The organism is Plantibacter sp. CFBP 8775 (assembly GCF_014839505.1).
In the GTDB taxonomy this organism is placed as follows: Bacteria; Actinomycetota; Actinomycetes; order Actinomycetales; family Microbacteriaceae; genus Plantibacter; species Plantibacter auratus.
This window is the reverse complement of record NZ_JACYNV010000001.1, coordinates 1,693,220-1,919,745: the sequence shown is the minus strand read 5'-3', so window position 1 is coordinate 1,919,745 and position 226,526 is coordinate 1,693,220. Positions and strand designations below refer to the sequence as shown.

Sequence of the window (226,526 nt, the reverse complement as noted above, 5' to 3'; positions counted from 1 at the left end):
CTCGAGGATGGAGCCCTTGCGCTGCTTCATCTCCCGGTCGCGGACCTCGACCACGTCGGCGACGATCGTGACGTCCTCCCCGAGTGGCAACTGGCCGATGGCCGTCAGTTCACCCCGACGCGCGTAACGGCGTGGATAGTGCTCGAGGAGGTCGCCGACGGTCTCGACACCGAACGCCTTCTGCAACGCCGTCGCCGTGCGACCGCCGAGGACGCCACCGAGCTTCGTGCCCAGCTCGATCCCCGTCATGCCGTCGATTCTATTCGGCACCTCGGACACCGCGGTTCGCCCGGCTCCGCGCGGCCTGCGAGGATGGGACCATGGCCGGCATCAGGATCATCTCGGGTTTCGCCGGATCACGCACGATCCGGGTCCCGGGCAGCGGGACACGACCGACGAGCGATCGCGTCCGCGAGGCGCTCTTCTCCGCGCTGGAGGCCCGCGACGTGATCGCCGGCGCCGAGGTGCTCGACCTGTACGCAGGCTCGGGGTCGCTGGGGCTCGAGTGCGCCAGCCGGGGTGCCGCCGTGGTCACCCTCGTCGACCGGGGGTCGGAGGCCGCGAAGCTGTGTCGGGACAACGCGAGGATCGTGACCTCGGCAGCGCCTCGCGGCGCGGCACCACGCATCACGGTGCACGCCAAGTCGGTCGCCGCCTATCTGTCCGCGGCGACGGTCCCGTCCGACCTCGTCTTCATCGATCCCCCGTACGACCTCCCCGAGGCGGAGCTCACGGCCAACCTCGCCGCGCTCGTCGGTCTGGTAACCGACGACGGGCTCGTGCTCGTCGAGCGGAGCTCCCGCTCGCCCGAACCGACCCTTCCCGCCGCGCTCGAGGTCCTGCGGAAGAGCACCTACGGCGAGACCGTCGTCTGGTGGATCACGCCGGTCTGAGTCACCGCGTCACCGTCACCGCGTCACCGCACGGTCCTCGCGCCACAACGGCCGGGAACACCGCTCAACCGGACGCGTCGTCCCAGTCGCGGTAGGGGTCCCAACCGGCGCGACCGTCGTAGGCCACACCGTCGACGAGGACCCCGGCACCGGTCCGGGCCGTGCCGATGGTCCGGAAGCCGGCGGGGATCGTGGTGGCGGCCGGGAACGTCGCCAGGAGGGAGTGGTCCTCGCCACCGGCGAGGGCGAGCGCCACATCGGCACCCAGGTCCTCGGCCCGCAGGTCGATCGCGACCCCACTCGCCCGCGCGAGGCGACCGGCATCGAGCGCGAGCCCGTCCGACAGGTCGAGCATCGCCGTGGCACCGGCGACGGCGGCGACGACCCCGGCAGCGATCGGTGGCCGTGGCGCGAGTTGTGCCTCCACCTCGACCGGGTGATCGCGTCGTAGGACGGATGCTGCCTCGGCCGAAGGCACGCCGTCGGTGTCGACCCCACGCGAGAAGAGGAGTCGCAGACCTGCCGCAGCCGAGCCCAATTCCCCCGCGACCGCGACCACGTCGCCGGGTCGCGCTCCGTCACGTCGGACGGGGGCACGACCCTCCAGGTCGCCGAACGCCGTCACCGCGATCATGAAGACGTCGGACACGGCCAGATCGCCGCCGACGACACCGCAGCCGGGCGCGAGCTCGGCACAGGCGTCGCGCAGTCCTTCTGCGAACCCGTCGAGCACGGCGACCGGCAGGTGCTTGGGCATGGCGAGTGCGACGACGAGTGCCGTCGGACGCGCCCCCATCGCCGCGACGTCCGCCAGGTTGCTGGCCGCAGCCTTCCACCCCAGGTCGTGGGCGCTCGACCACGCCAGCCGGAAGTCCGGCCCATGGATCATCGTGTCCGTCGTGACGACGAACCGACCGTCCGGCGCCAGGACGACCGCGGCATCGTCACCCGGCCCGAGGAGTTCGGCGTCGGCGTGCGGCAGGCGAGGGAAGATGCGCTCGAGCAGCTCCCCCTCGGCGAGGTCCCCGACACAGGGCCCGACCGTTCCGTGATCGTCGGACGCGCTCCCAGACTCGTTCATGGGATCAACGGTAGCCTGGTGGGCGATGTCCCCGATTCGTGTGCTCCTCGCCACCGCCCTCGCCGCAGCCGCAACCCTGGCCCTCGCCGGCTGCGCGCCCGCCGTCGCGCTCGAACCCGCCGCAGATGCGAACAACCCGCAGTGCGCTGAGGTCACGGTGCGTCTGCCCGACGTCGTCGCCGAACTGCCCGAGCGAGGGACCGACGCTCAGGCCACCGGCGCCTGGGGCGATCCCGCGACGGTCCTCCTGCACTGCGGCGTCGCGATCCCCGGCCCGACCACGCAGCAGTGCCAGTCGGTGAACGGCGTCGACTGGATCATCGACGACGCCGACGCGCCGAACTACCGGTTCACCACCTTCGGGCGCACGCCCGCGGTCGAGATCGTGCTCGACGGCGACGCCGTCGCCAGCAGCACCGTCCTGGCCGATCTGGCGCCTGCCGTGTCCGTGCTCCCGGTCACCGGGAAGTGCACCGCCCTCGGCGACGCCGACCTCCCGATCCCCACCGACGGCTGACCGTTCCGGCGCCGCTGCGTTCAGGAGCGGGCGCGCGCGACCTCGATCAGCTCGGTGATGAGCTCGGGGTAGCTGAGCCCCGAGGCCAACCAGCAGCTCGGGAACATCGAGATCGGGGTGAACCCCGGCATGGTGTTGACCTCGTTGACGACGAAGCCGTCCGCGGTCAGGAAGAAGTCGACCCGGGCGAGCCCCGCGCAGCCCAACGCCTCGAACGCCCGACGAGAAAGGTCCTGCATCTCCGACAACTGCTCGGGACGAAGATCGGCGGGGCAGACGAGCTCGATACCGGGGGCGTCGAGGTACTTCGCCTCGAAATCGTAGAAGTCGCGTCCGGTCACGACGACCTCGCCGGCCACCGAGACCCGAGGTGCCTCGCCGGGGAGGGACTCGAGGACCGCACATTCGACCTCGCGGCCCACCAGACCGGTCTCGACGAGCACGGTCGAGTCCTCGGCGAGGGCCAGTTCGATCGCCGCACGGAACGCGTCCGGCGTCGACACCTTCGACACGCCGACGCTCGAACCGGCTCGCGCCGGCTTCACGAACGCCGGTGACCCGAGCGATCCGAGCGACACGAGCACCTCCTCGGGTGCCGTGGCCCAGTCGTGGGCGGTGAACCGCACCCACGGGGCGACGGCGATCCCGGCGGCCTGGAGCACCGTCTTCGTGAAGTGCTTGTCCATGCCGAGGGAGGACGCGAGGACGCCGGAGCCGACGTACGGGAGGTCGACGAGCTCGAGCATGCCCTGCACGGTGCCGTCCTCGCCGAACCGACCGTGGAGGATCGGGAAGACGATGTCGATGGGGCCGAGGGTGAACGGGACGCCGTCCTCCCCGACGACGGTCAGCTCACGGCTGCCGATGCGCTCAGGCCAGCGCACGGCCGGCCGCGAGGGGTCGACCTCCGGCAAGTGCGCGGGGTCGAGCGCGTACCGGCTCGGGTCGTCGACCTCGAGGACGTACGAGCCGTCGTGGGCGATCCCGACCGGGTAGACGTCGTACCGTTCGCGGTCAATCGCGGCGAGGACGCCGCCCGCCGTTGCGCAGCTGATCGAGTGCTCGCTTGAACGGCCTCCAAAGAGCACCACCACTCCGGTCTTGTGCGTCATCGTTGCTTCTCTCCCCCTGGGGTTCGTCGTCGTCGGTCGTGAGGTGCGGTGCGATGTCCTTCGGGTCGAGCGTGCCGTCGAGCACCTGCTTGACCTGTTCGACGATGGGCATCGCGACCCCCTTCGCCTTGGCCAGCTCGAGCACCGGCGCCACGGACGCGAGCCCCTCCGCGGTCTGCTGCATCTGTTTGACGACGTCGTCGAACTGATACCCCTGGCCGAGGAGACGCCCCGCCGTGTTGTTGCGGGACAGCGGCGACTGGCAGGTCGCGATGAGGTCGCCGAGCCCGGCCAGGCCCGAGAGGGTCTCCGGCTGCGCGCCGTGGGCCACCGCGAAGTCGGTCATCTCGACCAACCCGCGCGTGATGATGGAGGCCTTCGTGTTCTCGCCGTAGCCGACGCCGTCGACGATGCCGATCGCGACGGCGATGAGGTTCTTGAGCACACCGCCGAACTCGGTGCCGATGACGTCGGTGTTCACGAAACTGCGGAAGTACCGGTTGCGCGCGAGGAGCGCGACCGTCTGCGCCGTCTCGAGGCTCTCCGAGGAGATCACGGCGGCCGTCGGCTGCTCGCGGGCGATCTCGAGCGCGAGGTTGGGGCCCGAGGCGACGGCGATGCGTGACGGGTCGATGTCGAGGGTCTCGCGGATGACCTCGCTCATCCGGGATCCGCTGCGACGCTCGACGCCCTTCATGAGCGAGACGACGATGGTGCCGTCCTCGAGGTGCGGGCGGAGCGCGATGAGGTTGTCGCGCAGGGACTGGCTCGGGACGGACAGGAACACGACCGAGGCACCGCGCACGGCGTCGACCATGCTCGCGGTCGCCGTCATCCGCATCGGCAGATTGATCCCGGGCAGGTAGTCGCTGTTGCGCTTGGCCTCGGTGATCTCGCGGGCGAGCTCGGGCCGTCTGGCCCACATGACCACGTCGGAGCCACCGTCTGCGAGGATCTTGCCGAACGTCGTGCCCCAGCTGCCCGCTCCGAGCACGGCGACCCTCGTGGCGGCCGGTGGTTGCGGAACGTTCCTAGGACTCAAAGCGGCCTGTCTCCTTCTGCTGGTGTTTCGAGGGATCCCAACGCTCCGTGGGAGCTTGGGCACCGCGCAGTTCCTCGCAGAGGGCGGTGATGGCCTGCATGACGACCTCGGTCGCCTCGTTCAGCGTCTTCGAGTCTAGCTGCCGCCCGGCGAAGGCCGAGAGGTCCACCGGCTCGCCGATGGCGACCTCGACGCGCTTCCGCAAGGGGAACACCCGCAGCTTGCCGTACCGGGGCATGACCTCCTGCGTGCCCCAGTGCGCCGCGGGGATGATCGGCAGGCCGTGCGTGAGGGCGATCCGGACCGCGCCGGTGCGCCCGCGCATCGGCCACAGGCCCGGATCACGGGTGAGCGAACCCTCGGGGTATACGACGACGCCCTGACCGCGTTCGGTCAGGTGTGCTGCAGCGCTGACCGGGTCCATCCCGCGGGCGGAACCCTCGCGCTCGACGGGGATCTGGCCGGACTTCCGCAACAACCACCCGACCACCGGGACCTTGAACAGACTGCCCTTCGCCATGAAGCGGGGCTGTCGCCCGAGCCGCCAGACGGCCACGCCCATGATCAGCGGGTCGAACTCGCTGTCGTGGTTGGGCGACAGGATGAACGGCCCCTCCTGCGGCAGGCGTTCGCCGTGCCGGACGCGGAGCTTGACGAGAGCACTGAACGGCGGGATCGCGATCGACGACAGCAACCAGTAGATCGACGGCCTCGACCGTTCCACCCCCACGGCGGACTACTTCGTTTCGAGGACGAAGTCAGCACCGAGCTGCTGGAGCTTCACGATGAAGTTCTCGTACCCACGGCTGATGATGCCGACGTTGCTGACCGTCGACTTGCCCTCGGCGGTGAGCGCCGCGATGAGGTGGCTGAAGCCACCGCGGAGGTCGGGTACCTCGATGTCGGCACCGTGCAACGGAGTCGGTCCGTTGATCACGGCGGCCTGCTCGAGGTTGCGCCGCGGCACCCGACGAGGCGTACCCGACAGCCCGTTGGGGTGCACGACGATGTTCGCGCCCATGGTGTTGAGCGCGTCCGTGAAGCCGAAGCGGTTCTCGTAGACGGTCTCGTGGACGATCGACTCGCCCGTCGCCTGCGTCAGCGCGACGATGAGAGGCTGCTGCCAGTCCGTCATGAAGCCGGGGTGCACGTCGGTCTCGATGACCACGGGCTTCAGCTCCTCCTTACGGTAGAACCGGATGCCGTCGTCGGTGATGTCGAACCCGCCACCGGCCTTGCGGAAGATGTTGAGGAACGTCATCATGTCCTGCTGCTTCGCGCCGCCGACGAAGACGTCGCCGTCGGTCGCGAGCGCGGCCGACGCCCAGCTCGCGGCCTCGTTGCGGTCGCCGATGGCCGTGTGGTCGTACCCCTCAAGCTTGTCCACGCCTTCGATGAGGATCACGCGGTTCGGCTCGTAGGAGATGATCGCGCCCATCTTCTGGAGGACGGCGATGAGATCCATGATCTCCGGCTCGATCGCCGCACCCTTGAGTTCTGTGGTGCCCTTGGCACGGACCGCCGTGAGCAGGACCTGCTCCGTGGCGCCGACGCTCGGGTACGGGAGATGCACCGTCGTCCCGTGGAGACCGTTCGGGGCCGAGAGACGGATGCCCTGCGGGAGCTTCTCCACGACCGCGCCGAACTTGCGGAGCGCGTCGAGGTGGAAGTCGATGGGGCGGTCGCCGATGCGGCAGCCTCCGAGGTCGGGGATGAACGCCGCCCCGAGGCGGTGGAGCAGCGGCCCGCAGAACAGGATCGGGATCCGGGAGAAGCCGGCGTGCGCGTCGATCTCCTCCATGTGGGCGGACTCGACGTTGGTCGGGTCGAGGCGGAGCTCGTTCGGGTTCTCGCCCTCCGTCACGTCCACGCCGTGGATCTCGAGCAGGGAGCGGACCACCCGGACGTCGCTGATGTTCGGCACGTTGCGCAGGACGCTGACGTTCTCGCCGAGCAGCGACGCCACCATCGCCTTGGTCACGAGGTTCTTGGCACCCTTGACCTCGATGCGGCCCCGGAGCGGGATACCGCCGTTGATCGTGATGCGGTCGACATCGAGTCCGACCGACGAGCCTGCCGCCTGTGACGCCTGGACGAGTGAATTCAAACCGGTACCTACTGCCTTGCTACTTGACGGGAATGGTGCGGGGCAGCCAGTTCGGCCGCCGGGCTTCGAACGCGGTGATCTGCTCCTCGCTACGGAGCGTCAGCCCGATGTCATCGAGTCCTTCGATGAGCCGCCACCGAGTGTAATCGTCGACCTGGAACGAAACCGTGAGATCGCCGACCGTGATGGTGCGGGTGATGAGGTCGACGACGGAATCGGAGCCGGGAGCGGCTTCGATCGCAGCCCAGAGCTGCTCGAGCTCTTCCTCCGTGACCTGGGCGGCCAGGAGGCCCTGCTTCCCGGAGTTGCCGCGGAAGATGTCGCCGAAGCGGGACGACACGACGACCTTGAACCCGAAGTCGCGCAAGGCCCACACGGCGTGCTCACGCGACGAGCCGGTGCCGAAGTCGTGCCCGGCGACGAGGATGCTCGCGCCCTGGTAGGCCGGCTGGTTCAGGATGAAGTCGGGGTCCTGGCGCCATCCGGCGAAGAGTGCGTCCTCGAAGCCCGTCTTCGTGACGCGCTTCAGGTAGACGGCGGGGATGATCTGATCGGTGTCGACGTTGGAGCGCCGCATCGGAGCGGCGACGCCGGTGACGGTCGTGAACTTGTCCATCAGGCGTGCACGCCTTCCTGCTCGGTGGCCGCGTGTCTGCCGGGCTCGACCTCGAGATCGGCCGGGCTGGAGAGCGTGCCTCGGATGGCGGTCGCCGCGGCGACGAGCGGTGAGACGAGGTGCGTGCGGCCGCCCTTGCCCTGGCGACCCTCGAAGTTGCGGTTCGACGTCGAGGCGCAGCGCTCCCCCGGAGCGAGCTGATCGGGGTTCATCCCGAGGCACATGGAGCATCCGGCGAACCGCCACTCCGCACCGAAGTCGGTGATGATCTTGTCGAGCCCCTCGGCCTCCGCCTCGATCCGAACCCGGGCGGAACCCGGGACCACCATCACTCGCACACCCTCGGCCTTCGTGCGGCCCTCGATGACGGATGCGAACGCCCGCAGGTCTTCGATCCGGCTGTTCGTGCAGGAGCCCATGAAGACCGCGTCCACCGGGATCTCCTTCATCGGGGTACCGGCTTCGAGTGCCATGTACTCCAGCGCGCGCTCGGCGGCGGAGCGCTCGTTCGGGTCGGCGATGGCCGCGGGGTCGGGAACGTTCTCGCTGAGCGAGACGCCCTGGCCCGGGTTGGTGCCCCAGGTGACGAAGGGTTCCAGCGCGTCGGCGTCGAGGAAGACCTCGGCGTCGAAGGCGGCGCCTTCATCGGTCGCGAGGGTGTCCCAGTAGGCGACGGCTTCGTCCCAGTCGGCTCCGGTCGGAGCGTGCGGGCGGCCCTGCAGGTAGTCGTAGGTGATCTGGTCCGGGGCGACCATGCCGGCACGGGCACCGGCCTCGATCGACATGTTGCAGATCGTCATGCGGCCCTCCATGGAGAGCGCACGGATCGCCGAGCCGCGGTATTCGAGGACGTAGCCCTGCCCGCCGCCGGTGCCGATCTTCGCGATGACGGCGAGGATGATGTCCTTCGCGGTCACGCCCGGCCGCAACGTGCCTTCGACGGTGATCGCCATGGTCTTGAACGGCTTCAGCGGCAGCGTCTGCGTGGCCATGACGTGCTCGACCTCGCTGGTGCCGATGCCGAAGGCCATGGCCCCGAAGGCGCCGTGGGTCGAGGTGTGCGAGTCGCCGCAGACCACCGTGATCCCGGGCATCGTGAGGCCGAGCTGCGGCCCGACGACGTGCACGATCCCCTGATCGAGGTCGCCGAGGGAGTGGATCCGCACCCCGAACTCCGCGGCGTTGCGACGGAGGGTCTCGATCTGCGTGCGGCTGGTGAGGTCGGCGATCGGCTTGTCGATCGCGAGCGTCGGGGTGTTGTGGTCCTCGGTCGCGATCGTGAGGTCGACGCGACGCAGCGGCCGGTCGGCCAGGCGGAGACCGTCGAAGGCCTGCGGGCTCGTCACCTCGTGGACGAGGTGCAGGTCGATGTAGATGAGGTCGGGCGTGCCGTCCTCACCCTTGACGACGAGGTGGTCGTCCCAGACCTTCTCGGCGAGCGTGCGCGGGTGCTCGGGAATGCTCGGGACGGACGGATCGGCGTTCAGCTGCGACATGTCGTGGAATTCCTTCAAACGATGAGTGGTCAGGCGTCAGCGACCTCCGCGACGAGGGAGCCTGGATCTAGGCCTCGTCGCGGCTGGGAAGGAGGAGCAGCCCGGACAACATTCGCCCAGCGTACCACCCGGTCCGTGGCGAAGCCGTCGGCACCGTCGTCGCTCGAGGGGACGCCGGTGCCGACACCGTGCTACTTCGGCGCGTCGATCCCGACGCGGTACTGCCCCTGGTCGTTGATGACCTCGACGGCCACCGGGTAGCTCTTCGCGTTGTACGAGAACGTGCACTCGAACTGTGTCCCGGTCGTGGCCGGCTGATCGCTCGGGCACTCGACCTTCTCGACGTCTGCGAGGCCGAAGTCCTGCTTGAGCACCTCGGCCACACCGGTCTGCACCGAGCCGCGGTCGAGCATCGGCGTGAACAGGCGACCGACCGAGAGGAGGGTGAGCGGGACGGCGATGAGCGATGCGGCGACCGCACCGATGAGCACGCCGGTCCAGAGTTTGCGCCCAAGTGGCTTGCGCGCGGGTTTCCGGCTCGGAGCAGGCTGCTGGCCCGCGACGCCGTACTCGGGGCCGGGACGGAACGGACCGGTCTGCTGTGGACCGGACTGCGATCCTTGCTGTTGCGGACCTGGCTGGAACGGGCCGGTCGGGTGCTGCGCCTGTCCCGGACCGAAGGGCTGTGGCCCGGTCGGGCGTGCCTGACCGTAAGGAGGTTGACCCTGCGGCCCCTGAGGCTGGCCCTGCGGCGCGCCGAATGGACGTCCCTGTGGAGCCTGACCGGGGGCCCGACCCTGCTGAGGACCCCCGGGCGCGTGACCGGGCTGACCAGTCGATGTCGGGGGCCGGAACCCGTCCGGACCGCCTGGCCGCCCCTGCTGCTGCGGCTGCTGGTTCGGGCCTGCGTTCGAGGGCCGCTGCTGCTGCACCCACGGCTGCCCACCGGGCGCGCCGGCGAACGGCGCTCCAGGCTGGGTGGGCGGCTGCGGCGCTGGACCGTTGGACTGCTGCCCTGGGGCGTCTCCCTGCGGACGGGGCCCTCCGCCGGCCTGACCAGGCGCGGACAGCTGAGACGGGCCGTTCTGCGACGGGACGCCCTGCGGTGGTCCGTTCTGACCCTGCGGCGCGCCGTTCTGGGGTGCACCGTTCTGCGGCGGCGTCTGACGCTGCGGGCTTCCCGGTCCGAACTCCAGGCGAGGTGCGTTCGGGTCGGGGAATCCCGGCGGCTGCTGGTCGGGGCGCAGGGGGCCGCCGACCGGGGGCTTTCCGAGGTCCTCGGGCTTCTGGTCGTCGGTCATTTCCTCAACTCCTCGATCCGATCCCAGAACGCGGCCTGATCGGCCGCCGGGATCACCGTCACGTCGAATCCTGATGGTGCGGTCGGCAGGTCCTCGAGCGTCGACGTGCCCGACACCTCGAAGCCGGCCTGCAACTGCAGCGTCGTCTTGCTCTCGACCGTCCCGCTCAACTCCATTTTCACGAGGCCGCCCTCGGCGTTCTGGAAGATCGTCACCGGGAGGAGCGTCGCGAGGTCGTCCTCGCTGAACGACGCGACGAGGTCGTCCGGGAGGTCGAACAGCGTCCCGACGGCCAGCACGCTCTCGAGGCTCGCGCTCGTCGAGATCTGCGAGGAGCCGTCGTTGCGCATCGAGACGACGACGCTGCTGAGCGCGCCGTCCCCCGAGCTGCGAGTGGTTTCGACCGCGCTGTAGATGTCGCACGCGATGGAGATGCCGGGGTAGACGCAGGCCGGCCCGAGCGAACCTTCGGCGTCCTCGTCAGCCACGTACTGCGTCTGGACGGCCACCCACTCCGTGGGCGCGAGCTCCTTGAGTTCACCGCCGAGCAGCAGGAGGTCGTAGTCGACTCCCGCCTGGTGATAGATGTCGACGGTGTCCCCGTCGGCCGAGCCCTTGTCCTGGCTGAACGACGCGGTCGGGTCGCCGAAGAGCACGACCGAGTCGTTCTCGTGCGACTCGAGGTCTCCCGAGACGGCGTGGACGTATGCCGACCCGATCACGTCCGGCGCCTGGCCGATCTGGGCTGACAGCAACTCCAACCTCGCCTCGGCGAGATCCTGCATGTAGCTCTGCTGGGCGGCGGCGTCGGGGAACGCCGATCCGGGCGTCGTGCACGCGCTCAAGGCGAGCGCGGCGCTCCCGGCCAGAGCCAGGACGCCGATCCGCCGCCGGCGTCGCGTCATACTCGCGCTGGCGGTCATGACCCCTCCGCCAGAGCGTCGTTGTACAGGGTGAGCGCCCGCTGTCCGAGGACGGGGCCCTCGAGCCAGGAACCGTCGCCGCGCGAGGTGACCGAGGTGACGTACCCGGCGCCGGTGGCGGGATCCAGGCGGGTGAGCCAGCCCCCGCCCGAGCAACCCGGGGTCATGAGGCAGTCGACCCGGTATCCGGCGTATCCCTTCGTGGCGGCCTGGCTCGCGCAGTAGCGCTGCGACTGTCCGTCGAACGGTGCGGCGGACGGATACCCGATCACCGTGATGCCCTCGGGCGGCGTACCGAACGAGATGCCCTGACCGCCGGTCACCTCCTGGATCTTCTGGCCTGCAGCGTTCGGGGCGAGCCGGATGAAGGCGAAGTCGTAGGCCCAGCCGTTGCCGCTCGTCGCACCGCTGGCGTCCGAGGTCGCCTCACTCGTGAACTCGTCGGGGACGTAGGTGCTGACCCCGGCCCACTGCCCGTAGGGCTGGGTCTGGCCGTTGGCCGCGTCGGCCGGGATGAAGATGATGTTCTCGGCGAGCTGTTTGCCGTACGTGTCCCAGACGCAGTGGCCCGCCGTCAGGACGAGGTCCATGGTCGGGGCGTTGACGACGCTCGCGGAACAGACGTACGTGGCACCGCCGATGGAGAAGTACAGACGTCCCTGCGTCGCCGCCGCCAAGCCGGTCGCCGGGTACGGGTCGCCGGCTGCTGTCGGGGTGATGGCCTTGACGTCGACGTCGGGACCGACCCCGGTACTCGGGTGCACGACCACGCCGGTGGCCTGGTCGCCCGTGAGCGTGTCCTCACCCGGCTTCAGATCCGGTGCCGTCGCTCCGCCGAACTTGTCGTCGGTCCAGTAGTCGTTGACCTCCTGAGGACTCGCGTCGAAGTCCTTGCGCAGCGTGTCGTCGGTGCCGCCGGCGACGTCGACGACGGGGCCGGCACCGCCGGCCACGGGCTCCCCCGTCACCGGGATGGAGCACCCCGTCAGCAGGGCGGCGAGGATCAGGACTGCGGCTGTCGCCGGAGCGCGGCGCTTCTGCTTCACGGTCACCCGGCCAAGCTAGCACGCAGCGGCACTCGGCGAGATCGGTGCGGGCCCTGCCTTCGGAGCGTCCCGGAAGGCCCGCGTGGCCATCCCGAGGCGCACTCGAGCCGCCAAATGAACGAAGCCCCGCTTCCTGATGACTCAGGAAAGCGAGGCTTCGTTCGGTGTTGTGACCCCAACGGGATTTGAACCCGTGCTGCCGCCGTGAGAGGGCGGTGTCCTAGGCCGCTAAACGATGGGGCCGTAAGCAACGGATATGAGTATGCCATACGATTTCGAGCCGTACAAATCGAGGCCACCAGCGGCATCCGACGGGCGTGTCGCGCGGTGGTCGTGCTCGGGCGGACGCGGTCACGCGAGCACTCGGAGGGCGCCGGGGACCACGTCGATCGTGACCGGCAGCGGACCGATGCGCTCCCCGTCGGCGTAGGCCGTGATGCCGTCCGCGGCGATCGAGACCGAACGGACCCTCGACAGTCGCACGATGTCGAGATCCGTGTGGGCACCCGAGAAGACCTTGGGGAACAGCCGGAGGAACCGGAATCGGGACACGGGTGTGACGACGAAGAGGTCGAATCGGCCGTCGGCGAGGTCCGCCTGCGGCGCGATGAGCATGCCTCCACCGATCGAGGTGTTGTTCGCGACGGCGAGGAGGACGGCGTCGACCGTCTCCGGCGCCCCGTCCACGGTCAGCTCGTACCGGCGGGGTCGCAGGGCCAGGAGCTCACGGAGGATCGCGATCGTGTACCGACTGCGCCCGCGCGGCCGTCGCATGCGGTTCGCCCGTTCGTTGACGAGGGCGTCGAAGCCTGCGGACACCGCACCGACGAACCAGGTCGTCCGCTCGCCGTCCGTCACCGTGCCGGCGTCGATCACGCGCGGCTCGCCCTCGAGCGCACGGAGCAGGGACGCGATCGCGGCTGCGGGATCCCCCAGCGGGATCCCGAGTCCCCTGGCGATGTCGTTGCCCGTACCGGACGGGACCACGCCGAACGGCAGGCCCGAGTCCCGCACCGCCTCGACGGCCAGACTCACCATGCCGTCGCCACCGACGACGACGAGCGCGTCCAACCCAGCCTCGATGGCAGTCTGCACCGCGCTCCGGAGCTGCCCGACGGTCTGCTCCTGCAGACGGACGGCGCGGTGCCCGGCTTGCTCGAGGGCGTCGAGCACCATCGGGCCAACGGCTCGGGTCGAGCCGAACGACGCGGTCGGGTTGATGGCGACGCCGATGCGTCGGGGCTGCGTGGTCACCTGCCGATTCTGACAGGCCCACGGCGGCTGGATACCCGGACGACCGGGTTGCCCCCGGCGCTCCCACGGTATTCACTCGTCCTATGAGACTCACGAAGTTCGAACATGCAGCATTCCTCCTCGAGACGGACGGCGCCAAGCTGATCGTCGACCCGGGCGCGTTCACGTCGCCGATCGCCGATGTGGAGCACACCGCGGCGGTCCTGATCACGCACCTGCACCCCGACCACTGGACCGCGGAGCACCTCGACCGCATCCTCGCCGCGAGCCCGGAGGCCGTCCTCTACGGACCGGCCGGTGTCGCCGCCGCCGCGGGCGGCTACGACATCACCGTCGTCGCTCCGGGAGACGTGGTCGAAGCCGGGCCGTTCACGCTCCGCTTCTTCGGAGGGACCCACGCGGTCATCCATTCGTCGATCCCGGTGATCGACAACGTGGGCGTCCTCATCAACGACCTGGTGTACTACCCCGGCGATTCCTTCGCCGTCCCCGAGGGCGTCGAGGTCGACGTCCTGGCCGCCCCGGCTGGTGCACCGTGGATGAAGATCTCCGAGGGCATGGACTTCGTCACCGCCGTCGCGCCGAAGCGCGCGTTCGGGACACACGAGATGGTGCTCTCAGGGCCGGGACAGAGCATGTCGCACGACCGCCTGCAGTGGGCGACCGAACAGGGCGGCGGGACCTACTACCCGCTCGCCCCGCTCGACACGCTCGAGGTCTGAGCCGGATCGACTACCGGCGGCGGAAGTTCGCCGCCGCCGGGCAGTCGAACGGGTCGCGGGCTGAGAGCCCGACCCGGTTGAGGTACTCGATGACGATGGCGTAGGACTGCAGCAGGGTCGTCTCGGTGTACGGCACCTGCTGGGTCTCGCAGTGCTCTCGAACGATGACGCGAGCACGGGCCAGAGCCGGGCGAGGCATGCTCGGGAACAGGTGGTGCTCGATCTGGTAGTTCAGGCCGCCCATGAAGGTGGCCATGCCGAAGCCGCGGACGTTGCGCGAGGTCAGCACCTGCTTGCGGAGGAAGTCGAGCTTCATGTCGGCCGGGATGATCGGCATGCCCTTGTGGTTCGGCGCGAAGGACGCACCCATGTAGACACCGAAGACCGCGAGCTGGACGCCGAGGAACGCGAACGCCATGCCGACGGGCAGGAAGAGGAAGATCGCAGCCAGGTACAGACCGACGCGGGCGACGATCATGCTGATCTCGGCGGCGCGGCCGTCGACCTTGCCCGGACCGAAGAGGGTCTTGAAGGACAGCGCGTGGAGGTTGATGCCCTCCAGCATGAGGAGGGGGAAGAAGAGGTAGCCCTGCTTCCGGGTGATCAGCGCCTGCAGGCCTTTCGCCTTCGCCGCGTCCTCCTCGATGAAGGAGATCGTGTCGATCTCGATGTCGGGGTCCTTGGTGACCTGGTTCGGGTTCGCGTGGTGGCGCGTGTGCTTCGTCATCCACCACGAGTAGCTGATGCCGACGATGCCCGCCGCGAGGAAGCGGCCGGCGCGGTCGTTCGCCCGACCCGACTCGAAGACCTGACGGTGCGAGGCCTCGTGGGCGAGGAAGGCGAACTGGGTGAGGATGATGCCGAGCGCGCCGGCGATGAGCAACTGGAACCAGGACTCGCGGAGCAGGACGAACCCGGTGACGCAGCCGAGGAGCGCGATCACGAGGAACGAGAACGTCAGGATGTAGAACATGCGGTGGCGGCGGAGGAGTCCCGCCTCGCGAACCGTCTTCAACAGCGACGAGTAGGAGCTGGTGACGTTCGTGGCGCCGGGCTTGCGGGGGCTCGTGGCACGAACCGGGCCGAGGATGGCTTCAGTTGACATGGGCACTCCGGAGGAATCGTGTCGACTTCCCAGCCGGGGTGGTGAGCGGACGCTCGGGCGAGCATGCGCTCTGCAGATGGCCTCAGCCTACGGTCGACGGCTGGGGAATCACCGCAGACCGCGAGATCCGCTGGAGATACCCAGGCATCACGTCGAATGTCGGAAAAAGACGCAGAATTGGCCAATCCGTTACGTGTTCGGCTGCCGTTTCGAGCCGAGATGGGCTAACGTGGATCGAAGTTGTTGTGTTGCGCAGGTATTTCAAGCCGCGTTTCCACCGATGGATACGCTGCTTTTCTGAGGAGCGAGCAAAGAACACCGCGACGAACGGGCCCGAAAGTCGGGAACGGTCACTCATGAAAGAGGAAATACATGTCAACTGGAACTGTGAAGTGGTTCAATGCCGAAAAGGGCTTCGGATTCATCACTCCTGACGACGGCAGCGCCGACGTCTTCGCACACTTCTCCGCCATCGCGACGAGCGGCTACCGCTCGCTCGAGGAGAACCAGAAGGTCGAGTTCGAGACCAACCAGGGCCCCAAGGGCCTGCAGGCCGAGAACATCCGCCCCCTCTGATTCTCTGATCAGTCGGAGCTGACGATCCGAGCGGCCGGTCATTCCAGCCCTCGCGTCTGAGACACCGAGAACCGCCCCTGACGTTCGCGTCAGGGGCGGTTCTGTGTTTTCGGGCCAGCCCCCGGTATCCCCGGGGCAGTTCGGTGCCTCCGGGCGACGCTCCTCCTGCGGCTACTCCTGGACGGGGAGGATGAGCTCCGGTCCATCACCCTGCAACGGCGCCACCCGGTGGAAGACGAGCTGCTCCGCGACGTCGGTCGCTGCGGACACCATCTCGTCGACCTCGTCCTGATCGGCCTCGTGGTGCGGATCGAGCCAGGCGTCCCAGCATTCCGGAGGCAGCGTCACCGGCGTCCGTGGGTGCAGCTCCTGCAAGGGACCGACCGCCGGCCGCGTGAGGATGGTCGCGCTCAGCACCCAACGGCGCGGGTCATCGTCCGGTAGCGAGCGGTCGCGCCACCACGAGTAGAGGGCCGCGAAGACGATCGGTTCACCACCCGCGGTCTGCACGTAGTACGGGGTCTTCGTCGCGCCCTCGGTGTGCCACTCGTAGTACCCGGCAGCAGGCACCAACGCGCGCTTCTGTTTGACCGATGGCGCGAACGTGGGCTTGGTGGTGACCTCCTCCGCGCGAGCGTTGAAGGTCGGGTACTGACTCTTCAGCTCGGTGGCGAACGACGGCACGAGTGACCACCGCGCCGATTCGAGCCGGCGGACCACCGGCCCCGTCTTCACCGAGTCGAGGATGATCGGGATCTGCTCGGTCGGGCGCACGTTGTACGAGGGCCCGGGCAGCTCGGCAGCCGCGTGGTCGATGTCGAAGAGCTCGATGAGTTCCTCGGTGGATTCGGTCACGACGAAACGTCCGCACATGGGCCCAGCGTACCGGGCGCCGCTGACACCGCGGACCGCGTGTCGGTGGGATGCGGGACCATGGTCGAGTCATCCGTCAGTCGTCGTCGAGACCGGATCGAGCCGGTTGACTTGTTCGAAGATATGTTCGAATATTGAGCCATGGCCCTCCGCGCACTCGTCGACTCCCCCGTCAGGGCGGACACCGCGACCGAGCTGCACGAACTCCAGGGGCGCATCAAGCGGATGCAGGGGACGCGCCTCGACACCCGGTCCCTGCCGACCGCTCCTGAGCTCTCCCGGCTCCTGCCCGGTGGCGCTCTCCAGGCCGGAGGCAGCTACTCCGTCCTCGGCTCCACGGCACTCGCCATGTCGCTCATGGCCGGGCCGTCCGCAGCCGGGACGTGGTGCGCCGTCATCGGTCTCCCGTCGTTCGGCGTAGAGGCGGCGGCCTCCATGGGCATCGACCTCGAACGGCTCGTCCTCGTCCCCCAGCCCGGTCCGGACTGGCTCACGGTCACCGCGGCCATGGCCGACGTCGCCGGCGTGCTCATCACCGCGCCTCCCGGACGGATCGCCCCGAGCGACGCCGCCAGACTCGCGGCTCGCCTCCGGCAGCGCGAAGCCGCACTGATCGTCCTCGGTTCCTGGCCGCAGAGCGATGCGACGTTGCGCGTGACCGAGAGCTCCTGGAGCGGCCTCGGGGCGGGGCACGGACATCTCCGGCATCGGCGGCTCACCGTCAGCTCGATGCTCGGCCAGGGGGCTGCGGGCCGGCCCAGGACCGCGCACCTGACGCTGCCCCTGGGATCGATCGAGGATCGCACCTCGCAGCTCGCCGGCTCCGGCCTCATCGACGACGACACGGTCGTCCGGCTCCCGATGGTCGTGAACCGATGACGACCGAACCGCCTGCGGGACCGGTCGAGCGCACCATGGTGCTCTGGTGCCCCGACTGGCCGATCGTGGCGGCACGACTCTCCGGGACGCTGTCCGAGGACACGACCGACGCTCCGCTGGCCCTGGTCGAGCATGGTGAGGTCCTGGCCTGCGACGCCAGCGCACGTCGAGCAGGAGTGCGGCGAGGACTCCGTGTCCGCGAGGCTGAGGCCCGCTGTCCGGAACTGGCGACCGCCGACTACGACCCGGTCGTCGACACCCGCGCCTTCGAGCCGATCCTCCTCGGCATCGAGGAACTCATGCCGGGCGTCCAGCCCTTCCGGGCCGGGCTCTGCGCCATCCGATCCCGAGGACCGAGCAGATACTACGGCGGCGAGTCGGCTGCGGCAGAGGTGCTCCTGGCCCGTCTCGACGAGCTCGGTGTCCCCGATGCACGGATCGGCATCGCCGACGGCCCGTTCGCCGCGGAGCAGGCCGCGAGGTCCACCGCGTTCCAGCAGGACGGTTCCCGGATCATCGTCATCCCCTCCGGAGCCTCTCCCGCCTTCCTGGCCCCGCTCCCCCTGTCCACCCTCGGGCGCCCCGAACTCAGCTCACTGCTCCACCGGCTCGGGATCAGCACCCTGGGAGCGTTCGGCGCACTGCCCGCGACCGAGGTCCGCGACCGCTTCGGCCCCGACGGCGCCCGAGCGCACCGCCTCGCAGCCGGCGCGGACGCCCGAAGCGTCGTCCCTCGCGTGCCACCCACCGAGCTGGCCGTGTCGATAGCCTTCGAGCCCCCGCTCGACCGCATCGACCAGCTGACCTTCGGGTTCCGACAGTCCGCGGAACGGTTCATCACGGGCCTGGCGGAGGCCGGCCTCGTGACCACCGCGATCACGATCAGCATGCGGAGTGAGCGCGGGGAGCGCTCCACCCGCACCTGGCTCCACCCACGCTGGTTCACCGCCGGCGACGTCCTCGATCGCGTGCGTTGGCAGTTGCAGGGCGCGTCCAACATCGATCACGGACTCGCCTCCCCCGTCGAACTCGTCGAGGTCGTCCCGGAGACCCTCGACGACGCCGCGGAACACGAGGAGGGGCTCTGGGGCAGCGGACCGGACGAACGCATCCACAGCGGACTCGCCCGCGTCCAGAGCATGCTCGGTCACGACGGCGTCGTGACCGCGGTGCCGTCCGGCGGACGCCTCCTCCTCGACCGCCGCATCCTCGTCCCCTGGGGCAGTGTTCCACCGGGTGGCGAGGCGGCCGTGGCCGAACGCCGGAACCGACCCTGGCCCGGGACCATCCCGGGAGCGGCTCCGTCGACCGTCTTCGACACCGCCGTGCCGGTCGAGGTCGTCGACGCGACGGGGCTGGCCGTGACGGTCGACGAGCGCAGCACCGTGAGCGCGGCGCCCACACGGTTCTTCGCCCTCTCGGACTGGCACGTCATCGACGGCTGGGCCGGCCCCTGGAGCATCGACGAACGCTGGTGGGACGACGACGGCCACCATCGCGTCCACCGTCTCCAGGTCCTCGACGACTCGGGTGAGGCCTGGCTGCTCCTGTTGGAGGAGCAGCACTGGAGGGCCGAGGCCCGCTACGACTGAACCGCATCACGTCCGCACCGCACCGCATGACGAAGGAGCCCAGCATGGGATGGAACAACCCCCCGGTCTCATGGTCGGAGTTCGAGCGCCGTCTGTCCGACGCGAGCCGACCGGCCACCCTGCCGCTGGGAGCCGACGGCGGGGACAGCCCGGCCTGGTCGCGGAAGCGTCAACCGTATGTCCCCGAACCACCAGAGCAGCGCCCGCCGACGACGCGGGTCCCCTATGCGGAACTCCACGCGCACTCGAGCTTCAGCTTCCTCGACGGCGCGAGCCCGCCGGAGCGGCTCGTCGAAGAGGCTGCGGCACTCGGCCTGCACGCGCTCGCGCTCACCGACCACGACGGTTTCTACGGCGTCGTCCGGATGGCCGAGGCGGCGGAACGGTTCCCCGACCTCCGGACGGTCTACGGTGCCGAACTGTCCATCGGCCTGGACCGGCCGCAGAACGGCGTCCCCGACCCCGTCGGGCATCATCTGCTCCTGCTCGCCCGTCGAGCAGAGGGGTATCACCGTCTGGCCGGCGCGATCACGGACGCACAACTCGCCGACGGTGCCGAGAAGGGCCACCCGATCTACGACCTCGAGCGGCTCGCCGCCTCCGTCGCCGGCCACGTCACCGTGCTCACCGGGTGCCGCAAGGGGTTCGTCCGCACCGCGCTCCGTGAGCACGGTCTGGAGGCCGCCGCCGCCGCGGTCGACCGACTCGTCGCCCTGTTCGGTCCGGAGCACGTCGTCGTCGAGTTGAGCGACCACGGCCACCCGGAGGACTCGGCGGAGAACGATGCACTCGCCGAGATCGCGGCGTTGCTCGACCTCACCGTCGTCGCCACGGGCAACGTCCATTACGCCACGCCCGAGCAGCATCGACTCCAGACCGCGCTGGCGGCCGTCCGAGCACGACGCAGCCTCGACGAGCTCGACGGATGGCTTCCCGCGGCCGGAACCGCGCACCTGCGGAGCGGCGCCGAGATGGCGGACCGGTTCGCCAGATACCCCGGAGCGGTGGCACGGAGCGTCGAGCTGGCCGACGAACTCGCCTTCAGCCTGCGGGCGGTCCGCCCGAAGCTCCCGCGACAGCGCGTCCCAGAGGGCCATACGCCCATGAGCTGGCTTCGGCACCTCGTGCTCGAAGCCGTCCCCGCCAAGTACCCCGACGCCACTCCCGAACACCTCCGACGCATCGAACGGGAGCTCGAGGTCATCGAGCAGAAGGACTTCCCCGGGTACTTCCTGATCGTGCACGACATCGTCAGTTTCGCCCGCGGCCGGGGCATCCTCTGCCAGGGACGCGGTTCCGCCGCGAACTCGGCCGTCTGCTACCTGCTCGGGATCACCGCCGTCGACTCGATCTTCTACGAGCTGCCGTTCGAACGGTTCCTCTCCAGCATGCGAGAGGAGGAGCCCGACATCGACGTCGACTTCGACTCCGACCGGCGCGAGGAGGCCATCCAGTACGTCTACGAGACCTACGGACGCCGCAACGCCGCTCAGGTCGCGAACATCATCAGCTATCGGCCGAAGTTCGCCGTCCGCGACACCGCCAAGGCGCTCGGGTACAGCCCCGGTCAGCAGGACGCCTGGTCGAAACAGGTCGAGCGTTGGGGCGGGGTCATGTCGAGCACCGACCACGACATCCCCGAGCGCGTCGTCGGCCTCGCGCAGCAGATGCTCACCCTGCCCCGGCACCTGGGCATCCACTCGGGTGGCATGGTGCTGACCGATCGGCCGGTCGGCGAGGTCTGCCCGATCGAGCACGGGCGCATGGACGGTCGCACGGTCCTCCAGTGGGACAAGGACGACTGCGCCTGGATGGGTCTCGTCAAGTTCGACCTCCTGGGTCTCGGCATGCTCTCGGCCATCCAGTACTGCTTCGACCTCGTGGCCGAACACACCGGGGAGCGCTGGACCCTGGAGACCATCCCGAAGGACGAAGCAGGGGTCTACGACCAGCTCTGCCGGGCCGACACCATCGGGGTCTTCCAGGTGGAGAGCCGCGCGCAGATGGGCATGCTGCCGCGCTTGCTCCCCCGCCGGTTCTACGATCTCGTCATCGAGGTCGCCATGATCCGCCCGGGGCCCATCCAGGGCGGCGCGGTGCACCCCTACCTGCGCCGGAAGACCGGCCAGGAGCCCATCACCTACCTCCACCCGAGCCTCGAACCGGTCCTCGAACGCACGCTCGGCGTGCCGCTGTTCCAGGAGCAGCTCATGCAGATGGCGATGGCCGTCGGTGGGTGTTCGGCCGAGGATGCGGACCTCCTGCGCCGGGCGATGGGATCGAAGCGCGGCGAGGAGAAGATCGAGAGCCTCAAGGACACGCTGTACCTCGGCATGGCCGGTAACGGCATCGTCGGAGCGGACGCCGATGCCGTGTACGCCAAGATCCAGGCCTTCGCCAACTTCGGCTTCGCTGAGAGCCACTCCCTGAGCTTCGCCCTCCTCGTCTACGTGAGCGCCTGGCTGCGTCTGCACTACCCGGGGGCGTTCCTCGCGGCCCTGCTCCGGGCGCAGCCCATGGGGTTCTACTCGCCGATGACGCTCGTCGCCGACGCCCGCAGACACGGCGTCTCCGTCCTTCGTCCCGATCTGCATCGCTCCGGCGCACAGGCCGGCCTCGAAGCGCTCGACCCGGAGGCCGCCCCCGGTGCCCCGGTCGCTCCCGGCGGACGCACGCGCTGCCTCGAACACGATCAGGGACCGACCGGGCTCTTCGATCCACTCCTTCCCGACGATTCGGCAGGACACCGGCGCGACGGCGCACTCGCCGTCCGGCTGGGTCTCTCCTCCGTCCAGGGGATCGGTGAGGAGCTCGCGAAGCGGATCGTCGCCGAACGGGAGTCCGGAGGGCTGTTCACCAGCCAGGCCGACCTGGCCAGGCGGATCGGCCTGAGCTCCTCGCAGTTGGAGTCGCTGTCGGCGGCGGGCGCCTTCGACGGATTCGGCCTCACCCGTCGTGAGGCGATGTGGGGCGCAGCGCAGGCCAGTCGGCATCGTCCCGACCAGCTCGAGGGGACGTTCACGACCGTGCAGCCGCCGTTGCTCCCGGTTCCGACGGCCGCCGAACAACTCATCTCCGACATCTGGTCGACCGGGATGTCGACCGACGACCACCCCATCCGCCACGTCCGTGCCGATCTCACACGACGAGGTGCGCTGCGGTCCGACGAACTCCTGACGGCGCAGACGGACCGTCGCGTGGAGGTCGGGGGTGTCGTGACGCATCGGCAACGGCCGGCGACGGCGAGCGGCATCACCTTCATGAACCTCGAGGACGAAGCGGGACTCGTCAACGTGATCTGCAGTGTCGGCGTCTGGAACCGGTATCGCCGCGTGGCCAGGGAAGCCCCGGCGATGGTGGTCCGCGGCATGCTGGAGCGATCACCGGAAGGCATCGTCAATCTGGTGGCGGATCGGTTGGAAGCGCTCCGGATCGGGGCGAACACCCGTTCGCGCGACTTCCAATGACCGGTCACGACCAAACCGCGGCGGCCTCCTCCTCCGAACACCCTCTACAGCACAGCACGAGACTCATGGGATTCCCAGGCAGGCCCCGGGAAGGAATGACCGGGAGCCACCCGGCGTTGTCCCCAGTGTTGAGTAGACCAGAAGGGGGTCACCCATGGCGAGAGTGTACGAAGAGATCGAAGGCCGGACCGGCGAGGTGGAACGGTACCGTCACCACCCGAACGGCAAGGGCATGGTCGCAGCTCGTGCACTGATCGATCCGTCGGCGTTCATCGAACGCACCACCTTCGTGGAGGCTGACGCGGACATCCGTGCCAACGCCTGGATCGGTGCCGGAACCTGGATCGACCGGTCCGCGGTGATCGGGGAAGGCGCCTTCATCGGCGCGAACGTCCACATCGGGGAGCGCTGTGTCATCGGACGCGGAGCGCGGGTCGGAAGCGACGCCCGTCTGGGTGCCGACGTCCAGGTCGCCCACGGCGCGAGCGTCGATCGGGATGCCAGGGTCGCAGACCGCACCGTGGTCGGCAGTGAACGACCCGTCATGACCGAACCGACGGTCCGTCAGACGAACCGCGCCCCGCGCCGACCTCGCGCGAACGGCACCGACCGGTTCGGCAAGGCCGCCTGAACGGCAGACCGCCCCACCACCGTCATGCAGGGCCCGGACTCGTGAGTCCGGGCCCTGCGTCATGTTCGCCGACGCGGCGGACATGCCAGACGACTAACATATCAGGATGGACCTGAAGGACTACCTGCGCATCCTCCGCCATCGTTGGCTGCTCATCGTCGCGATCACGCTGGGGGCCACCGCACTCGCCCACGGATACACGCTCATCACCAAACCCGTCTACCAATCGACGGGCCAGCTGTTCGTGGCCGTCACCGGTGGAGACTCCGTGGGCGACCTCAATCAGGGCAACACCTTCGCCCAGAGCCGCGTCGCCTCATACGTGATCCTCGCCACCGGCTCGACGGTGCGGTCCACGGTGGCTGACCGCCTCGACCTCGACCCCGCGTCGCTCATCGGGACGATCTCAGCGTCCAATCCCGCGCAGTCGGTCCTGATCAACATCTCCGCCGTCGACAGCGATCCGGTTGCAGCAGCCCGCATCGCGAACACCGCAGCCCAGGTGCTCGTCGACCTGGTCGACGATGTCGAGAGCGCCAACGAGGTGGGCTCCGCCGGTGCACCAGGTGATCCGACCCCGGTCGGGCTGACGATCGTGGAACCGGCGTCTCCACCCCGGTCGCCCGTTGCGCCGAACGTGCTGCAGAACCTCGCGGTGGGCGTCCTCACCGGCCTCGCCCTGGGCGTCGGGATCACACTGCTCATCGAGGTCCTCGACACCCGACTCCGTGGTCGTTCGGCGATCGAGAAGCTCACGGACACGAGCATCCTCGGCGCCTTCCACACGGAGCCCACCGACGCGGCGCAACTCATCCTCGGATCGACGGAGAGCTACAGCCGGCGCGCCGAGAGCTTCCGGCAACTTCGGACGCACCTCCAGTTCGCCTCCATCGACGGCGGACTCCGCAGCGTGATGGTCACGTCCTCGGTCCCGGGCGAGGGGAAGAGCACCACCGCGGCGAACCTCGCGCTCGTCCTCGCAGAGGCGGGGAACGCCGTCCTCCTCGTCGATGCGGACCTGCGCCGACCCCGCCAGCACGAGATGTTCGGACTCGAGGATGCGGTCGGGCTCACGACCGTGCTCACCGGCAGGATCAGCCTCGGCGAGGCCTCGCAAGCGGTCGACGGGGCGGGGCGTCTCGCCGTCCTCACCTCCGGCGAGCTGCCGCCGAATCCGAGTGAACTCCTCGGATCGGCGGCGATGGAGCGCGCGCTCTCCGAGATGGAACGCGCGTACGACGTGGTGGTCATCGACACACCCCCGCTCATCAACGTCTCGGACCCGACAGCACTGTCGACCCTCGCGAGCGGGGTCCTGCTCGTGGCGTCGGCCGACGGGCGATTGCACCGCGATCAGCTCCGGCAGTCCCTCGAGAACCTCAGCTTCGTCCAGGCGAAGCTCCTCGGGGTCGTCCTCAACCGCGTCGAGGTGGCTCGAGGAGAGCAGTCGTCGTCCTACGCGTACTACCACCGGACCGCCCCGACGCGTCGACCGCGGCGGACCACAGCATGAACACCCCGCTCGATCCGCCTCCGACCCGAATCCTGATGGTCTGCACCGGCAACATCTGTCGGTCCCCGTATGCCGAGTTCCTCCTCACGAGCGGGCTGGCGGAGGTCGACGCGTGCGGCTTCGAGGTGCGGAGCGCCGGGACGGGGGCGCTGCGCGGACACCCGATCGACGCCTCGAGTGCGGCGTTGCTCGGTCCGCTCGCCGCGACGGCCGCCGACTTCACCGCGACGCAGCTCACCGCCGACCTCGTGGCTCGACAGGACGTCGTCCTCACCATGACGCGGGAGCATCGCAGCGCCGTCCTCAGGTTATGCCCGGAGGCGCTGCGTCGAACCTTCTCCCTGCGTGAGTTCGCCCGGCTCCTCGACACCGTCGACTCGGGACGACTCCCCCGCCCTCGAGCAGGGCGCTGGAAGCATCTTGGCCCCGAACTGGCGGCCAACCGGACGAGCGCGCGACTCCCTGATCCGGCGCAGGACGACGTCGTCGACCCGTTCGGTCAGGGCCCGGAGGTCTTCCGTCGGATGGCCTCGCAGATCATCCCGGCCGTCGAGCGCATCATCGCATTCGAGCGCACATCCGTGGAGGAGGATTCGGAGCCGCGGTGAGAGACGTCGGTGGTTCGGCGGCGTCGCCAGCCCACGGAGCTGCACAGCACGCCGGAAACGACGAAGGCCCGCGATGATCGCGGGCCTTCGTCGTGGTGATGCTGTACTGCTGGGGTACCTGGACTCGAACCAAGAACAACTGAACCAGAATCAGTCGTGTTGCCAATTACACCATACCCCACTGTCAGAACCGAAGCCCCGACCGAAGAACAACACTAGCCTACGGAGGCGATCGTCTCAAATCGAGGCGTCCCGGGCGCGTCGCGGGTCACTCAGCTGGGGACGCCCGCGAGGTCCCGGTTGAGTGCTCGGGACACTCGAGCGCCGTTCCCGGCCGCGACGATGAGCTGCTGCGGACCGGGAGGCGTGATGTCGCCGGCGGCGTACACGCCCGGCACGGACGTGCGACCCCAGGCGTCGACCACGACGTACCCGTCGGTGTCGCGATCGAGTGAGAGCTGTTCCAGATATCCGAGGGGCGCGGCCCACTGCGGCCGCACGAAGCCCCCGGAGCGCGGGATGAGCGCACCGTCGGCGAGGCGGACACCGGTGAAGCCGTCGCGACCGCCGTCGAGCTCCGCGATCGCTCCGCGCTCGACCCGAATGCCCGCGGAGGCGAGCGCGGCCTCCTCGGGACCGGTGACGGTGTCGGTACCGTTCGTGAAGACGATGAGGTCCGACGACCACTGTGCGATGAGGATCGCCCATTCCGCCAGGTCCGTCGTCTCGCCGATGAGCGCGAGCGGCGCGTCGGCCTTCTCGTACCCGTCGCACTCGACGCAGCTGTGCAGATCCGTTCCGTAGAAGGCCCGCAGGTTCGTGACCTTCGGCAGCGTCTCCGTGAGACCGCTCGCGACGACGACCGTCCGGGTCACGACGTCGCGATCCGGTTCGCCGCGGACCCCCTGGGCGACGACGTGGAAGCCGTCAGCAGTCGCCTCGATCGACTGCACGGACGCGAACTGGACCTCCGCGTTCGCGTACGCGGCGACCTCCTCGCGCCCCATTCGCCGAAGATCCAGCGGAGCGATGCCGTCGCGGGTGAGGAAGCCGTGCGAGCGCAGCGTCGCAGCGTGCCGTGGGCGATTGCCGTCGAGCACGAGGATGCGCCGACGCGCGCGCGCCAGGTTCAGCGCGGCCGAGAGTCCCGCGGGTCCCGCGCCGACGACGACGACGTCGTACGAGTCGCTCATGACGCGAGGTGCGCGGAGAGCCGATCGAGTCGCGTGATCGATTCCGTCTTCCCGAGGATCTCGAGCGACTCGAACAGCGGCGGGGAGATCCGACGCCCGGACGCGGCGACGCGGAGCGGGCCGTAGGCGATACGGGGCTTCAGTCCGAGGCCCTCGATGAGCGCGCCGGCGAGCGCGTCCTGGATCGATCCGGCCGTCCACTCCGACTCGGGGACGAGCTCGAGGGCGCCGATGGACGCGGCGAGCACCTCGCCGGCGTTCGCCGGAAGCCCCTTGAGCGCGTCCTCCTGGTACTCGAGCTCCGCGGCACCGCGGAACAGGAAGCCGAGGAGCGCGGGGACCTCGCCGAGCAACGCGATGCGCTCCTGGACGAGCGGGGCGGCCTGCTCGAGCACGGCCTGCTGCGCCTCGGTGACGGGCTCGCCCACCACACCGGCCTCGACGAGGTACGGCGTGATGCGGCCGAGGAAGTCGGCCGGCTCCAGCAGTCGGATGTGGTCGCCGTTGATGGACTCCGCCTTCTTGAGGTCGAAGCGCGCCGGGTTCGGGTTGACGTCGACGACGTCGAACGCGGCGATCATCTCGTCGATCGAGAAGACGTCGCGGTCGCCGCTCAGCGACCATCCGAGCAGTGCGAGGTAGTTGATGAGCCCCTCCGGCACGAAGCCACGGTCGCGGTGGTGGAAGAGGTTCGCCTCCGGGTCGCGCTTGGAGAGCTTCTTGTTGCCCTCGCCCATGACGTACGGCAGGTGACCGAACCGTGGGACGAAGGTCGTGAGGCCGATGTCGATGAGCGCGTGGTACAGGGCGATCTGCCGCGGCGTCGACGGCAGCAGGTCCTCGCCGCGGAGGACGTGGGTGATCTGCATGATGGCGTCGTCGACGGGGTTCACGAGCGTGTAAAGCGGCTTGCCGTTCGGGCGCACGAGGACGAAGTCCGTGAACGACCCGGCCGGGAAGGTGATCTCACCGCGCACGAGGTCGTCGAAGCTGAGGTCGTCGTCCGGGACCCGCAGACGGAGCGCCGGCTCGCGGCCCTCGGCTCGGAACGCGGCGCGCTGCTCGTCGGTGAGGTCGCGGTCGAAGTTGTCGTACCCGAACTGCTTCGGCCGGCCGGCCGCCTCGTTGCGCGCGTCGATCTCGTCGGCGTTCGAGAAGCTCTCGTAGAGGTGCCCGGCAGCCGTCAGCCGTGCGATCACGTCGGCGTAGATGTCGCTCCGCTCGGACTGCCGGTACGGCGCGTGGGGTCCGCCGACGCCGACGCCCTCGTCCCAGTCGAGCTGCAGCCACGTGAGCGCGTCGACGAGCTGCTCGTAGCTCTCCTCGCTGTCGCGAGCGGCATCGGTGTCCTCGATCCGGAAGACGAGCTTGCCCCCCGTGTGCCGGGCGTACGCCCAGTTGAACAGCGCCGTGCGGACGAGACCGACGTGGGGCGTGCCGGTCGGCGACGGGCAGAACCGGACGCGGACCTCGGTGCCGGAAGCCGTGGAGAAGGGGTGCGTAATCGTGTCAGACATCGCCTGCCATCTTAGTCGCGCCGCCCACGGACGCGGCGATCCGCAGGAGTGCAGCGACGGCGGGGATACGGTCCGCGTGCTCGGCGCTGACGAGGTGGAGCGCCCGGTCGTCGTCGTTGCGTGTCGGCAGCACGACCACCTCGGTCGGCAGCTGTGCGGCCGCGAGCGCGAGGGTGGGTAGCAGGGCGACGCCGAGCCCGGCCGCCACCAGGGCGGTGACCGCGATCGCATTGTCGGTCTCGTGCGCGATGACGGGCTCGAAGCCGCTCGACCTGCAGAGACCGAGGAGATGACCTCGGCAACGCGGACAACCCGCGATCCAACGCTCACCGGCGAGGGCCGCGAGGTCGACCTGCCGATCACCGGCTCGAGCGTGGCCGACCGGGAGCACGAGGCGCATCGGGTCGGTGCCGAACCGGCGCACGCGGAGTCCGGCCGCGCTCTCCCGATGCGGGTCGTCCGGATCGCCCGGGTAGCTGAAGGTGATCGCGACGTCGGCTTCACCGGCACGGACCGCGGCGACGGCCTCCGGCGGTTCGGCCTCGACGAAGGAGACCCCGATCCCCGGATGCTCGTCGGCCAGGCGAGCGAGGAGCTGCGGCACGAGCATCGACGACGCCGAAGGGAAGGCGACGAGGCGCACCCGCCCACTCCGCAGCCCCGCGAGTGCCGCGACCTCCTCGGACGCCGCGCGCACCGCTCGGTCCACCGCAACCGCGTGTCCGGCGAGGATCGCACCGGCCTCGGTGAGGCGGACGCCCCGACCGACGCGCTCGACGACCGGCATGCCGAGCCGACGCTCGAGCCGGCGGAGATGCTGGCTCACCGCCGGTTGACTCGAGCCGAGCGCGTGCGCGGCGGCCGTGATCGACCCGGTCGAGGCGATGGCGCCGACGACGAGGAGGGAACCGGCGTCGAGGGCCGATGACGAGGGCTGCGGTGAGAGGGTGGACACCCTCGAAGCATAATCCCTCGTTATGGTTCTCATCGAAAGTCGGTCCTTGTCGTATGGATACCCGGCGAAGAGACTGGATGCATGAGCACCCTCAGCTTCCAGGAAGCCAGCGGATCCTTCCCATCCGCACCCGGCTACCTGGCCGCCTGCACGCTGGGACTGCCGACGATCGGCACGACGGACGCCATCATGGCCGACCTCTCCGCCTGGCAGGCGGCTCGAACCGATGCAGCCGCCTACGGCGCCGTCGTCGAGCGGGTGCGCGGCTCCTTCGCCGAGCTGGTCCACGTACCGGTCCGCTCGGTGGCGATCGGATCCCAGACCTCCGCCATGGTCGCCATGGTCGCGGCGTCCGTGCCGGACGGCGCCGAGGTCCTGTGCGTCGAGGGCGACTTCAGCTCGCTCGTCGCCCCGTTCCTCATGCAGGCGCACCGCGGTGTCCGTGTCCACCACGCGCCGCTCACCGAACTCGCCGCCCACATCGACGCCTCGACCTGGCTCGTCGCCTACTCCGCAGTGCAGTCCGCGACCGGCGCGGTCGCCGACGTGGTCGCGATCCGGGAGGCGGCGGCCGTCTACGGCGCGCTGACGCTCAACGACCTCACCCAGGCGGCCGGGTGGCTCCCCGTCGACGCCTCGGCCGACGACATCACCGTGTGCCACGCCTACAAGTGGCTCTGCGCGCCACGAGGCGTGGCGTTCATGACGGTGCGCGACGAGGTGATGGACCGCCTCCGCCCGAGCCAGGCCGGTTGGTACTCGGGTGACGACGTCTGGTCGTCCTGTTACGGCCCGTCGTTGCATCTCGCCGAGAGCGCACGACGGTTCGACGTCTCCCCCGCCTGGCAGGCCTGGGTCGGCGCCGAGCCCGCCATCGCCCTCTTCGCGGCGGTCGACGCCGTCGCCGTGTACGAGCACGACACCCGGCTCGCAGCGGCGCTCCGGGCGGGCATCGGCGAGAGCCGGTCGCTCCTCACCGGGACGGCCTCGGCCATCGTGACGTGGACGGATCCGGATGGACACGACCTCCGGGCGCTGCAGTCGGCCGGGATCACGGCATCGGGTCGCGCAGGCCGGGCGAGGGTCGCGTTCCACCTCTGGAACACCGACGACGACGTCGCAGCTGCGCTGACCGCTCTCGGTCAGCGCAGCTGACGCGGGTCAGGGCCGGCGGCCGGTGTTCCGCAGGATGCCGATGCCCGAGACCTCGACCTCGACGACCTGGCCGTCGGTGAAGGGTCCGACGCCGGCCGGCGTCCCGGTCAGGATGACGTCGCCCGGGAGGAGCGTCCAGACGGCGGATGCGTACTCGACGATCGCGCCGATGGAGTGCACCATGTCGGAGAGCGGGGCGTGCTGGCGGACCTCACCGTCGACGCGGGTCTCGATCGTCGCGCCGTCGAAGGAGAACTCCGTCTCGATGTAGGGGCCGAGCGGGCAGAAGGTGTCGAAGCCCTTCGCGCGGGCCCACTGGCCGTCGGACTCCTGGAGGTCGCGGGCCGTGACGTCGTTCGCGATCGTGTAGCCGAAGATGACCTCGTCGGCACGCTCCGCGCTGACGTTCTTGGCGACGCCGCCGATCACGATGGCGAGCTCACCCTCGAAGTCGATGCGCTCGGACTGCTTGGGGAAGACGACGGCGTCTCCCGGCCCGACCACGGAGGTGTTGGGCTTCAGGAAGAGCAGCGGCTCGGTGGGAGCCTCCCCACCCATCTCGGCTGCGTGGTCGTGGTAGTTCTTGCCGACGGCGACGACCTTGGAACGAGGGATGACCGGCGCGAGCAGGACCGCATCCGCGAGTGGGACGCGCTCCCCCGTCGGTTCGAAGCCCGAGTAGAGCGGATCGCCGTCGAGGACGACGAGATCCGCATCGTCGATGATGCCGTAGCGGATGGCCTGATCGTGACTGAAGCGAGCGATTTTCACCAGGCCAGCCTATCCCGAGGTGCGGCGGCGACACGGAAGCCCCGCACGAGGTGCGGGGCTTCCCAGGCTGCTCGGAGGCTACTCGGCGTCGAGACGCGTCATCCACCCGTGACGGTCGGGCAGGCGGCCGTACTGGATGTCGGTCAGTTCCTGACGCAGCGACATCGTGAGTTCGCCTGCCGGAGCATCGGCGTCGCCCACGGTGAAGTCCTTGGCCTTCAGCTGCGCGATCGGCGTGACGACCGCAGCCGTGCCGCAGGCGAACACCTCGACGATGTCGCCGCTCTCGACGCCCTCGCGCCACTCGTCGATCGTGACCCGGCGGCGCTCCACCCGGTGTCCGCGGTCCTCCGCGAGCTGCAGGATGCTGTCGCGGGTGATGCCCTCGAGGATCGAGTCCGATTCCGGCGTGACGAGCGTGCCGTCGCGCTTGACGAGGACGACGTTCATCCCGCCGAGCTCTTCGATGTAGGTCGCCTCCTGCGCGTCCAGGAAGAGCACCTGGGCGCACCCGTGCTCGTACGCCTCGGCCTGCGGGAGCAGGGAGGACGCGTAGTTGCCGCCGGTCTTCGCCGCCCCGGTGCCGCCCTTGCCCGCACGGCTGTAGTCGGTTGACAGCCAGATGGACACGGGGGTGACGCCGCCGGTGAAGTACGCGCCGGCCGGGCTGGCGATGACGTAGTAGTTGACCTTCTTCGCGGGGCGGACGCCGAGGAAGGCCTCCTTGGCGAACATGAACGGCCGCAGGTACAGGCTGGTCTCCGGCGCGGAGGGCACCCAGGCACCGTCGACGGCGATGAGCTGCTTGATCGACTCGACGAAGTACTCGACCGGGAGCTCCGGCAGCGCGAGCCGCTTGGCCGAGCGCTGCAGGCGGCGACCGTTGGCGTCGGGGCGGAACGACCAGATGGAGCCGTCGGCGTGACGATACGCCTTCAGTCCTTCGAAGATCTCCTGGGCGTAGTGGAGGACTGCGGCGGCCGGGTCGAGCGAGATCGGACCGTACGCCTGGACCCGTGGGCGGTGCCATCCACCGCGCTCGGACCAGCAGATGTCGACCATGTGGTCGGTGAAGTGCTGCCCGAAGCCCGGATCGGCGAGGATCGCGTCGCGCTCTGCGGCGGGGACGGGCTGCTCGTTGGGGGTCACGGTGAAGGCGAGTTCGCGCTGCGCCATGGGGAGGTTGATCGTCATGATGGTGTCTTCCGTCGTGATCTGCGTGTCTGGTGGGCGTCTACCGGTTCGCCGCGAGGGCCGCGATCGCATCGCCGACCTCGGTCGTCGTGCGTGCTGCGCCGGTGCGGGCGGCGATGTCGGCGGTGACGGCAGTGGCGACTCGCGCCGCCTCCGTCTCGAGCCCGAGATGCGACAGCATCAGGGAGACGGAGAGGATGGCGGCGGTCGGGTCGGCCAGCTGCTTCCCGGCGATGTCGGGCGCCGATCCGTGGACGGGCTCGAACATGCTCGGGTACGTGCCGTCCGGGTTGATGTTTCCCGAGGCCGCGAGTCCGATGCCGCCGCTGATCGCGCCGGCCAGATCGGTGAGGATGTCGCCGAAGAGGTTGTCCGTGACGATGACGTCAAATCTAGCAGGATCCGTGACGAGGAAGATGGTGGCCGCGTCGACGTGCAGGTAGTCGACCGCGACGTCGGGGAACTCCGCGGACACCGCGTCGACGACGCGCTTCCAGAGCGACCCGGCGAAGACGAGGACGTTGGTCTTGTGGACGAGGGTGAGCTTCCGCCGACGCGCGGCCGCAGCGGTGAACGCGTAGCGCACCACCCGCTCCACGCCGTAGGCGGTGTTGACCGACACCTCGTTCGCGATCTCGTGGGGCGTGCCCTGGCGGATCGCTCCGCCGTTGCCGACGTACGGCCCCTCCGTGCCTTCTCGGACCACGACGAAGTCCACGTCGCCGGGCTCGCTCAGCGGGCTCGGGACACCCGGGTACACGACGGTCGGGCGCAGGTTCACGTAGTGGTCGAGGCTGAACCGGAGCTTGAGGAGCAGCCCGCGCTCGATGTTCGCGTTCGCGAGCCGGGGGTCGCCGGGCACGCCGCCGACCGCTCCGAGGAGGATGGCGTCGTGCGAGGCGATCGCGGCGAGGTCCGCGTCGGTCAGCACGTCGCCGGTCTCGAGGAACCGCGCGGCGCCGAGCGAGAAGGGCGTCTGCTCGAACCGGACGTCGCCACCCTGCACCGCCGCATCGAGGACCTTGAGCGCCTCGCCGACGACCTCGGGACCGATCCCGTCGCCGGGGATGACTGCGAGCTTGACGGTGCGGGACATGCGACTCCTGAGGATGCGACGACGGTGTGCGCCCAGCTTAACGCCTCCGACCTCGGGTGGATCGTGCCACCCGTCTCCGGGTGGCACGATCCACGGAGCCCTACCGGACCCGGCGCAGACCGATCGCCGCGACGAGCATGGCGGCCACGATGAGGCCGACGCCGATCCACGCTGCGACACCGACACCGCTGTCGAAGGCGTGCCGCGCGGAGTCCATGAGTGCGCCCGCGAGGTCACCGGGCAGCTGCTCGGCGACCGTCGCCGCACCACCCAGGGTCTCCCCCGCCGCCTGCTGCTGGGCGGCGGTCAGTCCGTCCGGCAGGACGACCGAGGAACGGTAGGACGCGGTGAGCACCGTACCGAGCGTCGCCGTGCCGAGCACCGCGCCCAGCTCGTAGGCGGTCTCGGAGACACCGGACGCCGCACCGGCCTTCTCCGGCGGCGCACTCGCGATCACGAGCTCGTTCGACACCGTCTCGGCGGAGCCGATGCCGAGCCCGAGGGCGACGAACGCGAGGCCGATCCCGAGGGCCGAAACGTCTCCCCCGGTGATCGCGATGGAGGCGTATCCGACGGCGGAGACGACGAGTGCGATCGGGACCACGATGCCCGGACGGACCCGCTTGGAGATCGGCACGATCACGAGGCCGGCGATGATCATCACGATGAGGCCGGGGAGCAGGACGAGCCCGGCGTCGAGCGGCTGCAGGCCCAGCACCAGCTGCAGGTGCTGCGACACGAAGAACAACCCACCGACGAGCGCCGTCACGCTCAGCAGGTTGATGACCACGGCGCCGCTGAACGAGGCCCGCCGGAACAGGCTCAGGTCGAGCAGCGGGTGCTCGAGGCGGAGCTGACGGCGGATGAACAGGACGCCACTGACCACGCCGACGACCATCGAGACGACCGTGAGCAGGTCGAAGCCGGCTTCCGCCAGGTGCTTGATGCTGAACACGAGTGGCGTCATCGTCAGGAGGATGAGCAGGATGCTCGGCACGTCGATGCGTCCGGGGTTCGGGTCCTTCGACTCCGGGATGAGGAAGGGTGCGAGGACGACGAGCGGCAGGAGCACCGGAACGGCGAGGAGGAACACCGCACCCCAGGCGAAGTGCTCGAGGATGATCCCACCGACGATCGGCCCGAGCGCGCTGCCGGCGGCGAACCCGCTGGCCCAGACGGCGATGGCGAACCGTCGCTGGTCGCGGTCGAGGAAGATGTTCCGCAGCAGCGAGAGCGTCGACGGCATGAGCATCGCTCCGAAGAACCCGAGTGCTGCCCGAGCCGCGATCAGGAGCTCGGCGCTGGGCGCGAACGCCGCGGCGACGGAGACGACGCCGAACCCGATGGAACCGATGAGCAGGAGGCGACGACGACCGATGCGGTCACCGAGGCTGCCCATCGACACGAGCAGGCCGGCGAGCACCAGCGGGTAGATGTCGACGATCCAGAGCAGCTGCGTCCCGGTCGGGGTGAGCGCGCTCGAGATCGCGGGCAACGCGAAGTTGAGGACCGTGTTGTCGACCGACACCAGCAGGACGGGGAGCATGAGGACGGCGAGCGCGAACCAGGCTCGCCGACCGGCACGGGGAGCGGCGACGGCGGTGGGTTCGGTGGCGGTGGACACGATGACCTCTTTCACAGCGTGGAGAACGGCGCCGGTCGGGCGCCGTCCGCTCGACTATACCGTCCAGCCGGTATAGTATCAATCCGAATCCGACGAGCCGAATACGATGGAGCCATGGCGAAGCAGACCGCAGCCCGAGAACGCGTCCTCGACGCCTTCGCCGAACTCCTCATCGAAGAGGGCGAACGCGCCGCCACCCTCGACGCCGTCGCCGCGGTGGCCGGCGTCTCCAAGGGCGGACTGCTCTACCACTTCGGCAGCAAGGAGGCGCTCGTCGATGGCCTCATCGACCGGCTCTCGGAGATGAGCGAGGCCGACACGGCGCGGATGCTCGCGGCCCCGGAGGGCGTCGTCGAGTACTTCGTGCGCACCTCCGTCGACTGCGGCACCCCGTTCGACCGGACGATCATCGCCGTCGCGCGGCTGGCACAGGGGCAGCACGCCCAGGCGAGCGGCGCGATGGCGGACATCCGCCGGAGCTGGTTGCGCACGGTGGAGGATGCCGTCGGCGACCCGGACACCGCCCGCGCCATCGTGCTGATGTGCGACGGTCTCTACGCCAACACGGGGCAGCTCGGCATGGGGGTCAGCGATCCCGATGAGGGCAGCGACGAGGCGATCGAGCGGCTCCTGGCCGTCATCGCGCGGCTGCTTCCCGCAGGCGGGCGCTGAGCCGGGACACCCCGCCCGGCGCACCGGAACAGCCTCGGCGTCTCGGCCTGCAGACGACGATGCCCCGCACCGGACGGCGCGGGGCATCAGGTCGGAGCAGCGGTCGGGTTACTGCTCGGTGATGTCGATCTCGCGGAGCAGCGTCGCGTCGATCGTCTCGCGGATGACCTCGAGGACGTCGTCGGCGACCGGCGAGTCGACCGTCAGGACGCTGAGCGCCGGGCCGCCGGCCTCGTGACGGGCGATCTGCATGCCCGCGATGTTGATGCCCGCCTCGCCGAACCGCTGACCGTAGACGGCCACGATGCCGGGCCGGTCGGTGTAGACCATCACGATGTGGTGCTTCGCGAACGGCACCTCGACGTCGTAGCCGTTGATCTCGACGATCTTCTCGGTCTGCTTCGTGCCCGTCAGCGTGCCCGACACCGAGATCTGCGATCCGTCGCTGAGAGCTCCGCGGAGCGTGATGACGTTGCGGTACTCCTCGCTCACCTCGTCGGTGAGCAGGCGCGTGACGACACCGCGCTGCTCGGCGAGCAGCGGGGCGTTCACGTACGAGACCGTCTCGCTGACGATGTTCGTGAAGATCCCCTTGAGCGCGGCCAACTTCAGCACGCTGACGTCGTACCCGCTCAGCTCGCCGTGGACCTCGACGTCGACGCTCGTGAGCGACGAGGTCGACAGCGCGGCGAACACCTGCCCGAGCTTCTCGACGAGCGGGATGCCGGGACGGACGTACGGGTCGATCACGCCGCCGGCGACGTTGACCGCGTCTGGAACGAGTTCGCCGCCGAGCGCGAGGCGCACGGACTTGGCGACCGAGACGCCGGCCTTCTCCTGTGCCTCATCCGTCGACGCACCGAGGTGCGGCGTCACGATGACGTTCTCGAGCCCGAGCAGCTTCGTGTCGGTGGGCGGCTCGCTGACGAAGACGTCGAGGCCGGCACCGGCGATGACGTTGTTGGACAGCGCCTCGTACAGCGCGTCCTCGTCGATCAGGCCACCGCGGGCGACGTTGACGACGTAGGCCGTCGGCTTCATGAGCGCGAACTGCGGGCCGGCGATCATGCCCGTCGTCTCCGGCGTCTTCGGCATGTGGATGGTGATGAAGTCGGACTGCGCCAGCAGCTCGTCGAGCGTGACCAGCTGCACCCCGAGCTGCTGTGCACGGGCGGACGTGATGTAGGGGTCGTACGCGATGACGTTCGTGCCGAACGCCTGCAGACGGGCAGTGATGAGGGCACCGATACGACCGAGGCCGATGATGCCGATGGTCTTCTCGTACAGCTCGGTACCGGTGTACTTGGAGCGCTTCCACTGCCCCTGGGCGAGCGCGGCGTGCGCGGCCGGGATATGGCGGGCGAGGCTCAGGATGTGGCCGACGGTGAGCTCGGCCGCGGAGATGATGTTCGACGTGGGCGCGTTGACGACCATGACCCCGGCCGTCGTTGCCGCCTTGATGTCGACGTTGTCGAGACCGACACCCGCGCGCGCGACGACCTTCAACCGGGTGGCCGCCTGGATGGCCTCCTCGTCGACCTTGGTCGCGGATCGGACCAGGATGGCGTCGGCGTCGGCGATCGCCGCGAGCAGAGCCGGGCGGTCCGTCCCGTCGACGGAGCGCACGTCGAAGTCGGGCCCGAGGGCGTCGACGGTTGCTGGTGAGAGTTCTTCGGCGATCAGTACGACCGGTTTCGACACGGAACGGTTCCTTCGCAGTAGCAGTGGGGTGGGCAGCGCGTCGGTGTCCGGCGGCCATCGCAAGCCTATCGGAGGCGCACCGGGCGGTTCGTCGTGTGACGAGGCGACGGCCGGGTCAGACGGAGAGGTCGATCAGCTGCTGCGCGCCGAACATCGCGAGGACCGACAGTGAGATCGCCGCGACGACGCACAGGGCGACGAGGTAGCGCACGGCCTGCTCGCCGAGCGACCGGTCGCGACCGGTCCAGAAGGCGATCGCGAAGGCCACGATCGGCAGGAGCAGGCCGCCGATGAGGACGACCCAGCCGAGCGGCAGGACCGGCACGGCGAGGCCGTTCGCCGTCCCGATGATGCCGACGAGGTTGCCGACGGCTTCGAAGACGTCATAGGCGAAGAACAGGCCGAACAGGACGGCGATGGACCAGCTGAGCCAGCCGGGTCGCTCGGCGGCGGGTTTCGACACGGGGTCCGCGGTGGTGGAGGGCATCAGGGTCACACTCCTCGGAGGAACGGCCAGGGCAGGATGAGCACGACGCCGAGCAGGAGCATCGCGATCCTGACGACGGGTCTGCCGCCACGCGTCAACCAGAGCGTCGCGGCCATCCACACGGGTCCCGCGGCGACCGCGAGTCCCTGTCCGAGATCGAACATGAACCGGCCGACCGCGTCGCTCGGCACGGCCGCGTCAGGACGGAACGCCGAGATCAGCCAACCGACGCTGTACAGCAGGAAGACCCCGCCGAAGATACCGAGCGTGACGAGCATGACCGAACTCATCTGCTCGCGCTCACCGGCGGCAGCCTCGTCCGTGACCCTGTCGGTCGGCTTCGCGACGTCGACCTCGACAGGAGGGGCGACCGGTTCCGCACTCGGACCGGCCGACTCAGAGGCCGGCGGGACCGCCGCGGTCGCCCGACCACGTGTGATCGGCTCCGGCGATGCGGGCTCGAACGTGGTCCGGTCGCCGGAAGCCGAGGCGTCGAGCGTCGGATCGTCGTCGCCCGCCCAGCTCAGCGCGTCTTCGTCCCGCGGCTCAGTCATACCGCCAGCCTATCGCCGCCGGGCCGACCACCGAGTGCGGCGATCCGGACGCGACGGAGCAGAATTGCCTGGTGAACCCGTTCCCGCTCCTGCAGTCCGTCCTGACCGTCGTCCTCGCGATCATGTTCATCGGCATGGGAGTCCTCCACTTCCTCCCGGGACCGGCGAGGACGATGGCCGCGATGATCCCGGGACCCCTGCGGAGCAGCACCATCACACCGCGGATGCTCGTCGTCTTCACCGGTGTGTGCGAGATCGCGGGCGGCGTCGGCCTGCTCGTCCCACCCACCAGGCTCGCCGCAGTGGTCTGCCTGATCGTGTTCCTCGTCGCGGTGTTCCCGGCGAACGCCGCGGCCGCGCGCCAGCCCGAGCGGTTCGGTCGCCTCGCCGTGCCGTTCGTCCCACGACTGATCGGTCAGCTCGTGCTGATCCTCGCCCTCGTCATCGTGGCGCTCTGATCGCTCGCCCGGATCGATCGACGATCCCCTCGATGCCGGCGGATCTCAGACGGCGACGGCAGCACGCCTGGCCGCGGCCACCGCGCGAGCGACGGTCGTCGCGTCCGTGATGTCGTAGCTCGGCGACCCTCCACCGGGGCCGGTCTCGGTGACCCGGCCGGCACGACGACGGGCGGAGAGGTGCACCGCGTCGACACCCGCCCGCGCGAGGGCGGGGATCGCATCGATCGTGACGCCGCCACCGGCCATGATCTGCATCGAGCTGTCGCCCCTCGAGGCCATCTGCGCGAGCTTCTCGGCACCGTCGATGCTCGCCCGCGCACCGCCGGAGGTCAACAGACGGTCCACACCGGCGTCGCGCAGCTGGTCGGCGGACCGGACGGGGTCGGTCGTCGCGTCGACGGCCCGATGGAACGTCACCGCGAGCGAGCCGGCAGCCTGACGCAGCTGCGCCAGCGCCTCCAGATCGATCGTGCGGTCGGACCGGAGGGCGCCGACGACGATGCCCGCAGCACCAGCGGCCTCGAGCGCGAGGATGTCGCCGGACATGACGTCGATCTCCGGGGGCGAGTAGACGAAACCGCCCTCTCGCGGACGCACGAGGACGTGCACGAAGTCGCTGAGCCCGGCTTCGTCCGCAGCACGGACCGCCGCCATGACCAGTCCGATGGAGGGGGTGAGCCCACCGGTGCCGAGGGCCTGGCACAACTCGACCCGCTGGGCTCCCTCGCGGATGGCGATGCGGACCCCCTCCACGTCCTGGACGGCGATCTCGACGGCGATTGGCGACTGGAGGCTCATTGGACCCATTGTTCCAGTGATCCGCTCGAGCCGAGGACGCGCACGCCGCTGCGCTACTTGTCCGTGCCCTGCGACACCGAACCCTGCAGCTGGCGCTGGAAGATCAGGTACACGATGAGCACTGGGACGACGGTGATCACGGACGCCGCGAAGAGTGCACCGAAGTCCACCGAGTACCCGGCCTGGGCGGCGAAGGACGCCATCCCCTGCGTCAGGACGTAGTTCTGCGGGTTCGAGTTGAGCGCCACCGGCAGGAGGAACTGGTTCCACAAGCCCACGAAGTTGAGGATCGCGACGGTCGCGAGCCCGGGCCTCGCCATGGGCAGCATCACCTGGAAGAAGGTCCGCCACTCCCCCGCCCCGTCGATCGCGGCCGCCTCCGCGATGGAGACCGGCAGCGACTTGAAGAACGAGAACAGGAAGAACACCGTGAACGGGAAGGCGAACGCCGCGTACGTGAGGATGAGTCCCGGGAGCGAGTTGAGCAACCCGAGGCTCTGCAGCACGAAGAACAACGGCACGATCGCGAGGAACACGGGGAACGTGAGGCCGGCGAGCATCAGGTAGTAGATGGCCCGGCTCCCGAAGAAGCGGAACCGCGCCAGCACGTACGCACACATCGAGCCGAACAGCATGGTCACGATGAGGGCGCCGAACACCACCACGATCGAGTTCAGGAAGAAGCTCCCGATACCGGCCGTCGTCCACGCGTTCACGTAGTTGTCGAAGTTCCATTTCGACGGCAGCGAGAACGGTGAGGCGAAGATCTCGGAGCTCGTCTTGAACGACGACATGACCGTCCAGAGCAGCGGGACGACGACCACGATCGACCAGATGATGAGCACCGTGTGCGATGCCGTCCCGACGACGCGGTCGCCCGTGGTCGGCTTGCGGCTGGCCGGTGTACGCGTGCCGGTTCCGACGACCGCCGGGTTCGCGGTCGTCGCCGTGGTCTGGACGGTCATTCCGCCACCCCTTCATCGTTGCCGCCGGTGAGTCGGCTGACCAGGAAGACGACGCCCGCGAACATCAGGGTGACGAGCGCGAGCACGACTCCCATCGCACAGGCGTAGCCGAACTGGCCCTTGGTGAACGCCGTCGTGAAGAGCTGCTGCGACATCACGAGCGTCGTGTTGGACGGGCCGCCGCCGGGATTCAACGCGGCCATGTACACGAACGCGTCGAGGGCGAGGATGCCCATGTAAATGTACGCCGTCTGGATGTTGTCGCGGATCAGCGGGATCGTGATCGTGAGCGCGGTCCGCAGGCGACCCGCGCCGTCGATCCGTGCCGCCTCGTACACCTCGGCCGGCACGCCCTTGATCGCCGCGATGAAGAGCACCGTGTAGAACCCGATGAGTCCCCAGACGATGACGAACATGGTCGCGATCATCGCCGTGTCCGGCGAACCGAGCCAGGCGAAGGAGGTGAACTGGTCGAGCCCGATGCCGGTCAGGAAGCCGTTCAGCAGCCCGGACGACGGGTCGTAGATCTGCTTCCAGATGAGGCCGATGACGATGGCCGGCACGACGTACGGGAAGAAGGTGATCACGCGGTACACGCTCGAGTTGCGGAGGCCGCGGATCGGACCGTTGCTCGGCCCGCCGATCGTGATGAGGGAGGCGAAGAGGAACGCGATCCCGAGGGTCACGAGCGGCAGGACGATCGCGAGCGCGACGCTGTTGCCCATGGACTGGAGGAAGGTCTGGTCCTGGAAGAGCTTCGTGTAGTTCGAGAACCCGACGAAGTCCATGCCCGGGGAGAATCCGGACCAGTTCGTCAACGAGTAGTACGCCGCCTGCGCGAACGGCGAGACCACGAAGACGACGTACCCCACCACCGGCACGATCAGGAAGACCAGGAAGAAGGAGACCCGGTCGAACGTGAAGTCCCGGCGGCGCAACCGCCGGGCGGCGGGAGGGGTAGCCCCTCCCACCTTCCCGATCGGCGTGCCGACCGCCGTCATTTGACGGTGACCTTGTCCACGGAGTCGTCGTTGCGGACCTTGTCGGAGATGTCCTGCATGCCCTTGGTGAGGGTGGCGACGTCGGAACCACCCTGCAGGAACGTGTTCCAGAGGACGAGGAGGTCCGTGTTGAGTCCGTACAGGTCGATGAAGCTCCACGAGAACACGTCGGTGCCGGCGTCGTTCAACATCTTCACCTGGGACACGAGCGCCGTCGAGCCGAAGCCGTCCTCGGGGATCGTGTCCTTAACGATCGTCGACGAGAAGGTCGTCTTGGCGAAGTTCACCGCGGCGTCGTTCGACAGCATGGCCCGCAGGAACTCCTTGCCACCGCCGACGTTCTTGCCCTGCGACGGGACGATGAACCCTTCACCTGCGGTGCTGTGCAGCGCCGAGTACGGCAGGGCTGAGTCGGCGGAAACCGTCGGCTCGGGCGCGCCGGTCATCTTGAATCCGTCCTTCGTCTGGGTCTTCATCTCGTTCTCGATCCAGCCACCCGAGGGGTAGAGGATGAAGTCCTCCGAGTTGCTCCACTGCGCCTGCGCAGCGGTGAACTGCGTTCCGGCGCCACCGGGCTTGACGTAGCCGGCGTCGATGATCGCCTTGAGACCCTTGAGCACGTCCTGGACGGCCGGCTTCGACCAGCAGTCCGCCTCGAGGTTCTCGAGCGCCAGACGGACCTCGTCGCCGCCCTCCTTGATCGCGGACGCGATCGCCATCGTCAGGTAGTAGGTGGCCGCCTCGGTGCCCCAACCGAACAGGTACTTGCCCTGCGCCTTGGCCTTCGCACCGAGATCGAGTGCCTCGGCCCAGGTCTTCGGGGGCGTCCAGCCGTTCGCCTCGAAGAGCGCTGCCGAGTACCAGACCGCGTAGACCGTCAGCACGTAGTTCAGCTGCACGAACTTGCCGTCGAAGGTGCCCGGCTCGACGACACCCGGGTAGAGGGTGTCCTTGATGACCTTGCCCTCGTAGTTCTTCGCCTCGATGACGTCCGTCAGGTCGGCGAGCTGCTCGCGGATCGTGTTGATGCCGATGAGGCCGGCGCCGCTGTTGTCGATGACGTCCGGCGGGTTGCCGGCGACGAACCGCGGCTGGAGGGTCTGCGCGATGTTCGTCGCGGCCGTGACCTTGACGGTCGAGCCTGCCTGCTGCTTCTCGACGAGCTTCCCGGCGAACTCGGTGTACTCGATGCCGTACCCGCCCTTGAAGATGACGGCGTCGACCGTCGAGTTGGCGGCCATGCCGAACGGGTTGTCGGCCGAGACCGGTCCGCCGGTGGTGGTCGCCCCGCCTCCGCCGCCGACACAGGACGCGAGCGTCCCGCCCAGCGGGAGGAGGATCGCGGTCGCGAGTGCTCCTCGCAGGAAATCGCGGCGTTGGAGCGTTGCTGGCTGCTTGTCCATCGGTCTACCTTCCAGTGATTCGAGTGTTGCCCGGGTGTGGTGCTGTCGGGGTGGTGTTGTCGGGTGTGTGGTGCGGGTGTTGCGACGCCTCGGGTTCAGGCGTCACGTCTGATCCGGCCCCGGTAGCGGTCCTCGAGCACACTGTTGTGCTCGTCGCCGCCCGGGATGTTCGCCGAGATGTAGAGCGGTGGGGTCTCGCCGGTCGCCGCGATCCTCGCCGCGACGCCGATGGTGAGGAGCTGCGCGAGGTAGGCCGCCGTGATCGAGGACACCGCGCCGACCGGGACGCCGTCCTGGACCTCGATCGTCGCGTCGCCGAACGGAGCACGGTTGTCGAGCACCACGTCGGCCACCTCGGAGAGCCGCAGTCCGCTCGGGTGCTTCGGCTCGACGCGCGAGGTGTGCTCGAGCGAGGTCACGGCGATGACGGGGTGGCCGTGCTCCTTGGCGATCAGGGCGAGTCCCACGATCGACCCGTTGACACCGGAGTTCGACGCGATGATGAACACGTCGCCCTCCCCCACCGGGGAGATCGCGAAGAGTTCCGCCGCGACGTCGCCGCTGCGCTCCAGCGCGGCACCACCGAGGTCGTCGACGGACCGGTCGCCGCGGAGGACGACGTCCCGCAGGGCGATCTTGTTCGTCGGGATCAGTCCACCGGCGCGGCCGGCGATCTCCATCGCGAACGCCTCCGAGTGGCCGGTGCCGAACGCCTGGATGACCGCTCCGCGTTCGAGGGCCGCGACCAGCAGGTCGATCGCGGGGTCGAGTTCGCCGGACCGGGCCGCCTGGGTGATGTCCGCGAGGCGCGAGGTGACCTCGTCGGTGTAGCGATCGACGTGATCGGTCCAGGTGGTGGTGGATGTGGTGCTCATTCGGTTCCTCTCAGACGCCCACGGGCGAGGCGGTCTCGGACAGGGCTCCGGCCTTGGTGGGTCGGCGGTGCGGGGCGACCGCGAGGGCGGAGGCCGCGAGGCGCTTGGTCGTGCGCTCGAAGTTCTGCTGCGCGACGAACAGGTACAACAGATCCAGGACGAACAGCTGACCGTGCTTGGCGGAGAGGTCGTCGGGCTGCAGGAACCGCTCATGGGCCGAGGTGATGATGGCCAGCGTCGACGCGGCGACGAGCGGGGAGTCCGGGTTGTTGCTGATCGCCACGGTGAGCGCGCCGGCGCGACCCGCCTGGCGGAGCATCTGGATGGTCTCCTCGGTGCGCCCGGTGTTGCTGATGCCCAAGGCGACCGAGTCCGGGCCCTGGATCGCCGCGCTCGTGAGGCCCGCGTGGACCTCCGACCAGGCGTGCGTGCTGATGCCGATCCGGTACAGCCTGGCCTGCATCTCGTCGGCGAGCATCGCGCTGCCGCCGACACCGTAGATGTCGACGTTCCGCGCGCGCGCGATGGCTGCGGCGATCTCGAGCATGACCTCGAGGTCGATCACGTCGGCGGTCTCCCGCAGCGTCCGGGTGTGCGCGTTGAGCAGCGTGCTCAGGACGTCCGGAGCCGAGTCGTCGGGGCCGAACGCCCGGCCGATGTCGGTCTGCCAGGAGTCGCGTGCGGTGCTGCGACCGAAGTCCTTGGCGAGGTCGACCCGGAACGGCGCGTAGCCGGTGTACCCGATGATCCGGCAGAAGCGGGTGATGGTCGCCGCTGAGACGCCCGAATCGGCTGCGAGCTCACCGATCGTGAGGGTGAGGGGCGCGTCTGGGTTCTCCAACAGGTAGTCCGCGATACGCAGCATGACCCCGGACATCTCCGGCATCCGCGACCGAATCCGGTTGGTCACGCCGGTGGCGTGCTCGACCGGTGGGTCGGTGCGGATGGAAACAGTCATGGAAATTCCTTTTCTCCTTCGTTGGAGTGACGCGAAACTGATTCTTACAGTACGTTGTGGCCCACGGCAACATGTTTCGAGATGATGACGATGATGAAAACAACTCTGGCGGTCGACGCCGGCGGCACCTCGTCCCGCGCGGTGCTCGTGGACGCCTCAGGACGTCGCCTCGGTTCCGGGCGCGCGGGCGGCGGGAATCCGACGTCGTCCGGTGTGGACAGCGCTGCCACGCAGATCGCGCTCGCGGCTCGTGCCGCACTCGACCAGGCCAGGACGACGTCGTCCATACCGCCCCTCCCGTCCGGGTCGCTCGTGGTGATCACGCAGGCGGGGCAGGTGTCCGACGCCTACCGCCGCGCCTTGGACGCACACCTCGTACCGCTCGGACTCGGACCGGTCGTGATCGAACCGGATCTGCTCGGCATGTACGGCTCCGGCTCGGCGTCGCCGGACGGCGTCGTGCTCGTCGCGGGGACCGGGAGCGTCGCGGGACGGATCAAGGACCGTCTCGTCGTCCGGGAGGTCGGCGGTGCCGGCTGGCTCCTCGGCGATGGCGGCTCCGGATTCTGGATCGCCCGGCGCGTGATCCGCGCGGTCGCCGCCGACCTCGACGGCATCGGCCCCCGCACGGGCCTCACCCCGCTGCTCTCCCAGGCGGTCGGGTTCACTCCGGACCCGTCCTCATCCGGTGACGCGGACCACCGCCGGTCCCCGGTACTCGACACACTCATCCGCTCGGTGAACGACGGTCCCCCCATCGCCATCGCCCGCCTGGCGCCGCTCGCCTTCCAAGCCGCGGACGACGACGTCGCGCGGTCCATCCTCGACGCTGCCGTCGACCGCCTGGCGGTCCTCGTGGAACGGGTGCTGGCTCCGGATTCGGACCACAGAGAGAGCACGCTCGTCGTCGGCGGCAGCGTGCTCGTCGACGGACTCCTCCCGTCCGTCCCCTCGGCCGCGGAGCGCCTGTCATCGGCTGCCGCCGGGGCCCGACTCGTCCCGGTCGCCGACGGCCTCGTCGGAGCCGCCGCCCTGGGCATCAGGATGCTGGGCGGGGACGTCGACGACGCGACCCTCAGCCACCTGCGCGAGGACCTGGCTGCTGGAGAGAAGCGGTGACGCGGTGATGGCGGACCGGATCGCCGTCATCGGCACCGGTGCCATGGGACTGGCGCACGTCCGCGCGCTCGCCGGACTCGGTGCAGCCGACCGGATCACTTACCTGTGCTCGGCTCGGTCGCCGAGAGCCATGCCGGAGGCACCGGCCGCACGACTCACCACCTCGGTCGACGAGGTGCTCCTGGATGCCTCCGTGGGGATCGTCGTCATCTGCACGCCGACCGACACCCATCGGGATCTCGCCGTCAGGGCGCTCCGTGCCGGCAAGCACGTCCTGCTGGAGAAACCGATCGCCCTGACGCTCGCCGACGCCAACGCGATCCTGCAGGCCGCCGACGAGTCCGGCCGGACGTTCATGGTCGCGCACGTCGTCAGGTTCTTCGGCGGGTACGAGGCGATCGACGACGCGGTGCGGGCCGGGGCTGTCGGCACACCCCTCGCCGTCACGGCCGAACGGCTGAGCTCCCCCGCCGCCCCGTCACCGTGGTGGCAGGATGAGCGACGCTCCGGCGGCCCCCTCGTCGACTTCGCGATCCACGACTTCGACCAGCTGAACCAGCTCCTCGGTCAGCCGCGATCCGTGTCAGCACGACGCACCGGCACCGGTCGCCCGATCGAGACCACGGTCGACTACGCCGACGGCGGGATCGGGCGCGTCCTCACCTCCATGGAGCTCCCGCCGGCCTTCGGATTCAGCTCGGCCATCGAGGTGCTCGGCAGCACCGGGCTCATCGCCCACCGATTCGTCGGTGCGTCCCCGACCCACGCACCGCCGCTCTCGGTCGACGCGCTGGGATCGGCCGCCGCGCACGGCCCCTACGACCTCGACGAGACCGATCCCTACCGACGACAGATGGCCTCCTTCCTCGACTGCGTGAAGCGAGACGTCCAACCGTTCCGAGTGACCGGCCGGAGTGCCCTCGCGGCCCTGACGGTCGCGTTGGCGGCGAAGGCATCGCTGGACACCGGCGTGCCCGTGCAGGTCTTCGAACCCCACGACGCCTGAATCGTCGACGCGCAGGAGGTCCGACGTCCTGACCACGCCGGCCCACCGGACAGCAGACATCCGACCTTTCGTGTTAGCCTGCCCCCGCACCGCCGTGAACCCACTCGACGATCGAAGGGCCGCCGTGACCGAGACCACCATCCCCCGACCCGACACCGCCTGGTTCGACGAGGCGAGATTCGGATTGTTCCTGCACTGGGGCCTCTACGCCCTCCCGGCACGCCATGAGTGGGTGCAGACGCGGGAACACCTCTCGGCCGAACACTACGAGCGCTACCGCGAGCACTTCGACCCCGACCGGTTCGACCCCCGCGCCTGGGCCAGGCAGGCCAAGGCGGCCGGCTTCCGGTACGCGGTGCTCACGACGAAGCACCACGACGGCTTCTGCCTGTGGGATTCGGCACTCACCGACTTCACGTCCATGCACACGCCCGCCGGCCGTGACCTCGTGGCGGAGTTCGTGGAGGCCTTCCGCGCCGAGGGGCTCCGGATCGGCTTCTACCACTCGCTCATCGACTGGCATCACCCCGACTTCACGGTCGACGGCATCCACCCGCGACGCGACGACCCCGAGGCGCTCGCAGCGAACGCCGACCGTGACTGGTCCCGCTACCGGGACTACCTGCACGGCCAGGTGCGCGAGCTGCTCACCGGCTACGGCCCGATCGACTACCTCTTCTTCGACTTCAGCTACTCGCAGGGCATCGAAGGTCTGCCGGGGAAGGGCGCCGCCGACTGGGGCTCCGAGGAACTCGTCGAGATGATCCGCGGGCTGCAGCCGGAGATCCTCATCAACGACCGCCTCGAACTCCCGGGCGACGTCACCACCCCTGAGCAGTACCAGCCCGTGGTGACACCGGTCGGGACCGACGGCGACCCCCTCCGGTGGGAGGCCTGCCAGACCCTGAACGGCAGCTGGGGGTACGACCGCGACAACCTCGACTACAAGTCGCCGGAGCTGCTCCTGCGGATGCTCATCGATTCGGTCTCGAAGAACGGCAACATGCTGCTGAACATCGGACCGACCGCGCGCGGGACGATCGATCCTCGCGCGATCGAACGACTCGACGTCCTCGCCGACTGGTTCGCGCTCCACGAGCGGGCGATCCGAGGATGCGGCCCGTCGGAGTTCAGCAGTCCGACCGACGTCAGATACACGCAACGCGGCGACCGGCTGTACGTGCATGTCTTCGCCTGGCCGTTCGTGCACCTGCACCTGCCCGGTCTCGGCGGCCGGGTGCGCTACGCGCAGCTGTTGTCGGACGGCTCCGAGGTGCCGTTCCAGGTGCATCGCCCGGAGCACGATCTGCCGAACCAGCACACCCAACCGAAGGGACTCGGTCCCGACACGGTGACCCTGCACCTGCCGATCGGTGAACCCGACACCCCGATCCCGGTCATCGAGATCTTCCTCGAGCCGGGCACGACCGGAGCAGCGACGGCCTGAGGCTCCCGCAGACGACGGAACGCCCGCCCCGACGGATCGGGGCGGGCGTTCTGGCTCGGTGCCGCTAAGCGGCTGGACGAGCGGAGACTAGCGGGCGACGCTGCCGTCGACGTAGTCGTCGTCGTTCGAGGCGTTCCACGCGAAGAGCTTGCGCAGCTCGCGACCGGTGGCCTCGATCGGGTGGTCCTCGCCCTTCTTGCGCAGCTCGAGGAACTCGGGCGCGCCGGCGTCCTGGTCGTCGATGAAGCGCTTGGCGAAGGTGCCGTCCTGGATGTCCTTGAGGACCGCCTGCATGTTGGTCTTGACGCTCGGGTCGATGACGCGCGGGCCGGAGACGTAGTCGCCGTACTCAGCCGTGTCGGAGACGCTCCAACGCTGCTTGGCGATGCCACCCTCCCAGATGAGGTCGACGATGAGCTTCAGCTCGTGGAGCACCTCGAAGTAGGCGATCTGCGGCTGGTACCCGGCCTCGGTCAGGGTCTCGAAGCCGTACTGGATCAGCTGCGAGACGCCACCGCACAGGACGGCCTGCTCGCCGAAGAGGTCGGTCTCGGTCTCCTCGGTGAAGGTGGTCTTGATGCCACCGGCACGGAGGCCACCGATCGCCTTGGCGTAGGACCAGGCGAGCGCCCAGGCGCCACCGGTCTCGTCCTTCTCGACGGCGACGATGACGGGGACGCCGCGGCCGGCCTCGTACTCGCGACGGACGGTGTGGCCCGGGCCCTTCGGGGCGACCATGAAGATGTCGACGCCCTCAGGAGCCTCGATGTAGCCGAAGCGGATGTTGAAGCCGTGGCCGAAGACGAGCGCCTTGCCCGGAGCGAGCTGGTCCTTGATGGACTCGGCGAAGATCGTGCGCTGGTGCTGGTCCGGAGCGAGGATGACGATGACGTCGGCCCATGCGGAGGCGTCGGCGACGTTCTTGACGGTGAAGCCCTGCTCCTCGGCCTTGGCGATCGACTTCGAGCCGTCCTTCAGGCCGACGACGACCTCGACACCGGAGTCGCGGAGGTTGAGCGCGTGTGCGTGGCCCTGCGAGCCGTAGCCGATAACGGCAACCTTCTTGCCCTGGATGAGCGACAGGTCTGCGTCCTGGTCGTAGAAAATCTCAGTCACTGGTGGTTCTCTCCTTGGTTGTGGTTTCGCAATATGCCGCAGATGCGACTAGTTCTTGAAGACGCGTTCGGTGATGGACTTCGAGCCGCGCCCGATGGCGAGGAGACCCGATTGGGCGATCTCCTTGATGCCGTAGGGCTCGAGCACCTTGAGGAGCGCGGTCGTCTTCCCGGAGTCGCCCGTGACCTCGATCACGAGGGCGTCGGTCGCCACGTCGACGACGCGGGCCCGGAACAGGTTGACGGCTTCCAGCACCTGGGAACGGGTGGAGTTGTCGACGCGGACCTTGATGAGCAGGTGCTCACGCTGGACGGACTGCGCCGGATCCAGCTCGACGATCTTGATGACGTTGATGAGCTTGTTCAGCTGCTTCGTCACCTGCTCGAGCGGAAGCTCCTCGACGTCGACGACGACCGTGATCCGGGACAGACCCTCGATCTCGCTGTGGCCGACCGCGAGGCTCTCGATGTTGAAGCCCCGGCGGGCGAACAACCCGGCGACGCGGGTCAGCAGACCGGGCTTGTCCTCGACGAGGAGGCTCAGGACGTGGCTGCTCATGCTCAGGCCTCCTCATCGAACGACGGACTGTGGTCCTTGGCGTACTGGACGTAGCTGTTGCTGACACCCTGCGGCACCATCGGCCACACCATCGCGTCGGCACTCACGACGAAGTCGATGACGACCGGACGGTCGTTCGTCTCCAGGGCGAGCTTGATGGCGGCGTCGACCTCCTCCTCCTTCGTCACGCGGATCGCGAGGCAACCGTAGGCCTCGGCCAGCTTGACGAAGTCGGGGATCCGGATGGTGTCGTGCCCGGTGTTCAGGTCGGTGTTCGAGTACCGACCGTCGTAGAAGAGCGTCTGCCACTGGCGGACCATGCCCAGCGAGGAGTTGTTGATGATCGCGACCTTGATCGGGATGTTGTTGATCGTGCAGGTCGCGAGTTCCTGGTTGGTCATCTGGAAGCAGCCGTCGCCGTCGATCGCCCACACGTGGCGATCGGGCTGGGCCACCTTGGCACCCATGGCCGCGGGGACCGAGTAACCCATGGTCCCGGCACCGCCGGAGTTCAGCCAGGAGTTCGGACGCTCGTACTTGATGAACTGCGCCGCCCACATCTGGTGCTGGCCGACGCCCGACGCGAACACGCCCTCCGGCCCGGTGATCTCGCCGATGCGGGAGATCACGTGCTGTGGCGAGAGCAGACCGTCGGTCGGCTCGGCGTAGCCCAGCGGGAACTCCTCGCGGAGCCCGTCGAGGTAGGACCACCACTCGGCGATGTCGGGGGTGACCTCGCGGGCGGCTGCCTCGAACGCCGACTGGAGGTCGACGATGACGTCCTTCGCGTCGCCCACGATGGGGACGTCCGCGATGCGGATCTTCGAGATCTCGGCCGGGTCGACGTCCACGTGGACGACCTTGGCGTTCGGCGCGAAGAGCGAGGCCTTGCCGGTCACGCGGTCGTCGAACCGGGCACCGAGCGACACGAGCAGGTCGGCCTCCTGCAGCGCGAGCACTGCCGGGACGGTGCCGTGCATGCCGGGCATGCCGAGGTGCTGCGTGTGCGAGTCGGGGAACGCCCCGCGAGCCATGAGCGTCGTCACGACCGGAGCCCCGGTCGCCTCGGCCAGCGCGAGCAGTTCCTCGGAGGCCTTGGAGCGGATCACGCCGCCGCCGACGTACAGCACCGGCTTCTTGGCGTTGACGAGCAGCTGCGCAGCGGCCTGGATCTGCTTGCCGTGCGCCTTCGTCACCGGGCGGTAGCCGGGCAGGTCGACCTTCGGCGGCCAGATGAACGGCGCTTCAGCCTGCTGGGCGTCCTTCGTGATGTCGACCAGCACCGGTCCGGGACGGCCGGTACCCGCGATCTCGTAGGCCGCGGCGATGGCCGCCGGGACCTCCTCCGGGGTCTTGACGAGGAAGGAGTGCTTCGTGATCGGCATGGTGATGCCGACGATGTCCGCCTCCTGGAACGCGTCAGTGCCCATGAGGGTCGAGAACACCTGACCGGTGATCGCGACCATCGGCACCGAGTCCATGTAGGCGTCGGCGATGGCGGTGACGAGGTTCGTCGCGCCGGGGCCGGACGTCGCGATGCACACGCCGATCCCGCCACCGGCGGCGGCGTATCCTTCGGCCGCGTGGCCGGCGCCCTGCTCGTGTCGGACCAGGATGTGGCGGAGCTTCGTCGAGTCCATCAGCGGGTCGTAGGTCGGCAGGATCGCTCCGCCGGGCAGACCGAAGATGTCGGTGACCCCGAGGAGCTCGAGCGATCGGACGATCGCCTGGGCTCCCGTCAGGATCTCCGGTGCGGCCGGGGCCGCAGGTGTTCTGGGATGAGGCACGGGTTGGGATTCCGTGGGCATGATGATTCCTTCAGCGATGAGATGCACGAACGAGATGCTCGGTTATCCCGTGATCGCGCCCTCCGCTGCGGAGTGCACGAGACGAGAGTACTTTGCGAGAACGCCACGGGTATAGCGCGGGGGAAGAGGCGCCCAGCCGTCGCGGCGGGCTTCCAGCTCTGCTTCGTCGACGAGTAGGTCGAGCGAGCGGCCAGCGATATCGACCCGTATCAGATCACCATCGCGCACGAAGGCGATTGGACCTGCGTCCACCGCTTCGGGTGCTATGTGGCCGATGCACAGTCCGGTTGTGCCGCCTGAGAATCGACCGTCCGTCAACAGTAGTACATCCTTGCCGAGTCCGGCGCCCTTGATGGCGGCCGTGATCGCGAGCATCTCGCGCATCCCCGGCCCACCCTTCGGGCCCTCGTAGCGGATGATGACGACGTCGCCCTTGTTGATCTTGCCCTCGGTGAGCGCGTCCATGGCTCCGCGTTCACGTTCGAAGACCCGCGCGGGTCCTTCGAAGACCTCGGCGTCGAATCCGGCCGTCTTCACGACGGCGCCCTCGGGCGCGAACGAGCCCTTGAGGATCGTGATGCCGCCGGTCGCGTGGATCGGGTTGTCGAGCGTGCGGATGACCGTGCCGTCGATCGGGTCGGGGTTGATGTCGGCGAGGTTCTCGGCGACCGTCTTGCCGGTGACCGTCAGGCAGTCGCCGTGCAGCAGACCGGCGTCGAGCAGCGCCTTCATGACGACGGGGACGCCGCCGTGGCGGTCGACGTCGTTCATGACATACTGGCCGAACGGCTTCAGGTCGCCGATGTGCGGCACCTTGTCGCCGATGCGGTTGAAGTCGTCGAGCGTGAGGTCGACCTCGGCCTCGCGGGCGATCGCGAGCAGGTGCAGGACCACGTTCGTCGATCCGCCGAATGCCATCGCGACGGCGATGGCGTTCTCGAACGCCTCCTTCGTCAGAATGTCGCGCGCGGTGATGCCGAGTCGGAGCATGTTGACCACGGCTTCGCCCGAGCGGTGCGCGAAGTAGTCGCGACGGCGGTCGGCCGAGGGCGGCGATGCCGAACCCGGGAGGCTCATGCCGAGCGCCTCGGCGACCGACGCCATCGTGTTGGCCGTGTACATCCCGCCGCAGGCACCCTCGCCCGGGGCGATGGCGCACTCGATGCGCTTCAGGTCCTCTTCGCTCATGTTGCCGGCCTTGCAGGCCCCGACCGCCTCGAAGGAGTCGATGATCGTGACCTCCTTCTCGGTGCCGTCGGAGAGCTTGACCCAACCCGGTGCGATCGATCCGGCGTAGAGGAAGACCGAGGAGAGGTCGAGCCGCGCGGCGGCCATGAGCATGCCCGGCAGCGACTTGTCGCAGCCGGCGAGCAGGACCGTGCCGTCGAGGCGCTCGGCCATGACCACGGTCTCGACGCTGTCGGCGATGACCTCGCGCGAGACGAGCGAGAAGTGCATGCCCTCGTGGCCCATCGAGATGCCGTCGGAGACGGAGATGGTGCCGAACTGCAGCGGGTATCCTCCGCCCGAGTGCACGCCCTCCTTGGCCCCCTGTGCGAGGCGGTCGAGCGAGAGGTTGCAGGGCGTGATCTCGTTCCACGAGCTCGCGATGCCGATCTGGGGCTTGTCCCAGTCCTCGTCGCCCATGCCGACGGCGCGGAGCATGCCGCGCGAGGTGGTCGCCTCGATCCCGTCGGTGACGGCACGACTGCGTGGTTTGATGTCGATCTCTGGCATTTTAAGAGTCTACGGCTTCCTTGTTGCTTCGATATTCCGCGAGCATGCCGAGGACGCGCGCGATCTCGGAGGGTCCTTCGACCCTGAAGTCGGCGGCGGTCACGCCGGTGCCGCTCTTCACCCCGAGGTCGCCGGGGCCGAGTGCGCCGAACGCGTCCTCGTCCGTGACGTCGTCGCCCGCGTAGAACACGGCATCTGCTTTGGTGTACCGCCGGAGGTGTTCGACGGCTTCGCCCTTGGTCGCGCTCCTGAGCGAGAACTCGAGGACGTTCTTGCCCTCTCGAACCGTCAGGGCGCCGAACTCGTCCTTGGTGTGGGCGAGTGCTTCGAGGTGGGCGATCCTGGAGTCTTCTTCACTGGCGAGCCTCGTGTGCAGGGCGAACCCTGCCGGCTTCCGCTCGATCCAGACATTATCGTAACCCTCCGCGACGTCCTGGAGGATCCGTTGGAGGGTCTCCCGCTGTTCGCGTTCCTCGTCGTCGAGGGCGAGGGCGTCGTCGGGGTTGTCGAGACGGATCTCGACGCCGTGCGAGCCGGCGAACAGGGCGTGGTCGGGCAGCTCAGCAACCGCCACGAGACTGTCGATAGCGCGCCCGGACACGAGTGCGACGCGCGTCCCTGGCAGGTCCATCAGCGCCAACACGGCCTTGCGAGCCGCCGGCAGCGCGCGCGCCTGATCCGGGTCGTCGACCTCGGGGGCCAGCGTGCCGTCGAAGTCCAGGGCCACCAGGAGCTTCGGGACGTCGGCCAGGCGGCGGAGTTCCGCACGCAGTCCGAGGGGAAGCCCCCCGAGGGTGTCGGTGGGCTCGTCGGTGGTGCTCATGACTGGGTGGTGCTCCCCTGCTCGATGGTCGGTGACTGGTCGCGCACACGCTGCAACTCGTCGAGGAAGGACGCCGACCACCGCGCGACGTCGTACTCCATGACGCGCTTGCGCAGCGCCCGCATGCGACGACCACGCTCGGCCTTCGTCATGTGCACGGCCTGGAGGATCGCCGACTTCATCCCCTCGATGTCGTGCGGGTTGATCTTGAGTGCCTGCTTCAGCTCGTCGGACGCGCCGGCGAACTCGCTCAGCACGAGGACGCCGTCGTTGTCGTAGCGAGCGGCGACGTACTCCTTCGCGACGAGGTTCATGCCGTCGCGCAGTGCCGTGACGAGCATGACGTCGGCGGCGAGGTAGAGCGCGGCCATCTCCTCGCGGGGGTACCCGTGGTGGAGGTACTGGATCGCGGTGTGGCCGATGGTGCCGAAGTCGCCGTTGATCCGGCCGACCGTCTGTTCGATGTCGTCGCGGAGCTGGCGGTACGTCTCGACGCGTTCGCGGCTGGGGCTGGCGACCTGGACGAGCGTGACGTCCTCGACCGCGAGCTTGCCCTGTGCGAGGAGTTCTCCGAAGGCCTTGAGTCGGTGCCCGATGCCCTTCGTGTAGTCGAGGCGGTCGACGCCGAGCATGATCGTCTCCGGGTTGCCGAGCTCCTCGCGGATCTGCTTGGCACGGGCGATGATCTCGGGGCGCTGAGCGAGGGCCTGGTACCCCTTGCTGTCGATGGAGATCGGGAAGTGCCGGGCGATCACCGTGCGGTACGGGGCGCCACGCTTCGAGGCGACCGGTGCCGCATCCGTCGTGACCGACACGAGTGCCGCGTCGAGCGGGACCTGGATCGCAGCCCCCTTCGTCTCGTACCCGAAGAGGCGGCGGACCGCCCGGGAGAAGTTGCCCGCGTCCGCGACGCGCTGGAAGCCGATGACGTCGGCGCCGAGCAGTCCCTCGATGATCTGGCGTCGCCACGGGAGCTGCGAGTAGATGCCGTAGGCCGGGAACGGGATGTGGTTGAAGAAGCCGATCGTGAGATCGGGTCGCAGCTCACGCAGGATCTTCGGAACGAGCTGCAGCTGGTAGTCCTGCACCCAGACCGTCGCGCCGTCGGACGCGGCCGCAGCGGCCGCCTCCGCGAACCGTCGGTTCACGGCGACGTAGGAGTCCCACCACTCGCGGTGGTAGCTCGGCGGAGCGATGACGTCGTGGTAGAGCGGCCAGATGGTGTCGTTCGAGAAGCCCTCGTAATAGCGGGCGATCTCGTCCTCGGACAGCGGGACCGGGATGATCCACATGTCGTCGTTGTCGAACGGCTCGATCTCGAGGTCGGCGGAGCCGGCCCATCCGATCCATGCGCCGTCGGCACCGCGCATCACGGGTTCGAGGGCGGTCACGAGTCCACCGGGTGAGGTCCGCCAGCTCTCGGCGCCGTCTGCATCGACGACGCGGTCGACCGGCAGCCGGTTGGATACCACGATGAAGTCGAAGGTCGACGCTGATCCGCCGTCAGGCGCGGAATATCTGGTGATGATGGCCCTCCCGGGGTACTCGGGTTCGCTGTTCAGGCTAGCAGCGTTCCGCATGGCGAAACCGCGTGTTCAGACGGCGAGCATATGCTTGCGCTGATGATCCGCCATGGCATGAGCACGTCCTGCGTCTACCCGCTGGGAACCCGGCGCGCGTTCGAGTTGGCCGCCGAAGCCGGCTACGACGGCGTCGAGGTCATGGTCACCCAGGACCGCGTGACACAGGACGCCGACGCGCTCCGCGCCCTCGCCGCCGAGACCGGGCTCGACATCCTCTCGATCCACGCGCCGGTCCTGACCCGGACCGCGTTCGTCTGGGGCCGCGACCATCGGGAGAAGCTCCGCCGCTCGGCTGAGCTCGCCGTCGCCGTCGGCGCCTCGACCGTCGTCGTCCACCCGCCGTTCCGCTGGCAGCGGCGCTACGCGAGCGCCTTCGTCGACCTCGTCGCCGAACTGAGCGAGACGCACGGACTCGAGCTGGCCGTCGAGAACATGGCGTGCTTCCAGAGCCGCGGGCTCCGGGTGCAACCGTTCGCGTTCGGCTACGACCCGGCCCCACTCGCCTGCGCCGCCCTGACGCTCGACTTCTCCCACGCGGCCCTGGCGGGTGAGGACTCGCTCGAGATCGCGACCCGCTACGGCAGCCGTCTCCGCCACGTGCACCTGTGCGACGGGACCGCGCCGTCGCCGCGGGGCGCCTTCCTCGACGAGCACCTCCTCCCGGGCGATGGCGAGCAGCCGGTCGCCGAGGTCCTCGAGCTGCTGCGCGCGGCGGACTGGTCGGGAAGCATCGTCGCGGAGGTGCACCTGCCCGCGACCGGCGGCGACGCGCTCCGCCTCGCCCAGCTGCGGGCCTCGCTGGCCTTCGCGAAGCGTGCATTCGCTAGCACAGGCGAGAACCCGAAGGAAAGCCCGGATGCGGGGGGCCTCCCCTACCGGCTAGCGTGAAGACATGCGCAAATTCCTCTTCAACGGCAGCATGATCTCCACGGTCTTCGGCGGGATCTCCGCTCTCCAGGCGACCCGACAAGGACCGCGGGACTGGAAGCTCGCCCTCCTCTGGGTGAGCTGGGGCATCTCGCTCGCCCTCGCGATCAGCTCGGTGCTCGACGACAGCAAGCAGGCCGAGATCGGCCGCTGAGGTCGCGCCGCCCGCGCTACCACGACCGCCCGGAAAACCCGAGAATTGGGGCGCTCACCCGCGTGTCTCCGCGTCGTTCCGCGCCTCGTGATCGACAATGAAGGCAGTCCAGCCTCACGGATGATCCGCTTTCGATGAAGGGCCCGCCATGTTCGGTCGCCGACGCCACGCAGCACCAGTCTCCGCATCGAAGCTGACCGAGAAGCAGCTGTTCGACCTCGTCCACGCTCGACTGGCCAGCGAACTCGGCGCCAACGGCGCCTGGGTGCTGTCGCGCCGCACCCCGAGCTCCGGCGACGAGATCTTCCACGAGGTGTACGCCCAGCAGCTCGCTCACGAGATCGCGACGGACATCGACCTCGAGCAGGCAGCGGTGACGGTTCGTGCCGAGGCAGCTCCGGCACGTGGATGGCGCCTCTGGTCGCGCGGCCAGGAGGAATCCGCGGTCGACGCCGCCGAGGTCGAGGTCGTCGAGCCGACCGTCGCCGAGAAGCCTGCCGCCATCACCGAGACGATCGACGCGCCGTCCAAGGCGCAGGCCGGTGACGACCACCCCGAGGCGGCGGCAGACGACACCGAGCCGACGCTCGTCGAGCGAACCCTCCTCGAGCCGCAGCACTACCCCATCACCGTCTGGGCCGAACCCGAGTTCATCGACGCGAGCCTCGTCAACCCGGTGCCGGCCCGCCGCAGCTCGGTCGCCTGACCGGCGACGCACCTCGAGAACGGCCGCCCACTCCGGTGGGCGGCCGTTTCGTCGTACCGGGCCACTGAGCGGGCATGACGCCTCATCGAACCCGAATCGATGAGGCGCCACGGCGCTGGTGGGCACGAATGCCCGACCGTCGCTCTGCTCCGCACGGTGGGGTGACCACGCGGAGGCTTTCATCGGCAACGGCAGGACCCGATCCCGCCATGCTGCCGACCCTTCCAGGGTCTCATGCCAGAGCCCCACTCCGTCCCGATGACGCGAATCGGACGGGAGCTGTCGCGAAACACTCATGAAGCGTTTCGTGGGGCCGCAGGCGCGAACGCGAACCGAGCCGAAACGCAGAACGGCCCCGTCCGAAGACGAGGCCGTTGCTGGTGTGGTGCACCCCCCCGGACTTGAACCGGGAACCCACTGATTAAGAGTCAGTTGCTCTGCCAATTGAGCTAGAGGTGCGTGGTTTCGGAGTGTTCCGAACCGAGATATGACACTAGCACCCAACTGGCCCGGGTGCGAAATCGAGCCGGTCGGCGTGTCGCGAAGGCACGTCGCCGACCCCTCGAGCGTCGTTCGATCAGGCCCGCGCGACCCTATCCTGGAGAGGTGACCGAACCCGTGACCGTCTCCCCCGCCGACCTCGATCTTGCGCTCCGACTCGCCGACGCGGCCGACCGCATCGCGATGGACCGCTTCGAGGCTCGCGACCTCGAAGTCTCCACCAAGCCGGACCGATCGCACGTCACGGACGCCGACCTCGCCGTCGAACGCGCCATCCGCGGCATCCTCGAGACTGAGCGTCCGGACGACGGCGTGTTCGGCGAGGAGTACGGCGCGCAGGGCCCGACGGATCGACAGTGGATCATCGACCCGATCGATGGGACGGCGAACTTCCTCCGCGGTGTCTCGAACTGGGCGACGCTCATCTCCCTCGCCGTCGACGGCGTTCCGGTCGTCGGCGTCGTGAGCGCACCCGCCATGCACGCCCGCTGGTGGGGTGCTATCGGACACGGCGCGTGGGGCGTCCGGTTCGGCGAGACCACCCCACGCCGGCTGTCCGTCTCGGGGGTCTCCGACCTCGCCGACGCGTCCTTCAGCTTCCAGAGCATCGCGCAGTGGGCCTCGGTCGGACGGATCCCCCAGCTGCTGGCCCTGTGCGGCTCGCTGTGGCGCGATCGGGCCATCGGTGACATGTGGCCCTACATGCTGCTCGCCGAAGGCTCGATCGACGCCGTGGCCGAATTCGGCGTGCAGGAGTACGACCTGGGCGCCCACGTGCCGATCGTCCTCGAGGCGGGTGGTCGCTTCACGGACATCGACGGCATCGAGACCATCTCCACGCGGAGCTCCCTCGCGACGAACGGGCGCCTGCACGACGCCTTCCTCGCCGAGCTGCCCCCCGTCGGCTGACACGAGCGCACGGCACCGCGCAAGCCCGCCGAGCGGGATCCGGCCGCGTCGTACGCTGGGCGGATGGTACGACTGAGGCGCAGCGACGTGAACGGACAGGGCATCCGACGGGTTCGATCCGGGCGCGGCTTCAGCTATCGGTTGCCGGACGGTTCGCTCCTCGACGATCAGGAGATCCGGGCACGGATCGACGGCCTGGTGGTCCCTCCCGCGTGGAACGAGGTCTGGATCACCCCCTACGCGAACGGGCACATCCAGGCGACCGGGATCGACGCGGCCGGGCGACGACAGTACCTCTACCACCCGTCGTGGCGCGAGCGTCAGGACCGGAGCAAGTTCGACCGCGCCCTGGCCCTCGCCGAGGCCCTCCCGGCCGCGCGAGGTCGGGTCACCCGGGACCTCCGGCTCGAGGGGTACCCGCTTGCACGGGTGTCGGCCGGCGCGTTCCGCATGCTCGACACCGGCTCCCTGCGCGTGGGCGGCGAGCAGTACGCGGAGGCCAACGGCAGTCACGGCCTGTCGACCCTCGAGGGTGCGCACGCTCGCGTGAGCGGCGACACCGTCGCGCTGAAGTTCCCGGCGAAGAGCGGACAGCCTTGGGAGTCCGACATCGTCGACGCCGACCTGGCCTCGCTCATCCGCTCCCTGAAGCGCCGTGGACCGCACGCCCGCCTCCTGGCCTGGAAGGACGGGAACCGCTGGCGTCACCTCCAGGCGAGCCAGATCAACGACTACGTCCGGGCGCAGACGAACGGCGAGTTCACCGCGAAGGACTTCCGGACGCTGCACGGCACCGTCGCGGCCGCGGAGAGCCTGGCGAAGGCCGGACCCGTGCAGAGCAAGACGGCACGCTCGAAGGCTCTCGCACAGGCCATGCGTGACGCAGCAGCGGTCCTCGGTAACACCCCGGCGATCGCGAAGTCCAGCTACGTCGACCCGCGGGTCGTCGATCGCTACACGCATGGCGAGACGATCCCACCGGACGGTCGCGGCTCACCGGAGACGGCGCTGCGCGTCCTGCTCGTGGGGACGGACGACCCGTCCTAGCCGTGGTCCTGGTCGTGGGACTCGGTGCCCGCGTCGCGCGGCGCTCCGTTCCCCGCGAGGTACCCCTCGACATCGGACTCCGGGATGAGCTGCAGCCCTCGCGGGGTGTGCGATGAATCCGAGAGGACCTCGAGCCACGCACGGTTGAGTTCCGGCGGGCGGCTCCCGAAGAAGCGGAACTGCAGCGGGATACTCGGGGACAACCACAGCGAGCGTCGTCCGGAACCGTGCTCGGGATCGTTCGCCCAGCTGAGGAAGAAGCTCTCCTGGCGGCGCAGCTTCGCCCCGATGACGGCCTTCAGGTGCGCGAGCGCGCGGTCTTCGATCTCGTACTCGTCGCCGGATCCGTAGATGAGCATTCCCATGGGGACATTCTGCCGCTATTCGGGCGTGTGGCCGGGATGTCGTTCCTCGCCGAGTTCTTCGCGTCCCGCGAGCTCGTCGCGGACGAGGACGGCCTCGTCGAAGTTGCCGCTGCGGTAGGCCGCCCGGGCGACCATGTGCGCGGAGATCGGCGCGGTGAGGCTCTGGAACACGATGATCGCGATCGCGATGGTGATGGTCCCGACCGTCGGGCTCGAGACGGCGACGTCCGCCATGATCGCGATGAGCCCGAGGATCTGCGGCTTGGTCGCCGCGTGCAGGCGGGACAGCACATCTGGGAAGCGCAGCAGGCCGACGCCGGCGGCGAAGCACATGATCGCCCCGACGAGCACGAGGGCCCCGGTGACGATGTCGCGGATCAGCTCGCCGGTCATGCGTCGTCCTGCTTCGACATGAAGCGGGCGACGCTGACCGAGCCGACGATCGCGAACATCGCGAGCGCCAGGAGGACCGGCAGGCCGTCCGTGTGACGGTTGATCGCCATCTCGGCCCCGATCGCACACATGACGGTGGCGACGAGCACGTCGGAGGCGATCACGCGGTCGAGGAGGCTCGGCCCGCGGATGATCCGGTAGACCGCAGCAAGCGCCGCGGCACCGAACAGCACGGAGACGATGATGATCACGACGAGCATCACTGCCCCCTTCCGATCGAGACGTGGTCATGGTCGTGGCGGAGCGCGTCCGCCTCGGCGCGGGAACCGATCGCGAGGATGAGCCGTCGCTCCGTTCCGAGGACCTCGGCGACGACCGCGTCGATGTCGGCGTCGTCATGCACGTTGAGCGCGTGCAGGTAGAGCGTCGAGGCCGTGCGGTCGAGGTCGACCACGATCGAGCCTGGGACGATCGAGACCGCCTCGGCCGTCCAGCTCATGATGAGGTCGGAGGTCGTCCGCAGACGGACCGCGATCACCGCGTTACTGGACCGGAACCTCGGCTTGAGGACGAGCCACGCGATCTCCGCACTCGCCCGCACGATGTCGATGAGGAGCTTGCCCAGGAAGATCGCGGTCCGCCAGAGGTTGATGCGGCCGCTCAGCTCGACGGCCGGCAGGTAGAACAGGAACGACACCAGCAACGCGACCCCGAGGCCGGTCACGAGGGTGAGCAGGTCGAACATCCCCCAGAGGAGACACCAGAGCAGGATGAGTCCGGCCAGGAGGAGGGCCTGGCTGAACAGGGCGCGACGACGTGACGGTTGCATTACTTCAGGTGCTCCGTTCCGTCGGGGAAGACCGCGGTGATGTAGTTGTCCGGGTCCTCGATGTTCTCCGCCGCGCGCGTGGCCAGTCCGAAGAGCGGCCCCGCGAAGACCGTCAGGGCGAGCGTCAACGCGACCATGCCGGTCGTGGCGCCGATCATCGGGCGCGAGATGGTCTTGGTGTCGACCGAGCCCGAGTCCTCGGGGCTCTCCGCGAGCTGGTCGAGCAACGGCGAGGAATATCCGGCGACCTCGTCCTTCCCACGCCAGAAGCCCATGTTCCACACGCGCGCCAGGGCGTACAGCGTCAGGAGCGAGGTCGCGGCTCCGGCGGCGATGAGGATGTACGACAGCGGGTCGCCCAGGGCGACACCCGCCTGGAACAGCCCGATCTTGCCGAGGAAGCCCGAGAACGGCGGGATACCGCCGAGGTTCATCGCTCCGATGAAGAACAGCACACCGACGATCGGCGAGGCCTTCAGGATGCCGCCGAGCCGGGAGATGGAGGTCGTCCCGCCGATCCGCTCGACGAGACCGGTGGTGAGGAACAGCGTGGTCTGGACGACGATGTGGTGGACGATGTAGTAGATCGTCGCGGCGGTCCCGGCGACCCCGCCGACGGCGATCCCGAAGATCATGTAGCCGATGTGGCTCACGAGCGTGAACGACAACAAACGTTTGATGTCGGCCTGGGCGACCGCGCCGAAGATGCCGATGAGCAGGGTCAGGAAGGCGATGACCATCAAGGGTGTCGCCAGCGGCACGTCCTTGAAGATGAGCGTGTCGGTCCGGATGATCGCGTACACACCCACCTTCGTCAGCAGGCCCGCGAACACCGCCGTGACCGGCGCCGGCGCGGTCGGGTAGGAGTCGGGCAGCCAGAACGAGAGCGGGAACACCGCAGCCTTCACCGCGAACCCGAGCAGCAGTGCGGCGCAGAGGATCGCCTGCACCTCCATCGGCAGGTCGCGCACGCGGTCCGCCACGAGGGCGATCGTCACCGTGCCCGTCGCGCCGTAGATGAGGGCGATCGCGGCGACGAAGAGCAGCGACGACATGAGGCTGATGACGATGTACGTGACACCGGCGCGGATCCGCGCTCCCGTGCCGCCCAGGGTGAGGAGGACGTAACTGGAGGCGAGGAGCATCTCGAAGCCGACGTACATGTTGAAGAGGTCGCCCGCGACGAAGGCGTCGAACAGCCCGGCCGCCAGGACCAGGTACGTCGGGTGGAAGATCGACACCGGCGTCTCGCGGTCGCCGTCGACGATGCCCTGGCCGATGGCGAAGATGAGGACGCCCAGCAGCATCAGGGCGGCGACGAGCAGCATGATCGCCGACAGTCGGTCGACGACGAGCACGATCCCCCACGGCGGGGACCAGCCGCCCAGCTCGACGACGATCGTGCCGCTCTGGTCGACTGCCGCGAGCAGGATCGCACTGATCACGGTCACCGCGGTGAGCGCGATGACGCTGATCGCCACCTGCGTCTTGCGGCGGTTGCGGAACATGAGCGCGATCGCCGAGCCGATCAGCGGGATCATGACCACGAGCGGGACGAGTGCGTTCATTCGCCTGCCCCCTTCCTGGTCGTCTTGCGATCGTCGCCGTGCTCGTTGCTCTCGTCGAGGACCCGTTGGATGGCCTCGTCGTCCAGGTCGACCTGGTTGAAGACCGCCTCCGTCGCCGCCTCCGTGTCGTCGGCGTGCTCGTCGCTGAGGGTGTCGCCCTCGTCGCCGAGTTGTGCCAACCACCAGGTCCGGTAGATGAGCGCCAGGATGAAGGCGGTCACGCCGAAGTTGATGACGATGGCCGTGAGCATGAGCACCTGCGGCACCGGGTCGACCATGCGGTCGTCGGAGGCGGTGCCCGTGACGAGCGGTGCGGTGCCGCTCGGGCCGCTCATGATCAGGATGAGCAGGTTCGTCGCGTTGCCGACGAGCACGAACCCGATGAGGAACCTGGTGAGGCTCCGCTCGAGCATGACGTACACCCCGGTGCCGTACATGACGGCCATCAGGACGACGAGGGTCAGAGAGGCGCTCATCGTTCGGCCTCACTCGCCGAGAACTCGTCCGTACTCTGCTCGTCGATGTCGGCTTCCTCCTGTTGACGGTCGACTTCGGCCCCGAGACTGCGCAGGATGTCGAGCGCCAGTCCGACGACGACGAGGTAGACGCCGATGTCGAAGATGCTGGACGTGCCGAACGACAGGTGTCCGAGGATCGGGACGTCGGCCGAGAAGTACGCGGACTGGAGCGCCTCGCCGCCGAAGAACAGGGAACCGACGGCCGTCCCCACCGCGAGCAGCAGCCCGACGCCGAGCACCTTGCCCGCGTCGATCGGCACGGCTTCGCCGAGCTCGTAACGTCCGCCGGCGAGATACCGCATCACGAGCGCGAGGCCGGCGAGCAGACCACCGGCGAAGCCGCCGCCCGGCTCGTTGTGGCCGACGAAGAGCAGGAAGACGGAGACGACGATCGCCGGGTGGAAGAGGAGCCGCACGAGGACCTCGAGGAGGATCGAACGGTTCGCCTCGGCGATCGCCCGGCCACCGATGAGCCATGAGTGCCGCCCCACCGCATCGCGAGGCGCCTCCATCTCGCTGTCCGCGAGGTGGGGGTCGGACACGACCTGGGATCGGAGGCCCGGGATACGTCGGCGCCGCGCACCGCTGAGGCGCGGGACCTCGGCGCCCCGCTGTGAGACGAAGAGCAGGCTCGCGATACCGGTGGCCACCACGACGAGCACGGAGATCTCCCCCATGGTGTCCCAGGCTCGGATGTCGACGAGCATCACGTTGACGATGTTCTTGCCGTGGCCCTCCTCGACGGCGAGCCGGGGCAGCTCGGTCGCGATGCTCTCGGCCTGTCGCGCGCCCAGGGCGATGACCCCGATGAGCCCCATGACCAGGCCGGTCAGCGTCCCGATGACGACCCGACGGACGCGGTGGACCGGGGCGTTGCGCTGGGCGATCTTGGCCGGGAGTCGGCGGAGCACGAGAACGAACACCACGATCGTGATCGTCTCGACGAGGGCCTGGGTCAGCGCGAGGTCGGGAGCGCCGTGCAGGGCGAACAGCGCGACGAGCCCGAAACCGGTGACGCCGACGAGCAGCACGGCGGCCATGCGCTGCTTCGCCCGGGCGGCCGCGATCGCCGCGGTCGCCATGATGAAGGCGATGGCCACCTGGGCGGGATAGTCCCACAGCCGGATCTCGCTCGGCCAGGCACGCCCGAGGAGGGCGATCGTGCCGAGGGTCAGGACGAAGACCACGAGGATGGTGGACAGGTACTGGACGAGCCCGCCGCGCTGGGCGAACAGGGTGACCTTCGCGGAGAGCCGGTCGATGCCCTGGGTCGCCGCCCAGTAGCCCTTCGAGGAGTCGATGAGGGGTGGCAGGCGGTCCTGCAGACGCGCGACCGGGAGCCTCCAGCGGAAGAGCAGCAGACCGAGCAGCACCACGACGGCCGAGATGCCGAGCGCCGGCTCGAGGCCGTGCCAGAGCGCGAGGTGGTAGTCGCCCTCCCCCACGGAGTCCGCGTACGGCGCGAGCACCGTGTCGATGGGCTTCGTCGCGAAGCCGAGAGCGATGGTCGCGACGGCGAGGATGCCCGGCGCGATCATGATTGTTCCGGATTCGGCATGCAGTTCGGTCGGCGCGGCGCCGCGTCGGTCTCCGAAGGCGCCCCAGAGGAACCGGGCGCTGTACGCGACGGTCAACACGGACCCGACGGCAGTGCCGATGATCGCGACCCAACCCCACACGTCGCCCTCGAGCGCGCCCTCCAGCAGTGAGGTGAAGACGGCCTCCTTCGCGACGAACCCGAAGAGCGGTGGGATACCGGCCATCGACGCGACCGCGATCGCCGCGATGACGGCGAGCACCGGCGTCTGACGCCCGAGACCGGAGAGGTGCCGCCAGTCACGCGTCCCAGCACGGTGGTCGATGATGCCGACGACGAGGAAGAGTGCCGCCTTGTAGATGGCGTGGGCGAGCAGGAGCGCGACGGCGGCCAGGGCCGAATCACGGGTGCCGTACCCCGAGATGACCATGAGGAACCCGAGTTGGCTCACCGTCCCGTAGGCCAGGACCAGCTTGAGGTCGTACTGACGCAGCGACCGCCAGGCCCCGGCGACCATGGTGAGGACGCCCAGACCGACGAGCATCGCGTCCCAACCCGGGGTGTCGGCGTAACCGGGAGCGAGTCTCGCGACGAGGTAGATCCCGGCCTTCACCATCGCCGCAGCGTGCAGGTATGCGCTCACGGGCGTCGGTGCGGCCATCGCGGCCGGCAGCCAGAAGTGGAACGGCACGAGCGCCGACTTCGAGATCGCGCCGACGAGGATGAGGAGGATGGCGACGGTGGTCGCGGGGCCGGTCAGACCCTGCTCGACGATCGAGGCGAGCGAAGTGCTCTGCGCCTGCACGGAGATCATGATCACGCCCACGAGCATGACGAGCCCGCCGAAGGTCGTCACCAGGAGCGCCTGGAGTGCGGCACCGCGGCTCTCCTTGCGATCGGTGTAGTGCCCGATCAGCAGGTAGGAGAGGACACTCGTGATCTCCCAGAACATGAACATGACGATGATGTCGTCGGCGGTCACGAGGCCGAACATCGTGCCGGCGAAAGCGAAGAGGAGTGCGGCGAAACGACCGAGGCCTGGCTCGGTCGAGGAGAAGTAGCGGCCGCAGTAGAGCAGCACGAGGGCGCCGACGCCGGTGACGACGAGGGACAGCAGCCAGGCGAGGGTGTCCATCCGGAACGAGAGCGCGATGCTCAGTTGCGGGATCCACTCGATCGTCTCGACGACCGTGCCGCCGGACGTGACCGTACCGGTCTGGAAGAGCGTCCAGACGAATGCCGCCGCGGGCATACACGCGATGACGTAGAAGACCTTCGTCGACAGCACTCGAGTGAGTGTGGGCGTGGCGACGGCGATCGCAGCAAAAACAAGCAGGATTGTCGCCATGCAGGTCTCCCGGGTGGTGGCGGCCTCTGGACTCCCAGGTTAGCAGCCCGTCGGTACCCCTCCGACCCCCGGAACGACGACAGGCCCCCGCCGAAGCGAGGGCCTGTCGTCGACTCGGCAGCGTGTGACAACGTCCGGAGTGGAGATGGGGGGAATTGAACCCCCGTCCACTGCTGTGATTCTGCGCCTTCTACGGGCGTATCCCTTAATACGTTCTACTCGGCCCCGACCATTGACAAGGGCATCTTGGTCGACGGGCCCAGCCGAAGAAAAGTCCCGGATGACGTCGCGGCTCCGTCATCCAGCAAGTCCCCTAGATGACGCCAGGATCCGAGACGGGGACACGCTCGGTCTGACGGACTATCGGGCTCGCTTAAGCAGCGAGGGCGAAGTCAGTGCGCTTAGAGTTGGCACTTGTTGTTTTGCAGAGATCGTTAACGAGATAACCCTGCATCCTCGACCCGCTTCTCGCAGTTTCGCAGGCAATGTCGAAACCGATCATCCCCATGGACTCAGCGCCTCGGAGAACGAGGCGAAGAGGGTCGTTGTCACACGCTGTCGAGTTGTCAATCCACCGCGAACGGTGAACGAGCACCTTGCGGTGCAGCTTTCAAGTCTACCGCGCCTGAGGGGCACCTGTCACCTATTCGCCAAGCCGGTTCCTGGTGGCCATCGCACGCGCGGCCTCACGGGTGTCCTGCTTCTCGCGGAGGGCATGCCGCTTGTCGTATTCCTTCTTACCCTTCGCCACGGCGATCTCCACCTTGGCCTTGCCGTCCTTGAAGTAGATCTTCAACGGCACGAGGGTGAAGCCACCCGGGGCGATCTTGTGGGCGATCTTGTCGATCTGCTCGCGGTGCAGCAGCAGCTTGCGCTTGCGCCGTGGCGGGTGGTTCGTCCACGTGCCCTGACCGTACTCGGGGATGTGCACCGCGTCGAGCCACGCCTCACGGCGGTCGATGAAGGCGTACCCGTCGACGAGCGACGCCCGCCCGGCTCGCAGCGACTTCACCTCAGTACCCGTCAAGACCATGCCGGCCTCATAGGTGTCCTCGATCGTGTAGTCGTGGCGGGCCTTGCGGTTCGTGGCCACGACGTTCTCGCCCCGTTCCCTCGGCACGGTGTACTCCTGACGTTCTGGTTCGGATCCATCGGAACGGACCGGCCGCGATCGCGGCAGCCTGTCAGTCTAACGCAGAGCGAGCGGTGCGGCGGCCGCACTGCCTCCCCGTTAGACCTTGAGGTACCGCGAGATCGCGAAGTTGGCCGAGATCGCCGCCAACAGCACGCCGACGAGCAGCAGGATCGGGAGGACCACGAAGGCATCACCGAGATCGACGAAGTTGACGTACCGCATGCGGTCCGCCAGGTATCCCTGGACGAACACCTGGACGATGGTGATCACCGCCCCGGCCGCGAGGATGGAGCCGATGAGCGCGGCGAACACACCCTCGAGGATGAACGGTGTCTGGATGAACCGGTTCGATGCACCGACCAATCGCATGATGCCGAGTTCCCGGCGTCTCGAGTACGCCGACAATCGGATGGTCGTCGCGATCAGCAGGGCTGCGGCGACCAGCATGAGTGCCGCGATCCCGATCGCCGTGTAACTGGCGATGTTCAGGACCGAGAAGATCTGGTCGAGGTACTGGCGTTGATCCGTCACCTGCTCAACGCCCGCGACGCCGGAGAACGCCTCGACGAGCACGTCGGACTGCGAGGCGTCCTTCATGTTCACCCAGAAGGTCTCGGGCAGCTGGTCCGCCGTGACGAACTGTGCGATGTCGTTGCCCTTGAACTGCTCTTGGAAGTTCGTGAACGCCTGCGCCTGGTCCTCGAAGTAGAACTTGTCCACGAAGGGCGCAAGGGTCGACGACTCCAGAGCGCTCTGGACGGCGGCGCGCTGCTCCTCGGTCGCGGCGCCGGCGGCGCAGGTGTCGCCCGCACTGTCGGCGGTGCAGAGGTAGATCGCGACCTGTGCGCGGTCGTACCAGTAGTTCTTCATCTGCCCGATCTGCATCTGCAGCAGGACGGCCGTACCGACGAAGGTGAGCGAGATGAACGTCACGAGCACGACGGAGACGACCATCGAGACGTTGCGACGCAGGCCGTTCCAGACCTCGGACCAGATCAGTGCGAGTCTCACTTGGTCGGCCCCACGTTCTGCTCTCCGTCTTCAGTGCCGCGCGCCGCGGCACGCAGGCCGAGTCGCTCGGCGAGCGACAGGTGTTCGACCTCGATCGGGTCGATCTCGTTGCGTGCCGGGAGCCCGATGGGGCCCGTGGCGTTGCTCAGGCGTTGCGGAGGCGCGACCTCCGGGACCGCAGCCGCCGGCGGCACGGCGGGCTCCGCTTCCGGCGTCGTCGGCTCGGCCTCGGGCGCTTCCGGTGTCGACTCCTCGGCTCGCGTCGCCGGGGTCTCAGGCTCGGCGACGGGCGCTGCGGCCGGTTCCTGGATCGGCGTCGAGCCGGACACCCGGGTGACGACCTCGTCGGTGTCGGCCTGTGGTGTGGTCTCGCGCGAGACCGCGACGGGCGTGGTCGGGGCGGCCGGAGCGGTCGGCGGGGTTGCGGTGGCGGCGACCGCGGCTGCGGCCACGGCACTCGTCGTGGGCTCGGAGCTGGCAGCGACGGATGAGGTCGTGGTCGTCACCGGAACCGACGAGGTCTCGACGGCGGGTGCGACCGGGGTCGAGGGCGTTGCGGGGGTCGTCTGCGCCGACGGGGCGGCAGCCTTGGAGGATCCTCTGACGAGACCCGGTATGGCCGCGGTCGTGCCGTATCCGCCGTGACGTTCGTCGCGGACGATCTGACCGTCCTGCAGCTCGATCACCCGGCGCTGCATCTGGTCGACGAAGCCGGCCTCGTGCGTGGCCATGACGACCGTCGTCCCACCGGCGTTGATGCGCTCCAGCAACTGCATGATGCCGGCGCTGGTGGCGGGGTCGAGGTTACCGGTCGGTTCGTCGGCGAGCAGGATCTGCGGCTTGTTGACGATCGCCCGGGCGATGGCGACGCGCTGCTGCTCACCACCGGACAGCTCGTGCGGCAGGCGCTGCGCCTTGCCGTCGAGTCCGACCATCTTGAGGACGTCGGGGACGGCCTCCTGGACGAAGCCGCGCGACTTGCCGATCACCTGGAGGGTGAAGGCGACGTTCTGGTAGACCGTCTTGCTCGGGAGCAGTCGGAAGTCCTGGAACACGACCCCGAGGCTGCGCCGGAAGTACGGCACCTTGCGGTTCGAGATGGAACCGAGGTCGTGGCCGAGCACATGGATCTTGCCCTTGCTCGGCTTGTCCTCCTTGAGCATCAGGCGGAGGCAGCTCGACTTCCCCGACCCCGAGGCACCGACGAGGAAGATGAACTCTCCCCGCAGGATCTCGAAATCGACGTCGTTGAGCGCGGGACGCGAGGTTCCCGGATACTTCTTGGAGATGTGATCAAACCGAATCATGGCTCCTTGAGCTTAAGGAGCGACCTGCCGATTACGGGCAGGACACGCCCGCGATCCGTACCCTGTACGAGGGCTGGGCGAACACTATGTCGCGCTGCGCTACTCCGGCTTCGACATCGACCGCCAGCGGATGCCCGCGGCGATGAACCCGTCGAGATCGCCGTCGAACACCGCTGCGGGGTTCCCCTGCTCGTGCTCCGTCCGCAGGTCCTTGACCATCTGGTACGGCGCGAGCACGTAGGAGCGCATCTGGTCGCCCCAGCTCGCCGTGATGGTGCCGGCCAGCTCCTTCTTCGTCGCGGCCTCCTGCTCCTTCTGGATGAGGAGGAGTCGCGACTGGAGCACGCGCATGGCCGCGGCACGGTTCTGGATCTGGCTCTTCTCGTTCTGCATCGAGACGACCGTGCCGGTCGGCAGGTGGGTGATGCGAACGGCGGAGTCGGTCGTGTTGACCGACTGGCCGCCAGGGCCGCTGGACCGGAAGACGTCGACACGGATGTCCGACTCGGGGATCTCGACGATCTCCGTCTCCTCCATGAGCGGGATGACCTCGACGGCGGCGAAGCTCGTCTGACGCTTGCCGGCGGCACCGAAGGGGCTCATGCGCACCAGGCGGTGCGTGCCCGCCTCGACGCTCAACGTGCCGAAGGCGTACGGTGCGTCGACCTCGAAGGTGGCCGACTTGATGCCGGCCTCCTCCGCGTAGCTCGTGTCCATGACGGTGACCGGGTACTTGTGCTGCTCGGCCCACCGCAGGTACATGCGGAACAGCATGTCGGCGAAGTCGGCGGCGTCCACACCGCCGGCACCGGCGCGGATGGTGACGACGGCGGGGCGCGGGTCGTACTCGCCGCTCAGCAGCGTCTGCACCTCGAGGTCGCCGAGCACCTTCTGCAGGCTGATGAGCTCCTGGCGGGCCTCTTCGGCCGACTCCTCGTCCTGGGCGTCGGTCGCGAGTTCGATGAGCACCTCGAGGTCGTCGAGCCGGTTCGCGATGCTGGTGATGCGGGCGAGCTCGGACTGCCGGTGGCTGAGGGCGCTCGTCACCTTCTGCGCGTTCGTCGTGTCGTCCCAGAGATCCTGGGCACCCGCCTGCTCGCTCAGCGTCGCGATCTCGGCTTCGAGACGGTCGACGTCGACGACGGTGCGGATGTCGTCGAAGGTCGAGCGGAGGGTACTGATCTGTGTGGAGAGGTCCAAGTCAAACATTTGGCTTCAGCCTACCGCGCAGGGCCGCGGGCGTACGATCGAGGGGATGACTTCCGACGAACGCCCGTTCCAGCTGCGCTCCGTGGCCGTCTCGGTCTTCCTCCCCACGCTGTTGTTCTCTATCGGTGAAGGCGCCATCATCCCGATCATCCCGGCCGTCGCCGGGAACCTGGGGGCGACGCTCGCCGTCGCAGGCGTCATCTCCTCACTCATCATGCTCGGCGAACTCGTCGGCGACGTCCCGTCAGGGTGGATCGTCAGTCGGATCGGCGAACGCTTCGCGATGATGTGGGCGGCGCTGCTCGCGGTCGTCGGGGTCGCGACGGCGGCCATCTCCCCCAATCCGTTCGTCCTTGCCGTGGGCATCTTCTGTATCGGGCTCGCGACCGCCGTGTTCGGTCTGGCACGGCACGCGTTCATGACGACGTACGTGCCGATGCGGTACCGGGCGAGGGCGCTCTCCTCCCTCGGCGGTGTCTTCCGCGCCGGCACGTTCATCGGACCGTTCCTGGCCGCAGGCGTCATCCACCTCACCGGGACGTCGCAGGCGGCGTTCTGGGTGATGGTCATCTGCTGCGCTGGGTCTGCGATCACCCTGCTCGTCCTCCCCGACCCGGCGGAGATGTTCGGTCGACCGCCGTCGACGCGCACCGCCGACGGCGAGGAGCGGACCGAGGGAGAAGAGCTCGCGTCCGAGGAGTCGAGTGGCCTCATCGCTTCGATCCGAGCCCACGGCGCGGTCCTCACCAGGATGGGGACGACCGCCGCACTCGTCGGCGCCCTGCGCTCGTGTCGGGCGGTCCTGCTCCCCCTGTGGGCCGTCAGCATCGGCGTCTCGGAGACGGACACGGCGCTCATCATCGGCGTCGTCGGCGCGGTGGAGTTCGCCCTCTTCTACGCCAGCGGTCAGGTCATGGACCGCTGGGGGCGGATCTGGACCGCCGTCCCCTCGATGATCGGGCTGGGCTCCGGGTTCATCGTCCTGGCCTTCACGCACGACCTCGACGAGGCGCGGGTCTGGTTCATCGCCGTCGCGCTCGTGCTGGCACTGTCCAACGGCCTCGGTAGCGGCATCCTCATGACCCTCGGCTCCGACCTCGCGCCACCGGACCGACCCGCGCCGTTCCTCGGCGCCTATCGCTTCCTGGGCGACGCGGGCACCGCCGCAGCTCCCCTGGCGATGTCCGGGATCACCGCGGCTGCGTCGATCTCCCTCGCCGCCGGCACCATCGGCGGTGTCGGGCTCATCGGAGCGTTCCTCCTCTTCCGGTTCATACCCCGCTTCATCGACCGCGGCACGCGCCCGTTCCCCTGATCGTCGGGGGGGGGGGGGGGGGGGGGCCGTCCGCCGTCACCAGAAGACACTGCGCGCACTCGCGGTCGCCTCGATCCGGAGGCCCTGCGGGACGAACAGCGTCAGCATTGGTGGCCGCCAATCCGACGCCAGCGAGACCTCCGCACTCCGGCCGTCTGGGGTCCGCGCCGCGACGATCTCGACGCCGGTGAGCGCACCCGCACCGCCGGTGATGAGGTCGTCGCGTGCACTCGAACGGACCGAGTCGTCATCGAGGACAGGTCGGAAGGTCCCGTCGGGCTGGATCGTGACGTCATCGATGGAGAAGGACTCCGCGGCGGTCGCGGCCAGGCGGTCGGCGAGGTTGAGGAGCCGCTTGTGCTCCACGTACAGGGATGTGGCAGCGCTCCCGACGAGGACCACGGCGAGCGCCACCACGGCGAATCCGATGGTCAGGAGCATGGTCGAGCCGCCCTCCTCGCCGACGTCCAGATGTCGTCGTCCGCCCGGCTCCCTCATTCCGCCTCGCCGAACCGATCATCGAACCGGGAGATCGGTGCTGTGGCGGCGCCGGTGACGGGGACCGCGGCCTGCACGCCAAGAATCTCGGGCATCAGCGGCAGGACGACGAGGATGTCGACGGTGACCGTGACGGCACCGCCGCGCTGCCCGCACGGGAGGCCGGCTGGCGCGCAGTCGAGCGTGACGGACGACTGGGACCGGTCGAGCCCGAAGTCGTCGAGCGCGAGTGCGAGCGAGTCCTCGACGCGGTCGCGACCCGTGGCGTCGTCCTCGGCCCGCGCGTAGAGCTTCGCCGCCTGCGCCGCGGCCCCGCCGGCCGCGAGCACTGCCGCCTGCACCTCGGCGAGCGCGACGATGAGATAGACGATCGGCACGAGGAGGACCAGACCGACGGTGATGAACTCGAGGGAGGCCGATCCGTCGTCGTCCAGCGCGGTCGGTCGGTGACGCAGCTCATCACTCGAGTGTCTCGAGGACCGCATGACCCTCCACCTCCAAGACGCCGGGCAGTCCGATCAAGCCCACGACCGGAAGCGGTGCGCGGACGGTCACGGTGACGACGCTTGCTCCGCGATGATCGGCCAGCGTGGCGCCGACGTCACCCGTGTAGCCCTCCCCCACGGCGACGGCGATGAGCTGGCGTGCACGGTCGGCGCCGTCGAGCATTTCGGTGTCGGCCAGCGCGCCGAACCGGGCACCCTCCGCCGCCGCGTCGATGAGCGTGTTCCGGACGTGCAAGGCGAGCGCGAGCTGGACCACGGACATCATCAGGACGGTGAGGATCGCTCCGACGAACACGAACTCGGCGACGGCTGATCCGTCCTCGCCGCGCAGGAGTCGCGTCCGCCATCCGCCGATCTCGGGCTCAGATGCCGGAGACACGGTCGATGGCCTGTTCGAACACCTGCGTGAGCGCCGGGCCGGCGACACCCCAGATGAGGAGGACGAGCCCGGCCGTCATGAGCGTGATGAGGACCCAGCCGGGGACGTCGCCGCGCTCCTCGGTGAAGAGGGAACGACTCCGGCGAAACGCGCGGTCGAGGAAGGAGGGGGAGGACATGTGGAACCTTTCGTCAGAAGCCGGTCCGGAGCACGAAGACTCCGGGGAAGACGGCGATGATGATGGACAGGGGCAGGATGAGGAAGACGAGGGGTACGAGCAGTCGAATAGGATGCTTTTATGAAGGCCGGTATCTACGCGCGCATCTCTCAGGATTCGGAGGGCGAAGGCCAGGGCGTGCGGCGTCAGATCGAGGACTGCGAGGTGCGAGCGCAGCAGCTGGACTGGTCGATAGTCGATCGCTACGTCGACAACGACATCTCAGCCACACGAAGCCGATCTCGACCCGAGTATCAGAGGCTGATGGCCGATCTCCGTAGCGGCCGGATCGAGGGCCTGATTGTGTGGGCCATTGATCGACTCACCCGCACCCCTCGAGAACTCGAGGACATCATCGACCTGGCCGAGCGCCGGGGTTTGAAGCTCGTGAACCTCCGTGGCGACATTGACCTGGCAAGCTCGCAGGGACGAGGCATGGCGCGGATGCTCGGCACATTCGCGCGCATGGAAACCGAGGCCATGAGCGCTCGTCTCCGACGGAAGTATGAAGACAAAGCCCGGAAAGGTGAACCTCACGGGTACCCTCCCTACGGCTTCGAACGCCGCTTCGTGTCGCAGGATGATGCTCGTCGACCAGGGGCCGTCAAGCTAGATTTCGTCGTCCCGGAGCAGGCCGACGTGATCCGTGAGGCAGCTGCCCGAGCGCTCGCCAGGGAATCGCTGCGGTCGATCGCCGGCGATCTGAATCGTCGGGCGATAGCCAGCCCGAAGGGCGGTCAATGGAGCTCGACCATCCTGAAGCAGATTCTTGTTAGGCCAGCGAATGCCGGGTTGCGGGTCCACCGAGGACAGGTGATCGGGAAGTCCGCGTCGGAAGCGATCTACTCCCCCGACCTGCACGACCAGCTCTGCAGTTTGCTCAAGGATCCCTCGCGGAAATCGAACCACGTCGGGCCGAGCCCGAAGTATCTGCTCAGCGGACTAGCCAGGTGCGGTCTATGTGACGGCACCCTGCGGCGCCAGGTAGGCCGGGCTGTGAAACCCACCCGGCCTGACGGTGCCACGCGACAGGCCCCTTCCTACGCATGCAGCAACTGTTTTCGGCTTCGCTGTGCTCAGGAGCCACTTGACGACCTGATCTCATCGCTAGTGGTCCGGAGGCTTTCTCAGAGCGATGCAAGAGAGACGTTCGTGACCAGGGACTCAGCCGCTGCAAGTTCTGCGAGCGACGAGATCGCACGATTGCAGCTGAGGCTCGATGCTCTCAGCGAGATGTACGCCGATGACGCAATTAACCCTGAGACGTTTCGGAACAGCGCAGCGAAGCTGGAACGGCGCTTGGAAGTAGCCAAAGCCCGGCTCAGCGCCAGTGCACCGAGCGATTCAGTTCTCAATCTGGTCACGGCGCGCAGCGTTCGCGAGGAGTGGGACGGCCTCCTTGTTTCAGCTCGTCGCGAAGTCCTTCAGGCGCTCATGGAAGTGGTCGTCCTGCCGGCCGGTTCTGGCAAACGTTTCAGCCCCGATCGGGTACAGGTTCGCTGGCGTACTGCGACACGCTAGTCAAGTCCCTGATGTCGACCGACTCTCACTCGCTGCCGACGCATTGGCCTGTGCCTCAAGTTTGGCGCGAAGAGACTTCAACTGCCGAAGAACGAAATGGCGCCGTTCACGAGGGGTCAGGGTCGGTGTGTCACGGTCAACGATCTCGTATTCGGGTTCCTCGCCAAGGTCTACTCCTTCCAGCTCGGGCCCGTAAGTCACGAAGCTGTCACCGACCGCAAAATTGAAGAGTGCTGATTGGAAGAGAAGATCGTACTCGACAGTCATGCCGTAGGACGCGCTTGAGGCGACGTAGGCCTCGGCAACGTCGAGAACGTCTTCGACGCTCCCCACCTTGCCGGTCAGAAAGCCCCGCTCCGCGCCCTCGGCGGATGCCATGGAGATCAAGTGGGTAGCGTCAGGCAGCTCCGGTAGGGCCCGGATCTCATCAAGGGGCCGGTCTCTGATCATCTCCAACCAACCGGTGACAAGCTCTCCGTACCGCGACCCCACCTCAGGTGGATCCACGATCCGCTTCCTCACGGCCCACATCGCAGCCCCCACGAGATCGGCGTAGTCGAAGCGCTCTAACAGAGCTTCCAGCGACGGAACACCGGCCGTGAGAGCTAGATGTAGCTCGCGAGTCAGCAAGACGTCGGAGCCCGAGAGACTGAGATGGTTGTCAGCTTCGCTCACCTTCCTCTTGAGTTCCTGCGCGAGATCCAGGAGCGAAGTCGAGGTGGAATCCGCTTTCGCCCGATGATCGTTCATGATGTTCAAGGCCAACGATGAACGCTCAAAGTCCCGACCCACCACGATTGCCTTGAGTTCGTCGACTGCATCATCATCATCTTGCTCCTCGCTAAGGCGGTCGAGGATCCGTTCCGTCAGCGCCTCGCTGACGTCCACTTCGTCGAGCCCAATCTGGAAGTATCGATCAAAGTATCTGCTGTGGCGCATTCGCCATCGCCGATTGCCAGACATGGCCAACTCTATAGACGGCGGTTCGAAGAGGAACCGGACTACGGGCTCGACGGCAAGCAATGCCTCCGACCCGACCGCCTCCCTTACGAGCGCCATCGCCGAGAGCTGCTCGGGAGCGTCGTCTTGGCTGCTCCACTCTTGGAACGTCCTCGGGTGCAGACGTATCGCGTCCCAAACCGCATGGTGATTGATTCGCAGCCACGTCAGTGCGGTGAAGTCGAGCGGATCCACCTCCGCGACTGCTATCAGGCTGGACAATCCGACCATCTGCTCACGCAGCCTGCTCGCTGCGCGGGGCGTCTCCAACCCGTCTGCCAGAATCTTCACGAGGTGGTCTCGATGTTCAGAATGTTCGTCAGCCGACGCCACCGAATCTAGGACGCTTCTGCTCCACTTCCGGCGCACGACCATCGACACTGGTGGTACCTCGAACGGGTATTGCACGATCTTCTCCATGAACTCGGAGCTCGCCCCATGCACTCCCGTGCTCTCAAGCATCCGCGCGATCGTCGACTCGTCGTAAGCCATGAGGTAGTGCACGTTCTCGAATCTGCCAAGCAGGCGCACGACGCGCAGGAGGGCTCGAAGCTCGGTCCCATCTAGTCGATCGACGTCATCGATGATCACTATGACGCGCTTGTCCTGCTTGGCGATCTCCGCGCTGAGCTCCGCGAAGGCCGCATGCCACGCAGGTTGACTCGCTAAGGCAGCGATAGCCTCGTCCGCCACAGCCTTTACCGCTTCACCAGCTACTGGGATCAACTTGAGCACGGGCGAACCGAATCGAGCGTACTGGGCAAGTCGCTGACGTATCGGCTTGCTCTCAGGAAATGCTCCAGACAGCGTGGAAACAAACTCCTCAGTGAGCGCTGCTACGTCAGCCACTGACCACGGCGCAAACCATACGGGCGTCCAACCAGGAAGGTTATCCACAACTGAGGTGAGCAGAGTTGTCTTCCCGCTCCCCCACGGTCCAACCATCCCGAACACCGTCGAGCTCTGGCCGACTTCACACCCGTCAATACGGCGGGCTATGGCCTCGGCGAACTCAGCTCTACCCCGAAGATCGGCTTGTGGCAAGGGTTGGTCACTCCAGGTTCCCCCGGCGGGTAGATCTGCACTCATAGCTCACCTAAACACATGCGAAATCGGTAAACAACCTGTTCGAGCTGGGAGCGCCGGTCGACCAATGGCTAAGCTTGCTACGACACGGCGTACGATCGGCCGGGACATCAATACGGGGGCCGAGGGGTTAACTTATGGTTACTGGAGTCACTTCAAGCGGCGAGTTCGTAATCAATGAGGCACGGCTCGAGGACTTCAAGAAGGATGTCTTGTGGTACATCGACCGGGCCGCCGGCGGCACAGGCTTTTCCATCGAGGCCAACCCATTCGTGACCGTGTTCCTTGTCCCCGATGTCGAGGTGCTGAACGACACCCAGACGGCGGTAGGGACGACTGAGGCCGGGGACTTCCACCTGAATGAGGCAGGTCTCGACGACGTAGTGCAGAACATCGACGAGTACCTGCGCAGGACGACGAGAAACGAAGGATTCTACTTCGAGCACAGACGGCGCACGGCACACCTCGTTCCGAAGGTCGACTACGGGGACGAGCCCTCGGAAGCCTAGCCTGCGATCCAAGCGAATCGCAGTGAACTAGCAGAGCGCGAGACCTGACCTGATTACTGGCGAGATGTCAACTTTCAGTCCGGCGGTATCAGGATCATCTGCCCAGATCGGAAAGATCTCTGGTAGCTCGGTATGGTCGCGAGCGGTGCCGTTTACGGCGTACTCAGTGCCATCCGGCGACTCGACCGTGACGATTTGCAGGACTCGTCCCGCCGCGGTCTTCTCCTTGCATTTGACGATCGCGTAGGGCACAGTCAGGGGCCACTCCGCGCCGAAGTCCGTGCTAACGAGCAGGCCCGGATCATTCTTGAGTTCGGCGGGGACCTCGACGACCGGATCCGTTGTTTCGGCAGTAGGCGCATAGTCGGCGCACAGACCATCCTGCGGCTCGCCGAGCTCCTCCTCCGGGAAGGTGACGACGACATAGCCGGCCGCACTCCCGGAGTCCGTGGAGTTACCGGGACCCCACGTCCGGTCGACGCAGATCTCACTTTCATCGACAACGAGGCCCACGAACGTCATTCCCTCCCAGATCGGAGCATCGGGTAGCGCCTCCTCAACTAGCCGCACGGAGCGCGCTAGGCGCTCGTCGTCAGTCAGATTTCCAGTCTCCACCGATGGAAGAGGTTCGGGGCTCTCGTCCGTCGAAGACGCTGAGGAACAGCCCGAGAGGAGGACGGCGACGATGACCGCGCTCAGGAGAGGGGCATGCGACCGGGTTGTGGGCATGCTGAAACTGTAGCGAAACACGGCTGTCGTGACCGCTGCAACATGGACAGGCCCCTGAACCAACATCCGACAAAGACTCGCGGATTCTGCCGATGAGGAAGACTTGGTCGCGCATAGTAAAGCGACCGCAAGACCTGAGAAGCTCCAGTCGAGCGATCGCACTTACATTCTTTCGCTCGGGTCTGGACAACGACCGTACGATGCCAGCTATCATTCAGTCAACGTTTGTCCACCGGGGGGGTTAATTTGGCTTGGGTATCTGTCGAGTCCGCACGCGATTTGGAATCTCGCCTGGGATTCGATCTTGCTATAAGTTCGAGTCAATTCGACGATCTCTTGGCGCTGGTTGCCGAGGTCGAGGCAACGGACGAATTCATCGAACCGCGGCTGGTGTACCCCACACCACCTCCAGGCGTGTTCGCATACCTGGCGCCACGTACGCAGTACTTTTTCAATTTTGCGAAATGCAAATCTCTGTGGGGCGACGCCGTGGTGGCTGCCGCGCTCCACTTGACGACGTCCAACGGCTTTGCAGCCTTCGCGGCCCTCACTATCCGTAGGCTAGTCGCAAGTTTCGAGCGGCTCACGGAGGACGAAGCGGAACTCGCTCACGAAATCATCCGCCAGTCCAGAGGGCGCGCGTATGACCGCGGCGCGGCGGAAAGCGACCTCGTAGCATCGTGGCGAGAGGCAACGGTCGACGTTCACGGCCTGATCGCTGCTCTGATGGCGAAGGACGTTGTTGTGCGCACGCAAGCAGGACGCTTAGCACTCGTATTCTGATCCGGCGCTCATGCGTCATCCCAGAATCACGCGTCTTGGCGGATGTGTTCTCCCAAAGCAGTCGGGGCCTGCGTAGCTCAGCGGTGCGCCCGCTGAAGTCCGTGGATCGTAAGCTCGACGTAGTTAGATCGATCGCCCGTTCTCAGGGCTAGAGTAGCCGACTACGAACTGGGATGAGTGCACTCGACCACGCCGCCCTGGTGGTCGAATTGGAGCGACTGGGCTATGAGCGCCGCCGCGAGGATTACCTTGCCGGGTTCCTGGTCGAGCAGTACGTAGATCGGCCCGAAATGGAAGGCAAGAACCTTGAGTAAGCGCACCGTCATCACTACTGTCGACGACCTAGACGGTACCGTCCTCGAGCCGGGAGGCGGCGAAACGGTCCGGTTCGCAATAGATGGCCGCCGCTACGAGATCGATCTGACCGCAGAGAACGCGGCCGCACTGCGAGATATGTTGCGGCCATTCACTGAAGCTGGCCGCCGCGTGCGTGTCAAAGCGCGCCGCCGCGGTAGGAAATAGTCGTGGGACTCGAGGTGCTCAGCACAGACCTTGGCGCGCCAGATCAGTACCTCGGGCCGTCGGTCTGGGACATCGTCACTGACGCAGGCATCCCTAGCCTCGCGCTGCTCGTCTCAGCTGGCATTGCCATCTGGCTAGCGCGGTCTGAAAGCAAACGGGCCGAGAAGGCTCGCGTCGAAGAACAGACGGTTGCGGCCCAGGAGCGGCTGATTGAACAGGAGGCCGCAGCTCAGATGCGCGAAACCGAGCGACGCACTGCGCGCGAAGACAGAGAGTCCGAGCGTCGGGATCGTCACCTGGAGGAATTGCTAGAGATCTACGGCTTCTTCGTAGCCGCGAATCCTCAGACCGAGTCATGGCTACCGATCATGCGACGTCTTCGCGCCAAGCTCGTCATCCTGCAGACGATACCCTCTGCTCTCGCTCTGGCGGACTGGCTTGTTGCCGAAAGCAAGAGGGGAACAGATGCGATGGCGTATGCGATGGAGAACCCTTACCTCGACACACCGGAGGACCCCGAGTACATGAAGTGGCAGGGCCCCATGGCCCAATGGGCCCAGGACATGATGAACAGCATCGCGTCGTGGATGAGAGGGACAGTGACAGACGCCGATATCCGGGAAACGCTTCGGCGGCGCCAAGAAACACAAGATGGAGCGGCACCAGCCGGATGAATCGCACGGGTGTCCGCCAATAGCCGTTCACGGCTCACACCTGAATGCCAAGCGGGCCTTTCAGGAACTCCACCAGTCCGCCCCGATCCGGGTACACGGTCGAAAATCGCAACCCCTTACCGGCCAGGTATCGTCGGATAGCGGGCTTTGCTCTGGCCGTGATGCGAAGCGAGAACAGCGGAACCAGGTGGGCTTCGTTCGGCTTAGTTATCACGTCATGCCGCGAGGGGAAGCCTACGATTGACGTAGCTCGGGTTATCTCTCCCACCCGCCACTCATGCCCCATGGCTGCTGAGATGACCTCCGCGACCGTTGGCGTGACTAGGGGGCCCGCTTCAAGCAGGAATCCGGCTCGCTGAGCTCGCATGCGGTCGCTGAGCGCTGGCGGGAACCATGACCAGGTTCTGGACCCAGTGCCCCATCCGACGCGTGCGCGCTGGTCCTCAGATGCCCAAGCGTGCCAGAATGGCGCCTTCTCATCAGCCGGCAGGTCCTCGTCGGCGTCGGCAAGCTTGCGGGCGGACGTCCGCGCAACGCGTCCCCACGCGATAACCCGGCCGTCCACATCATCAAGATCCGGGTCCGCTTCGACGGCGAACCAGGCAGCCATCTCGGGGTCCATGGTCGCGTCGAGAAGTCGCGTCGGAGCGCCCTGATGTTGCAGATGTGCGAAAAACTTCAGCGCCGCGACGGGATCCTCTCCCCATGTCCGCGCGTGATCCAAGGCAAGCGCCTCGGCTGACACCAACCTGTCCTCGGAGACAGGGCCTCGCTTTTCTAGTTTCCGGTAGAGGGAGCTGTGGGTCTGCCAGCTCACGTCCTGCTGACCTCGCCACACCAATTGGTGCTTGTGGTGCTTCTCGAGGATCGTGGCGAGCGCCTTGATCAAGGACCTCTCGTCGTCGATCTCCACCGAGTGCGCGTCAAAGAAAGCCTCCGCTGAGCGATCGCCTCGAACAGTTGCCTCATGCGGGTTGGAACGCGAGGCAAGCTGATCTTGCGAGTAAAGTGACGGCACCGACACCGATTGTTCTAGAGCGCGAACGGTCCAACCGAAACGCTCCCAGTAGCCGTCGGAGAAGACGCCCTGCGAAGCCGTCCTCAACGCAGCCTGCAGTCCAGCAAAGGTGTCCGTCGGAATGGTTACCTTTGCGGATGCTGCCAACGCCGCTTGTATTCCGGCCAGTGACTCGGTCGGAATGTTGACCTTGGCAGAAGCTGCCATGGCAGACCGAAGTCCCTCTAGCGCTTCGGTCGGTACGGCTATCTTCGCGGCGGCGTCATGCAAGCCTTTCAAAGCCGTGAACGGAATCTCCGGCCGGACTGCAGCGGCGGCGGCGGCCACTGTCTCCATACTCGACTTCAGCTGACCGTAGTATTCAGCAGGAACCGGTGACGACGTCCGAATCGCTTGGCCAATACCAGCAAGAGATTCGCCGTCAAGTTGGAAAGCCGTCTGTGATCCCAGCAGGCGCGCGGGCGACACCCCGTGATTGACGTCGCTTGTGAGAGGAGCAGTTTCGCTACCGTGCCCGGCATCGTGGTCGTCCGAAGGCGGTTCGGGGTCCTCGGGAGATTCGGTGCCGTTCTTGTCCGCGCTAGTGCTGTTCACGTCTTGACGTTAGTGGACGGCTCCGTTCTCCGCTCGACTTCGTAGCCTGACCGGCCGCAGCTGGTGCACCGGGCATAGAGTCCCAGACGGTGGCGACGCCGTTAGCGTTCGTCTCACGATCCCATGATTTCTAGGGGGCACACGACGGCTCACCGCTCCCTCAAAGACCCGAACGCGACTGCGTCGTAGATGCAGACAGCCTTCGCCCACAGCGTCGTCGGCTTACCTTCCGGCGTCTCTTCGTAGTTCCCACGCAGGTAGCCGCGAAGATGCTCATCGTCAACCTTCTGAAGGTCAATGACTTGCAGCACCTGGAGGCTGGTTTGGCGATCCTGGTCCATGGTCAGCGCTTCGAATGTCTCATAGCGCTCGGCGAGCAGACGATATTTCCGTGGGAAGTTTGATGGGCGTAGGTACGCCACTGCGGACTGAACCCGGCTCATCACCCGCTCGTGCAAACCATCCGAGTCGCCGACCGCGCCCAGTGAGCCCAAACGTCCTGCACCAGCCAGATAGTAGTAGACCGAGCAGTTTGTCGTTCCTGACAGATGCTGCGGCAAAACCTCGCGGGCAACCGTTTCCATCGCTTCCCGGTTTCCCGCGAGATTATGTTCCAGGGTTTCAAACATGACGTGCTTCCGGTCCCAGCCCACGAGACCTTCCAGAGCCAACTTTTGCCGTACGCCTACACCGATCACGATTTCAACCTGAGAGGGATCGACATCGTCGTCAATATCGCGAACCAGCAGCGTACCCTTCGACTCGCTCGTCGAAACAAGTTCGTATACCTGTTCCTTCACGCGTCGCAGGACACTGGCCGGGAGGCGAGGCTTGAGTCGACGAAGCGCTCGAAACACTCCCTCGAAGCTACTAACCGGGACGGAAATGATCGGGATCGCATTCCCATTCACGGAATGGAACGTGTGAATCAATTCACCCGCCTGGGGCTCACTCGACCACTGCACGAAAATCAAGCGGTTCTGCAGTTTACTCAAATTATCCGCCGTCAACACCTCGGCGATATTCAAGAGAATCTCCTGGATATTTGGATCAGACAACGAGTATCCCAGGAACACGATAGGATGCTCGACAAATATTGTCAGGAGCTTCGCCGCAAGGTACTTGTTCCGTTGGTTGAACCGCAAAAAATCTTCTGTCGTCAGAATTATACTTTCGGGCAGCTTTGCACTGCCGTGAATCTTGAAGATTTCCCCAACGCCGTAGGAGTTATTGAATAGCAACTCATCCTGGCCTGCGTATACGGTGAACGTCGGGAAGAGCTTCTCCAGCAAAGTGTCATAGTTGGTTGTAATAACCCCCTCCACTATTGCATCCTTGAGCAACTCCAGCTCTTCGGCTAGAGGACCCGATTGGGGTACACTATCGACGGCCTGAGCCAGGTACTTCGCTACCTCGATTTTCAGCGGCGATTGTCCTGTCTCTGGATCAGGAAATTTGTTCCTACTCGCTACATAGTCGTCCGATTCCCACCATGTGGAATTAAAGCGAGCAGCTATGGCGGACGCCATCCGGCCCGTGTCACGGCTTGCATCCGCGCGATACCTCTCGAACGGGTAATCAGTCTTCTCTGCAAACCTTCGCAAAAGGCCCATCCAGTCGTCCGTGGCGAGATACCTTCGCGAGAGCCCGCTCCCCACGAATAGAAATGGCGCAGTCTCGAACTTCGCGAGATGCGCGTAGAGGTCATTTTCTACCGTCATGGAACGCATCTTTGCACACCTGCGCGACGAAGCCTGACATCACGGGCCCGTCTGACGAGACGGGCATCTCGTAACTCAAGAGTTTGAAGACGTCTCGTGACCGCAATTGAATGCGCGCCCGAGAGCCCTCAACCTTGTCCTGCAACTGTGTCCCGCCTACGAAGCCCAAGTGGTCGACAAGTGCGACGTTCGCCGGGGAACGGTGCCCAGCACACCATGAAGCTCCCGCAGGTCACACTAGGCTCGGGGACCGTGCCGACCACCTTCCGCATCGACGGATCCCGCATCCACGACATCGCCTCGTTCTACGAGGTGATGAACGACCTCCTGATGCAGGACGAGAACTGGGACCTCGGCCCGAGCCTCGACGCCCTCGACGACGTCCTCTACGGCGGGATCGGCGCGCTCCGCGAAATCGACGACGTGCACTTCGTCTGGACGGAGCATGACGCCAGCCGCACCGCACTCGGCATCACGGCCACCCGCGCGTGGTTGCAGGAGAAGCTCGAACGGGGCGCACCGTTCGACACGGCGCGGATCACCACGCAGCTCGACGACCTGGACGCCGGCCGAGGCAAGACCTACTTCGACCTCCTCCTCGAGGTCTTCGCCGGCCACCCGGACATCCGACTCGAGCTCGCCTGACCAGGTCCCGAACCGACGGTCGCGCTCAAGCCGTCGCGAACCGCCTCGCCGAACGCTCCTTCGCCTTCTGCGCCTCGACCTCGCGGTCCTTCGGCGGGGCGGTCGTCACGAGGTCCTCGAGCAGGTGGCGGGTGATGTGGGCGATCTCCGCGACCGCCCGGTCGAAGGCCTCAGCGTTCGCCTGGGACGGCTTCGTCGACCCGCTGACCTTCCGCACGTACTGGAGCGCCGCGGCCCCGACCTCGTCGTCGGTCGCCGCCGGCTCGAAATTGTGAAGGGTGTGGATGTTCCGGCACATGCAGGCATGGTAGCCCCGGCGCACGCCAGGATCCAGAGGTGATTCCGGAGCTGGTGCCGCGCCGCAACCGCTTGCGGCGGTCGACCCGAGCCGGAAGAGTGGGCGCCATGATCAACGGCTACACCGCAGACCAGGTCCGAGCGGCAGAGGCACCACTCTTGGACGCAGGGGAACCGCTCATGGCGCGAGCCGCCCACGGCCTCGCCGAGGAACTGCGGGCGGTGCTCGCCGATCGCGCGGCGGGCGTCGAGGGCGAGGCACCCGAGGTTTGGAAGATCCTGCTGCTCGTCGGCTCAGGCGACAACGGCGGTGACGCCCTCTTCGCGGCGGCGGAGCTCGCCGGCACGACCGGTCCGGACGACGTCCCGCTCGACCTCGTCGTGGCGAGGACCGGTGACCACGCCCACGAGGCGGGCTACGCCGCAGCGGTCGAGGCCGGCGTCCGCTTCCTCATGAACTCCCCCGCCGAACCGGACGACACCGCCGACGAAGCCAAAGGCGCCGCGATCGTCGTCGATGCCGTCTTCGGCATCGGCGCAAGCCGGAACCCCACCCTGCGCGGTGCGCCGAAGGCGATCGTCGAGGCGGTCCTCCCGGTCGTGCAGAACTCCGGCGGACCGACGGTGGTCGCCGTGGACGTCCCGAGCGGCATCGACCCCGACGAGGGAAGCGTCCCCGAGGGTGCCGTCCTGCCGGCGGAGGTCACGGTCACCTTCGGCGCGGTGAAGGCGGGGCTCCTCATCCCGCCCGGCTCGGCCTACGCCGGCGACGTCCGCCTCATCGACATCGGTCTCGGACCGCAGCTGGCCGACGTCACGCCGTTCACGACGCTCGACCAGGCGGACGCCTGACGAGCAGCCACGCACGGTCCACCGCCTGGACGGTCGGCATCACCGACCGTCCAGGCGGTGTATGACGTTCAGGAGCCGACGGCAGCAGCCGATCGCCCTGATGCGACACCCGCGAGCGCGTGGCCCGCGAGCGACCCGAGGGTTCGGAGTCCGTCGCGCGACAGCACCGACTCGAGGTGCCCCTGGACCGACGCGAACCCGCGACCACGCATCGCGAACACGTCGCCGGACGCCGCATCTGCAGCGATCTCCACCCCGCCAACCGGAGCCTCACCCGCCAGCCGTGCGGTGAAGGTGTTGTAGAACCCGATCAGCGACTGCTCACCGAAGAGGTCGAGGTCGAGCTGCAGCCCCTGTCGTGGCGCGTCGAGGCGTTCGATCGGCAGCCCGAGCTGGATCGCCAGCACCTGATGGCTCAGGCAGACGGCGAGCAGTGGCGCTCCGGCAGCGAGACGCGCGGACACGATCTCATGCATCCGGCGGACCCGCGGGTCGGCGAGGTCGAGCGGGTCGCCCGGACCCGGGCCGGCGACGAGGAGGTCGACGTCCACGAGCGCGTCGGTCACCGCGGACCAGTGCTCCACGCTGACGGTCATCCCGAAGTGGCGCAGCTGGTGGGCCAGCATCGCGGTGAACTCGTCCTCGGCGTCGACGATGACCGCGGTACGGCCCGACAGTGAACCGACGGGCGCCGGGTGCTGCGGCTGCAACCAGAAGGACGCCAACCGCTCGTTCCGCGCTCGGAGCGCGTCCTGCACTCCGGGTTCCGCCGCGAGGTCGACAGTCGGGCCGAGCGCGGCGGGTGCCATGACGCCGAGGGCGGTCAACACGCCGGCCGCCTTCGCCGCCGTCTCGGCGACCTCCGACTCGGGATCCGAGTGACGGACGAGCGTCGCACCGGCGGGAACGCGGACGAGGCCTGCGTCGTCGACATAGGCGGTGCGGATGAGGATCGGTGCGTCGAGTTCGTAGTCGCCGTCGCCCACCGGGGTGAACAGCGCGAGCACGCCGGAGTAGTAGCCGCGCGCGTTCCGCTCGTGGCGGGCGATGACCGAACACGCGTTCTGCATGGGCGAGCCGGTGACCGTCGGTGCGAACATCGTCAACCGCAGGACCTCGCGGACGTCGAGTTCGCTCGTCCCGGCGAGCAGGTACTCGGTGTGGGTGAGGCGCGACATCTGCTTGACGTAGGGTCCGAGGATGCGTCCACCGGAGGCACACACCCGGCTCATCATCTTCATCTCCTCGTCGACGACCATGAAGAGCTCTTCCGTCTCCTTGACGTCGCCGAGGAACGCGCGGAAGTCGTCGCCGGTCGCGCCGGAGCGCGGGTGGCGGAAGGTGCCGCTGATGGGGTTCATGGTGACGGTGCGTTCACCGGTCGACGCGTCGCGGGCGACCGCGACGTGGCGCTCGGGCGTCGCACCGGCCATCGAGACGCCCGGCGTGTGCACGGCGAAGGTCCAGTAGGCGCCGGTCTCCCCCGACAGGAGCGCCCGCAACCAGGCGAGGACGGCGCGCTCGGCCGGCACCTCGGTCGTCGCGGTGAACTCGCGGCGGATGACGAAGTTGGCGCCCTCGCCGCGTCCGATCTCGTCCTCGATGACGCGGCGCACGATCGACGCGTAGTCCTCGTCGGAGACGTCGAACCCGCCGTCGACCAGCGGGACCGCGTCGGCGGGGAGTCGGTCGAGCAGCTCGTCGAGTGTCACCGTCTCGCGCTCGCTCACCACGAGGCAGCGCAGCGGAGCGCCGTCGTCCATCGCGGCGAAGCCTCGCTCGCGCACCTGGCGGTACGGCACGAGCGTGAGGACCTCGGGCTGGTGGTCGTCGCCGGCGGATCCGAGCGGGATGTCGGCGAGCGACTCGACGTCGACGACGTCGCCCGTGTAGAGGTCGACGGTGTCGCTGCCGTGTCGGCGGAGCACCGCGAACGGGAAGTCGGGGCCGGCGTGCAGCACGCGGTGGAGCAGGGTGGTCATGGTGGTGTCCTCAGGCTGGGACCGATCCGACAGGGCCTCCGAACGAGAACGACCGCCCTGTCAGGCGGTCGAGTCGTCGTGTGTGCACGTGCGCGGTCCGCCTAGGAGGCGGGCCACCAGCTCGTTGCACACGTCGTTCGCATGGAGCCGAGCATACACGGGCCGACCCGGGCTCCGCTGGCCGCGGCTCCTCCCCCGAAGCTCAGGACGTTCCCGACCTCGCTCCCGTAGACTGAGCGGGCCGCGGGAGTGGTGGAATTGGCAGACACGCAGGATTTAGGTTCCTGTGCTTTCGAGCGTGAGGGTTCAAGTCCCTTCTCCCGCACGCGACATCGTCGTACGCCGTTCCATCCCTCCCCCTACAGCAGGAGCTCCGCATGGTCCACACCGCCCTCATCCCCTGGCTCGACCCGGAGGGCATCATCACGGCCGTCGGTCCTTGGGCCCTCGTCGTGGTCTGCGCGATCGTCTTCGCCGAGACCGGCCTCCTCGTCGGATTCCTGCTCCCCGGCGACACCCTGCTCGTCATCACCGGTCTCCTCGCGTTCGGCTCCGCCCGCGTCATCGAGATCGACATCTGGTGGGTCTGCCTCGCGATCGGGTTCTCGGCGTTCCTCGGCGGCGAGGTCGGATACCTCATCGGGCACAAGCTCGGGCCGAAGGTGTTCGAACGCAAGGAGTCCGGCCTCTTCAGCATCAAGAACGTCGAGCGGACGAACGCCTTCTTCGAGCGCTTCGGCGCCCTCGCGGTCATCCTGGCGCGCTTCGTCCCGATCGTCCGGACCTTCGCCCCGGTCGCGGCCGGCATCGGCCACATGAACTACAAGAAGTACTCGCTCTACAACCTCATCGGCGCGCTCATCTGGGGCGCCGGGCTCACCTTCTTCGGCTACCTGCTCGGATACATCCCCCCGGTCGCCACCTTCGTGCAGAACTACATCGACGTCATCCTCATCGGAGCCGTCGTCCTCACCCTCATCCCGACCACCTGGCACTACATCCAGTCCAGCCGGAAGGCGAAGGCGCTGCAGGGCACCATCACCGAGGAGGAGCGTCGGGCCGCGGCTTCGAAGCTCGCCGACCAGGACGTCTTCAAGCGCGACCGCGGGAACGACACGGTCTGATCACCGGTGGCGACGCTCGCACGAGCGATCGCGACAGGCGGACCGCCCACGCGTCAGCGGTGGTGCGACTCCTCGTGCGAGGCGTGTTCCTCGGGTTCCAGCTGGAACGTCGAGTGCTCGACGTCGAAGTGGTCGTGGAGGCACGAACCGAGACGGTCGAGCAGCTCCCCCGTGCCACCATCGGCGAACACCTCGTGCTCGACGACGACGTGTGCCGAGAAGACCGGCTGTCCGGACGTGATCTGCCAGACGTGGACGTCGTGGACGGCGACGACGCCGTCGGTGCCGAGCAGGTGGTCCCTGATCTCCTGCACGTCCGTGTCGGACGGTGCGGACTCGCTGAGGACGTGGACGACGTCGCGGAGCAACGACCACGCCCGCGGCACGATCATCGCGGCGATCGCGAGCGACGCGATGGCATCGGCCTGAGCGAAACCCGTCACCATGATGACCACCGCGGCGATGATCACGGCGATCGAACCGAGGAGGTCGCCGAGGACCTCGAGGTACGCGCCGCGCATGTTGATCGACGTGTCACGGCCGCCGCGCAGCACCTGCAGGGCGGTGAGGTTCGCCACGAGACCGATGACGGCGACGATCAACATCGGAAGGCTCTTGACCTCCGCGTCCGCCGGCTCGACGAGGCGGGACACGCCCTCGATGAGGACCGACACCGCGACCGCGACCAGGATGAGCGCGTTGATGAGCGCGCCGAACACCTCCGCGCGCTGATACCCGAAGGTCTGGCGGTCGGTGGCCGGTCGGGCGGCGACGATCGTGGCGGCGAGCGCGATGATCAGCCCGGTGAGGTCGGACAGCATGTGCCCGGCGTCGGCGAGGAGGGACAGCGAACCGCTCACCCAGGCGCCGACGAGTTCGACCACGAGGACGGTCGCGATGATGGCGATCGCCACCGCGAGTCTCCTGCGGTTGGCGGTGCCGGCGTGTGCGTGATCGTGACCCATGATGCATCAACCGTAGGAGCTTCCCAGCGCCCGCGGAAGGGTTCATGCCGAGATAGGAATGGTCCTGAGTATCATGCTCAGCTGGTGGTCGAGGCGGGCCCCTCGGGCACGAGCCGCTGCAGCACCGGGACGAGTGCTCGGAAGGCGAGCGCGCGGTGGCTCAGCTCGTTCTTCTCCGCCGGTGACAGCTCCGCCGCCGTCCGCTGCTCACCGTCCGGGATGAACGCCGGGTCGTAGCCGAAGCCGTTCGTCCCGCTCGGCTCCGTCGCGAGGGTTCCGCGCCAGGTGCCGACGGCGACGTGCTCGAACGGCTCCGTCCCATCGATCCCCGGTGGCACCACGAGGGCGAGGTGGCAGGCGAACCAGGCGGCACGATGCTCCTCGTGCACGTCCCGCAGCTGATCGAGGAGGAGGGCGAGGTTCGCGGTCGAGTCGTGCTGCGAGCCGGCCCAACGCGCCGAGAAGATACCCGGCGATCCACCCAGGATCTCGACACCGATGCCGGAGTCGTCGGCGAGCGCGATGGAGCCGGTGTGGGCCGCGGCGACCCGCGCCTTGATCAACGCGTTCTCGCTGAAGGTCGCGCCGTCCTCGACGGGCTCCGGGCCGTCGTAGGCGAGGACCGTGATCCCGGGGACGTCGCGGCTGACGAGCCGCTGGAACTCCTCCACCTTGTGCTGGTTGTGCGTCGCGAGGACGATCTCGACGCCCATCAGCGTCCGAGGGCCTCGAACTGGATGGCCTTGAGCGACGCAGCGCCACCGACGGCGAGGTCGAGCAGGGAGTCGAGCTCGCGACGGTCGAACGGCGCGCCCTCGGCCGTCCCCTGCACTTCGACGAACGATCCGCCGCCGGTGACGACGACGTTCATGTCGGTCTCGGCGCGCACGTCCTCGACGTAGGCGAGGTCGAGCATGGGCACACCGTCGATGATCCCGACCGAGACGGCCGAGACGCTGTCGGTGAGGGGAGACGCCTTCTGCGAGATGAACTTCTTGCCGCGCGCCCACTCGATCGCATCGGCGAGGGCGACGTAGGCGCCGGTGATCGCCGCCGTGCGGGTGCCTCCATCCGCCTGCAGGACGTCGCAGTCGATGACGATCGTGTTCTCGCCGAGGGCCTTGGTGTCGATCACGGCGCGGAGGCTCCGACCGATGAGTCGCGAGATCTCGTGGGTACGACCGCCGATCTTGCCCTTGACCGCTTCACGGTCCATCCGCTCGTTGGTGGAACGGGGAAGCATCGCGTACTCCGCGGTGACCCAGCCGCGACCCTTGCCGTTGAGCCAGCGCGGCACGCCGTTGGTGAACGAGGCCGTGCAGAGCACCTTCGTCCGGCCGAAGCTGATCAGCGCCGAACCCTCGGCCTGCTCGCTCCAGCCGCGCTCGATCGTGATGGGACGCAGCTGGTCGTTGGTGCGGCCGTCGGCGCGCGCGATGTCACTCATGGATGTGCTCCTCGAACTAATGGGATGGAAGGTCGATAACGCCGGTCTGGACGAGCGAGACGGTGGAGATCTCCCGGCCCATCAGACGGTTGGCGAGGGCGATGAAGTCGTCGGCACTGCTCCCGGTCGCCTCGTACCGGTGGGTGGCCGGTTCGCTGCTGTCGCGCAGCAGGTCGCGGGTGACGAGCACGCGGTAGACGTCGTTCGCGGTCTCGGTGTCGCTCGAGACGAGCGACACCTGCGGACCCATCACGTAGCTGATCGCGCCCTTGAGGAAGGGGTAGTGGGTGCATCCGAGGACGACGGTGTCGACGCCGGCGTGCCGGAGCGGGGCCAGGTACTCCTCCGCGGCCTCGAGGAGGTCGGGGCCGGTCGTGACGCCGGCCTCCACGAACTCCACGAACCGGGGGCAGGCCTGGCCGAACACCGTCAGCTCGGGATTGACCTCGAAGAGGTCCTGATACGCCCGCGAGTTGATCGTGCCCTCGGTCCCGATGACGCCGATGCGCCCGTTCCTCGTGCTCCGGACCGCGGTCCGCACAGCGGGCTGAATCACCTCGACCACGGGGACCGAGTAGCGTTCGCGGGCATCGCGGAGCATCGCCGCCGATGCGGTGTTGCAGGCGATCACCAGCATCTTCACGCCCTGGTCGACGAGCGAGTCGAGGACCTCGAGCGAGTAGCGCCGCACGTCGGCGATGGGCTTCGGGCCGTAGGGCGAGTGGGCCGTGTCGCCGATGTAGATCACGGACTCGGCGGGGAGCTGGTCGCTGACCGCTCTCGCCACCGTGAGTCCGCCGACGCCGGAGTCGAAGATGCCGATGGGTGCGTCGTTCACGATGACCCAGCCTACCGCCCCTGCCGATAGACGTCGCGGACCGACCGATCACCACGTTCCGAGCACGCTCGCGGCTAGGCTGAACGGGTGCACGAGTCCTCAGCTCTCCTCACCGACCGATACGAACTCACGATGCTGGACGCCGCCCTCCACCGCGGCACCGCGGATCGGGAGTGCCTGTTCGAGCTCTTCGCCAGACGCCTCTCCGGCGGGCGCCGCTACGGCGTCGTGGCCGGCACGGGCCGATTCCTCGAACTGCTCAAGCACTTCCGCTTCGGTGAATCGGAACTCGAGTGGCTGCGCGAGGAGGGCGTCGTCAGCACGACGGCGCTCGACTGGCTCGCCGACTACCGCTTCTCGGGATCGATCTGGGGCTACCGCGAGGGCGAGGTGTTCTTCCCCGGTTCACCGATCCTGGTCGTGGAGGGCACGTTCGCCGAAGCCGTCATCCTCGAGACCCTGGCGCTCAGCGTGTTCAACTACGACAGCGCGGTCGCCACGGCCGCCGCGCGCATGACCTCCGCGGCGGGCAGCCGCCCCCTGGCCGAGATGGGCTCCCGTCGGACGGGCGAGCGGTCGGCCATCGCCGCGGCCCGGGCGGCATACATCGCCGGCTTCAGCGCCACCTCGAACCTCGAGGCCGGACGCAGCTGGGGCATCCCGACGATGGGAACGGCCGCGCACTCCTTCACCCTCCTGCACGACTCCGAGGAGGACGCCTTCCGAGCCCAGATCGACACGATGGGCGCCGGGACCACGCTGCTCGTCGACACCTACGACATCGAGGAGGCCGTGCGACTCGGCGTACGCCTCGCCGGCCCGGAGCTGGGAGCCGTACGCATCGACTCCGGTGATCTGCCGATCGTCGTCGACCAGGTCCGCCGCCTCCTCGACGAGCTCGGCGCCACGTCGACCCGCATCACCGTCACCAACGACCTCGACGAGCACGCCGTCGCGGCCCTGGCCGCGTCCCCGGTCGACTCTTACGGCGTCGGCACCTCCGTGGTCACCGGCTCCGGATCCCCCGCCATGGGCATGGTCTACAAGCTCGTCGCGCACCGCGACGACCAGGGCGACTGGATCAGCGTCGCGAAGAAGTCGGCTGAGAAGGCGACCGTCGGCGGCCGCAAGACCGCTGCCCGCGCCTACGACCGGCACGGGGTCGCCCGCGAGGAGCGCATCTACCTCGGCGACGGTCCTGCGGGCGAACACGAGGGTGCGGCCGACGCCGCCTCGGAACGCCCCCTGATGGTCCAGCTCGTCGAAGGCGGACTCGTGGACGAGCAGTACCTCGGCGCCGCGGGGACGCGCCAGGCGAGGGAACACCGGGCGCAGGCGGTGGCGGAACTGCCACCCCGGGCCGTCAGCCTCACCCGCGGCGACCCCGTGCTCCCGACCGTCTACCTCGAAGGCTGACCGCGACGACGCGTCTCAGCGTCGGCCGCGGTGCGCTCCGAGCTCAGTCGCGGAGGAGCTTCTCGTAGATCTCCTTGCAGGCCGGGCAGATCGGGAACTTCTCGGGGTCGCGACCCGGCGTCCACTTCTTGCCGCAGAGCGCCTTCACCGGCTTGCCGCTCAACGCCGACTCGAGGATCTTCTCCTTCTTGACGTAGTGGGAGAACCGCTCGTGATCGCCGGGCTCGATGTTCTCGCTCTCGATCAGCTCCTCGAGCTCACGATCCATGATCGCCGTGCTCCCACCGTCGGGCGTGCCACCGGGATCGATCGTGCTCATCTGCTGCTTCGTGCTGTCATGCTGCGCCATGGCTCCATGGTACCGCCGGACGGCACCCGGGTCTCCTGCGCGCCGATCCGGTCGCCGACGTCGGGTCAGTGCGAGCTGGCGAAGCCGACGATCTCGGGGCTGCGACGGTCGAAGACGCGACCGCCGGCGAAGATCCCGATCGCGAGCACCAGGATGCCCGTACCGGCACCGACCGCGAGTGCCCCGAAGTTCCAGTTCGGCTCACCGGTGAGCCCGAGCACGGCCAGCCAGCCGGCGGGAATCGTGAGGAGCACCGTACCGAGCAGGCTCAGGAACTGTGCGGACATACCGCTGCTGCCCGGGACCTGCGGCTGCTGGAACGGGCTGTCGCCGGGAAGCGACGTCGGATACGGGAACCGCGCGGACACGAAGCTCGCGATACCGGCACCGCTGAACAACAGGCACGTGCTCACGCCGATCATCGACGGCAGGGCGTCCCAGTCGCCGTAGAACAGGATGCTCAGCGTCGACCCGACCGCGATGAGCGGGATGCCGATGAGGAGCACCGGGAAGAGCCGGCCGATCCGATCCGATCGTCCGCGGACCCCCGAGGCGACGTGCAGCCAGACCGCGGTCGAATCGAAGGCGAGGTCGTTGTGCAGGAGCCAGCCGAGGAACCAGCACACGACCGGGAGTGGGACGAGTGCGAGGACGTTCATCGGGATGCCGGCGACGAGCATGGGCACGAAGAAGATGAAGGGCGCGATCGGGATGATCACGAGGGAGACGAGGTACCGAGGGTCGCGCAGCCAGTAGGTCATGCTCCGAGCGGCGATGGCTCCGGACGGGGAACCGGGGAGCAGGTCGAACCAGCCCAGACCGGTGCTGTCGCGGCCCGTCCCGAGGCGTTCCGGCGCCACGAGCAGTCGGGCGACGAACGCCTGCCAGGCGAACCAGAGCAGGGCGATGGTCGCCGCGGTGAGGAGCAGCTTGACGATCGCCGGCGCGATGCCACCGAGTGCGGCATCACCGGGGAACGACCAGACGGCGCCGAGCGGGGTCCAACTGAGGATGTCAGCGACCCGGCCGAGGACGGCGAACCCGTCGCGCTGCCAGTCCACGGTGGTGAGGGCGATGATCGCCGGGGCCACGGCGATGATGAGCACCAGCCCGAGGACACCCATGACCTCCTTGGCGCGACGCGTCGAGAGGAGGCTCGCGGAGATCGAGGTGGCGATCCGGGCCAGGAGCGCGCAGAGCAGCACGCCGAGGACCGCGGAGACCACGGCCAGGACGGCGGGCAACGGCGACCGCGACCAGGTGACCACCGACGAGGCCGCGAGGACGGCGAGGACGAGCGACGGCACCGACACGAGCGCTGTCACGAGCAAGCCTGCGGACAGGGTGCGGTTGGGCAGCCCGAAGAGCGAGAACGCCCGAGGATCCAGCTGATCGTCCACACCGAAGACGAGCGGAAGGATGATGAACCCCAGGACGACGGCCGATCCGGCCAGCACGAGCAGGTTGCGGGTGACCTCTGGATCGCCACCGCGCAGCGCGACGAGACCGGTGCTCGCGAGCACGACGATCCACACGCCGACCGCGATCGCGAGGACGAGCCCGACCAGTCGCCAGGGGCTGCGGCGGAACGCGTTGAGCGTCAGCTGCAGTTTCAGTCGGAGAAGCTGTGCAACCATTCCATTCCCTCTGCCGACTTGCGGCCCCCGGCGAGCTCGACGAACCGCTCCTCGAGCGTGCCCGTTCCGCGCACCTCGTCGACGGACCCGGCGGCCAGCACCTTGCCCTGCACGATGATGGCCACGTGATCGCACACGCGCTGAATGAAGTCCATGCCGTGGCTCGAGAGCACGACGGTTCCGCCGTTGGCGACGTACCGCTGGAGGATCTCGATGACGTTCGCCGCGGAGACCGGGTCGACCGATTCGAACGGCTCGTCGAGGATGAGGAGCCGCGGCGAATGGATGAGCGCGGCAGCCAGCGCGATCTTCTTCGTCATGCCCGCCGAGTAGTCGGAGACGAGACGACCGAGCGCGTCGTCGAGACCGAAAGCACGGGCCAGATCGGCGGTCCGCGACTTGACGGTCGCGGGGTCGAGCCCCCGCAGGACACCGGAGTAGTAGAGGAGCTGGCTGCCGGTCAGGCGGTCGAAGAGCCGCAGCCGGTCGGGCAGCACACCGATCGCCCGCTTGGCCTCGGCGGGATCCTGCCAGACGTCGACGCCCTGGACGGTGATCGACCCTGCGTCGGGACGGAGGAGACCCGTGACCATGGACAGCGTGGTGGTCTTGCCGGCCCCGTTGGGCCCGACGATGCCGTAGAAGGAGCCGCGGCGGACCTCGAGGTCGACGCCGTCGACCGCGACCGTGTCGCCGAACTGCTTGACGAGTCCCGAGATCGACAGGACGACGGGATGTGCGTCGTCGGCAGCCTCGGTGCGCTGCGTCGTCGTCGCTGCGGGCGACGAGGGGGCGGCGGACGGCGGGGTCGACGCGGGACGGCCGACAGGACGCTTGGGGGCTGCCGCCGGAGCGACGACCTCATCCTGCGGAGGCGCCACCGACACGGACTCCGACGGTGCCGGCGTCGTCTGCGGGGCCGTGTCGTCCGCAGCCTGCTCGGCAGTGGATGACGCGGTCGTCGGGGTCTCGGTCTGCGTGTCGTCGGACCGAGGCTCGTCGACGACGATCCGGTCGGCGACCTCGGGGGAAGGCTGCTCGGACGGGGCCGACGTCGTCGCCCGGTCGACCGATCCCGGTGCGCTGACCTCGTCGAGGACGCCGGCGACCGCGGCGGCGGTCTGTTCGGTCTGCTTCGCGGCGCTGGTGCGCGCCGGTGTGCGCTTGGCCGGCGTCCGGGCCGTCGTGGACTTCGTCGTCGAGGTCCGGGCGGTGGTCGTCTTGGCGCCTGCGGCCTTGGTCGCCGGCTTCGCGGCTGCGGGGCGCGCCGTCGTCGACCTGGGCGTCTTCGGGGCGGTGGTCGTCTCGGCCGACTCAGTGCTCTCAGCATTACCGGCTGCAGCAGCCGACTTCGCGGGCGTGCGCTTCGCGGCGGTGGTTCGCGCCGTCGTCGACTTGGTGGCCGTGGTCTTCGCCGTCGAGGTCCGAGCGGTCGTCGAGCGTGCCGTGGTCGTCTTGGGCGCCGGTGTGGTCGCGTCCCCGGACTCGCCCGAGGTCTCGCTCGCCGACCTGGTGCGGGTGCGGGGCGTGCTCGGCCGCTTCGCCGGGGCCTTCGCCGTTCCGGAAGCCCGAGGCGTCGTCGAGCGGGGTGCGCGCTTCGGTGCCGTCGGCGTTGCAGCGCCCTGATCGTCGGAAGCGGTCGTCGGCGCAGGTGCACCCGCGGCGTCGGCGGGGTTCGGCGTGCCCGGACTCGTCGACGTGCCGTCGGCAGGCGCGGGCTGCTGAGCGGGATCTGGCGGAGTCGTGGAAGTCACCAAGCAAACCTACCAACAGCGGCGGCCGCAGCGGACAGCGGAGTCTCAGGATGAACGGTTGACACATCTCCCCCAAGCTGTGTAAACGCCGGGTGGTCGATCACAAAACGACAACGGACCCTGGGAACCCCTGACAGACGGAGTTCACCGCGGCTAGCCTGTATTTTGGCATAACGGAGTGTCTTTCAATGCACGTCTTGGTTAATCCTCGGTGAATCGTCCACAGCATCGTGGCACCGCGTGATTCCATACCCACACTGAGGAGAACAACGTGACCACCCAGGTAGTGATCCTTGCCGCAGGGATGGGCAGCCGTCTCGGCCGCTCGCTCCCCAAGCCCCTGACCGAGCTCAGCGACGGCCGCACCATCATGCAGCAGCAGTTCGACAACATCCACCACGCGTTCGGAGCGAGCGCCAAGGTGACGATCGTCGTCGGCTACAAGCTCGAGCACATCATTGAGGCCTTCCCCGACGCCTCCTTCGTCTACAACGAGCAGTACGACCAGACCAACACCTCGAAGAGCCTCATGCGCGCCCTCGCCGCGTCTCAGGCCGGCGGCGTGCTCTGGATGAACGGCGACGTCGTCTTCGACCCGGCCGTCCTCGACCGCGCTGCCGCGATGATCGCCAAGGACCGTTCGTTCGTGACCGTCAACACCTCCAAGGTGTCCGACGAAGAGGTCAAGTACACGACGAGCGCCGAGGGTTACATCAAGGAGCTCTCGAAGACCGTCGTCGGCGGGCTCGGCGAGGCTGTGGGCATCAACTACATCTCGTCGCAGGACAAGACGATGCTGCACCGCTACCTGACCAAGGTCGGCGACCAGGACTACTTCGAGCGCGGCATCGAGCTTGCCATCGAGCGCGAAGGCATGCTCGTCGAGCCGGTCGACATCTCCGACCTCTACGCGGTCGAGGTCGACTTCGCCGAGGACCTCGAGCGCGCGAACCTCTTCGTCTGAGGGTCCCGTCCACATCGCACACGAACGCCGTCCCGACGCTGAGCGTCGCGGGCGGCGTTCCTGCGTCGCCTCGATAAGGTTGGTCACGTGAGTTCTTCTGCTGAAACGCGGCCAAGGATGTCGCGTTCGGCGAGGTATCGCCACGCGCTCTGGATCCTGACCGTCCGAGACCTGCGTGTGCGCTACTCGACGAGCGCGCTCGGCTACGTGTGGTCAATCCTCGACCCCCTCGTCATGAGCGGGATCTACTGGTTCGTCTTCACACAGGTGTTCCGGCGCGACGTCGGCGAGGAACCGTACATCGTGTTCCTCCTCGCCGCCCTGCTGCCGTGGATGTGGTTCACCGGATCGGTGTCCGACAGCACGCGCGCCTTCCTGCGCGAGGCGAAGCTCGTGCGTTCGACGACGATCCCCCGGACCATCTGGGTGAACCGGATCGTGCTGTCGAAGGGCATCGAGTTCCTCGCGGCGCTTCCGGTCCTCGCGGCATTCGCGATCTTCAGCGGTGCCCAGGTGAACCTCGACATCGTGCTGTTCCCGCTCGCCATCGTCATCCAAGCCGTCCTGACCATCGGGCTCTGCCTGATCGTCGCTCCGCTCGTCGTGTTCTTCCGCGATCTCGAGCGAGCCGTCAAGCTCGTCCTGCGGTTCATGTTCTACGCGACGCCGATCATCTACAGCACGACGGCACTGCCCGACAAGATCGAGCCCTTCGCGGCGTTCAACCCGCTCAGCGGCATCTTCGCGCTGTACCGTTCCGCGTTCTTCCCACAGGAACTCAACTGGCACCTCGTGGGCGTGTCCGCCGCCATGTCGGCCGTCATCCTCGCGGTCGGTCTCCTCGTCTTCAAGCGCTGCGAGCGCTCCGTGCTGAAGGAGATCTGATGCCCACAAGCAACTCGACCGCCGGTCGGCCGGCGATCTCGGTCGCCGACGCAGGTATCCGGTTCCGGCGCAACCGTGGCGGTCGGCGGAGTTTCAAGGACCTCTTCGCCGGACGTGACCGCCGCTCGAAGCCGGGCGAGTTCTGGCCCCTGCGCCACGTCTCCTTCGATGTCGCCCCCGGCGAGGCGATCGGCGTGGTCGGTCGGAACGGTCAAGGCAAGTCGACGCTGCTCAAGCTCGTCGCCGGTGTCGTCCTCCCCGATGAGGGCACCGTGGGCGTCCGCGAGGGTGTCGCGCCGCTCATCGAAATCACCGGAGGCTTCGTCAACGATCTGACCGTGCGCGACAACGTGTACCTGACGGCCGGCCTCCACGGCATGTCCCGCCGCGAGATCGACGGGCGGTTCGACGACATCATCGCGTTCGCCGAGATCGCGGACTTCATCGACACCCCGTACAAGCACCTCTCGAGCGGGATGAAGGTCCGCATCGCCTTCGCGGTGATCGCGCAGCTCGAAGAGCCGATCATCCTCGTCGACGAGGTCCTCGCCGTCGGCGACCGGGCGTTCCGCGAGAAGTGCTACCGGCGCATCGAGGAACTCCTCGAGGGCGGGCGCACCCTGTTCTTCGTCTCGCACAACGAGAAGGACCTCAGGCGGTTCTGCACGAGGGGGCTCTACCTCGACAAGGGGGCGCTCGTTCTCGACGCCCCGATCGACGACGTGCTCGACCGCTACAACGCGGACTACAACAGCTGAGCCCCGCCAGCAAGCATCAGTCGACCCGCAGTGGGTCGACGTAGACTGGCCGCCCCGCCCACGAGGAGGTCGTCATGACCGGACCGCAGCAGGGACCCGTTCCGGGTCCCGCCCAGTTCCCCACCGCCGCAGCACAGCAGCCCACACTGCCCGAGCCGGGATGGGTGCGGGCGCTCGACCGACTGCTCTGGGTCCAGCGACCGGTGGTCGTGGCGCACATCCGCTCGATCCGGCGGATGTACCCGAACGCGACGGCCGACCAGCTCATCCGCGTCCTGGAGCGCCGGTACCTCACGACGGTGACGACGACGGGAGCCGCCGTCGGCGCGACCGCTGTGGTCCCGGCGATCGGGACGGCGACGACCCTCGCGCTCTCCGGTGTCGAGACGGCGGGGTTCCTCGAGGCGACCGCCCTGTTCGCCCAGTCGGTCACCGAGGTCCACGGCATCGCCCTGGCGGATCCGATGCGATCCCGCGCGCTCGTCATGACCATGATGCTCGGCAAGGCCGGAACCGACCTCCTGCGCAACTTCGGATCCCAGGCGGCCGGCAAGGGAGTCCCGCGGCAGGCGTTCTGGGGCCAGACGATCACCCAGGGCCTGCCGTCGATGATCGTGGGCCCCGTCGCCGACCAGTTGCGGGTGCGCTTCGTGAAGCACTTCGCGGCGAGCGGCAGCGCCGGTGTCATCGGCAAGGCGCTCCCCTTCGGCGTCGGAGCGGCCGTCGGCGGTATCGGCAACCACATGCTCGGCCGACAGGTCGTCCGTGCTGCCCGCCAGGCGTTCGGACCGGCGCCCTTCGTCGTCCCGCTCGACCTCGAACCGCGGATGCGGGCCGTCTCCGGCCGGTCCGGCCTCGGGAAGATCCGCGACCAGGTGTTCCGACGCCGGAAGCACCTGGCCATCGAGTCAGGCGGCGATGCGGCCGTCGGCGACGGGTCCGAGCAGCGCCCCTGACCGCTCGAGGCCGGCGGCGGACCGCTCCCGACCGGGCCGCCCGGGATGCGGCATCCCTCCAGGTCCATCGCGTACCGTCGGAGGGTGAGACTTCCCTTCCTGCGCCGCCCCCAGAAGCCGTTCCCGGAAGGTCGCCACTTCGCGGTGACCTGGGGCCTGTCGGACGACTTCGGCGGCATGACCGAGGCGATGCTCCAGCGCTCCCGCGCGTTCATCAGACTGGCGGACACCCCGGTCGACGTCCTCACCTTCGACCACCGACCGGACTACCCCGAGTTGGCGTCACGGCTGCGCACGCGCGGAGACCTGATCGACGGCCTCCGGGTCGTCAACCTCTGGGATTGGCTCCGCGACAACCCCCTGCCGGGTGGTTCCCTCGACCTGGCGCGCCACGGGTTCACCCCGCTCCCCCTCGACGAGGTCGGCAGCGAACGACGCCGCGGTGACGCCGTCCTCAGCCGCGAGCGACACGACGACTCGGGTCAGATCCTGCAGGTGGACGTCTACCGAGCCGACGGCACCCTGCTCCTGTCCGACCGCCGCGACACGCGTGAACGGGGCGTGAAGGGCGGCCGCTCGGTCGTCCTCTGCGACGAGCAGGGTCGTCCAGTCCGCTCCTGGGGGCGCATCTGGTCGCTGTACCGCGCCTGGTTCGACGCAATCACCGCAGGCGGGCCGGCCTGGATGATCGTCGACAGCAAGACCATCGCCCCGTTCGTCCTGAGCTACCGGAAGCGCAACCTCGTCACCGCGCACGTCGTGCACGCCTCGCACCTCCAGGGCACGGAACGGCCACACGGTCGGCTGCGGGAGTCGCGGCGAGCGGTGTTCGAGGCGCTCGACGACTTCGACCTCGTCGCGCTCCTGAGCGATCGACAGCTCGCGGACGTGACGACCATGCTCGGCGAGCACGCCTCGCTCAGTGTCATCCCGAACTCGCGCGAACTCGTCGCCCCGGAGGTCGCACGTGCGCCTCGACCGCGCAGCCGCGGGATGTTCCTCGGCTCGCTCACGGCTCGCAAGCGGCCGGCGCACGCGATCCGCGCCGTCCTCGCCGCCACGTCCACGGATGGGCCTCCCCCGACGCTCGACGTGTACGGCGGCGGCGAGCTGCTCGACGAACTGCAGTCGCTCCTCACCGCCGAAGACCCGGACCACCGCGTCGTCCTCCACGGCTACGACCGCTCCGCCCGGCAGCAGCTCGGCTCGGGTTCGTTCCTCGTGATGACCTCGACCTCGGAGGGCTTCCCGCTCGTGCTCATCGAGGCGATGGCAGCCGGATGTCTTCCCATCGTGGTCGACGTCCCCTACGGACCGGCCGACATCGTCCGCGACGGTTGGAACGGGTTCCTCGTGCCGTCCGCGGAACCGGCCGTCGTGTCGGCCGCCATCGAGCGCCTGCTCGCCCTTCCTGAAGCCGAAGTCGACGCGATGCGTCGCAACGCCAGAACGACCGCGGAGCAGTACGACGACGAAGCCGTCACCCGTCGGTGGGCTCAGGAGTTGCACGCGGCCGCTCGTCGGAAGAAGCGGAACGCGCTCGTCCCTCGCGTCGGCTGAGCATCCGGGAGCGCACCGCCGCGACCCCCGTCTGTACCCCTCGGCCGACGCGGCGCGCCAGGCCATGGGACGGACGCTCGACGAGCTGGAAGAATCCGGCGGCGATCAGCAGGCTGAGTGGCACGCCCACGATGCCGACCAGCCACCAGCGCTCGTCGCCGAACATGAAGGCGAGTGTGGCCAGGATCGGGGCGTGCACGAGGTACAGGCTGAACGACACCTTGCCGAGCCAGAGGACGGGCGGGGTCTCGAGGAGCCTCCTGGCGAACGGGCTTCCGATGGCGACGACGATGAGGCCGGCCGCGCCCACGCCCGACAGGCCCCAGAGCGCCTGGCCCAGGGTCGAGGAGGACTCGACGTACGGTCGGGAGAGCCAGCTCGCGACGAGCAGGAGCGCGGAGCCGGCCGTCAGCATCGCCCACTGCAGGGGGCGGGACCGATCCGCCGCCCAGGCGCGGAGGTCGTCGAGTCTGACGGCGATCAGCGTGCCGATGAAGAAGGCCGGCAGGTACACGGCGGCGTCCATCCCGGCGACCCGCCCGAGCACCATGACCACGGCCATCAGTGCGGCGATCGGCCACGCCCAGCGACGCAGCAGCCGAGCGAACAGGACGGCGACCGGGAGGAGGAGGGTGAAGATCAGCTCCCAGCGCAGCGACCACAGGGTGTTCACCAGGTCGTAGCTCACCGGCGTCAGGGTCGCCTCCGTCAGGAGGTGCAGGGGGTCGACGCTCGTCGCGTTCGCATTCGCGATCCACTCACCGGTGGTCACCGACGCCGGATCCCTGGGGATGAGCAGGATGAGTGCGGCGGCGAACAGCAGTGAGCCCCAGACGGGGAGGTAGAGGCGCACGAATCGGGCGGCGAAGAACCCTGGCCAGCTCGCACCGCCTCGCAACAGCGGGAGCGCGACGACGAGACCACTCAGGACGAAGAACACCTGCACCGCCTCGGTGCCGGCGAAGAGCAGCTTGAGCGGCGTCTCGGTCGCGATGTCCCAGGCGGGCTCCGAGATCCGGCCCGTCGCGAAGGGTCGGGCGAGTAACGACACGTGGTAGAGCACCACGACGACGCTGGCGACACCGCGGACTCCGTCGAGGGAGGCCAGTCGCCCGGAGGACGGATTCACCTGCCCGACCATACGCGGTTCTCCTGGGCGCGGACTCAACGGCTCAGGGCGCTTCAGGCGCGTCCTTCGTCGTCGTCATCCTCGTCTTCGTCCTCATCGTCCTCATGCTCGTCGAGCTCCGGCCGGCCATCGGCGTGCGCGAGGGCGAACCGTTCCCACTCCGACATCAGATGCTCGATGGCGCTGTGGAACCTCGCCGTCGTCACCCCGGGCGTCGTGTCACCGAAGTAGTACTCGACCCAGTGCTGCAGTCGCGCGACCGTCTCGGGATCACCGAGGAGCCGGTCCACTCCGTCGACGATGTCCGCGGCGTCCGACGCATCGAGCCATTCGCACGCCGAGAGGTACCCTCCGGTGTCGATCTCCGCCTCCGGATTCACGGGACGGGTGATCATGAGCGGCTTCCCGCTCGCGAGGCGGTCGTAGACCATCGCGGAGATGTCGACGATGGCCGCGTCCGCTGCCGCCAGCTGCCAACCGAGGTCGGCACCCGTGTCGACGACGTGCTGGGCCGAGGCGTCCGCTCGGTTCGCCTCCTGGAGCGCGGCCATGATCTCGCGGTTCGCACTCGCGTAGGCCGGATCGACGACACCGCTCCTCGGGTGCGGGCGGTACACGACGCGGTGCCGCCCGGTCGTGATGAGTGCTCGGACGAGGGCCACGCCGTGGCTCGCGATGGAACCGTACGCCGCAGCCGCGCGGTCGCCCTCCCAGGTGGGCGCGTACAGGACGACGGTCCGCTCATCGGGCGTGTAGGGCAGCTCGCCCGAATAGTGGTCGGCCTGCGGGCGGCCGATCATGATCGCGCGCTTGTCGAAGTCGTAGTCCCAGAGCACCCGCTCCAGCCGGTTCCTCGCCGCTTGGCCGGCGATGAGGCTGTAGTCGTAGGCCTTGAACTGGTTCGTGGTCATGTACATCTTGTCGCTCTCGCCATGGTTGACGAAGACGTGCCAGCGGGAGCCGTAGCGGAACATCTGGAAGTTCTTGGCGTTCTGGTTGACGTACAGCACGACGCGGATGTCCTGTTCGGCCAGCGTGCGCTCGAGGGCGACGACCGTCCGGACATAGGCCGTCGGGATCGGCGACTCATCGAACAGCTTCGCCGCAGCCGTCGCACCGCGGCTGAGGATGAGGACGGGCCACTGCTTCGACAGTTCGGCGAGGGGCCGGTACCACTGCCGGATCTGGTACATGTTGACGGCACCGTCCGCGAAGTACACGGCCACCTTGTAGCGTCCCGGCTCGATCACGGGAGCCGCCTGCATCTGCGCCGCGAGGACGGCTCTGGCCCGCCGGTTGGCGAGCAGGTCCTTGGCGAGCGTGATGGCACGACGACCGTCTCTGATCAGTCCCATGTCAGCTCCAGCATCCGTCAAGCGTAACGACGCCAGGTCACGGTGGGATCACGACGGGTGCCCGCCGCTCAGATGACGGGAGGTCGTCCTGCGCGCGTCATCCGCCAGACCGTCCGCCAGCGCAGTGGACGACGTTCGCCGGGGTCCGTCCGCCAGCCCTCGCGCCAGCCGCCGAACCAGGGACGGAGGGCCTCCGGCTTCCGCCACCACCGGATCACCTGGATCGCGGTCCAGGAGCCCACGTACAGCGGGATGAGCGGCACCGGGAGGTTCCGCCGCGCGAGCCAGACCCGGTTCCGCGCGTTGAGCCGGTAGTAGGCGGTGTGCCTCGTCGGTTCGGTCACCGGGTGGTTCGCTTCGAGGGACGCCTCATACCAGGCTCGCCTCCCCTGGTCCCAGACCCGCCAGGCGAGCTCGATGCCCTCATGCGCGTAGAAGAACGGGTCTGCCCATCCGCCGACGGCGTCGAACACCGACCGCGGCAGCAGGACGGCCGCTTCGAGGCAGGAGAACACGGCGCTCGAATGCCCGGGGTCCTTGTCGCGGGTTCGCGGCACCCAGCGGGACGGCGTCGCTGCACCGTCCGCGTCGGCGAGCCGGGGCTGGATGAGGCCGATGGAGCGGTCCGCGTCGAGCATCGCGATGGCGTCGCGGAGGAACGTGGTGGACGGGATGGTCGCGTCGTCGTCGAGGAAGAAGACGAACTCCCCCTGCACGGCGTCTGCACCACGGTTGCGGCCGGCCGGGATCCCGAGGTTCTCCGACAGGGCCAGGCCTCGAGCGCCGTCCGGAAGTCCGATCGGCTGCCAGCCGTTGCCGACCACGACCACGTCGAGCTCCACCGCTTGCTGGGCGAGCACGCTCTCCACGGCTGCGGTGAGCTCGACCGGGCGGGTGCCCTGCGTCAAGACCACGACGCCGACGGAGCGCGTGACCGGGATCGGGCCGGACATCACGCGTGGAGCCGCTTCGACGAGACGATCGCGATGAAATGCCCGACGAGCGTCAGGAACGCGAGCGGTACGAGGATCGCGAGCACCCAGCGCATCGCCTCGACGTCGCCGACGAACAGGCCGACCACGGAAGCGGCGAAGATCACCATGGTGAGCTCGACCGAGTGGAACAGCCGGTGGAACGGGAGGAACCGCGCCACCGTCCGCGCCGTCGCGAGCAGTCCCCCGCGCGGCGCCGACTCCTCGGTCGAGTAGGTGAGTTTCGGCGCCCCGAACCCGGCGCGGGCGACGCGCACCATGTCGTTCAGCGCCTTGTTGAGCACGACGAACAGCGCGAGTGCGAATCCGAGGGTGATCCAGACGAGGTCTTCGGGCGCATCGACCGGCCACGCGGCGGCACGGACACCGAGCGCGATCGCGATGAGCGACTCGGTGGAGTAGTGGCCGACCGAGTCCAGGAACGCACCGGCCGGACTCGACGTCCGCCGCCAGCGCGCGACCTCACCGTCGCAGCAGTCGACGAGCATCTGCGTCTGGCCGAGCACGAGCGCGAGGGCCGCACCTCCGAATCCGGGGATGAGGAGCGCGGCGGCCGTGGCCCAGCCGGTCAGGATCATCAGACCCGTCACGCCGTTCGCGCTGATGCTCGTGCGCAGCAGCAACCACGTGACGTACGGCGACAGGTCTCGCAGGTACAGGTCGGCGGTCCAGTGCTCGGCGTTCTTCCGCGCGCGGACCTCCGGCGGTTGCGCCACGGCACGGAGCTCGGCGATCGTCCGCGGGGGCGTGAGCCTCGGACCGGTTCCGGCCGTGCTGGGATCCGACATCTAGACCGCCTTCGGTGGATTGCGCAGCGCGGAGATGCCCTTCGCGAGCGAGCCGTAGCCGAGCACGAACCCGGTGCCCCAGCAGAAGTGGATGCACGGCAGGACGGCGAGCATCCAGAGGCTCGTGCGTACCCCGTCCCGCCCGGTGACGACGATGCTCGCGAGCAACACGATGGCCGCGTAGGCGATGGGGGCTGCGAACCCGAGAAGCAGCCACGGCGTCGCTCCCGCACCCAGCTGGACCAGGCCTCCGAGCCCGAGCAGTGTGCCGAGCACGATGCCGAGCACCAGGACCGGCGGCGCGAAGTAACGGAGCGTGCCGCGGGTGGGGAAGCTCCGGCTGAGCTCGCCGCGCCAGAGCCCGGTGGAGAAGAACTGTCGCGCCAGGGCCCGCATGCTCGCACGCGGGCGGTAGACGACGCGCAACGCGGGCGTGAACCAGACGAGGCCGCCGGCCTGCTTGATCCGGCGGTTGAGCTCCCAGTCCTGTCCACGTTTGATGCGCTCGTCGAACATGCCCACCCGCATGAGCATCTCGCGGTCGAAGACGCCGAGGTAGACGGTGTCGGCAGGCCCCTCTCGACCGCCGACGTGGTGGGGTGTGCCACCGAGCCCGACGCGCGAGCCGTACGCCCGCGCCACCGCCGTCTCGAAGCTCGTGCGCCCCTGGGCGTCCATGATGCCGCCGACGTTCTGCGCCCCCGTGCGGAGCATGGTCTCGACCGCGAGTCGCGCGTAGTCGTCGGGCAGCTCGGAATGGGCGTCGACCCGGATGACGATCGGATGCGTCGACGCGGCGATCGCCAGGTTGAGTCCGGCCGGGGTCGACCCGACGCGGTTCTCCAGCACATGGATGCGCGGGTCGGCCGCCTGGAGCTCTCGGACGAGCTCGGTCGTGCCGTCGATGCTCGGCCCGACGGCGATGGTGATCTCCACGTCGCCGGTGTAGTCCTGCGCCAGGAGGCTGTCGACGGCTGCCCTGACGTGTCGGACGTCGTTCAACACCGGCATCACGTAGGAGACTCCGGGCGACGACGGTGCGTCGGCCTGGCCTGTGTCGTTCGACATGGGGGTTCACTCCGTGTTTCGTTCGATCGAGCCTAGCAGCCGGTCGTCGGGGTGGCCCGGACGCGGAGGACGCCCGCACGGAGGCCGTGCGGGCGTCCTCCGGGGCATGACGCCCCGGGTGTCAGAGCGCGAGCTCGCCGAGCGTGACCTCGGCGGTCTGCGCGTCGTTGCCGCGGGTGAAGGTGAGCTTCGCCGTCGCCCCGGCCGCGAGCGCCCGCACCTGAGCGGTGAGGTCGTTCGCACCCGTGACCGGGACGCCGTTGAACTCGGTGACGATGTCCCCGGACTTCAGACCCGCGGCCTGCGCGGCGCCGTTGTCGGTGACCTTGTCGATGAGCGCACCGGCGACCGTGCTCTTGGCGTCGCTCGAGGCGTCCTTCACGGTCGCGCCGAGCAGGCCGTGGGTCGCCTTGCCCGTCTTGATGATCTCGTCAGAGACGCGCTTGGCGATGTTCGCCGGGATGGCGAAGCCGACGCCGATGCTGCCGCTCTGCGACGACGAGTCGGTGCTTCCGGCGCTCGCGATCGCGACGTTGACACCGATGAGCTTGCCGGTGCCGTCGACGAGCGCGCCACCCGAGTTGCCGGGGTTGATCGCCGCGTCGGTCTGGATGACCGCGATGGAGATCGAGGAGGTCGGCGCGGTCGGGGTGGTCTGCCCCGGCACGTCGAAGTTCCACGGGCTCTGGTTGTCGCCGTTCGAGTCGCCGGACCCGCCGTCGTCGCTCGATCCGGAGTCCGGAACGGCGGAGGAGGCGACGGTGATACTCCGGTTGAGGGCGCTGACGATGCCGTCGGTGACGGTCCCCGCCAGTCCGAGCGGCGCACCGATCGCGACAGCCGTCTCGCCGACGTTGAGCTTGTCGGAGTTCGCGAACTCCATCGGGCTGAGACCCGAGGCGTCCTCGAGCTTGATGACCGCCAGGTCGTAGATCGGGTCCGTGCCGACGATCTTGGCGTTGTACAGCTTGCCGTTCGCATCGGTGACCCGGATGGTCGGGTCGGCGACCTGGCCGTCCAGGGTGACCACGTGCGTGTTCGTCAGGACGTAACCGTCCTTGCTGAGGATGATCCCCGACCCGGTACCGGCGCTCTGCCCGCCCTGGACCGAGAGGGTCACGACGCTCGGCCCGGCCGTCGCGGCGATGGCCGTGGTCAGGCTGACGTCGGCGTCGTCGTTGATGGTGAACGCCTTCGAGCCCGCCTCGTTGCTCGAGACGCTCGACTTCGTCGCGTTCGTGACCCAGAGCGTCGCCCCGGCGCCGGACGCTCCTCCGATGAGGGCACCGACGGCGAGCATCGCGACCATGCCGGCCAGCGGGCGGTTGGTCTTCTTCGTCCGCGCTGCCGGTGGCGTCGGGACGCCAGGGTGCTGCCCGGTCGGCTGCTGGGCGTAGGGGGACGCTCCGTAGGGACCGTGCTGCTGACCGGGCTGCGGCTGAACCGTGGGCAGCTGACCGGTGGGCTGCTGGTACGCGGCGTACGGGTTCGGCTGCTGCTGACGGGAGAAGGCTGCGGACGGGTGCTGCGGCGCCTGCTGATACGGCGAGCCCTGCTGGGCCGCGCCGTAGGGCTGCTGCGTCGGCTGACCGGCGGGCGGCGCGGCCGGGGGCATCGCGGTCGGGGGCGGGAAGTACGCTCCTGAGGTCGACGGCCGTGCCTCGCCCGCGGGAGGCACTGTGCCGCCCGCCTGCTCAGCGGGTGCGGACTGCGGCGCGGTCTCACCGTTCGGGGTGGACTGGGGGTGTTCGGCGGGCTGCTGTCCGTCTGCGGTGTCGGTCATGGCGATTCTGCTCCTTCCAAGCGCAGTCAGCTTCCCGTGCTGAGCTGAGTGTTTCATTCGCGCCCGCTGTGCGCCGGCTAGGGCTTCGCCGCAAGGACCTGCGCACGGTGTCCTAGATTGGGAGCGGCCCGCGCCCGCGGCCACGGAGGGAGATCGACATGGTGGTTGACGGACCCTGGCGGCGCACTGCCGAAGGCGCCGGCCTCGTCGACGAGGACGGACACGTCTCGTCGACGATCTTCGCGGAGATGAGCGCGCTCGCGCTGCAGACCGGAGCCGTCAACCTCGGCCAGGGGTTCCCCGACGAGGACGGGCCCGAGGCGGTCCTCGCCGAGGCGGTCGCGGCCATCGAGCGCGGCGAGAACCAGTACCCGCCCGGCCCGGGCACCCTGGACCTCCGCACCGCGATCAGCGAGCACCAGCGACGGTTCTACGGTCTCCAGCCAGACCCGCAGGGAGAGGTGCTCGTCACCGCCGGAGCGACCGAGGCGCTCGCCGCGACCCTCCTCGCCCTCGTCGAGCACGGCGACGAGGTCGTGACCTTCGAGCCGTTCTACGACGCGTACGGCGGACTCATCGCCCTCGCCGGCGGCCGGCACCGGACGGTCAAGCTGCGCGCACCCGACTTCCAGCCGGACCCGGACGAGCTCCGCGCCGCCGTCACCGACCGGACCAGGGTCATCCTGGTCAATACCCCGCACAACCCGACCGGCACCGTCCTCGACCGCGCGACGCTCGACCTGATCGCCGAGTTGGCGGAGCGCCACGATGCGATCATCGTGACGGACGAGGTCTACGAGCACCTGACCTTCGACGTCCGGCATGTCCCCCTCGCGACCCTGCCGGGTGTCGCCGGACGCACACTCACGATCTCGTCCGGTGGCAAGACCTTCAGCACGACCGGGTGGAAGATCGGCTGGTTGAGCGGACCCCGAGAACTCGTCACGGCCGTCACGACGGTCAAGCAGTACCTCAGTTACGTCAACGGCGCACCGTTCCAGCCGGCGATGGCGACCGGACTCCGACTGCCCGACGCCGCATTCACGGCCATCGCCGACGGCCTGCGCGGCAAACGGGACCTCCTGAGCGCGGGCCTCTCCGCCGCCGGTTTCGACACCTTCCGACCGGACGGTACCTACTTCATCGTGGCCGATGCGACCCCGTTGGGCTTCGACGATGCTGCAGCGTTCTGCCGGGCACTGCCCGAGCTCGCCGACGTCGTGGCGGTGCCGCTGTCGGCGTTCTGCCTCGACCGGCACGACCCGGACTACGCGTCACTGGTCCGGTTCGCGTTCTGCAAGCGCGTCGAGGTGCTGGAGCGGGCCGTCGACGGCCTCGCCCGGCTCCGCAGCTGACGCCCTGATGCACACGACGACGGGCACCGGATCGCTCCGGTGCCCGTCGTCTCATCGATCCGCTACTTGGTGAGCGAGTCCACGTACTCCTGGTTGTCGCTGATCCACTGCTTGACGACGGGCGCGTAGTCCTTCGAGTCACCCTCGTTGAACATCGCGTTCTCGAGCGAGAACAGTCGCTCCGAGTCGAAGTCGAAGTCCTTCAGCCACCCGGCGAGCGTCGGGTACTCGTCCGCGAAGTCGGCCTTGCCGAAGCTGTGGATGCCTTCGGCGTCCCCGAGGGCGCCCTTCGGGTCCTCGAGGTCCTTGATCGGGAACGCGTCGTAGGCCCAGTGCGGACGCCACAGCGTGACGGCGATGTTCTCACCGGCGTCGGTCGCGGCCTTCAGCTCCGAGAGCATCGCCGGGGTGCCCGAGGTCAGGAACTCCCAGTCGTCGAGGCCGTACTCGGGGATGACCTTGTCCTGGGTGGCCTCGGTCAGTCCGGCACCGGGGTCGATGCCGACGAGGCGGCTGTCGAAGAGGTCCGCGTTGGCCGCGAGGTCCTCGAGCGAGTCGACAGGGGCGTCCTCGTTGACGGCGATCGTGAGCTTGGCGTCGGTGTTCCAGGCGCCGAGGTCGACGACGTCGTCACCGAACTTCTCGATGTAGCTCGCGTGCGTGGTCGGCAGCCAGACGTCGAGCGTCAGGTCGTAGTCACCGGTGCTGAGGCCGGAGAACACCGGGGCGGGCTCCGCCTCCTCGAGGGTGACGTCGTAGCCCTGCTCCTCGAGCACGGCCTTCCACAGCTCGGAGGCCGCGATGCCCTCGTCCCAGCCGCTGAACACGGCGATGGTCACCGCCTGCTTGTCGCCGTTCTCGAGCGTCTCGTCCGAGGCGCCCGCGGAGCAGCCGGAGATGGCGAGCGTCGCCGCCGCCCCCGCTGCGATGGTGGTTGCGATCTTGGTGCGGTACTGCATGTTCGATGATTCCTTTCGTCCCGCGTGACGCGGGGATCGGTGTCGTCGGATGGAAGCTGTGTGCCGGTGGGTCACCGCACGGTGGTCGGCGACTCGGCGGGAGTGCGCTGCTCCTCACCGGAGGCGGTGCTGTCGGTCGTCGTGGTGCTCGAGGCAGGCGCCGGTCGGATCCCGCCGGGCGAGGACGGGGCAGCCTTCGTGCGCTTCCCGCGCTGCTTGCGACCGCCGCCGAGGGAAGCCGTGAGACGGTCCAGGAAGATCGCCAGGATGACGACCGACAGGCCCGCTTCGGAGCCGAGCTGGATGTCGATCCGGGAGAGGCTCTTGACGACGTCGCCACCCAGGCCGCCGGCGCCCACCATGCCGGCGATGACGACCATCGAGAGCGAGAGCATGATGACCTGGTTGACTCCGGCCATGATGTTCGGCATCGCGAGCGGCAGCTGGATCTGGCGCAGGATCCGCCAGGAGGAAGCACCGAACGCGTTGCCGGCCTCGACGACCTCGCGGTCGACGTTGCGGATCCCGAGTTCGGTGAGACGGACGGCCGGGGCCAGCGCGAAGACGATCGTCGCGACGATGCCGGGGACGACGCCGATGCGGAACAGGATGAGCGCGGGGATGAGGTAGACGAACGCAGGAGTCGTCTGCATGAAGTCGAGCAACGGCCGGATGATCGACGACGCGACCTTCGAGCGCGCGGCCAGGATGCCGAGTGGGATCCCGATCACGATGGCGATGAGTCCGGCCACGAGCACGAGCGAGAGCGAGTCCATCGCGTTGTCCCACTGCTCGACGCCGACGATGATCAACAGCCCGACGGCGGAGCCGACGGCGAACACCGGACCCCGTGCGACGAAGGCCAGCAGGGCGGCGACGATGATGATCACCCAGAACGGCGGACCACTGAGCACGAGGTCGACGCCGTCGTACAGCCCCTGGAAGACGCTCCGGATGACGTCGAAGACGGGCTGGAAGACGTCGGTGATGAAGTCGACGAAGGCTTCGACCCACGCTCCGATCTCGGGGCGGGTGATGGCGTCCAGGAACCCGGACGACTGGAGACGGATGCCGTTCATCGGACACTCCCTTCCGGCAGGCTCGCTGCCGGTTCGGCGGCGCTGGTCTCGATCGACGAGGTCACGTCGTCGGGGTGCTGCGGGTCCTCCGCGGTCGACCGCAGGGTCGCCGTGATGAGCTCGACGGGCACCGTCGCCGGCGGCCCGACGAGGCTGATCTCGTCCGTGTTGGTCGGGACGTTGCCGACGGCGGCGAGCAGGGTCACCCGCGGGACGACGCCCAGCAGGCGCGTCCGCTCGTCCACGACGGCGACGGGCAGGGCGCTCTCGACGGCGGACTCGAAGAGGTCGACGAGCGCCGCCTCCGGCGAGACCGTGGCGAGGTCGGCGGTGATGACACTGCCGAGCTCGTGGTCGCCCGCACGGACGAGACGCAGCACGTCCTTGTCGCGGACGACGCCGAGGAGCTGCCGACCCGGACCGACCACGAAGGCGGTCGAGGTCTGCAGGTCGCGCATGATGCGCAGGGCGGCCCGAGGTCCGGCGGACGCGGAGACGACGGAGCGCGCGGGTTCCATCACGCCACCGGCGGTCAGGACGCGGGCGCGGTCGACGTCCTGCACGAACTGGGCGACGTAGTCGTTCGCCGGGTCGGTCAGGATGTCGTTCGGGGTGCCGACCTGGACGATCCGGCCGTCGCGCATGACGGCGATCCGGTCGCCGAGGAACATCGCCTCGTTGAGGTCGTGGGTGATGAACACGATGGTCTTGCCGAGCTCGGCCTGCAGCTCGACGAGCTGCTCCTGCATCTCGCGGCGGATGAGGGGATCGAGCGCGGAGAACGCCTCGTCCATGAGGAGGATGTCGGTGTCCGAGGCGAGTGCGCGGGCGAGGCCGACGCGCTGCTGCATCCCACCCGAGAGCTGGCCCGGGAGCTTGTCCTCCCAGCCTGCGAGCCCGACGCGCTCGACGACGGCCTGGGCCCGCTCGCGTCGTTCAGCGGCCGGCACACCCTTCACCTCGAGTCCGTAGGCGGCGTTCTCGAGCACCGTGCGGTGCGGCAGCAGGGCGAAGTGCTGGAAGACCATCGAGATGTTGTCCTGTCGGACCGCACGCAGCTGCTTCGAGGACACCCCCGAGATCGGCTTCCCGGCGATGGTCACGGTGCCCGCCGTCGGTTCGAGCAGGCCGTTGAGCATCCGGATCAGCGTCGACTTGCCCGAGCCGGAGAGGCCCATCACGACGAAGATCTCGCCCTGTTTCACCTCGAACGAGGCGTCGATGACGGCTGCGGTGGTCCCGCCGGAGGCGAGTTCGTCACGCGAGGCACCGGCCTGCAGGCGTTTCACGGCTTCCTTCGGCTTCCTGCCGAAGACCTTGTACAGTCCCGTCGCGGAGACGGCAATCGTTTCGGTCATGTGTTCTCCTGGAAGCGCACGCGGAACCGCGGTGCGCTCTTCCTGTCGATCGTCAGGCCGGGTCGAACGGCTCTCGATCCGCCCCATCGGCGCACTGATGGACAGCGCGCGGGCTCGGATCACGTGGGGCGACAACGGCTACCGCGTGGCGTTCGACCGTACGTCCAGCACGCCGTCACGGGGCGACAGGGGGCGGGACGCGGTTACGTAGGTCAGCCCTTGCGGGCCGTCGACAACGCTAACGAAACTCACAGCTGCTGGCTAATCGACGATCCCCCAACAGGCGGACATCGCGCACGGCCTCCATGGCAAAACCGAACATGGTCAGGGTTTTCCGCCCGAGTCCTTCGTTATGCGTTCGTGACCTTCGCCCGGCCGGTACAGCCGCGGATCGCCCTCACTCCCCCACCGCGACGCCGATGAACGAGTGATCGAACACCAGGCTCGTGCGGGTCGAGGCGACCGTCGGATCGGCCGACAGGTGCTCGACGACGAAGTCGCGGATGTGGGCGCTGTCCCGCGCCGCGAGATGGATGACGAAGTCCTCGGAGCCGCCGAGGAAGAACACCTGCACGACCTCCGGGAGCTGTCGGATGCCGGCGCTGAACTCGGCGATACGGGCGCGAGCCCCCGCCCTGATGTTGACGCTGATGAGCGCCTCGAGACCGAGCCCGACCGCGACCGGATCGATACGCGCCGAGAACCCCGTGATCACGCCGCGGTCGACGAGCGACCGCACTCGGGCGACACACGTCGAGGGGGCGATGCCGACGAGCTCCGCCATGCGGGCGTTCGTCATGCGTGCGTTCTCCTGCAGGAGCCGCAGGAGTGCGTGATCGACGTCGTCAAGGTCCGCGCGTCCGTGCAGATTGTTCGTCATCCTGCGCCCACGTCCCTTTTCAGCCGAATCATCATCGAATTCAGACGCGAATTCCGCAAAAGCTGCGGCGTTCATCCGGCTGAAACGCAGCAACCTCAGAATAGTCGCACACCGTCCACCGACGAGCGGGAGAGCCGAGCCTTGGCCCAGCCTGCGAGAGGAACCAGACATGCGAATCGGCATCCCCACGGAGATCAAGAACAACGAGAACCGGGTCGCGGCGACGCCAGGCGGCGTCCACGAACTCGTCCGACACGGCCATGAGGTCATCGTCCAGGCGGGCGCCGGCCTCGGGTCCGGCAATCTCGACGAGGCGTATCGTGCCGCCGGCGCGACCATCGCCACCGACGCGGCCTCCGTCTGGGCGGCGGGCGACCTCCTGCTCAAGGTGAAGGAGCCCGTCGCCGCCGAGTACGACTTCCTGCGGGCCGACCAGACGCTCTTCACCTACCTCCACCTCGCGGCGGACCGTCCGCTCACCGACGCCCTGATCGCCTCTGGGACCACCGCGATCGCCTATGAGACCGTGCAGCTCCCCAACCGCTCCCTGCCGCTCCTGCAGCCGATGAGCGAGGTCGCAGGACGACTGTCCACGCAAGTCGGCGCCTACCACCTCATGCGCGCCACCGGTGGACGAGGGATCCTGCTGGGCGGCGTGCCCGGAACCCCCAAGGCGAAGGTCGTCGTCATCGGCGGCGGGGTCGCCGGCGAGCACGCCGCAGCCAACGCGCTCGGCATGCAGGCGGACGTCACGATCATCGACATCTCCATCCCTCGCCTGCGCGAGCTGGAGAACCGCTTCAGCGGGCAGATCCAGACCAGGCCGTCATCGGCGTACGAGATCGCGGAGCAGCTCCGCGACGCCGACCTCGTCATCGGCTCGGTGCTCATCCCCGGGGCTCAGGCCCCGAAGCTCGTCACCGACGCCATGGTGGCGGACATGAAGCCCGGCTCGGTGCTCGTCGACATCGCCATCGACCAGGGCGGCTGCTTCGAGGGCTCACGGGCGACGACGCACGACGACCCGACGTTCCGTGTCCACGACAGCCTCTACTACTGCGTGGCCAACATGCCCGGCGCCGTCCCGGAGACCTCGACGCGCGCGCTGACCAATGCCACGCTCCGGTATGCGCTCGCCATCGCCGACCAGGGCACGGGAGCAGCAGTGGCGGCCGACGCAGCGCTCCGCGCGGGCGTCAACATCCACGCGGGTGCGGTCACCAACGCCGGGGTGGCCGCGGCGTTCGGCCTCCCCGTCGCGACGATGGACTGACCCGCCGCCCGCCGACGGCGGGCGACCATCCCCGCAAACGACGAAATCCCGATCTCGAGGAGACCGGGATTTCATCTTTTCTGTTGCAGGGGCAGGATTTGAACCTACGACCTCTGGGTTATGAGCCCAGCGAGCTACCGAACTGCTCCACCCTGCGGCACAAGAGATAAACCTAGCATGCATTCTGAGGGCGTGCAAATCGCGTGCCGCTGAGCACTCCGATTCCGGCCGAATCCCTCCTCCTGGAACGCCGAACGGCGCCGCCCGTCAGGGCGACGCCGTTCGGATTGCAGGCTCGGAATCAGCCGTTCAGCAGTGCCAGCGCCTGCGCCAGTGCGTCGGAGATCTTCTTGTCCGCCACCCCGTAGGCAGCCCAGTCACCGCTCGCCATGGCCGCGTCCTTCTCGACCATCGCGGCCTTCGCCTGGTCGAGCAGCGTCTTGATCTGCGCGTCCACCGTCGGGTCACCCGTGCTCGGGGTCGAGCCCGTGTCGGTTCCGCCGCCGGTGTCCGTGCCGTCCGTCGGGGGCGTCGTGCTGTCGCCCGGGACGTTCGTGTCACCCGCATCCGCACCCGAGTCGCCGCCGAACAGGACGTCGAGCGCCTCGTCCAGCGTGTCCTCGAAGGCGATCTGGTCGCCGAAGGCGACAAGCACCTTCTGCAGGAGCGGGAAGCTCGTGTCGCCGGTGGACTTCACGTAGACCGGCTGCACGTAGAGCAGACCGCCACCGACCGGCACGGTCAGCAGGTTGCCGTTCAGCACCTCGGTCTGACCCTGCTTCAGGATGTTGATCTGGCTCGACACGCTCGGATCGGAGTCGAAGGTGTTCTGCACCTGGCCGGGGCCCGGTACGGTGTCGTCCTTCGGCAGGGTCAACAGCCTGATCTTGCCGTAGTCGGAGCTCCGCTTGCCGTCCTCGGCGCCGGCGTTCGCATCGACCGCGAGGTAGCCCGTCAGCACGTTCCGCGACTGCTCACCGCCCTGACGCGGGATGAACGTGGAGTACAGGGAGAAGGACGGCGCGTCCTGCTCGGGCAGCTGCATCGTCAGGTAGTACGGCGGCTGGTACTTCTTCTCGGTGTCGGTCGACTGCGGGTCGTTGGGGGTGACCCACGCGTCCTCGCTCGAGTAGAACGATCCGGCGTTGGTGACGTGGTACTGGCCGAGCACCGAACGCTGGACCTTGAAGAGGTCGGCCGGGTACCGGACGTGGCTCATGAGATCGCCGGACATGTCCGACATCGGCTTGACCGTCGACGGGAACACCTTCTGCCAGGTCTTGAGGATCGGATCCTGGTCGTCCCAGCTGTAGAGCGTCACCTTGCCGTCGTACGCGTTGACGGTCGCCTTCACCGAGTTCCGGATGTAGTTGACGTCGTCGAGCGCGTAGTTCTGCGCCGGCGTGACCGAGTCGGAGATCGTGTCGGACAGGCTCACGGTCTTCGAGTAGGGGTAGCTGGCGCTCGTCGTGTAGCCGTCGACGATCCAGACGATCTGACCGTCCACCACGGACGGGTAGGGGTCGGAGTCGAGCGTCAGGTAGGGAGCGACCTTCTGGACCCGGGTGAGCGGGTCGCGGTCGTAGAGGATCTGCGACTGGCTGTTCACGGAGTCGGAGAGGAAGATCTGCTCCGACTGGAACTTGAGCGCGTAGACGAGCTTCTTGAAGACGTTGTCGAGCTTGGGCCCGCCATCACCGTCGAAGGTCGTGTAGGTCTGCGACTCACCCTGGGTGCCCGACGGGTAGTCGAGCTCCACCGGGTCCGCGCCCTTGGGAGCGCCGACGATGGAGTAGTCCGGCGACTGCTCACCGAAGTACACGCGCGGTTCGAAGTCGCCGAGCGCGCCGGTGGTGGGGATGCCCGACTCGAGGAAGACCGGCTCACCGGAGGCCGAGCGCTGGTTGCCGTAGGCCGCGACCAGACCGTACCCATGGGTGTACACGACCGTGTTGTTGATCCACGACTGCGAGTTGTCGAGGCCGGCGACGTTCAGCTCGCGGACCGCGACGACGGCGTCCTGCGTCTTGCCGTCGATGTTGTAGCGGTCGACGTCGAGCTGCTTGTCGAAGGAGTAGAACTGCTTGAACTGCTCGAGCTGCGCGACCGAGGCGCTCACGAGCGACGGGTCGATGATCCGGATGTTCGCCGTGGTCTCGGCGTCCTGACGGAGTGCTCCGGGGGTCGCGTCGGTGGTGGCTGCGTACTCCTCCTCCTCGACGTCGGCGATCCCGTAGGCGTCGCGGGTCATGTCGATGTTCCGCTTGATGTACGGCGTCTCGAGGCTCTTCGCGTTCGGCTCCACCTGGAAACGCTGGACGATCCACGGGTAGAGGCTGCCGACGATGAGGGACGCGACGATGAGCAGCGCGGTACCGACGAGCGGCAGACGCCAGCGGCCGGTGAACGCGGTGACGACGAACAGGACGGCGACCATGAGCGCGATCCCGGCGAGGATGACCCGACCGGGGATGGTCGCGGCGACGTCGGTGTACGAGGCACCGGTGATGAGCGTGCCGGTGTCGTTCAGCGTCGTGTACTGGTCGAGCCAGAGGCTGACGGCCTGCAGGATCAGGTACAGCGCGGCGAGCACCGAGATCTGCACGCGGGCCGCCATGGAGATCCAGACCTCACGGCTGACCACCCGGATGCCTCCGTAGAGGTAGGTGACGACGGCGGTTGCGATGAGGGCGATCAGGACGACCGCCGAGGAGAAGGCGACCACGGCTTGGAAGAACGGCAGGTCGAAGAGGTAGAACGACACATCGAGGTTGAACTGCGGGTCCTTGGTACCGGACGGGGTGCCGTTCATCCACAGCAGCACCAGCTGCCAGCGCGAGGCCGCGGCGACACCGCCGAAGAGCCCGAAGAGCGCCGGGATGCCGTAGGTTGCGAGTCGGCGGAGCGGCTCGACCACCTGCTGGTAGCGGTCGACCTGCGAGCTGAGCTTCGCGTAGACCGGACGGGTCCGGTAGGCGATCTCGATGGCCAGCCAGACGGGGAGGGCCATCCCCACGAACCCGACGAGGAACATGGCGATCGCCGCGATCCACTGCGTGGTCAGGACCTCGGTGAAGCCGAGCTGTTGGAACCACAGCAGGTCGGCGTAGAACCCCGAGAACACGAAGAACCCGATGAGGAGCGCGGCGATGATCGCCACCGTGATCGCGATCGGGGCGCGTCGGCGCTGAGTGGACAGGGGCTTCTCTGCTGCTGCGGATGTCACGTGTGGCCTCTTCAGATAGGGGTCGTCCCACCCATCCTAAAGCGGCCGGGCTGGGAGAGCGCCCGAAGTGGTCAACCGGCCGAGCAGGTGGGCAGCTTGCTCGTGTCGGCTCCGTCCGCGATGGCCTTGAGCGCTGTGAGCGAATCGTCGAGGGTCTTCACGGCGAAGACCGTCAAGCCGTCGGGGACGTGTCCGGCGACCTCGTCGCAGTTGCTCTCCGGTGCCAGGAACCACTCGGCCCCGGCGTCCTTCGCGCCGAACAGCTTCTGCCGGATGCCGCCGATCGCGCCGACGTTCCCGTCGGCGTCGATCGTCCCGGTACCGGCGACGTCCTTCCCGCCGTTGAGCTCACCCGGGGTGAGCAGGTCGATCATGCCGAGCGCGAACATCATGCCGGCGCTCGGGCCGCCGACGTTGTCGAGCTGGATGGTGATGTCGACGGGGAGGTCGTAGGTGGTCTTGGTACCGATGCCGATCACGGTCGAGGTCGTCCCGTCGGACGCGGTCGCGGTCGTCGGCGTGATCTCGACGGTGCTCGCCACTCCCCCACGCACGATGTCGAGCGTGACCGGCTTGTCCGTACCGTTGGCGTTGATCGCGTCCCGCAGGCCGGCCAGGCCGGTCACGGGCGTGCCGTCGACCGCGACGATCTCGTCGTCGAGCCGCAGCACCCCCTGCGCGGGCGCACCCTCAGCGATCTGTGCCACCACGATGTGCTCGGGAACCTCGTACCCGAGCTCGCGCAACGCCGCCGCGACCGAGTCCTGCTGCGAGTCGACCATGAGGGTCGCGTTCTGCTCGTCGCGCTGCTCGGTCGTGACGCCGGGCGGGAAGTAGAGGTCCATCGGCACGACGGCTCGGCTCGGGTCGAACCAGGCCGAGACGATGTCGAGCCAGCCCGGGCTCCGTTGCGGATTCCCGACCAGCTGGACCGTCAACATGTCGAGCGTGCCGCCGGTGTCGTAGGTCTGCTCGTCGTGGACCTCGATGAGCGGGACGTCGCCGTCGTCACCCTCGGTCGTACCCAGCACGTTGAACACGGGACCCGGCTGTTCGATGACGTACGGTGCGGGAACCGCCGACAGCACGCCGAGGAGGACGAGCGAGAGGCTGAGCACGATCCAACCGAACCGAGCGCGACGATTGCGCCCCTGACCGGTCGGTGCCGAAGCGGTGGGAGCCTCATCGGCGAAGAGCGACATGCAAGCCTTCCGGAGTGTTCGCGGTGGGCGGAAACCCGACCAACCATACCCCGGCGATTCTTCAGCGAGGTGCGACTAGCGTAGAAGGCCCAGCACCGAGCTATCTGAGAGGCGGCTGACGTGCCAGAGGATTCCGACAAGAGTCCGGAGGACGAGTTCCGCGACATGCTCCGCGAGCTCCTCTCCGGCAACGGTTCGTTCGACCCGAGCCAGCTCGCCGGCGCGGCCGGCCTTCCCAGCGATCCGGCCAGTCTCGCCGCGCTCATGTCGCAGCTCCAGGGCGCACTCCGCTCCGGTGGCGACGGCATCAACTGGGACACCTCGCTCCAGCAGGCGAAGACCATCGCCGGGGACGGCTCCCAGGACACGACGCCCGAGCAGCGTGCGGCGTTCGAGCAGGCGTTCCACATCGCCTCCCTGTGGCTCGCCGACGTCACCGACGTGGCCGAGCTGTCGAGCGAACCGGCCCTGTACACGAGGACGCGCTGGGCCACGAAGACGATGCCGTTCTGGACGCAGCTCGCCGAGCCGGTGGCCACGAACATCGCGAACGCCCTGACCGGCGTGCTCACGGAACGCGCGCCCGAGGAGCTGTCGAGCATGATCGCGAACGCCGGACAGCTCGTCCGCGGCATCGGCGGCACGCTCTTCGCGATGCAGCTCGGACAGGTCGTCGGCCAGCTCTCCAAGGAGGTCGTCTCCGGCGGCGACATCGGCATCCCGCTGCTCGACGACAACGAGGCCGCCCTGGTGCCCCAGAACGTCGCCGACTTCGGCGAGGGTCTCGACATCCCGGCGGATCAGGTCCAGATCTACCTCGCGGTCCGTGAACTCGCGCACGCACGACTCTTCCGCCACGCCCGCTGGCTCCGCCTGCACCTCATCTCCTCGATCACCGACTTCGCACGCGGCATCCGGATCGACACCGAGCGACTCGAGGAGCTCGCCGAGAGCTTCGACCCGTCGAACCCCGAGGAACTCCGAGAGGCCATGACGAGCGGTGCGCTCATCCCCGCCCGAACCGAGGCGCAGGACGCGAGCCTCGCCCGACTCGAGACGACGCTCGCCCTCATCGAGGGCTGGGTCGACGTGGTCACCGCGGCAGCCACCGAGCGTCTCCCCCGCTCCGCGGCCATCGCGGAGACCGTCCGCCGACGCCGCGCCGCCGGTGGGCCGGCCGAACAGGCCTTGGGCGCGCTCGTGGGACTCGAGCTGCGACCCCGCCGGCTGCGCGAGGCTGCGCAGATGTGGCAGCAGGTCACCGACGCCGTCGGTACCGCGCAGCGCGACGCCCTGTGGTCGCACCCCGACCTCGTGCCGACCGCAGCCGACATCGACGCCCCGGAGGCGCTCATCGCGCGCCTCGAAGCTGAGGCCAGGGGTGAGCGTCCCGAGCAGGACGAGATGGATCTCGCGCTCGAAGACCTCCTCCGTGGCGAGGAACGCGGCGACCAGCACGACGACGAGCCCGGTTCGGAGCCCTCCGGCCCGAACGGTGCCGGCGGCCCCCCGGTCTGATCCACGGCGACGCTCCACAGCTCGTCCTTCCGGGCGGGCTGTGGAGAGTGCCGACGCGACCGGTCGTCGACCCGCCATCATCGATGGATGACGACGCGCCTCGATCCCAGGAGACCGCTGCTCTGGCGAACCCCGCACAGCCTGCAGGTGGGAGTCGATGAAGCGGTCGTGCTCGACAGCGTCCGGACCGAGACCGAGCAGGTCGTCGCGGCACTGCGTGCCGGCTTCCCGGCTCTGGTCGAACGACGACTCGCGGACGCCTTCGACATCCCAGCCCACGAGATCGATCGCGTCCTCTCGACGCTCGACCCGGTGATCGAGCACGGCGGCCCCACCTCCTGCCCCGCCGTGACGCACCGGGTCGTCGTGGACGGCGCGAGCCTGGCGGCCGAGCTCCTCCGACGCCTCCTCTCCGAGCAGGAGGCGGTCGCACTCCTGCCACCGGAGTCCGGGTCGACCGGAGCCGGGTCGCACCCTGGCCGGGTCGACGTCGCCGTCCTCGTCGCCGACTTCGTCATCCCGCCGAGTCGGTACACGCGGTGGCTGCGCGACGACGTCCCGCACCTGCCGGTCGTGTTCAGCGATCGTGTCGTCCGGATCGGGCCGTTCGTGACACCCGGCTCAGGGCCGTGCCTGCACTGCGTCGAGCTGCACCGCACCGACGACGATCCGGCCTGGCCGGCCGTCGCCTCCCAGCTTCTCGGGCACCGCTCGCCACTCGACACCCAGCTCCTCGGTGCGGAGGTCGCGACCCGCGTGACCCGTCTGGTGCTCCGACACCTCGACGCGTCCCAGCCCATCCTCGCGAGCACCCAGCTGGTGGTCGACGCCGCGACCGGTGGGGTCAGGCGCCGCGTCGTCCGGGAGCACTCGAGGTGCGCATGCCGAGCTCTGCCAGGAATCGCGACGGCTCGCGACGACCACCGCGTTGCTGCGTCTCGGACCAGGACAGGTTGAGCAGCCGCTTGGCGCGCGTGATGCCGACGTAGAGGAGCCTCCGTTCCTCGTCCGCCTGCTCGAACTGTTTCGCGTAGGAGATCGGCAGATAGCCCTCGGAAAGCCCGATGAGGTGCACGGCCTCCCACTCGAGGCCCTTCGCCGAGTGCAGGGTCGCCAGCGTGACCGCCTCGACCGTCGGCTCGTGCTGCGCGGCCTGCCGCAGTTGCAGCTCATCCGTGAAGGCGCGGAACGAGGTCCCCTCCGGCGCCTGGTCGACGAGCCCCATGATCGCGTTGAGCGACTCCCAGCGGTCGCGCACCGCACCGCCGCCGTCGGGCGGGTCCTGGCTCCAGCCGAGCGACCGGAGCACGTCGCTCACGGACTTGAACAGCGGCTCACCGCTGATCGAGACGGAGGCCGCGCGGAGCTGGAGCAGGGCCTGCCGCACCTCGGGTAGCTCGAAGAAGCGCTTGGAGCCGTGCATGACGTAGGGGATGCCGGCTTCGCCGAGGGCCGTCTCCAACGCCGCCGCCTGGACGTTGATCCGGTAGAGCACGGCGATCTCCGAGGCCGGGACGCCCGCCTGCAGCTGCACGAGGATCTCCGAGGCGACGCCTCTCGCCTCGGACAGCTCGTTCGGGTACTGCCGCAGGCCGACCGCCGGCGTGTCAGGGCGTGCGGTCTGGGTGCCCTCGTCGTCGCGTGCGGTGGCCGCTGAGAGGTGCAACGCCCCTGGGCGCCCCCGCATGAGCGTGTTCGCCGCGGCCACGACCGGCGGGGCGGAGCGGTAGTTGCGCTCGAGCCGGACGACCGTGGCGTCGTGGTACCTGGTCGGGAAGTCGAGCAGGTAGTCGGAACGGGCACCGGCGAAGGAGTAGATGGTCTGGCTCGCGTCGCCGACGACGCACACGTCCCGTCGACCGCCCAGCCAGAGTTCGAGGAGTCGGTGCTGCAGCGGCGAGACGTCCTGGTACTCGTCCACGACGAAGAAGCGGTACTGCTCGTGCACCTGCATGGCGACGGCGGGCTCGGTCTCGATCATGCCGGCGCAGGCGAGCAGGACGTCCTCGAAGTCGATGCGTCGGCGCTCGTCCTTCAACTGCTCGTAGGTCTCCTGGAGCGAGATGACCTGCTCGAGGGACAGCTTGGCCGGCAGCGGCCGGTTCGACGCCGCATACTGCTCGAGGGTCAGGCCGGACACCTTGCGCCATTCGATCTCGCCCGCCACGTCGCGCAGGGTCGCGGTGTCGACCCGCAACCGGAGCCGTTCGGCTGCGTGCCCGAGCACCCGGCCCTTGCTCTCGACGAGCGCGGGCACCTGACCGCCGACGACCTGGGGCCAGAAGAAGTTCAGCTGCGAGAGCGCGGAGGCGTGGAAGGTCCTGGCCGAGACGCCCTCGGCTCCGAGCGCCCGGAGCCGACCACGCAGTTCAGCAGCGGCGCGGCTGGTGAAGGTGAGCGCCATGACGCGCGACGCCGTGTAGGTCCCGGTCGCGACCCCGTAGGCGATGCGATGGGTGATCGCGCGGGTCTTGCCGGTGCCTGCGCCGGCGAGCATGCACACGGGTCCGCGGAGCGCCTCCGCTGCGACGGCCTGGTCGGGGTCGAGTCCGGCCAGCAGTTCGGCCGGACTGCTCATCGGGGCCCCTCGGTGGTGCCGCGCCTCATCGAGACCAGGATCCGCGAAGCCACTCGTCGATCACGGCTCGTGCGATCGACGACGGTCCGGGGAGGATGACGTCGGTGGCCGGGTCCTCGAGTTCCTCCCGCGTGAACCACCGGAGGTCGAGGATCTCCTGGCCGTCCGGGACGAGCGCCTCCGGATCCTGATCCTCCGCGAGCGGGGCGACGAAGCCGAGCATGAGCGAGCGCGGGAACGGCCACGGCTGCGAACCGAGGTAGACGGGAGTGCCGAGACGCATCCCCGACTCCTCGAAGATCTCGCGGGCGACGGCTTGCTCGAGAGACTCGCCGGCATCGACGTAGCCGGCCAGCAGTGAATACCGGTTGTGCTCCCACATCGCGTTCGACCCGAGCAATATCCGTCCCTGAGGATCGACGACCGCGACGATGACCGCGGGATCCATGCGCGGGAAGAGTTCGTTGCCGTCGACCGGGCAGTGCCGTGCCCAACCGGCGTTGCGGACGGTGGTCGGCGAGCCGCAGTGCGCACAGAACGGCTCGGCTCGGTGCCAGCCGGCGATCGCCAGCGACGTCGCCAGGATCCCGACGTCGCGGTCGGACAGCCGGTGTCCGCTCCGGCGGAGGTCGAACCAGCGGTCCTCATCCTCGGTGATCGCGTCGGCATCGGCGTCGGCGAGGACCCACAGCAGGATGTCGGTGCCCGGTGGGGTTTCCGGGGTGTCCTCGACGGTGCTTCCGAGGTAGACCATGAGCTCCGGCTCGGGCAGGTCCGAGGGATCCAGGAGGTCGAGCGCGTCGCCGGTCACGAGTGCGCGCCGGCCGCGGAGGACGACGGCTCGGGCGTTCGGATCGACCCGCAGTCCGTCGAGCACGTCCGGTCGTGAACGGAGCTCGCCGTGACGGTCGAGTCCGCCTCTCGCAAGCGGTAGACCGGCGAGTGCGCGAACCTGAATCGTCATGGACAACCTCTCTGAGGGCGTGGCGAGCGCGGCTCACCGGGACGGCCCCGTACCCTGGATGTCATGGCCAGATCCCATCTCACTCTAGCCGCGTTGGCCACCTCGGCCGTCGCCGACCTCCAGGTCCGCGGGTCCGGCGCGCACACCGCCGGCGGCGAGGGGAACTACGACGCGGCCCGTCTCGTGACGACTGACGGGCGCGAGCTCATCGTGCGCATCCCGACCTCACAGCAGGCCGAGACGGAGCAGTCCGCGGACCTCATCGCCCTTCGCGCACTCACGCCCGGTATCCGCAGCAGGTTGCCCTTCGACGCCCCGACCGTCGTGGGCCAACTGCCCGTCGACGGCACTCGCGCCGTGGTGCTCGACTTCGTGGCCGGCAGTCACCTCGACCCGACCGCGCTCGGCCGCGACGAGGTCCTCTCGGACTCGCTCGGTGCCGCGGTCGCCGCGATCCACTCCCTCCCGACGGCCTTCATCGCGGAAGCAGGCCTCCCGCTGCTGTCCACCGAGCTCATCCGGGCGGACGCACACCGCATCGTGTCCCGCGCCGCCGAGACGAGGCTTCTCCCGACCGCCGTCCGGGAGCGCTGGCAGGCGGCCGTCGAGGACCACTCACTCTGGCAGTTCCAGCCCACCGTCATCCACGGATCCCTCGCCGCCGACCGCGTGCTCGTCATCCGTCAGGACGGCCACGGCCTGGTCAACGGCGTCATCGAGTGGGGCTCGCTGCGGGTCGGCGACCCGGCCCTCGACCTCCACTGGATCGCGACGCTCGGCGCGACCGGCGAGCAGGCGCTGTCCGCCTACGCGGCCTCGTGCTCCCGCGGACCCGACCGCTTCGTCACGCTCCGCGCCCGCCTGTACGCGGAACTCGAGATCGCCCGCTGGCTCCTGCACGGTCGCGACAGCCACGACGAGACCATCGTCGAGGACGCCGTCGCGATGCTCGACGGGCTCGTCGACCGCGTGCTCGGCGACGTGACGGACCCCCTCGGCACCACGACCGGACCGGTCCTCGACGTCGACGAGGTCGAGGACATGCTCGACCGCACGCCGATCGGCTCGTCCTCCCCCGGCATCGCCATGCAGACCGACACCTATGACCGGTCAGAGCTCGAGCGCGCCCTCGGCCGCGATCCCGGCGGCTCGGGCGATGACGACACCGACGACGGTGAGGCCGACGACGATCGCGACCACGCTGGAACCGACGCGGACGCGAACGCCACGGATCAGATCGACACCTCGTCGTTCGAGCTCTGGGACTCGGCGGCCTCCCCGAAGGACCGCTCCCACTCCGACAGGAGCTCCTCCTCCGAGTAGAGGCGTTCCGGCCGGAGCTGCACGTCGTGGCTCACGTAGTAGAGCACGGCGTCGATGCGCTCGGGGTCGACCTCCCGGTGGTGCGCGTACGCCAGACGGTAGAGCGCGAGCTGGAACGAGGCGTTCCGCACGTCCTCCGGCGTCGTGGGTACTGCGCCGGTCTTCCAGTCGACGATCTCGAACCGGTCCCCGCGCTCGAACACCGCGTCGAGCTTGCAGACCACCACCCGTCCGGTGTCGCCGAGCGGCACGTGGATCTCGGTCTCGACCTCGATCGGTCGTACGTCCGCCCATTCCGAGGCGAGGAACCGCTCGGTGAGCTCGTCGAACCCGATCCCCTCCGACGCGTCCGGCCCCGGGCGTTCGACGTCGAGCTCCTCGGGGAGCGCGTCGACCAGCTCCTGCAATCCGAAGCGTCCGTAGTGCGCCTCGACCCACGAATGGAACCGGGTGCCGAGACGGGTCTGCCGGTAGGGCCGCTGCGGGACGGGGCGACGCAGACGTTCGAGTGCGGCCTCCGGTTCCGTGACGAACTCCTTGAACTTGGACGCGGGGATGCGCACGGGGAGTTCACCGCGCGCGGTCGTCGTCGCGGCACGGCGTCGTTCCTCGAGGAGCAGCGTCAGCTCGTTCTCGAGGGGACCGAGGGTCGCCAGCAGCTCGGCCTCGGTCCGCCCGCGCCGCTGGTCGACCTCGGCCGCCGCCCGCTCGACGACGCTCCGACGCGCGCCGAGCGGATCGAGTGGCCAGTCGAGGACCGCAGCACCGGAGTCGACCGGGTTCTCGTCGAAGGCGGAGGCTGCGGGGAGCGGTGCGATGACGCCCGCCGCGGCCAGCTCCAGGAGGTAGGTGCTCGCAGCACGGGGCCGCTTGCGATCGCCCGACCAGAACGAGCCGGTGAGCAGGAGGTCGTGCTTGGCGCGGGTCACCGCCACATACGCGAGCCGGCGTTCCTCGTCGAGCGCGCGTTCGCCGAGCGCCTCCGAGAAGGCGAGCTGAGCGTCGACGACCTCCTTCCGCGTCTCGGCCGTCCGCCAGGCGAACTCCGGCAGCTCCGCCGCGTCGCCTCGGAAGTCGTACGGCAGCGTCCCGAGACGCACCCAGCCTTTGCCGTCCTTCGGCTTGGCTGGCAGTTCGTCGACCACGAGCCGCGGGATCGCGACATGATCCCACTCGAGGCCCTTCGAACCGTGGATGGTGAGCAATTGGACCGCACCCTGGTCGGGTGCGTCGCTCGCCGGTCCGAGGTCGTCTCGGGCGAGCGATCGGTCGATCCACGCCAGCAGGCTGCCGAGCGTCACCTGCTCCTCCGCCTGGATGAACGAGATGACCTCGTCGTGGAAGGCCTGCAGTCTGGCCGGAGCGCGCGCCGCGGAGCCGGTCGACTCGTTCGCGACGACCTCGATGTCGAGCCGCAACTCGCGCTCGACCGCTCTGACGAGATCGGGGAGGCCGCTGCCCGCACGACGCCGCAGGGAGGCGAACACCAGTCCGGCCTCCCGGAGACGCGAACGCGCCTCGTCGGTGAACCCTGCGGCGAGGCCCGCCGGCACGCGGTCCGCGGCGATGAAGTCGAGCGCGTCGATGATCGACCGCCCGTCGTCGTCGGCGACCGACTCACGGAGCCGGGCGGCCAGTTCGGCGTCGTACCGCTTCGTCTTCCAGTCGATGGCCTGCAGGTACCGGGCCACCTCCACGAGGTGTCCGAGGTCGTGGACGCCGATCCGCCAGCGAGGCCCGCTCAAGAGTCTGATGAGCGAGGACCCGGCACCGGGATCGTGGATGACCCGCAGTGCCGCCGTCACGTCGACGATCTCCGGCGAGGAGAGCAGACCGCCGAGGCCGAGGATGTGGTGGGGGACGCCGAGCGCCGCGAGGCCGTCGGCGAACTCCTGCATCGGTCGACGCGCCCGGAACAGGATCGCGGCCGAACCGGCCGGATCTCCCCCGCGTTCGGCGAGCAAGCGGTCCGCGCACCACTCGGCGACCACCCGGATCTCCTCGGCTCCGGTCTCGGGGAACTCGACGGCGAGGGAGCCGGCGCCGGCGCCGGGCTTCGGCTCGAGGTCGAGGACTCGCAGCTTCCCCGCCGTCTGCGCCTGCTGTTGCAACGGGCGGACGAGGACGTTCGCGGCTTCGAGGACCGTGCGGTCGTTCCGCCAACTCGTGGACAGGTTGAACTGGGTGGCGGCGACCTCCCGACCGAAGTCGCGTGAGAACCGTGCGAGGTTCGCCGCGCTCGCGCCGCGCCAGCCGTAGATGGACTGGTGCGGGTCGCCGACCGCCATGACGGGGTGGTCGGCGAACAGGGTCGACAGCAGTCTGGTCTGCACGACCGAGGTGTCCTGGTACTCGTCGAGCAGGACGACGCCCGCGCGATCGCGTGCGACGGCGGCGACCTTCGGCGAACGTTCGCAGGCGGCGAGCGCGAGGGCGACCTGGTCGGAGAACTCGACGAGTCCCTGCCGGCGCTTCTCGTCGGCGTACCGGTGCGCGAGGTCGAGCAGGACCGGCAGGGCACCCACGACCTCGACGGCCTGGTCGATCTGCGCGTACGCCCCGCGACCGCCGTCGGGGAGCTCGCCGATGCCGACGAACCGTTCCACGAAGCCGAGCAGCTCCTCGGGGGTGCCGTCGATCTCGGCGAGCTCGTGACTCAGCGAGAGGACGAGCTCGGCCACCTGGTCGACGGACTTGCCGAGGGTGGCGAGCCGTTCGTCTCCGTGTCGGACCACGACGCGCCTCGCGAGTCGCCAGGCGGACGCCTCGGACAGCAGGACCGACTCGGGCTCACGGCCCACCAGGAGGGCGTTGTCGCGGAACAGGGCGTTCGCATAGGCGTTGTAGGTGGACACCTCGGGACGGTCGAAGAGCGCGTCGGCCGCGGGATCCAGGATCCCGATGTCCTGCAGGGCGGCGATCCGCTTGCCGATCCGTGCCGCCAGCTCACCCGCGGCCTTCCTGGTGAAGGTGAGCCCCAGGATCCCGTCGACGTTCACGTGCCGGTTGGCGAGCAGCCACACGACGCGTGAAGCCATGGTCTCGGTCTTCCCGCTCCCGGCACCGGCGACGACGAGTACGGGCGCCATGGGGGCCTCGATGACCTCGACCTGCTGCGCCGTCGGTTGCGGGAGGCCGAGCAGGCCGGCGAGCATCTCGGCCGAGTAGGTCTCCTCCGTGCTCACGAGCTCACCGCCGGGACGACGTGGATGGCGCACTCGCCGAACGCGAACGGGTCGTGGCAGTGGGTCCCGACGCGGGCCTCGAACACCGCGCCGGCCATGCCGACCGCGTCCGCCAGAACACGCTCGCGGAAGCGCTCGAGGGCTTCGTCGTCGAAGGCGGGCTGGGCCGGGTCGTAGTACTCCTTGCGCTTCGTGCCGGCCGACACGACGATGAGCTTCGCGCCACCGCTCAGCAGCCCCTCCGTACCGGTGATCCCACCGGACGCCAGCGCGAGCTGGTAGGCACCGAGCTGCGCCATGTCGGCGACCTCCCGGTCCTGTCTGGGCGCCGAGCCGCCGGTCTTGAGGTCGGCGATCACCACGCGCCGCGTCCCGTCGGCGTCGGGCACGAGTTCGACGCGGTCGATCGAGCCGCCGAGCACGGCCGCGCCGCCCAACTCTCCGATGGGGATGCGGAGGCTGAACCGGCTCTCGTTGCCGATCGAGGTCACTCCTGCGCGCTCCGCGTCGTGGAGGTACGCGGACAGCCGGTGGACGAGTTCCGCCGCACGCCGTTTCGTCGCCGCGCCCTCCCAGTCCGCTTCGAAGTGGAGTTCGTCCCAGCGGTCCTCCACCGCCGCCCAGAGCGCGGCCTCGTCGGAGGACTCGGCGTGTTCGAGCGCCGCGTGCACGATCGTGCCGAGCCCGGAGGCGAACCCGGAGGCTCCGCCGCCCAGTCGGGCGATCGCCCAGTGCAGCGGGCACTCCTCGAAGGCCTCCATGCGAGACGGGGAGACCGGCAGCTCCTCGACGGCGGGGTCGTGGAGCGGTGCCGTCGAGCTCGGTGCGGCCACGCCGTACCACTCCTCGGTCGGAGCGCCGGGGACTCCCGCTGTCGCGAGGATGGCCAGGGCCGAGGCGGACGCGGCACGCTCGGCCGGGTCCGCGGGGCGGATCCGGCGGGTGAGCGAGCGACGCAGGGTGCCGACGAGCCCCCGGAGCGACAGGGGCGACAGGGACGCCCGGTGCGGATCGGGCTCGGGGAGCAGCGTGAGGAACGGGCTCGCCTGGTGGTCGTCGTCGACGACCGCGACCACCATGAGCGACCGGTGCGCACGGGAGGTCGCCTGGGCGAAGAGTCGGAGCTCGTCGTGGAGGACCGCGCGCCGTGCGTCCGCCGTCGCCGTGGCCGTGCCCTCCAGCAGTTCCACGAGCTCCGACGCGCCGAGCAGAGAGTCGCGGACCCGCAGGTTGGGCCACACGCCGTCCTGCATGCCGGCGACGACGACCGTGTCGAACGCGGTCCCGACCAGGGCGGCGGGCGTCGCGATCGTGACCGCCTCCCGGCGGCCCGTCGGCGCGAGGGAGTCGTCGCCGACCGTCTGTTCGAGCAGGCGGTCGAGGAAGACGGAGGCCGGGGTGTCGGGCTCCGCCTCGACGAAGGTACGTGCCGCATCGGCCAGCTGGGTGATCGCGTCGAGGTCGCGGTTCGCCTCCTCGGCGGCCTGACCGCTGCCCTTCGACAGCGAGACCCAGGGGCGCTCGAGCCTGCTCCGCGACCAGAGGCCGTAGACGAGCTCCTCGGCCGAAGCGCCCGCCGCCGCCTGCGCTCTCGCCTCGGCAAGGCTGTCGGCGAGTGAGCGGGCGCGGGCGGCGGAGGGCGTCTCGAGTCCGATGAGTGCACCGGGGACGGCGAACGCCTCCTCCAGCAGGCGGTCCGCGCTGCGGTCGAGGCCCTCAGCGAGATCCGCGTGGCGGAGCGCGGCTCGGAGTCGCCTGACCCCGATCGAGTCCAGTCCGCCGAGCGCACTGTGGAGGAGTTCGGTCACGACCTCGGCGTCGAGCGGCGTCCGTCCGAGCGCCACCGACATGGCGAGGAGGACCGACCTGACGAACGGGTGGTCGCGCAGCGGTGCTCCGCCCGTGCTCGCCCGGGTGGGCACCTCGAGGGAGGACAAGCCCCGTTCGATCGCCGGGATCAGCCCGCCGCTGCGGACGACCACCGCCATGTCGGCCCACGCGACGCCGTCGAGGACGTGGCGCTCGCGGAGGAAGCGCGCGATGACCGCGATCTGCTCGGCCGGGGAACCGGCCGCCACGGTGACGACGGAGTGTTCGGGCGTCTCCGCGTCATCGACCGGTGATGCGGCCGTGCGGTGGAGTCCGGCACCGGCCGTGCCGATGCGCTCGGCGACGCCGCGGACCGTCGCCCGGATGTCCGGTGTCCCGCGGTGGACCTGCCCGAGGACGAGCGTGTCCACCGGGCGACCGAGCACCTCGGCGAACCGCCCGAGGGCGTCGGCTCGGGCACCGTGGAAGGCACCCGTCGTGAGGTCGGGGTCGCCGAACGCGACGATCGTGACCCCGTGTCGGGCGAGCGCGGCGAACAGCTGCAGGACGCCGTGGGTCGCCTCCTGGGCGTCGTCCACGAAGACCACCCGCAGGCTTCCGAGCACGCCCGTTCCCGGTTCCTGTTCGTCGAGGAGCCGGACGGCGCGGGCGAGGGCCGCCGCGGGCGTGAGGTGTCCGCGCCAGTCGTCGGCGAGGAACCCCTCGATGAAGCCCGCGGACGCGACCCACTCCGGACGCCCGTGCTCCGTACCGAGCCGACGCAGCTCGGCAGGCGCGACGTCGTGTTCGACGCTGCGTTCCATGAGGTTCCGGAGCTCGGTGCGGAACCCCTGCAGGCGCCTGACCTCGGGACCGAGCTCCGCGGGCCACAGCGGACCGGTCGCGTCCTGTTCGTCACCGAGGAGTCGCTCTGCGATGGTCTGGTCCTGCTCGCCGCCCGTCAGCAACCGCGGTCGTCCTGAACCGGCGAACGCCCCGGAGCCCGCGATGACCTCGAGCGCGAGGGAGATGGCGGTGCGCGCCAGGGATCCGGGTGTGGCGCGTGCGACCCGTGCCTCGAGGCGGTCGCGGAGGACCTGCGCCGATGACCGGGAGGAGGCGATGACGAGCACCTCGTCGGTGCGCAGACCGCGCGAGTGCACGCGTTCCGCGACCGCTTCGATGAGCGTCGTGGTCTTGCCCGTGCCGGGAGCCCCGAGCACGACGGCGGACCGGTCGTCCGCGAGCCGCAGCACGGCCTCCTGCGAGTCGTCGAGCCGGACGCCCGTGCCGACAGCCGGGTTGCCGACGGGCGCGCGGTCCGCGTCACGGACCGCACCCGTCGGATCGTCGGAGGCGTCGGGAACCGTCATGGTCCGCACGTTACCGGAGCCTCCCGACATCGCCGCGACGGCCGACCGGCGTTCCGCTGTTCGCTGACAGCAGCCGACCCGCGCCGGTCGGAGGACCACGACTCCCGTAGTCTTGCCCTACGCAACCGAAAGGCACTCAAGGTGGAAATTCGCATCGGAATCCTCAACAGCCCTCGCGAGATCGGCTTCGAGACCTCGCAGCCGGCGTCGGAGATCGAGCAGGCGGTCAAGACCGCGCTCGAGACGGACGCCAAGCTGCTCGCGCTCAAGGACGACAAGGGCACCAGCTACCTCATCCCGACCGCGGGCATCGGCTACGTCGAGCTCGGAACCGAGGAATCCCGCCGCATCGGATTCGTCGGCTGACCATGGAACTCCTCTTCGTCGTGCTCGGCGGTGCCATCCTCGGTCTCGCCGTCCGCTACCTCTTGCCCGGCCGCGACCAGCACGGGGCCGCGCTCATCCCGGCGGTCGCGACGCTCGTCGCCGCCGTCGTCTGGGTCGCGGCGACGTGGGCAGGCATGGCGTGGGACGGCGGCTGGATCTGGGTGCTCGCCTTCGGCGCGTCGGTCGTCGTGAGTGTGGTGGTCGACCTCGTGCTCGTCCGCGTCCGCACCTCGTCGGACGAGGCGATGCTGACCCGCTTGCAGCAGGGCGTCGCCGCCTGACCCGAGGCGCTCGATCGATCGACGCCGTCGCTCCACCCGGAGCGGCGGCGTCGTCGTGTCGGAGGGGACGACCGGTCAGGCCGTGAGCCCGAGCGCGTCCATCCGTCTGGTGTGGTTCGCGATGAGCTCCGTGTAGACCGGTTCGACCCGGGCGTCGTCCGGCAGCGCCTTGCTCTCGGTCACGAGGGCGGACCTGGCGACGAGCATGGTGTCGCCGAGCAACCGACGGCCCCACATCGCGAGCGTCGAAGCGCGCTCGGGGTGCGTTGCGATCACCCGGTGCAGGATCCCGACGAGCGGGTCCTCCTCCGGACCGGGGGCGACGATCGCGGCCAGGTCGCGTGCGTCCGCCCCGTCCAGGCCGCGCGCGAGCTGCGCGAAGAACTCGTCGAGGAAGCCCCGCGCCACGAGGACGCCCAGCAGGAGTTCGTCCCAGGTGCCGGTGCGCAGGATCGCCTGGAACTCGTCCCGCGTGCGTGCATAGGGTTCGAGCACGGCGCCCGGGTCGTCGCTCGTCCGGCGGAGCCAGGCGAGTAGCGCCTGGTGCTTGCGCAGCGCCGTGGCAGCGGCCTCGGCGACGGTCTCCCGGTCGGCGTCGTTCGGAGCGTGCTCGACCGCGAACGACAGCGTCATGAAGAACCCGAGCTGCAGCTGCGCCACCTGACCGAGGTAGTCGGCGGTGCTGGGCGCGAGCTCGTGGAGGTCGACGCGGGTCGCCTGAACGGCGTCCTCCCGCGAGCGCAGACGAGGCGTCTGGGTGCCGGGACGCCGACGTCGTGCAAACCAACGAGCCATGCGACCACCCTATCCGCAGCGCGCCGATCGCCGTGTTCCGCGCGCCCAGCGGCCTCTCGGGACGTCCCGGGTAGAATAGCCGTGCCCCGGCGTCGGATCGGGGCCCTACACCTGTGTGCAATCGAAGGTGTAGACCATGACTGCACTGACAGGTATCTCCGTGACTTTCTCTGATCTCGGTGTCGACCAGGACATCGTCGACGCCCTCACGACCAAGGGCATCATCGAACCATTCCCCATCCAGGAGCAGACGATCCCCCTCGGGCTCGCCGGCCAGGACATCATCGGCCAGGCCAAGACGGGCACGGGCAAGACCTTCGGGTTCGGCATCCCGATCGTCCAGCGCCTCGGCCTCGACCCGGCTCCCGGCGTCAAGACCCTCGTGGTCGTCCCGACCCGTGAGCTCGCCGTCCAGGTGTCCGAGGACATCGAGATCCTCATCTCGAACCGGTCGACGACGCTCGTCTCCATCTACGGCGGCAAGGCCTACGAGGGTCAGATCGAGCAGCTGAAGGCCGGCGCCCAGATCGTCGTCGGCACGCCCGGCCGTCTCATCGACCTCAACAACCAGCGCCTCCTCGATCTCTCTGGCATCACCGAGATGGTGCTCGACGAGGCCGACAAGATGCTCGACCTCGGCTTCCTCGCCGACATCGAGAAGCTCTTCTCGAAGACCCCCGCCGCGCGTCACACGATGCTGTTCTCGGCGACCATGCCCGGTCCGATCGTGGCCCTGGCCCGCCGCTTCATGAGCAAGCCGATCCACATCCGGGCGAGCGACCCCGACGAGGGGCTCACGCAGGCCAACATCAAGCACCTCATCTACCGCGCACACTCGCTCGACAAGGACGAGGTGATCTCGCGCATCCTGCAGGCCGAGGGTCGCGGCAAGACCGTGATCTTCACGCGGACCAAGCGTGCCGCCGCGAAGCTCGTCGAGGAGCTCACCGACCGCGGGTTCAACGCCGCGGCGGTGCACGGCGACCTGAACCAGGAGCAGCGCGAGCGGGCGATGGCGTCGTTCAAGGCCGGCAAGCGCGACGTCCTGATCGCCACCGACGTCGCCGCCCGCGGCATCGACGTCGACGACGTCACCCACGTCATCAACCACACGATCCCCGAGGACGAGAAGACGTACCTCCACCGCGTCGGCCGTACCGGTCGCGCCGGGAAGACGGGTATCGCCGTCACGTTCGTCGACTGGGACGACCTCCACAAGTGGGCGCTCATCAACCGCGCCCTCGAGTTCGGTCAGCCGGAACCGACGGAGACCTACTCCTCGAGCCCGCACCTGTTCACCGACCTCGGGATCGCCGAGGGCACGAAGGGCAGGCTGAAGCCCGCCAAGGCCGTCGAGCCCGCTCCACGGCGCGAGGGTTCGCGGAGCGCAGGCGGACGCGACGGTTCGCGGACCGGCGGCGGACGCGACGGTTCACGGACCAGCGGCGGTCGCGGTGGTGAGCGCGGCGGACGCGGAGGCGACCGCGCGCAGCCGACCAGCACCCGGCTCGAGTCCCAGCCGAGCACCCGCGCCCACTCGCGGACGCACGACGCCGCCTCGACCGACACCGTCGACCGCAGCGCGCCCGCAGCAGGCACCCACGACGGCCACGGTCCGGAGCACCGCGACGGCAACAGCGCTCCCCGCCGTCGGAGCCGGACGCGCCGCACCGCTCCCCCGGCCCCCACGGCGTAGATCCGCCACGCAGAACGCCCGCACCCTTCCGGATGCGGGCGTTCTGCATGTCGCGAGCGCTGCGCTCGACACGGTTGGTGACCGAAGGATACCGGTCCCTGAGCCTGTCGAAGGGTGCTCCGACCGGCGTACCTTCACATCCGCTGCGCCCCCGTGGGCACTTCGACAAGCTCAGTGACCGGGAGAAGTACACCCGGTCCCTGAGCGCGTCGAAGGGCACTCCGGACGCGCCGCAGATCAGTCGGGCAGGACGGGTGCCGAGCCGGTGGCCTCGGCCACGATGCGTCGGACCACGTCGATGTCCGTGGTGTTCTCGCCGAGGCGGTTCGGCTTCCCGGTTCCGTGATAATCGCTCGAACCGGTCGCGACGAGGCCCAGCTCGGAGGCGATCCGCCGCACGACGACCTTCCCCTCCTCGGTGTTCTCGCGATGCTCGATCTCGAGCCCGAACAGGCCCGCGTCAGCGAGTTCACGGAAGTACGGCTCGGGCAGCATCCGGTCGCGGCCGGCCGGGACCGGGTGGGCGATCACGGGGACGCCGCCGGCTGCACGGACGAGCTTGACTGCGGTGAGCGGGTCGGGCGCGTAGTGCGGCGCGTAGTACCCGGTGCGCGGATGCAGGATGCCGTCGAACGCTTCACCACGGTCGGCCACAATCCCGAGGGCGACGAGGGCGTCGGCGATGTGGGGCCGTCCGACGGTCGCACCTTCGCGGGTCTGCGCGAGGACGTCCGCCCAGGACAGCGGGTAGTCGCCGCCGATGCGTGCCACGATGCCTTCGGCCCGCCGGAGCCGGGACTCCCGGATCTTCGCGGTCTCCTGGAGCAGGTCGCCGTTCAACGGATCGATGAGGTACGCGAGCAGGTGCACGCTCCGCCACTCGTAGCGGGTGCTCAGTTCCATTCCGGGGAGCAGGGTGATGCCCTGGCGACGCGACTCGACGGCCGCCTCGGCCCAGCCGGCGGTGGAGTCGTGGTCGGTGAGGGCGATCGTGCCGAGCCCCGCGGCACCGGCCGCGCGCATCAGCTGCGTCGGCGTCTCCGTGCCGTCCGAGACGCTCGAGTGCGTGTGCAGATCGGCGGGGCCGTGCATGTCTCGAGCGCTCACCACGCTTCCACCCTAGTCGCAGGTCCTGCCCCGAGGACTCCCAGACCGCTCGCCTACGCTGACGCGGGTGCTGAAGACCGTCGGTGGCGTCATCGCGGCCGTGCTCGCGATCGCGACCACGGCCCTGCTGGTCGTGGCCGTCCTCCCCGGGCCGTTCGGTCTCGAACAGGCCCAGGTCGTCGTCCAGCTGAGCGCGTTCCGCCTCCTCGTGGCGATCGCCGCCGCGGGCGGCGCCCTGCTCTGCCTCGTGACGGCGATCCTCGTCCGTGGGTCCCGCCGCGTGCTCCCCGCCATCCTGGCGGTCGTCCTCGCCGCGGTCTCGGTCACCGGCGCCGTCGTCACCGCCAACCGCGGGATCGACGACCAGATGGTCGCCGGAGAGGCGACCGATCTCGCGGATCAAGTCACGGTCCTCGCCTGGAACACCCTCGGCGACGCCGTCGACCCCGGGACGATCGCGGCGATCGCGGTGCGTGAGGGCGCGGACGTCGTCTCCCTGCCGGAGACCTCGTCCGACACCGCGGCGGTCGTCGCCGCTGCGATGACCGCCGCCGGACGGCCGATGGTTGCGCATTCGACCGACGCCGACGCAGGAGGGACGAGCCTCCTCATCAGCACCGGACTCGGCGAGTACGCCGTCCGTGCACCGACAGAGACCGGCCCGACCGCCATCGGGCGCTCGGAGACCCTCATCGCCGATCCGGTCCTCGGTCGCGGACCGACCGTCGTCGCCGTCCACACCACGGCCCCGCTGCCGAGTCGGCTCGACGACTGGCGCGCGGAACTCGCCGATCTCGCCGGCCGCTGCACCGACGACGCGGACGTGATCATGGCCGGTGACTTCAACGCGACGCTCGACCACCTCGCCGGGTTGCGCGGCGTCGGCGACCTCGGCGCGTGCCACGACGCCGCCGCGGCCGACACGGCAGCCGGGCTCGGTACCTGGCCGACCGAGCTCCCGGCGGTCCTCGGCGCGCCGATCGACCACGTCATGGCGACACCGGGATGGGTCACGGTGTCGGCTCACGTGCTGACCGACGTCGACGGCACGGGCAGCGATCACCGGCCCGTGGTCGCGACGCTGCTCCCCCGCACGGCGAGCTGAGCGTCGGGTGCCTGTCGCGACCGCAGTGCGACAATGGAGGCATGGCGACTTCCGCAGACACATCCAATTCGAACACCGTCCAGACCGAGGCGACCTCCAACCGGGCGGCCGCCTGGTCCGAGGGCTTCCGCGCCTTCATCGGCACCGGGTGGGCCGACCGCCCAGAGGTCCTGCCGGAGCCGCGGGAGACCGCCGGCCTCGCAGCGGCTCGTCGTGAACGCCTCTCGGCCCAGTTCCCCGGTCAGCGTCTCGTCCTCCCCGCGGGCGGGATGAAGCAACGGTCGAACGACACCGACTACCTGTACCGGGCGCACTCCGCCTTCTCGTACTACACCGGCTGGGCGGCCGACACCGAGCCCGACAGCGTCCTCGTGCTCGATCCCGAGGAGTCCGGCCACACCGCGACCCTGTACTTCCGCGAGCGAGCGGGCCGCGACACCGACGAGTTCTACACGAACGCCGCGATCGGCGAGTTCTGGATCGGCGCGCGTCCGTCGCTCGCCCAGGTGGCAGCCGACCTCGCGGTCGCGACCGCCGACCTCTCGGCGTTCACCGCCGACGCCGCCGATCTCACGGTCGACGTCGACGACGACCTGACGCGCGCCGTGTCCGAGATGCGCCTCGTGAAGGACGCCTACGAGATCGCGCAGATGCGTCTCGCCGTCGGCGCGACCGCCCGCGGCTTCGACGACGTCGTCGCTGAACTCCCGAAGGTCCTCGCTCACGAGCGCGGCGAGCGCATCGTCGAGGGCGTCTTCGCCGGGCGGGCTCGAGCCGACGGGAACGGCGTCGGGTACGAGACCATCGCCGCCGCCGGACCGCACGCCTGCATCCTCCACTGGACGCGCAACGACGGACGGGTCGTCCCGGGCGACCTCATCCTCATCGACGCCGGCGTCGAGCTCGACAACTACTACACCGCCGACATCACCCGCACGATCCCGGTGTCCGGCACGTTCACCGAGGTCCAGCGACGGGTCTACGAGGCCGTCCGTGAGGCGGCCGACGAGGCCTTCGCCATCGTCCGCCCCGGCATCCGGTTCCGCGAGGTGCACGCGGCCGCGATGGCGGTCATCGCACGCAAGACCGCCGAATGGGGCCTGCTCCCCGTCACCGCCGAGGAAGCGCTCCTGAAGGAGAACGAGCAGCACCGGCGGTACATGGTGCACGGGACCAGCCACCACCTCGGCACCGACGTGCACGACTGCGCCCAGGCCCGCCGCGAGATGTACGCCGACGCCGTGATCGAGCCCGGCATGGTTTTCACGATCGAACCCGGCCTCTACTTCCAGGTCGACGACCTCACGGTCCCCGAGGAGTACCGCGGCATCGGCGTCCGGATCGAGGACGACATCCTCGTCACCGAGGACGGCGCGGAGAACCTGTCGGCCGGCATCCCGCGCACCGCGGACGAGGTCGAGGCCTGGCTCGCGCGCTGAGCCCGTCCGCCGGGCGACGACTCGGAGCCTGACGCGGCTGGATCAGCTCGCGTCGGTCTCCGGGCCGCGCTCCAGGAGGTTGCGTGCGCGGTTCGCGAGCTCACCGCCGACGATGAGGTCGTAGCGCGTCGCCACGACGAGCGTGGCCGAGGTGTACTCCTGCCGCTTGCGGGTCACCGAGTACGACACGATGCCGAACAGCATGCCGAACGCGGCACCCATGAGCACCGCGGCTCCGAGCAGCATGAGGTTCGTCTCGGGGTTGAAGATGACGAGGACGAGCCCGAGGAACAGTCCGAGCCAGGCACCGCTGACCGCACCGGCTCCCGCAGCACGGCCGTAGCTGAGGCGACCGGTGACGCGTTCGACGCTCTTGAGATCACTGCCGACGATCGAGATCTCCTTGACCGGGAAATCGGTGTGGGCGAGCGACGAGATCGCGGCCTGCGCGGACTCGTAACTCTCGTAGCTGGCCACCGTCTCGCCTCGCGGGATGACGCCGAGCGCCGGGGCGCCCTTCCGGCCGAACTGTCGCGGATCACTCATGCCTCCATCCTCTCACCCCGCCCCGAGCGGGCACTCCAGGCCGACCACCGGCGGGTAGGTTAGTAGTCGTGAGTGCAACCAGAGTGTTCGTCGCCAGGCTCGCCGGGTGCACCGTCTTCGACCCCGCGGGCGATCGTGTCGGCAAAGTCAGGGACGTGCTCGTCGTCTACCGCACCGGCAAACCCCCGCGGGTCGTCGGCCTCATCGTCGAGATCCCCGGGAAACGCCGTGTGTTCGTGTCGATCGGCCGCGTGACGAGCATCGGCGCCGGGCAGATCATCACCACGGGACTCATCAACGTCCGCCGGTTCGAGCAGCGCGGTGGCGAGGTGCGCGTGATCGCCGAACTCTTCGGCCGACGCGTCGTCTTCCGCGCCACCGGTGAGGAGGCGACGATCGAGGACGTCGCCATCGAGGAGCAGGGCCCCGGCGAGTGGCAGGTGTCGCAGCTGTTCGTCCGCCGCCCGAAGACCACCGCCTCCCCCTTCGTGAAGGGCCCGACGACCTTCGCCACCTGGAACGAACTTCGCGAGGAGCAGGAGCTCGGCGAGGCCCAGTCCGCCGAGCAGCTCATCGCGACTTACGCCGACCTGAAACCGGCCGACCTCGCGAACACGCTCCTCGACCTCCCGCGCGACCGGATGATCGAGGTCGCGGAGGAGCTGTCGGACGACCGCCTCGCGGACGTGCTCGAGGAGATGCCCGAGACGGACCAGGTGCAGATCCTCGCCCAGCTCGACGACGACCGCGCAGCCGACGTCCTCGATCAGATGCAGCCGGACGACGCGGCCGACCTCATCGCCCAGCTCCCCGAGGACCGCGGGGAGCACCTCCTCGAGCTCATGGAGCCGGAGGAGGCGGAGGATGTCCGCATGCTGCTCCGGTTCGACCCGGAGACCGCGGGTGGCCTCATGACGACCGAGCCGATCATCCTCTCCGCCGACGCCACCGTCGCGGAGGCCCTCGCGTCGATCCGACGCTCCGAGCTGGCACCGGCGCTGGCGGCCGGCGTCTGCATCACCCTGCCGCCGTACGAGTCGCCGACGGGACGCTTCCTCGGGATGGTGCACTTCCAGCGCATGCTCCGCTACCCGCCGCACGAGCGCCTCGGGACCCTGCTCGATCAGAGCCTCGATCCGGTGGGCGTGCGGACCTCCGCCGCCGAGGTCTCGCGGATCCTCGCGAGCTACAACCTCGTCCAGGTACCCGTCGTCGACGAACAGCACCGGCTCCTCGGCGTCGTGACGATCGACGACGTCCTCGACTACCTGCTCCCGGACGACTGGCGCAGCATCGACGAGAACGATGAACTCCCGGCGTCGGAACAGCGGCTCGGATCGAACGGAAGGAGGGCAGGTCGTGGCACGAGCTCCCCGCAATGAGGTCAGGCTCGACGCTCCGAAGGGGCTTCGGAGTTCCGTCCGTTCCATCCGCCGCGCCCCGGCCTCGCGCGACCGCTTCGGCCGGTTCACCGAGTGGATCGCCCGGGCGATGGGCACGCCGTGGTTCCTCCTCGGCCTCACCCTCTTCGTCATCCTGTGGATCGCGTGGAACACCTACGGTCCGCTCGCCCTCCGATTCGACTCCGTCGACATCGGCTTCGTCGCCCTGACCCTCGTGCTGTCGCTCCAGGCCTCGTACGCGGCGCCGCTGATCCTGCTCGCCCAGAACCGACAGGACGACCGCGACCGGGTGCAGATCGAGCAGGACCGTCAGCGGTCCGAACGCAACCTCGCCGACACCGAGTACCTCGCCCGTGAGGTCGTGGCGCTGCGACTGGCCCTCAAGGACATGGCGTCGAAGGACTTCATCCGCGCCGAGCTGCGCTCCCTCCTCGAGGAACTCGATCGGGATCGCACCGACCAGCCCGAACACGACGGGCCTGAGCGTCGGCGTGGCTGACGCCGGCGCGGCTGACATCGGCCTTGCCGAGCGGATCAGGACCGCGCTCGCCCGCGTCATCGACCCCGAGATCCGCAGACCGATCACCGAACTCGACATGGTCGGCCCGATCACGGTGGACGACACCGGTGCCGCCGATGTCACGATCAAGCTCACGATCGTCGGCTGCCCGGCAGCGGCGAGCATCGAGCGCGACGTCCGTGACGCCACCGCCGCGACCCCCGGGGTGACGAGCGTCGCGGTCGACGTCCAGGTGATGACGACGGCAGAGCGTCAGGCACTCACGGAGCGCCTCCGAGGCGGCCGGAGCGCCCGCGGCATCCCGTTCGGCCCGGACTCACTGACCCGCGTGTACGCCGTCACGAGCGGCAAGGGCGGTGTCGGGAAGTCGACGGTGACCGCGAACCTGGCCGTCGCACTCGCCACCAGCGGTCTGCGGGTCGGCCTGGTCGACGCGGACGTCCACGGGTTCTCCATCCCGGGGCTCCTCGGCCTGGTCGAGAACGGCCTGGCCGTCAAACCGACGCAGGTCGGCGACATGATCCTGCCACCCGTCGCCCACGGCGTGAAGGTCGTCTCGATCGGCATGTTCATCGACGCACCGACGGACGGCACCACCGCCGTCGCCGTCGCCTGGCGCGGACCGATGCTCCACCGCACCATCCGGCAGTTCCTGACCGACGTGTTCTTCGGCGACCTCGACGTCCTGCTTCTCGACCTCCCGCCCGGCACCGGGGACGTCGCCATCTCCATCGGCCAGCTGCTCCCCCATGCCGAGGTGCTCGTCGTCACGACACCGCAGCCGGCCGCCGCCGAGGTGGCCGAACGCAGCGGCGTGGTGGCGCGCCAGACCGGGCAGCGCGTCCACGGCGTCATCGAGAACATGGCGGGTCTCCCCCAGCCCGACGGCAGCGTCCTGCAGCTGTTCGGCTCAGGGGGTGGCGAGGCGCTCGCGGCGCGGCTGTCGATGGGCCAGGACACCCCGGTACCGCTCCTCGCCTCGGTCCCGCTCAGCGTCCCGCTTCGGGAGGGCGGAGACGCCGGGCTGCCGATCGTCCTCTCGGATCCGACGGATCCCGCGGCTGCCGAGATCCTCCGGCTGGCCGGTCAGCTCGCTGCGAGACCGCGTGGCCTCGCCGGTCGTCGTCTCGGCGTCAGCACGAGCTGAGCCGTCCGGGTCGGAAGCGCACGACCGAAGCGGACTCAGGTGGCTTCGAGGTCGAACGGGGGCGCGGCGGTCTCTCCGGCGGCGAGTCGGCGCAGGCGCTCGTCGGTCGCCGCCTGGATCGATTTCGGCTTCTCGAGCGACGGAACGGCTGCAGCGGCGGCCGCGGCCGCGGGAGCCGCGTCGAGCGGAGCGGTCGTCGCGACCGTCGGCGTCACCGGAGGCTCGTCGTCGAGGAGCGCCTCGCGGATGATGCGTCTCGGATCGTACTGACGCGGGTCGAGCTTCTTCCAGTCGACCTCGTCGAACTCCGGCCCCATCTCCTCGCGCATCCGGTCCTTGGCGCCGGAGGCGAGGTCTCGGAGGGTGCGGACGAGTCGCGCCAGTTGCGAGGCGTAGTACGGCAGCCGTTCCGGACCCAGCAGGAACACGGCGATGACCCCGATGATGAGGAGTTTGTCGAAGGTCAGACCGAACACGACATCAGACTACCGCGCGAGCCTCAGCTGTCGGAGCAGTTGCAGGCCATACGCTGGGATCCGGAGGCAAGGTGTCAGAACACAATCTCAATTGGAAGTACGCGGGCGACGTGGTCGTCGAGAGCGCGGCGATGCTCACGGCGCGCGCTCACGCGCACGAACTGGGTGTCGAACCGATCTCTCCCGCGATCGGCGCGCAGATCGCGGTGGTGGCCGCGGCCACCCGCGCGGAGTCCATCGTCGAGGTGGGGACCGGCACCGGTGTCTCCGGGCTCTGGCTGCTCCGCGGCGCCACGAGCGCGGTGCTGACGTCCATCGACACCGAGATCGTGCACCAGCAGCAGGCACGCGCGGCGTTCACTGAGGCCGGCATCACGACCAATCGCATCCGCCTCATCACCGGCAGCGCGCTCGACGTCCTGCCGCGGATGAACGAGAACTCCTACGACCTCGTCCTCGTCGACGGCGACCCGGGATCGGTCATCGAGTACGTCGAGCACGGACTCCGTCTGGTGCGTCCCGGCGGCACCGTGCTCGTCCCGCATGCGCTCTGGCGAGGCCGCGTGGCCGATCCGGCTCAGCGGGACGAGACCACAGGACTCTTCCGCTCGCTCGTCCAGGAGATCTCCGCGTCCGACGCGGTCGTCAGCGCCCTGTCCCCCGCCGGCGACGGCCTCCTGCAGATCACCAAACCGAACCTCTGAGCCCTCCGTACAACGACGAACCGGCCGCCATCCTGACTCTGAGAGCAGGGATGACGGCCGGTTCTCGGCTCATGCGGCGTCGGTGACGGGGATCAGCCCGCGCTCACCACACCCGCGAGTGCATCATGCAGTTCTTGAGCCTCTGCGTCGTTGACCGACACGACGAGACGCCCTCCCCCTTCAAGAGGCACTCGCACGATGATGAGCCGACCCTCCTTCACGGCCTCCATTGGCCCGTCTCCGGTGCGTGGCTTCATTGCGGCCATGCGAGTCCCCTCTCGTTATTCGACTGACCCCCATTATCTCGTATCACGGGGGCTCGTGATAATCCTGAGCGCGGCGAGGCGCAGGATGACGCCGGATCCGCACTCAGGGAATGGTCCAATACGCGTTCGCGAGGCCGTACATGACGAAGATCCAACACCATTGCAACGCCAGCGAGACGATGACGACGCCACCGCGGTACCAGCGGTTCCGTGGGACGGCGACGGCACCGAGGAGCGGGAAGACCGGCACGAGCAGCCGGAAGACACTCGTCTGCGGGAAGAACACCGCGAAGAGGTAGAGGAGGTAGGACCCCACCCACAACCGGAGGTCGGCACCGAGCCGGCGCACCGGCGGGAGGAACAGGAGCACGACGGAGCCGACGAAGATCGCGGCGACGACGGCGATGCCCGGACCATCCCCGAACCAGAACTGGCCGCCCTGGATCCAGGCGGAGAACGGGACGAGGGGCTGCTCCCCGATGAAGGCGGCCCGCCACGCCAGCTCCGTCTCGAGATAGGCCTCCGGCGTCCCGGTGACGAGACCGGCGATGACCATCCACGCGAATCCGGCGACGGCGGCGAGGGCCCCGCCCGCGAGGATGAGGACGACCTCCCGGCGCGCCAGCGGGTCGCGGTGTCGCGTGACGATCCGCACGATGAGATGGAGGCCCAGCAGGAGCGAGAAGGCCAGGACTCCGGGGCGGGTGAACGCCATGACCGGGATGACCGCGAGGAGCCAGCCGTACCGGCGCGTCACGAGCAGGAGCAGTGCGAGCGTCAGCAGCAGCAGGAACATCGATTCCGCGTAGGCGACCTGGAACAGGGCGCTGAGCGGGGCGATGCAGAACAGCACGACGGCGAACATCGCCCGTTCATCGCCGAGGCGGATGCGCAGGAGCCGGTGGAACAGCAGGGCCGCCCCCAAGCCGCAGCACAGCGAGACGATCACGGCCATGACCGGCCACGGCAGGAAGGTGACGACCGAGAGCGCCTTCACGACCCCCGGATAGACCGGCATGAACGCCCACGCGTTCTCCGCGACCCGGCCGGCGTCGTCGAGCGGCAGCTGGGTCGGGTAGCCGTACGTCGCGATCCACCAGTACCACTGTCCGTCCCAGCCGGCGGCGAGCGTGCCGAGCGAGGGGAACGCGCCGAACCGGGAGTCCGGCGCCTGCAGCAGACTCGCGACCGCGAACATCGCGGTCGTCACCAGGCGGGACAGCACGTACACGATGGTGATCCGCCCCCACCAGGGCAGGCGGGCCCAGCGCTGGAGCATCGACGGCCGCTCCTCGACCTCGGTCGAGTGGGCCGCGTCAGCGACCATCGGGCCCGGTCAGCCAGGCGCGGAGCCCGCGCTCGCAGTCCTGGATGTGTGCGAGCGGGACGCGCTCGTCGTCGGCATGGGCGAGGAGCGGGTCACCCGGTCCGTAGTTGACGGCGGGGACGCCGAGTGCGGAGAAGCGTGCGACGTCCGTCCAGCCGTACTTCGGGGCCGGTGTACCGCCGACCGCGGCCAGGAAGTCCTGGGCGATCGGCGCGTCGAGCCCGGGACGAGCGCCCTCCGCGACGTCCGTCTGCACGACCTCGAAGCCGGAGAAGAGCTCCTCGAGGTGGGCGAGCGCCTCGGCACCCGTCCGGCTCGGAGCGAAGCGGTAGTTCACCTCGACGGTGACGAGGTCGGGGATCACGTTCCCGGCGACGCCGCCGGTGATCCCGACCGCGTTGACGCCCTCCCGGTAGACGAGCCCGTCGACCTCGACCTCCCGTGGCGTGTACGAGGCGAGCGTCGCGAGGACCGGTGAGATCGCGTGGATCGCGTTGACGCCGACCCAGCTCCTGGCCGCATGCGAGCGCTTGCCGTGGGCGCTCACGTGGACGCGGAGCGTTCCGTTGCAGCCACCCTCGACGCCGGCGTTGCTCGGCTCGCCGAGGATCGCGAAGTCACCGACGAAGAGGTCGGGACGGTTCCGCGCGAGACGCCCGAGGCCGTTGAGGTCGGATGCGACCTCCTCGTTGTCGTACCACATCCAGGTGATGTCGACGATGGGATCGGTGAGCTCAGCCGCGAGCTTCAGCTGGACCGCGACGCCGCCCTTCATGTCGACCGTCCCTCGACCCCAGAGCACCGCCTCGCCGTCGCGCTCCTCGAACCGGGTCGGGATGTTTCCGTTGATCGGGACGGTGTCGATGTGGCCGGCGATGATGACCCGCTGTGCACGTCCGAGCGAGGTGGAAGCGACCACCGTGTCGCCGTCGCGCACGATCGTCAGGTGCTCGAGACCCTCGAGCGACGCCTCGATCGCGTCGGCGATGCGGGCTTCATCCCCCGAGACGGAGGCGATGTCGCACAGCTGCTGGGTGAGTTCCACCGAGGAGACGGACAGGTCGAGTACGGGGACTTCGGCTGGCATGGCACCAGTGTATTGGCCGTCGACCTGAGTGTTGGCCGGTACCCTGGAGCCATGACCGCTGCGCCTGCCGAGACCCCTGTTCCGACTCACGCCTGGGGCTCCGGCCTCGCGACCATCGCCGCCGACGGCACCGTGCTCGACACCTGGTTCCCCGAGCCCTCGCTCGGACGGATCCCCGAGGGCCGCGACCGCTGGATCGCCCCCGCAGACCTCGAGGCCCTCGCGACCGACGACGAGCGCCGGGCCGTCCGCATCGACATCGTCACGGTCGAGATCGAGCTGCAGGCCGCTCCGCAGAGCACCCCGGACGCCTACCTGCGGCTGCACCTGCTCAGCCACCTGCTCGTCCAGCCGAACACGATCTCGCTCGACGGTGTCTTCGCGCACCTCCCCATCGTCGTCTGGACCAACGCCGGCCCCGTCCACCCCGCGGACTTCGACCGCCTCCGACCGTCGCTCCTCCGCGCCGGCATCCACGCGACCGGCATCGACAAGTTCCCGAGACTCCTCGACTACGTGACGCCCGACAAGGTCCGGATCGCCGACGCCTCGCGCGTCCGGCTCGGCGCCCACCTGGCACCGGGCACCACCGTCATGCACGAGGGCTTCGTCAACTTCAACGCCGGGACCCTCGGCGCGTCGATGGTCGAAGGACGCATCTCGCAGGGCGTCGTCGTCGGTGACGGCAGCGACATCGGGGGTGGTGCGTCGATCATGGGGACGCTCTCCGGCGGCGGGACGCAGCGGGTGGCGATCGGTCAGCGCGCCCTCCTCGGCGCCAACTCCGGCATCGGCATCTCGATCGGCGACGACTCGGTGGTCGAGGCGGGTCTCTACGTGACCGCGGGCACCAAGGTCGTCCTCGCGGGTGCTGCGGCCACGGCCGAAGGCGCGCCGCGCACGGTCAAGGCGGTCGAGCTGTCGGGTGTCCCGAACCTCCTGTTCCGTCGGAACTCACTCACCGGTGCCGTCGAGGTGCTCCCCCGCTCGGGCTCGGGCGTCGAGCTGAACGCGGCACTGCACGCCTGACCCGGCCTCCCGGGACGCAGAACGGCCCCGCATCCGAGGTGGATGCGGGGCCGCCCTTCGACAGGCTCAGGGACCGAACCGGACGGGACTAGCGCGTCGGGAAGGGACGCTCGGGCGAACCCGTGTACAGCTGCTGCGGGCGCCCGATCTTGGTCTGCGGGTCGAGGTTCATCTCACGCCAGTGGGCGATCCACCCGGGCAGGCGTCCGATGGCGAAGAGCACCGTGAACATCCGCGTCGGGAAGCCCATCGCCTTGTAGATGACGCCGGTGTAGAAGTCGACGTTCGGGTAGAGCTTGCGCTCCTTGAAGTAGTCGTCCTCCAGGGCGATCTGCTCGAGCTCCTGAGCCAGGTCGAGCAGCGGGTCGTTGATGCCGAGCGCCCGGAGCACCTCGCCGGCGCTCTCCTTGACGAGCTTGGCGCGCGGGTCGTAGTTCTTGTAGACGCGGTGCCCGAAGCCCATGAGCTTCACGCCGTCTTCCTTGTTCTTCACGCGGTCGACGAAGCGCTGCACGCCCTCGCCGGACTCCTGGATCCGGCCGAGCATCTGCAGGACAGCTTCGTTCGCGCCACCGTGCAGCGGACCCGACAGGGCGTTGATACCGGCGGACACGGAGGCGTAGAGGTTCGCTCCGGTGGAGCCGACGAGGCGGACCGTGGAGGTCGAGGCGTTCTGCTCGTGGTCCTCGTGCAGGATGAGCAGGAGGTCGAGCGCCTTCGACAGGACGGGATCGATCTCGTACGGTTCGGCGAGGTTGCCGAAGTTCAGCTTGAGGAAGTTGTCGACGAAGCTCAGCGAGTTGTCGGGGTAGAGGAACGCCTGCCCGACCGACTTCTTGTGCGCGTAGGCGGCGATCACCGGGAGCTTTGCGAGCATGCGGACCGTCGTGAGCTCGACGTGGTCGGGATCGTGCGGATTGGCGTCCGACTCGTAGTAGGTCGACATGGCCTGCAGGGCGCTCGACAGGACGGCCATCGGGTGCGCCGTGTGCGGGAGCGCCGAGAAGAACCGCTTGAGATCCTCGTGGAGGAGCGTGTGGCGCCGGATCTTCTCGTCGAATCCGCCGAGTTCGTCGGCCGTCGGGAGTTCCCCGTGGATGAGCAGCCAGGCGACCTCGAGGAAGGTCGACTGCTTGGCGAGCTGCTCGATCGGGTAGCCGCGGTAGCGCAGGATGCCCTGGTCGCCGTCGATGTACGTGATCGCCGACTTGGTCGCCGCAGTGTTGACGAACCCGTAGTCGAGCGTGGTCAGGCCGGTCTGCCGCGTGAGCGAGGAGATGTCGATACTCGACGCGCCCTGGGCTGACCGGTGGATCGGGAATTCGGCCGTTCCGCCGGGGTAGTTCAGGGTGACCTGATGCGTCTCGGTGGAAGCCTGTTTCTCGACGTCGCCCACGGCGCCTCCTCATATCTTTGTGCGATAGGGACTCGACATCGCCCTCCGATACGACGGCGTGTCACATACAGCCTAATCGGCTTCGGACCCTACTGCTGTTTCCCACAGTGATCCAGCGACTTCCTTGGAGTTCACCCCGAAATCGGGCGGAGTCCCCGAAGTCTGGCCGCGGCGGCCGCGATGCGCTCGTCGGTGGCGGTCAGGGAGAGCCGCACGTGTTGCGGTCCGGCCTCGCCGTAGAACACCCCTGGACCCGCCAGGACACCGATCGACGCCAGGCGGTCGATACTGACCCAGGCGTCCTGGCCTTCGGTGATCCACAGGTACAGTCCCGCCTCGCTGCGGTCGACCCGGAACCCGGCCTCGCGGACTGCCGGGAGCAGCACCTCCCGGCGGGCGCGGTACCGGGCCTTCTGCTCCGCCACGTGGGCGTCGTCGCCGAGCGCCGCGACCATGGCGGCCTGCAACGGGGCCGGCAGCATAAGACCCGCGTGCTTCCGGACGGTGACCAGCCGACGCACGAGGCGCTCGTCGCCCGCGAGGAACGCGGCACGGTAGCCGGCGAGGTTGGACTGCTTGCTCAGGGAGTAGATCGCGAGGACACCCTCGGTGTCGCCGTCGGTCACGCGTGGATCGAGCACGGACGGGGTCGGCGTGTCGGACCACTCCCCCTCCCAGCCGAGTTCCGCGTAGCATTCGTCGCCCACGAGGACGGCGCCGAGTTCGCGGGCTCTGGCTCGGGCCGCACGCAGCTCGTCGACCGATAGGACACGGCCGTCGGGGTTGCCGGGGGAATTCAGCCAGACCAGCCGGGTGTTCTCCGGCCATTCGGACGGATCGTCGGAGGCGAACGCCTCGGCTCCGGCGATCGCCGCGCCGACCGCGTAGGTCGGGTAGGCGGCCACCGGGTGGACCACGGTGTCGCCGGCACCCAGGCCGAGGAGGAAGGCGAGCAGCGCGACGAGTTCCTTCGAGCCGATCGTCGGGAGGACGGCGTCGAGGGTGAGCCCCTCCACACCACGACGGCGCGCGAACCAGTCGACGATCGCCTGCCGGAGTTCGGGCGTGCCCACCGTGGTCGGGTACGCGTGTGCGTCCGTGGCCGCCCGGAGCGCATCCCGGATGAGGCCGGGAGTCGGATCGACCGGCGAACCGATCGAGAGGTCGACGATGCCGTCGGGGTGGCGACGGGCCTGCTCCGCATACGGGACCATGAGGTCCCAGGGGTAGTCGGGCAGCGGCTGCAGTGCCACGCGACTACTCGTGGGCTTGTGGCGGCAGCGCGGCGATGAGCGGGTGGTCCGAGGGGATCACGCCGACCTTCGCGGCCCCGCCCGGGGAACCGATCTCGTCGAAGAACTCAACGTTGGCCTTGTAGTAGTCAGCCCACTCCTCGGGAAGGTCGTCCTCGTAGTAGATGGCCTCCACCGGGCAGACCGGCTCGCACGCACCGCAGTCGACGCATTCGTCGGGGTGGATGTAGAGCGACCGTTCACCCTCGTAGATGCAGTCGACGGGGCATTCGTCGATGCAGGCGCGGTCCTTCACATCGACGCACGGCAGGGCGATCACGTAGGTCACGGGCGGGTGGCTCCCTTCACGAGCACTGAGTTGTCCAGTCTACGCCTGCGGCGAGACGGGGAGCGGTTCGGGCGCCGGTCCCGCGGGACGGTCGTCGCGCTTGCGGGCGCGCTCCGGGAGCTTCGGCCACGCCACGACGAGGACGGCGATGAGACCGGGGGCGATGGTCCACACGAGGCCCGAGACGCTCTGCGGGATGAGGACGGAGCCACCGGTGCTCTCGAGCAGCAGGATCCCGATCATGAGGATGACCCCGAGCGCCGCTGCCGACGCTGCGAGCCGGTCCCCCAGGACGATCCGGAGTCCGACCAGGAGCATGGCCACGCCGAGGATCCCGAGCACCAGTCCGACCGGGAGGGCGACACCGAGGACGGAGGGCGCCCAGGCGTGCGCGACCGTGCCGATGGCGCCGTACGCCAGGCCGACGAGGAACGCGAGGACGATCCCGATCACCCGCGATGCCGTGGACTGCTCGTGCGGCGCGTCCTGCTGCGGCGGTGTCGGCGGGAACCAGCGGTCGTCGCCGACCGTGCGGCCGTCTGGGAGGCTGGGGTCGGGGGCCGGATCGGTCATCCGCCGATTGTATCTGGACAGCCTCAGCATCAGGCGCTATGGTCGACGTCGGATAAGGTTAGCCTTACCCAACCGCGTTCCGAAGTCGCAGCGCCCCGCCCGGACCACGGTCCCCGCCCGGCGCGCCCTCGGATGCATCCCCACCCCGCAGACGACGGCCTCCCCCGGGCGACCGCCTGCTCGACGCCCGAAAGTCCGGTCACGTGCTCGCGAACTACCTCATCGGCCTCCGCGAAGGCCTCGAAGCCGGCCTCATCGTCGGCATCCTCGTCGCCTACCTGAACAAGCTCGGCCGCCGGGACGTCCTCCCCAGGTTGTGGCTCGGCGTCGCCGTCGCGATCGTCGTCTCGCTCGGCGTCGGTGCCATCCTCACCTGGGGACCGTACGGGCTGAGCTTCCAGGCGCAGGAGATCCTCGGCGGCGGACTCTCCATCCTGGCCGTCGGGCTCGTCACCTGGATGATCTTCTGGATGGGGCGCAACGCCCGAGAGCTCAAGCACGACCTCGAGTCACGACTCGACGCCGCCGTCGCCGGATCGGCGATCGGCATCGTCGTCCTCGGTTTCATCAGCGTCGGCCGCGAGGGCATCGAGACCGCCCTCTTCATCTGGGCGAGCGTCAACTCCGGCGAGAACGCCGTCGTCGGCTCGATCGGCGCGCTCCTCGGTATCCTCACCTCCGTCGTCATCGCGTATCTCATCTACCGCGGATTCGTCCGGATCAACCTCGGCACCTTCTTCACGTGGACGGGGCTCTTCCTCGTCGTCGTGGCCGCCGGCGTCCTCGCCTACGGCGTCGGCGACCTCCAGGAGGCGGGCGTCATCCCCGGCTGGGGCCAGGCCGCATTCAACCTGAGCGCGATCATCCCTCCGACGAGCTGGTACGGCACCGTCCTCGGCGGACTCTTCAACTTCACCCCTGCCCCGACCTGGGCGCAGTTCGGAGCGTGGCTGCTGTACCTCGTCGTCACGCTCGTCTGCTTCATCAGGGTCTCGGGTCTCGGCCGTCGGCGCCCGACCTCCGTCACGAAACCGGTCACGACGAACGTCTGACCGGTCCCCGACCCACCACGAACCAAGCACCAGCACCTTCCGACAGGAGTCTCCATGCAGCACCGCATCATCGCCGGCCTCGCCGGCGCGGGCGTCCTCGCCCTCGCCCTCACGGGATGCGTCCCGAACAAGACGGGAAGCGACGCACTCACCGTCGCCATCACCGACGACTCGTGCTCGGTGTCCGTCGCGAAGGCGACGGCCGGTGCCGTGACCTTCTCGATCACCAACAACGGCACCGACGTCAACGAGTTCGAGATCCTCGCCTCGGACAAGCTGCGCATCGTGGGCGAGAAGGAGAACGTGACGCCGGGCCAGACGGTGTCCTACGTCGCACAGCTGAACCCCGGCACGTACTACACGGCCTGCAAGTTCCAGCTCGTCGGCGCACCCGTCGGCCTCGCCGAGTTCACCGTCACCGGTGAGAACGCGACCGTCTCGAAGGACGAGCAGGCGCTCACCGACCAGGCCGTGACGAACTACGTCGCCTACATCAAATCGCAGGTGGCCGAACTCGTGCCGCAGGTGAAGGCCTTCACCGATGCGTACGCCGCCGGCGACGACGAGACGGCCCGTCAGCTGTTCGCGACGACGCGCGTCTCGTACGAACGCATCGAGCCGACGGCCGAGGCATTCGGCGACCTCGACCCGAAGATCGACTACCGCGAGGTCGACGCCGTGGCTGAAGGACTCGACTGGACCGGCTTCCACCGGATCGAGAAGGACCTCTGGCCGCCGGCAGCCGACGCACTGAACTCGGACGGCACGAGCGCGCTGACGGACTGGACGCCGTCGACGCCGGAACAGCGTCAGCAGTTCGCCACCGGTCTCGTCGACGACGTGCAGCAGCTGTTCGACCTCGTCTCCGAGAAGGACTTCACCGTGAGCCTCGGCGACATCTCGAACGGTGCCATCGGTCTCCTCGACGAGGTCGCCGTCGGCAAGATCTCCGGTGAGGAGGACTGGTGGTCCCACACCGACCTCTACGACTTCGCGGCCAACGTGCAGGGAGCCGAGGTCGCGTTCGGCAACGTCAAGGACATCGCCGCGAGCAAGGGTGACGCCGGCACGAAGCTCGTCGGCCAGATCGAGACCGAGTTCACCGCGCTGCAGGACCTGCTCGCGAAGTACGGCAGCCTCGACAGCGGCTTCGTGAGCTACGACACCGTCACCGAGGAGCAGCGCAAGGAGCTCTCCGACCAGGTGAACGCCCTCTCCGAGCCGCTGTCGCAGCTCACCCACACGGTGCTCGGCGTCGCCGAGTAGCACCGAACGGATCCACCGCCGCCTCCGCGGCGCGCCGGGCCGGAACCGCTCAGAGCATTCTGGGGGTTCCGGCCCTGCGGCCTTCCAGCCATCCCTGAATAGCATGAGGTCCGATGACCGAGCACACTCCCCCCACCACGCCTGCACCCGAGGCGGGGTCCACGCCCACCACGCCTGCACCCGAGGCAGGATCGACGCCCACCGCGCCTGAACCCGGCGCCGCGTCCGCACCACCGAACGACGCCCCGCGGCGCGGGCTGTCGCGCCGGGCGCTGTTCGGCCTCGCCGGAGCAGGCGCCGCGGGGTTGGCGGCAGGAGCCGGGGCGACCGCGGCCATCACCGCCGCCGTGAGCGCCTCGGCGAGTGCCACGGGCGTCACGACGGTCTACCCGTTCAGCGGGGCCCACCAGAGCGGGATCACGACGCCGGCGCAGGACCGCCTGCACTTCGCCGCGTACGACGTGTCGGCGGGGACCACCCGGGATGAACTCATCGAGCTGCTCCAGGACTGGAGTGTCGCCGCGGCACGCATGACGCAGGGCCAGGAGGTCGCCGACGGCGGTGCCGTGGACGGCTCGCCGCTCGCTCCCCCGGTCGACACCGGCGAGGCGCTCGGACTGCCCGCCAGCGGGCTCACGATCACCTTCGGGTTCGGACCCACGCTCTTCACCGCCGAGGACGGAACGGATCGGTTCGGCATCGCCGACCGGCGCCCGGCCGAGTTGGAGAAGCTCCCCCGCTTCACGGGCGACAACCTCCAGGCGGGCCTCACCGGCGGCGACCTCTGCATCCAGGCGTGCGCCGACGACCCGCAGGTCGCCGTGCACGCGATCCGCAACCTGAGCCGCATCGCGTTCGGACGTGCCTCCATCCGCTGGTCGCAGCTCGGCTTCGGTCGCACCTCGTCGACCTCCACCAGTCAGGTCACGCCGCGCAACCTGTTCGGCTTCAAAGACGGCACCGCGAACGTCAAGTCCGAGGAGACGAAGACGGTCGAGGAGCAGGTGTGGGTCCAGGACGGGGACAGCGCCGCTTGGCTGAGCGGTGGTTCCTACCTCGTGGTCCGCAAGATCCGGATGATCATCGAGACCTGGGACCGCGCGCAGCTCCAGGAGCAGGAGCGCGTCATCGGTCGGAGCAAAGGTGAGGGCGCACCGCTGTCGGGCGGCAAGGAGTTCACGGAACCCGACTTCGACGCCGTCGGCGCGACGGATCAGCCGCTCATCGACAAGCACTCACACGTGCGTCTCGCGCACCCGACCCAGCTCAAAGGCACGAAGCTCCTGCGACGCGGATACAACTTCGTCGACGGCAATGACGACCTCGGGCGGTTGAACGCCGGGTTGTTCTTCATGTCGTACCAGCGATCGCCGAAGCAGTTCATCGACGTGCAGCGCGCGCTGGCCACCGATGCGCTCAACGAGTACATCAAGCACGTCGGGTCGGCGATCTTCGCGGTGCCCCCGGGCGCGAGCAAGGACGGCTGGGTCGGCGAGACGCTCTTCGCGTAGGACACGTCCGGTCGCTGACCCCCGGTCACTGAGCCCTCCCTGACCGGTCACTGAGCCTGTCGAAGTGCTACTTGACCGTCACCGTGTAGAGGATGCTGTCCGCCGAGGCGACGAGCTTCACGTCGTAGGCCGTCGTCGACAGCGTCACGATCGAACCGTCGCCGTTCGCGATCTCCCCGTCGATCGTGAAGCCCGCCGCGACGAGCGCGTCCTTGGCTGCGGTGGCGGCGTCGGTCGCCTGCACCGTGACGACGAAGGTGTCCTTGCCGTCGACCGTGCCACGTCCGCCGTTGACCGTGCCGTCGACCACTGGGACGGCGTCGACGGGGTATCCGTCCGGCAGCCCCTCGTCGAGGTTCACGTCGAAGTCGCCACCGGTGGCGTCGCGGATGCCCTGCTCGACGGAGTCCTTGACGGTGGACTCGATGACGCTGCACCCGGCGAGCGTCGGAGCGAGGACGAGGGCGGCCAGCAGGGCGAGGGAGGCGGGTCGGCGCATGCGATCAGCTTAACGACCGGATGCCCGGTCTTCCTGAGAGGACCGGGCATCGGGTTGGAGCGGCTGCTGCCTACTCGGACTGCTTCTTGAGACGCGAGTAGCTGCGCTGGCGGGCCTGAGCGTCGAGCTCGACCTTGCGGATGCGCACGTGCTCGGGCGTGACCTCGACGCACTCGTCCTCGCGGGCGAACTCGAGGCTCTCCTCGAGCGTGAGGACGCGCGGGGGCGTCATCGACTCGAAGTTGTCGGCCGAAGACTGACGCATGTTGGTCAGCTTCTTCTCCTTGGTGATGTTGACGTCCATGTCGTCGTTGCGCGAGTTCTCGCCGATGACCATGCCCTCGTAGACCTCTTCGGTCGGCTGCACGAAGAACGACATGCGCTCCTGCAGCGCGATGATCGCGAACGGCGTGACCACACCGGAACGGTCGGCGACGATCGAGCCGTTGTTGCGCGTCGTGATCGCGCCGGCCCACTCGCCGTATCCGTGTGCCAACGCGTTGGCGATACCCGTACCGCGCGTGGCGGTGAGGAACTCGGACCGGAAGCCGATGAGACCGCGCGACGGGACGATGAACTCCATGCGGACCCAGCCGGTGCCGTGGTTCGCCATGTTCTCCATGCGGCCCTTGCGAGCGGCGAGGAGCTGCGTGATCGCGCCGAGGTGCTCCTCGGGAGCGTCGATGGTGAGGTGCTCGTACGGCTCGTGGACCTTGCCGTCGATACGCTTCGTGACCACCTGCGGCTTGCCGACGGTGAGCTCGTAGCCTTCGCGACGCATCTGCTCGACGAGGATGGCGAGCGCGAGCTCTCCACGGCCCTGGACCTCCCACGCGTCGGGTCGACCGATGTCGAGGACCTTGAGCGAGACGTTACCGATGAGCTCGCGGTCGAGGCGGTCCTTGACCATGCGTGCGGTGAGCTTGTGTCCCTTGACCTTGCCCATGAGCGGCGAGGTGTTGGTGCCGATGGTCATCGAGATGGCCGGGTCGTCGACCGTGATGGCCGGCAGCGCGCGGACGTCCTCGGGGTCGGCCAAGGTGTCGCCGATCATGATGTCGGCGAAACCGGCGACGGCGACGATGTCGCCGGGGCCGGCGCTCTCGGCCGGGTAGCGGTCGAGGGCCTTCGTGATCATGAGCTCGGTGACGCGGACGTTGTGGACATCGCCGTCGTGGCGGACCCAGGCGACCGTCTGGCCCTTCTTCAACGTGCCGTTGAAGATGCGCAAGAGTGCGAGGCGACCGAGGAACGGCGAGGCGTCGAGGTTCGTGACGTGCGCCTGCAGCGGGTGCTCGTCGTCGTACTGCGGAGCCGGGATGTGCTCGAGGATGGCTGCGAACAGCGGCTCGAGGTCTTCGCTGTCGGGCAGTTCGCCGTTGGCGGGCTTGTTGGACGACGCGCGGCCGGCCTTACCGGAGGCGTAGACGACCGGGACGTCGAGGACGGCGTCGAGGTCGAGGTCGGGGACGTCGTCGACCATGTCGCTGGCGAGACCGATGAGGAGGTCCTGGCTCTCGACGACGACCTCGTCGATGCGCGCGTCGGGGCGGTCGGTCTTGTTGACCAGGAGGATGACCGGCAGCTTGGCCTCGAGCGCCTTGCGGAGCACGAACCGGGTCTGCGGCAGGGGGCCCTCGGACGCGTCGACGAGGAGGACGACGCCGTCGACCATGGACAGGCCGCGCTCGACCTCTCCACCGAAGTCGGCGTGGCCCGGGGTGTCGATGACGTTGATCGTGATCGGGCCGTCGGTGGCGTGTTCGCCCTTGTACGAGATCGCCGTGTTCTTGGCGAGGATGGTGATGCCCTTTTCGCGCTCGAGCTCATTCGAGTCCATGGCGCGTTCTTCGAGGTGGGCGTGTTCGGCGAAAGAGTTGGTCTGTCGCAGCATGGCGTCGACGAGGGTCGTCTTGCCGTGGTCAACGTGGGCCACGATCGCGACATTGCGCAGATCGGAACGAGTGGCGAGCGCCATAAAAGGGTGGCTTCCTTCAAGTGGATGGGATTCGGGCACGATGGTGCCGACGGACCATCATACCGCAGGAGTCCTGGCCGGGGGCTGAACGGCGACGGGCACCGGCGGTTTCCCGCCGATGCCCGTCGTCCTCAGGGTTCAGGAGGAACCCGTCGTGTCGCTTACTTCTTCCAGCCCACGTTCTTCCAGTCGATGGTCTCGAACTGGGTCGGCCCGTAGTTCACGAGGCCGGTCTTGACGCCGTAGGTGTACGGCACCGGGAACAGCGGGAGCGTGGTCGCGAGGGCGACGATCTTCTTGTCGATCTCCTTCGCGATCTCGAGGCGCTTGTCGGGGTCGAGCTCCGCGTTGGCGCTCGCCCAGAGGTCACCGAGCGAGTCGTCGGTGACGCCGGGGAAGTTCTGCCCGGAGTCGGCCGGGTAGAAGATCGACTCGGTGCTGGAGATCGGGAAGGCGGTGCCCTGCCACGCGAAGCTCACGGCGTCGAAGTCGCGGGTCTCGGTGGTGACGTACTTCGTGAAGAAGTCGTCGGACGGGACGGTGTCGATCTGGAGGTCGAAGCCCGACTCCTTCACCATGGCCTGCACCTGCTGCGACGTCTCGGCGGAGACCGGGTTGTCGGAGTCGATGACGTAGCGGACGGTCAGCTTCTTGCCGTCCTTCTCGCGGATGCCGTCGCTGCCTTCCTTCCAACCGGCGTCCTCGAGCTGCTTCTTGGCCGCGTCGATGTCGTAGCCGAGCACCTTGGAGGCGTCGTCCTCGTAGCCGTCCTGGCCCGGGAGGAAGATGAGGTTGTTCAGCAGGTCGGTCGGTGCGTCGATCGCGGCGAGGCGGGCCTCGGCGATGGTCTGACGGTTGATCGACTTGGCGAACGCCTGCCGGACCTCGGGGTCGCTCAGGACCTCGGACGTACCGTTCAGGGTGATGTGGTTGTACGTCGTGCCGCGCGAACGCTGGATCTCAGCGTCGCTGCGCTTCTTGGCCGTCTCGTAGTTGTCGGCGTTCGAGCCGATGCTGAAGACGTCGATCTCACTGTTGGAGAACGCCTGCGCGAGACCGGAGCGGGACACCTGCTTGAAGATGATGTTGTCGAGCTTCGGCTTGTCGCCCCACCACTTCGGGTTGGGCGCGAAGGTCACGACCGCGCCGGTCTGGTCGATCTTGCTGACGATGTACGGGCCGCCGGAGACGTAGGTGGTGCCGTCAGCCGCGTAGGGGCCGGTCGCCCAGAGGGTGTTGAAGGACTCCGGCGTCGCGCCGAGCCACTTCGGCCAGATGTTGCCGAGAATGGAGGGCCAGTCGGCGTTCTTGTTCTTGAACGTGATGAGGACGTCCTGCGGGCTGTCGCCGGCGGTGACGGACTCGATGTCCTTCCACACGTTGGTGGCGGTGGGCGCGTAGGCGGGGTCGACGCCGTTCAGTGACTTCCAGGTGGCGGCGAAGTCGTCGACGCTCATGGCGGTGCCGTCCGACCAGACAGCGTCCGGGTTGATCTTGATCTCGACGACCTGCGGGTCCTCGGTCTTCAGCTCGACGGAGGTCGCGAAGTCGGGGTTCGCCTCCCAGGTGCCGTCCTCCTTGATGTTGATGAACGACGGCGTGTACAGGTTGCTGAGGAACTGGTCGTCGACGGTGCCGCTGTCGAGGTTGTAGAGGTTCCAGTTCGCGGGGATCGCGTCGACGGCGAGGTTGAGCGAACCGCCCTGGGCGATCTGGTCGGCGTCGGCGCGCTCCCAGCCGGTGCCGGACAGCTCGGCGGGCTTCGACGTCGAGCCGCCACCGCCTGAACCGCCTCCGGTGCAAGCCGTCAATGCGAGGGCGACGATCGAGACGCCGGCGAGGATCATCCCGCCGCGCCGCTTCGATCCCTGTGTTCTGGAACTCATCGAGATCCACCTTTCGTGACGTGTAACTGCGCAACGCCGCACCGATGCGGAGCGGAAGGCGCGCAGGCCAATGTGGACCATCTTGCACCCGCTCCGGGGATCCCCCACAAGTGGGCACGAATTGTTACCGTTTCGATTTCTCGACGGTACGAGCCGGAAACATACGTTTCGTTTCCTGAGTACACGCGTCGTTTTCTGATTCCCGATGGTTCGGGGTTACAGTGTCTCCACCCCACGAGGGGAGCACAGCTGACGGGACGACGCGGTCCCGCACAACGACTTCGCAAGGCTGGTACATGATCGGGTTCATTGCACGGCGGTTGGTCAACTACCTGTTCCTCTCCGCCATCGCCACCATGCTGGGCTACGTGCTCGTGAGCATGACGCTTCAGCCCTCGGCCCGGTTCCTCGGGAAGAACCCGCCCATCCCGCAGTCCTCGATCGACGCGGCGCTCGACAAGATGGGCGTCAACCCGAAGGTGCCGCTGCTCGAACGCCTCTGGGACTGGGTCACCCAGCTCGTGACCACCGGGTCCCTCGGCGTCAGCACCCGCGGCACCCAGGTCACGGCCGACATCTTCGAGCGTTCGGGTACGAGCCTCCGACTCCTCGTCATCGGCACCATCCTGGGCGCGGTCATCGGCGTCGCCCTCGGCGTCTGGGGCGCTGTCCGCCAGTACCGGGCCAGCGACCAGATCATCACCTACGCCTCGTTCACGATCCTCGCGATGCCCGTCTTCGTCATCGGCGTCGTGCTCATGATCCTCGCGACGTCGCTCAACCAGGCGGTCGGCACGAACGTCATCAACTTCACCGGCGAGTACACCGCCGGCTTACAGGGCGGGTTCTGGACACAGTTCGGCGACCGGGCGATGCATCTGCTGTTGCCCACCATCACCCTCACCGTCGGCGCCGTCGCCTCGTACTCGCGGTACCAGCGCAGCGCCATGCTCGACGTGATGAGCGCCGACTACATCCGGACCGCCCGCTCGAAGGGCCGGACCCGCGGCTCCGCGATCATCCGACACGGCGTCCGCGTTGCGCTCATCCCGATGTCGACGTTCTTCGCCTACTCGTTCGGGCTCATCCTCACCGGCGCGAGCGTGACGGAGAACGTCTTCAGCTGGCACGGCATGGGCGAGTACCTCCTCACGAGCGTCTCGAACTCGGACATCAACGCCGCCGCCGGAACGATCCTCTTCACCTCCATCCTCGTCCTGATCGCCGGAACCCTCTCCGACGTGATCTATGCGGCGCTCGACCCGAGAGTGCGGGTGTAACGACATGGCACTGACCGACCCATCGACCCTCACCGTCGGGGAACCCGAGACGATGCGGGATACGCCCAAGCGGCCGCAGTCCCGCGGACGCACGATCCTCCGGAAGGTGCTCGCCACGAAGCGCGCCCGCATCGGCGGTGGCGTGCTCCTCTTCATCATCCTCTGGGCCTTCATCGGCCCGCTGCTCTCCCCCTGGTCCTTCACCGACCAGGACGGCCTCGCCTTCAGCCAGCCGCCCTCGCTGTCGCACTGGTTCGGCACGAACAACATCGGCCAGGACGTGTACGCGCAGACCCTCGTCGGTCTGCAGAAGTCCATCGTCATCGGCCTGATCGTCGGCCCGGGGGCGGCGATCATCGCCGGACTCGTCGGGGCCATCGCCGGTTACGTCGGCGGCGTCTGGGACAAGGCGATCGTCTGGCTCATCGACCTGCTCCTCGTCATCCCCGGCTTCTTCCTCCTCGTGCTCCTCAGCCCGGCGTTCAAGTCGCTCTCCTGGCTCGCCCTCGTCGTCTTCCTCGTCCTGTTCGGCTGGATGGTGCTCGCCCGCGTCATCCGCGGGCAGACGATGTCGCTCCGCGAACGCGAGTACGTCAAGGCCGCTCGCTTCATGGGCGTCCCCGGGTTCACGATCATCCGTCGGCACATCATCCCGAACGTCGCGAGCCTCCTCATCATCGACGCGACGCTCGGCATCGGCGCGGCGATCCTGTCGGAGACGACGCTGAGCTTCTTCGGCTTCGGCGTCCAGGCACCCGACGTCTCGCTCGGCACCCTGCTCGCCGCCGGTGCGAGTGCGGCCGTGACGCGGCCCTGGCTGTTCGTCTTCCCGGCAGCGATCCTCGTCATCACCGTGCTCGCCTCGAGCCTCCTCGGCGACGCCCTCCGCGACGCCATCGACCCGACCTCAGGAGCCAACCGTGACTGACCCCCAGGCGACAGCGCCGCTCCTCAAGGTCGACGACCTCACCGTCACCTTCCCCAACGCCGGCACGCCCGTGCACGCCGTCCGCGGTGTCTCCTACGAGGTGCGGCGAGGCGAGTTCCTCGGCATCGTCGGCGAGTCGGGCTCCGGCAAGAGCGTCTCCTCGATGGCCGTCATGGGGCTGCTCCCGACCAACGCGCAGGTGAGCGGCAGCATCCGCTACGACGGCGTCGAGCTGCTCGGCCAGTCCGACAAGGAACTGTCGAAGATCCGCGGGCGCGACATCGCCATGATCTTCCAGGACCCGCTCTCGGCCCTCACACCCGTCTACACGATCGGTCAGCAGATCGCCGAGGGGCTCCGCCTCCACGACTCCGCGCTCTCGCAGCGCGCCGCCGAGACCCGGGCCGTCGAACTGCTGAAGATCGTCGGCATCCCGAACGCGGAGCGGCGTGCGAAGTCGTTCCCGCACGAGTTCTCCGGCGGCATGCGTCAGCGGGCCATGATCGCGATCGCCATCGCGAACGACCCGCAGCTGATCATCGCCGACGAGCCGACCACCGCGCTCGACGTCACCATCCAGGCGCAGATCCTCGAGGTGCTCCAGAAGGCGAAGGACATCACCGGCGCCGCCGTGGTGCTCATCACGCACGACCTCGGTGTCGTCGCCGGCAACGCCGACCGGGTCGCCGTGATGTATGCGGGCCGGATCGTCGAGACGGCACCCGTCGTCCCGTTGTTCCGCGAACCCCTCATGCCGTACACGATCGGTCTGCTGCGATCCATGCCGAACATGGCCGCGAACCAGCAGGAACGACTCGTCCCACTCGAGGGACGCCCACCGCTGTTGACGACCGTGCCGACCGGCTGCCCCTTCGCCCCGCGCTGCCCGATCGCCGTGGCCGCTTGCCTCGAGGGTGAACCGGCGCTGCTCCCCGTCCTCGACGGTCCCGTCGAGGACCCGACGACCTCGGTCGACCACACCGCGGCGTGCATCCGCGCCGGCGAGATCGCCGACGGATCGCTGCGCCGCCCGGAGATCTTCCCTCGGCCGGACGAGGTGCCGGAGGAGCTCGTCGCCGAGGTCGCCCAGGAGACCGTCCTCGACGTCCGCGACCTGACCCGCGCCTTCCCGCTCACGAAGGGCGTCGTGTTCCGTCGCAACATCGGCACTGTCCGCGCGGTCGACGGCGTCTCGTTCAGTGTGCAGCGCGGACGCACCCTCGGCCTCGTCGGGGAGTCCGGCTGCGGGAAGACGACGACGATCATGGAGATCCTCGAACTCGCCAGGACGCAGGGCGGCAGCATCCACGTGAACGGGGTCGACACCGCGACGCTGTCGAAGCCCGACCGCCGGAAGCTGCGCAGCGACATCCAGGTGGTGTTCCAGGACCCGATGGCCTCGCTCGATCCACGCATGACGATCGAGGACATCATCGGCGAACCGTTGACCGTCCACGGGGTCTCCCCCACCGAGATCCGGTCACGCGTCGGTGCCATGCTCGAACTCGTCGGCTTGGAGCCGTCCTTCGCCGGCCGGTACCCGCACGAGTTCTCGGGCGGCCAGCGACAGCGCATCGGCATCGCCCGGGCGCTCGTCGTCGAACCGAAGATCCTCGTGCTCGACGAGCCGGTCTCCGCGCTCGACGTCTCCGTCCAGGCCGGCGTCATCAACCTGCTCGAAGACCTCAAGCAGCGGCTCGGACTCTCGTACCTGTTCGTCGCCCACGACCTCGCCGTCGTCCGGCACATCGCCGACGACGTGGCGGTCATGTACCTCGGGCGCATCGTCGAGTACGGACCCAGTGCCACGATCTTCGACGACCCGAAGCACCCGTACACGCAGGCGCTCCTCTCCGCGGTGCCGGTCCCGGACCCCGAGATCGAACGCAGCCGGCAGCGCATCCTGCTGAACGGCGACCTCCCCTCCCCCAGCGACGACCGGGTCGGCTGCAGTTTCCGGAGCCGCTGCCCGCTGTTCCAGCTGCTGCCGGCGGAGAAGCAGGCGGTCTGCGAACGCGACGATCCGCGAGAGCGCCCCGTCGACGGACGGCTCGTGGCGTGTCACCATGCGGAGAGCGACCGGCTCGTCACCGCCTGATCGAGCCGTGCGGCCCCGCGGGTCGGCGGCCTGGAAGGATGGTGGACGTGAACGAAGCGACGAACGCCGGCAATCGGACCACTCTGCGGAGCACGAGCGGCTTCTGGATCCTCGGGGTCACCGCCCTCCTCATGGTCTTCTTCATCATCGACGCCGTCGGCCGCGGGGCCTGGGGCTTCGCGGTCCAGGCGCTCCCGTGGGAGCTCCTCGTCGTGTGGCTGGTCTACCTCGTCCTCGTCCGCCCCTGCATCGTCATCGAGCCGTCGCAGCTGACCATCGTGAACGTGGGGCGTCTCCATGACATCCCGTGGTCGCGCATGGAGGAGGCGACGAGCCGCTACCAGCTGACGGTGCTCCTCCGCGACGGTCGGAAGATCACGAGCTGGGGCGCGCCGAGCGCCGGTCTCGACCGCCCGTCGATGATCGGCGGACGCGCCGGACGACGCGGGGTCGACCACCAGGACCGCGCGGCGGGTGTCCGCCGACCCGGTCGCGCCGGGAACGAGGGTCCGACGGCCGTCGACCTCATCGACCGTGCGCACGAACGCTGGGGCCGGATCGACCCGAAGGACGACCGCCTCGCCACCTCGCGCTGGGACGTCGTCGCCCTCGGCGTCACGGCCGCACTCGTCCTCTGGGGCGTCGCCTCGGCGCTCCTCGGCTAGCGACCGGCGGACGCCTCCTGCAACGTCGAAGGGCGGTGCCCCGGATCTCTCCGCGGCACCGCCCTTCGGCGTGGTGCGCCGGTTACAGCGCGAGCTCGATCCCGGCGCCGGGGATGGCGTCGAGGAGTTCGCGCGTGTACTGCTGCTTCGGGTTCTCGAACACATCGTCCGTGGTCGACGCCTCCACGATCTTCCCCTTCTGCATGACCGCGACGTTGTCGGCGATCACGCGCACGACCGCGAGGTCGTGGGTGATGAAGAGGTACGTCAGCTGCAGCTCCGACTGGAGGTCGGCGAGCAACTGCAGGATCTGCGCCTGGACGAGGACGTCGAGCGCGGACACCGCCTCGTCGAGGACGACGATCTCCGGCTTCAGCGCGAGTGCGCGGGCGATCGCGATGCGCTGCCGCTGTCCGCCGGAGAGCTCGTTCGGGTACCGGGTCGCGACCGCCTGCGGCAGCGAGACCTGGTCGAGGAGCTCCAGCACGCGGGCACGGCGGGAGGCCTTGTCGCCCACCTTGTGCGTGACGAGCGGTTCAGCGATCGTGTTGCCGATGTTCCGCAGCGGGTCGAGGGAACCGTAGGGGTCCTGGAAGACCGGCTGCATCTTCCGGCGCAGCGCGAGGAGGCCCTTGCGATCGAGCCCCTCCATCGCCTTGCCACCGATGCGGATCTGGCCGGACGTCGGCGTCTCCAGCTGCAGGAGCAGCTTCGCCACGGTCGACTTGCCGGATCCGGACTCGCCGACGAGCGCCATGGTGGTGCCCCTCGGGATTTCGAACGAGACGCCGTCGACGGCCTTGAGCTCCCGCTCAGCCGCCTTCTGCCCACGGATGTTGTAGACCTTCTCGAGGTCCTTGACCACGATCGCGGCTTCCGCGTCCGGCTGGGCGGCCTGCGCCGCAGCGCGGTGCTCGGCGGCGACGATGAGGTCGATGCCCTCCGAACCGGCAGGAGCCTCGTGGTCGAGAGTCTCGAGCGATCCGGTCGCCGACTGGATGCGACGCGAAGCCAGGCTCGGTGCCGCTGCGACGAGCCGCTTCGTGTACGGGTGCACCGGGTTCTGCAGGATCTCGACCGAGGGACCGGCCTCGACGATCTGCCCCTTGTACATCACGATGAGCTTCTCCGCCCGCTCGGCGGCGAGACCGAGGTCGTGCGTGATGAAGAGCAGCGCCGTTCCGCTGTCGCGGGTCAGGCTCTCGAGGTGGTCGAGGATCTTCCGCTGCACCGTGACGTCGAGCGCCGAGGTGGGCTCGTCCGCGATGAGCAGCTTCGGGCTCGACGACAGACCGATACCGATGAGCACGCGCTGACGCATACCGCCGGAGAACTGGTGCGGGAACTGCTTCAGGCGGCGGTCGGCATCGGAGAGCCCGGCCTGCTGGAGCACCTCGATCGCCTTGGCACGGACGGCCTTCTTGCCGTGGGCGATGCCGTTGGCACGGATGGCCTCCTCGACCTGGAAGCCGATGTTCCACACCGGGTTCAGGTTGGACATCGGGTCCTGCGGCACGAAACCGATCAGGCGTCCGCGGACGTCCTCGATCTCGTTGCGGGACAGCTTCGAGAGGTCGCGCCCCTCGAAGAGGATCTCGCCCCCGCTGATCTTGCCGGTACCGGGCAGGAGGTTGATGATCGCGTGCGCGGTCGTCGACTTCCCGGATCCAGACTCGCCGACGATCGCGACGGTCTCACCGGGCATCATGGTGAACCCGGTCTTGCGGATGGCCTGTACCGTTCCGCTCTGGGTGCGGAAGGTGACCTCGAGGTCCTTGACCTCGAGCAGCGGCTGCTGGGTGTTCATCTGGCTCGCGTTCAACGCAGGGCCCTCGCCTTCGGGTCGAGCGCGTCTCGCAGGACTTCGCCCATCATGATGAAGCTGAGCACGGTGAGCGACAGCGCGATCGACGGGTAGATCAGCACCTGCGGGGCCGTGCGGAGGTCACGCTGCGCCTGGCTGATGTCGTTGCCCCAGGACATGGTCTCGCTCCCGAGCCCCACACCGAGGAAGGACAGCGTCGCCTCGGCGACGATCGCGGACGCCAGCGAGATCGTGATGACGACGATCACCGGAGGGATCGCGTTCGGCAGCACGTGGCGCAGGAGGATCTTGAAGCGGGAGACACCCAGCGCGATGGACGCTTGGACGTAGTCCGCGTTCTTGACCCTGAGCACCTCCGCTCGAAGCACTCGGGCGACGGATGGCCAGGCGAACAGACCGATCGCCAAGGAGATCGTCCATACGCTCCGGTACTTCGCGAGCACCGACATGACGACGACGGCCGCGAGGATGTACGGGATGGAGAAGAAGATGTCGCCGATGCGGGACAGCACCGAGTCGACCCAACCGCCGTAGAAGCCGGCGAACGCGCCGAACACGATGCCGAGCGTGGCGGTGATCAACGTCACGATGAGCCCGACGGACAGCGACGTGGAGGTTCCGTAGATGACCCGCGCGAAGATGTCGCAGCCCTGCTTCGTGAACCCGAGGATGTGGCCGGCCTCAGGCCCGCCGTTGCTGTTCTCGAGGAAGCACTGGTTGTTCGGGGGCGTCTGCGTGAAGAGGAAGGGGAACAGGCCCACGACCACGACCAGCAGGATGAGGACGGACGAGATCCAGAACATGGGACGACGACGCATGAACGCCCACGCGTCGGTCCACAGGTTGCTGACCTTCTCGTCGACCTTGACGGCGTCGATGACCGCGAGCGGGGTCTCTTCGAGCGGCGCGACGAAGTGATTCGGGGATCGCTTGATCGTCGGCTCCTGATCATTACTTGACATAGCGGATCCTTGGGTCGAGCACGGCGTAGAAGAGGTCGATGACGAGGTTGATGATGAGGTAGAACAACACCATCACCGTCACGAAGGACACCACGGTCGGGCCTTCTCCTCGGAGGATGGCCTGGTAGAGCGTGCGGCCGACACCCGGGACGTTGAAGATGCCCTCGGTCACCGTGGCGCCGACGATCAGCACACCGAAGTCCACCGCGAGGTAGGTAACGACCGGGATCAGCGAGTTGCGAAGGATGTGCACGGGGATGACCCGGCGACGGCTGAGGCCCTTCGAGTACGCCGTCCGGACGAAGTCGAGCGACTGCGTCTCGATGACCGAGGACCGCGTCAGCCGGACGATCTGCGCGAAGCTGATGGTGGCGAGGACCAGTGCGGGAAGTAAGAGGTCTTGTATCGGCGCGCCCGGGCCGACCGTCGGTCTGAACCACCCGAGCTGGATCCCGAACACGTACTGCGCGACGAACGCGATGACGAAGACGGGGAGCGAGATGAGGATCAGGCTGACCACGAGGAACGAGGCGTCGAAGATGCCGCCCTTGCGGATGCCGGAGATGAGACCGATCGTGATGCCGGCGACCATCTCGAAGAAGACGGCGATGACGGCGAGCCGCAGCGTGACCGGGAAGGCCTGCGCGAGGATCTCGCTGACCGGCTGCCCGGAGAAGGACGTTCCGAGGTCGCCGGTGAAGATACCGCCGAGGTACAGGAAGTACTGCACGATGAACGGCTTGTCGAGGTTGTACTCGGCGTTGAGTTGAGCGATCTGCGCGGCGCTCGGCGTCTTGTCGCCGAACAATGCGAGCACGGGATCACCGGGCAACGCGAAGACCATGAAATAGATGAGGAAGGTCGTGCCGAGCAGTACGGGGATAGCCTGCAGGACACGACGAAGAATGTAACCGCCCATGGTGTGGGACTCCTGAACTCGTGAAGCTGGGTGGGCCCGGAAGAACCGGACCCACCCAGCTATGCCGCTACAAGACTACTTGGTGATCTCGTAGTACAGCGGCACCGAGTTCCAACCGAACTCGACGTTCTGCACGCCTTCGCCGAAGCCGCCGCTCACGTTCTGGTACCACAGCGGGATGGCCGGCAGGTCCTTGAAGAGGACCGCCTGGGCGTCCTGGAACTTCTTGTTCGCAGCGTCCAGGTCGGTCTCGGACGAACCCTCGGAGAGGAGCTTGTCGAACTCGGGGCTCGAGTAGTCACCGTCGTTCGAGGAAGCACCGGTCGCGTAGAGCGGAGCGAGGAAGTTGTACAGACCCGGGTAGTCGGCCTGCCATCCGGAGCGGAACGCCGTCTCGATGGAGCGGTTGGTGATGCCGGCACGGAAGTCACCGAAGACGGCGACCGGGACGCCCGAGGACTCGATGCCCAGGACGTTCTTGATGCCGTTGGTCACTGCGTCGACCCAGGCCTGGTGCGGCCCGTCGGCGTTGTACGCGATCTGGAAGGAGCCGTCCCACGGGGAGATGGCGTCGGCCTCGGCCCAGAGTTCCTTGGCCTTCTTCTCGTTGTACTTGAGGACGTCGTTACCTTCGATGTCCTTCGAGTAGCCGTCGATGACCGGCGAGGTGAAGTCGGTCGCCGGCGTGCGGGTCCCGTTGAAGATGACCTTGGTGATCTCTTCACGGTTGATCGCGTACGAGATGGCCTGACGACGCAGCTGACCCTCTTCACCGCTGAAGTGCGGGAGGCGAGCCGGGATCGTGAAGGACTGGAACACCGCGGCCGGCTGGTTGACCGCGCGGTCGCCCAGGTCGTCCTGGTAGGTGGAGAGCGCGGAGTCCGGGATCTGGTCCAGGACGTCGAGGTTGCCGCTCAGCAGGTCGGCGTAGGCGCTGTCGAAGTCCTTGTAGAACGTGATGGTCAGGCCACCGTTCTTGGCTTCGCGGCCACCCTTGTACTCGTCGTTCTTGACGAGCTTGATCGACTCGTTGTGCTTCCAAGCCTTGTCGCCGTCGACCTTGTACGGGCCGTTGCCGATCGGGTTCTGTCCGAACTCGTCCGTGACCTTGCCGGCCGCGTCGAACGCTGCAGCGGGCAGCGGGTAGAAGGCGGAGTAGCCCAGACGCAGCGGGAAGTCCGATGCAGGTGCGGACAGCTTCACCGTGAAGGTGGTGTCGTCCACGACGCTCAGGCCCGTCAGGGGCTGGCCGGTCTCGTTGTAGCCCTCGACGTCAGCGAAGAACGAGGCGTTCTTGCGGAGGTTGACGACGGCGTCCTGCCATGCCATGACGAACGAGTCAGCGGTGACGGGGTCGCCGTTGGTGAACTTCTGATCAGCCTTGATCTTGATCGTGAAGGTGGTCGAGTCATCGGTGTCGATCGACTCGGCCAGGTCATCGACCGGCTTGCCGTCGGCCGCGTAGTAGCGGAGGCCTGCGAAGACCTCGTCGATGATCTTTCCGCCACCGACCTCGTTGGTGTCGCTGGGGATGAGGCCCGACTCCGGCTCGGAGCCGTTGGTCGTGATGACGGATGATGCGCTGCTGGTGCTCTCGCTGCTGGAACCGCCACCGGAACAACCGGTGAGGACGAGAGCCCCTGCTGCGATGATGGCGGCGGCAGAGCCGAACCGACTGAACTTCACAGTTCCTCCTTGGGGAAAGGGCAAGCGAAAACAGCGCATCGTGTGCGCTGGATCGCTCTTTGAATACTCTGACGATAAGCAGAAGCAGGACGGCGAGCAAACTGGGACGCCAAACGTTACACAGCGGTAACCCAATCGCCGGATTGTTGCTCACGGATGCTTTTTCGTGCACGGATCCCGCCCACGACGCAACAGAACGATCATGATCGCAAAACTCGTGCGGTCGTTTCCTCGTTCCGGATACGTAAGGCGTTCATCTCCCGATATCCGCCGAGCGGACGTGCAGATGGTATGCGGTGCGCTCGGAGCCACCAGACAGCAGAATGGACCGGTGAGCGAGCAGAACACCACCGAGCGGGGACCGTACCTCCCCGAGGGCGCCGGAAACAGCCGTCGGTGGTGGGAGATCGGCATCGTCCTCGCGCTGAGCCTCGGGGCGTCGGCGGTGTACTCGATCATCTCGCTCATCGCGAAGCTCACGGCGGGGCCACCGCTCTCCGATCAATCTGCGGCGATCAACACCACGCAGGCCACCCGGGAGTGGCTCGACTTCAGCTACCAGTTCCTCGGGCTCTTCTTCCAGCTCGCGCCGGTCGCCCTCGTCATCTACCTGCTCTGGCAGCCCGGACGCAGCGGCTTCGCGCGGATGGGACTCGACCTCCGCTCCCCCGGACGCGACCTCGGCCGCGGTCTGCTGCTCGTCGCCGCGATCGGTGTCCCAGGCATCGGTGTGTACGCGTTGGGCCGCGCACTCGGCGTCACGGTCGCGGTCTCGACGTTCCCCGACACCATGTACTGGTGGACGATCCCGATGCTCGTCTTCTCCGCCCTCCGCGCCGGCCTCCAGGAGGAGGTCATCATCATCGGCTACCTGTACACCAGGCTCCGCGAGATCGGGTGGGGGTGGTGGACGATCATCCTGTCGACCGCCGTCCTCCGCGGGAGCTACCACCTGTACCAGGGCATCGGGCCGTTCTTCGGCAACGTCGCCATGGGCATCGCGTTCGGTTGGTGCTACAAGCGCTGGGGTCGGGTGATGCCCCTCGTCGTCGCGCACACGGTCATCGACATCATCTCGTTCGCGGGCTTCCCGCTCGCCGTCGCCTGGTGGCCGGAGATCTTCGCCGCGACGCCGTCCTCCTGACGGCCGGTTCGCCCATCAGTGGGCGAACGAGTACTCCCTCGCCCACGAATGGGCGAGGGAGTGCTCATGGACCGGCTAGGCGAAGGCCTCGGGCGGCGGGCAGGCGCACACGAGGTTGCGGTCGCCGTACGCCTGGTCGATGCGACGCACCGGCGGCCAGTACTTCGTGCGCACGAGCGTATGCACCGGGTAGACGGCGAGCTCACGCGAGTACGCGTGCGTCCACTCCCCCTCGATGACCGACTGGGCCGTGTGCGGCGCCCCGACGAGCGGGTTGTCGTCGGCAGGCCACTCGCCCGCCGCGACGGCGTCCGCTTCCGCCTTGATCGCGATCATCGCGTCGACGAAGCGGTCGACCTCGGTGAGGTCCTCACTCTCGGTCGGCTCGACCATGAGCGTCCCCGCGACCGGGAACGACATCGTCGGCGCGTGGAAGCCGTAGTCGACGAGGCGCTTCGCCACGTCGTCGACGGAGATCCCGGTCGCCTCCTTGAGCGGACGGAGGTCGAGGATGCACTCGTGCGCCACGAGGTCGCTGTCGCCCGTGTACAGGACGGGATAGTGGTCGCGCAGTCGCGCAGCGATGTAGTTCGCCGCGAGCACCGCGGCCCCGGTCGCCTCGCGGAGCCCTTCCGAACCCATCATGCGGACGTACGCCCACGAGATCGGCAGGATGCTCGGGCTGCCGTAGGGAGCCGCCGAGATCGGACCGCCGTCGTGCACGACCGTCCCGCCGCCGAGCAGCGGGTGCTCGGCGCGCTGCGCCAGCGGATGACCGGGCAGGAACGGCGCGAGGTGCGCCTTCGCAGCGACCGGCCCGACACCGGGGCCGCCGCCGCCGTGCGGGATGCAGAACGTCTTGTGCAGGTTCAAGTGCGAGACGTCGCCGCCGAACTCGCCGAACCGTGCGTAGCCGAGCAGTGCGTTGAGGTTCGCGCCGTCGACGTAGACCTGGCCGCCGGCGTCGTGCACGGCCTGGGTGATCGTCTTCACCTCGTGCTCGTACACGCCGTGGGTGGACGGGTAGGTGATCATGAGCGCGGCGAGGGACTCGGCGTTGGCCTCGATCTTCGACCGGAGGTCGTCGAGGTCGACGTTGCCCTGCTCGTCGCACGCGACGACGACCACACGCATGCCGGCGAGGACGGCGGAGGCCGCGTTCGTGCCGTGCGCGCTCGACGGGATGAGGCAGACCGTCCGCTGCTCGTCGCCGTTCGCGCGGTGGTAGCCGCGGATGGCGAGGAGACCGGCGAGCTCGCCCTGGCTGCCGGCGTTCGGCTGGAGCGACACGGAGTCGTACCCGGTGACCTCGGCCAGCCAGGTCTCGAGCTGGTCGACGAGTTCGAGCGACCCGGCCACGTCCTCACGCGGGGCGAACGGGTGCAGCCCGGCGAACTCGGGCCAGGTGACGGCCTCCATCTCGGTGGCGGCGTTGAGCTTCATCGTGCATGAACCCAGCGGGATCATCCCCCGGTCGAGCGCGTAGTCGCGGTCGGCCAGCTGCTTGAGGTACCGCATCATGGCGGTCTCCGAGTGGTGCGTGTTGAACACCGGGTGCGTCAGGTACTCGGTCTCGCGGGCAAGCGCGGCCGGGTACTCCGACACGGCACTCGGACCGAACGCCGAGGCGGACGACCCCTCGTCGAAGACGTACGCCGACGGCTCTCCGGGGGTGGCGTTCCCAGCGGTCGTGAGCACCTCGACGAGCGTCGGGACGACGCTCTCGACCGCGCTCACCTCGTCGAAGCTCATCGAGACGGTCGTCTCGTCGACGGCCCACAGCAGGAGGCCGCGGTCGTGCGCACCCGCCACCACCGCTGCGCTGTCGGCGACGCGTACCTGCAGGGTGTCGAAGTAGTGCTCCGTGAGCACCTCGACACCCGCCGACCCCAGCAGACGGGCTGCACTCGCGGTGGTCGCGTGCACCGACTGCGCGATCCGCTTGAGCCCGTCGGGCCCGTGGTACACCGCGTACATCGCGGCCATGACCGCCAGCAGGACCTGGGCCGTGCAGATGTTGCTCGTGGCTTTCTCACGGCGGATGTGCTGCTCACGCGTCTGCAGCGTGAGCCGGTAGGCGGGGTGACCCGCCGCGTCCTGGCTGACGCCGACGAGGCGACCGGGCATCTGGCGCTCGAGGCCCTTGCGGACCGCGAGGTACCCAGCGTGCGGCCCGCCGAAGCCCATCGGCACGCCGAAGCGCTGGCTCGTCCCGACCGCGATGTCCGCGCCGAGGGAACCGGGCGAGGAGATGAGCGTGAGGGCGAGGAGATCGGCTGCGACGACCGACACGCCGCCGGCCGCCTTGACCGCCGCGATGACCGCCGACGGGTCCCACACGAGCCCGGAGGCGCCGGGGTACTGCACGAAGACGCCGAACGCCGCCGGGAGGTCCTCGGGCGAGGTGGTGGACAACGGCAGCTCGACGAGGTCGATGCCGACCGCTTCGGCTCGGCTCTGGAGGAGCGCCTTCGTCTGCGGGTACGCGTCGGCGTCGACGATGAACGTCGCGTCGGCGAGCTTCGAGGCCCGGCGCGCGAGGAGCATGCCTTCGACGACCGCGGTGCTCTCGTCGAGCATCGAGGCGTTGGCCGTGTCGAGACCGGTGAGGTCGGCGACCATCGTCTGGAAGTTGATGAGCGCTTCGAGGCGGCCCTGCGAGATCTCGGGCTGGTACGGCGTGTAGGCCGTGTACCAGGAGGGGTTCTCGAGCACGTTCCGCTTGATGACCGCCGGTGTGATCGTGTCGAAGTAGCCGAGACCGATCAGGCTCCGGTTCACCGTGTTGCGGCCGGCGAGCTCACGGAGTTCGGCGAGTGCCGCGCGCTCGGTCGCGGCGTCGGGGATGCTCGACGAGGCGAGTTCGGCGGCCGTGATGGCGGACGGGACGGCCGCGGCGAGCAGAGCGTCGACGCTGTCGTACCCGACGGCGGCGAGCATCGTCGCCTGGGCGGCGGTGTCGGTTCCGATGTGCCGTTCTGCGAAGCGGTCCGCCATCACTCGCCCACCAGCGCGGCGTAGTCGTCCCAGCTGAGGAGCGTGTCGGGCAGCGCGTCGTACCGGACCGAGACGAGCCAGCCGGCACCGAACGGGTCGCTGTTGACGAGCGACGGGTCGTCGACGACGGCGTCGTTGGCCTCGACGACCTCGCCGTCGAGCGGGGCGAAGAGCTCGCCGACGGACTTCGTGGACTCGATCTCGCCGACCACGGTGCTGGCCGAGAGCGCCGCGCCGACGGCGGGGAGGTCCACGAAGACGACGTCGCCGAGCTTCTCGGCGGCGTAGTCGGTGATCCCGATGACGGCGAGATCGCCCTCGACGCGGATCCACTCGTGCTCGGCGGTGTACTTGAGGGTGGTCTTGTCGGCCATGGGTTACTTCTCTCTCGAATAGAAGGGGAGCGTGGTGACGGTCGCGGGGATCCGCGTGCCGCGGACGTCGATGTCGAGCACGGTGCCCGGCTCGGCGTGGTCGGGGTGCACGTAGGCCATGGCGATCGGGTGGCCGAGGGTGGGCGACAGTGCCCCGCTCGTCACCTCCCCGACCGTCGTGTCGCCGGCGAGGACGCGGTAAGCGGCACGACCGGCGCGACGCCCCTCGGAGACGAGTGCGACGAGCACCGGTGCGTCGTCCGCCGGACCGGCCTCGACGGCGTCGCGACCGATGAACGTGCCGTGCTTGCCGAGTGCGACGACGCGGCCGAGTCCGGCCTGCACGGGCAGCATGTCCGGGCCGAGTTCGTGGCCGTACAACGGCATGCCGGCTTCGAGGCGGAGCGTGTCGCGACTGGCGAGCCCGGCGGGGACCAGTCCGAGCGGCGTCCCGGCGGCGACGATGGCGTTCCACAGCTCCACGGCGTCGGCGGCGTCGACGTACAGCTCGAACCCGTCCTCGCCGGTGTAGCCGGTGCGTCCGATGAAGACCGTGCCGTTCTCGAAGGAGGCACCCGTCGCGCGGTAGTACTTCACCTCGTCGAGGGAGGGCAGTTCGTCGAGGATATGGAGCCCCTCGGTCGCCTGGAGGATGGCGCGGGAGGCGGGTCCTTGGACGGCGATGAGCGCGATCTCGTCGCTGCGGTCCATGACGACCACGTGCTCGAACGCCGCGGCCCGCTCGGTGAGCGCTGCGACGACCGCATCGTGGTTGCCCGCGTTCGCGACGACGAGGTACTCGTGCTCGCCATTGCGGTAGACCACGAGGTCGTCGATGATGCCACCGGCCTCGTTCAGCAGCAGGGAGTACTTGGCCTGGAGCAGGTCGATGGCGGACAGCTTGCCCGCGAGCGCCTGGTCGAGGAAGTCGGCTGCGTCGTCGCCCACGACCTGGATCTCAGCCATGTGGGAGATGTCGAAGATGCCGGCGGCGGTGCGCACGGCGTGGTGCTCGGCGAGGTCGCTCGAGTACCGCACGGGCATCTGCCACCCGGCGAAGTCCGTGAAGCTCGCGCCGGCGGCTTCGTGGACGGCGTGGAGCGGGCTGGTTCGTTCGAGGTCGGTCACGAGTTCTCCGGGGTCGCGTGGTGCGCTGCGGACACCTGACGGTGCCCGTTGGGAACTCCCCCTCTGTCATTGGCCTGAGAGCTTCACGAGCGCCGCTGCTGCGGACACTGCTTTCACCGTCGGCGAGCGCACCACGAACGTGCGCTGCTTTCCAGAGTGGCCAGTCCGATGCGGTACAGGACCTGAGAGATTGGCGGGGAGGCTTGCTCCTTCGGTGCCGGCGTACCGGCTCTCCCGCATCGTGTTTGCGGCCCGATGTTCGATTGAGCCGCCAGCATATCGCGAGTGGTCGCCTCGGCGCAGGACCTTGTTCGAGTCAGGTGTACACTAAGCCTGTATCGAGTACAGGTCATTTCTACCTGAAGTGCCGCCGGTGCTCCGGAACGCGGAGATCCCCATGCAACGATCGACGACTCCCGCGGAGCAGGCGGAGCAGCAGGTCGGCCTCGCAGTCTCGACGGTCATCTTCACGCTCCGGGCCGATGACGGGTTCGGCGCGACCGACTCGACGCCGGGGATCTGGCTTCCCCTGGTGCGACGCATCCGCGAGCCCTACGACGGCCTCTGGGCACTGCCGGGCGGTCCGCTCGGTGCGGCTGAATCCCTCGTGGATGCGGCCGCGTCGACCCTGGAGGCGACCACCTCACTCCGCCCGCGGTACCTCGAGCAGCTGTACGCGTTCGGCGACCTCGACCGTTCCCCCGCCGAGCGGGTCGTCTCGATCGTCTACTGGGCGCTCGTCGGGTCCGACGAGGCGAAGCGAACGCGGCTCGGCCAGAACGTCCGCTGGTTCCCGGCCGACGCACTCCCCCCGTTGGCGTTCGACCACCGCGACATCGTCGAGTACGCCCTGTGGCGGCTCCGCAACAAGCTGGAGTACAGCCACATCGCGCACGCCTTCCTCGGCGAGACCTTCACCCTCTCCGAACTCCGGGAGGTGCACGAGGCGGTGTTGCAGAAGCAGCTCGACCCCGCGAACTTCCGACGCCAGGTCGAGTCCTCCGGTCTCGTCCTGCAGACCGACGAACTCCGCACCGGTGGGCGCCACCGCCCGGCGCGGCTCTACCGGTGGACCCAGCCCGTCACCCGACCGGAGACCCCGTCGCCCGGCCGGTCGACGAGCCGCAGGCCCACGACGTCCACCCCGACCACCCGTCAGCAGTCCGAGGAGCCAGCATGACCATCACCGCATCCGTCGACGACACCATCCAGCAGATCACCGAGGGTGCGTCCGACGGCGCGACCTGCGCGCCCGAACTCGCGGCCGGGCCCTGGGTGTTCGACCTGCAGCCGCCGAGCTACGGCCCCGGCGCGTCGATGGGCGACGTCATCCCGACCGGTTCGCCTCGGCAGGGCCAGCTCCCGGCCGCCTATCGCGACGCCTCCAACGATGAGCTCCACCGCCGCATCGTGGCCGCGAAGCAGACCCTCGGAGACCGCGTCGTGATCCTCGGACACTTCTACCAGCGGGACGAGGTGGTCCAGCACGCCGACTACATCGGCGACTCCTTCCAGCTCGCGAACGCGGCCAAGGCACGCACCGAGGCCGAGGCGATCGTGTTCTGCGGCGTGCACTTCATGGCCGAGACCGCCGACCTCCTGTCCGGACCCGAGCAGGCCGTGATCCTTCCGAACCTCGCCGCCGGATGCTCGATGGCCGACATGGCGGACATCGACCAGGTCGAGGAGGCGTGGGAGGCCCTCGAGGCGCTCTACGGGACCGAACCGGACGCCGACGGCCGGGTACCGGTCATCCCCGTCACCTACATGAACTCCTCGGCGGCACTCAAGGGCTTCTGCGGTCGGCACGGCGGGATCGTCTGCACGTCCAGCAACGCGGAGACGGTCCTGCGGTGGGCCTTCGAGCGCGGACAGCGGGTGCTGTTCTTCCCGGACCAGCACCTGGGTCGGAACACCGCGAAGAAGCTGGGCGTGCCGCTCGAGCACATGCCGATGTGGAACCCGAACCGCCCGCTCGGCGGCAACGAGGCGACCGACCTCGAGCAGGCCGAGGTCATCCTGTGGCACGGCTTCTGCTCGGTGCACAAGCGGTTCACCGTCGACCAGATCGACCGCGCCCGGGCGCAGCACCCCGGCGTCCGGGTCATCGTGCACCCCGAGTGCCCGATGGCGGTCGTCGACGCCGCCGACGAGGCGGGATCGACGGACTACATCCAGAAGGCCATCGCGGCGGCGCCCGACGGCACCACGTTCGCGATCGGCACCGAGATCAACATGGTGCAGCGCCTCGCCGCGCAGTACCCGCAGCACACGATCTTCTGCCTCGACGACGTGATCTGCCCCTGCTCGACGATGTACCGCATCCACCCCGGCTACCTGGCCTGGGTGCTCGAGGGACTCGTCGCGGGCGAGGTGCTCAACCGCATCACCGTCTCCGACGACGTGGCCGTCCCGGCGCGACTGTCGCTCGAGCGCATGCTCGCCGCGAAGCCGCCGGTCGCCCCCGGAACCCAGGCCGTCTGACATGGCGACGGTGCTCGTGGTCGGGAGCGGGATCGCCGGTCTCGTGGCCGCGATCCAGGCGAGTGAACGGCACGAGGTGGTGGTCGTCACCAAGGACGTCCTCGGCCAGAGCAACACGCGCTATGCGCAGGGCGGGATCGCCGGGGTCATGTTCGACGACGACCGCGTCGAGGACCACGTCCGGGACACGCTGCTGGCTGGCGCGGGGCTGTGCGAAGAGGAGGCCGTGCGGGTGCTCTGCACCGAGGGGCCCGAACGGATCCGCGAGCTCATCGCCTTCGGCGTGGCGTTCGACCGCGACGGCGACGGCTTCGCTAAGGGCCTCGAAGCGGCCCACTCCTACCCCCGGGTGCTGCACGCCGGTGGTGACGCGACCGGCGCGGCGATCGAGACGGCACTCGTCGAGACGCTTGCGGCCCGGCGGGTCACCGTGCTGGAGCACACCGTCCTCGTCGACCTGGTCGTCACCGCCGGGACGGTCACCGGTGCACACCTCCGGTCCTCCGAGCGCGGTGCGTTCACCGTCGACGCCGACCAGGTGATCCTCGCCACCGGCGGTGTCGGACAGCTCTACCCGTTCACGACCAACCCGGCGGTGGCGACGGGCGACGGCGCCGCTGCGGCGCTCCGTGCTGGAGCGGTGCTGGCCGACGTGGAGTTCGTCCAGTTCCACCCGACCGCGCTCGCCGCACCCGGCAGCTTCCTCGTCTCCGAGGCCGTCCGCGGTGAGGGGGCCGTCCTCCGGGATGTGAACGGTGAACGTTTCATGCGGGCGCTGCACCCCGACGCCGAGCTGGCACCGCGCGACGTGGTCGCCCGCGGGATCGCGCGGACCATGGCAGCGCAGGGTGGCGCGCCGGTGACGCTCGACGCGACCGCGCTCGGTGCTGACCGCCTCGCCGCGCGGTTCCCGGGGATCGACGAGCACCTCCGAGCCTCCGGCGTGGACTGGTCACGCACACCGGTCGCCGTCGCCCCGGCTGCCCACTACTGGATGGGCGGCGTCGCCACGGATCTCGACGGCCGGACCACCCTGCCGGGGCTCCTGGCTGTCGGTGAGGTCGCACGCACGGGCGTCCACGGCGCCAACCGCCTCGCCTCCAACTCGCTCCTCGAGGGTGCCGTCTTCGCGGCCCGCGCCGTCGCGGCGATCGATGCGGCACCGGGTCCCCTCGCCGGTCGCCCGAGGCTCGGCGGTCAGCGGGTCGTCCTGGATCCCCTTGCGGCCGAAGACGATCGCCGGCTCCCAGCGGATCACGTCGAGCCGTTCAGCCGAGCGGCACTCCACGCCGTGATGTGGCGGGACGCCGGACTGGTCCGTGACGCAAGTGGTCTCGAGCGCGCGCGCCGGACCCTGGACCGCTGGTCAGCCGAGCTCGACGACGTCGTCACCACTCCGCGATCGGTCGCGGCCGCCGAGGACCGCAACCTCCTGCTGCTCGCCCGCGCCGTAGTCGCCGGTGCCCTCGCGCGCACCGAGTCACGCGGCGCCCACGCCAGGGACGACCATCCCGGTGTCGATCCGGATCAGGCGTCGCCCATCGCGATCATCCTCGCCACCTCGGCCGACGCGCCCCAGCCCACCACCCACCCATCCGTGAACGGAACCGTGCTCGCACCATGCTGACCCCACACCTCATCGACACCACCGTCACCGCGGCCCTCGTCGAGGACGCCCCGTGGGGCGACCTGACGGCGGCGACCCTCATCCCGGAGGACGCCACGGCCTCGGCATCCCTGACCGCGCGCGAGGCGGGCGTCTTCAGCGGGTCGGCCGTGTTCGAGGCGGCGTTCCGACTGACCGACCCACGCATCACGGTCGCGTTCCTCGTCGCCGACGGCGAACGGTTCGCTGCGGGCGACACCATCGCCATGGTGTCGGGTCCGGCGCGTGCCGTCCTGACCGCTGAGCGCGTCGCCCTGAACTTCGTGCAGCGGATGAGCGGCATCGCGACCACCACTGCGGCCTACGTCGAAGCCGTGTCGGACACCCGCGCCCGCATCGTCGACACCCGGAAGACGACCCCGGGCCTGCGCGTCTTCGAGCGCCACGCGGTGCGATCGGGCGGCGGACACAACCACCGCCACTCGCTCTCCGACGCCGTCATGGTCAAGGACAACCACCTGGCGGTCCTCCTCGAGCGCGGCCTGACCGTCACCGAGGCCTTGCTGCGGGCTCGCGAGGAGCTCCCGCACACGACGACGATCGAGGTCGAGGTCGACCGTCTGGACCAGATCGAGGCGGTGCTCGCAGCGGGCGTCGACACGATCATGCTCGACAACTTCAGCGTCGACGAGCTCCGCGAGGGCGTCGCGCTGATCGCCGGCCGCGCCATCGTGGAGGCGAGCGGGAACGTGACGCTGTCGACGGTGCGGGCCATCGCGGAGACCGGTGTGGACGTCATCTCCTCCGGTGCCCTCACGCACAGTGTCCGCTCCCTCGACCTCGGACTCGACGTCTCGGTCGACTGAGATGCTCTACCTCGACAACGCGGCGACGACGCCGGTGCGCCCCGAGGTGCTCGAGGCGATGTGGCCGTACCTGACGAGCACCTTCGGCAACCCGTCGAGCCATCACACCGTCGGCGAGGCGGCGGCCGGGGCGTTGCGGGACGCCCGGCGACGCGTCGCGACCGTGCTGGGCGTCCGACCTGGCGACGTGGTGTTCACCTCGGGCGGCACCGAAGCGGACAACCTCGCAGTCAAGGGCATCACCCTGGCGGCCCTCGATCGCGGACGCCATGTCGTCACCTCGCCGATCGAGCACGAGGCGGTCGCGGAATCGGTCGCGTACCTCACGCGGTTCCACGGGGTCGAGGCCACCGTCCTCCCGGTGGACGGGACCGGCCTGGTCGACCCGGCCGAACTCGCCGCTGCACTGCGGCCGGACACAGTGCTCGTCTCGGTGATGGCGGCCAACAACGAGATCGGCACGGTCCAGGACCTGTCGGCGCTCGGAGGCGTCGTCCAGGCCGCAGGCGTCCCGTTCCACACCGACGCCGTGCAGGCCGCGGGCTGGCTGCCGCTCGGACTGGATCGCCTCGGCGTGGACGCGCTGAGCCTCGCCGGCCACAAGCTCGGTGCTCCGAAGGGCGTCGGACTGCTCGCCGTGCGCGGCTCCCTGCCGCTGGAACCGCTCCTGCACGGCGGCGGTCAGGAACGCGGTCGCCGGAGTGGGACCGAACAGGTGGCCGCCGCTGTCGGGCTCGCGACGGCGCTGGAGCTCGCCGAGCGCGATCGGGTGGAAGCGGTCGACCGCGTCAGCAGGCTGCGTGACGCGTTCATCGCGAGGGTCCTGACAGAAGTCCCGCGCGCTCGGTTGACGGGCCACCCCGAACGACGCCTACCGGGTATCGCATCGTTCGTGTTCCCCGGGACCTCCGGCGAGGCGGTCCTCCTCGAACTCGAACGGCGGGGCGTCATCTCCTCGAGCGGCTCCGCGTGTGCCGCCGGCAGCGACGAGCCGTCACCGGTCCTCCTCGCGATCGGCATCGCTCCGGAGGTCGCGCAGACCGCCGTGCGCTTCAGTTGGACCGCCGCCGTCACCGCGGCCGAGCTGGACCGGACGGCGAACGCCGTCGTCGCCTCGGTGGAGGCCGTCGCGGGTCTCCGCTGAACCCCACGACGCCCGACCGGACGGATCCGGCCGGGCGCTCGGTGCCGGGTGTCCGACGCCGGGTGTCTGGCGGCGCTCACCGCCGGAGGCTGGGCTACGGTGGGATCCATGAGCACCGAGCAGGACGCGGCAGACCGCGCACGACGTCGACACGACAACGAGGACGCTGACGCCGTCACCCGGTTCCTCGCCGAGCGTGACCCGGAGTACGACCTCCACACGGAGCGTCTGGTCGACCCGGAGGAGGTCATCCTCAAGGACTGGCTGCCGCACGCGACCCCGACCGACGGTGGCGCCCCCGCTCCCTGAGGGACGACGCCCACCCGCGCCGGATCGTCTCATGATCTAGCCGTCCACGCCTCGGAACACAAGTGGTTGCCGCGCGGGCGCGGGCCCGCGAGGCTTGAACGGTGACCGAGAGTCGGGATCAGAGACGGAGCTGACATGGGATTCCTGGACAACGCCAAGGACGCTGCTGAGGCGACCGGCCGGAAGATCGGCGAGACCGTCGAAGACGCCAAGGACCGGATCGGCGACAAGGTCGACGAGGCCAAGGCCGACGCGAAGGTGAAGCAGGCGGAGGCCGACGTGAAGAAGGCCGAGGCCGAGCGCGACACCACCGAGGCGAAGAACGACTACAAGGAGCAGCTGCGCGACTGACGCGCCCTCTGAACGACGAGGACCCCGCCTGGCGAACGCCGCGGGGTCCTCGCTCATTGTCGGGGCGCGGGTCTCCCCCGGCGACAACCGGGGCCGGGGACGCCGATGTGATCGCCGAGACCCGCCGGAAACGGGTTCTGACAGCGCCGATCTCGAGTGCCATCATGAACGGTAGCCGCGGACGCCCGGCCCGCGACCCGTTCCGACGAGGTGGCCGACATGTCGATCCTCCGCACCATTCCCGAAGCCGATGCCGATGCGACGACGGCCGCGATGTATGACGACGACATCGCCGACCAGGGATTCGTCGCGGCGCACACGAAGGTGATGGCGTTGAACCCCGGGGCCTACGCCGCGTGGGAGGCGCTGATCGGTGAGATCGCCCGACCGCTCGGCCTGCGACGCTACGAGCTCGTGACGCTCGCCGCGGCGCGAGGGACGCGGTCACGGCATTGCCGTCTCGCTCACGGCCGGAGATCGCTGTCGCTGTTCGAGGAGGACCAGCTCGTGCGCATCGCGGCGGACTATCGCGACGCCGGCCTGAGCCCCGCGGAGGTCGCGATGATGGCCTACGCGGAACGAGTGGGTCGCGACTCGGACCGGATGACCGACGCCGACAGCCTGATCCTGCGCCAGCACGGCTTCTCCGACCGGGAGATCCTCGACATCACCCTCGCTGCGGCCGCCCGCAACTACTACAGCCGGGCGATCCAGGCGCTTGCAGTCGACGTCGACGTTCCCGAGGACATCGGACCCGAACTGCGTGACGCGCTCGTCCGCGGCCTCTGAGCCGCGACGCCGCGGGCTAGCGCTCCGAGACCTGGCCGGCCTCGACGACCCATCGCCGTTCGATTCGGACGGTGTCGAGCATGCGGCGGTCGTGGGTGACGAGGAGGAGTGTTCCGTCGTAGCTCTCGAGTGCCTCCTCGAGCTGTTCGATGGCTGCGAGGTCGAGGTGGTTCGTCGGCTCGTCCAAGACCAGCAGGTTGATCCCCGTCGCCTGGAGCACGGCGAGCCCGGCGCGGGTGCGCTCCCCCGGCGACAACTCGTCGACGGGCCGGTTCACGTGGTCGGCCTTCAGCCCGAACTTCGCCAGCAGCGTCCTGACCTCTCCCGGGCTGAGGTCGGGCACGATCGCCTCGAAGCGGTCGGCGAGTGGCTCCGAGCCGACGAGCAATGAGCGGGCTTGGTCGATCTCGCCGATCCGCACACTGGAGCCGAGGCTCGCGCTGCCCGCGTCGGGTTCGCGACGACCGAGCAGCGTTGCGAGCAGGGTGGACTTGCCGGCGCCGTTGGGCCCCGTGATGCCGATGCGATCGCCCACGTTCACCTGGAGCGACAGGGGGCCGAGCTGGAAGTCGCCCTGCCGGACGACGGCCTCGGAGAGCGTCGCGACGACCGTGCTCGAGCGCGGTGCGCTGCCGATCGTGAACTGCAGCTGCCACTCCTTGCGTGGTTCCTCGACCTCGTCCAGCCGAGCGATGCGGCTCTCCATCTGCCGGACCTTCTGGGCCTGCTTCTCCGAGGACTCCGCCGAGGCCTTCCGCCGGATCTTGTCGTTGTCGGGCGCCTTCTTCATCGCGTTCCGCACGCCCTGGCTGGACCACTCCCGCTGCACCCGGGCGCGACCGACGAGATCCGCCTTCTTGTCGGCGAACTCGTCATAGGCGTCGCGGGCGTGCCGCCTGGCGACCTCGCGCTCCTCGAGGTAGGCCTCGTATCCGCCCCCGAAGACCCGGTTGCTCTGCTGCGCGAGGTCGAGTTCGAGGACGCGCGTGACGCAGCGGGCGAGGAACTCGCGGTCGTGGCTGACGAGCACCACACCTCCGCGCAATCCCTGCACGAAGCGTTCGAGCCGCTCCAAGCCGTCCAGGTCGAGGTCGTTGGTCGGTTCGTCGAGGAGGACGATGTCGAATCGCGACAGCAGTAGCGCCGCCAGTCCGACGCGAGCGGCCTGCCCGCCCGACAGTGAGGTCATCATCGTGGTCGTGACATCCGCGTCGAGGTCCAGCCCGAGGTCGGCGAGGACCGCGGGGATCCGCTCCTCGAGATCGGCCGCGCCGCTCGCCAACCAGCGGTCGAGGGCGGCGGAGTAGACGTCCGCGGGGTCCGCGCCGGCCTGCGGGGGTTCGGCGAGCGCCGCGGCGGCCGCGTCCATCGCCTCGGTCGCCGCAGCACAGCCGGTGCGCCGGGCGATGTAGGCGGCGACGCTCTCACCGATGACGCGCTCGTGTTCCTGCGGGAGCGCGCCCACGAAGGCGTCTGACGGCGACAGCGTGATCGTGCCGGCCTGCGGTTCGAGCGAGCCGCCGAGGAGCTGCAGCAGCGTCGACTTCCCCGCTCCGTTCATCCCGACGACGCCGATGACGTCGCCCGGCGCCACCGTCAGATCGAGGCCGTCGAACAGGGTGCGGTGGCCGTGTCCTCCGGCCAGGCCTTGGGCCACGAGCGTTGCAGTCATGGGTCAATCGTCTCACTCGGGCCGAGCGCAGGAGACCGTTCATTCCGCGCCACCCTCGCGCCCGCCCGCGAATAGCACGACATCACGATCGGGTACGCGTTCCGCACTAACCGACTGGGCACCCCCCGAAGGTGTTACACAGGGAGCAGTTGCGGTTGATGTCGCCATCCTCTTTGGCTTCGCGCCCCTCCCACACGGAAGGGGCCTTCATGCGCCTCGAACTCTCTCCACCCGCCCGCAGCGCCAGACCCGCTCGCACTCGCCCACGGCTCTTCGCCGCAGCGGCAGTCGTGACCGTCGGACTCCTGGCCATCGGTGCCGGACCGGCGAACGCCGCGACCACGATCGACGGCCCGATCAACCTGGGCACGGCAGCCGGCTACGGCGTCCTCGCCGCATCGGCCGTCACCAACACCGGCGCGACCACGATCAACGGCGACCTCGGGCTGAGCCCGGAGAGCTCCGTGACGGGCTTCCCGCCGGGCATCGTCAACGGCACACAGAACGTGACGAACGAGCCCGCCGCCCTTGCGCAGAACGATCTCCTCACCGCGATGGGTGTCGCTTCCAGTCTGACCCCGACCACGCAGGGCGTCGGTGAACTCACCGGCCTGAACCTCACCCCAGGCGTCTACTCCGGCGGCGTGATCTCCCTGTCCGGGAACCTGACGCTCACCGGTACGGCGGAGTCGGTCTGGGTCTTCCAGGCGGCGAGCAGGCTGGACACCTTCACCGGTGCATCGATCATCCTCGCCGGCGGCGCGAGCGCCTGCAACGTGTTCTGGCGCGTCGGCAGCTCGGCAACGCTGGACGCCGGCGCTCCCTTCGTCGGCACGGTCCTCGCCGACACGTCCATCTCCACGGGATCGGGCACGGTCGTCGAGGGACGTCTCCTCGCGTCCACCGGCGCCGTGACGCTCATCAACACCGTCATCAACCGGCCGACCGGCTGCGACGACGGCAGCGGCTCCGAGGTCACGACGAGCCCGGAGATCACCTCCGCTCCGCTCCCCGGCGGCACCGTCGGCACGACCTACGACAGTACGGTCACCTCCACCGGCAGCCCCGACGCCACGTACACGGTCACCTCGGGTGCCCTGCCCCCGGGACTCGTCCTCGACAGCGTGACCGGTGGCGTGACCGGCACGCCCACGACGCCCGGGACCTACACGGTCACCATCACCGCGAGTAACGGCGGCGCGCCCGACGACTCCATCGAATCGACGATCGTCATCGTCCCGCCAGGCACCCCGCAGGTCCCCGGTCAGCCGGCGGTTCCGGCCGGAGACATCACGAGGCTCCCCGACACCGGGTTCCAGGGATCCACGCTCGCCATCGCAGCCGGCTCCCTGCTCGGCCTCGGCCTGCTCGCGGGTATCGCCTCGGTGATCGTGCGGCGTCGCCGACGCGACCAGCTGGGTGGCTGACGCGACACTGGTCGGCAGCCTGACGCCGTCACCGTAGGCTGAGGGCATGGATCACAAGCAGCTGCGCTCCTTCGTCGCCTCCGCGGAGACCCTCCACTTCGCGAAGGCGGCCAAGGCGCTCGGTGTGCCACGGAGCACCGTCGTCGCCGACGTCCGGAAGCTCGAGGAGAGCGTCGGAGCGGAACTGTTCGCCCGTGACGTGGAATCCACGCAGCTGACGGACGCCGGCCACGCGTTCCTCATCGAGGCGCGTCGCCAACTCGACGCCTCTGCGGCAGCAGCAGCGAAGTCGGCTCCCGCGCCGGGCGGCAAAGCCAAAGCGAACAAGGGCAAGGGCCGCGCGCCAAAGGTCAAGGGCGAGCCGCTGCCGTACAAGAAGCGCCAGGGTCGCTGAGCCGCACCCGCCGTCAGCGGTCCTGCGTCTCCGACGCGGACTCGACGACCCGCACCGATTCGCCTCGCCGCTCCGCGTCGGCTCGGGCCGTCCGTGCGATCGACACGAGGGTCTCGACGGGCGTCGGCGCGGCCGAATCCACCGCGACACCGAGGTTGGCAGCGCCCGCGAAACCGTCGAGCTGCTGCGTCACGGCCTCCCGGTAGCCTGCGGCGATCGGTGCCGCGAGGTCGTGGAGACCCGAGAGGCCGGTCGGCCCCGATTCGACCGACGTGGCCACGAGGATCGTCCCGCTCCACACGCGGGTGCAGACGGACCCGGCCGGCAGCTCACGGAAGACCGCGGCTGCGAGCAGTGCCTCCAGCTCCCCCGCCGTCGCCATCCCGTAGGCGCGGCGGAGGTCGCCGTAGCCGTCGATGGCCACCACGAGGATCGCGAGGCGACGATCGGGTTGCTGCCCATCGCGGAGTCGGGTCGCCTCGGCGATGAACGCCCGGCGCCCCACCGCGCGGACGCCCACCCGCTCCGAGGAGAGGCGCTGCTTGCGCTCCCAGGAGCGCAGGAGGACGAGGCCGACGGCGATCGCGACGACGAACACGAGGTTCATGTAGGTCACGATGGGCGTGCTGAACAGCCGCTCGAAGATCTCCGAGTGAGGACCCGCCGTGAGGTAGACCGCGAGGCGCACGGCGGTGAACACCGCGTGCAGGATCATGACCACGACGAGCACCAGTGACGCCGGTGCCGTTCGCATCCGCCCCCGTCGCGCCTCGTACGCGACCAGGAGCGACAGCATGGTGAGCGAGATGAGCCGAGCGATGGTGCCGGCCCACTCCGGGTCGTCGGTGGGGTCGAGGACGGCGGAGATCGCCGTCATGCCGACGAAGAGGGTGCCGAGCAGCACGAGGCTGCGTCGACCGTTGAACAGCCGGCACCCGACCCACAGGGCGGCGATCGAGGCGACCATGGCGGCGTTGGCGACGGCGACGATCCATACCGAGTCGCCGTTGAGCGTGGCGGCGAGGTAGCTGACCGCGGAGAGCAGGGTGGTGGCGAATCCGGACATCCAGGCTGCCATGTGGCGTCCGGCGAGGGTTCGCGCACTGTCGAGTCCGTAGAAGATCCCGCAGGCGGCGCAGACGATCACCGCCACTACCAGCATGCTCGCCAGATCGATCGTCACCCGTGGCCTCCCCCAGGCGCCCGTTCGGGTGGCGCCTCATCGAGCGTACCGCCGGAGCACGACCGCGCTGGCGGCAGGGACGTCGGAAGCATCAGGGTGCTGAACCACGGAGACCCGATGTGCCACCATCGATCCATGCGCGAATCGCCCGACCGTCCCGTCGCTGTCCGCGCGACGGCGTTCCGTGGCTCGTCGAGATGGCGCCGACGGCCGCTGCGGTTCGTCGGCTACGACGCCCTCCTGCCGGACGGTTCCGTCAGGTTCGACGTGGATCTCGCCGCAGCCATGCCCGCCCACCCGGCGGATGCCTCGACCCGCGACACCAACGTCCACGACCGTTGCCCCGAGGTCGGTGCCGGTCCGTGGGTCGACGGGTTCGGACGTGCCGTCGACGGGCCGGACGATGGCGGACCGCCGCTGAGCGCACGGCGCCGGGCGCGCCCGAGACCCACCGACCTGCCCGACCGCCGCCCATCGGCGAAGGCCGGGCGACTCTGGCGCACCGGATTCGGCGTGGCAGCGCTCGGCCTCGGCGCCCTGCTCGTCATCGGCCCGCTCCGCGACACCCCCGTGGGCTTCCTCGGGGTGGTCAGCGCTTTCGCCGGGCTCGCAGCCCTCGCGGGCCTGGTCCCTCGCGCCAGACGGTGGTGGTGACGGTCGATCGCCTCGACCCGGAGTGCGCGTTCTGTCCCGAAACCCTTACGCAGGCGACAGAACGCGCACTCTCGGCGTGGAAGTATGACGCTACGCGGCAGCAGGCTTCAGTGGCGTGATCGCCGCGATCTGTTGCGAAAGCCGATCCTCGGCGAGATCGAGCTCGTAGCGCATCTGCAGGTTGAGCCAGAACTGCGCCGAAGTGTCGAAGTACTTCGCAAGCCGGAGCGCGGTGTCCGCTGTGATGGACCGTTTGCCGTGGACGATCTCATTGATGCGACGTGGTGGGACTCCGATGGACACCGCCAGCTTGTTCTGCGTGATGCCGAACCCCTCGATGAAGTCCTCCATCAGGACTTCACCGGGGTGGATCGGTGCGAGCTTGCCGCTCGAGTCAGTGATAGTCAACGATCTCCACCTCCTCTGGCCCTGTGTCCGTCCACACGAAACAGATTCTCCACTGGTCATTGATCCTGATGCTGTGCTGCCCGACACGATCGCCCTTGAGCGGCTCGAGTCGGTTGCCCGGTGGGATCCGAAGATCGTCGAGCATCTCTGCGGCACCCACCTGGCGAAGCTTCCGGAGCGCAACCCGATGGATCCGAGGATCGATCGACCGCACTCGTTCCCGACGCCACAATCGCTCGGTATCCCGGTTGCCGAACGACCTGATCATCGTAGCAGGGTATAACGCACCTCGTTAATAACGCGAGTCGTTACACACTCCTTGCGATGAACCGGTTCATGGTAGGAACACCCCTACTCGAACCTCCGGACCTCCGGACCTCCGGACCTCCGGACCTCCGGACCTCCGGACCTCCGGGAGAATCGAGGCATGGACATGCGCTACGTCGACCATGAACCGGGAATGTGGTTCCTCGTCGAGCAGGAGGGTTCGCTCTACCTCGACGCGAGGTACAGCTACAGCGCTCTCATCGACGATTCCGCGCTCATCCGGTTGAACGACACCGAGCTCGCCGCCTACCTCGCGGGCGACCACGATGTCCTGTCCGACCTCGCCAGACGTGTCCACAACAGTGCGCCTTACCGACCTGCATCGCAGTTCTTCAGCAGGGATCTGTACCGCAGTGCAGACGGCGCGCAGTATCGCGAAGCCGTCTCAGCCGCGATCGCCGATCACACGTGGATCGCGGAACAGCGGCGGAAGCGGTAGCCACGACCGAGAGCGCTCATTCCGTCGACGTTGGGGCTGGTCGACGACGCGACGTGCGCTTTCGACGGGCTAGACGTTGAAGCGGAACTCCACGACGTCGCCGTCCTGCATGACGTAGTCCTTGCCCTCCATGCGGGCCTTGCCCTTGGAGCGGGCCTCGGCGACGGAGCCGGTCTCGACGAGGTCGTCGAACGAGATGACCTCGGCCTTGATGAAGCCCTTCTCGAAGTCCGTGTGGATGACGCCGGCCGCCTGGGGCGCCTTGGCACCCTGCGGGATCGTCCACGCACGCGACTCCTTCGGCCCCGCCGTGAGGTAGGTCTGGAGACCGAGCGTCGCGAAGCCGATGCGTGCGAGCTGGTCGAGGCCGGACTCGGTCTGGCCGGTCGACTCAAGCATCTCGCGGGCGTCGTCCTCGTCGAGGTCGACGAGCTCCGACTCGAGCTTGGCGTCGAGGAAGACGGCCTTCGCCGGCGCCACGAGGGCTGCCAGCTCGTCGAGCTTCGCCTGGTCCTGGAGGACGTCCTCGTCGACGTTGAACACGTAGATGAACGGCTTGGCCGTGAGGAGACCGAGCTCCTTGATGGGCGCGAGGTCGATCTTCGTCGCCGAGAGCGGGGTGCCGTCGTTCAGCGCGTCCTGCGCCTCCTTCGCCGCCGTGAGGACGGAGGGGTCGAGCTTCTTGCCCTTGACCTCCTTCTCGAACCGGGTGATCGCCTTCTCGAGCGTCTCGAGGTCGGCGAGGATGAGCTCGGTGTTGATGGTCTCCATGTCGGACGCCGGGTTCACGTCGCCGTCGACGTGCACGACGTCGGGGTCTGCGAAGCCGCGGACGACCTGCGCGATGGCGTCGGCCTCGCGGATGTTCGCGAGGAACTTGTTGCCGAGCCCCTCCCCCTCGCTCGCGCCCTTGACGATGCCGGCGATGTCGACGAAGGACACCGCGGCGGGCAGGATGCGCTCGCTGCCGAAGATCTCCGCGAGCTTGCTGAGCCGGGCATCGGGCAGTTCGACCACGCCGACGTTCGGCTCGATCGTCGCGAACGGATAGTTCGCTGCGAGCACGTTGTTGCGCGTGAGCGCGTTGAACAGGGTGGACTTGCCGACGTTGGGCAGGCCGACGATGCCGAGAGTAAGAGCCACGAAGGTCTATCGTACTTGGCCGCGCGTCCCTGTGGGTCGCGCCTCCGCTCCGGGCAGGGATCGGCACCGTCGATCGAGCGGCATACGGCGTGCCACCCGAGCGGTGTCGGACGCTGGTGCGAGGGTGAGGACGTGCCACTGGATTTCACCGCCATCGACTTCGAGACCGCGAACTCGTCATCCGCCTCCGCCTGCAGCGTGGGCCTCGTTAGGGTCCGCGACGGCATCGTCGTCGACCGCGCGGGCTGGCTCATCCAGCCCCCTGCCGGACACGACGCGTTCCTCGAGTGGAACACCCGCATCCACGGGATCGTCGCGACCGACGTCCTCGGGGCGCCGGGTTGGGCGGACCAGCTCGACACCCTCCTCGACTTCGCCCAGGGTGACGCCCTCGTCGCCCACAACGCCGGCTTCGACATGGGCGTCATCCGCGGTGGCTGCGCCGCCACCGGCCTCGACTGCCCCGACCTCAGCTACCTGTGCAGCCTCAACGTCGCCCGCAAGACGTACCAGCTCGACTCCTACCGGCTCCCCGTGGCGGCCCTCGCCGCCGGATTCGACGACTTCCAGCACCACGACGCCACCGGCGACGCCGAGGCCTCCGCGCACATCATCATCCACGCCGCCGCCCGCCATGGCGCCTCCTCGATCACCGAACTCGCGCAGCTCACGAGCGTGAAGATCGGCCGGATCGGGACAGCCGTCGCCGCCTGAGCCCGCGGTCGCCGCGCGGCCTCCGAGCGATGTCGGCGGCCCGCGACACACTGAGGGCATGGACAGCGCACTCGCCCTCGGGATCGGCCTCCTCATCGGACTCGTCATCGGCGCAGCCGTGGCGGTCCTCCTGCTGCAGCGGCGCACCGGCGCGGGTTCGGTCGACCCGGCGCTCCTCGAGGCCAGGCACACCGCCCAACTCGCCGACCTCCGCGGCCAGCAGGCGCAACTCCTCGCCGACGCTTCTGCACGGGAGGCGGAACTCCGCGCCGCGCTGCGCGCAGAACTCGCCGCACTCGACGCCACTGCCGACGGTCTCGGACGTGAGCTGAACGCCCAGCGCGAGCAGTACCGCGAGCTCGCCGAACGCCACCGCGCCGACGCCGAACGACGATCGCGCCAGGAACACGAGGAGAGCCAGGTCCTGCAAGCCCTCGCGCCCGTCCAGCACAGCCTCGAGCACATGCAGGCGAAGGTCGCGGAACTCGAGCAGCAGCGCAGCCGCCAGCACGGTGAGCTCGCCCAACAACTGAAGACGGCTTCGGAGTCCGAGGAACGCCTGCGGTCGACGACGGAGTCGCTCGCCTCGGCGCTCCGGAACAACGCCACCCGCGGCGTCTGGGGCGAGACCCAGCTCCGCAACGTCGTGGAGGCGGCCGGTCTCACGCAGCGCGTCGACTTCGACCTGCAGTCGAGCATCACGTCCGACAACGGCATCGGCCGGCCCGACATGGTCGTGCGACTCCCCGGCGGCAAGTCGATCGCGGTCGATGCGAAGGTGCCGTTCGCGCAGTACCTCGAAGCCAGCACCATCCCCGTCACCGCGACGGGCGAGGAGGCCGCACGACGCACCGCCCTCCTCGCGCAGCACGTGAAGGCCGTGCGGTCGCACGTCGACGCCCTCGCCGCGAAGGGGTACTGGCGCGGCCTCGAGTCGAGCCCGGAGTTCGTCATCTGCTTCATCCCGAGCGAGTCGCTCCTCGCCGCAGCACTCGAGGCCGACGCGAGCCTGCTCGACTACGCCTTCGGCAAACGGGTCGCCCTCGCCTCCCCCGTCAACCTGTGGGCCGTCCTCAAGACGGTCGCGTTCACCTGGCAGCAGGACGTCCTCACCGAGGACGCGAAGCGGTTGTTCGATCTCGGCAAGGAGCTCTACCAGCGGCTCTCGACGCTGTCGGACCACGCCGACCGCCTGCGCCGGTCCATCGAGAGCACGGTCACCAACTACAACCAGTTCGCCTCGTCGTTCGAGACCCGCGTGCTCGTCACGGCGCGCAAGCTCGACGCCCTCGACGAAGCGACGGTCATCGGTCAGGTGAGCCAGAGCGACGCCTCACCGAAGCGCCTCACTGCTCCGGAGGCGCAGCCCTCGCCGGAGCCGTCCGATGCCGAGCCGAGCGAGCTCGAGGCCCGGCTCGCGCACCGGCTCCAGGACTGACCGGTACGAGCACCGCACGACGAAGCGCCCGGCACCACCGCGAGGTGGAACCGGGCGCTTCGCTCTGCTGGAGGAGCGGCTACAGCCACTTCGCAGCGAGGTGGTCCGCCTCGACGCGACGGATGGTGCCGGAACGCGACCGCAGCACGAGGCTCTCGGTGCGGATGATCGGACCCTTGCGCTGCACACCGTCGACGAGTTCGCCGTGGGTGACGCCCGTCGCGACGAAGTACGTGTTGTCGCCACGGACGAGGTCGTTCGCGCCGAGGACGCGGTCGAGGTCGTGACCGGCCGCAAGAGCACGCTCGCGCTCGGCGTCGTCCTTCGGCATGAGCTTGCCCTGGATGAGCCCGCCGAGCGCCTTCACCGCACACGCGGTGATGATGCCCTCGGGCGTGCCACCGATGCCGACGCACATGTCGATCCGCGAGTCGTAGCGCGCGGCGTTGATGCCACCCGCGACGTCGCCGTCGAGCAGCAACCGCGTCCCGGCACCGGCCGCGCGGATCTCCTCGATGAGCTGCGCGTGGCGCGGTCGGTCGAGGACGGCGACGCGGATGTCCTCGGGCTGCTTGCCCTTGGCCTTCGCGAGCTCGCGGATGTTGTCGCCGATGGACTGGCTGATGTCGACGACACCGATGCCGTCGGCGCCGGTGACGATCTTGTCCATGTAGAACACCGCGGACGGGTCGAACATGCTGCCGCGGTCGGACACGGCGATGACGGAGAGGGCGTTCTGACGCCCGGCGGCGGTGAGGCTCGTACCGTCGATCGGGTCGACGGCGATGTCGCAGGACGGCCCGCGGCCGTTGCCGACGTGCTCGCCGTTGAACAGCATGGGCGCTTCGTCCTTCTCGCCCTCGCCGATGACGACCACGCCGTCGAAGTTGACGGTGCCGAGAAAGGCACGCATCGCGTCGACCGCCGCACCGTCGGCGGCGTTCTTGTCGCCTCGCCCGATGAACGGCGCCGCCCGGATCGCGGCGGCCTCCGTCGCTCTCACGAGCTCCATGGCGAGGTTGCGGTCGGGCTGCAGATAGTGGGAGCCGGTTTCAGGCTGGGTCACTGGATCCTCCATGGATCGCTCGCCTCGTGGGACACGACGCTTCGGTGGATGAGGGTTTCAGCCTATCGAACCGGGCTGGGAAGGCCGCTGGGTGCGTCGCGATCGAGGCGCTTCCGTGACCTCGTCAGCGGGCTCCCGGGACCGACGACGACGGACTCGACCGTGACACCGCCGTCCGCTTCGACCCGGACTCCGGCGAGTTCGGCTCCGGCGGCGAGCGCGGTCGACGTGACGGCACTGAGCAGCAGCCAGGCGTCATCGCGGCAGAGTTCGTCGAGCGGGACCTCGCGATCGAGATCGGTCCCGGCCTCGAGGAGCCGCGCACGTTCATCCGGCGACTGCGGTGCGAAGCGCGCCGTCATCCAGCCACCGAGCGCCCGGACCGCGGCAGCCGTGAGGATGCCCTCGGGGGCTCCGCCCACGCCGAGGAGCAGATCGAGGTCGCCGTCGGCGGCCGCAGCCCGCAGGGACAGGGCGACGTCGCCGTCCATGAAGCTCACGAGCTCGGCACCGGCGGCGGTCACGGCCTGGGCGGTCGCCGCGTTCCGAGGACGGTCCTGGACCGCGACCCGCAGCTGCTCGACCGGCCGCCCCAGCCGGGCCGCGAGCCGGTCGAGGGTCACCGCGATCGGATCGGCCAGCGACAGCTCGCGTCCCCCACCGGCGGCGACGAGCTTCTCGAGGTAGTACGCCGGGCCGATGTCGAACATCGCACCGCGCGGGGCGATGGCGATCACGGCGACGGAATCCGGCTTGCCCGTTGCCGCGAGCTTCGTGCCGTCCACGGGGTCGACGGCGAGGTCAATCACCGGCCCAGCACCCGTGCCGAAACGCTCCCCGACGAACAACATGGGCGCCTGGTCCTTCTCGCCCTCCCCCACGACGACGCGCCCGTCGACCGGGAGCGATTCGAGCGCCCGGCGGAGCGCATCGACGGCGACCCCGTCGATGCGCATGCCGTCTCCACCTCCGACGAGACCCGCGACGGCGGCAGCCGCGGCCCTCGTGGCGTCGAGGAAGCCGTCGAGGAGGTCGGTGTCCGGAGTGCGCTCGATCATGTCCCCATCGTGCCGTATGCCTCGGAGCCCGAGTCACTAGACTTCAAGGCGAATCGTCCCCACGCAAGGAGAAGACATGCCCGTCGCCACCCCGGAACAGTACGCAGCGATGCTCGATAAGGCGAAGTCGAACGGGTTCGCGTACCCGGCGTTCAACGTCTCGAGCAGCCAGACCATCAACTCCGTCCTCCAGGGCCTCACCGAGGCCGGTTCCGACGGCATCATCCAGGTCACCACGGGCGGCGCCGACTACTTCGCCGGCCACACCGTGAAGAACCGTGCCGCCGGCGCGATCGCCTTCGCGAAGTTCGCGACCGAGGTCGCCAAGAACTACCCCGTCACCGTCGCGCTCCACACCGACCACTGCCCGAAGGACGCGCTCGACGGCTTCGTCATGCCGCTCATCGCCGCGTCCGAAGAAGAGGTGAAGGCCGGTCGCAACCCGATCTTCCAGTCCCACATGTGGGACGGCTCGGCGGTCCCGCTCACGGAGAACCTCGAGATCGCGACCGAGATGCTCAAGCGCACCAAGGCCATCAACGCCATCCTCGAGGTCGAGATCGGCGTCGTCGGCGGCGAAGAGGACGGCGTCAGCCACGACATCAACGAGCACCTGTACACGACGCTCGACGACGCCATCGCGACCGTCGAGGCGCTCGGCCTCGGCGAGCAGGGTCGCTACATGGCCGCCCTCACCTTCGGCAACGTGCACGGGGTCTACAAGCCCGGCAACGTCAAGCTCCAGCCCGAGCTGTTGAAGACCATCCAGGACGGCCTCACCGCCAAGTACGGCCACGGCCCCAAGCCGCTCGACCTCGTCTTCCACGGCGGGTCCGGTTCCACCGACGCCGAGATCGCCGAGGCCGTCGCGAACGGTGTCGTCAAGATGAACATCGACACCGACACGCAGTACGCGTTCACGCGCTCGATCGCCGGCTACATGCTGTCGAACTACGAGGGCGTGCTGAAGCTCGACGGCGAGGTCGGCAACAAGAAGGTCTACGACCCCCGCGCCTGGGGCAAGGTCGCCGAGTCGGCGATGGCCGCTCGCGTCCTGGAGTCGACGAAGCAGCTCGGCTCGTACGGCACCAGCACCTCCTAGTCACCTGCACCAACAGAACGGGCCCGGCATCGCTGCCGGGCCCGTTCTTCGTGTGTGGACGACTACGGCTGCTGCGAGCGGACGTACTCCATGAACGCCGGGTCGGCACCCATGGCCACGGCGAGACAGATCACCACGACCAGGTTCGCCGCGACACCGGCGACGAGCGGGATCCAGAAGGTCAGTCGACCCGCGCGGAGCGACCGGCTCGACAGGATGATGGCGCCCACCCACAGGGCGATCTGGAGACCGAGCGCCAGGATGCCCATGGCGCTCGCGAGACCGTCCGAGGAGTACCCCGAGACACCCATCTGCACGAGTGCGGGGCGGATCAGGCCGGGGAGGTCGAGCAGGCCCGGCATGGTCACGATCATGCCGACGAGGCCGAGTCCGAGCAGGATCGACGTCGCAATGCGGTCTCCGGCGACGGGTCGTCTGGCGGCCACGGTCGGAGCGCCCGGCTGCACCACCCCAGGCTCACGCGTCTGCTCGCGCAGGGTCGGCTCCTGCTGCTGCCGCGGTTGCCGCTCGACGGGGACGACCGGCGCGATGCCGAGCTCCTCCGCCCGCTGTTCGTCGATGGGCTCGGCGATCCGGGCACGCTGCTCCTCGGGGGACGCGTACTCACCGAACTGCGGACGGGGGCGGGATTCGCTCATGGTCGACGCCCTCCCAGGGCGCGCGGATCGGTCGTGCCGGCAAGGTCTTTGCGCAGCTCCTTCGGCAGGGAGAACATGAGGTCCTCCTCGGCCGTCTTGACTTCCTGCACCGCGCCGTAGCCGGCTCCGGAGAGTTCTTCCAGGACCTCGTCGACGAGGACCTCCGGCACGGAGGCGCCGCTGGTGACACCGACCGTGACGACGCCGTCGAGCCAGGCCTGCTGGATCTCGTGCGCGTAGTCGACGCGGTAGGCGGCCTTCGCGCCGTATTCGAGCGCAACCTCCACGAGGCGCACCGAGTTCGACGAGTTCGCCGACCCGACCACGATCACGAGGTCTGCGTCCTGGGCCACCTTCTTGATGGCGACCTGACGGTTCTGGGTCGCGTAGCAGATGTCGTCGCTCGGCGGATCCTGGAGCTTCGGGAACCGCTCGCGCAGGCGGCGGACCGTCTCCATGGTCTCGTCCACCGACAGCGTGGTCTGCGAGAGCCACACGACCTTGTCGGGGTCGGCGACGACGAGGTCGTCGACGGCTTCCGGGCTCGTCACGAGCGTGACGTGGTCGGGCGCTTCACCGGCCGTCCCCTCGACCTCCTCGTGCCCCTCGTGTCCGATGAGCAGGATCTCGTAGTCGTCGCGGGCGAAGCGCACGGCCTCGCGGTGGACCTTGGTGACGAGCGGGCAGGTGGCGTCGATCGCGAGCAGCCCGCGGTCGGCGGCGGCATCGACCACGGCGGGCGAGACGCCATGCGCACTGAAGACGATGTGCGCGCCGGACGGCACCTCGTCGACCTCTTCGACGAACACCGCGCCCTGGGCCTCGAGCTGATCGACGACGTGCACGTTGTGGACGATCTGCTTCCGGACGTACACCGGCGCGCCATAGTGCTCGAGCGCCTTCTCGACGGCGACGACCGCACGGTCCACGCCGGCGCAGTAACCACGAGGGGCGGCGAGCAGGACGCGCTTCTCGCCGGCGACGGGGAGGTCAGCGAGGCGTCCGGCGATGCGTCGGAGCCTCGGCATGCCGAGGCCGATGGCTGGGGCGTCGCGGAGATCGGTCACGTGTGGATTCTACGCGGCAGCGCTCGGGAGTCGGCCGTGAACGGCCGGGTGGTCCGCGACCCCGCGCCGTCGGTGCTCGCGGCTAGGCTTGAGGGATGAGCGATGCACCGGCCACCATGGAAGCCCCCTGGCCGGTCGCGCTCCTCGGCACGAAGCTCCGCGACTACATCGACCGTCTCGGCACGGTCTGGGTCGAGGGCGAGATCACGCAGTGGGGAGCCTCGGGCGGCAACGTCTACGGCAAGCTCAAAGACCTCGAGATCGATGCGACGGTCGGGTTCACCATCTGGTCGTCCGTCCGCGCGAAGATCCCCGCCGACCTCAAGCAGGGCGACCACGTGGTCGCGTTGGTCAAGCCGAACTACTGGCTCAAGGGCGGCACGCTCACCATGCAGGTCATGGCGATGAAGCACGTCGGCATCGGCGACCTCCTCGAGCGACTCGAACGACTCCGTCGGCAGCTCGCCGAAGAGGGGCTCTTCGACGCGTCGCGCAAGCGGCCGCTCCCATTCCTCCCGCAGTGCATCGGGCTGGTCACCGGCAAGGACTCCGACGCCGAGAAGGACGTCCTGCGCAACGCGGAGCTGCGCTGGCCGTCGGTCCGGTTCCGCGTCGTACACGCCGCCGTCCAGGGCGACCGCACCCCTGGCGACGTCGTGAGCGCTCTGCAGACGCTCGACGCCGACCCCGAGGTCGACGTCATCATCGTCGCTCGCGGCGGTGGCGACTTCCAGAACCTCCTCGGGTTCAGCGACGAACGCGTGGTCCGAGCCGCGGCCGCCTGCACCACGCCCCTCGTGAGCGCCATCGGCCACGAGGCGGACCGCCCGCTGCTCGACGACGTCGCCGACCTCCGCGCCTCCACACCGACCGACGCCGCCAAGCGGGTCGTCCCCGACGTCGCGGAGGAGTTCGCTCGCGTGCAGCAGGCCCGCGTCCGGTTGTCCTCCCGGGTGACCTCCTTGCTCGGTCACGAGATCGACCGACTCGCGACCCTCCGCACCCGTCCCGCGCTCGCCGACCCGTCCTGGATCGTCGACTCACGGGCGGACGAGCTGACCCGCACGGTCGCCAGGGGTGCCGAGCTCATCGACCGCGCCGTCGAGCGCTCCCAGCGCGAGGTGACGGAACTCCGCGCGCACCTCCGCGCCCTGTCGCCGCAGCGCACGCTCGACCGCGGCTACGCCATCGTCCAGCGAGCGGACCCGGAGGCCGGCGTCCCGGGCGGCGCGGTCGTCCGTGCGGCGGGCGACGCCCCCGCCGGCACGGACCTCCTGGTCACCCTCGCCTCCGGCGCGATCGGCGCCTCCAGTACCGGCCCGGCCACGGCTGCCGCCCGGACCGACGACGAATAGGATAGAAGCATGCCAACCCCCTCCGATGTCCAGGAGCTCAGCTATGAGCAGGCACGCGACGAGCTCGTGCGTGTCGTGTCCGAGCTGGAGCAGGGCTCGGCGTCGCTCGAGGACTCCCTCCGGCTCTGGGAGCGCGGTGAACAGCTCGCCCAGCGCTGCGAGGAGTGGCTGATCGGCGCGAAGGCACGGCTGGACGCGGCTCGCGCCGCCCAGCTCGGATCCGGCACTCCGGACGCATCGCGGTGAAGGACACCAAGCCGCCGCGCGTCGTGGCCGAGCTCGGCCGCCCCGAGACGCCGCAGGAGACCGCCGACCGCAAGGCGGAGAACTCCCGCCTCTACCGCTCGCGCAAGACCGTCAACAACCTCGTCCTGTCGCTCCTGGCCACGGTCGGCCTCGTGGTCGTGATCGTGCTCGCCGTGCCCCGAGGTGAGGCCCCGGAACGCCCGACCGTCGACTACGCGCAGCTCGCCGGCCAGGCGCAGCCCGACCTCCCCGTCCCGCTCCTCACCCCCGAGCTCGGCGACGACTGGGGCAGCAACTACGCCGACGTCCGCACCGCAGCCTCACCGGTCGCCGGCACACCCGACATCCGCTCCTGGAACGTCGGGCTCATCTCCCCCGACGACGAGTTCGTCGGCCTCGTCCAAGGCGTGGACGCCAACGACACCTGGCTCCTCGCCGAGCTCGACGAAGCCCGGCCCACCGGAACCGTCACCATCGACGGCGTCGAGTGGGTCGAATACGCGAACGGCAGCGGCTCCGAAGACGGTAACGTCGCGTACGCCCTGTCGACCGTCGCCGGTCGGAGCACGATCGCCGTGTTCGGCACGGCGAAGCCCGAGTACGTCCTCGATGTCGCACGCTCCGTGCGCACCGGGGTCACCGCCAACCTCGACGCCCCGTCGGGCGCCCCTGCAGAAACGGACTCAGAATGACCCAGAAGCGCCCCGGTGCCGTCTGGCGCGAGATGCAGCGCGGCAACGCGCGGTTCGTCGCCGGTCAGCCCGCCCACCCCCGCCAGGACGTCGAACGCCGCGCCACGCTCGCGCACTCCCAGGCCCCGGAGGCGGTCATCTTCGGCTGCTCCGACTCCCGCCTCGCGGCCGAGATCATCTTCGACAAGGGACTCGGCGACCTCTTCGTCGTCCGCAACGCCGGCCAGATCGTCTCCGACTCGGTGCTCGGCACCCTGGAGTACGCCGTCGGCGTCCTGCAGGTCCCGCTCATCCTCGTGCTCGCGCACGACGAGTGCGGCGCCGTCCGCGCGGCCATCGACTCGCAGATCGAGGACGCAACGCCGCTCCCCCCGTACATCGACCAGCTGATCCAGCAGATCGTCCCCGCCGTGAGTGCGGTCGCCGGCCCTGCACCGATCGACGCCGCCTCCGTCGACACCTCCGAGGTCGGACGACGCCACCTCCGCCGCACCGTCATGGAGGTCGTCTCGCGCTCCGAGCTCATCAGCGACGCCGTGGCGGCCGGGACGGTCGCCATCATCGGCGCGAACTACAAGCTCCTCGAGGGCACCGCCGTCGCCGACATCGTGATCGGCGACGTCACCGTCCCCGAATGACCTCCACTCCGCTCACCGACCGGTCGAGCGCAGCACCACCGCAATCGCACGAAGGAGAACGAACAGCGTGGTAGACACCTCAGCAACCGAGTACCGCATCGAACACGACACCATGGGCGAGGTGCGGGTCCCCGCGAACGCGCTCTACGGTGCGCAGACGCAGCGGGCCGTCGAGAACTTCCCGATCTCGGGCAGCGGGCTCGAGTCGGCGCAGATCGCCTCGCTGGCCCGGATCAAGAAGTCCGCGGCACTCGCGAACGCCAAGCTCGGCGTCCTCGACCAGGGTGTCGCCGACGCGATCGCAGCAGCAGCCGACGAGGTCATCACCGGCGCACACGACGCGCAGTTCCCGGTCGACACCTACCAGACCGGCAGCGGCACCTCGTCGAACATGAACATGAACGAGGTCCTGGCGACGCTCGCGAGCGCGCGCCTCGGCAGCCCGGTGCACCCCAACGACCACGTCAACGCCTCGCAGTCCTCCAACGACGTCTTCCCGACCTCGGTGCACATCGCGGTCACGAGCGCCCTCATCGACGACCTCATCCCGGCCCTCGACCACCTGGCCGTGTCGCTCGAGCGCAAGGCCGAGCTGTGGAAGACCGCGGTGAAGCCGGGCCGGACGCACCTCATGGACGCCACGCCGGTCACCCTCGGCCAGGAGTTCGGTGGCTACGCCCGCCAGATGCGTCTCGGCATCGAGCGCGTGCGCACGGCGCTCCCCCGCGTCGCGGAGGTCCCGCTCGGCGGAACCGCGACGGGCACCGGCATCAACACGCCGAAGGGCTTCCCCCAGCTCGTCATCGAGCTGCTCGCGCAGGAGACCGAGCTGCCCATCACCGAGGCCCAGGACCACTTCGAGGCTCAGGGCGCACGCGACGGACTCGTCGACGCCTCGGGAGCCCTCCGGGTCATCGCGGTGAGCCTCACCAAGATCTGCAACGACCTCCGCTGGATGGGCTCGGGCCCGAACACCGGTCTCGGCGAGCTGCACATCCCCGACCTCCAGCCGGGATCCTCGATCATGCCCGGCAAGGTGAATCCCGTGATCCCGGAGGCCGTCCTGATGGTCGGCGCCCGGGTCATCGGCAACGACGCGACCATCGCCTGGGCCGGCGCCTCGGGCTCCTTCGAGCTCAACGTGGCGATCCCGGTCATGGGCACGGCGCTCCTCGAGAGCATCCGTCTCCTGTCGAACGCGACCCGGGTCCTCGCAGACAAGACCGTCGACGGCCTCGAGGCCAACCTCGACCGCGCCGCGGCACTCGCCGGCTCCTCGCCCTCGATCGTCACTCCGCTGAACAAGATCATCGGCTACGAGTCGGCGGCGAAGATCGCCAAGCACTCCGTCGCCAAGGGCCTCACCGTCCGCGAGGCCGTCGTCGACCTCGGGTTCGTCGAACGCGGCGAGATCACGGAGGAGCAGCTCGACACGGCGCTCGACGTGCTCTCGATGACGCACCCCGGCTGAGTCGACCAGCTCGTCGAACGACAGAACGGCCCCGGAACCCTCGCGGTTCCGGGGCCGTCTCCGTCCGTGTGGTCACGCCGAGGCGGCGATCGCGCTCCAGCAGCCGAGGAGCAGGAACGGGCCGAACGGGATGCGCGTGCGCCAACCGGCGGAGCCACCACGGAAGCGCGCGAGAAGCACGACGACCACACCCGCGAGGCCGGCCGAGGAGACCGACACCACCGCGAAGAGCAGTACCGCGGACGTCCCGAAGCAGCCGACCGCGAGGCCGAGCAGCGCGCCGAGCTTCACGTCCCCCATGCCCAGCCCACCGAAGACGGCGCACGTGTACAGGACGGCGCCGACCGCGAACCCCATCAGGAGCGGTTCGAGCGGGGCCACCTGACGCACTGCGGCATCGACCGCCGTGAGCGGCACCGCGATGGCGAGCGCCGGCAGCACGAGACGGTTCGGGAGCCGCCGCTCCGCGACGTCGATGCGCACGAGCGGCGGCGTGATGCAGGCGAGCCATACGAACACGATGCCGACCGGACGCGGGTCGGGGCCGAGCCGGGCCACGGTGACTGCCACGAGCAGCAGCGTCGAGCCGGCCATCGCCGCGGTGGCGACACGCGGGCGGAGCCGCCTGCCGGTGGAGGTCGGTCGCGAGGGCATCCCGTCAGGATAGGAGGATCCTCATGCCGGCCCTCGGCGTTCTCCACAGGCGGCCGGGGCCGGCGGAGCGAGCCTCGCGAGCCCGCTCCGCCGACGGCCGCTAGGCCAGTTCGTTCCCCTCGAGCATCTCGGTCACGAGTGCCGCGATGGCCGAGCGCTCCGAGCGCGTCAGCGTGACGTGCGCGAACAGCGGGTGCCCCTTGAGCGTCTCGATCACCGAGGCGACGCCGTCGTGTCGGCCGACGCGCAGGTTGTCGCGCTGCGCGACGTCGTGCGTGAGGACGACCCGCGAGTTCTGCCCGATCCGGCTGAGGACCGTGAGGAGGACGTTGCGCTCGAGCGACTGCGCCTCATCGACGATCACGAAGGCGTCGTGGAGCGACCGGCCGCGGATGTGCGTCAGCGGGAGCACCTCGAGGATGCCCCGTTCGACCACCTCGTCGAGCACGTTCTGCGAGACGACCGCGCCGAGCGTGTCGAAGATCGCCTGTCCCCAGGGGTTCATCTTCTCGCCCTGGTCGCCGGGCAGGTACCCGAGCTCCTGGCCGCCGACCGCGTACAGCGGCCGGAACACCATGATCTTCTTGTGCGCCTGTCGCTCGAGGACGGCCTCCAGACCCGCGCAGAGGGCGAGCGCGGACTTCCCCGTCCCTGCTCGACCTCCCAGCGAGAGGATACCGATCTCGGGGTCGAGCAGGAGGTCGATCGCGAGCCGCTGCTCGGCCGAGCGTCCGTGCAGACCGAAGACGTCGCGGTCGCCGCGGACGAGCTTGTAGCTCCGCTTGCCCGTGACCCGTCCGAGTGCGGATCCCCGGTCGGAGTGGATCACGAGGCCCGTGTTGATCGGCAGGTCCTCGATGATCGGCGTCGTCCCCTCCTCGCGCTCCCACAGCGTGCTCATGTCCTCGGAGCCGAGGGTGATCTCGGACATGCCCGTCCAGCCGGAGTCGACCGCGAGTTCCGCCCGGTACTCCTCCGCCTGCAGACCGATGGAGGCCGCCTTGACGCGCAGTGGCAGGTCCTTGGACACGACCGTGACCGTCAGGCCGTCGTTCGCCAGGTTCAGCGCGACCGCGAGGATGCGCGAGTCGTTGTCGCCGAGCTGGAGACCGGATGGCAGCGAGGCCATGCTCGAGTGGTTGAGTTCGACCCGCAGGGATCCGCCGTCACCGACGGGGATCGGGAAGTCGAGGCGTTCGTGCTCGATGCGGAGCTCGTCGAGGATGCGGAGTGCCTGACGTGCGAAGTAGCCGATCTCGGGGTCGTTGCGCTTGCCCTCGAGCTCGCTGATGACGACGACCGGGATGACGACGGCGTGCTCGGCGAACCGGAAGAGCGCCTTGGGGTCCGACAGCAGCACGGAGGTGTCGAGCACGTAGGTGATCTCGGCCTGCGCCTGATCTCCCCCGCTCGCCGTGTGGTCGGCGGGTCGCCGGCTCGGTCTCGTCGACGCGTCCCGCGTCTCGGTCCCGGCTGACGTGTTCTGGATTTCTCGCGAGGCCACAACCACTCCCACCCCGAGCATCTGATGCTCGGATCACTGTGCGAAACGGCCGCCTGCAGGGTTTCGAGCCGAACTTGTGTGGCCGTCTCGACCGGGCTCCATGCCCGATGAGATGAACGTACGTCCGGCCGCCGACATCGACGCGACGACACGCCCCGTGTCCTGTTACGGGGAGGTGAACAGATGGGGGCCGTCTCCTGGCCCGCCGGTGGTCGGACGGCGGCTCAGTAGTTCGCGGCCGTCGCGAACGAGAGCAACGCACCGCGCAGCTGGTCCAGCGTCTGCCGGCTGGTACCGGCGTGCACGCTGAGCCGCACGGCCCCGGCGCGGATCGTCGCGGTGACGCCGTGGTTCTCGAGCGAGGTCCACAGCGTGTCGAGGACGGACTCCTCCGGCTCCAGGACGACGATGCCCGCGCGTTCGTGCTCGTCTCGCGAGGAGACCACCGCGACGCCGAACTCGTCCGCGAGCTCGATCACCTCGGCCGTGAGCTCGGCGATCGCGGCGTGGACCGTCGCGGTGCCGACGGCGACCGTGTCCTCCAACGAAGCCGCGAACCGTGCTGCTGCAAGTGGGTCGGGCCTGGTGATCGAGTACGCGCGCGCCGATCGGCTCGGTGCCGGGGTCGCGCTGAACGGCCAGGGCTCGTCGGTGCCGGTCACGCCGGAGAAGACCGGCTCGAGTCGCTCGACGGCGCGGTCGCTCAGGGCGAGGAACCCGGTGCCCCAGCCCGCCCGCATCCACTTCTGCCCGCCCGAGGCGACCACGTCGGCGACGGCGTAGGGGGCGTCGACCACACCGAAGCCCTGGATGGCGTCGACGATCAGGAGGCGGTCGCCGATCACCTCGCGGACGGCTTCGAGGTCGCAGACGTATCCGGTGCGGTAGTCGACGAGGCTCACGGCCACGGCGGTGACGGTGTCGTCCAGCTGCTCGCGCACGCTCTCGGCCGTCACGTGTCCGCGTCGCGTCTCGAGCCATCTCGGCGTGAGCAGGTGCCGGTGCTCGGCGGCCCGCTCCGCGGCGAGCGGCAGCGTGGGGTATTCCAGGCGGGAGAGCAGGACCGTGCCGCTCAGGCCGAACATCGCGTGCATGAGGCCCTGCGAGGTGTTGGGCTGGGCGACGACCTGGTCGGCTCGGAACCCGGTGAGCGTCCCGACGGCGGTCCGCATCCGTTCGTCCTGCCCGTCGACCGCGCCGAGCGTGCCGGGGGTCGCGCTCGCGAGCACGTCGTTCCAGCGGGCGGCCTCGAGGACGACGGACGCGGCCAACGGACCGACACTGCCGTAGTTGAGATAGCCGTCGACCTCACCGAATCCCGCTTGGAACGTCTCCAAGCGGGACGCCGTCTCCGGCTCGTCCGGCTCCGAGGCGGGCGTGGATCGGCTCATCCGCCGAACCGTCGCTGCCGCCTGGAGAAGTCGCGGAGGGCGCGGAGGAAGTCGACCTCGCGGAGGTCGGGCCCGAGCGCCTCGACGAAGTAGAACTCGCTGTGGGCGCTCTGCCAGAGCATGAAGTCGCTCATCCGCTGTTCGCCGCTGGTGCGGATGACGAGGTCGGGGTCGGGCTGGCCTCCCGTGTAGAGGTGCTCACCGATGAGGTCGGGGGTGAGCAGCGCCGCGAGATCTTCCAGGCTCCGACCCTCGAGGTGGTGCTTGGCGACGATCGCGCGCATCGCGTCCACGATCTCGGTCCTGCCGCCGTAGCCGACCGCGAGGTTGATGTGCATGCCGGAACGGTCGGCCGTGCGCTCCTCGGCACTCGTCAACGCCGTGCGGAGCGACTCCGGGAGCCCCTCGCTCGAACCGACGTGCTTCACGCGCCAGTCACGGTAGTGCGACAGCCCCTCGGCGAGGTCGGCGATGATGTCGACGAGGTCGTCCAGCTCGTCCGGTGCGCGGTTCACCAGGTTGTCGCTCGACAGCAGGTACAGGGTGACGACGCCGATGCCGAGGTCGTCGCACCAGGTCAGGAACTCGCGCATCTTCGCCGCACCGGCCCGGTGTCCGTGCGCCGCGGTGTCGTACCCGAGCTGCTTGGCCCACCGCCGGTTGCCGTCGATGATCATCGCGACATGGTGCGGCAGCGTCTGCGGAGTGAGCGCCTTCCGGAGGCGGCGTGCGTAGACGCCGTACAGGAAGCCGTCCACCGGTGCGGAATGCCTCGTCATCACCCTGCAACGCTAGTGCAGTTTCCTGCATCGCTCCCAGTACGCGTTCCGTGCCACCCCGTATCCTGGACCCATGACGAGTGGAGATCCCGAGCTGCCGAAGCTGCCGTTGCTCGAGGTCGCCGCCGACGATGCCGCCGCACCGGAGGAGGTCAAACCGACCTGGCGCGGATGGCTGCACGCCGGGATCTTCCCCATCTCGATCGTCGCCGGGATCGTCCTCGTCGTGCTCGCACAGGGTGCGGCAGCGAAGTGGAGTTCGACGGTGTTCGTGCTCACCTCGATGCTGCTCTTCGGGAACTCGGCGCTGTACCACCGGTTCTCCTGGCGCCCCTCGGTCAAGCTCCTCCTCAAGCGGATCGACCACGCCAACATCTTCCTGTTGATCGCCGGCACCTACACGCCGCTCGCCGTGCTCGCGCTACCACCGGCGCAGGGCAACCTCCTGCTCGTGCTCGTCTGGGGCGGCGCGCTCCTCGGCATCGGTTTCCGCGTGTTCTGGATCAACGCCCCGCGGTGGCTCTACGTCCCGCTCTACCTGGCGCTCGGGTGGGGTGCGGTCGCGTACCTCGGCGACATCGCCCGCGGCAACTTCGCCACGATGGTGCTCGTCGCCGCCGGTGGCCTGTTCTACACGGTCGGCGCGGTCATGTACGCGATGAAGCGACCGAACCCCTGGCCGGGGCGGTTCGGGTTCCACGAGCTGTTCCACCTGTGCACGGTGCTCGCGTTCCTCTGCCACTGGACCGGGATCCTGCTGATCGCGATCGACCCGGTCTACAACCGCTGACGACCCGCGGCCCGGCGAGGCGTCGCGGCGGTGGTGTCAGCGGGCCGACTGGTCCGACGGCGGGCGAGGGTCGTCCTCGACGCCTGCGGGGGTCGCCTCACCGGCGTCGCTCCCCGCGCGGTCCGCGGCTGCCCGCTCGGCGACCTCGGCCTGGAGCCGCTCGTCGATCTCCGCGCGGTAGTTGACCCGGCGCACACGACGCACCATGTCGATGACGAGGAAGACGACGACGCCGGCGATGGCGAAGGTGATCACGAAGCCCCACGGTCCCGGCGTCACCTGGTTCTCGTCGAACGCCGGCGAGGGCGACGGCGACGGCGTGACCGCCAACAGGACCTCGGTGAACAGGTGGTGCATCATGCGGTTCCTTCGCTGGTGTCGATGCCGTCGAACAGCTCCGACTCTGGGGTGGTCGACGCGACGTGCGACGTGACCAGTTGGTAGTCCTCGAACGGCCATGCGGCACGGAGGACGTCGTTGGGCCAGAAGAAGAACGGTGAGTCTGGCGGCACCTGGCTGCCGTGCGCCCGGAGCGCGGCGTCGCGCGCCTCGAAGAAGTCGCCGACGCGCACATGCGTCGTCGCGAGATCGGGCCGGCCGGCCATCCACTCGCGCATCTCGGCCAGTCGCTCGACCGCCGGGTCGTCGGGGTGGTGCTCCAGCAGGTAGGCGTACACGGCCTCGAGCCGGGCGGGGCTGAACGAGCGGTCGTAGTACAGCTTGTCGACGCGCCAAGGCTCACCCGCTTCGGGATAGCGCGTGGGATCGGCCGCCGCTTCGAACGCGGCGACGCTCACCTCGTGACACCGGATGTGGTCGGGGTGCGGGTAGCCGCCGTTCTCGTCGTAGGTGATGATGACCTGCGGCCGGAAGGAGCGGACGATGCGCACGAGCACACCGGTCGAGACCTCGAGGGGGATGTCGGCGAAGCTCGCGGGTGGGACCGTACCGTCGTCGCGGGCCATCCCGCTGTCCTGGTAACCGAGCCATCGGTGCTCGATGTCGAGGATCTCCTGCGCCGCGGCCATCTCGAGGCGACGGTAGCCGGGGAGATCGCGCTCGATCATCGCGACGTCGGCGAGCCCTGGGTTCTGGAGGTCGCCGCGTTCACCACCCGTGCAGCTGACGACCATGACCTCGGCGCCGAGGCTCCGGTAGTGCGCGAGGGTCGCCGCCCCCTTGCTCGACTCGTCGTCGGGGTGCGCGTGCACGGCGAGCAGTCTCATGGTCATGGTGCTCCGCCTTCCGGCTGGTCTGCGCGAGGGGACCGCTTCGCGACTCGTGACGTGACGACGCGGTCGGGACTCCGCATCCAGGAAGAGGCAATACGCTTGAGGTGTCGGCCTCGAGGCGTCTCGCACTCCTGGTCCAGCTTAACCGTTCGAACCGGAGCCCGTGACGTGACCTCTCCCCTGCAGGATGCCGGCCCTCAGGACGCCATCGCGGCGCGATACGGACGCACCCCTGGTAACCGTGCCCGCGACCGCCGCCTGATCTGGCTGGCCGCCGCAGCGTTCGCCGTCGTCTTCATCGCGTGGGTCGTGTGGGCCGGTCTCGACGGCAGTCGGCCGAGCATCGAGTCGCGCAACACGGCGCACGAGATCGTCGACGACACGATGGTCAGCGTGTCCTTCGAGGTCACCGGTCCGCAGGACACCCCCATGGCCTGCTCGGTCCAGGCGCTCAACGAGCAGTTCGCGGTCGTCGGATGGAAGGTCGTCGAGCTGCCGCCGTCCGAGCAGCGCACCCGCACGTTCACGGAGAGCGTCCGCACCACGGAGCTCAGTAACACCGGCGTCGTCGACACCTGTTGGGTGGTCGAGCACCGTTCCTGACCCACGACGGCGTCGGCGCGTGCGCCGCACTCCCGCGCCGATCGTGCGATACTCGAAGGCAGTACTTCATACGCCCCGGCACTCCGCCGGGGCGTCTGGCATATGACGGGCGTTTCGGCCGTCGTGTGCGGACCCACCATGCAAAGGAGTTCCATCGTGTCCGAGCAGATCCAGGAGACGTTCCTCACCCAGCAGGCCTTCGACCGGCTGCAGGCGGAACTCGAGCACCTCAGCACGACGGGCCGCGAGGAGATCGCCAAGCGCATCGAAGCGGCTCGCGAAGAGGGCGACCTCAAGGAGAACGGCGGCTACCACGCCGCGAAGGACGAGCAGGGCAAGCAGGAGGCCCGCATCCGGACGCTCACGCAGATGCTGCGCGACGCCAAGGTGAGCGAGGCACCGCAGTCCAGCGGCGTCGTGGAGTCCGGCACCGTCATCACGGCCGTCGTCGCGGGCGGCGAGGAGCGGTTCCTCCTTGGCAGCCGCGAGATCGCCGGCAACACCGACCTCGACGTCTACAGCGAGGGCAGCCCGCTCGGCGCCGCCATCCTCGGTCTGAAGATCGGCGAGAAGACCACCTACGAGGCGCCGAACGGCAAGGAGATCACCGTGTCGATCAGCGCGGTGGAGACCTACACCGGTTCCTGATCCGGCAGGTCGCGCCTTCGCGACCGACCAGACTCAGCAGGGCCCCGCCGACACGGCGGGGCCCTGCTGCGTTCCGGCAGTCGGATCAGTCGTCGACGATCTGCGGGTCGTACCCCGCCTCGCGGAGCGTCTGCACGACGAGGTCGCGGTGGTCGGGCCCGCGCGTCTCGATGCTGAGTTCGAGTTCGACGTCGCTGATCTGCAGGCCGTGGCCGTGCCGGGTGTGCAGCACCTCGATGACGTTCGCGTTGGCCTGCGCGACGAGCTCCGCCGTCCGTGCGAGCTGCCCCGGTCGGTCGGGCAGCGGGATGCGCAGCGTCAGGTAGCGGTCCGACGCCGCGAGGCCGTGGCTGACGACCCGCTGCAGCAGGAGCGGGTCGATGTTGCCGCCGGAGAGGATGGTGACCGTCGTGCCGGTCGGCTCGATCTTCCCGGCCAGGATCGCCGCGACACCGGCGGCTCCGGCAGGTTCGACGACGAGCTTGGCGCGCTCGAGGAGGACGACGATCGCCCGGGCGAGGTCGTCCTCGCTGACGGTGACGACCTCGTCGACGAGGGCGCTGATCATCTCGAAGTTGAGCACACCGGGACGGGCCACGGCGATGCCGTCGGCGATGGTCGGCTGCACGGTGATGGTCGTCGGGGTTCCGGCTTCCAGCGACGCCGGGTACGCGGCCGCGTTCGCCGCCTGGACGCCGATCACACGGATGGTGCGTCCTTCGAGGGCCGCTCGCTGCTTCATGACCCCCGCGACACCCGAGATGAGCCCGCCGCCGCCGATCGGCACGATCACGGTCTCGACGTCGGGGACCTCCTCGAGGATCTCGAGCCCGAGCGTGCCCTGCCCGGTGATGACGTCCGGGTGGTCGAACGGCGGGATGAGGATGGCACCGGTCTCCGCGGCGAACTCGGCGGCCGCGATCAGCGGTTCCGCCACCGTGTGGCCGCGCAGGATGACGTGCGCACCGTAGTCGCGCGTGGCGGCGAGCTTCGGGAGCGGGACGCCGACCGGCATGAAGATGGTCGCGGTGATGCCGAGCTCACGGGCGGCGAAGGCGACACCCTGCGCGTGGTTGCCCGCCGAGGCGGCGACGACGCCGCGCGCCCGCTCCTCGGGGGTCAGGCTGGACATGCGGTTGTACGCGCCGCGGATCTTGTAGGAGCCGGTCCGCTGGAGGTTCTCGCACTTGAGGTGCACGGGCACGCCGAGGACGTCGGCGAGGTAGCGGGAGCTCTCCATCGGCGTGCGCTGGACGGTGCCGACGAGGGTGTCCCTGGCTCGCTCGAACGCGGCGAGCGACGGGCCGGGGAACACGGGGGTGGTGGTCGTTGTATCGGTCATGGTGTGCGGGGTCCTGGACTTTCTGGGGACGAGGTCTCTCGGAGGTCTTCGCTGGGGTGCTGGGGCTCCTGATCGCCTGGGCGATCCTGCGGCTCGTGGGACGAGCGGGAGCCCGGACGGATTCGCCTGGGGGTCGGGACGGTCTGCCAGATGGCGCCGTCTGCGTCCGGTTCCGGCGGAGCACTGCCGCCGGTCCGCCAGGTGCCGCTGGCGATGGTGTGGACCATCACGTTGATCACGGCCACCACGGGCACCGCGAACAGGGCGCCGGGGATGCCGGCGACGAGCGTGCCGCCCGCGACGGCGAGGACGACGGCGAGCGGGTGGACCTTGACGGCCGTACCCATGATGAGCGGCTGCAGGACGTGCCCCTCGAGCTGCTGGACGAGGAGCACGACGCCGAGCATGAGCAGCGCGATGACGGGACCGTTGTAGACGAGCGCGAGGAAGACGGCAACGGCTCCGGTCACCACGGCGCCGACGATCGGCACGAACGAGCCGAGGAAGACGAGCACGGCCACCGGGATCGCGAGCGGGACGCCGAGGAAGAACGCGCCGAGTCCGATACCGACCGCATCGATCGAGGCCACGAGGATCTGTGTGCGGACGTAGTTGCCGAGCGTCCGCCACCCTGCGCGACCGGCGCTGTCGACGGCGGGGCGTGCCCGCTGCGGGAAGACGCGCACCGTCCAACGCCAGATCGTCCGTCCGTCGATGAGCATGAACAGCAGGCAGAAGAGCGTCAGGAAGACGCCCGTCGCGACATGGCCGAGCGTCGAACCGATCGACAGGGCGCCTGAGAGCAGGACCTGGCTGTCCTGCTGGAGCGAGTCGAACGCCTGGGCGATGAAGCCGTTGAGCTGTGTCTCGGTCACGTGCAGCGGGCTGGCGAGCAGGAAGGCCTTGAAGTCGCCGTAGGCGGTCATGGTGCGGGCCTGCACGGAGGCGAACTGCGAGGTGATCTGCGAGATGGCGAGGAAGATCAGTCCGCTCACCACGGAGAGCGTGCCGACCATCGCGAGCGCGATGGCGAGACCCTTCGGCCAGCGGTGCCGCACCAGGACGTCGACGACGGGCTTCAGGAGCGCGGAGACGAGGACGGCGATGAGCAGCGGGATCACGATGAGGCGGAGCTGCACGACGAGGAAGACGAGCAGCGCGACGACCGCGGCCACCAGCAGGATCCGCCAGGACCACGCTGCGGCCACGCGCATGCCGCGCGGGACGCTACTCGACCCGCTCAGGTCCGGTTCGCGCACGGGCGAGGCCGCTTCGGGAAGGAAGCGTCCCCACCAGGTCTTCGGAGTGTCGTCCGCCATTGCTCAAGTGTATGGCTGGCACATGCCGGTGAGCGCATGCGGACGTCGGTCGGGCGGCGGTGCTTCCGCCGGTGCACGGCGGGTGTCCGACGCCGGTGCTAGCGTCGGGCCGTGTCCGCTTCCCTCTCCCCCGCCCTCGCCCGACGGATCGCGCTCGGTGCGCAAGGGTTCGGCGCCCCGCAGCGCACGACTCCGGCGGGTACCCGCACCCTGCGCTCGACGATCGATCGCCTGGGTCTCCTGCAGATCGACTCCGTCAACGTGTTCGAGCGCAGTCACTACCTGCCGCTGTTCGCAAGGCTCGGCGGGTACGACAAGACACTGCTCGATCGACTGACCCTCGGAGCCGACGCGCCCTACCTCGAGTACTGGGCGCATGAAGCCGCCTTCATCCCCCGCGACTCGTGGCCGCTGTTCCGGTGGCGGATGGACGCGCACCGCGCGAAGCATGCCGGCGACGAGACCACCTGGGCGAGCCAGAACACGGAGATGTTGGACTGGGTGCGAGCACTCCTGCGCGTCGAGGGGCCGCTGAAGGCGAGCGAGATCGAGCACGATGCGAACGTCCGCCGCGGACCATGGTGGGGCTGGTCCGATGTGAAGCGGGCGTTGGAGGTCCTGTTCCTCTATGGCGAGGTGGTCACGGCCGGTCGCGACCGGTTCGAACGCCGGTACGCGCTGGCCGAGCAGGTGCTGCCGCAGCACCTCCTCGACCTCGAGGTCGCCCGGCCCGACGCGATCCGTGCGCTCGTCGAGCAGGCCGCGGCAGCGCAGGGCGTCGCGACCGTCGCGGACCTCGCGGACTACTTCCGGATCAAGCCGCAGACCGCCGTCCGCCGAGCGGTCGACGAGCTCGTGGACGCCGGTGTCCTCGAACCCGTGACCGTGGCCGGCTGGGACCGACGCGGTGGCCCGCAGGAGGCGTGGCTGCACCGCGACGCCCGACGGCCGCGACGGATCGAAGGGGCCGCGCTGCTCAGCCCGTTCGACCCGGTCGTCTGGTTCCGTGAACGCGCCCTCCGCATGTTCGGACTCCACTACCGGATCGAGATCTACACGCCGGAGCCCAAGCGCGTTTACGGCTACTACGTGCTACCGGTCCTCATCGACGGCGAGATCGTCGCGCGCGTCGATCTCAAGAGCGACCGCCAGGCCGGGGTCCTGCGGGTCCAGTCCGCCTGGTTCGAGCGTGGACACCAGGATGCCGTCGCCAGAGGGCTTCGTCCCGTCGCCGACAACGCGATCGCGGGACGCCTCGCGGAGCTCCTCGCACAGACGGCCCGCTGGCAGGGACTCGACGCGGTGGTCGTTGTCGACCGCGGGACGCTGGCGGCGCCTCTCGCGCATGCGGTCGGTACCCGGCTCCTCCCCGGCTCGCGCGCGTCGGAGATGGGTACTACTCCCCATGCTCAGGAGGCGCAATCACTCTCAGGGGATGCACACCGACTGCTAAGTTGATGAGCACCTTCATGGTCCGAAACGAGGGGAACCCGCCCATGAGCAACGACGACACCACACCACAGCAACCAGGCCGACCGAACCCGGGCGAGCAGCAGCACCAGCCGTCCCAGGGTGACCAGCAGCCCTCGTACCAGCAGGGTCAGCAGCAGCCCAACCCGTACCAGTCCGGTCAGCAGCAGCCCAACCCGTACCAGTCCGGACAGCAGCAGACCCCGAACCCGTACCAGCAGGGTCAGCAGGGCCAGCAGAACCCGTACCAGTCCGGGCAGCAGCAGACGCCGAACCAGGCACCCCCGGCTCCCTACGGTCAGCAGACCGGTCAGCAGACCGGCGCCCAGAACCCGTACCAGCAGGGCCAGCAGCCCAACGGCCAGTACGCGACGGCGCAGAACCCGTACGCGACCGGTGCTCCGAAGCAGCCGATGGACCCGAAGCAGAAGAAGCGGATCATCCTGTGGTCGTCGATCGCCGGTGGCGCACTCGTGCTCATCGCCGCCGCCGCCATCACCATCAGCGTGCTGAACACCACGGCGTTCGGCCCGCAGGCGAAGGTCGAGGAATACCTCAAGGCCATCGCCGCCGGCGACGCGAAGCTCGCGACGAGCCTCGTCGCACCGGACCCCTCGATCGTCGGCAGCACCGACGACGAGTCCGCAGCGCCTGAGGAGTCCGCAGAGCCCGAGGCGACCCCGGATCCGTCCGCGTCGGCCGATCCGGATGCGGACGCCGAAGCCGAGGCTCCGGCCGCCGTCAAGCCGACCGCTCTGCTCACCAACGAGGTCCTGAAGGGCGCCGACGAGCGCATCAAGAACCCTGAGGTCGGCCGCGTCTACAACCGCAACGGCGAGGCACGCGTGCAGGTCACGTACGAGCTCGGTGGCAAGAAGTACGAGGACTCGGTCACGCTCGAGAGCGAAGGCAAGCAGTTCCTGTTCTTCGACCAGTGGAAGCTCGCCAGCTCCCTCGTCGGCAGCATCAACGTCTACACCGGTCTCGGTGGCACGGCGTTCAGCGTCAACGGCGTCAACTTCGACGGCGCGTCCGACGAGAGCCTGTTCGCCTACCCGGCCATCTACACGGTCGCTCCGCCGGAGAGCAAGTTCTTGCAGGGCGACGCCCAGACCATCACGCTGAGCTCCTACAGCGCCGGCGAGGGTTCGGCCTTCATCGACATCGACGTGACCGCCACCGAGGCACTCACGACCGAGGTCACGAAGCAGGTCGTCGCGATGATCGAGAAGTGCCTCGACGCCACCACGCTCGACACCACCTGTGGCGTCATGCCGGACTGGCAGCAGAAGCAGTTCACGAGTGTCGGCCCGGTGACGTGGACGCTCACCTCTCCCCCGACCGTCGAGGTCGATGAGAGCGGTTCGTACTTCTACACCTCGGACGGCCGGATCGACGGCTCGTTCGACGCCTCCTGGTACGGCAGCGCCGTGGCGGGTCAGCAGGTGTGGGACACGTACCTGAACTTCCCCGGCAAGATCACGATCGACGCCGACGACAAGGTCACGGTGACGTTCGACTCCGACGAGCAGACCGAGTAACGGTTCTCGCCTGAACGCCGAATGGGGCGGCACCTCCGGGTGCCGCCCCATTCGTGTGTCCGGGGCCGGGAGGCCCTCGCCTAGAAGCCGCCGCCGATGGTGCTCAGGCGTTTGATCCGTTCGACGAGCGGCGGGTGGGTACTGAACAAGCGGGCGACCGCGCCGGGCTTCAACGGGTCGGAGATCCAGAGGTGCGCCATGGACGAGTTCTGCTTCGCCATCGGTCGACCGTAGGCGGCGAGCTTCCCCAGTGCGCTCGCGAGCGCTTCCGGGTGACGGGTCGTGAGGGCGCCCGTCGCGTCGGCGAGGTACTCGCGCTGCCGTGAGATGGACAGCTGGACGAGCGTCGCGAGCAGCGGTGCCACGAGCATCGCCACGATGCCGATGATCAGCATGACGGGGTTGCCGCCGTTGTTGTTGTTCCGGTTGCCGCCTCCCCAGATCGTCATCCGGAGGAGCATGTCGGAGAGGAACCCGATCGCGACGACGAGGCCGAAGACGACCATGGACACGCGGATGTCGTAGTTGCGGACGTGACCGAGTTCGTGGGCCATGACCCCCTCCAGCTCGGCATCGTTGAGGATCTCCAGGAGCCCGGTCGTCGCGGCCACCATCGCGTGTTGGGGGTCGCGACCCGTCGCGAAGGCGTTGGGCGCCGGGTCGGCGATGAGGTACACCTCGGGCATCGGCGTCCCGGTCGTGATCGCGAGGTTTTCCACGATGCGGTACAGCCTCGGGTTGTCGGCCAGCTCGATGCGCTGCGCGCCGGTCATCGCGATGGCCTGCCGCCCCGCGAAGAAGTACTGGATCACCGCGTACACGACGGCCACGACGAGCACCACGATCGTGATCGTCAGGTTCTGGTAGAGATACCCCGCGAGCCAACCGAGGCCGCCGATGATGACCAGGAAGACGACGAAGATCAGGACCGTGTTGAGCTTGTTCCTGGCGATGGCGCGGTACATGGGACTGCGCTACCGCACGTCAGAACTGGACGCGCGGCGGTTCGGCGATCGCCGCGTTGTCGGTGACCTCGAAGAAGTCGTGCTCCGAGAACCCGAGGCCCTTGGCGAACAGGTTGTTCGGGAACACCTTGACCTTGGTGTTCAGCTCGCGGACACCGCCGTTGTAGAAGCGGCGCGAGGCCTGGATCTTGTCCTCGGTGTCGACGATCTCGGACTGGAGCTGGAGGAAGTTCTGGCTCGCCTGGAGCTGCGGGTAGGCCTCCGCGACGGCGAAGATGCTCTTCAGCGCCTGCTGCATGTGGGTCTCGGCCTCGCTCACGGCCGCCGGCCCCTGTGCGGTGAGCGTCTCGGCACGAGCCTTCGTCACGTTCTCGAACACGGCCTTCTCGTGCGCCGCGTACCCCTTGACCGCCTCGATGAGGTTCGGGATGAGGTCGGCGCGCCGCTTCAGCTGGACGGTGATGTCGCTCCACGCTTCCTCGACCCGCACGTTCAGCGTCACGAGCGAGTTGTACGTCACCCAGAAGTAGATGCCGACGATGACGACCAGGGCGACGACGATGAGGACTGGGATCAGCCATTCCATGAGGATGGGCTCCTTGTGAGTCGATGGAGAGCGGGTCTACTCATTCTACCTGCGACCTGCCGGTGCCCTTGGGGAGTTCGGAGGAAGCACGCAGCAGGCGCGCAGCGCGGACGCACCGGACTCCCGGCGGGCCGTCATTCGCCGAGGACACGTGCGAGGTACCGGTTCCCGAACAGGCGGCCGGGGTCGAGACGGTCGCGGAGGCGGACGAATTCGTCGAAACTAGGATAGACGCCACGCAGGGACGACGCGTCACGGCCGTGCAGTTTGCCCCAGTGGGGCCGGCCGCCTAACTCGATCATGATCGCCTCGACGGCGCGGAAGTACTCCCCCGGGTCCTCACGGAAGAAGCGGTGCACGGCGACGTATCCGGTCGCTCGTCCTGATGCCGTGGAGAGCCACAGCTCGTCGGCCGCTGCGACCCGGACCTCGATTGGGAAGGAGATCCGCCACCCTCGCTCCTCGATGAGCGCGCGGATCCGGGCGAACGCGGTCGGGAGGTGCTCGAGCGGCACCGCGTACTCCATCTCCACGAACCGCACCGTGCGGCTCGTGGTGAACACGCGCGTCGACCGATCGGTGAACTCGCGGTCGCCGACGAGGCGGTCCGCGAGCCGGTTCACGCGCGGGACGATGGCCGGCGCGACGACGCCCGTGTTGCAGAGGACCCGGTAGACCCCGTTGGCGAGGAGCGTGTCGTCGACCCACTTCGCGACCGGGCGGAGTGGCCTGGTGGGCGCGTCACCCGGCAGCCGGTGGTTCGTCTTGGTCAGGGCGGTCGTGGTGTGCGGGAACCAGTAGAACTCGAAGTGGTCGACGGCGGCGGCCCGGTCGAGCAGCTCGGGCAGCAGCTCGTCGAGCGGCTCCGGCCGCTCCACCGCGTGCAGCACGAACGCCGGGACGCACTGCAGCGTGACCTCGACGAGGATCCCGAGCGCTCCGAGCCCGAGCGCCAGCGCCGGGAGGAGCTCTGGCTCCTGCTCGGCGTCCGACGTCAGCAGCTCGCCGTCCGCGGTCACCATCGTCACCCCGACGACCTGCGTCGCGATGCCGCCGAACGCCGACCCGGTCCCGTGCGTTCCGGTGGAGATCGCGCCGGCGACGGACTGCCGGTCGATGTCACCGAGGTTCGGCATGGCGAGACCGAACGGTTCGAGGAGACGGGGGATGTCGTGGAGGCGCGTGCCGGCGCGGAGGGTCACGCGGTTACGTTCCCGATCGACCCGGACCAGGCCGCTCAGGGCGTCGAGCTCGAGCAGCACACCGGGCGCGACGGCGATCCCGGTGAAGCTGTGTCCGGCTCCGACCGCCTTGATCGGGAGGCCCGCCCCCGCTGCGGCACGCACGAGGCGCTGCACCGCGCCGACCGAGTCGGGTCGCTCGACCCGCACGGGCCACGCCCGCTCGGTCCGCGCCCAGTTCGTCCACGCTGTCGTCTTCCCCATCAGACGAACCCCTGCCCTTCGCCGCGGTACGTCGGTAGGACGGCTTCCACCCCGTCGTCCCCGACCACGTGGAAGGCGTCCACTCGTTCGCTGAGCTCCCCGGACTTCGTGTGCCGCAACCAGACGCGGTCACCGAGACGGAGCGACGCCGCAGCAACCCCGGAGACCGGCGTCTGCACCTCGCCGGCCATCTCCCGCGGGAGCATCTCGAGGCCCTCCGGCCACGCGATGAGCGGGAGGCGGTCGAGCCCTGGCGGACCGGAGGCGACCCATCCGCCGCCGAGGATCGTCGCGAGCTCCGGCGACGGCTTCCGGACGACCGACAGACCGAACGCCGCGGCCGGTGCCGGCGTGAACGCCCGGTAGTGGTCGAAGAGGTGTCCGCCGAAGACGCCGCTCCCCGCGGCGATCTCGGTCACCGAGTCGTCGGACGCGGTGAGCTCGAGGGATCCCGTCCCGCCGCCGTTGACGAACTCCAGCTCCGCGACCGCTCGGACCTCCGCGACCACGGCGGCACGACGTTCCCGGAGTTCGGCCCACGAGCGTCGCTGGATCGCGCGGAGCGCAGCCGACCACGCCGGTCGACCCGCGAGGTCGTCCCCCTGCCCGGCGATCTGCGCTTCATAGGCCATGATCCCGACCAGGCTGAAGCCGGGTCGGGCGACGACCGCCTCCGCGAGAGCCCGGACCTCGTCCGGCGTGCGCAGCGGAGAGCGGCGCACACCGACGTGGCCGAGGGCGGGCGCACGGAAGGAGGCGTCGAGCTCGATGCACACGCGCATGCGTGCGCGTCGCTCCGGTGGCGTCACTGCGTCGACGAGGTCGAGGTGGTCGAGGGAGTCGATCATGAGGGTGATCCGCGAGGCCGCCCGTTCGTCGGCGGCCAGCCGCGCGATGGCGCCCCGCTCCGCCGTCGGGTAGCCGACCACGATGTCGTCCACCGTCTCGGACAACCAGAGCGCCTCGGACAGGGAGTAGGCCAGCACGCCGGCGTACCCGGGTTGTCTGAGGAGCGCGTCGATCACCGCTCGGACGCGGATGGACTTGCTGGCGACGCGGATCGGTTTCCCCGCGGCCCGTCGGAGCATGTCGTGCGTGTTGTGGCGGAGCGCCGCGAGATGCAGGACGGCGACGGGCGAGTCGACGTCCGAGACGGCCCGCTCGATGCCGCCCCAGTACCGTCTCGGGTCGAGCCAGGGCATCGGGTCGGACACCCGGCCGCCGGCGGTCAGTTCGATGCTCATCAGCGCACTCCTCGTACTCGGGTGACAGCGACCGCCCCTGCGACGGCGCAGGCCGCGGAGACGAGGTAGAGGCCGGCGAATCCGCCGAGCCAGGCGACGAGGCAGGCGCCGATGAGCGGAGCGACCGCCTGCGGCACCGCCTGGGCGATGTTCATGATGCCGAGGTCCTTGCCGTGCGACGCCGGGTCCGGCAGGACCTGTGTCGCGAGCGCCTGGTCGACCGACATGAAACAGCCGTAGCCGAGCCCGATGAGCGCCGCCGAGACGAACCCCATCGGCAGCGAGGGCCAGATCGCGAGCAGGAGTGCGGCGAGCGCCTGTGAGGCGGAGGCCGCGACGACGAAGACGCGTCGTCGGCCGATGCGGTCGGACAGTCGGCCGAGCAGGATCGAGGACCCGACGACGAACACCGTGTAGACGACCGTGACCAGCAGGAGGTCGGTCTCGGCGTCGGCGTCCCCCAGCCCGAAGAGCAGGAAGTAGAACAGCAACGAGGTGCTGAAGGCGTTGCCGAGGTTCACGAGGACGCGGCTGAGCATGGTCCAGGCGAAGTCGGGGTGCCGTCGCGGTGAGATCCAGAGGCTCTCCAGGAGCGCGTGCACGGTGAGTGGCGCGGGGCGCTCGCCCGTCGGGAGTGGATCGGGCAGCCGGAGGAAGGGCACGACGAGCACGATCAGGAGGACGGCGAGTGCCAGGTACCCCACGACCATCTGGGTGCCGAGCAGGAGCAGGAGGGCGATGCCGAGGATGACCCCGACGGCCTGCGGAGCGGAGATCCACCCCGAGACGAAGCCGCGCTGCCCCACGGGCACCTGATCGGAGATGGTCGCGGTGAGCGCCGCTCCGAGGATGCAGAAGCCGATGATGGCGAGGCACCAGCAGACGCCGATGCCGACGATGCCGGTCTGGAGTCCGAGGAGGACGAGCCCCAGGGCGAAGACGAGCGCACCACCCGCGATCCACGGGCGGCGTCTCCCGAATCGCGACCGTGTGCGGTCGGACAGGGCGCCCGTCAGCGGATACACGACGATGGAGCAGAGTCCGGCCGCCCCGGCGACGACTCCGAAGGCGACGACGCTGTCCACCCAGTGCTCGGGAGCGAGCGTCGCGTCGATCTGCGCGGGCAGGAGGAGCTGCAGCGGGGCGAGCTGGGCCATCCAGACGCCCAGCCAGGCGACCGCGAAGGCGGCGACCCAGCGCCCGGTGACGCGTCGGTCGGCCGGGTGGTCGACGGCTGCGGTGCCGAGGCCGCTCATCTCGACCCCGGTTCGGCGAGGGTTGCGACGAGGTGCGCCACCGTCCCGACGAGTCGCCGGGCTTCGGCATCGTCGCGTCGCACCAGCCAGCCGAGTGTCAGGCCGTCGGTGAAGGCGATGACGGTCCGCGCGATCTCGTCGACGGGCTGCGTCCAGGTGCTGCCGCTGACCGTGGCTGCGAGCGCGAGCGCCTCACACGCGAGCTCCTCGTACCGTCGGTACTGCTCGAGCGCGAGGTGTTCGAGGCCCGGCGTCCGCATCGCGTAGGCGCTGAGCTCCTGCATCGCCGCCTCCCGATCCGGATCGGCGCGGAGGAGGTCGACGTAGCGTTCGAGGCCGGCACGGACGACGGCCTCCAGGGTGGGCGGATGCTCCTGACCGGTGTCCTCGTCCGTCAGCAGCTCGCCGATGTCGAGGACGACGCGTTCATGCTCGACGACGTGTGCGACCAGTTCGGCGAGGAGCTCGTCGCGGGAGGCGAAGGCGTAGTGGAAGCTGGCGAGCGACATCCCGGCCTCGGCCACGATGGCCCTGGTCGTGGCGGCGGCGACGCCCTCGGCTGCGACGACGCGGAGGGCGGCGCTGATCAGCTCGGCTCGTCGGTCGACAACGGAGATCCTCGGCATCGCAACCCTTCCCGGGGCGCCTGCGGGTCGTGCCGCTCCATCGCGGTCGACTCGACTGGGACGGATGACCCAGTCGCGCCAGTATGGCGGACCGCTGGCCCGAGCGCACCTGTCGCGATGGTTTTCCCGTGCGGATCGGCCGGGAATGTGACCCGATCTGGCGCGGGAGGTTGACTTCCCGCGGTGATCTTGGGGGAATGGAGACGGTGACCGGGGAACACGCGCGCGCAGGAACAGGAGTCCGATCGAATCGCTCGATCGGACGCGTCGCGATCCTCCTCGCTGTCTTCCTCTCGGCCGGACTCTGGACGACGACCGTCGCGGGTCCTGCATCAGCGACGCCCGAGCCGCTCCCCACCCCGAGCGAGAGCGCTGCAACGCCGACCCCACCGCCACTCGACGGTCCGACCATCACGAGTCCCGGCTCCGGTTCCTTCATCGGCAGCGGCAGCACCACGGTCACCGGGACGAAGGACGCCGGCACGGGCGTCCAGCTGCAGGTCGGCGACGGTCTCGAGCCGGTCTGCATCCTGCCGCAGGACGACAGCACCGACTGGTCCTGCACGATCGACCTGCCCGACGGCGGCGGACTGCTCATCACCGCCGTGGAGGTCGGCGGGCCGGAGACGCTCTCCGCACAGATCTCCGTGTCCGCGCTCGGCCCGCCCACCATCACCGAGGGGACGCCGAGCAACGGCGGCGTCCGCGGCACCGCCTACCCCGGGGCGACGGTGACCGTCCGCGCCGACTCCGGTGCCACCTGCAGTTTCGCGGCGGACAGCTCCGGAAGTTGGTTCTGCGTGCTGGGCGAGCCGCTGCCGACCGGCGACCTCTCCGTGACGGCGACGCAGCAGGCGTCGTTCAGCGGCAATCAGCGCTCCGACGCGTCCGCTCCGATCGTGCTCACCATCGACCGCGACGCTCCGGCTCCGCCCGAGATGTCCTCACCGACGGCCGGACAGGCGATGCCGATCTCGGCGGCGAGCTACGCCGGCACCGGCGAGGAGGGCGCGACCGTCACGGTCTTCGCCGACTCGACATCGGTCTGCACGGCGGTCGTCACCGGTGGCGCCTGGAGTTGCTCAGGCGGGGGCGTGCCGGCGGGTGCGCACGTGGTCCTCGCGATCCAGCAGGATGCCGCGGGCAACACGAGCGGGGCGAGTAGGGCGATCACCCTGACGTTCGGCGACGCATCGGCCACGCCCGCCACGCCGGCACCGTCCGCCTCCCCATCGCCGTCCGACGGCACCGAGCCCGCGCCCGCGCCCGGGGCACCCGCTCCGGGGACGCAGCAGCCGACCCCGTCGCCCAGCGGCGAACCGGTGCCCGGCGCCGCCCCGCCCAGCGGCGGTGGCGGGCTCTGGTCGGGGACGACACCGTTCACGCAGACCCTCGCCTCCACGATCGACGGCCGCGGCCAGCCGGTCTGGTGGCTCGCCGCCCTCCTCGCCCTCGCGGCGGTGGCGCTCATCGCGATCCCGGCCCGACTCCTCGCGACCTCCATCGCCCCCTGGCGCGCCACGATCGCCGACCGTCGTCGTGCAGCGGTCACCGGGCGAAACCGACCGAGGGACGAGTTCGAGCGGGTCCCGTCGGTCCCGCTCCCGAGTCGCACAGCGCTGGCCGTCATCACCGCCGTGCTCGCGGCAGGCATCCTGATGTTCGCGCACCCCGTGAGCGGTCAGCCGGCGTATCTCCGACTGTGGTTCGCCTCGCTCGTCGCCGTGGTCGCGATCAACGTCGTGGGCCTGCTCGCGCAGCTCGTCGTCGCCCGTCGAGCCGGGCTGGGCTCGATGAGCGTCAGCGTCCGTGTCGGCGGACTGGTGACGGTCGGCATCGTCACCGCGCTCTCACGCCTCCTGGCTCTGCAGCCGGCTCTGCTCTTCGCGCTGCTGACCGAACTCCGGCCGACCCGGAGACCCGAAACGCATGAAGTCGGCTCGACAGCCTCGGTGGAGACCGATTCCGATGCCATCACGCCGCGCATCGCGGGCCGCCTCGCGCTGGCCCGGATCGCTGCGGCCGCCGGGCTCGGTTCGATCGCCTGGCTCGTGTCGGCGCTGGCCGGCGAGCCGAGCGGCGGTGCAGGCGCGATGCTCGTCGAGGCCGTGAACCTGACCGCGATCGCGGGGATCGGATCCGCGTCGATCGCGCTCCTCCCCCTCGGGCCGCTCGGTGGACGCGCCATGCTCGCCTGGTCGAGGCCGGTGTGGCTCGGCAGCGCATTCGTGGGCTTCACGCTGCTGTTCGGGCTCCTGGGCCCGACGGCGACGGTTCCGGGCGCGGGTGAAACGCTCGTCGGACTCCTGCTGGGGTCGCTCGCCTTCGCGGCGGTCGGCGCTGGGACGTGGGCCTGGAACCGTCACCTCCGGCCGCTCATCGAGGCACGCTAGGCCACACTCCTCCGGCGACGGCGGTTGGGAACGGCCCTGCCCTACAATCGCGGTGAAGGCCACACACCGGGTCGAGAACCCGGTGCCGAGGTGCGGGAGGGTTCGGGATGTTCGGTTCGAAGAAGAAGCTCGACGATCTCATGGCGCAGCTCAGGCCTGACCTGAGTCGGGAAGCACTGGGCGTCGGGCCCGCCTTCCCCGGCGTCGCCCCGAATCCGGTCCTCAGCGGAGATGCTCGCAAGCGGAACGCCGAACTGCGTACGGGGACGCTGGCGCTCGGTGTCCTCGTCGACTGGCGGGAGGTCAACAACAATCCACGCCTGGTCCTGATGCTCGACGTGGAGACCGCCGACGGCCGCTCATTCCGCGGGATCGCCGACGAGAACTTCACGATCACGGAGCTCACTCGACTCGCCCCCGGACAGACGTTGCCCGTGCGCTACCGCCCGGACGTCATGGACCACTACGTCGCCCTCGCGCGCGACGCGGACCCCGCGCTGGTGCAGCAGCTCGCGGACGAGATCGCAAGACGCAAGCGGCGCTGATCCGATCGCCCGGGCGGCAGGGGTCGCGACGATCGCGATCCGATCGTCGGGGACGACTCAGCCGGCGTCGGCGGGACGCTCGACCGGCAGGCCGCTGGCGGCCCACTCGGAGATGCCCCCGGTGACGTTCACGGCGTCGTAGCCCTGCTGTTCGAGGTAACCCGTGACGCGGGCACTGCGGCCGCCGGAATGGCACATGACGTACACGGTCTCTTCGCGGGGCACCTCGTCGAGGTGGTCGAGGAAGGATGACATCGGCAGGTGTCGGGCACCGGGCACGCTGGCGACGGCGACCTCGTCGGCTTCGCGGACGTCGATGATGACGGCCTGCTCGAG

212 protein-coding genes, 5 tRNA genes, 1 other RNA gene and 2 riboswitches (2 of these 220 running past the window's edge) are annotated in these 226,526 nt (G+C 68.9%); of the genes, 88 read left to right on the top strand and 130 right to left on the bottom strand.

Annotated elements, in window-relative coordinates; genetic code table 11:
• Window positions 1-249, bottom strand: partial view of an ATP-dependent DNA helicase RecG gene (locus IFR14_RS09125; RefSeq protein ID WP_191940865.1) — the start only. Its footprint begins 1,920 nt before the window's first position; 249 of the gene's 2,169 nt are visible here — the first part of the coding sequence; it begins with the start codon at window positions 247-249; the stop codon falls past the left edge of the window.
• 71 nt (window positions 250-320) lie between these two features.
• Between IFR14_RS09125 and rsmD the strand changes: the two genes are divergently transcribed.
• Window positions 321-893, top strand: coding sequence for a 16S rRNA (guanine(966)-N(2))-methyltransferase RsmD (gene rsmD / locus IFR14_RS09120; protein WP_191940864.1), 573 nt, complete (start codon window positions 321-323; stop codon window positions 891-893).
• 64 nt (window positions 894-957) lie between these two features.
• Here the strand turns inward: rsmD and thiL are convergent, their stop codons facing one another.
• Window positions 958-1,974: a thiamine-phosphate kinase gene (gene thiL, locus IFR14_RS09115; RefSeq protein ID WP_191940863.1), complete on the bottom strand. Its 1,017-nt coding sequence runs from the start codon at window positions 1,972-1,974 to the stop codon at window positions 958-960.
• A 25-nt stretch (window positions 1,975-1,999) separates the two neighbouring features.
• Between thiL and IFR14_RS09110 the strand changes: the two genes are divergently transcribed.
• On the top strand, window positions 2,000-2,491 hold the full coding sequence (locus IFR14_RS09110) for a DUF3515 family protein (protein ID WP_138946803.1): 492 nt from the start codon (window positions 2,000-2,002) through the stop codon (window positions 2,489-2,491).
• A gap of 20 nt (window positions 2,492-2,511) precedes the next feature.
• Here the strand turns inward: IFR14_RS09110 and IFR14_RS09105 are convergent, their stop codons facing one another.
• The 11 genes from IFR14_RS09105 to IFR14_RS09055 form a co-directional block, all read right to left on the bottom strand.
• Window positions 2,512-3,603, bottom strand: coding sequence for a D-alanine--D-alanine ligase family protein (locus IFR14_RS09105; RefSeq protein WP_191940862.1), 1,092 nt, complete (start codon window positions 3,601-3,603; stop codon window positions 2,512-2,514).
• Window positions 3,506-4,597: an NAD(P)H-dependent glycerol-3-phosphate dehydrogenase gene (locus IFR14_RS09100; RefSeq protein WP_229938610.1), complete on the bottom strand. Its 1,092-nt coding sequence runs from the start codon at window positions 4,595-4,597 to the stop codon at window positions 3,506-3,508. The genes IFR14_RS09105 and IFR14_RS09100 overlap by 98 nt, the downstream gene beginning before the upstream one ends.
• Window positions 4,598-4,634: 37 nt before the next feature.
• Window positions 4,635-5,375, bottom strand: a complete 741-nt coding sequence (locus IFR14_RS09095; protein ID WP_191940861.1) for a lysophospholipid acyltransferase family protein — start codon at window positions 5,373-5,375, stop codon at window positions 4,635-4,637.
• 6 nt (window positions 5,376-5,381) lie between these two features.
• Complete coding sequence (gene murA / locus IFR14_RS09090) at window positions 5,382-6,752, bottom strand: UDP-N-acetylglucosamine 1-carboxyvinyltransferase (RefSeq protein WP_064296294.1); 1,371 nt, start codon at window positions 6,750-6,752, stop codon at window positions 5,382-5,384.
• 19 nt (window positions 6,753-6,771) lie between these two features.
• Window positions 6,772-7,368: a 3-isopropylmalate dehydratase small subunit gene (gene leuD / locus IFR14_RS09085; protein WP_191940860.1), complete on the bottom strand. Its 597-nt coding sequence runs from the start codon at window positions 7,366-7,368 to the stop codon at window positions 6,772-6,774.
• On the bottom strand, window positions 7,368-8,864 hold the full coding sequence (gene leuC / locus IFR14_RS09080; RefSeq protein ID WP_085510608.1) for a 3-isopropylmalate dehydratase large subunit: 1,497 nt from the start codon (window positions 8,862-8,864) through the stop codon (window positions 7,368-7,370). The genes leuD and leuC overlap by 1 nt, the downstream gene beginning before the upstream one ends.
• Before the next feature lie 191 nt (window positions 8,865-9,055).
• Entirely contained in the window at window positions 9,056-9,355 is a 300-nt protein-coding gene (locus IFR14_RS21380) for a DUF4333 domain-containing protein (RefSeq protein ID WP_079705634.1), read from the bottom strand.
• Window positions 9,356-10,161: 806 nt separating this feature from the next.
• A complete protein-coding gene (locus tag IFR14_RS09070; protein ID WP_191940859.1) occupies window positions 10,162-11,088 on the bottom strand; it encodes a hypothetical protein in 927 nt (308 codons plus the stop codon).
• Entirely contained in the window at window positions 11,085-12,140 is a 1,056-nt protein-coding gene (locus tag IFR14_RS09065) for a trypsin-like serine peptidase (protein WP_121290177.1), read from the bottom strand. The genes IFR14_RS09070 and IFR14_RS09065 overlap by 4 nt, the downstream gene beginning before the upstream one ends.
• Before the next feature lie 164 nt (window positions 12,141-12,304).
• Window positions 12,305-12,377 (bottom strand) — tRNA-Glu (locus tag IFR14_RS09060).
• 108 nt (window positions 12,378-12,485) lie between these two features.
• Window positions 12,486-13,388: a diacylglycerol/lipid kinase family protein gene (locus IFR14_RS09055; RefSeq protein WP_191940858.1), complete on the bottom strand. Its 903-nt coding sequence runs from the start codon at window positions 13,386-13,388 to the stop codon at window positions 12,486-12,488.
• A gap of 83 nt (window positions 13,389-13,471) precedes the next feature.
• Here IFR14_RS09055 and IFR14_RS09050 point away from each other — a divergent pair, with 83 nt between their 5' ends.
• Window positions 13,472-14,110 (top strand): MBL fold metallo-hydrolase, encoded by a 639-nt coding sequence (locus tag IFR14_RS09050; protein WP_191940857.1) that lies wholly within the window; start codon window positions 13,472-13,474, stop codon window positions 14,108-14,110.
• Between the two features lie 10 nt (window positions 14,111-14,120).
• Here IFR14_RS09050 and IFR14_RS09045 read toward each other — a convergent pair whose 3' ends face one another.
• The gene (locus IFR14_RS09045; RefSeq protein ID WP_191940856.1) at window positions 14,121-15,215 is read right to left on the bottom strand and encodes a fatty acid desaturase family protein; all 1,095 of its coding nucleotides are present in this window, start codon (window positions 15,213-15,215) and stop codon (window positions 14,121-14,123) included.
• A gap of 372 nt (window positions 15,216-15,587) precedes the next feature.
• Here IFR14_RS09045 and IFR14_RS09040 point away from each other — a divergent pair, with 372 nt between their 5' ends.
• A complete protein-coding gene (locus IFR14_RS09040) occupies window positions 15,588-15,791 on the top strand; it encodes a cold-shock protein (protein ID WP_056006986.1) in 204 nt (67 codons plus the stop codon).
• Window positions 15,792-15,962: 171 nt separating this feature from the next.
• Here IFR14_RS09040 and IFR14_RS09035 read toward each other — a convergent pair whose 3' ends face one another.
• Entirely contained in the window at window positions 15,963-16,664 is a 702-nt protein-coding gene (locus tag IFR14_RS09035; RefSeq protein ID WP_079705628.1) for an SOS response-associated peptidase, read from the bottom strand.
• Window positions 16,665-16,805: 141 nt separating this feature from the next.
• Here IFR14_RS09035 and IFR14_RS09030 point away from each other — a divergent pair, with 141 nt between their 5' ends.
• The 6 genes from IFR14_RS09030 (at window position 16,806) to IFR14_RS09005 (ending at window position 25,354) form a co-directional block, all read left to right on the top strand.
• Window positions 16,806-17,543 (top strand): hypothetical protein, encoded by a 738-nt coding sequence (locus IFR14_RS09030; RefSeq protein ID WP_191940855.1) that lies wholly within the window; start codon window positions 16,806-16,808, stop codon window positions 17,541-17,543.
• Complete coding sequence (locus IFR14_RS09025) at window positions 17,540-19,135, top strand: DNA polymerase Y family protein (protein ID WP_191940854.1); 1,596 nt, start codon at window positions 17,540-17,542, stop codon at window positions 19,133-19,135. Before IFR14_RS09030 ends, IFR14_RS09025 begins: the two co-directional genes overlap by 4 nt.
• Before the next feature lie 44 nt (window positions 19,136-19,179).
• Window positions 19,180-22,602 (top strand): error-prone DNA polymerase, encoded by a 3,423-nt coding sequence (locus IFR14_RS09020; protein ID WP_191940853.1) that lies wholly within the window; start codon window positions 19,180-19,182, stop codon window positions 22,600-22,602.
• A 154-nt stretch (window positions 22,603-22,756) separates the two neighbouring features.
• Window positions 22,757-23,233: a DapH/DapD/GlmU-related protein gene (locus IFR14_RS09015; RefSeq protein WP_079002213.1), complete on the top strand. Its 477-nt coding sequence runs from the start codon at window positions 22,757-22,759 to the stop codon at window positions 23,231-23,233.
• 106 nt (window positions 23,234-23,339) lie between these two features.
• Window positions 23,340-24,746, top strand: a complete 1,407-nt coding sequence (locus IFR14_RS09010; RefSeq protein WP_191940852.1) for a polysaccharide biosynthesis tyrosine autokinase — start codon at window positions 23,340-23,342, stop codon at window positions 24,744-24,746.
• Window positions 24,743-25,354, top strand: a complete 612-nt coding sequence (locus IFR14_RS09005; RefSeq protein ID WP_191940851.1) for an arsenate reductase/protein-tyrosine-phosphatase family protein — start codon at window positions 24,743-24,745, stop codon at window positions 25,352-25,354. Before IFR14_RS09010 ends, IFR14_RS09005 begins: the two co-directional genes overlap by 4 nt.
• A gap of 109 nt (window positions 25,355-25,463) precedes the next feature.
• On the opposite strand, the gene IFR14_RS09000 is transcribed toward IFR14_RS09005, so the two are convergent.
• The 4 genes from IFR14_RS09000 to IFR14_RS08985 all read right to left on the bottom strand — a co-directional run bounded on the left by IFR14_RS09000 (window position 25,464) and on the right by IFR14_RS08985 (window position 29,019).
• Window positions 25,464-25,535 (bottom strand) — tRNA-Gln (locus tag IFR14_RS09000).
• 91 nt (window positions 25,536-25,626) lie between these two features.
• Window positions 25,627-26,547, bottom strand: coding sequence for an NAD(P)/FAD-dependent oxidoreductase (locus IFR14_RS08995; RefSeq protein WP_191940850.1), 921 nt, complete (start codon window positions 26,545-26,547; stop codon window positions 25,627-25,629).
• Window positions 26,544-28,064, bottom strand: a complete 1,521-nt coding sequence (gene gltX, locus IFR14_RS08990) for a glutamate--tRNA ligase (protein WP_191940849.1) — start codon at window positions 28,062-28,064, stop codon at window positions 26,544-26,546. Before gltX ends, IFR14_RS08995 begins: the two co-directional genes overlap by 4 nt.
• Entirely contained in the window at window positions 28,057-29,019 is a 963-nt protein-coding gene (locus IFR14_RS08985; RefSeq protein ID WP_342365670.1) for a LysR family transcriptional regulator, read from the bottom strand. The genes gltX and IFR14_RS08985 overlap by 8 nt, the downstream gene beginning before the upstream one ends.
• Window positions 29,020-29,100: 81 nt before the next feature.
• On the opposite strand from IFR14_RS08985, the gene IFR14_RS08980 reads away from it, so the two are divergent.
• Window positions 29,101-30,174: an aminotransferase class V-fold PLP-dependent enzyme gene (locus IFR14_RS08980; protein WP_191940847.1), complete on the top strand. Its 1,074-nt coding sequence runs from the start codon at window positions 29,101-29,103 to the stop codon at window positions 30,172-30,174.
• Window positions 30,175-30,180: 6 nt separating this feature from the next.
• Here the strand turns inward: IFR14_RS08980 and IFR14_RS08975 are convergent, their stop codons facing one another.
• The 4 genes from IFR14_RS08975 to IFR14_RS08960 form a co-directional block, all read right to left on the bottom strand.
• On the bottom strand, window positions 30,181-30,945 hold the full coding sequence (locus tag IFR14_RS08975) for a fumarylacetoacetate hydrolase family protein (protein WP_064296260.1): 765 nt from the start codon (window positions 30,943-30,945) through the stop codon (window positions 30,181-30,183).
• Window positions 30,946-31,023: 78 nt separating this feature from the next.
• A complete protein-coding gene (locus IFR14_RS08970; protein WP_191940846.1) occupies window positions 31,024-32,139 on the bottom strand; it encodes a branched-chain amino acid aminotransferase in 1,116 nt (371 codons plus the stop codon).
• Between the two features lie 40 nt (window positions 32,140-32,179).
• Window positions 32,180-33,235: a 3-isopropylmalate dehydrogenase gene (locus IFR14_RS08965; RefSeq protein WP_191940845.1), complete on the bottom strand. Its 1,056-nt coding sequence runs from the start codon at window positions 33,233-33,235 to the stop codon at window positions 32,180-32,182.
• A 100-nt stretch (window positions 33,236-33,335) separates the two neighbouring features.
• Window positions 33,336-34,859 carry an MFS transporter gene (locus IFR14_RS08960; protein ID WP_446728077.1) on the bottom strand — a complete coding sequence of 508 codons (1,524 nt, stop codon included), beginning with the start codon at window positions 34,857-34,859 and terminating at the stop codon, window positions 33,336-33,338.
• A gap of 114 nt (window positions 34,860-34,973) precedes the next feature.
• Here IFR14_RS08960 and IFR14_RS21180 point away from each other — a divergent pair, with 114 nt between their 5' ends.
• Window positions 34,974-35,531, top strand: a complete 558-nt coding sequence (locus IFR14_RS21180) for a TetR/AcrR family transcriptional regulator (protein WP_191940844.1) — start codon at window positions 34,974-34,976, stop codon at window positions 35,529-35,531.
• A gap of 108 nt (window positions 35,532-35,639) precedes the next feature.
• On the opposite strand, the gene serA is transcribed toward IFR14_RS21180, so the two are convergent.
• The 3 genes from serA to IFR14_RS08940 all read right to left on the bottom strand — a co-directional run bounded on the left by serA (window position 35,640) and on the right by IFR14_RS08940 (window position 38,273).
• Window positions 35,640-37,232 (bottom strand): phosphoglycerate dehydrogenase, encoded by a 1,593-nt coding sequence (gene serA, locus IFR14_RS08950; protein WP_071260923.1) that lies wholly within the window; start codon window positions 37,230-37,232, stop codon window positions 35,640-35,642.
• 115 nt (window positions 37,233-37,347) lie between these two features.
• Window positions 37,348-37,719, bottom strand: coding sequence for a bacitracin resistance protein (locus IFR14_RS08945; RefSeq protein ID WP_191940843.1), 372 nt, complete (start codon window positions 37,717-37,719; stop codon window positions 37,348-37,350).
• A gap of 5 nt (window positions 37,720-37,724) precedes the next feature.
• Window positions 37,725-38,273, bottom strand: coding sequence for a hypothetical protein (locus IFR14_RS08940; protein WP_191941323.1), 549 nt, complete (start codon window positions 38,271-38,273; stop codon window positions 37,725-37,727).
• Between the two features lie 71 nt (window positions 38,274-38,344).
• On the opposite strand from IFR14_RS08940, the gene IFR14_RS20855 reads away from it, so the two are divergent.
• Window positions 38,345-38,731, top strand: coding sequence for a DoxX family protein (locus IFR14_RS20855; protein ID WP_307783525.1), 387 nt, complete (start codon window positions 38,345-38,347; stop codon window positions 38,729-38,731).
• Between the two features lie 45 nt (window positions 38,732-38,776).
• Here the strand turns inward: IFR14_RS20855 and IFR14_RS08930 are convergent, their stop codons facing one another.
• The 6 genes from IFR14_RS08930 to IFR14_RS08905 all read right to left on the bottom strand — a co-directional run bounded on the left by IFR14_RS08930 (window position 38,777) and on the right by IFR14_RS08905 (window position 44,734).
• Window positions 38,777-39,532 carry a copper homeostasis protein CutC gene (locus IFR14_RS08930; RefSeq protein WP_191940841.1) on the bottom strand — a complete coding sequence of 252 codons (756 nt, stop codon included), beginning with the start codon at window positions 39,530-39,532 and terminating at the stop codon, window positions 38,777-38,779.
• Window positions 39,533-39,585: 53 nt separating this feature from the next.
• Window positions 39,586-40,497 (bottom strand): carbohydrate ABC transporter permease, encoded by a 912-nt coding sequence (locus IFR14_RS08925; protein ID WP_079705611.1) that lies wholly within the window; start codon window positions 40,495-40,497, stop codon window positions 39,586-39,588.
• Window positions 40,494-41,498, bottom strand: a complete 1,005-nt coding sequence (locus IFR14_RS08920; RefSeq protein WP_079705610.1) for a carbohydrate ABC transporter permease — start codon at window positions 41,496-41,498, stop codon at window positions 40,494-40,496. The genes IFR14_RS08925 and IFR14_RS08920 overlap by 4 nt, the downstream gene beginning before the upstream one ends.
• Window positions 41,495-42,901: an N-acetylglucosamine/diacetylchitobiose ABC transporter substrate-binding protein gene (gene ngcE / locus IFR14_RS08915; protein ID WP_079705609.1), complete on the bottom strand. Its 1,407-nt coding sequence runs from the start codon at window positions 42,899-42,901 to the stop codon at window positions 41,495-41,497. The genes IFR14_RS08920 and ngcE overlap by 4 nt, the downstream gene beginning before the upstream one ends.
• A 95-nt stretch (window positions 42,902-42,996) precedes the next feature.
• Window positions 42,997-43,776: a sugar isomerase domain-containing protein gene (locus tag IFR14_RS08910; RefSeq protein WP_191940840.1), complete on the bottom strand. Its 780-nt coding sequence runs from the start codon at window positions 43,774-43,776 to the stop codon at window positions 42,997-42,999.
• 10 nt (window positions 43,777-43,786) lie between these two features.
• Window positions 43,787-44,734: a MurR/RpiR family transcriptional regulator gene (locus IFR14_RS08905; RefSeq protein ID WP_191940839.1), complete on the bottom strand. Its 948-nt coding sequence runs from the start codon at window positions 44,732-44,734 to the stop codon at window positions 43,787-43,789.
• Between the two features lie 93 nt (window positions 44,735-44,827).
• Here IFR14_RS08905 and IFR14_RS08900 point away from each other — a divergent pair, with 93 nt between their 5' ends.
• The 3 genes from IFR14_RS08900 to IFR14_RS08890 all read left to right on the top strand — a co-directional run bounded on the left by IFR14_RS08900 (window position 44,828) and on the right by IFR14_RS08890 (window position 48,306).
• Entirely contained in the window at window positions 44,828-45,853 is a 1,026-nt protein-coding gene (locus tag IFR14_RS08900) for an N-acetylglucosamine kinase (protein WP_191940838.1), read from the top strand.
• Window positions 45,854-45,860: 7 nt separating this feature from the next.
• On the top strand, window positions 45,861-46,859 hold the full coding sequence (locus tag IFR14_RS08895; protein WP_191940837.1) for a Gfo/Idh/MocA family protein: 999 nt from the start codon (window positions 45,861-45,863) through the stop codon (window positions 46,857-46,859).
• A 124-nt stretch (window positions 46,860-46,983) separates the two neighbouring features.
• Window positions 46,984-48,306, top strand: coding sequence for an alpha-L-fucosidase (locus tag IFR14_RS08890; RefSeq protein ID WP_342365669.1), 1,323 nt, complete (start codon window positions 46,984-46,986; stop codon window positions 48,304-48,306).
• Between the two features lie 87 nt (window positions 48,307-48,393).
• On the opposite strand, the gene ilvC is transcribed toward IFR14_RS08890, so the two are convergent.
• The 6 genes from ilvC to otsA are packed head-to-tail and all read right to left on the bottom strand — an operon-like array spanning window position 48,394 to window position 55,928.
• Window positions 48,394-49,422 (bottom strand): ketol-acid reductoisomerase, encoded by a 1,029-nt coding sequence (gene ilvC, locus IFR14_RS08885; protein ID WP_064296249.1) that lies wholly within the window; start codon window positions 49,420-49,422, stop codon window positions 48,394-48,396.
• Window positions 49,423-49,470: 48 nt separating this feature from the next.
• The gene (gene ilvN, locus IFR14_RS08880) at window positions 49,471-49,980 is read right to left on the bottom strand and encodes an acetolactate synthase small subunit (RefSeq protein ID WP_064296248.1); all 510 of its coding nucleotides are present in this window, start codon (window positions 49,978-49,980) and stop codon (window positions 49,471-49,473) included.
• 2 nt (window positions 49,981-49,982) lie between these two features.
• A complete protein-coding gene (locus IFR14_RS08875) occupies window positions 49,983-51,788 on the bottom strand; it encodes an acetolactate synthase large subunit (RefSeq protein WP_085510581.1) in 1,806 nt (601 codons plus the stop codon).
• A 42-nt stretch (window positions 51,789-51,830) separates the two neighbouring features.
• The gene (gene ilvD, locus IFR14_RS08870; RefSeq protein WP_064296246.1) at window positions 51,831-53,525 is read right to left on the bottom strand and encodes a dihydroxy-acid dehydratase; all 1,695 of its coding nucleotides are present in this window, start codon (window positions 53,523-53,525) and stop codon (window positions 51,831-51,833) included.
• 1 nt (window position 53,526) lies between these two features.
• Window positions 53,527-54,348 (bottom strand): trehalose-phosphatase, encoded by an 822-nt coding sequence (gene otsB / locus IFR14_RS08865; RefSeq protein WP_079705605.1) that lies wholly within the window; start codon window positions 54,346-54,348, stop codon window positions 53,527-53,529.
• A complete protein-coding gene (otsA, locus tag IFR14_RS08860) occupies window positions 54,345-55,928 on the bottom strand; it encodes an alpha,alpha-trehalose-phosphate synthase (UDP-forming) (protein WP_085510580.1) in 1,584 nt (527 codons plus the stop codon). The genes otsB and otsA overlap by 4 nt, the downstream gene beginning before the upstream one ends.
• A 57-nt stretch (window positions 55,929-55,985) precedes the next feature.
• On the opposite strand from otsA, the gene IFR14_RS08855 reads away from it, so the two are divergent.
• The 3 genes from IFR14_RS08855 to IFR14_RS08845 all read left to right on the top strand — a co-directional run bounded on the left by IFR14_RS08855 (window position 55,986) and on the right by IFR14_RS08845 (window position 57,718).
• Entirely contained in the window at window positions 55,986-56,819 is an 834-nt protein-coding gene (locus IFR14_RS08855) for a sugar phosphate isomerase/epimerase family protein (RefSeq protein WP_249406904.1), read from the top strand.
• A 4-nt stretch (window positions 56,820-56,823) separates the two neighbouring features.
• Window positions 56,824-57,012: a hypothetical protein gene (locus tag IFR14_RS08850; protein WP_079705603.1), complete on the top strand. Its 189-nt coding sequence runs from the start codon at window positions 56,824-56,826 to the stop codon at window positions 57,010-57,012.
• 148 nt (window positions 57,013-57,160) lie between these two features.
• Complete coding sequence (locus IFR14_RS08845) at window positions 57,161-57,718, top strand: hypothetical protein (protein WP_191940835.1); 558 nt, start codon at window positions 57,161-57,163, stop codon at window positions 57,716-57,718.
• A gap of 383 nt (window positions 57,719-58,101) precedes the next feature.
• Here IFR14_RS08845 and IFR14_RS08840 read toward each other — a convergent pair.
• Window positions 58,102-58,177, bottom strand: a tRNA-Lys gene (locus tag IFR14_RS08840).
• A gap of 147 nt (window positions 58,178-58,324) precedes the next feature.
• Between IFR14_RS08840 and IFR14_RS08835 the strand changes: the two genes are divergently transcribed.
• Both IFR14_RS08835 and IFR14_RS08830 read left to right on the top strand, forming a co-directional pair.
• Window positions 58,325-59,128: an inositol monophosphatase family protein gene (locus tag IFR14_RS08835; protein ID WP_085510578.1), complete on the top strand. Its 804-nt coding sequence runs from the start codon at window positions 58,325-58,327 to the stop codon at window positions 59,126-59,128.
• Between the two features lie 63 nt (window positions 59,129-59,191).
• Window positions 59,192-60,175, top strand: a complete 984-nt coding sequence (locus IFR14_RS08830) for a DNA topoisomerase IB (RefSeq protein WP_137241916.1) — start codon at window positions 59,192-59,194, stop codon at window positions 60,173-60,175.
• On the opposite strand, the gene IFR14_RS08825 is transcribed toward IFR14_RS08830, so the two are convergent.
• The 12 genes from IFR14_RS08825 to prfB all read right to left on the bottom strand — a co-directional run bounded on the left by IFR14_RS08825 (window position 60,172) and on the right by prfB (window position 71,395).
• Window positions 60,172-60,540, bottom strand: a complete 369-nt coding sequence (locus IFR14_RS08825; RefSeq protein WP_137241917.1) for a DUF7882 family protein — start codon at window positions 60,538-60,540, stop codon at window positions 60,172-60,174. The genes IFR14_RS08830 and IFR14_RS08825 overlap by 4 nt on opposite strands.
• Before the next feature lie 15 nt (window positions 60,541-60,555).
• On the bottom strand, window positions 60,556-60,933 hold the full coding sequence (gene mnhG, locus IFR14_RS08820) for a monovalent cation/H(+) antiporter subunit G (RefSeq protein WP_064296238.1): 378 nt from the start codon (window positions 60,931-60,933) through the stop codon (window positions 60,556-60,558).
• Entirely contained in the window at window positions 60,930-61,193 is a 264-nt protein-coding gene (locus tag IFR14_RS08815) for a monovalent cation/H+ antiporter complex subunit F (protein ID WP_064296237.1), read from the bottom strand. Before IFR14_RS08815 ends, mnhG begins: the two co-directional genes overlap by 4 nt.
• Entirely contained in the window at window positions 61,193-61,762 is a 570-nt protein-coding gene (locus tag IFR14_RS08810; RefSeq protein ID WP_137241918.1) for a Na+/H+ antiporter subunit E, read from the bottom strand. The genes IFR14_RS08815 and IFR14_RS08810 overlap by 1 nt, the downstream gene beginning before the upstream one ends.
• Window positions 61,762-63,330: a Na+/H+ antiporter subunit D gene (locus IFR14_RS08805; protein WP_079002188.1), complete on the bottom strand. Its 1,569-nt coding sequence runs from the start codon at window positions 63,328-63,330 to the stop codon at window positions 61,762-61,764. The genes IFR14_RS08810 and IFR14_RS08805 overlap by 1 nt, the downstream gene beginning before the upstream one ends.
• On the bottom strand, window positions 63,327-63,806 hold the full coding sequence (locus tag IFR14_RS08800) for an NADH-quinone oxidoreductase subunit K (RefSeq protein WP_137241919.1): 480 nt from the start codon (window positions 63,804-63,806) through the stop codon (window positions 63,327-63,329). Before IFR14_RS08800 ends, IFR14_RS08805 begins: the two co-directional genes overlap by 4 nt.
• A complete protein-coding gene (locus IFR14_RS08795) occupies window positions 63,803-66,733 on the bottom strand; it encodes a Na+/H+ antiporter subunit A (RefSeq protein WP_191940834.1) in 2,931 nt (976 codons plus the stop codon). The genes IFR14_RS08800 and IFR14_RS08795 overlap by 4 nt, the downstream gene beginning before the upstream one ends.
• Window positions 66,734-66,870: 137 nt before the next feature.
• Window positions 66,871-67,239: a transfer-messenger RNA gene (ssrA, locus tag IFR14_RS08790) on the bottom strand.
• Window positions 67,240-67,376: 137 nt separating this feature from the next.
• A complete protein-coding gene (smpB, locus tag IFR14_RS08785; RefSeq protein WP_056007115.1) occupies window positions 67,377-67,853 on the bottom strand; it encodes an SsrA-binding protein SmpB in 477 nt (158 codons plus the stop codon).
• A 111-nt stretch (window positions 67,854-67,964) separates the two neighbouring features.
• Window positions 67,965-68,879, bottom strand: coding sequence for a permease-like cell division protein FtsX (gene ftsX / locus IFR14_RS08780; protein ID WP_064296231.1), 915 nt, complete (start codon window positions 68,877-68,879; stop codon window positions 67,965-67,967).
• Window positions 68,876-70,186, bottom strand: a complete 1,311-nt coding sequence (gene ftsE, locus IFR14_RS08775; RefSeq protein ID WP_191940833.1) for a cell division ATP-binding protein FtsE — start codon at window positions 70,184-70,186, stop codon at window positions 68,876-68,878. Before ftsE ends, ftsX begins: the two co-directional genes overlap by 4 nt.
• Window positions 70,187-70,285: 99 nt before the next feature.
• Window positions 70,286-71,395, bottom strand: a complete 1,110-nt coding sequence (gene prfB / locus IFR14_RS08770) for a peptide chain release factor 2 (protein ID WP_079705593.1) — start codon at window positions 71,393-71,395, stop codon at window positions 70,286-70,288.
• A gap of 46 nt (window positions 71,396-71,441) precedes the next feature.
• On the opposite strand from prfB, the gene IFR14_RS08765 reads away from it, so the two are divergent.
• Window positions 71,442-72,710, top strand: coding sequence for an MFS transporter (locus IFR14_RS08765; protein ID WP_079705592.1), 1,269 nt, complete (start codon window positions 71,442-71,444; stop codon window positions 72,708-72,710).
• 36 nt (window positions 72,711-72,746) lie between these two features.
• Here IFR14_RS08765 and IFR14_RS08760 read toward each other — a convergent pair whose 3' ends face one another.
• Genes IFR14_RS08760 through IFR14_RS08745 form a run of 4 tightly spaced genes read right to left on the bottom strand, consistent with a single transcriptional unit; the run spans window position 72,747 to window position 74,271 of the window.
• Window positions 72,747-73,208 carry a hypothetical protein gene (locus tag IFR14_RS08760; protein WP_191940832.1) on the bottom strand — a complete coding sequence of 154 codons (462 nt, stop codon included), beginning with the start codon at window positions 73,206-73,208 and terminating at the stop codon, window positions 72,747-72,749.
• A complete protein-coding gene (locus tag IFR14_RS08755; protein ID WP_191940831.1) occupies window positions 73,205-73,693 on the bottom strand; it encodes a TadE family protein in 489 nt (162 codons plus the stop codon). The genes IFR14_RS08760 and IFR14_RS08755 overlap by 4 nt, the downstream gene beginning before the upstream one ends.
• Window positions 73,668-74,093, bottom strand: a complete 426-nt coding sequence (locus tag IFR14_RS08750; protein ID WP_342365668.1) for a TadE/TadG family type IV pilus assembly protein — start codon at window positions 74,091-74,093, stop codon at window positions 73,668-73,670. The genes IFR14_RS08755 and IFR14_RS08750 overlap by 26 nt, the downstream gene beginning before the upstream one ends.
• Window positions 74,077-74,271, bottom strand: a complete 195-nt coding sequence (locus IFR14_RS08745) for a hypothetical protein (protein WP_191940830.1) — start codon at window positions 74,269-74,271, stop codon at window positions 74,077-74,079. The genes IFR14_RS08750 and IFR14_RS08745 overlap by 17 nt, the downstream gene beginning before the upstream one ends.
• A gap of 120 nt (window positions 74,272-74,391) precedes the next feature.
• Here IFR14_RS08745 and IFR14_RS08740 point away from each other — a divergent pair, with 120 nt between their 5' ends.
• Complete coding sequence (locus IFR14_RS08740; RefSeq protein ID WP_191940829.1) at window positions 74,392-75,831, top strand: recombinase family protein; 1,440 nt, start codon at window positions 74,392-74,394, stop codon at window positions 75,829-75,831.
• Here the strand turns inward: IFR14_RS08740 and IFR14_RS08735 are convergent, their stop codons facing one another.
• A complete protein-coding gene (locus IFR14_RS08735; protein WP_191940828.1) occupies window positions 75,832-77,919 on the bottom strand; it encodes a P-loop NTPase fold protein in 2,088 nt (695 codons plus the stop codon). It abuts the gene before it with no gap.
• Window positions 77,920-78,053: 134 nt separating this feature from the next.
• Between IFR14_RS08735 and IFR14_RS08730 the strand changes: the two genes are divergently transcribed.
• Window positions 78,054-78,425, top strand: a complete 372-nt coding sequence (locus IFR14_RS08730) for a hypothetical protein (protein WP_191940827.1) — start codon at window positions 78,054-78,056, stop codon at window positions 78,423-78,425.
• A gap of 27 nt (window positions 78,426-78,452) precedes the next feature.
• Here IFR14_RS08730 and IFR14_RS08725 read toward each other — a convergent pair whose 3' ends face one another.
• Window positions 78,453-79,154: a DUF2511 domain-containing protein gene (locus IFR14_RS08725; protein ID WP_191940826.1), complete on the bottom strand. Its 702-nt coding sequence runs from the start codon at window positions 79,152-79,154 to the stop codon at window positions 78,453-78,455.
• Between the two features lie 279 nt (window positions 79,155-79,433).
• On the opposite strand from IFR14_RS08725, the gene IFR14_RS08720 reads away from it, so the two are divergent.
• The 4 genes from IFR14_RS08720 to IFR14_RS08705 all read left to right on the top strand — a co-directional run bounded on the left by IFR14_RS08720 (window position 79,434) and on the right by IFR14_RS08705 (window position 81,133).
• On the top strand, window positions 79,434-79,937 hold the full coding sequence (locus IFR14_RS08720) for a hypothetical protein (RefSeq protein WP_191940825.1): 504 nt from the start codon (window positions 79,434-79,436) through the stop codon (window positions 79,935-79,937).
• Window positions 79,938-80,110: 173 nt separating this feature from the next.
• Window positions 80,111-80,251: a hypothetical protein gene (locus tag IFR14_RS08715; RefSeq protein WP_191940824.1), complete on the top strand. Its 141-nt coding sequence runs from the start codon at window positions 80,111-80,113 to the stop codon at window positions 80,249-80,251.
• Window positions 80,244-80,459 (top strand): Lsr2 dimerization domain-containing protein, encoded by a 216-nt coding sequence (locus IFR14_RS08710; RefSeq protein WP_191940823.1) that lies wholly within the window; start codon window positions 80,244-80,246, stop codon window positions 80,457-80,459. Before IFR14_RS08715 ends, IFR14_RS08710 begins: the two co-directional genes overlap by 8 nt.
• A 2-nt stretch (window positions 80,460-80,461) precedes the next feature.
• Window positions 80,462-81,133 (top strand): hypothetical protein, encoded by a 672-nt coding sequence (locus tag IFR14_RS08705; RefSeq protein ID WP_191940822.1) that lies wholly within the window; start codon window positions 80,462-80,464, stop codon window positions 81,131-81,133.
• A 34-nt stretch (window positions 81,134-81,167) separates the two neighbouring features.
• Here IFR14_RS08705 and IFR14_RS08700 read toward each other — a convergent pair whose 3' ends face one another.
• Window positions 81,168-82,745 carry an FRG domain-containing protein gene (locus tag IFR14_RS08700; protein WP_191940821.1) on the bottom strand — a complete coding sequence of 526 codons (1,578 nt, stop codon included), beginning with the start codon at window positions 82,743-82,745 and terminating at the stop codon, window positions 81,168-81,170.
• A 149-nt stretch (window positions 82,746-82,894) separates the two neighbouring features.
• Complete coding sequence (locus IFR14_RS08695; protein WP_191940820.1) at window positions 82,895-84,466, bottom strand: SIR2 family protein; 1,572 nt, start codon at window positions 84,464-84,466, stop codon at window positions 82,895-82,897.
• Window positions 84,467-84,718: 252 nt separating this feature from the next.
• Here IFR14_RS08695 and IFR14_RS08690 point away from each other — a divergent pair, with 252 nt between their 5' ends.
• The gene (locus tag IFR14_RS08690; RefSeq protein ID WP_342365667.1) at window positions 84,719-85,111 is read left to right on the top strand and encodes a barstar family protein; all 393 of its coding nucleotides are present in this window, start codon (window positions 84,719-84,721) and stop codon (window positions 85,109-85,111) included.
• 25 nt (window positions 85,112-85,136) lie between these two features.
• On the opposite strand, the gene IFR14_RS08685 is transcribed toward IFR14_RS08690, so the two are convergent.
• Window positions 85,137-85,409: a DUF2277 domain-containing protein gene (locus IFR14_RS08685; protein ID WP_191940818.1), complete on the bottom strand. Its 273-nt coding sequence runs from the start codon at window positions 85,407-85,409 to the stop codon at window positions 85,137-85,139.
• Window positions 85,410-85,516: 107 nt separating this feature from the next.
• On the opposite strand from IFR14_RS08685, the gene IFR14_RS08680 reads away from it, so the two are divergent.
• Window positions 85,517-86,260 carry an NAD(P)H-hydrate epimerase gene (locus IFR14_RS08680; protein WP_191940817.1) on the top strand — a complete coding sequence of 248 codons (744 nt, stop codon included), beginning with the start codon at window positions 85,517-85,519 and terminating at the stop codon, window positions 86,258-86,260.
• Between the two features lie 68 nt (window positions 86,261-86,328).
• Here IFR14_RS08680 and IFR14_RS08675 read toward each other — a convergent pair whose 3' ends face one another.
• Window positions 86,329-88,242 carry an anthranilate synthase family protein gene (locus IFR14_RS08675; protein ID WP_191940816.1) on the bottom strand — a complete coding sequence of 638 codons (1,914 nt, stop codon included), beginning with the start codon at window positions 88,240-88,242 and terminating at the stop codon, window positions 86,329-86,331.
• A gap of 243 nt (window positions 88,243-88,485) precedes the next feature.
• On the opposite strand from IFR14_RS08675, the gene IFR14_RS08670 reads away from it, so the two are divergent.
• A tRNA-Leu gene (locus IFR14_RS08670) sits at window positions 88,486-88,567 on the top strand.
• 52 nt (window positions 88,568-88,619) lie between these two features.
• Window positions 88,620-89,366, top strand: coding sequence for a DedA family protein (locus IFR14_RS08665; RefSeq protein WP_064296207.1), 747 nt, complete (start codon window positions 88,620-88,622; stop codon window positions 89,364-89,366).
• A gap of 53 nt (window positions 89,367-89,419) precedes the next feature.
• On the opposite strand, the gene IFR14_RS08660 is transcribed toward IFR14_RS08665, so the two are convergent.
• The 4 genes from IFR14_RS08660 to murI all read right to left on the bottom strand — a co-directional run bounded on the left by IFR14_RS08660 (window position 89,420) and on the right by murI (window position 92,616).
• On the bottom strand, window positions 89,420-90,331 hold the full coding sequence (locus IFR14_RS08660; RefSeq protein WP_191940815.1) for a cation diffusion facilitator family transporter: 912 nt from the start codon (window positions 90,329-90,331) through the stop codon (window positions 89,420-89,422).
• Between the two features lie 77 nt (window positions 90,332-90,408).
• The gene (gene rdgB / locus IFR14_RS08655; RefSeq protein WP_191940814.1) at window positions 90,409-91,044 is read right to left on the bottom strand and encodes an RdgB/HAM1 family non-canonical purine NTP pyrophosphatase; all 636 of its coding nucleotides are present in this window, start codon (window positions 91,042-91,044) and stop codon (window positions 90,409-90,411) included.
• Window positions 91,044-91,778: a ribonuclease PH gene (gene rph, locus IFR14_RS08650; protein ID WP_064296204.1), complete on the bottom strand. Its 735-nt coding sequence runs from the start codon at window positions 91,776-91,778 to the stop codon at window positions 91,044-91,046. Before rph ends, rdgB begins: the two co-directional genes overlap by 1 nt.
• Before the next feature lie 16 nt (window positions 91,779-91,794).
• Window positions 91,795-92,616 carry a glutamate racemase gene (gene murI, locus IFR14_RS08645; RefSeq protein ID WP_124769036.1) on the bottom strand — a complete coding sequence of 274 codons (822 nt, stop codon included), beginning with the start codon at window positions 92,614-92,616 and terminating at the stop codon, window positions 91,795-91,797.
• Window positions 92,617-92,703: 87 nt separating this feature from the next.
• On the opposite strand from murI, the gene IFR14_RS08640 reads away from it, so the two are divergent.
• A complete protein-coding gene (locus IFR14_RS08640) occupies window positions 92,704-94,032 on the top strand; it encodes a nicotinate phosphoribosyltransferase (RefSeq protein ID WP_191940813.1) in 1,329 nt (442 codons plus the stop codon).
• Between the two features lie 43 nt (window positions 94,033-94,075).
• Here the strand turns inward: IFR14_RS08640 and IFR14_RS08635 are convergent, their stop codons facing one another.
• From IFR14_RS08635 to IFR14_RS21550, 3 genes are all read right to left on the bottom strand, one after another.
• On the bottom strand, window positions 94,076-94,351 hold the full coding sequence (locus IFR14_RS08635) for a DUF3039 domain-containing protein (protein WP_064296346.1): 276 nt from the start codon (window positions 94,349-94,351) through the stop codon (window positions 94,076-94,078).
• A 95-nt stretch (window positions 94,352-94,446) separates the two neighbouring features.
• Entirely contained in the window at window positions 94,447-96,018 is a 1,572-nt protein-coding gene (locus tag IFR14_RS08630) for a hypothetical protein (protein WP_159878286.1), read from the bottom strand.
• Window positions 95,994-97,772: an ATP-binding cassette domain-containing protein gene (locus IFR14_RS21550; RefSeq protein WP_446728076.1), complete on the bottom strand. Its 1,779-nt coding sequence runs from the start codon at window positions 97,770-97,772 to the stop codon at window positions 95,994-95,996. The genes IFR14_RS08630 and IFR14_RS21550 overlap by 25 nt, the downstream gene beginning before the upstream one ends.
• Window positions 97,773-98,043: 271 nt before the next feature.
• Between IFR14_RS21550 and IFR14_RS08620 the strand changes: the two genes are divergently transcribed.
• The 5 genes from IFR14_RS08620 to IFR14_RS21375 all read left to right on the top strand — a co-directional run bounded on the left by IFR14_RS08620 (window position 98,044) and on the right by IFR14_RS21375 (window position 102,895).
• Entirely contained in the window at window positions 98,044-98,736 is a 693-nt protein-coding gene (locus tag IFR14_RS08620) for a phosphocholine cytidylyltransferase family protein (RefSeq protein WP_064296200.1), read from the top strand.
• Window positions 98,737-98,853: 117 nt separating this feature from the next.
• The gene (locus IFR14_RS08615) at window positions 98,854-99,621 is read left to right on the top strand and encodes an ABC transporter permease (RefSeq protein WP_085510553.1); all 768 of its coding nucleotides are present in this window, start codon (window positions 98,854-98,856) and stop codon (window positions 99,619-99,621) included.
• Window positions 99,621-100,379, top strand: coding sequence for an ABC transporter ATP-binding protein (locus IFR14_RS08610; RefSeq protein WP_191940812.1), 759 nt, complete (start codon window positions 99,621-99,623; stop codon window positions 100,377-100,379). Before IFR14_RS08615 ends, IFR14_RS08610 begins: the two co-directional genes overlap by 1 nt.
• 74 nt (window positions 100,380-100,453) lie before the next feature.
• Complete coding sequence (locus tag IFR14_RS08605) at window positions 100,454-101,335, top strand: hypothetical protein (protein ID WP_191940811.1); 882 nt, start codon at window positions 100,454-100,456, stop codon at window positions 101,333-101,335.
• Window positions 101,336-101,419: 84 nt separating this feature from the next.
• Entirely contained in the window at window positions 101,420-102,895 is a 1,476-nt protein-coding gene (locus IFR14_RS21375; RefSeq protein WP_191940810.1) for a glycosyltransferase, read from the top strand.
• Here the strand turns inward: IFR14_RS21375 and IFR14_RS08595 are convergent.
• The 6 genes from IFR14_RS08595 to IFR14_RS08570 all read right to left on the bottom strand — a co-directional run bounded on the left by IFR14_RS08595 (window position 102,816) and on the right by IFR14_RS08570 (window position 110,010).
• Window positions 102,816-104,036, bottom strand: a complete 1,221-nt coding sequence (locus IFR14_RS08595) for an acyltransferase family protein (RefSeq protein WP_191940809.1) — start codon at window positions 104,034-104,036, stop codon at window positions 102,816-102,818. The two genes, IFR14_RS21375 and IFR14_RS08595, sit on opposite strands and share 80 nt — an antisense overlap.
• 41 nt (window positions 104,037-104,077) lie before the next feature.
• Window positions 104,078-105,379 carry a CDP-glycerol glycerophosphotransferase family protein gene (locus IFR14_RS08590; RefSeq protein ID WP_191940808.1) on the bottom strand — a complete coding sequence of 434 codons (1,302 nt, stop codon included), beginning with the start codon at window positions 105,377-105,379 and terminating at the stop codon, window positions 104,078-104,080.
• Between the two features lie 68 nt (window positions 105,380-105,447).
• The gene (locus IFR14_RS08585) at window positions 105,448-106,332 is read right to left on the bottom strand and encodes a glycosyltransferase family 2 protein (RefSeq protein WP_191940807.1); all 885 of its coding nucleotides are present in this window, start codon (window positions 106,330-106,332) and stop codon (window positions 105,448-105,450) included.
• Window positions 106,332-107,159: a CDP-alcohol phosphatidyltransferase family protein gene (locus IFR14_RS08580; protein WP_191940806.1), complete on the bottom strand. Its 828-nt coding sequence runs from the start codon at window positions 107,157-107,159 to the stop codon at window positions 106,332-106,334. The genes IFR14_RS08585 and IFR14_RS08580 overlap by 1 nt, the downstream gene beginning before the upstream one ends.
• Window positions 107,160-108,227, bottom strand: coding sequence for a glycosyltransferase family 2 protein (locus IFR14_RS08575; RefSeq protein ID WP_191940805.1), 1,068 nt, complete (start codon window positions 108,225-108,227; stop codon window positions 107,160-107,162). It lies immediately after the preceding gene.
• Between the two features lie 121 nt (window positions 108,228-108,348).
• The gene (locus IFR14_RS08570) at window positions 108,349-110,010 is read right to left on the bottom strand and encodes a S1C family serine protease (RefSeq protein ID WP_191940804.1); all 1,662 of its coding nucleotides are present in this window, start codon (window positions 110,008-110,010) and stop codon (window positions 108,349-108,351) included.
• A gap of 158 nt (window positions 110,011-110,168) precedes the next feature.
• On the opposite strand from IFR14_RS08570, the gene IFR14_RS08565 reads away from it, so the two are divergent.
• A complete protein-coding gene (locus IFR14_RS08565; RefSeq protein WP_191940803.1) occupies window positions 110,169-111,365 on the top strand; it encodes an aminotransferase class I/II-fold pyridoxal phosphate-dependent enzyme in 1,197 nt (398 codons plus the stop codon).
• A 62-nt stretch (window positions 111,366-111,427) separates the two neighbouring features.
• Here the strand turns inward: IFR14_RS08565 and IFR14_RS08560 are convergent, their stop codons facing one another.
• From IFR14_RS08560 to IFR14_RS08545, 4 genes are all read right to left on the bottom strand, one after another.
• Window positions 111,428-112,324 carry a glycine betaine ABC transporter substrate-binding protein gene (locus tag IFR14_RS08560; protein WP_079705563.1) on the bottom strand — a complete coding sequence of 299 codons (897 nt, stop codon included), beginning with the start codon at window positions 112,322-112,324 and terminating at the stop codon, window positions 111,428-111,430.
• Between the two features lie 71 nt (window positions 112,325-112,395).
• Window positions 112,396-113,403, bottom strand: a complete 1,008-nt coding sequence (locus IFR14_RS08555; protein WP_191940802.1) for an ABC transporter permease — start codon at window positions 113,401-113,403, stop codon at window positions 112,396-112,398.
• Window positions 113,400-114,761 carry a quaternary amine ABC transporter ATP-binding protein gene (locus IFR14_RS08550; protein ID WP_191940801.1) on the bottom strand — a complete coding sequence of 454 codons (1,362 nt, stop codon included), beginning with the start codon at window positions 114,759-114,761 and terminating at the stop codon, window positions 113,400-113,402. The genes IFR14_RS08555 and IFR14_RS08550 overlap by 4 nt, the downstream gene beginning before the upstream one ends.
• A gap of 397 nt (window positions 114,762-115,158) precedes the next feature.
• Window positions 115,159-115,641: an Lrp/AsnC family transcriptional regulator gene (locus tag IFR14_RS08545; protein WP_079705560.1), complete on the bottom strand. Its 483-nt coding sequence runs from the start codon at window positions 115,639-115,641 to the stop codon at window positions 115,159-115,161.
• Between the two features lie 169 nt (window positions 115,642-115,810).
• Here IFR14_RS08545 and ald point away from each other — a divergent pair, with 169 nt between their 5' ends.
• Complete coding sequence (ald, locus tag IFR14_RS08540; protein WP_191940800.1) at window positions 115,811-116,914, top strand: alanine dehydrogenase; 1,104 nt, start codon at window positions 115,811-115,813, stop codon at window positions 116,912-116,914.
• A gap of 83 nt (window positions 116,915-116,997) precedes the next feature.
• Here the strand turns inward: ald and IFR14_RS08535 are convergent.
• The 3 genes from IFR14_RS08535 to IFR14_RS08525 form a co-directional block, all read right to left on the bottom strand.
• Window positions 116,998-117,071 (bottom strand) — tRNA-Met (locus IFR14_RS08535).
• A gap of 144 nt (window positions 117,072-117,215) precedes the next feature.
• On the bottom strand, window positions 117,216-120,140 hold the full coding sequence (locus IFR14_RS08530; protein WP_124769026.1) for a UPF0182 family membrane protein: 2,925 nt from the start codon (window positions 120,138-120,140) through the stop codon (window positions 117,216-117,218).
• A 71-nt stretch (window positions 120,141-120,211) separates the two neighbouring features.
• A complete protein-coding gene (locus IFR14_RS08525) occupies window positions 120,212-121,342 on the bottom strand; it encodes a YlbL family protein (RefSeq protein WP_159878268.1) in 1,131 nt (376 codons plus the stop codon).
• Window positions 121,343-121,507: 165 nt separating this feature from the next.
• Here IFR14_RS08525 and IFR14_RS08520 point away from each other — a divergent pair, with 165 nt between their 5' ends.
• Together IFR14_RS08520 and IFR14_RS08515 are read left to right on the top strand one after the other, a co-directional pair.
• Complete coding sequence (locus tag IFR14_RS08520; protein WP_082916189.1) at window positions 121,508-122,860, top strand: zinc-dependent metalloprotease; 1,353 nt, start codon at window positions 121,508-121,510, stop codon at window positions 122,858-122,860.
• A gap of 87 nt (window positions 122,861-122,947) precedes the next feature.
• Complete coding sequence (locus IFR14_RS08515) at window positions 122,948-123,817, top strand: TOMM precursor leader peptide-binding protein (protein WP_124769024.1); 870 nt, start codon at window positions 122,948-122,950, stop codon at window positions 123,815-123,817.
• Here the strand turns inward: IFR14_RS08515 and IFR14_RS08510 are convergent.
• Window positions 123,705-125,438: an ATP-dependent helicase gene (locus IFR14_RS08510; RefSeq protein WP_191940799.1), complete on the bottom strand. Its 1,734-nt coding sequence runs from the start codon at window positions 125,436-125,438 to the stop codon at window positions 123,705-123,707. The genes IFR14_RS08515 and IFR14_RS08510 overlap by 113 nt on opposite strands.
• Before the next feature lie 25 nt (window positions 125,439-125,463).
• Window positions 125,464-126,402 carry an NAD(+) diphosphatase gene (nudC, locus tag IFR14_RS08505; protein WP_079705555.1) on the bottom strand — a complete coding sequence of 313 codons (939 nt, stop codon included), beginning with the start codon at window positions 126,400-126,402 and terminating at the stop codon, window positions 125,464-125,466.
• A gap of 63 nt (window positions 126,403-126,465) precedes the next feature.
• On the opposite strand from nudC, the gene IFR14_RS08500 reads away from it, so the two are divergent.
• A complete protein-coding gene (locus tag IFR14_RS08500) occupies window positions 126,466-127,725 on the top strand; it encodes a phosphotransferase (RefSeq protein ID WP_191940798.1) in 1,260 nt (419 codons plus the stop codon).
• Here IFR14_RS08500 and IFR14_RS08495 read toward each other — a convergent pair.
• Together IFR14_RS08495 and IFR14_RS08490 are read right to left on the bottom strand one after the other, a co-directional pair.
• A complete protein-coding gene (locus tag IFR14_RS08495; RefSeq protein ID WP_342365666.1) occupies window positions 127,635-130,943 on the bottom strand; it encodes an ATP-dependent DNA helicase in 3,309 nt (1,102 codons plus the stop codon). The two genes, IFR14_RS08500 and IFR14_RS08495, sit on opposite strands and share 91 nt — an antisense overlap.
• Window positions 130,907-134,092 carry a UrvD/REP family ATP-dependent DNA helicase gene (locus IFR14_RS08490; protein WP_191940797.1) on the bottom strand — a complete coding sequence of 1,062 codons (3,186 nt, stop codon included), beginning with the start codon at window positions 134,090-134,092 and terminating at the stop codon, window positions 130,907-130,909. The genes IFR14_RS08495 and IFR14_RS08490 overlap by 37 nt, the downstream gene beginning before the upstream one ends.
• A gap of 141 nt (window positions 134,093-134,233) precedes the next feature.
• Between IFR14_RS08490 and IFR14_RS08485 the strand changes: the two genes are divergently transcribed.
• Together IFR14_RS08485 and IFR14_RS08480 are read left to right on the top strand one after the other, a co-directional pair.
• Entirely contained in the window at window positions 134,234-134,458 is a 225-nt protein-coding gene (locus IFR14_RS08485; RefSeq protein WP_064296179.1) for a DUF3107 domain-containing protein, read from the top strand.
• A 2-nt stretch (window positions 134,459-134,460) separates the two neighbouring features.
• Window positions 134,461-134,760 (top strand): hypothetical protein, encoded by a 300-nt coding sequence (locus IFR14_RS08480; protein WP_079705552.1) that lies wholly within the window; start codon window positions 134,461-134,463, stop codon window positions 134,758-134,760.
• Between the two features lie 75 nt (window positions 134,761-134,835).
• Here IFR14_RS08480 and IFR14_RS08475 read toward each other — a convergent pair whose 3' ends face one another.
• Window positions 134,836-135,555 carry a ferritin-like fold-containing protein gene (locus tag IFR14_RS08475; protein ID WP_079705551.1) on the bottom strand — a complete coding sequence of 240 codons (720 nt, stop codon included), beginning with the start codon at window positions 135,553-135,555 and terminating at the stop codon, window positions 134,836-134,838.
• 136 nt (window positions 135,556-135,691) lie between these two features.
• Here IFR14_RS08475 and IFR14_RS08470 point away from each other — a divergent pair, with 136 nt between their 5' ends.
• Window positions 135,692-137,251 carry a DEAD/DEAH box helicase gene (locus tag IFR14_RS08470; RefSeq protein WP_191940796.1) on the top strand — a complete coding sequence of 520 codons (1,560 nt, stop codon included), beginning with the start codon at window positions 135,692-135,694 and terminating at the stop codon, window positions 137,249-137,251.
• A 237-nt stretch (window positions 137,252-137,488) separates the two neighbouring features.
• Here the strand turns inward: IFR14_RS08470 and IFR14_RS08465 are convergent, their stop codons facing one another.
• On the bottom strand, window positions 137,489-138,343 hold the full coding sequence (locus IFR14_RS08465; protein WP_085510529.1) for a PHP domain-containing protein: 855 nt from the start codon (window positions 138,341-138,343) through the stop codon (window positions 137,489-137,491).
• Window positions 138,344-138,425: 82 nt separating this feature from the next.
• Between IFR14_RS08465 and IFR14_RS08460 the strand changes: the two genes are divergently transcribed.
• Together IFR14_RS08460 and IFR14_RS08455 are read left to right on the top strand one after the other, a co-directional pair.
• Window positions 138,426-139,463: an endonuclease/exonuclease/phosphatase family protein gene (locus IFR14_RS08460; RefSeq protein ID WP_191940795.1), complete on the top strand. Its 1,038-nt coding sequence runs from the start codon at window positions 138,426-138,428 to the stop codon at window positions 139,461-139,463.
• Window positions 139,464-139,504: 41 nt separating this feature from the next.
• A complete protein-coding gene (locus tag IFR14_RS08455) occupies window positions 139,505-140,902 on the top strand; it encodes an aminopeptidase P family protein (RefSeq protein WP_191940794.1) in 1,398 nt (465 codons plus the stop codon).
• Window positions 140,903-140,944: 42 nt separating this feature from the next.
• Here the strand turns inward: IFR14_RS08455 and IFR14_RS08450 are convergent, their stop codons facing one another.
• On the bottom strand, window positions 140,945-141,448 hold the full coding sequence (locus IFR14_RS08450; RefSeq protein WP_191940793.1) for a general stress protein: 504 nt from the start codon (window positions 141,446-141,448) through the stop codon (window positions 140,945-140,947).
• 68 nt (window positions 141,449-141,516) lie between these two features.
• On the opposite strand from IFR14_RS08450, the gene IFR14_RS08445 reads away from it, so the two are divergent.
• From IFR14_RS08445 to IFR14_RS08435, 3 genes are read left to right on the top strand one after another with little or no spacing between them, the layout of a single operon-like run.
• Complete coding sequence (locus IFR14_RS08445; protein ID WP_079705545.1) at window positions 141,517-142,830, top strand: magnesium transporter MgtE N-terminal domain-containing protein; 1,314 nt, start codon at window positions 141,517-141,519, stop codon at window positions 142,828-142,830.
• Window positions 142,808-143,350: a DUF1003 domain-containing protein gene (locus tag IFR14_RS08440; protein WP_071261025.1), complete on the top strand. Its 543-nt coding sequence runs from the start codon at window positions 142,808-142,810 to the stop codon at window positions 143,348-143,350. Before IFR14_RS08445 ends, IFR14_RS08440 begins: the two co-directional genes overlap by 23 nt.
• The gene (locus tag IFR14_RS08435) at window positions 143,343-144,518 is read left to right on the top strand and encodes a P-loop NTPase (RefSeq protein ID WP_191940792.1); all 1,176 of its coding nucleotides are present in this window, start codon (window positions 143,343-143,345) and stop codon (window positions 144,516-144,518) included. Before IFR14_RS08440 ends, IFR14_RS08435 begins: the two co-directional genes overlap by 8 nt.
• Before the next feature lie 35 nt (window positions 144,519-144,553).
• Here the strand turns inward: IFR14_RS08435 and IFR14_RS08430 are convergent, their stop codons facing one another.
• Complete coding sequence (locus IFR14_RS08430) at window positions 144,554-144,994, bottom strand: Sec-independent protein translocase TatB (RefSeq protein ID WP_079705542.1); 441 nt, start codon at window positions 144,992-144,994, stop codon at window positions 144,554-144,556.
• Window positions 144,995-145,065: 71 nt separating this feature from the next.
• On the opposite strand from IFR14_RS08430, the gene IFR14_RS08425 reads away from it, so the two are divergent.
• The gene (locus IFR14_RS08425; protein WP_064296167.1) at window positions 145,066-145,698 is read left to right on the top strand and encodes an O-methyltransferase; all 633 of its coding nucleotides are present in this window, start codon (window positions 145,066-145,068) and stop codon (window positions 145,696-145,698) included.
• Between the two features lie 92 nt (window positions 145,699-145,790).
• On the opposite strand, the gene IFR14_RS08420 is transcribed toward IFR14_RS08425, so the two are convergent.
• The 3 genes from IFR14_RS08420 to dapE all read right to left on the bottom strand — a co-directional run bounded on the left by IFR14_RS08420 (window position 145,791) and on the right by dapE (window position 148,378).
• On the bottom strand, window positions 145,791-145,964 hold the full coding sequence (locus IFR14_RS08420; protein ID WP_079002123.1) for a DUF3117 domain-containing protein: 174 nt from the start codon (window positions 145,962-145,964) through the stop codon (window positions 145,791-145,793).
• A 103-nt stretch (window positions 145,965-146,067) separates the two neighbouring features.
• A complete protein-coding gene (locus tag IFR14_RS08415) occupies window positions 146,068-147,291 on the bottom strand; it encodes a hypothetical protein (RefSeq protein ID WP_249406903.1) in 1,224 nt (407 codons plus the stop codon).
• Window positions 147,281-148,378: a succinyl-diaminopimelate desuccinylase gene (gene dapE, locus IFR14_RS08410; protein ID WP_191940791.1), complete on the bottom strand. Its 1,098-nt coding sequence runs from the start codon at window positions 148,376-148,378 to the stop codon at window positions 147,281-147,283. Before dapE ends, IFR14_RS08415 begins: the two co-directional genes overlap by 11 nt.
• 51 nt (window positions 148,379-148,429) lie before the next feature.
• On the opposite strand from dapE, the gene dapD reads away from it, so the two are divergent.
• Window positions 148,430-149,407 carry a 2,3,4,5-tetrahydropyridine-2,6-dicarboxylate N-succinyltransferase gene (dapD, locus tag IFR14_RS08405; RefSeq protein ID WP_071261031.1) on the top strand — a complete coding sequence of 326 codons (978 nt, stop codon included), beginning with the start codon at window positions 148,430-148,432 and terminating at the stop codon, window positions 149,405-149,407.
• Window positions 149,408-149,495: 88 nt separating this feature from the next.
• On the opposite strand, the gene IFR14_RS08400 is transcribed toward dapD, so the two are convergent.
• From IFR14_RS08400 to IFR14_RS08385, 4 genes are all read right to left on the bottom strand, one after another.
• Entirely contained in the window at window positions 149,496-150,755 is a 1,260-nt protein-coding gene (locus tag IFR14_RS08400) for a citrate synthase (RefSeq protein ID WP_194718880.1), read from the bottom strand.
• A 179-nt stretch (window positions 150,756-150,934) separates the two neighbouring features.
• Entirely contained in the window at window positions 150,935-152,056 is a 1,122-nt protein-coding gene (gene dapC / locus IFR14_RS08395; RefSeq protein WP_086473659.1) for a succinyldiaminopimelate transaminase, read from the bottom strand.
• Window positions 152,057-152,060: 4 nt separating this feature from the next.
• Complete coding sequence (gene fdxA / locus IFR14_RS08390; protein WP_079705538.1) at window positions 152,061-152,384, bottom strand: ferredoxin; 324 nt, start codon at window positions 152,382-152,384, stop codon at window positions 152,061-152,063.
• A 39-nt stretch (window positions 152,385-152,423) separates the two neighbouring features.
• Window positions 152,424-152,957, bottom strand: coding sequence for a hypothetical protein (locus tag IFR14_RS08385; RefSeq protein ID WP_137241955.1), 534 nt, complete (start codon window positions 152,955-152,957; stop codon window positions 152,424-152,426).
• Between the two features lie 203 nt (window positions 152,958-153,160).
• On the opposite strand from IFR14_RS08385, the gene efeU reads away from it, so the two are divergent.
• From efeU to efeB, 3 genes are all read left to right on the top strand, one after another.
• Window positions 153,161-154,009 (top strand): iron uptake transporter permease EfeU, encoded by an 849-nt coding sequence (efeU, locus tag IFR14_RS08380; protein ID WP_137241956.1) that lies wholly within the window; start codon window positions 153,161-153,163, stop codon window positions 154,007-154,009.
• A 54-nt stretch (window positions 154,010-154,063) separates the two neighbouring features.
• Window positions 154,064-155,275: an iron uptake system protein EfeO gene (gene efeO / locus IFR14_RS08375; protein WP_191940789.1), complete on the top strand. Its 1,212-nt coding sequence runs from the start codon at window positions 154,064-154,066 to the stop codon at window positions 155,273-155,275.
• A 113-nt stretch (window positions 155,276-155,388) separates the two neighbouring features.
• Window positions 155,389-156,786 carry an iron uptake transporter deferrochelatase/peroxidase subunit gene (gene efeB / locus IFR14_RS08370; protein WP_191940788.1) on the top strand — a complete coding sequence of 466 codons (1,398 nt, stop codon included), beginning with the start codon at window positions 155,389-155,391 and terminating at the stop codon, window positions 156,784-156,786.
• 67 nt (window positions 156,787-156,853) lie between these two features.
• Here efeB and IFR14_RS08365 read toward each other — a convergent pair whose 3' ends face one another.
• The 3 genes from IFR14_RS08365 to IFR14_RS08355 all read right to left on the bottom strand — a co-directional run bounded on the left by IFR14_RS08365 (window position 156,854) and on the right by IFR14_RS08355 (window position 161,149).
• On the bottom strand, window positions 156,854-157,285 hold the full coding sequence (locus tag IFR14_RS08365; protein ID WP_124769011.1) for a hypothetical protein: 432 nt from the start codon (window positions 157,283-157,285) through the stop codon (window positions 156,854-156,856).
• Window positions 157,286-157,355: 70 nt separating this feature from the next.
• On the bottom strand, window positions 157,356-159,263 hold the full coding sequence (gene typA / locus IFR14_RS08360) for a translational GTPase TypA (RefSeq protein WP_056007297.1): 1,908 nt from the start codon (window positions 159,261-159,263) through the stop codon (window positions 157,356-157,358).
• A gap of 161 nt (window positions 159,264-159,424) precedes the next feature.
• The gene (locus IFR14_RS08355; protein ID WP_191940787.1) at window positions 159,425-161,149 is read right to left on the bottom strand and encodes an ABC transporter family substrate-binding protein; all 1,725 of its coding nucleotides are present in this window, start codon (window positions 161,147-161,149) and stop codon (window positions 159,425-159,427) included.
• A gap of 296 nt (window positions 161,150-161,445) precedes the next feature.
• On the opposite strand from IFR14_RS08355, the gene IFR14_RS08350 reads away from it, so the two are divergent.
• The 4 genes from IFR14_RS08350 to IFR14_RS08335 are packed head-to-tail and all read left to right on the top strand — an operon-like array spanning window position 161,446 to window position 166,120.
• A complete protein-coding gene (locus IFR14_RS08350; protein WP_079705532.1) occupies window positions 161,446-162,429 on the top strand; it encodes an ABC transporter permease in 984 nt (327 codons plus the stop codon).
• A gap of 4 nt (window positions 162,430-162,433) precedes the next feature.
• Window positions 162,434-163,357 carry an ABC transporter permease gene (locus tag IFR14_RS08345; RefSeq protein ID WP_191940786.1) on the top strand — a complete coding sequence of 308 codons (924 nt, stop codon included), beginning with the start codon at window positions 162,434-162,436 and terminating at the stop codon, window positions 163,355-163,357.
• Window positions 163,350-165,455: an ABC transporter ATP-binding protein gene (locus tag IFR14_RS08340; RefSeq protein WP_191940785.1), complete on the top strand. Its 2,106-nt coding sequence runs from the start codon at window positions 163,350-163,352 to the stop codon at window positions 165,453-165,455. Before IFR14_RS08345 ends, IFR14_RS08340 begins: the two co-directional genes overlap by 8 nt.
• Window positions 165,456-165,502: 47 nt before the next feature.
• Window positions 165,503-166,120, top strand: a complete 618-nt coding sequence (locus IFR14_RS08335; protein ID WP_191940784.1) for a hypothetical protein — start codon at window positions 165,503-165,505, stop codon at window positions 166,118-166,120.
• An 82-nt stretch (window positions 166,121-166,202) separates the two neighbouring features.
• On the opposite strand, the gene IFR14_RS08330 is transcribed toward IFR14_RS08335, so the two are convergent.
• The 4 genes from IFR14_RS08330 to IFR14_RS08315 all read right to left on the bottom strand — a co-directional run bounded on the left by IFR14_RS08330 (window position 166,203) and on the right by IFR14_RS08315 (window position 171,512).
• Window positions 166,203-167,927, bottom strand: coding sequence for a dipeptide ABC transporter ATP-binding protein (locus tag IFR14_RS08330; RefSeq protein ID WP_079705528.1), 1,725 nt, complete (start codon window positions 167,925-167,927; stop codon window positions 166,203-166,205).
• An 11-nt stretch (window positions 167,928-167,938) separates the two neighbouring features.
• A complete protein-coding gene (locus tag IFR14_RS08325) occupies window positions 167,939-168,907 on the bottom strand; it encodes an ABC transporter permease (RefSeq protein ID WP_064296417.1) in 969 nt (322 codons plus the stop codon).
• Window positions 168,897-169,826: an ABC transporter permease gene (locus tag IFR14_RS08320; protein WP_064296418.1), complete on the bottom strand. Its 930-nt coding sequence runs from the start codon at window positions 169,824-169,826 to the stop codon at window positions 168,897-168,899. The genes IFR14_RS08325 and IFR14_RS08320 overlap by 11 nt, the downstream gene beginning before the upstream one ends.
• Before the next feature lie 75 nt (window positions 169,827-169,901).
• Complete coding sequence (locus tag IFR14_RS08315; protein WP_240043922.1) at window positions 169,902-171,512, bottom strand: peptide ABC transporter substrate-binding protein; 1,611 nt, start codon at window positions 171,510-171,512, stop codon at window positions 169,902-169,904.
• 331 nt (window positions 171,513-171,843) lie between these two features.
• On the opposite strand from IFR14_RS08315, the gene IFR14_RS08310 reads away from it, so the two are divergent.
• Complete coding sequence (locus tag IFR14_RS08310) at window positions 171,844-172,656, top strand: CPBP family intramembrane glutamic endopeptidase (RefSeq protein WP_240043924.1); 813 nt, start codon at window positions 171,844-171,846, stop codon at window positions 172,654-172,656.
• Between the two features lie 75 nt (window positions 172,657-172,731).
• Here the strand turns inward: IFR14_RS08310 and gcvP are convergent, their stop codons facing one another.
• Genes gcvP through gcvT form a run of 3 tightly spaced genes read right to left on the bottom strand, consistent with a single transcriptional unit; the run spans window position 172,732 to window position 177,155 of the window.
• Window positions 172,732-175,653, bottom strand: coding sequence for an aminomethyl-transferring glycine dehydrogenase (gene gcvP, locus IFR14_RS08305; protein ID WP_191940783.1), 2,922 nt, complete (start codon window positions 175,651-175,653; stop codon window positions 172,732-172,734).
• On the bottom strand, window positions 175,653-176,027 hold the full coding sequence (gene gcvH / locus IFR14_RS08300) for a glycine cleavage system protein GcvH (RefSeq protein ID WP_064296422.1): 375 nt from the start codon (window positions 176,025-176,027) through the stop codon (window positions 175,653-175,655). The genes gcvP and gcvH overlap by 1 nt, the downstream gene beginning before the upstream one ends.
• A 3-nt stretch (window positions 176,028-176,030) precedes the next feature.
• Window positions 176,031-177,155 (bottom strand): glycine cleavage system aminomethyltransferase GcvT, encoded by a 1,125-nt coding sequence (gcvT, locus tag IFR14_RS08295; protein WP_191940782.1) that lies wholly within the window; start codon window positions 177,153-177,155, stop codon window positions 176,031-176,033.
• Window positions 177,156-177,211: 56 nt separating this feature from the next.
• A riboswitch (glycine riboswitch) is annotated at window positions 177,212-177,315 on the bottom strand.
• A gap of 1 nt (window position 177,316) precedes the next feature.
• A riboswitch (glycine riboswitch) is annotated at window positions 177,317-177,402 on the bottom strand.
• Window positions 177,403-177,552: 150 nt separating this feature from the next.
• Between gcvT and IFR14_RS08290 the strand changes: the two genes are divergently transcribed.
• From IFR14_RS08290 to IFR14_RS08255, 8 genes are all read left to right on the top strand, one after another.
• A complete protein-coding gene (locus IFR14_RS08290) occupies window positions 177,553-178,335 on the top strand; it encodes an NUDIX hydrolase (RefSeq protein ID WP_191940781.1) in 783 nt (260 codons plus the stop codon).
• Window positions 178,332-179,639, top strand: coding sequence for a quinolinate synthase NadA (nadA, locus tag IFR14_RS08285; RefSeq protein WP_191940780.1), 1,308 nt, complete (start codon window positions 178,332-178,334; stop codon window positions 179,637-179,639). The genes IFR14_RS08290 and nadA overlap by 4 nt, the downstream gene beginning before the upstream one ends.
• A 1-nt stretch (window position 179,640) precedes the next feature.
• On the top strand, window positions 179,641-181,266 hold the full coding sequence (nadB, locus tag IFR14_RS08280; RefSeq protein WP_191940779.1) for an L-aspartate oxidase: 1,626 nt from the start codon (window positions 179,641-179,643) through the stop codon (window positions 181,264-181,266).
• On the top strand, window positions 181,260-182,111 hold the full coding sequence (gene nadC / locus IFR14_RS08275) for a carboxylating nicotinate-nucleotide diphosphorylase (RefSeq protein ID WP_191940778.1): 852 nt from the start codon (window positions 181,260-181,262) through the stop codon (window positions 182,109-182,111). The genes nadB and nadC overlap by 7 nt, the downstream gene beginning before the upstream one ends.
• Window position 182,112: 1 nt before the next feature.
• Window positions 182,113-183,255, top strand: coding sequence for a cysteine desulfurase family protein (locus IFR14_RS08270; protein ID WP_191940777.1), 1,143 nt, complete (start codon window positions 182,113-182,115; stop codon window positions 183,253-183,255).
• Between the two features lie 108 nt (window positions 183,256-183,363).
• Window positions 183,364-183,564 (top strand): hypothetical protein, encoded by a 201-nt coding sequence (locus tag IFR14_RS08265; protein ID WP_064296429.1) that lies wholly within the window; start codon window positions 183,364-183,366, stop codon window positions 183,562-183,564.
• A 135-nt stretch (window positions 183,565-183,699) separates the two neighbouring features.
• Window positions 183,700-183,915 (top strand): hypothetical protein, encoded by a 216-nt coding sequence (locus tag IFR14_RS08260; RefSeq protein WP_079705518.1) that lies wholly within the window; start codon window positions 183,700-183,702, stop codon window positions 183,913-183,915.
• A 219-nt stretch (window positions 183,916-184,134) separates the two neighbouring features.
• Window positions 184,135-184,704, top strand: coding sequence for a carboxymuconolactone decarboxylase family protein (locus IFR14_RS08255; protein WP_124768996.1), 570 nt, complete (start codon window positions 184,135-184,137; stop codon window positions 184,702-184,704).
• Window positions 184,705-184,720: 16 nt separating this feature from the next.
• Here the strand turns inward: IFR14_RS08255 and IFR14_RS08250 are convergent, their stop codons facing one another.
• Window positions 184,721-186,376: an ABC-F family ATP-binding cassette domain-containing protein gene (locus IFR14_RS08250; RefSeq protein WP_124768995.1), complete on the bottom strand. Its 1,656-nt coding sequence runs from the start codon at window positions 186,374-186,376 to the stop codon at window positions 184,721-184,723.
• A gap of 209 nt (window positions 186,377-186,585) precedes the next feature.
• On the opposite strand from IFR14_RS08250, the gene IFR14_RS08245 reads away from it, so the two are divergent.
• The gene (locus IFR14_RS08245) at window positions 186,586-187,803 is read left to right on the top strand and encodes an ice-binding family protein (RefSeq protein WP_164486929.1); all 1,218 of its coding nucleotides are present in this window, start codon (window positions 186,586-186,588) and stop codon (window positions 187,801-187,803) included.
• A gap of 46 nt (window positions 187,804-187,849) precedes the next feature.
• Window positions 187,850-188,197 (top strand): LysR family transcriptional regulator, encoded by a 348-nt coding sequence (locus tag IFR14_RS08240; RefSeq protein ID WP_124768993.1) that lies wholly within the window; start codon window positions 187,850-187,852, stop codon window positions 188,195-188,197.
• Window positions 188,198-188,210: 13 nt separating this feature from the next.
• On the opposite strand, the gene IFR14_RS08235 is transcribed toward IFR14_RS08240, so the two are convergent.
• Complete coding sequence (locus tag IFR14_RS08235; protein WP_191940776.1) at window positions 188,211-189,380, bottom strand: hypothetical protein; 1,170 nt, start codon at window positions 189,378-189,380, stop codon at window positions 188,211-188,213.
• 135 nt (window positions 189,381-189,515) lie between these two features.
• On the opposite strand from IFR14_RS08235, the gene IFR14_RS08230 reads away from it, so the two are divergent.
• Window positions 189,516-190,034, top strand: coding sequence for a hypothetical protein (locus IFR14_RS08230; RefSeq protein ID WP_191940775.1), 519 nt, complete (start codon window positions 189,516-189,518; stop codon window positions 190,032-190,034).
• A 90-nt stretch (window positions 190,035-190,124) separates the two neighbouring features.
• On the opposite strand, the gene IFR14_RS08225 is transcribed toward IFR14_RS08230, so the two are convergent.
• Together IFR14_RS08225 and IFR14_RS08220 are read right to left on the bottom strand one after the other, a co-directional pair.
• The gene (locus tag IFR14_RS08225; RefSeq protein WP_191940774.1) at window positions 190,125-190,442 is read right to left on the bottom strand and encodes a HigA family addiction module antitoxin; all 318 of its coding nucleotides are present in this window, start codon (window positions 190,440-190,442) and stop codon (window positions 190,125-190,127) included.
• Complete coding sequence (locus IFR14_RS08220) at window positions 190,429-190,710, bottom strand: type II toxin-antitoxin system RelE/ParE family toxin (protein ID WP_191940773.1); 282 nt, start codon at window positions 190,708-190,710, stop codon at window positions 190,429-190,431. Before IFR14_RS08220 ends, IFR14_RS08225 begins: the two co-directional genes overlap by 14 nt.
• 159 nt (window positions 190,711-190,869) lie before the next feature.
• Here IFR14_RS08220 and IFR14_RS08215 point away from each other — a divergent pair, with 159 nt between their 5' ends.
• Complete coding sequence (locus tag IFR14_RS08215; RefSeq protein WP_191940772.1) at window positions 190,870-191,208, top strand: hypothetical protein; 339 nt, start codon at window positions 190,870-190,872, stop codon at window positions 191,206-191,208.
• Between the two features lie 69 nt (window positions 191,209-191,277).
• Here the strand turns inward: IFR14_RS08215 and ychF are convergent, their stop codons facing one another.
• On the bottom strand, window positions 191,278-192,351 hold the full coding sequence (gene ychF / locus IFR14_RS08210) for a redox-regulated ATPase YchF (protein ID WP_191940771.1): 1,074 nt from the start codon (window positions 192,349-192,351) through the stop codon (window positions 191,278-191,280).
• Between the two features lie 132 nt (window positions 192,352-192,483).
• Here ychF and IFR14_RS08205 point away from each other — a divergent pair, with 132 nt between their 5' ends.
• Entirely contained in the window at window positions 192,484-193,065 is a 582-nt protein-coding gene (locus IFR14_RS08205) for an exonuclease domain-containing protein (protein ID WP_191940770.1), read from the top strand.
• Window positions 193,066-193,123: 58 nt separating this feature from the next.
• Window positions 193,124-194,503: a DNA recombination protein RmuC gene (gene rmuC, locus IFR14_RS08200; RefSeq protein ID WP_191940769.1), complete on the top strand. Its 1,380-nt coding sequence runs from the start codon at window positions 193,124-193,126 to the stop codon at window positions 194,501-194,503.
• Window positions 194,504-194,582: 79 nt separating this feature from the next.
• On the opposite strand, the gene glpX is transcribed toward rmuC, so the two are convergent.
• The gene (gene glpX / locus IFR14_RS08195; protein WP_064296437.1) at window positions 194,583-195,581 is read right to left on the bottom strand and encodes a class II fructose-bisphosphatase; all 999 of its coding nucleotides are present in this window, start codon (window positions 195,579-195,581) and stop codon (window positions 194,583-194,585) included.
• Window positions 195,582-195,631: 50 nt separating this feature from the next.
• A complete protein-coding gene (locus tag IFR14_RS08190; RefSeq protein WP_191940768.1) occupies window positions 195,632-196,627 on the bottom strand; it encodes a fructose-bisphosphatase class II in 996 nt (331 codons plus the stop codon).
• 76 nt (window positions 196,628-196,703) lie between these two features.
• Between IFR14_RS08190 and fbaA the strand changes: the two genes are divergently transcribed.
• Window positions 196,704-197,729, top strand: a complete 1,026-nt coding sequence (fbaA, locus tag IFR14_RS08185) for a class II fructose-bisphosphate aldolase (RefSeq protein ID WP_085510491.1) — start codon at window positions 196,704-196,706, stop codon at window positions 197,727-197,729.
• 62 nt (window positions 197,730-197,791) lie between these two features.
• Here the strand turns inward: fbaA and IFR14_RS08180 are convergent, their stop codons facing one another.
• Together IFR14_RS08180 and IFR14_RS08175 are read right to left on the bottom strand one after the other, a co-directional pair.
• On the bottom strand, window positions 197,792-198,388 hold the full coding sequence (locus IFR14_RS08180) for a DUF6264 family protein (RefSeq protein ID WP_191940767.1): 597 nt from the start codon (window positions 198,386-198,388) through the stop codon (window positions 197,792-197,794).
• Entirely contained in the window at window positions 198,385-199,416 is a 1,032-nt protein-coding gene (locus tag IFR14_RS08175; protein ID WP_071261248.1) for a 4-hydroxy-3-methylbut-2-enyl diphosphate reductase, read from the bottom strand. Before IFR14_RS08175 ends, IFR14_RS08180 begins: the two co-directional genes overlap by 4 nt.
• A 134-nt stretch (window positions 199,417-199,550) precedes the next feature.
• Between IFR14_RS08175 and xseA the strand changes: the two genes are divergently transcribed.
• From xseA to IFR14_RS08150, 5 genes are all read left to right on the top strand, one after another.
• Complete coding sequence (gene xseA, locus IFR14_RS08170; RefSeq protein WP_191940766.1) at window positions 199,551-200,810, top strand: exodeoxyribonuclease VII large subunit; 1,260 nt, start codon at window positions 199,551-199,553, stop codon at window positions 200,808-200,810.
• A gap of 9 nt (window positions 200,811-200,819) precedes the next feature.
• Complete coding sequence (locus tag IFR14_RS08165) at window positions 200,820-201,056, top strand: exodeoxyribonuclease VII small subunit (protein ID WP_064296575.1); 237 nt, start codon at window positions 200,820-200,822, stop codon at window positions 201,054-201,056.
• Entirely contained in the window at window positions 201,053-201,748 is a 696-nt protein-coding gene (locus tag IFR14_RS08160) for a DUF4245 family protein (protein ID WP_191940765.1), read from the top strand. The genes IFR14_RS08165 and IFR14_RS08160 overlap by 4 nt, the downstream gene beginning before the upstream one ends.
• On the top strand, window positions 201,745-202,386 hold the full coding sequence (locus IFR14_RS08155; RefSeq protein WP_064296442.1) for a carbonic anhydrase: 642 nt from the start codon (window positions 201,745-201,747) through the stop codon (window positions 202,384-202,386). The genes IFR14_RS08160 and IFR14_RS08155 overlap by 4 nt, the downstream gene beginning before the upstream one ends.
• 67 nt (window positions 202,387-202,453) lie before the next feature.
• A complete protein-coding gene (locus IFR14_RS08150) occupies window positions 202,454-203,857 on the top strand; it encodes a class II fumarate hydratase (RefSeq protein ID WP_082455866.1) in 1,404 nt (467 codons plus the stop codon).
• 72 nt (window positions 203,858-203,929) lie between these two features.
• Here the strand turns inward: IFR14_RS08150 and IFR14_RS08145 are convergent, their stop codons facing one another.
• The 4 genes from IFR14_RS08145 to IFR14_RS08130 form a co-directional block, all read right to left on the bottom strand.
• Window positions 203,930-204,511 carry a prepilin peptidase gene (locus IFR14_RS08145; protein WP_191940764.1) on the bottom strand — a complete coding sequence of 194 codons (582 nt, stop codon included), beginning with the start codon at window positions 204,509-204,511 and terminating at the stop codon, window positions 203,930-203,932.
• Window positions 204,512-204,611: 100 nt separating this feature from the next.
• A complete protein-coding gene (locus IFR14_RS08140; RefSeq protein ID WP_086473691.1) occupies window positions 204,612-206,036 on the bottom strand; it encodes a PhoH family protein in 1,425 nt (474 codons plus the stop codon).
• A gap of 203 nt (window positions 206,037-206,239) precedes the next feature.
• Window positions 206,240-207,406, bottom strand: coding sequence for an aminotransferase class V-fold PLP-dependent enzyme (locus tag IFR14_RS08135; RefSeq protein WP_191940763.1), 1,167 nt, complete (start codon window positions 207,404-207,406; stop codon window positions 206,240-206,242).
• Window positions 207,403-208,185: an isoprenyl transferase gene (locus tag IFR14_RS08130; protein WP_191940762.1), complete on the bottom strand. Its 783-nt coding sequence runs from the start codon at window positions 208,183-208,185 to the stop codon at window positions 207,403-207,405. Before IFR14_RS08130 ends, IFR14_RS08135 begins: the two co-directional genes overlap by 4 nt.
• 73 nt (window positions 208,186-208,258) lie before the next feature.
• Here IFR14_RS08130 and trhA point away from each other — a divergent pair, with 73 nt between their 5' ends.
• On the top strand, window positions 208,259-208,975 hold the full coding sequence (trhA, locus tag IFR14_RS08125; RefSeq protein WP_079705497.1) for a PAQR family membrane homeostasis protein TrhA: 717 nt from the start codon (window positions 208,259-208,261) through the stop codon (window positions 208,973-208,975).
• Between the two features lie 36 nt (window positions 208,976-209,011).
• Here trhA and IFR14_RS08120 read toward each other — a convergent pair whose 3' ends face one another.
• Complete coding sequence (locus tag IFR14_RS08120; protein WP_249406902.1) at window positions 209,012-209,335, bottom strand: hypothetical protein; 324 nt, start codon at window positions 209,333-209,335, stop codon at window positions 209,012-209,014.
• On the bottom strand, window positions 209,332-210,207 hold the full coding sequence (gene mca / locus IFR14_RS08115) for a mycothiol conjugate amidase Mca (protein WP_079706259.1): 876 nt from the start codon (window positions 210,205-210,207) through the stop codon (window positions 209,332-209,334). The genes IFR14_RS08120 and mca overlap by 4 nt, the downstream gene beginning before the upstream one ends.
• Window positions 210,208-210,375: 168 nt before the next feature.
• On the opposite strand from mca, the gene IFR14_RS08110 reads away from it, so the two are divergent.
• Window positions 210,376-210,810, top strand: a complete 435-nt coding sequence (locus IFR14_RS08110) for a DUF4307 domain-containing protein (protein WP_158596544.1) — start codon at window positions 210,376-210,378, stop codon at window positions 210,808-210,810.
• 156 nt (window positions 210,811-210,966) lie between these two features.
• The gene (greA, locus tag IFR14_RS08105) at window positions 210,967-211,458 is read left to right on the top strand and encodes a transcription elongation factor GreA (RefSeq protein WP_229938696.1); all 492 of its coding nucleotides are present in this window, start codon (window positions 210,967-210,969) and stop codon (window positions 211,456-211,458) included.
• An 85-nt stretch (window positions 211,459-211,543) separates the two neighbouring features.
• Here greA and ilvA read toward each other — a convergent pair whose 3' ends face one another.
• Window positions 211,544-212,800, bottom strand: coding sequence for a threonine ammonia-lyase (ilvA, locus tag IFR14_RS08100; protein ID WP_137241989.1), 1,257 nt, complete (start codon window positions 212,798-212,800; stop codon window positions 211,544-211,546).
• Complete coding sequence (locus IFR14_RS08095; protein ID WP_191940761.1) at window positions 212,797-214,119, bottom strand: AI-2E family transporter; 1,323 nt, start codon at window positions 214,117-214,119, stop codon at window positions 212,797-212,799. Before IFR14_RS08095 ends, ilvA begins: the two co-directional genes overlap by 4 nt.
• Before the next feature lie 111 nt (window positions 214,120-214,230).
• Here IFR14_RS08095 and IFR14_RS08090 point away from each other — a divergent pair, with 111 nt between their 5' ends.
• Together IFR14_RS08090 and IFR14_RS08085 are read left to right on the top strand one after the other, a co-directional pair.
• Window positions 214,231-215,577: a DNA glycosylase AlkZ-like family protein gene (locus IFR14_RS08090; protein WP_191940760.1), complete on the top strand. Its 1,347-nt coding sequence runs from the start codon at window positions 214,231-214,233 to the stop codon at window positions 215,575-215,577.
• A gap of 38 nt (window positions 215,578-215,615) precedes the next feature.
• A complete protein-coding gene (locus tag IFR14_RS08085; RefSeq protein WP_191940759.1) occupies window positions 215,616-217,130 on the top strand; it encodes a hypothetical protein in 1,515 nt (504 codons plus the stop codon).
• An 80-nt stretch (window positions 217,131-217,210) separates the two neighbouring features.
• Here IFR14_RS08085 and IFR14_RS08080 read toward each other — a convergent pair whose 3' ends face one another.
• From IFR14_RS08080 to IFR14_RS08055, 6 genes are all read right to left on the bottom strand, one after another.
• The gene (locus IFR14_RS08080) at window positions 217,211-218,095 is read right to left on the bottom strand and encodes a M48 family metalloprotease (protein ID WP_079002033.1); all 885 of its coding nucleotides are present in this window, start codon (window positions 218,093-218,095) and stop codon (window positions 217,211-217,213) included.
• Between the two features lie 19 nt (window positions 218,096-218,114).
• Window positions 218,115-218,681, bottom strand: coding sequence for a LemA family protein (locus tag IFR14_RS08075; protein ID WP_064296457.1), 567 nt, complete (start codon window positions 218,679-218,681; stop codon window positions 218,115-218,117).
• Window positions 218,682-218,815: 134 nt separating this feature from the next.
• Window positions 218,816-220,126 carry a D-arabinono-1,4-lactone oxidase gene (locus IFR14_RS08070; protein ID WP_191940758.1) on the bottom strand — a complete coding sequence of 437 codons (1,311 nt, stop codon included), beginning with the start codon at window positions 220,124-220,126 and terminating at the stop codon, window positions 218,816-218,818.
• The gene (locus tag IFR14_RS08065; RefSeq protein WP_191940757.1) at window positions 220,126-221,370 is read right to left on the bottom strand and encodes an alanine racemase; all 1,245 of its coding nucleotides are present in this window, start codon (window positions 221,368-221,370) and stop codon (window positions 220,126-220,128) included. The genes IFR14_RS08070 and IFR14_RS08065 overlap by 1 nt, the downstream gene beginning before the upstream one ends.
• Window positions 221,370-222,626 carry an MFS transporter gene (locus IFR14_RS08060; RefSeq protein ID WP_191940756.1) on the bottom strand — a complete coding sequence of 419 codons (1,257 nt, stop codon included), beginning with the start codon at window positions 222,624-222,626 and terminating at the stop codon, window positions 221,370-221,372. The genes IFR14_RS08065 and IFR14_RS08060 overlap by 1 nt, the downstream gene beginning before the upstream one ends.
• Entirely contained in the window at window positions 222,623-223,252 is a 630-nt protein-coding gene (locus IFR14_RS08055) for a TetR/AcrR family transcriptional regulator (protein ID WP_191940755.1), read from the bottom strand. The genes IFR14_RS08060 and IFR14_RS08055 overlap by 4 nt, the downstream gene beginning before the upstream one ends.
• Window positions 223,253-223,458: 206 nt before the next feature.
• Between IFR14_RS08055 and IFR14_RS08050 the strand changes: the two genes are divergently transcribed.
• Together IFR14_RS08050 and IFR14_RS08045 are read left to right on the top strand one after the other, a co-directional pair.
• Window positions 223,459-225,645 (top strand): hypothetical protein, encoded by a 2,187-nt coding sequence (locus IFR14_RS08050; protein WP_191940754.1) that lies wholly within the window; start codon window positions 223,459-223,461, stop codon window positions 225,643-225,645.
• 107 nt (window positions 225,646-225,752) lie between these two features.
• Entirely contained in the window at window positions 225,753-226,190 is a 438-nt protein-coding gene (locus IFR14_RS08045) for a hypothetical protein (RefSeq protein ID WP_191940753.1), read from the top strand.
• 57 nt (window positions 226,191-226,247) lie between these two features.
• Here the strand turns inward: IFR14_RS08045 and IFR14_RS08040 are convergent, their stop codons facing one another.
• On the bottom strand, window positions 226,248-226,526 hold the 3' portion of the coding sequence (locus tag IFR14_RS08040; protein WP_064296463.1) for a rhodanese-like domain-containing protein. The gene runs 33 nt beyond the window's last position; 279 of the gene's 312 nt are visible here — the last part of the coding sequence; the start codon falls outside the window, past its right edge — the gene reads right to left on this strand; its stop codon occupies window positions 226,248-226,250.

Excerpts from the sequence above, each read along its gene's own strand:
- IFR14_RS08350 (WP_079705532.1), top strand. The coding sequence starts at position 161,446 with ATGATCGGGTTCATTGCACGGCGGTTGGTCAACTACCTGTTCCTCTCC.
- IFR14_RS08070 (WP_191940758.1), bottom strand. The coding sequence starts at position 220,126 with ATGGGGAAGACGACAGCGTGGACGAACTGGGCGCGGACCGAGCGGGCG.
- IFR14_RS09040 (WP_056006986.1), top strand. The coding sequence starts at position 15,588 with ATGTCAACTGGAACTGTGAAGTGGTTCAATGCCGAAAAGGGCTTCGGA.
- IFR14_RS08345 (WP_191940786.1), top strand. The coding sequence starts at position 162,434 with ATGGCACTGACCGACCCATCGACCCTCACCGTCGGGGAACCCGAGACG.
- IFR14_RS08900 (WP_191940838.1), top strand. The coding sequence starts at position 44,828 with ATGAAAACAACTCTGGCGGTCGACGCCGGCGGCACCTCGTCCCGCGCG.
- IFR14_RS08455 (WP_191940794.1), top strand. The coding sequence starts at position 139,505 with ATGGCGACTTCCGCAGACACATCCAATTCGAACACCGTCCAGACCGAG.
- IFR14_RS08740 (WP_191940829.1), top strand. The coding sequence starts at position 74,392 with ATGAAGGCCGGTATCTACGCGCGCATCTCTCAGGATTCGGAGGGCGAA.
- IFR14_RS08590 (WP_191940808.1), bottom strand. The coding sequence starts at position 105,379 with ATGGGACTGATCAGAGACGGTCGTCGTGCCATCACGCTCGCCAAGGAC.
- IFR14_RS08525 (WP_159878268.1), bottom strand. The coding sequence starts at position 121,342 with ATGTCGCTCTTCGCCGATGAGGCTCCCACCGCTTCGGCACCGACCGGT.
- IFR14_RS08420 (WP_079002123.1), bottom strand. The coding sequence starts at position 145,964 with ATGGCCGCAATGAAGCCACGCACCGGAGACGGGCCAATGGAGGCCGTG.
- IFR14_RS08130 (WP_191940762.1), bottom strand. The coding sequence starts at position 208,185 with ATGACGAGGCATTCCGCACCGGTGGACGGCTTCCTGTACGGCGTCTAC.
- IFR14_RS08545 (WP_079705560.1), bottom strand. The coding sequence starts at position 115,641 with ATGACGAACAATCTGCACGGACGCGCGGACCTTGACGACGTCGATCAC.
- IFR14_RS08190 (WP_191940768.1), bottom strand. The coding sequence starts at position 196,627 with ATGATCGAGCGCACTCCGGACACCGACCTCCTCGACGGCTTCCTCGAC.
- IFR14_RS08145 (WP_191940764.1), bottom strand. The coding sequence starts at position 204,511 with ATGCCCTCGCGACCGACCTCCACCGGCAGGCGGCTCCGCCCGCGTGTC.
- IFR14_RS08135 (WP_191940763.1), bottom strand. The coding sequence starts at position 207,406 with ATGAGCCGATCCACGCCCGCCTCGGAGCCGGACGAGCCGGAGACGGCG.
- IFR14_RS08855 (WP_249406904.1), top strand. The coding sequence starts at position 55,986 with ATGAGCACGTCCTGCGTCTACCCGCTGGGAACCCGGCGCGCGTTCGAG.
- IFR14_RS08925 (WP_079705611.1), bottom strand. The coding sequence starts at position 40,497 with ATGACCGTCCAGACCACGGCGACGACCGCGAACCCGGCGGTCGTCGGA.
- IFR14_RS08745 (WP_191940830.1), bottom strand. The coding sequence starts at position 74,271 with ATGTCCTCCCCCTCCTTCCTCGACCGCGCGTTTCGCCGGAGTCGTTCC.
- fbaA (WP_085510491.1), top strand. The coding sequence starts at position 196,704 with ATGCCCGTCGCCACCCCGGAACAGTACGCAGCGATGCTCGATAAGGCG.
- IFR14_RS08965 (WP_191940845.1), bottom strand. The coding sequence starts at position 33,235 with ATGTCCCGCACCGTCAAGCTCGCAGTCATCCCCGGCGACGGGATCGGT.
- IFR14_RS08465 (WP_085510529.1), bottom strand. The coding sequence starts at position 138,343 with ATGCACGGCCCCGCCGATCTGCACACGCACTCGAGCGTCTCGGACGGC.
- rsmD (WP_191940864.1), top strand. The coding sequence starts at position 321 with ATGGCCGGCATCAGGATCATCTCGGGTTTCGCCGGATCACGCACGATC.
- ngcE (WP_079705609.1), bottom strand. The coding sequence starts at position 42,901 with ATGGACAAGCAGCCAGCAACGCTCCAACGCCGCGATTTCCTGCGAGGA.
- IFR14_RS08515 (WP_124769024.1), top strand. The coding sequence starts at position 122,948 with ATGACGACGCGCCTCGATCCCAGGAGACCGCTGCTCTGGCGAACCCCG.
- IFR14_RS08575 (WP_191940805.1), bottom strand. The coding sequence starts at position 108,227 with ATGTCGAACGACACAGGCCAGGCCGACGCACCGTCGTCGCCCGGAGTC.
- IFR14_RS08065 (WP_191940757.1), bottom strand. The coding sequence starts at position 221,370 with ATGAGCATCGAACTGACCGCCGGCGGCCGGGTGTCCGACCCGATGCCC.
- IFR14_RS09070 (WP_191940859.1), bottom strand. The coding sequence starts at position 11,088 with ATGACCGCCAGCGCGAGTATGACGCGACGCCGGCGGCGGATCGGCGTC.
- IFR14_RS08265 (WP_064296429.1), top strand. The coding sequence starts at position 183,364 with ATGAGCACCGAGCAGGACGCGGCAGACCGCGCACGACGTCGACACGAC.
- IFR14_RS09110 (WP_138946803.1), top strand. The coding sequence starts at position 2,000 with ATGTCCCCGATTCGTGTGCTCCTCGCCACCGCCCTCGCCGCAGCCGCA.
- IFR14_RS08815 (WP_064296237.1), bottom strand. The coding sequence starts at position 61,193 with ATGCTCGTCGTGATCATCATCGTCTCCGTGCTGTTCGGTGCCGCGGCG.
- IFR14_RS08095 (WP_191940761.1), bottom strand. The coding sequence starts at position 214,119 with ATGGCGGACGACACTCCGAAGACCTGGTGGGGACGCTTCCTTCCCGAA.
- IFR14_RS08680 (WP_191940817.1), top strand. The coding sequence starts at position 85,517 with ATGATCAACGGCTACACCGCAGACCAGGTCCGAGCGGCAGAGGCACCA.
- IFR14_RS08520 (WP_082916189.1), top strand. The coding sequence starts at position 121,508 with ATGCTCCGCGAGCTCCTCTCCGGCAACGGTTCGTTCGACCCGAGCCAG.
- IFR14_RS08895 (WP_191940837.1), top strand. The coding sequence starts at position 45,861 with ATGGCGGACCGGATCGCCGTCATCGGCACCGGTGCCATGGGACTGGCG.
- gcvH (WP_064296422.1), bottom strand. The coding sequence starts at position 176,027 with ATGGCCGACAAGACCACCCTCAAGTACACCGCCGAGCACGAGTGGATC.
- IFR14_RS08320 (WP_064296418.1), bottom strand. The coding sequence starts at position 169,826 with ATGGGCGGTTACATTCTTCGTCGTGTCCTGCAGGCTATCCCCGTACTG.
- IFR14_RS08165 (WP_064296575.1), top strand. The coding sequence starts at position 200,820 with ATGCCAACCCCCTCCGATGTCCAGGAGCTCAGCTATGAGCAGGCACGC.
- IFR14_RS08480 (WP_079705552.1), top strand. The coding sequence starts at position 134,461 with ATGGAACTCCTCTTCGTCGTGCTCGGCGGTGCCATCCTCGGTCTCGCC.
- efeB (WP_191940788.1), top strand. The coding sequence starts at position 155,389 with ATGACCGAGCACACTCCCCCCACCACGCCTGCACCCGAGGCGGGGTCC.
- IFR14_RS08500 (WP_191940798.1), top strand. The coding sequence starts at position 126,466 with ATGGCCAGATCCCATCTCACTCTAGCCGCGTTGGCCACCTCGGCCGTC.
- IFR14_RS08630 (WP_159878286.1), bottom strand. The coding sequence starts at position 96,018 with ATGGTTGCACAGCTTCTCCGACTGAAACTGCAGCTGACGCTCAACGCG.
- IFR14_RS08825 (WP_137241917.1), bottom strand. The coding sequence starts at position 60,540 with ATGGGAATGCTCATCTACGGATCCGGCGACGAGTACGAGATCGAAGAC.
- nadB (WP_191940779.1), top strand. The coding sequence starts at position 179,641 with ATGGCGACGGTGCTCGTGGTCGGGAGCGGGATCGCCGGTCTCGTGGCC.
- typA (WP_056007297.1), bottom strand. The coding sequence starts at position 159,263 with ATGGCGCTCGCCACTCGTTCCGATCTGCGCAATGTCGCGATCGTGGCC.
- IFR14_RS08475 (WP_079705551.1), bottom strand. The coding sequence starts at position 135,555 with ATGGCTCGTTGGTTTGCACGACGTCGGCGTCCCGGCACCCAGACGCCT.
- prfB (WP_079705593.1), bottom strand. The coding sequence starts at position 71,395 with ATGTTTGACTTGGACCTCTCCACACAGATCAGTACCCTCCGCTCGACC.
- ilvD (WP_064296246.1), bottom strand. The coding sequence starts at position 53,525 with ATGCCAGAGATCGACATCAAACCACGCAGTCGTGCCGTCACCGACGGG.
- dapE (WP_191940791.1), bottom strand. The coding sequence starts at position 148,378 with ATGCCAGCCGAAGTCCCCGTACTCGACCTGTCCGTCTCCTCGGTGGAA.
- IFR14_RS08325 (WP_064296417.1), bottom strand. The coding sequence starts at position 168,907 with ATGTCAAGTAATGATCAGGAGCCGACGATCAAGCGATCCCCGAATCAC.
- nudC (WP_079705555.1), bottom strand. The coding sequence starts at position 126,402 with ATGACGATTCAGGTTCGCGCACTCGCCGGTCTACCGCTTGCGAGAGGC.
- IFR14_RS08155 (WP_064296442.1), top strand. The coding sequence starts at position 201,745 with ATGACCCAGAAGCGCCCCGGTGCCGTCTGGCGCGAGATGCAGCGCGGC.
- leuC (WP_085510608.1), bottom strand. The coding sequence starts at position 8,864 with ATGTCGCAGCTGAACGCCGATCCGTCCGTCCCGAGCATTCCCGAGCAC.
- ilvA (WP_137241989.1), bottom strand. The coding sequence starts at position 212,800 with ATGACCGATACAACGACCACCACCCCCGTGTTCCCCGGCCCGTCGCTC.
- IFR14_RS09005 (WP_191940851.1), top strand. The coding sequence starts at position 24,743 with ATGAACACCCCGCTCGATCCGCCTCCGACCCGAATCCTGATGGTCTGC.
- IFR14_RS08980 (WP_191940847.1), top strand. The coding sequence starts at position 29,101 with ATGAGCACCCTCAGCTTCCAGGAAGCCAGCGGATCCTTCCCATCCGCA.
- IFR14_RS08565 (WP_191940803.1), top strand. The coding sequence starts at position 110,169 with ATGGTGGTTGACGGACCCTGGCGGCGCACTGCCGAAGGCGCCGGCCTC.
- thiL (WP_191940863.1), bottom strand. The coding sequence starts at position 1,974 with ATGAACGAGTCTGGGAGCGCGTCCGACGATCACGGAACGGTCGGGCCC.
- IFR14_RS08490 (WP_191940797.1), bottom strand. The coding sequence starts at position 134,092 with ATGACGGTTCCCGACGCCTCCGACGATCCGACGGGTGCGGTCCGTGAC.
- IFR14_RS08945 (WP_191940843.1), bottom strand. The coding sequence starts at position 37,719 with ATGCCCTCCACCACCGCGGACCCCGTGTCGAAACCCGCCGCCGAGCGA.
- IFR14_RS08230 (WP_191940775.1), top strand. The coding sequence starts at position 189,516 with ATGCGCGAATCGCCCGACCGTCCCGTCGCTGTCCGCGCGACGGCGTTC.
- IFR14_RS08635 (WP_064296346.1), bottom strand. The coding sequence starts at position 94,351 with ATGAGCACGATCGATCCCGGTGGCACGCCCGACGGTGGGAGCACGGCG.
- IFR14_RS09035 (WP_079705628.1), bottom strand. The coding sequence starts at position 16,664 with ATGTGCGGACGTTTCGTCGTGACCGAATCCACCGAGGAACTCATCGAG.
- efeO (WP_191940789.1), top strand. The coding sequence starts at position 154,064 with ATGCAGCACCGCATCATCGCCGGCCTCGCCGGCGCGGGCGTCCTCGCC.
- IFR14_RS08060 (WP_191940756.1), bottom strand. The coding sequence starts at position 222,626 with ATGAGCGGCCTCGGCACCGCAGCCGTCGACCACCCGGCCGACCGACGC.
- IFR14_RS08470 (WP_191940796.1), top strand. The coding sequence starts at position 135,692 with ATGACTGCACTGACAGGTATCTCCGTGACTTTCTCTGATCTCGGTGTC.
- IFR14_RS08970 (WP_191940846.1), bottom strand. The coding sequence starts at position 32,139 with ATGACGATCAACCTCCCCATGGCGCAGCGCGAACTCGCCTTCACCGTG.
- IFR14_RS08555 (WP_191940802.1), bottom strand. The coding sequence starts at position 113,403 with ATGAACGGCATCCGTCTCCAGTCGTCCGGGTTCCTGGACGCCATCACC.
- IFR14_RS08045 (WP_191940753.1), top strand. The coding sequence starts at position 225,753 with ATGTTCGGTTCGAAGAAGAAGCTCGACGATCTCATGGCGCAGCTCAGG.
- IFR14_RS08560 (WP_079705563.1), bottom strand. The coding sequence starts at position 112,324 with ATGCAGTACCGCACCAAGATCGCAACCACCATCGCAGCGGGGGCGGCG.
- IFR14_RS08330 (WP_079705528.1), bottom strand. The coding sequence starts at position 167,927 with ATGAACACCCAGCAGCCGCTGCTCGAGGTCAAGGACCTCGAGGTCACC.
- IFR14_RS09050 (WP_191940857.1), top strand. The coding sequence starts at position 13,472 with ATGAGACTCACGAAGTTCGAACATGCAGCATTCCTCCTCGAGACGGAC.
- IFR14_RS08685 (WP_191940818.1), bottom strand. The coding sequence starts at position 85,409 with ATGTGCCGGAACATCCACACCCTTCACAATTTCGAGCCGGCGGCGACC.
- xseA (WP_191940766.1), top strand. The coding sequence starts at position 199,551 with ATGAGCGATGCACCGGCCACCATGGAAGCCCCCTGGCCGGTCGCGCTC.
- IFR14_RS08085 (WP_191940759.1), top strand. The coding sequence starts at position 215,616 with ATGAGCAACGACGACACCACACCACAGCAACCAGGCCGACCGAACCCG.
- rmuC (WP_191940769.1), top strand. The coding sequence starts at position 193,124 with ATGGACAGCGCACTCGCCCTCGGGATCGGCCTCCTCATCGGACTCGTC.
- IFR14_RS08355 (WP_191940787.1), bottom strand. The coding sequence starts at position 161,149 with ATGAGTTCCAGAACACAGGGATCGAAGCGGCGCGGCGGGATGATCCTC.
- mca (WP_079706259.1), bottom strand. The coding sequence starts at position 210,207 with ATGACCATGAGACTGCTCGCCGTGCACGCGCACCCCGACGACGAGTCG.
- IFR14_RS08595 (WP_191940809.1), bottom strand. The coding sequence starts at position 104,036 with ATGGTCGGGCAGGTGAATCCGTCCTCCGGGCGACTGGCCTCCCTCGAC.
- nadC (WP_191940778.1), top strand. The coding sequence starts at position 181,260 with ATGCTGACCCCACACCTCATCGACACCACCGTCACCGCGGCCCTCGTC.
- IFR14_RS08140 (WP_086473691.1), bottom strand. The coding sequence starts at position 206,036 with ATGCTCGGGGTGGGAGTGGTTGTGGCCTCGCGAGAAATCCAGAACACG.
- IFR14_RS08730 (WP_191940827.1), top strand. The coding sequence starts at position 78,054 with ATGGTTACTGGAGTCACTTCAAGCGGCGAGTTCGTAATCAATGAGGCA.
- IFR14_RS08570 (WP_191940804.1), bottom strand. The coding sequence starts at position 110,010 with ATGACCGACACCGCAGACGGACAGCAGCCCGCCGAACACCCCCAGTCC.
- IFR14_RS08215 (WP_191940772.1), top strand. The coding sequence starts at position 190,870 with ATGGACATGCGCTACGTCGACCATGAACCGGGAATGTGGTTCCTCGTC.
- IFR14_RS08810 (WP_137241918.1), bottom strand. The coding sequence starts at position 61,762 with ATGCAACCGTCACGTCGTCGCGCCCTGTTCAGCCAGGCCCTCCTCCTG.
- IFR14_RS08605 (WP_191940811.1), top strand. The coding sequence starts at position 100,454 with ATGACCGGACCGCAGCAGGGACCCGTTCCGGGTCCCGCCCAGTTCCCC.
- IFR14_RS08940 (WP_191941323.1), bottom strand. The coding sequence starts at position 38,273 with ATGACTGAGCCGCGGGACGAAGACGCGCTGAGCTGGGCGGGCGACGAC.
- IFR14_RS21180 (WP_191940844.1), top strand. The coding sequence starts at position 34,974 with ATGGCGAAGCAGACCGCAGCCCGAGAACGCGTCCTCGACGCCTTCGCC.
- IFR14_RS08845 (WP_191940835.1), top strand. The coding sequence starts at position 57,161 with ATGTTCGGTCGCCGACGCCACGCAGCACCAGTCTCCGCATCGAAGCTG.
- IFR14_RS08510 (WP_191940799.1), bottom strand. The coding sequence starts at position 125,438 with ATGAGCAGTCCGGCCGAACTGCTGGCCGGACTCGACCCCGACCAGGCC.
- IFR14_RS08805 (WP_079002188.1), bottom strand. The coding sequence starts at position 63,330 with ATGAACGCACTCGTCCCGCTCGTGGTCATGATCCCGCTGATCGGCTCG.
- IFR14_RS08930 (WP_191940841.1), bottom strand. The coding sequence starts at position 39,532 with ATGAGCCTCCAGTCGCCAATCGCCGTCGAGATCGCCGTCCAGGACGTG.
- IFR14_RS08260 (WP_079705518.1), top strand. The coding sequence starts at position 183,700 with ATGGGATTCCTGGACAACGCCAAGGACGCTGCTGAGGCGACCGGCCGG.
- IFR14_RS08610 (WP_191940812.1), top strand. The coding sequence starts at position 99,621 with ATGCCCACAAGCAACTCGACCGCCGGTCGGCCGGCGATCTCGGTCGCC.
- IFR14_RS09025 (WP_191940854.1), top strand. The coding sequence starts at position 17,540 with ATGACGACCGAACCGCCTGCGGGACCGGTCGAGCGCACCATGGTGCTC.
- IFR14_RS08695 (WP_191940820.1), bottom strand. The coding sequence starts at position 84,466 with ATGACGGTAGAAAATGACCTCTACGCGCATCTCGCGAAGTTCGAGACT.
- IFR14_RS08665 (WP_064296207.1), top strand. The coding sequence starts at position 88,620 with ATGGTCCACACCGCCCTCATCCCCTGGCTCGACCCGGAGGGCATCATC.
- IFR14_RS08180 (WP_191940767.1), bottom strand. The coding sequence starts at position 198,388 with ATGAGCGAATCCCGCCCCCGTCCGCAGTTCGGTGAGTACGCGTCCCCC.
- IFR14_RS08385 (WP_137241955.1), bottom strand. The coding sequence starts at position 152,957 with ATGACCGATCCGGCCCCCGACCCCAGCCTCCCAGACGGCCGCACGGTC.
- IFR14_RS08365 (WP_124769011.1), bottom strand. The coding sequence starts at position 157,285 with ATGCGCCGACCCGCCTCCCTCGCCCTGCTGGCCGCCCTCGTCCTCGCT.
- IFR14_RS08735 (WP_191940828.1), bottom strand. The coding sequence starts at position 77,919 with ATGAGTGCAGATCTACCCGCCGGGGGAACCTGGAGTGACCAACCCTTG.
- IFR14_RS08255 (WP_124768996.1), top strand. The coding sequence starts at position 184,135 with ATGTCGATCCTCCGCACCATTCCCGAAGCCGATGCCGATGCGACGACG.
- IFR14_RS08075 (WP_064296457.1), bottom strand. The coding sequence starts at position 218,681 with ATGGAATGGCTGATCCCAGTCCTCATCGTCGTCGCCCTGGTCGTCATC.
- glpX (WP_064296437.1), bottom strand. The coding sequence starts at position 195,581 with ATGGAGGATCCAGTGACCCAGCCTGAAACCGGCTCCCACTATCTGCAG.
- IFR14_RS08725 (WP_191940826.1), bottom strand. The coding sequence starts at position 79,154 with ATGCCCACAACCCGGTCGCATGCCCCTCTCCTGAGCGCGGTCATCGTC.
- IFR14_RS08660 (WP_191940815.1), bottom strand. The coding sequence starts at position 90,331 with ATGGGTCACGATCACGCACACGCCGGCACCGCCAACCGCAGGAGACTC.
- IFR14_RS09020 (WP_191940853.1), top strand. The coding sequence starts at position 19,180 with ATGGGATGGAACAACCCCCCGGTCTCATGGTCGGAGTTCGAGCGCCGT.
- dapD (WP_071261031.1), top strand. The coding sequence starts at position 148,430 with ATGACCGCTGCGCCTGCCGAGACCCCTGTTCCGACTCACGCCTGGGGC.
- IFR14_RS08800 (WP_137241919.1), bottom strand. The coding sequence starts at position 63,806 with ATGAGCGCCTCTCTGACCCTCGTCGTCCTGATGGCCGTCATGTACGGC.
- IFR14_RS08450 (WP_191940793.1), bottom strand. The coding sequence starts at position 141,448 with ATGAGTGATCCGCGACAGTTCGGCCGGAAGGGCGCCCCGGCGCTCGGC.
- rdgB (WP_191940814.1), bottom strand. The coding sequence starts at position 91,044 with ATGGGCGTCGAGATCGTCCTCGCGACGCACAACCAGCACAAGGTGGAG.
- IFR14_RS08585 (WP_191940807.1), bottom strand. The coding sequence starts at position 106,332 with ATGTCCGGCCCGATCCCGGTCACGCGCTCCGTCGGCGTCGTGGTCTTG.
- ftsE (WP_191940833.1), bottom strand. The coding sequence starts at position 70,186 with ATGATTCGGTTTGATCACATCTCCAAGAAGTATCCGGGAACCTCGCGT.
- IFR14_RS08240 (WP_124768993.1), top strand. The coding sequence starts at position 187,850 with ATGGATCACAAGCAGCTGCGCTCCTTCGTCGCCTCCGCGGAGACCCTC.
- IFR14_RS09030 (WP_191940855.1), top strand. The coding sequence starts at position 16,806 with ATGGCCCTCCGCGCACTCGTCGACTCCCCCGTCAGGGCGGACACCGCG.
- ald (WP_191940800.1), top strand. The coding sequence starts at position 115,811 with ATGCGAATCGGCATCCCCACGGAGATCAAGAACAACGAGAACCGGGTC.
- IFR14_RS08580 (WP_191940806.1), bottom strand. The coding sequence starts at position 107,159 with ATGTCGGATCCCAGCACGGCCGGAACCGGTCCGAGGCTCACGCCCCCG.
- mnhG (WP_064296238.1), bottom strand. The coding sequence starts at position 60,933 with ATGACCGGCGAGCTGATCCGCGACATCGTCACCGGGGCCCTCGTGCTC.
- rph (WP_064296204.1), bottom strand. The coding sequence starts at position 91,778 with ATGAGTGACATCGCGCGCGCCGACGGCCGCACCAACGACCAGCTGCGT.
- IFR14_RS08615 (WP_085510553.1), top strand. The coding sequence starts at position 98,854 with ATGTCGCGTTCGGCGAGGTATCGCCACGCGCTCTGGATCCTGACCGTC.
- IFR14_RS08850 (WP_079705603.1), top strand. The coding sequence starts at position 56,824 with ATGCGCAAATTCCTCTTCAACGGCAGCATGATCTCCACGGTCTTCGGC.
- gcvP (WP_191940783.1), bottom strand. The coding sequence starts at position 175,653 with ATGGCGGACCGCTTCGCAGAACGGCACATCGGAACCGACACCGCCGCC.
- otsB (WP_079705605.1), bottom strand. The coding sequence starts at position 54,348 with ATGAGCACCACCGACGAGCCCACCGACACCCTCGGGGGGCTTCCCCTC.
- IFR14_RS08715 (WP_191940824.1), top strand. The coding sequence starts at position 80,111 with ATGAGTGCACTCGACCACGCCGCCCTGGTGGTCGAATTGGAGCGACTG.
- IFR14_RS08250 (WP_124768995.1), bottom strand. The coding sequence starts at position 186,376 with ATGACTGCAACGCTCGTGGCCCAAGGCCTGGCCGGAGGACACGGCCAC.
- IFR14_RS09010 (WP_191940852.1), top strand. The coding sequence starts at position 23,340 with ATGGACCTGAAGGACTACCTGCGCATCCTCCGCCATCGTTGGCTGCTC.
- IFR14_RS08765 (WP_079705592.1), top strand. The coding sequence starts at position 71,442 with ATGACTTCCGACGAACGCCCGTTCCAGCTGCGCTCCGTGGCCGTCTCG.
- IFR14_RS08910 (WP_191940840.1), bottom strand. The coding sequence starts at position 43,776 with ATGAGCACCACATCCACCACCACCTGGACCGATCACGTCGATCGCTAC.
- IFR14_RS08080 (WP_079002033.1), bottom strand. The coding sequence starts at position 218,095 with ATGTACCGCGCCATCGCCAGGAACAAGCTCAACACGGTCCTGATCTTC.
- IFR14_RS08220 (WP_191940773.1), bottom strand. The coding sequence starts at position 190,710 with ATGATCAGGTCGTTCGGCAACCGGGATACCGAGCGATTGTGGCGTCGG.
- IFR14_RS08760 (WP_191940832.1), bottom strand. The coding sequence starts at position 73,208 with ATGAGGGAGCCGGGCGGACGACGACATCTGGACGTCGGCGAGGAGGGC.
- IFR14_RS09045 (WP_191940856.1), bottom strand. The coding sequence starts at position 15,215 with ATGTCAACTGAAGCCATCCTCGGCCCGGTTCGTGCCACGAGCCCCCGC.
- IFR14_RS08995 (WP_191940850.1), bottom strand. The coding sequence starts at position 26,547 with ATGAGCGACTCGTACGACGTCGTCGTCGTCGGCGCGGGACCCGCGGGA.
- IFR14_RS08055 (WP_191940755.1), bottom strand. The coding sequence starts at position 223,252 with ATGCCGAGGATCTCCGTTGTCGACCGACGAGCCGAGCTGATCAGCGCC.
- IFR14_RS08120 (WP_249406902.1), bottom strand. The coding sequence starts at position 209,335 with ATGATGCACCACCTGTTCACCGAGGTCCTGTTGGCGGTCACGCCGTCG.
- IFR14_RS08920 (WP_079705610.1), bottom strand. The coding sequence starts at position 41,498 with ATGACGGCGGTCGGCACGCCGATCGGGAAGGTGGGAGGGGCTACCCCT.
- ilvN (WP_064296248.1), bottom strand. The coding sequence starts at position 49,980 with ATGAGCAGCCACGTCCTGAGCCTCCTCGTCGAGGACAAGCCCGGTCTG.
- IFR14_RS08175 (WP_071261248.1), bottom strand. The coding sequence starts at position 199,416 with ATGCCGAGGCTCCGACGCATCGCCGGACGCCTCGCTGACCTCCCCGTC.
- IFR14_RS08270 (WP_191940777.1), top strand. The coding sequence starts at position 182,113 with ATGCTCTACCTCGACAACGCGGCGACGACGCCGGTGCGCCCCGAGGTG.
- IFR14_RS09105 (WP_191940862.1), bottom strand. The coding sequence starts at position 3,603 with ATGACGCACAAGACCGGAGTGGTGGTGCTCTTTGGAGGCCGTTCAAGC.
- IFR14_RS08905 (WP_191940839.1), bottom strand. The coding sequence starts at position 44,734 with ATGACTGTTTCCATCCGCACCGACCCACCGGTCGAGCACGCCACCGGC.
- IFR14_RS08290 (WP_191940781.1), top strand. The coding sequence starts at position 177,553 with ATGCAACGATCGACGACTCCCGCGGAGCAGGCGGAGCAGCAGGTCGGC.
- otsA (WP_085510580.1), bottom strand. The coding sequence starts at position 55,928 with ATGCGGAACGCTGCTAGCCTGAACAGCGAACCCGAGTACCCCGGGAGG.
- IFR14_RS08755 (WP_191940831.1), bottom strand. The coding sequence starts at position 73,693 with ATGCGGTCCTCGAGACACTCGAGTGATGAGCTGCGTCACCGACCGACC.
- IFR14_RS08675 (WP_191940816.1), bottom strand. The coding sequence starts at position 88,242 with ATGACCACCCTGCTCCACCGCGTGCTGCACGCCGGCCCCGACTTCCCG.
- IFR14_RS08245 (WP_164486929.1), top strand. The coding sequence starts at position 186,586 with ATGCGCCTCGAACTCTCTCCACCCGCCCGCAGCGCCAGACCCGCTCGC.
- IFR14_RS08550 (WP_191940801.1), bottom strand. The coding sequence starts at position 114,761 with ATGACCGAAACGATTGCCGTCTCCGCGACGGGACTGTACAAGGTCTTC.
- IFR14_RS08830 (WP_137241916.1), top strand. The coding sequence starts at position 59,192 with ATGGTACGACTGAGGCGCAGCGACGTGAACGGACAGGGCATCCGACGG.
- nadA (WP_191940780.1), top strand. The coding sequence starts at position 178,332 with ATGACCATCACCGCATCCGTCGACGACACCATCCAGCAGATCACCGAG.
- IFR14_RS09015 (WP_079002213.1), top strand. The coding sequence starts at position 22,757 with ATGGCGAGAGTGTACGAAGAGATCGAAGGCCGGACCGGCGAGGTGGAA.
- IFR14_RS08875 (WP_085510581.1), bottom strand. The coding sequence starts at position 51,788 with ATGCCCACGGAATCCCAACCCGTGCCTCATCCCAGAACACCTGCGGCC.
- gltX (WP_191940849.1), bottom strand. The coding sequence starts at position 28,064 with ATGTCTGACACGATTACGCACCCCTTCTCCACGGCTTCCGGCACCGAG.
- trhA (WP_079705497.1), top strand. The coding sequence starts at position 208,259 with ATGACGAGTGGAGATCCCGAGCTGCCGAAGCTGCCGTTGCTCGAGGTC.
- IFR14_RS08415 (WP_249406903.1), bottom strand. The coding sequence starts at position 147,291 with ATGGTCGCTGACGCGGCCCACTCGACCGAGGTCGAGGAGCGGCCGTCG.
- leuD (WP_191940860.1), bottom strand. The coding sequence starts at position 7,368 with ATGGACAAGTTCACGACCGTCACCGGCGTCGCCGCTCCGATGCGGCGC.
- IFR14_RS08795 (WP_191940834.1), bottom strand. The coding sequence starts at position 66,733 with ATGGCGACAATCCTGCTTGTTTTTGCTGCGATCGCCGTCGCCACGCCC.